The organism is Pedomonas mirosovicensis, assembly GCF_022569295.1.
Lineage (GTDB): Bacteria > Pseudomonadota > Alphaproteobacteria > Sphingomonadales > Sphingomonadaceae > Pedomonas > Pedomonas mirosovicensis.
In genome coordinates this window covers 1,368,511-1,595,204 of sequence record NZ_JAKFIA010000001.1, presented here as the reverse complement: position 1 = coordinate 1,595,204, position 226,694 = coordinate 1,368,511, and the positions used below count along the sequence as shown (strand labels likewise).

The window sequence follows — 226,694 nt, the reverse complement described above, 5'->3', positions numbered from 1 at the left end:
CGTGCGCTCCAGCCGGGTGTCGTTGGAGAAGGTGTTCACCTCGGTCTCGTAGCGGTCATAGCGCAGGCCGATATTCACCAGCACCTGCTCGGTGATCGTGATGGTATCGAGCGCATAGGCCGAGTAGGTGGTCGCCTCCACCAGCGTGCTGAGCGGGTTGCGCGCGATCGCAACCGGGGTCACGCCATCGGCCGCCAGGTTCACCCACGGATCATTGGGGTTGGGATTGAACAGGCTGGTGCAGTTGTAGGCGGCGATGCCCGCCGGGGTGCAGCGCGGCGAGGTGTTGATGCTGCCGCCCTCGCCGTCGCCATAGTTGCCCAGTTTGGACCGCTCCCAGCTGGCCTCGATGCCGGTCGAGAAGCTGTGCTCCAGCCCGCTGAGGACAAAGGTGCCCGATAAGTCCAGCTGGTCGGCGAAGCTGTCGGTGCTGCTGTAGCGCGAGTTGATGCGCCGCCACACCAGGCCGCTCTGCACGTTGCCCTGGCTGTCGTCCGGCTGGGTGAGGATGTAGCTCTGCTTCACGTTGGCGAAGCGCGCCGTGTTGCGAATGGTGATCGTGTCGGTCAGGTCGTGCTCGACCCGTGCCATCACCTCGTCCACGTTGGTCTTGCGGAAGTCGCGGTTCTTCAGGCCATAGAAATTCTCGCGGTCCACCTTCTGACCGTTCACCTCCTCGGCCGGGCGGATGCGGAGAATGCCGCTGGCGATGGCCTGCGCCTCGGTGCGCTCGAACGGCATGCCCGGATCAGGCATGTCGTCGCTTTCAAGGTGGTAGTAGCTCACATAGCCGCGGGTGGCGGTGCCGAGGCCGAACGCCGCCGAGGGCGCGATGCCCCAGCGGTTGTAGGTCACGACGTCGCGCTCCGATACGTCCGCGTCGTGCCACATGGCGTTGAGGCGCACGGCGGTGGTGTCGCTCGTCTGGTAGTTGGCGTCGACCGTCGCGCGCTTGTAGTCGTCCGTGCCGTAGCTGAGATCGGCCGTCGCCTCGGTGCCGAGGTGCGCCTTCTTGGTGACGAGGTTGAGGCTGCCGCCGGCGCTGCCGCGCCCGCCAAGGGTGGAATCGCCGCCCTTCACCACCTCGATCTGCTCGACCGCGAAGATCTCGCGCGACTGGCCGCCGATGCTGCGGATACCATCGATGTAGGTGCTGCCCTGCGCGTCGAAGCCGCGGATGAACGGCCGGTCGCCCTGCGGGTTGCCGCCCTCGCCCGCGCCGAAGGTGATGCCGGGCACGGTGCGGAGCGCCTCGACGAGGCTGGTGGAACCGGTTTCCTTGATGACCTGCGCCGGCAGGATCACCACCGACTTGGGCGTGTCGACGAGCGGCGCGGTGTACTTGGGCGATTCCGGCTTGTCCACCTTGTAGCCCTGATCCTCAAGCGCCGTATCGGTGACGGTAACGCCGCCGAGACGGGCCGGCGCGCTGCTGGCGTTATCACTGGTTTGCGCGGCGGCCGGCGCGGCGATGAACCCGACGCAGCCCAGCGCTAGGAATGCCATGCCGGCACCGCCGGCGCTGCCGATACTAACGGTACCCGCCGCCTCGCCTGTGGCGGCACGATCAGTCGTAATCGTAACCATGCAGAATTAACCCCTGTTTTTGATAATAATTCGCATTTCCATGATCGATTAGGGGCATCCTGACGGAGAGTCAATGAGCCTGACGTCGAAAATGCGAAGAAATCGCAACAAGGGTTTGCACGGGCCGAAACGGGCCGCAGCCCCGCTGCGGCCCGGCCCGGACGCCTGGAAACGCCTAGAAAAACGAGTTGCCGACGTTGATGAGGTTGTGCGCCAAAATGGCGGGCCACACGCTGCCCGTGCGCTGGCGAAGCCACAGCAGGCCGAAGCCGAGCGCGCCGGTCATGCAGAACGGCAGGGCATCGAACCGGATCTGACCATCGGCGACGCCAAGGCCATGCCCCGCCGCGAAGATGAAGGTGACGACCAGCGCGGCCGGACCAACCGGCGCGCCGAGGAACGACCAGCGTTCATCAAAGGCGCGCAGCAGCAGCGCCAGCAGGAGCCCCCGGAAGAACAGCTCCTCATCGATGCCCGGCATCAGGGCTTGATACAGCAGCCGTTCGGCCGACAGGTCCCGCCCGTCGTTCATCCATGCCTCCACGCCCCACGAGAGGGCGCAGAGCAGCGCCGCGCAGACAAGCGCAGGGACAAGGCTGCCGGGATTGAGCCGCAGGCGCAGGCCCGCCTCCTCCCGCGTCACCCACGGCAGAACGGCAATCGCCAGCAGCACGGCCGCGATTGTCACCACCTTCCCGCTCCAGTTCCAGGAAAGGCCGGCGAGCAACGGGATCATGCGCTGGGTCTCGCTCCCCGCCACGATCACCGCCCAGTAGAACAACAGGGCCGCCATGCCGCCCGCAAAGGCATGGAAATTCACGCGCTCGCGCAGCAGCACGCGAACCGCCACCGCAATCAGCAACGCCCCCAGCACGGCAAGGCCGATGCTGTAAACAAGATCGATCATCCGGATGTCCCCTTCCCCCTTAGGCCCGGCGCGTGGCCGTCCCCATGAGGGCGGCCTGCCCGGCTCCTCCTGTATATACAAGAACCGTAGGCAGGTATCGTTACGGGGGCAATCCATCGCCCGGAAGAAGGGCTCAGCTCTTGGAAGGTGTTACCGGAAAGCGATAACGAGGGCGGCCGTCAGCAGGGCCAGCGCCCGTACAGGCCGCCGCACCGCAGCCGCGCCAGAAAAAGCCGGGCAGGACCATGGCCACCAGCACGGGGCGCACAGCGTTGAGGCGACAGTGCCCAGTGGCATCGCCTCAGGTTTCAAAGTGTTTGGAGAATTGGCCTTTTTTGGCCTAAGTCTTTGGAAATATTGGGGCGACCGATGGGGTTCGAACCCACGACCCCTGGTACCACAAACCAGTGCTCTAACCAACTGAGCTACGGTCGCCACGATGTTGGGCTGCGTCATTACGAGCGAAGTTGATAATCGTCAAGAGATGGATGACGAAATGAATGAGAAAATGAACGAAACCATTCAAAAGTTTGGATATCCCGCGACCGAGGTCGCCACCTACGACCACTGGATCGTGCTGCTGCGGCCCGCGCAGGTGACGCTCGGCTCGTTGATTCTCGCCGCGAAGTCCGACGCTACCGCCTTCCCCGACCTACCCGCCGAGGCCTTTGCCGAGCTGGCGCAGGCGACCAGGGATATCGAGACCGCGCTCAAGGCCGTGGTTGAGTATGAGAAGATCAACTACCTGATGCTGATGATGGTGGACCGCCATGTCCACTTCCATGTCTTCCCCCGCTACAACGGCGAGCGCGAGGTCCGCGGCATCGACGTGGCAGACGCCGGCTGGCCGAAGACGCCGGATCTCGGCAAGGCCCTGACGCTCGATGCCGCCCAGACCCAGCGGCTCGTCACCTGCCTCAAGGAACACTGGCCGCAGCGGGGCTGAGCACAGAGGGGCAATCCCCTTGCAGGGGGCCCCTGCGAAACGAAAACAGGGGCCCGAAGGCCCCTGCTCTATTCGTGAGACACGCAAGCGGCGCGCCCTTAGGCGATGCGGCGCTCTTCCCTTGCGCCGCCCGCCCACAGCGAGGTGAGCGCCTGGGCGCGGGCCACGTCGGCGGGGAAGTCCACCTCGCCCCACGCATGGCCCTCGATGGAGACGGTGTTGACCTCGAACTTCTCGGCGATGCGGCCGATCACCCGCAGATACCAGGACTTCACGCCCTCGGCCGTGTGCATCACCGCGTCCACCGTGTCGGCGAAGCACTTGGCGCCCCAGCCCTTGAACACCAGGAAGCCGATGGACTCGGCGTTCACCTGCTCGAGCGGCAGGGTCTTGCCGATGGCCAGCAGACGGCCCTCGGAGGTCTTCACCACCTTCATGTCGTCCGAGGTCATAGGTGGGCTTCACGTCGATGGTGACGTTGATGCCATCCTTGGCGTGGGCCAGAACCTCGGCCACCAGCTCGGGCGTTACCAGCGTGTCGCCGTTGAGGATGAGGAAGTCCCCTTCCTGCATCAGCGGGCGGGTCAGCCACACCGAACCCAGGTTGTCCGCAACCTGGAAGAACGGATTGAACAGGGTGGTAATCTTCAGATCCCGGTCCTGCCGGCGGGCCAGATGTTCTTCCACCTTGGCGGCCTGGAAGCCGACCACGACCACGATCTCGCGCACGCCATTGGCGGCCAGCGCGTCGATCTGCCAGTCCAGCAAAGTCCGCCCGGAGAACTCGATCAGGCATTTGGGGCGTTCCGCCGTCAGGGGAGCAGACGCGACCCTTGGCCCGCACTCAGGATGATAGCACGCATTGCCGTAACGCCTTTGCAATGAAATCTTAATGTGAGAGCAACATTCTTCCTCAAATATGGCGCGCTGATGGCGCACGAGTGACCGGCCAAGCCCCGGCCTGCCTCAATATAGAGACCGCCCCGACGCGAATAGACAGCGCTAGCATACCATGCCCCGCCTCCCCTGCCCAACCGGGGAGCGCCCCGGCTGCCCAGCGAAGCAGCACTTGCCTAATTTTTGAGCATTACCCCTGCGCCCGCAACAGGCAGAACGGCCGCAATTGTCGCGAAAACGCCGCGCCTGGCCCCGTTTGAAACTTGGCACATCTTTTGCATTTCGATTGGCAACCATACCATCCGAACCAGCCAGGCGGAGCGATACGGCGTGAAAAAGATCGAAGCGATCATCAAACCATTCAAGCTGGACGAGGTGAAGGAAGCGCTGCACGAAGTCGGCGTGTCCGGCATCACCGTGCTCGAAGCCAAGGGATTCGGCCGCCAGAAGGGCCACACGGAGCTCTACCGCGGCGCTGAATATGTGGTCGACTTCCTGCCCAAGGTGAAGATCGAGGTGGTGGTGGACGACGCCATCGCGCCGCGCGCCGTCGAGGCCATCCAGCAGGCCGCCCAGACCGGCCGGATCGGCGACGGCAAGATCTTCATTTCGACCATCGACGAAGCCATCCGCATTCGCACCGGCGAGCGGGGAAGCGACGCCATCTAACGATTACCTCCAGCCACAAAACCAACCCGAAGACTCTAAAGGATCTTGTAAAATGGCAACCGAAGCTGCCGTCAACAAAGTACTGACCATGATCAAGGAGCAGGAGATCGCGTGGGTTGACCTTCGCTTCACTGATCCGAAGGGCAAGTGGCAGCACCTGACCATGAGCGCCACGGTCATCGACGCCGACACCCTGGCCGAAGGCTTCATGTTCGACGGCTCCTCCATCGAAGGCTGGAAGGCCATCAACGAGTCCGACATGATGCTCGTGCCGGACCTCGATGCGGTTTATGTCGACCCGTTCTCGGCCCAGCCGATGCTGGTGCTCTTCTGCGACGTGGCCGAGCCGGCCACCGGCGAACTCTATGATCGCTGCCCGCGCGCTATTTCCAAGCGCGCCGAGGCCTACCTGAAGGCCACCAAGATCGGCGACACCTGCTTCACCGGCCCGGAAGCCGAGTTCTTCGTGTTCGATGACGTGAAGTTCAACGTGGGCTACACCGGCGCGAGCTACTCGATCGACGACATCGAGATGCCGCAGAACTCCGGCCGCAGCTACCCGGAGGGCAACCTGGCCCACCGTCCGCGCATCAAGGGCGGCTACTTCCCGGTCGCCCCAGTCGACAGCGGCCACGACCTGCGCTCGGAGATGACCACCATCCTGCTCGAAATGGGCCTGCCGATGGACAAGCACCACCACGAGGTGGCGCCGTCCCAGCATGAGCTTGGCCTGATGTTCGGCACCATGACCACCACCGCCGACCGCATGCAGCTCTACAAGTATGTGGTCCACATGGTCGCCCACTCCTACGGCAAGACCGCGACCTTCATGCCGAAGCCGATCAAGGGCGACAACGGCTCGGGCATGCACGTCCACCAGTCGATCTGGAAGGACGGCAAGCCGCTGTTCGCCGGCAACGGCTACGCCGGCCTGTCGGAAATGGCGCTGTACTACATCGGCGGTATCATCAAGCACGCCAAGGCCCTGAACGCCTTCACCAACCCGTCCACCAACTCCTACAAGCGTCTGGTGCCGGGCTACGAGGCGCCGGTGCTGCTGGCCTACTCCAGCCGCAACCGCTCGGCCTCCTGCCGCATTCCGTACGGCGCGTCGCCGAAGGCCAAGCGCGTCGAGGTCCGCTTCCCGGATCCGACCGCCAACCCGTACCTGGCCTACGCCGCCCTGATGATGGCCGGCCTCGATGGCATCGAGAACAAGATCCACCCAGGCGAGGCCATGGACAAGAACCTCTACGAGCTGCCGCCGCGCGAGCTGAAGAAGGTTCCGACCGTGTGCGGCTCGCTGCGCGAAGCCCTGCAGGCGCTGGACAAGGGCCGCAAGGTCTTCACCAAGGGCGGCGTGTTCTCCGACGACTTCATCGACAGCTACATCGCGCTGAAGATGGAAGAGGTGGAGCGCTACGAAATGACGCCGCACCCGATCGAGTTCGACATGTACTACAGCGCCTAACCGCGCATCCCAACCGCCCTCGCCAGAGGGCAGGAAGCCCGGCCGGACACTCTCCGGCCGGGTTTTCTTTTATGTTGCAACGCAGCATTTTTCGTTGAACTTGGAGAGCGGCACACCCCTTTCCTTCAGCCATGCAACAGGCGGGCGCCCATGCGCTCCCCAGCCCCAACGCCCTTGCAATATGTGCGGACAAGCAGCCGGCTGGCCTGCTTCAATCATCGTGACAAATTAAGCACACTTTAACCGCAGAAACTGGTGCCTTTAAACTACATCCCTGCAATGCAATCATATTGCAGCGCACAATTCGGCATGCACCAAGGGCATAAAGCAATACGGCCCGGGAAACCCGGGCCGTGACTAAGCAAGAACGGCGCTACAGCAGGCCTAGAAGCTCGCGCCCACCGAGAAAATGAGGGCCGCATCCGCCGCATCGTGAATCTTCGCACCCTTGGCGTAGGGCGCGCTCTTGTTCGTATCGACGTAGGCAACGCCAAACGAGAACTGCCTGTAGGCCACCGATGCGCCAAGGCTCCAGTCCCACTTGCTGCTGTAGAAGGCGTTGTCCTCGTAGCCCAGCGAGGCCGTCAGCGTGACCGGGGAATTCGGCACGGAAAGGCCAAGGTTGGTATAGACATAAAGGCCGTCGTCATCGCCCAGGTTGCTTTGATCCGGCGCATAGGCCAGGCCCACCGCCGCCGCGAGCGGGCCGAACTCCGTGCCCAGCTCGCCGGTCAACTCATAGTAGTCGAGGTCGGAAGCGTCCGAGTAGACGTAGCCGATGGCGCCAAGGGACCAGTTCACCATGCCCGCCGTGCCGGCCAAGCCGCCATAAACATCGATTTCCGACGCGCCGATCGTATCCTTATCGCCGGTCGACCCCCAGGTGCCGGCATAAAGGCTTACGCTCTCCCCAAGGGCGTAGTTCGCATCCAGCCCGCCCTGCAGGGCCACCGTCTCTTCCGTCTGCGACACGCCGCGGAAGCGGTAGTCCGAATAAAGGCTCGCGTTCGCGCTCAACGTCCAGGGCCCATCCACCCCCTGGGCGTGGGCAACCGATGCGGCCCCCGTCAATGCAGACATCAGTAGCGCAAACTTTACAGACTTCATCACCATCCAAGATCTCCCGTCCTTGAGCTGCAAGACCCGCCTCCAATGGCAGCGCGGCAAGAAACAACGCAACGGAGATACGGGTGTCCGATACAAATTCGGGCCCGGCCGGTCCCGTTACTCAGGCGACACCACAGCGTCCCCGATGTGTGTGCATTGCACAAGAGGGAAACATGACAGTTCCATGGCACACCGCCATTCCGTTGCATTCAAGACACATGAATTGAAACCCCCGCGCCCACCTTCGGCGATTTTAGCAAGCTCCAGAGAGCATAAAAAAGGCCGGGCTGAGAAGCCCGGCCAATCAAAGGTCTTGGGGAGAATCGCCTATCGGCGATCTTCTTTATCGCACTGCAGCATCAATATTGCAATGCACAAATGCAGCCGCCGGATAGAAAGTTACTGGCTAGAAACTTCCCTACGAGATGCCTGCCTTAACGCCCTCTTTACCCCTTTCCCGCCATTATCGTCTGCTCTGCCCTCCAGGGCAGCTTGTATCGGTTTTTGAGTTGCGAGCAGGACTTCTCCGACGTGACAGGACAACGTGCCCAGCAGGCCTACAGCCGCTCCGCCCGTGACACTGCCGTGACTTGCCCAGCGCAGCCCGAACGGCCGGCAACCCTTGCCGAGATTGCCGCCCGCGTTCACACCATCAATCCGGACACCGGCCTCTCCACCGACTTCCTCAATCAGTACAACGAGCTGTCCATGCTGCTCGACCTGGCGGCGGACGACCCCGACCTGCTGGAGGAACTGGCGGACTGGGAGCCCCGCACCTACCAGGACCATTTCGCCGCCAGCGGCTTTCGGGACTGGACGCTGGTGGTTGAGGCCTATGATCTCAGCCCGCCAAGCATCCGCGCCCAGTTCGACGAGGCGATCGGCGTGCTCAACAGCGTCGCGTCGACCGGCGTTAGCGCCCTATTGCGGGGCGAGGCCTCCCCCCTTGGCCCCACGGTCCGCGCCCTTGCCGCGGAAGTGCAGGCGGCCATCGTTCACGCCAGCGGCCTCATCAACGGCAGCAGCACGCTGGGCTCCCAGGCGCAGGTGGACACGCTCTTTGCTCGGGCACAGGCCGAGCTTGGCTCGGCAACGCCCCCGCCCGAACGCTCGCCTGCGGCCGGCATGTCGGCGGAACAAGGCACTCAAACGCCCATGCCGTTGGAGGATAAGCCAGAGTCGGCGACACCTGCCGATGGCGCGACGGACGACGAACTGCTCGACCAAGACGCCATTGACGCGTTGTTCGATTAATGTTCTTATCCGCGCCCAAACCATCAACCAGAGAAATGGGCGGTCGATGAGCGGCGCATTGCAACATCACGTTGTCGGCAACGCCTCGTCTCCCCTATAAGCGGCTTCATGACGGATCTGTTCTCGCAGGCGGCAGCGGCAACGGCCTACACCGCCAAGGATATCGAAGTTCTTGAGGGCCTTGAGCCCGTGCGTCGCCGGCCGGGCATGTACATCGGCGGCACGGACGAGCGGGCTTACCACCACCTCGCCGCCGAGGTGCTGGACAACTCCATGGACGAGGCGGTGGCCGGGCACGCCAGCCGCATCGAGATCGAGCTGGCGGCGGATGGCTCGCTGACCATCGGCGACAACGGGCGCGGCATCCCCATCGACCCGCATCCCAAGTATCCGAAGCAGTCGGCGCTGGAGGTCATCCTTACCACCCTGCACTCGGGCGGCAAGTTCTCGGACAAGGCCTACGCCACCTCCGGCGGCCTGCACGGCGTCGGCATCTCGGTGGTGAACGCGCTGTCCTCCGAGCTTGTCATCGAGGTGGCGCGCGACCGCAAGCTCTACCGGCAGACCTATTCGCGCGGGACCCCCACCTCCAAGCTTCAGGAGGTAGGCGCGGCCCCCAACCGGCGCGGCACCCGCACCACCTTCCTGCCCGATACCGAAATCTTCGGGCCGGACCTGCGCTTCAAGCCGATGCGGCTCTATCGCCTCGCCCGCTCCAAGGCCTACCTCTATGCGGGCGTCGAGATTCTGCTGGAAGTGCGCGCCCGAGCTGCTGAAGGGTGAGGACATCCCGGCCGAGGCGGTGTTCCAGTTCCCCGGCGGCCTTGCCGACCACCTCAAGGAGGTGATCGACGACCGGGAGTGCGTGACCTCCGACATCTTCGCTGGCCGGGCCGACTTTCCCGACAGCCAGGGCTCGGTGGAATGGGCCATTGCCTGGCCGGTCTATGGCGAGGGCGGCGGCACCTACTTCTGCAACACCATCCCGACGCCCCAGGGCGGCACCCACGAGGCGGGCCTGCGCCAGGCGCTGAGCCGCGGCCTCAAGGGCTTCGGCGCTCTCATCGGCCAGCGCAAGGCGGACCAAATCACGCCGGACGACGTGATGGGCGGGGCTGAAATCCTGCTTTCGGTCTTCATCCGCAATCCGCAGTTCCAGAGCCAGACCAAGGATCGCCTCACCTCCCCCGAGGCGACCAAGCTGGTGGAATCGGCGATCCGCGACCACTTCGACCACTGGCTGACGGAAGATCAGAAGCGCGCCTCGGCGCTGCTCGGCTTCATCCTCGACCGGGTGGACGAGCGCCTGCGCCGCAAGGCGGAGAAGGAGGTGAAGCGCAAGACCGCCACCTCCAAGCGCAACCTGCGCCTACCCGGCAAGCTGACCGACTGCGCGGCGGACTCCTCCGAGGGCACCGAGCTGTTCATCGTCGAGGGCGACTCGGCAGGCGGCTCGGCCAAGCAGGCGCGCGACCGCAAGTTCCAGGCTGTGCTGCCCATTCGCGGCAAGATCCTGAACGTGGCCTCGGCCAACACCGCCAAGATTGCCCAGAACCAGGAAGTTCAGGATCTGGCGCTGGCGCTCGGCTGCGGCGTGCGCGACCGCTACGATCCGGCCAGCCTGCGCTACGAGAAGATCATCATCATGACGGACGCCGACGTGGACGGCGCCCACATCGCAACCCTTCTAATGACCTTCTTCTTCCAGGAAATGCCGGGGCTGGTGCGCGATGGCCGCCTGTACCTGGCCCAGCCGCCGCTCTACCGCATCGCCCAGGGCGGCACGGTGCGCTACGCCCGCGACGACGCGCACCGCGAAGAGCTGATGAAGACCGTCTTCAAGAGCAGCAAAGGCAAGGTGGAGATCAGCCGGTTCAAGGGTCTTGGCGAAATGCCGCCCGCCCAGCTGAAGGAAACCACCATGGACCCGGCCCAGCGCACCCTGCTCCGGGTCACCCTGCCCGAGGAGTATGAGGAGCGCGCCGAGGTCCGCAATCTGGTCGATCGGCTGATGGGCAAGAAGCCGGAGCATCGCTTCAACTTCATCCAGTCGCACGCCAAGTTCGTGGAGGATGTGGACATATGAAGTCAGGCGAAGCGCCGTGGTTCGGCTATCTCCCCGTCGAGGGGGATGTGTCGTTCGCTCTCAATCCCGAGCTTGATCTGGGCGCGCTTCAAGCCGAGTTCGCCCGGAACCGGCGCATCCAGATCCGCAACGTGCTGGCCCCGCAAACCGCAGACCGCCTGCACTTTGCGCTGGCGCGGGAGACGCCCTACGGGCTCGCCTATGCCGAGAACACCAAGGCCCGCTACATCAGTCGGGAAGATCTGGCGAAACTCCCCCCGCCCGAGCAGCACAGGCTGCTCAGCGGCATCATGGAAGGGGCCGGCCGGGGCGACTATTCCTACGCCTACAACTGCTACCCCATTCTCGATGAGTACATGGCGGGGCGGAACCAGCACCTCTACACGCACCGCTGGATCGAGTATGTGAACAGCGATGCGGTAACGGGCCTCGTGCGTCATGTCACCGGGTTCGATGATCTGGTGAAGGCGGATGCCCAGGCCACCTACTACAGCCGCAACCAGTTCCTCTTCCTCCATACGGACAGCCACGTGATGGAAGGCTGGCGCGTGGCCTATGTGCTGAACATGGCCAAGGACTGGAAGGAAGACTTCGGCGGCTACCTGCTGTTCTATGACGAGGAAGGCAACGTCACCCAAGGCTTCAAGCCCGCGTTCAATACGCTGAACATGTTCGCCGTGCCCCAGCGCCACAGCGTCTCCTACGTGCCTAACTTCGCCCCGCCGGGCCGCTTCGCGCTGACGGGGTGGTTCCGGAACAAGTAGGCACACAGCCTTCGGAAGGACGCACCATGCAGCTCATCGGAATGATGGACTCCCCCTTCGTGCGGCGCGTCGCCGTCTCGATGAAGCTCATGCGTCTGGACTTCGAGCACAGGCCCATCTCGGTCTTCCGGGGATACGACGCATTCGCGGCCATCAATCCCGTGGTGAAGGCCCCCACCCTGGTGACGCCGGACGGCGTCACGCTGATGGATTCGACCCTCATCCTTGAATATGCGGAACGTCTGGCCCCGGCGGAGCTCAGGCTGACCCCGGCGTTCAGCGCCGACTTCACCCTGTCGCAGCGCATCATCGGCCTTGCGCTCGTCGCCTGCGAGAAGACCGCCCAGATCATCTACGAGCGCAACCTGCGCCCGCCGGAGAAGCAGCACGGCCCCTGGATCGACCGGGTTCTCGAGCAGCTCCACCAGGCCTATGCCCTGCTGGATGCCGAGCTGGGCGACGGCCAGTCTTGGCTGTTCGGCAACCGCCCGATGCAGGCCGACGTGACGGCGGCCGTGGCGTGGCGGTTCACGCAGTACATCCTGCCGGATACCGTGTCGCCGTCGGACTACCCGGCGATTGCCGCCCTGTCCGCCAGAGCGGAGGCGCTCCCGGCGTTTGCCGAGACGCCGCTGGACTGAACAGAGGACTCCCAGCTCACGCCGCGAGGAACTGGTCCTCGCTCAGCGCATAGAGCAGTTCTGCGCCCTTCATGACAGGGCCAAGCAGGGCAATGTCCTGCGGGAGGATCTGCTCGATATAAAAGCGGGCGGTGACGACCTTGGCGCTGAGGAAACCTTCGTCTCCTTCTCCTGTTGTCAGCCGTCGCTCCGCTTCCGCCGCCTGGCGGGCGAGCAAATAGGCGCACACCACGGATGCGAACAGGCGCAGGTAAGGCGTGGCGCTGCCGGCGATATCGTCGGGCCGGTTGGCATGGGTGGCGAGCCAGTGGGTCGCCGTCTCCAACCGGGCAAGGGCATCCGCCAGCGGAGCCTTGAGCGTGGTTGCCGCCCCTTCTCCCGCCAGACCATCGGCGAAGCTGCGGATATCAGCGAACAGACGCTGCCAGTGCTCGCCGCCATCCATCGGCAGCTTGCGGCCCACAAGGTCGAGCGCCTGGATGCCGTTGGTGCCCTCGTAGATCGGCGCAATGCGGGCGTCGCGCAGGTGCTGGGCCGCGCCGGTTTCCTCGATGAAGCCCATGCCGCCGAACACCTGGATGGCAAGGCTGGCCACCTCAACGCCGGTGTCGGTGGCATAGGCCTTGGTGAGTGGAGTCAGGAGATCCGCCAGCCCCTTGGCCGCCTTGCGGGCTTCGTCATCCTGCCCATGGATGCCCCGGTCCACCGCCGCCGCATTGTAATAGGCTAGCGCCCGCACGCCTTCCGTGCGCGCCTTCATGGTGAGGAGCATCCGCCGCACGTCCGCGTGCTCGATGATCCTGACCGGCGCGCGCGTGGGCGCCCCCATCCTGGCCGATTGCACCCGCTCCCGTGCGTAGCTGAGCGCGCCCTGATAGGCCCGCTCGGCAATGGAGACACCCTGAAGCCCCACGTTGATGCGGGAGTGGTTCATCATGGTGAACATGGCCCGCATGCCGGCATTCTCCTCGCCCACCAGATAGCCGACGCAGGCATCGTTATCGCCATAGCTCATCACGCAGGTGGGCGAGGCATGGATGCCCAGCTTGTGTTCGATGGAAACGCAGCGCAGGTCATTCCGTGCGCCCAAGCTGCCGTCCGGGTTCACCAGGAACTTCGGCACGATGAACAGCGAAATGCCCTTGGTGCCGCCTGGGGCATCCGGCGTGCGGGCCAGCACCGTGTGGATGATGTTCTCCGCGCAGTCATGCTCGCCCCAGGTGATGAAGATCTTCTGGCCCTTGATACGGTAGGTGCCGTCCGGCTGGCGCTCCGCCTTCGTCTTCAGCGCGCCCACGTCCGATCCCGCCTGCGGCTCGGTGAGGTTCATGGTGGCGGTCCACTCGCCGGTCACCAGGCGAGAGAGGTAAAGCCGCTTCTGCTCCTCCGAGGCATGGGCCTCCAGCGCCTCGATCGCACCCATCGTCAGCATGGGGCACAGCGAAAAGGCCATGTTGGCGCTGGTCAAGCTTTCCTGCACCGCCGCCGACAGGGCGAAGGGCAGCCCCTGCCCGCCGTATTCCGGATTGGCGGTGAGCGAACCCCAGCCCGCCTCCACATAGCGCGCGTACGCTTCCCTGAACCCCGGCGGCAGCGTCACCGTGCCATCGGTCCAGGTCGCCCCCTGCTCGTCCCCGATGCGGTTGAGCGGCGCGAACACCTCTTCCGCGAACTTTCCGGCCTCGTCCACAATGGCGGAAACCAGGTCTCCGCTCAGGCTATCGAAACCCGGCAAGCCCGATAATTGTTGAATATCTGCAATGGTTTCCAGAACGAACTTCTGTTCCAGGGTTGGCGCGGTATAGCTCACGAAACCTCTCCTGCGGCGGCCAAGGACCTGCTCACAAACAGCTGTGGCATTCAAACAGTAGCACTTTCGGCGCGCTGGCCGTATAGCGGCGGATGATGACCGGGCACGCAACACCTCACGAAGACGCGCAGCATACGGCGGTGCTTCCTGCCGATGCTGCAGGCATTGCCGCCGCCGCCGACACTCTGGCGCGCGGGCAGCTGGTCGCCCTGCCCACAGAGACCGTCTACGGCCTCGCGGCGGACGCCACCAACGGCGAAGCCGTGGCCCGCATTTACGCGGCCAAGGGCCGCCCGTCGTTCAACCCGCTCATTGTGCATGTGGATGGCCCGGCCATGGCGGCAAGGCTCGCCGACCTGCCGCCGCTCGCTCAGCGCCTCATCAAGGCCTTCTGGCCCGGCCCCCTGACGCTGGTGCTGCCCGCCCGCGCCGACAGCCCGGCCGCAAAGCTGGTGCAGGCAGGCCTGCCCACCATCGCCATCCGCTGCCCGAAACACCCGACTGCTCAAGCGGTTATCGCCGAACTCGGACGCCCCGTCGCCGCCCCCAGCGCCAACCCCTCCGGGCGCATCAGCCCCACCAGGGCAGACCACGTGCTGGCGGGCCTTCAAGGGCGCATCCCCCTCATCCTCGACGCCGGACCAACCGAAGCCGGGCTGGAATCCACCATCGTCGCTGTGGAAGGCGAACAGCTCCGCCTGCTGCGCCCCGGCCCCATTCCGCGCGAGGCGCTTGAAGCGATCGCCCCCGTGCTCGCGGCAGCGGACGGCAAGATTCAGGCCCCCGGCCAGATGTCCAGCCACTATGCGCCCCGCCAGCCCGTGCGCCTCAACGCCGCCACTCCCCTGCCGGGCGAAATCTTCATTGGCTTCAACGGCTTGAACGGCGATATCAACCTTAGCCCTCAGGGCGACCTTCTGGAAGCCGCCGCCCGCCTGTTCGACGCCCTCCATCTGGCCGAAAGCAGCAATGCCAGCGGCATCGCCGTCGCCCCCATCCCCGAAGACGGCCTTGGCGCCGCCATCAACGACCGCCTCCGCCGCGCCGCCGCACCGCGGCGGTAGGGCTGGATTTAAAGTTTTTCGCAGGAGGGGCTTACCCCTCCTGCACCTCCCATTCGTTTTACAGGGCCGTGCCAACCTTGAATTCCTTGGCGCAACGGGCGGCAACAGTCTCGCCCCAATAAACCCAATAAGATAGGCCGCGCCCTTCATGCCGCGCGCCACCGCAAAATAGACGGGAGTGCAGAGGGTCCAAGACCCTCTGCAAAATCAAACACCTCCACCAACGCCCTCACGCAGCGCTCGGCAGCTTGTAGTCCTTGAACTGGCGGCGCAGTTCCAGCTTGCTGATCTTGCCCGTGGCGGTGTGGGGGATTTCGTCCACGAACACCACGTCGTCGGGCAGCCACCATTTGGCAACCTTGCCCTGGAGGAACGCGAGGATCTCTTCCTTCCCCACCGCCTCGCCCGGCTTGCGGACGATGATGAGCAGCGGCCGTTCGTCCCACTTGGGATGGGGCACGCCAATGACCGCCGCCTCCGCCACGGCCGGGTGGCCGACGGCGGCGTTCTCGAGGTCGATGGAAGAGATCCACTCCCCGCCGGACTTGATGACGTCCTTCGCCCGGTCGGTGATCTGGATGAAGCCCAGCGCGTCGATGGTCGCCACGTCGCCGGTGTCGAAGTAGCCGTCCTCGTCGAGGATATCCCCGCCCTCGCCCTTGAAATACTGTTCCACCACCGCCGGGCCGCGCACCTTGAGGTGCCCGGCGGACGTGCCGTCGCGCGGCAGCGTGCGGCCGTCGTCGTCCGTCACCTTCAGGTCCACGCCGAACATGGCCCGGCCCTGCTTGCACTTGAGGTCGAGCTGCTGCGCCTTCGGCAACCGCTCCGCCTCGGCGGTGAGGCTGCCGATGGAGCCAACCGGGGACATCTCGGTCATGCCCCAGGCATGGAAGACCTTGATGCCGTATTTGTCCTCGAAGGCCTCGATCATCATGCGCGGTGCGGCGGCCCCGCCGATCACCAGCCGTTCGAGCGGCCCGAGGGTGGTGCCGGTCTTCTCCAGATGCTGGAGCATGCCGAGCCACACCGTGGGCACCGCCGCCGTGCAGGTGACGCCTTCCTCGATGATGAGCCTTTGCAGGTTCACCGGGTCGAAATGCGGGCCGTTCAGCACCAGCTTGGCCCCCCACCGCTGCCGCGCTGTAGGGCATGCCCCAGGCGTTGGCATGGAACATGGGCACCACCGGCAGGCCGATGCCCGCCGAGGTGAGGCCCAGCGTGTCCCCCATGCTGATGAGCAGGGTGTGGAGCAGCGTTGAGCGGTGAGTATAGAGCACGCCCTTGGGGTTGCCCGTGGTGCCGGAGGTGTAGCAGAGGCTGGAGGGCGTCCGCTCATCCATCATCGGCCACTGGAAGTCGCCCGGCTCGGCGGCGATCAGCTCCTCATAACACAGGGCATTGAGCAGGCTGGTCTCCGGCATATGGCCACGGTCGGTGAGGATGACGTAGTGCTTCACCGTCTTGAGCGCCGGGGCCAGCTTCTCTACCAGCGGCACGAAGCTGAGGTCCAGCAGCAGCGCCGTGTCCTCGGCGTGGTTGATGATGTAAACCAGCTGCTCGGCGAACAGGCGTGGGTTCAGCGTGTGCACCACCGCCCCCCATGCCGGAGACGGCGAACCACGCCTCCAGGTGACGGTGGGTGTTCCAGGCGAGCGTGCCGACGCGCTCCCCTGGCTTCACGCCGAGCCGCGTCAATGCTTCCGCCAGTTGCTTCGAGCGGTGCCGCGCATCCGCCCAGGTGTAGCGGTGGCGCTCCCCCTCAACCGTTGCGGTTACGATTTCCTGCCGGCCATGGGCGATGGCCGCGTGTTCGATCAGCCGCCAGATCAACAGGGGCCAATCCTGCATTTTTCCAAGCATCTGCCGCCTCCCCCCGGTCTTCTGTTCTTTCGAGGTAGGCTAACATTCGGCTTTGTAAAACGGCAACGCCGCCCGGCAGGGGGTCCCCCCTATTTCTGGTCAAGCTCCGCCACCAGTTCGGCGTAGGTCATGCCCCAGTCGGCGAAGCTGTGGCGGTAGAGGGCATTGTTGCTGAGGCGCTTGTCGTCCGTCACTTCGGGGCCGAGCCAGCCGGGCAGCGCCAAAGGCTCGTTGATGGCGTGGAGTTCAGTCTCGGCGATGATGAGGCCGGCGTTGCGGCCCTCGAACACATCCACCTCCCACACCCTTCCTGCGTCCTTCACATAGTGGCGGGTCTTCTCGATGGGTGGATAGGCCGCCAGCCGCTCGAGGATCGCCGCACCATCCTCTGCCGGGATGGGCCACTCGAACTCCTGCCGTGTGCCGGAGGAGACCCCCGCCTTCAGGGTCAGCCAGTAGGCCCCGTCCATGGAGCGCACCCGGACCGACAGATCCTCGCGCTGGTTGAGATAAACCTGACGCACCTTCGCACTGCGGTAAGGCTGGGGCCAGTTGGCTCCCCGCACGAGAAACCGCCGCTCGATCTCCATATATTTGCTGATAGGCGCCTCGCTTCAGCCCTGAGCCGCAACCACTGTCCGGAGTGCGTCCCGAAAACCGGAGGGCATGTCAAGCCTGTCCAGGTCCGCAGCGTGCGCCCACAGGGCTTCCTCGTGCTCGTCGCTGAGGCGCAGGTCGGCGAGATCGAACGCGGCTTCCGCCACCAGCTGGTAGAAGGTGATGAGTCGCGCCGGCCGATGCGGTCGCGCATAGAGCCATTCGCCTATCGGGCGAACCTCCGGCAGGGGGGAGCCCCAGCTCCTCCTGCAATTCACGGGCGAGCGCCTCTTCCCAGCCCTCGCCAGGTTCCAGGTGCCCGCCCGGCAGATCCCAGCGCCCATCGGGCTGTCGAAGCACCAGCGCCCGCATGCTCCCTTGCATGTTTCGGGGGCAGATCAGCTTGACGGAGGCGGCAAGAGTTACCCCTTCCGCCGGCTCTGGCCGTGGTTTCAAGTACATCGATCCCCTCCCTGTCGGGAAATGAATGCACGCTAAACCTTACGCTGGGATGAACCCCGGCAAGGGAACGCACGAAAAAAAGCCTTGACACCAACGGAACAAAACGTGAACATCGCCCCGAAACGAAGGCAACAGGGGGTTCCCATGCTTCTTCACGCTCTCGGTGTGATGCTTTTTCTGGGCGCAGGGATCGTCGGTATCGCGGCGATGGTCAGCTCGTTCCGCTCGGCGATGATGGCGCTGCGCGCGGAGGCTTCGGCCGGGGGCCCGGCGCGGGCGGCCTCGCTGGAGGCGCGCCCGCTGCCGTCGATCGAACCGCTCCCGGCGGCGGTGATTGAAGAACCCGCGCCGACCGGTCAGCCGGTCAGGCTGCGCCGTCAGCGCCGCCTGCGGCGCCAGTCTTCTCTGGGGACGGCTTCGTCGTGGTGGATGCGTCCGCCGCTGCGGCTGCCTCAGCCCGCTTTTGCCGCAGCAGGCGCGCATAGCTACGCACGCTGAACAGGATGCTGCCGGCATAGCCAATGGAAATCAGCGACAGCGTGCCCCACGGCGCGGAGTAGAGGCTGGCGGCGAACAGGCCAACCAGCAGCAGGACCGGAAGCCGCATGGAGCGCCGCAGCTTCACCGACTTCCACGAGAAGGTCGGCAGGTTGGAGACCATCAGGAAGGCGGTCGTCGCCACGATGATGCCGGCGACCAGCGGCTCGCCGAACAGGTCGGTCTCCAGCCACTTGTCGAGAAAGATGGGGCTGAGCGTCAGCCCCGCCCCCCACCGGCGAGGGCACGCCGGTCAGGAAGCCGGCCTGCTTGTGCGGCTGGTTGTCCACGTCGAGCTGGGCGTTGAAGCGCGCCAGCCGCAGGGCGCAACACACCGCATGGGCCAGCGCCACCACCCAGCCGACGCCGCCCAGGCCATGCAGCGCCCAGAGATAGATGATGATGGCGGGCGCAACGCCGAAGGCGATCACGTCCGACAGCGAATCCAGCTCCGCGCCGAAGCGCGACGCGCCCTTGAGCAGGCGGGCGATTCGCCCGTCGATGCCATCAAGCACGCCGGCGATGATGATGGCCGCCACCGCCTTTTCCCAGTTGCCGATGATGGCAAAGCGCGCGCCGGTGAGGCCGAAGCACAGCGCCAGGACGGTGATGGCGTTGGGCACGAAGGCGCGCATGGGCAGGAGGCGCCTGCCGGAATCCCGCTCTTCGGCGGCCCCGCTGTTGCCGGGGCCGTCCGCCTGGGCTGCGCTCACCGGACCACTCCTCCGATGGCTTCCGATACGCCCATGCGGGCAAGAACGGTCTCGCCAGCCACCATGGTCTGGCCGACCGCCACCTGCGGGGCGACGCCCTCGGGCAGGTAGACATCGACGCGGCTGCCGAAGCGGATGAGACCGACGCGCTCGCCGGCCGCCACCTTGTCCTCCTCGCGCACGAAGCGGACGATGCGGCGCGCCACGAGACCCGCGATCTGGGTCATGCCGATCTTCACGCCCTCATCGGTGCGGATCACGAACATTTGGCGCTCGTTGTCCTCGCTCGCCTTGTCCAGCTCGGCATTGATGAACTTGCCGGGGATGTAGACGATTCGCTCCACCGTGCCGGAGACCGGCGTGCGGTTGATGTGCACATTGAACACGTTCATGAAGATGGAAACGCGCGTGCGCTCCTCGGCGCCCAGTCCCATTTCCACCGGCGGCGCGACCTTGGCGATCATGCACACGATGCCGTCGGCCGGCGAGATGATGAGGTCATCGCCCACCGGGGTCACCCGCGCCGGATCGCGGAAAAAGGCCAGCACCCAAATGGTGAGCACAACGCCGATCCACCCCAGGGCCGTCCACCCGAACAGGAAGAACAGCAGCGTGATGATGGCGGCAATGGCAGCGAATTTGCGCCCTTCCGGATGAACCGGCGGCAATTTGGTCAGAAAATCCATCATTGTTCCTTCACCGCGAACTGATCGCGCGTCTTAAAGTTCGGCGTTAACTCATGGCAGCCCTGGCCGCAAGCGTGACCGCCCCTTGGCGGTCCCACCCGCGCCTCGCTCCGTCCGAATTGGTACACCGAATGCGCGGCAATTCCATCCCCCGAGCCTGTTTCGCCGCCCACCCCGGCCGTAGCCCCTCCGGCGCAAAGCCGCTGCGCTGGCCGCCTTCTGCGGTATTTTCGCATTTCCTGCTCACGCATTAACCTATTGTTGAGGGCGCGGAACTTAAGCTTCCTGAAATAGCGTTAACCGGAACACCGTGCCGTGACACTCGCCCAACACTCTTTCGACCCGGCCCTTGAATGGCCCGAGATGCCCAACGACACGCGCTGGACCCTGGACCGTGCGGCGGCGATGCTGATGGACGTGGTGACGAGCCACCCCATGTCCCTGCCCACCTCGTTCCAGTTCCGCTGGCGTTCCGGCCATTACCAGATCGACGTGGAGCAGGCGGACAGCGAAGTCCGGCTCCGCCTCAGCGGCGTTGTCGGCACCGTGCCGTTCACCAGCGAGGACCGCTCCTCGCGCCGCCGCGTGCTCGATACGCTGCGCCACCTGCGCGACCTGTGGCCCTGCGCCGGTCTCTCCCTGATGGGCGGGCAGGTGCGGCTTCAGCGCGACCTTTCCTATTCCCAGCCCGTCTCCTTCCGCGAGATGGTCGCCCAGGCCACCAGCGCGCTGTTGCCGGTCCAGCCGGTGATCGAGCTGATCGAATCGGATCTCTGGCCCGCCCGCTGACAGATCCCCACCCGGCCTTTTTACCGCGCGCCTCTGGCGAGGCGCGCCCGCCAAGGCTATGCTCGCCGTCGACATGACACAGCCGCAAGACACCGCCGCTTCCGCCGAAACCGCTTCGCAGGATCCCGCCGCGCCGGCCCGCCAGACCAGCCATCTGTGTCTGTTCTGCGGCTCCCGCACCGGCCATGATCCGGCCCATGCCGTGCTGGCGGCCGAGCTTGGCGCGCGGCTGGCACAGGAGGGCATCGCGCTTGTTTACGGCGGCGGCGCGCTCGGGCTGATGGGCATTGCCGCGCGCGCGGCGCTTGATGCCGGCGGCCGGGTGATCGGCGTCATTCCCGCCTATCTCGCCACCGTCGAGATTGCCCAGCCGGGCCTTACCGAACTGGTGGTGGTTGATACCCTCCAACAGCGCAAGCAGGTGATGGCCGCCCGGTCAAACGCCTTCCTTGCCCTGCCCGGCGGCATCGGCACGCTCGATGAACTGCTGGAGATGATGACCTGGTCCCAGCTGGGCGAGCACGCCAAGCCCACCTGGCTTCTCGGACCCAATGGCTACTGGCGGCCGTTTCAGGCGTTGCTGGAACACGTGGTGGCGGAAGGCTTCGGGGATACGCGCCTGCTTGCCGAGGCCGTGGCCCTGCCGGACCTTGAGTCGCTGATGGCCATGCTCGGGCGCGGGTCGGCCCCGCGCAGCGCAGCGCCCGGCCGGCGACGGGATTAGGTTTTTGGGACCGAAACGGCCGTGCCAGTTGATTTGGCGGCCCGGCCTGCTACACAACCCAGCGGAATTTCTTGACGCACCGCGCCCGCGGCTAGTTGCTGTTCCGGAGGGATTTAATGGCTAAAATCAAAGTGAAAAATCCGGTCGTCGAGCTCGACGGCGACGAGATGACCCGCATCATCTGGCAATGGATCCGTGAGCGCCTCATCCTGCCGTACCTCGACATCGACCTGAAGTACTACGATCTCGGCGTCCAGAAGCGCGACGAGACCGAAGACCAGATCACGATCGATGCCGCCAACGCCATCAAGCAGTATGGCGTCGGCGTGAAGTGCGCCACCATCACGCCGGACGAAGCCCGCGTGAAGGAATTCAACCTCAAGAAGATGTGGAAGTCGCCCAACGGCACCATCCGCAACATTCTGGGCGGCACCGTGTTCCGCGAGCCGATCATCATGAAGAACGTGCCGCGCATCGTGCCGGGCTGGACCGACCCCATCGTGGTCGGCCGTCACGCCTTCGGCGACCAGTACCGCGCCACCGATTTCAAGGTGCCGGGCGCCGGCAAGCTCACCATGAAGTGGGTGAGCGAGGACGGCAAGGACGAGCAGGAGTTCGAGGTTTTCAACTTCCCCTCCTCCGGCGTTGCCATGGGCATGTACAACCTGGACGAGTCGATCCGCGACTTTGCCCGCGCCTGCATGAACTATGGCCTGGCCCGCGGCTGGCCGGTGTACCTCTCCACCAAGAACACGATCCTCAAGGCCTATGACGGCCGCTTCAAGGATCTGTTTCAGGAAGTCTTTGACAGCGAGTTCAAGGACAAGTTCCAGGCCGCCGGCATCACCTACGAGCACCGCCTGATCGACGACATGGTGGCCAGCGCCCTCAAGTGGAGCGGCAAGTTCGTCTGGGCCTGCAAGAACTACGACGGCGACGTGCAGTCGGATCAGGTGGCCCAGGGTTTCGGCTCGCTGGGTCTGATGACCTCGATCCTGATGACGCCGGACGGCCAGACCGTGGAGGCCGAGGCCGCCCACGGCACCGTCACCCGTCACTACCGCATGCATCAGGAAGGCAAGGCGACCTCCACCAACCCGATCGCCTCCATCTTCGCGTGGACCGGCGGCCTGAAGCACCGTGGCAAGCTGGACGGCACCCCGGAAGTCACCAAGTTCGCTGAGACCCTGGAGCGCGTCTGCGTCCAGACCGTCGAGAGCGGCAAGATGACCAAGGACCTCGCCATCCTCGTCGGCCCGGATCAGCCCTGGCTGACCACCGAGAAGTTCTTCGAGGCGATCGTCGAGAACCTGGAAAAGGCGATGGCCGCCTAAGGCCACCTGCCGCAACGACGAGCCGAATCGGCCTTACGGGCCGATTCAGATCGAGACAAGGAAGGGCCGCGACGCATCGCGGCCCTTCCTTTTATCATACGCACAAAGCCTGAGGAGCGTGCGCCCTCCCGCCGGCCCAGCCCTGCGTTTCAAGATGAGAAATCCTCAATAACCAATTGAGGCGAAAATATAATTTCCTCCCAACCACCAACCGCCATCCGCGGGTTTGGTTTTCAGCATGTTTACGATTTCGTCAGAAGCTTACCGGTAAAGCCCACCAGTGAAACGATCCACTTGCGGAGCGGGCGTAACTGATGCGTTTGTTTACCAGCTTTGACCTGCCAGCTGCCGAGACCATGACCGGAAGCTTTGATCCGCTTCTGGTCATTGCTTCCTATTTTATCGCCACTTGCGCCGCCTATGTTGCTCTGGCGGTCACCCAGCGCATGGTCGTCTCGACCGGCCTGCGCCCGCTGTGGCTGTCGCTCGGCGCGCTGTCCATGGCCGGCGGCATCTGGAGCATGCACTTCGTTGGCATGCTGGCGTTCAAGTTGCCGATCCCGGTGGGCTATGATGCGCCCCTCACCCTGCTCTCGCTGGTCATCGCGCTGGGCGTGTGCCTGTTCGCGCTCAATGAAGTGACGCGCTCGGAGCTGTCCACCAACCGCCTGCTGCTGGGCGGTCTGCTCATGGGGCTCGGGGTTGCCGCCATGCATTACACCGGCATGGCCGCCATGAAGATGCAGCCGGCCATCACCTATGACCCCACGCTGTTCGCTGCTTCCCTGATTATCGCCATCGTCGCCTCCATCGCCGCCCTGTGGACCTGCTTCACCCTCGGCCGCAGGGAAGGCGCCGACAATCTCCTCATCCTGCCCATGCTTGCCGCCGCAGCGATCATGGGGCTGGGCATCTCCGGAATGCACTACACCGGCATGATGGCCGCCAACTTCGCGGTGGGCAGCATCTGCGGCGCAACCGGCTCGCTGGATATCTCGACCCTGGGGCAGATCGCGGCCGTCGGCGCATCGGTGCTACTGGGCAGCACCATCATCGTGGCCTTTCTCGACAGCCGCTACGAATCCGCCACCAGCAAGCTCAACCGCTCGCTCGAGCAAGCCAACGCCCAGCTGGAGCGGCTGGCGATGAGCGATCCCCTCACCGGCCTTGCCAGCCGCACCGCCCTCGACTGGCACCTGCGGACCCTGCCCACGCCTGAATCGCGCGAGCAGTCTCGCTACATCGTCATGTTCGTGGACCTGGATGGTTTCAAGGCGGTCAACGATGAGTTCGGTCACAAGGTGGGCGACGTCTTGCTGGCGCACGTGGCAGATCGCATGCGGCAGGCCGTGCGGCCGGATGATCTGGTGGCGCGCTTCGGCGGCGACGAGTTCATCATCATTGCCAGGGCTCCGGTTGAGCGGTCCGTCGGCGAGATCATCGCCCAGCGCATCTGCCGCACCATCGAGGAGCCCTACGAGATCGATGGCCACACCCTCAACCTGTCCTGCTGCATCGGCCTCGCCTGCTATCCAGAGGACGGCAGCCAGCCCGAGGAGCTGATTAGTCGCGCGGACATCGCCATGTTCGATGTGAAGGGCAAGGGCCGGGCGGGCTTTCGCTTCTTCACGCCCGACATGGGCGAGAAGGCCAGCGACGAATTGCAAACCAGTCTTCAGCTGCGCCGCGCCATCACCGAGGATGAGCTGGAGCTTTATTACCAGCCCAAGATCGATGCCGCGACCCGCCGCATCTGCGGCGCGGAGGCGCTACTGCGCTGGAACCACCCGGAGCGCGGCCTGCTGCCGCCGGCCGCCTTCATCGGCCTGGCCGAGAAATTCGGCCTCATCAACGCGCTCGGCAACTGGGTGGCGCGGGAGGCCAGCAAGACGCTGGGCGACTGGGAACGGCGCGGCGGCGTGTTCGGCGCGCTCGACCTCTCCATCAATGCCTCCTCCTACCAGTTCCGCGACCGGGGCTTCGCCAGCGCCGTCTCGGGGATGATCGCCAACCACGGCTACCGGCCCGATCGGCTGATCGTGGAGATCACCGAAACCGCCGCCATGGAGGGCTCCCGGCAGAACATCGATGTGATGGAAGCCCTGGCAGGCCTTGGCGTGCGCCTTTCCATCGACGACTTCGGCACCGGCTATTCCTCGCTCAGCTATCTCGGCAACCTGCCGATCAAGGAAATCAAGATCGACCGGAGCTTCATCGCCAACCTGGAGGAAGGCTCTGACAGTGAGAAGATCGTCTGGGCCATTCTCGACCTCGCCAACCGCCTTGGCCTTCATGTGGTGGTGGAAGGCGTCGAGACCGAGGTGATCGCCAAACGCATCGCCGATATGGGCGCGCCGTGCCTGCAGGGCTTCCTCTATGGCCGCCCCGTGCCGCTCGCCGACTTCGAGGCCCAGGTGCTGACCGAGAACGCCCGCGAGGACCCATAGCCAAAGCGCGGCAAGGCATGGCAAACGCGCCTCCTTCCCGGCTTTTCAACCAGCGGAGGCTTTGCCTATAACCGCACCAATCCATTCAGCAGGGATATCCAGCATCCATGTGGACCGAGCGGCGCGACACTCCGAGGGCAAAGCAGCAGGACGCGCGCTCGCCCTATGACATCGATTATGCCCGCGTGATTCACTCCGCCTCCTTCCGGCGCCTTCAGGGCAAGACCCAGATCCTCAATCTCGGCGACAGCGACTTCTATCGCACCCGCCTCACCCACTCGCTGGAGGTGGCGCAGATCGCCGGTGGGCTGGTGGAGCATTTCCGCGTCTTCTGGCCGGAGCATCCAGCCCACGCTCACCTGCCCGAGGCCTGCCTGATCCAGACCATCGGCTTCACCCACGATTTGGGTCACCCGCCCTTCGGCCATGGCGGCGAGGTGGCGCTCAACTACTGCATGCGCGATGCCGGCGGCTTTGAGGGCAATGGCCAGACCCTGCGTATCCTTTCCCGGCTGGAAGCCTTCTCGGAACGGCATGGCGCCAACCTTACCCGCTGCACCCTGCTTGGAGTCCTGAAATATCCGGCATCCTACAGCCGCGCGCGCAACCCGCAGGTCGTGCCCCGGCTGGATGAAAAGGCCGCACTCATCCGCATTATCGACCGCAATGCCTGCCATCCGCCCAAATGCTACCTCGATAGCGAGCAGGATGTGGTGGATTGGGTTCTCGCCCCCTTCGCCGCCGCCGACCGGGACGAATTCCAGCGGCTGGAGACGCGCGAGGACAAGCACCACAGGCCGCTGCACAAGTCGCTCGATTGCAGCATCATGGATCTGGCAGACGACATCGCCTACGGCGTCCATGATCTGGAGGACGCCATTGCCCTTTCCCTCATCAGCCGGGAGGCGTTCGCGCCGTTTGTCCCGGTAGAAACCTGCGCCCGGTTCCTGCAGGATCTCGCCTCTGGTGGCCGCTACGCCATTCAGGGCGACCCTTACGATTTTTATCTCTCGGGCCTGTTCGGCGATGGCGGCCTTCGCAAACGCCTCATCGGCGAAATGGTGCACTATTTCGTCAAGAACGCCGTGCTTGAAGACACCGGCCGCTTTGCCGAGCCGCTGCTGCGCTACCGCGCCAGCCTGCCGCCCGAGCATCGCGTCTTCCTTGATGCCCTGCGCGCGCTCATCATGAAGACGGTTATTCTTAGCCCGCAGGTTCAGCAGCTGGAATTTAAGGGCCAGCAAATGGTGGTCTCGGTGTTCGAGGCGCTGTGCTCCGACCCCAAAACCCTGCTGCCGGTGGACGTTCATCAGCAGTACGCCGCCGGTGGCGGCCTGCGCGTCATCTGCGATTATGTAGCGGGCATGACCGACGGCTTTCTGCTGAAGACCTACGATCGCCTGTTCAGCCCCCGCATGGGTTCTGTGTTCGACCGGCTATAGGATTTTCGCGCTTTCATTCGCGGAGGACCTTCCAACTAGCAGCCCCACCTTCCCCAGGGATGCAGGGATCCGGGGTCCCCGCATAAAAACAAACCGCCCTAGTCTTCCAGCGCGAAACCCTCGTCCAGCCAGCCGGTGATGCCGCCGATCATCTCCTTCACCAAGCGCCCCAGCTGCGCCAGCTGCACCGCCGCCCGGTTCGCGCCGTTGCAGTGCGGCCCGGCGCAGTAGACGACGAACAGCGTCCCCTCCGGCCAGCGGGCCAGCGTTTCCTTGCTGATTTCCCGGTGCGGCAGATTGATCGCCCCCGGCACGTGCCCGCGCGCAAAGGCGCTCTCCCCCGCACATCGAGCAGCACGAAATCCGCCGCGCCTGCCGCAAGCGCGGCGTGCACATCGGCGCAGTCCGTCTCGAACGTCAGCCGCGCCTCGAAGTGGGCCAGCGCCGCCTCGGGAGAAGCTGCCGGAATTGCCGCCACCGCGCTTGCCGTGATCTGTTGGATCATGTCCTGCCTTCCGCTGCTGAACCGGAGGGCATTTAAGCGGCCAGCGCCCCGCACCGTGAGTGGCAGGGCCGACAATCCACCGGGGCATTCCTGCCAAATCCTTGGAAAGCCGCTCAGGCCGATGCGTCGCCTGTCCCCTCGTGTCCGCCGAACAGGCGGCGGTAGGCGGCGGGCGTCTGCCCGGTGATGCGCTTGAAATGCAGCCGCAGCGTCTCCGGCGCGCCGAAGCCGGCCCGCTCCGCGACCACGGCAATGGGCAGCGCCACTTCCTCCAGCAGGTCCTTCGCCACTTCCACCCGCTCCCGGATCACCCATTCCTGCGGCGTCATGCCCATCGCCTCGCGAAAGCGGCGGTGGAAAGTGCGCGGCGACATAGCCGCGCGCGCCGCCATCGCCTCCACCGTCAGCGGCTGCGTCACCTCCGCTCGCAGGCCATCGAGCGCGGCGGCAAAGCGCGTTGCCCCCCGCACCGGCACCGGACGGCGCACGAACTGCGCCTGCCCACCCTCCCGGTGCGGCGGCAGCACCAGCCGCCGGGCGACCATGTTGCAGATGCGCGCGCCATGATCCCGCCGCACCAGATGCAGCATCATGTCGAGCCCCGCCGCCGAACCGGCCGAGGTGATGAAACTGCCTTCATCGATGTAGAGAACATCCGGCTCCACCTGTACGGCGGGAAACCGGGCCTTCAGGCTCTCGGCATGCATCCAGTGGCAGGCGGCCCGGCGGCCGTCCAGCAGGCCCGTCGCCGCCAGCAGGAACACGCCCGAGCAGATGGAGGCGATGCGCGCGCCGCGCCCGTGGGCGTGGCGGAGTGTCTCCAGCAGCGTCTCCGGCGGCTCCCGGTCGCGCGGCCAGCCGGGCAGCAGGATGGTGCCGGCGCGGGCCAGCGTCTCCAGCCCGTGGCTTGCCTCGATCCGAACTCCACCGGCCGCCCGCAGCGGCCCGCTATCCACCGCGCACACGGCGAAGTCATACCAGGGCGCCGGCACCTCCGGCCGATGCAGGCCGAACACCTCGGTCACGCAGCCGAATTCGAAGGTGTAAAGCCCATCATAGACAAGGGCGGCAACCAGATGATCCTTCATGGCAACCGCCCTCGCCTGCCAGCTCCCCGCCTTAGCGTTTCGCCTCGGCGCACCGCCCGGTGCCGAAGTCGGCGAGATCGCGGCACTGGCCGTCCAACGCGCCGTCCGGCTGAATGCCGAGAACGTGGGCGAGCGTCGGGGCGATATCCACGGTCGGCATCGGCAGCGGCCGCTCCTGCGGCTGCACGCCCGGCCACCAGAACAGGATCGGCACCCGGCGGTCGTAATTCCATACCGTGCCGTGGCCGGTCATCGACTGGCCGGGCTTCGCCTTCTTCGCCTGAAGGTAGGGCTTGAACGCCACGGAAATGTCGGCGCTGCGGCCCTGCACCGTGTTGAGCGCAAACCGCTCCTGCAAGCTCAGCTCATCGACCGGCTTGGCGCGGTCAACATGCGTGCCCAGCAGCGTTTCCCTATCAAAGGCGGCGGACACTTCCGGGCGCTGGCGCACCAGCGGCAATGCCGCCTTCAGCACCCGCTCCCGCTCGGTGGCGGAGGGCTGCCTGCCGTTGCGGTCCACCACCCAGATCTGATCCAGGCCCGCCGCCAGCAGCGGGTCGTAATCCAGCCCCAGCTGCGCGCGCAGCGTGCCGTTCAGGTCGGCCATGAACGCCTCGCCGTCGATGCGGCCGGCCTGCGGCACGTCCCGCGTATTGAGGCGTTCGGGGAAATCAAGGCCGCCATGATCTGCCGACAGCACCACCATGAACGGCACGCCAAGCTCCTCCAGATCGTCCAGGAACTTGCCCAGCTGCTGGTCGAGCCGCACCTGCTGGTCGCACATTTCCGGGCCGTTGGTGCCGTAGCGGTGGCCCACATAATCGTTGGCCGACAGGCTGACCGCCAGGAGGTCGGTCGCCTCGCCCTGCCCTAGCTTGTACTCCTTGACCAGCTCGCGCGCGCCCTCAAGGGTCAGCTCGTCCATGAACGGCGACACCATGAACTGGTCCTTGATGAAGGTGGGGCTCTTCACATCCCAGCCCACGGGCGGCAGCTGCGAGCGCCAGGTCTTGCCGTTGATCGTCCAGTCATGCTCCAGCGCCCGGCAGCTTTCGTCCGCATAGGTCCACGTGGGCGGCGTCTGCTTCCAGTATTCCCGGATGCGCTTGTTCAGCGCGGCCACCGGCTCCAGCGCCTTCGCGCCCGACTGGCCCGCGGGCACGAAGGTGGTGAACCCATAGCCGCCCACCAGCCAGAACTCGCCATCGGCCTTGTGGCCACCCATGTTGATCGCGCCGCGATCCTTGCCGGAGATGGCAAACACCCGGCTCTTGGGAGACTGCGCCTTCAGCCAGTCGCCCAGGGTCGAGGCCTTCAGATTCTTCGCGCTGCGGCCCTCGGTCGGGTCCGCCTTCGGATCGTGCGCCGGGCGCATGGCCGTGTCCTCAAGGCAATAGACCTCCCGGCCCTGGGTCACGTCGTAAAAGTCGTTGGCGTTAATGCCGGTGCCGCTGGGGTGGCGACCGGTCAGCAGGGTCGAATGCCCTGGGCAGGTCTCGGTCGCCGCATGGCTCTGGTAGCCGTTCGGGTAAACGATCCCCTCGTTGCCCAGCCGCTTGAGGCCCGCCACATACCGGCCGCGCCAGCCGCCGAACAGGTTGCTGCTGAACTGGTCGACGGAAATCGCGACGATCAGCTTGGGGCGCGGCAAAGCCGCCTGCTGGGCTGCTTCCGTCGCAACCGGCGCTGCCGCCTGCCCGGCGGCCAAGGCCGGAGACGCCAGCGTCGGCGACACAAGAGCCAGCGCGCCCACGGCCGCCAGAAGAACCTGCCTGAAACCCGAATTATCCATGCCCAAACGCCTTCCCGCAAAAACATTGGCCGGACGCGACCTGCAACCGGCCACCCCGTTTATTGCGGGAATAATACAATTTCGTGTCAGCAGCGCGAGGGCAAAGGGCGCGCCGCAGTGTTTTGGTGAACTAAGATCTTGGTTTTTCTTGCGGGGGTCGCGCCCCCTGCACCCCTTCGTTTTTTCTGCCGTGCGCGGCATCAAAGGGCGCAGTCCGAGAAACGAGCGGGAGGCGCAGGAGGGGCGAAGCCACTGGCTGAGCGCCCCTCCTGCAAAACCCTCATTCTTCCTGCAGCAACCCGATCAGGCCGCCGCGGCTGCACCGATGACGGCCTTCACCGCCGCCAGCGCCTCGGCAGCGGCATCGACATTGGGGCCGCCACCCTGGGCCATGTCGGGGCGGCCGCCGCCGCCCTGGCCGCCAACGGCCGCCACGGCTGCCTTGACCAGATCGACGGCGGAAATCTTGCCTGTCAGGTCGTCGGTGACGCCCACCGCAACGGAGGCCTTGCCGCCATCGGTCGTCACCATCACGGCAACGCCCGAGCCCAGCTTGGACTTCGCGCCATCAACAAGGCCGCGCAGCTCGCGCGCTGGCAGGCCATCGACCACCTGGCCGAGGAAGTTGATGCCGTTCACCTGCTCGGCCGCCGGGCCGCCGGCACCGGCGCTTGCGCTGCCGCCGCCCAGCGCCAGGGCGCGCTTGGCCTCGGCCAGTTCGCGCTCCAGCTTGCGGCGCTCCTCGATCAGCGCGGAAACGCGATCGACAATCTCCGCCGGGCTGGCCTTCAGCGCGGAAGCCACCGCCTTTACGCGGGCTTCCTGCTCCTCGAAGTAGCGGCGGGCCGCCTCGCCGGTCAGCGCCTCGACGCGGCGCACGCCTGCGGACACCGCGCCTTCGCCGACGATGGCGAACACGCCGATGTCGCCGGTGCGGTTGACGTGGGTGCCGCCGCACAGCTCCACCGAGAAGTGGCCACGCTCGCTGCCCTCTTCCTCGCCCATGCTGACGACGCGCACCTCATCGCCGTACTTCTCGCCGAACAGCGCCATGGCACCGGCGGCAATGGCCTCATCCGGCGTCATCAGCCGCGTCACCACCTCGTGGTTCTCGCGGATGCGGGCGTTCACATCGGCCTCGACGGCAGCGATCTCGTCCTCGGAGAGCGCCTTGTTGTGCGAAATATCGAACCGCAGCCGATCCGGCGCGACAAGCGAGCCCTTCTGGGTGACGTGCGCGCCGAGGCGGCGGCGCAGCGCCTCGTGCAGCAGGTGGGTGGCCGAGTGGTTGGCGCGCAGGGCCGAACGGCGCTCGCCGTCCACGATCATCTCCAGCTCGTCGCCGACGCGCACCGTGCCGCCCTTCACCTCGCCCACATGCACGTGGATGAGGCCGAGCGGCTTCTGGGTGTCGCTGATCTCGATTTCAAGGCCGTTCGCGCCGCGCAAGCGCCCGGCATCGCCCATCTGGCCGCCGGATTCGCCATAGAACGGCGTCTGGTTGGTGACGATCCGCACCTGCTCGCCCGCCGTGGCGCTGTCAACGCGCGCGCCGTCCTTCACGATGGCGATGACCTGCCCCTGGGCCGTCTCGGCGTTGTAGCCGACGAACTCGGTCGCGCCCGCTTCCTGGGCGAGATCGAACCACAGGGTCTCGGCCGCCTTCTCGCCCGAGCCGGACCAGGCCGCGCGGGCTGCCGCCTTCTGGCGGGCCATCGCCTCGTCGAAGCCGCCCTTGTCGACGGCAAGGCCCTGCGAGCGCAGCGCATCTTCCGTCAGGTCGAGCGGAAAGCCGTAGGTGTCGTAAAGCTTGAACGCCACCTCGCCCGGCAGCGCAGCGCCCGGCGCCAGGTGGGCGACTTCCTCGTCCAGGAGCCTCAGGCCCTTGTCCAGCGTCTGGCGGAAGCGGGTTTCCTCCAGCTTCAGCGTTTCGCGGATCAGCGCGTCGGCGCGGATCAGCTCCGGGTAGGCCGTCCCCATCTGCTGGGTCAGCGCCGGCACCAGCCGGTGCATCAGGGGCTCCTTCGCGCCCAGCAGGTGCGCGTGACGCATGGCGCGGCGCATGATGCGGCGCAGCACATAGCCGCGGCCATCGTTGGAGGGCAGCACGCCATCCGCAATGAGGAAGCTGACCGCCCGCAGGTGGTCGGCGATCACGCGGTGCGAGACCTTGCCCGCGCCGTCCGGATCGGTGCCGGTGGCGTCGGCCGAGGCCAGGATCAGCGCGCGCAGCGTATCGGTGTCATAGTTGTCGTGCTTGCCCTGGAGCACGGCTGCGATGCGCTCCAACCCCATGCCGGTGTCGATGGACGGGTGCGGCAGGTTGAGGCGGGTTTCCGCATCCACCTGCTCGTATTGCATGAACACCAGGTTCCAGATCTCGGTCCAGCGGTCGCCGTCCTCTTCCGGCGAACCCGGAGGTCCGCCGTAGATGTGCTCGCCGTGATCGTAGAAGATTTCCGAGCACGGGCCGCACGGGCCGGTGTCGCCCATGGACCAGAAGTTGTCCTTGGTCGGGATGCGGATGATGCGGTCATCCGAGAAGCCGGCGATCTTCTTCCACAGGTCGAACGCCTCGTCGTCCGTGTGGTAGACCGTCACCAGCAGCCGATCCCTGGAGATGCCCCACTCCTTGGTGATGAGCCGCCAGGCGCAATCGATGGCGCGCTCCTTGAAGTAGTCGCCGAACGAGAAATTGCCCAGCATCTCGAAGAAGGTGTGGTGGCGAGCGGTGTAGCCCACATTGTCCAGGTCATTGTGCTTGCCGCCGGCACGCACGCACTTCTGCGAGGACGTTGCCGTCTTGTAGGGGCGCGTCTCCAGCCCGGTGAACACGTTCTTGAACGGCACCATGCCTGCGTTGGTGAACATCAACGTCGGGTCGTTCCGCGGCACGAGCGGGCTGCTCGGCACCACCTCGTGGCCTTCGCGGCGAAAGAAGTCGAGGAAGGATGAGCGGATTTCGTTGGAACTGGCCACGCCTAAGCCTCTTTTCTAATCTTTCGGCCCTGGCCTCCCGCAAGGGGGGGAAGAAAGGGCCGAGCCTCCTGTCCTGTCTCAGCGGCCCGAAGACGGATTCCCGCCCGGACACCGCGATCAATTCGCGCCTGACTTAAGCTTTATGCGCTCTGGTGAAAAGAGGGATACGCACGAAGGATGCCCTTTGCCGCCCTTTGCCGCGCCCTCTGCCCCGGTTTTCCTTTCCGGTTCTGTGCTCCCCGTATCTTTTTGCGAGGGGCTTGCCCCCCACACGCGGAGGCGTGCATCCAAACAGATAGGAGGGGCTTGTTCCTCCCGCTCCCTGACGCTTGTCGGGCCGTGCGCGTGAACAGCGCAGGAGCCCACTGGAGCTGGAAAGGCAGGGCCGCGCTTCCGGCGCCTCCTTCAGTCTGACCGGCTGCGCCCCAAAACGAAGGGGGGTAGATCTCCAGCCCCAGAACGCACAATGGCCGGGCGTCCCCCTGCTTGTCACACGGAAACGCCCGGCCACTGTTTAGCTGTCCAGCTTACCTGTCCAGCAGGATCACGGGTTCTCCCTGAACCCTGACACGCAACGACGGCTTAGATGTCGTCTTCCTCGCTCGGCGAGGTCATCAGCGCCTCGGCAACGAGGCCGGCGTTACGCCGGATGGCCGCCTCGATGGTGTTGGCCATGTCCGGGTTCTCCAGCAGGAACCGCTTGGCATTCTCGCGGCCCTGGCCGATGCGCTGGCTGTCGTAGGAGAACCAGGCGCCCGACTTCTCCACGACGCCGGCCTTCACGCCGAGGTCGAGGATTTCGCCCATCTTGGAGACGCCCTCGCCGTACATGATGTCGAACTCGACCTGCTTGAACGGCGGAGCCAGCTTGTTCTTGACCACCTTCACCTTGGTCTGGTTGCCGACGATCTCGTCGCGCTCCTTGATCTGGCCGGTGCGGCGGATGTCCAGACGCACGGAGGCATAGAACTTGAGCGCGTTACCGCCGGTGGTGGTCTCCGGGCTGCCGTACATCACGCCGATCTTCATACGCACCTGGTTGATGAAGATCACCGTGCACTTGGACTTGGAGATGGAGCCCGTGAGCTTCCGCAGCGCCTGGCTCATCAGGCGGGCCTGCAGGCCGACGTGGCTGTCGCCCATCTCGCCTTCCAGTTCGGCGCGTGGCGTCAGCGCCGCCACCGAGTCAACGACCAGAATGTCGATCGCGCCCGAGCGCACCAGCGTATCGGCAATTTCAAGCGCCTGCTCGCCGGTGTCCGGCTGCGAGATCAGCAGCTCGTCGATGTTCACGTGCAGCTTACGGGCATAGACGGGATCGAGCGCGTGCTCGGCGTCGATGAACGCCGCGGTGCCGCCCGCCTTTTGCGCCTCGGCGATGGCATGCAGCGCCAGGGTCGTCTTACCCGAGGATTCAGGGCCGTAGATTTCGATAATGCGCCCGCGGGGCAGGCCGCCGATACCCAGCGCCATGTCCAGGCCGAGCGAGCCGGTCGAGATGGTCTCGATCTCGACTCCCGAGCTGCGCTGGCCCAGCTTCATCACCGAACCCTTGCCGAATGCCCGGTCGATCTGTGCCAGTGCGGCTTCCAGTGCGCGCGATTTATCCATAGAGTCTTTCTCGATCACCCGAAGAGATGCAGACATTTTCTTTTCTCCCGCATAGAGGCACAGAGCGTCGAACGCAACGCAGGCTTTGTACCTGTTTTGTTCTCATATGCAAGCTTGGCAGACAAGCCTTTGATTCCATTGGCATTAATTCATACATTTGGAACGCGTTCCTGCCTGGATTCAGGCAGTAATCCCGCCACTTGATTCGTTCTGCGCCGGCTTGCGGCCGATGGCCTCCCGCACCGCCTCGGCCAGTTCCTGCACCGAGAACGGCTTGGGCAGGAAGGCCACGTCCGGCACGTCGATGGAGCGGCGCAGCTGCTCCTCCGCATAGCCGGAGATGAAGATGATCCTGAGGTCCGGGTGGCGCTCGCGGGCATGGCGCACCAGGGTCGGCCCGTCCATGCTCGGCATCACCACGTCGGATATAAGAAGGTCGACCGGCTGGTCCAATCCCTCCATCACCTCTAGCGCCTCCTCGCCGTTGTTGGCGGTGAGCACGTTGTAACCCTTGCGCTCCAGCGCCCGCTTGGCGACGGCGCGCACCATGGCCTCGTCTTCCACCAGCAGCACGGTGCCATGCCCCCAGGTGTCGGACACCGCCTCCGCCGCCTTGGCTTCCTCCACCGCCTGCTCCTCGGGCGCGGCGATGTAGACCGGCAGGTAGATGGTGAAGGTGGTGCCCCGCCCCACCTCGGAATCGGCGAAGATGAAGCCGCCCGTCTGCTTGACGATACCATAGACGGTGGACAGCCCCAGCCCCGTGCCCTTGCCCACCTCCTTGGTGGTGAAGAACGGCTCGAAGATTTTGCCCAGGTGCTCCTTGGGGATGCCGTGGCCGGTGTCGGTGACGGCAATCACCACATAGTCCGCCGGCGGCATGATCTGGTAGCCCAGCTTCTTCACCTCCTCCGGCGCCACCTGGTAGGTGCGGATGGTCAGCTCGCCCGAGCCGCCCATGGCGTCGCGGGCATTCACCGCCAGGTTGACGATCACCTGCTCCAGCTGGCCGGGGTCGGCCCTGACCGGCCCCAGGTTGCGGCCGTGGATCATGTTGAGGGTGATGGTCTCGCCCATCAGCCGCTTCAAGAGGTTGGAGAGTTCGGCCAGCACGTCAGACACCTGCAGGATTTGCGGCCTCAGCGTCTGCTGGCGCGAGAAGGCCAGCAGCTGGCGCACCAGATTGGCGGCGCGGTTGGCGTTCTGGCGGATCTGGTTGAGATCCCCGAAGTCCGCGTCGCCCGGCGCGTGACGCAGCAGCATCAGGTCACAATAGCCGATGATGGCGGTGAGGATGTTGTTGAAGTCATGGGCGATGCCGCCGGCCAGCTGGCCCACCGCCTGCATCTTGGTGGCCTGGGTGATCTGCTGCTGCAGGCGCCGCTGCTCGGCGTCGTCGCGCAGCGCGATCACGGCCGCCGCGTCGCCGATGCCGATGTGGGCGATGCTGAGCCGCACCGGATCGGCCCGCCCGCCGCGCAGGCGGACCTGCAGATCCCGGTTCGGCAGGCGGCCGCTGGCGACGCTCCGCACCACCTCGGCGACCATGCTGGCGTCTTCCTCGTGCACCAGATCGACCGGATAGAGCGGCGTTGCCTCCGGCTTGATGCCGACCGCGTGCGTGAAGGCGCGGTTGATGTAGCGAAAGCGGCTGTCCCGGTCGACCGTGGCGAAACCGAACGGCAGGCTGTCGAGCAGGCCGTGCACGATATCGTCCGCCGCGCCGCCGGCCACCACCGTATGCGCGGTCTCGCGCAGCAGCAGGTAAACATAGCCGAAGGCTTCCCCGCCCCTGCCCTGGGGCGCGAGCGGAATCTCGGCCAGCCGCACCGGCACGGACGAGCCGTCCGCCGCCCGCAGCAGCACCTCGCTGTCATCGGCCAGGGCGAACAGCGCCGTCAGGTTCCGGCCCATCAGCTCGCTTGCATCGTAGCCGGAAATCCGGCCGCAGGCAGCGTTGATGGCCAGCACCTGCCCATCGCCATCGGCGGCGATGAGGCCGATGTCCGCCTGGCTCAGCCAGTCGCCCACATGGCCCGCCGCCACGTTCACCGCGCCCGCCAGCGTCAGGCTGCGCTCGGATGGGCTCACCCGCCACAGCAAGTGCCCCGCCGGATCGTCGGCGCGGCGGCAATGCACGTCCAGCTCGCTGTGCCGGCCCTCCACCACGCGGGTCACGCTCGCCCGGGCGGTGCCGTCGCGCCGGGCCTGCTGGGCCAGCCGCTCCAGCGGGGCCCGCGCTTCCGGATCAATCCCCGCCAGCTCGAACGGCGAGGGATAACCGGCGCAGATCTCCCCCGTAGGCGGCATTGGCCACCACCAGCGCGCCCAGCCGGTCAGTCACCGCCATCGCGTCGGGCTGATTGTCGATGGCCGCGCGCACCAGCGCACGGCTCGCGCCCGTGGGGCGCTGCTGCCGGCCGGAGGCCCAGGAGTGGGCGAGCGCCGCCGCGCCGAGCATGAGCGCGAAGTAGAGGATGCTCACTTCCCAGACGCCGGTGCTCCAGCCGATGAGCGCCGCCGAAAGCAGGCCCAGCGTGACCACGGTGGCCGCGACCCACGCGAACTGCATGGAGCCGGGCTCGGGCGGCAAGCCGCCAGCCAGGTCGGCTTCCTCCAAGCCGCGCTCGTCTCCAGGGAACCATCGTGCGATCATGCGCGCCCGCAGCCTGCCTCGAACCTGTGTGTCAAACCCTAGGGACGATGCCCAAAAGGCGCGCCGCGTCAAGGCTATCCTTCATGCTCTTTGCCTGGCGCGTGGTCGAATATCAACGCCGGGCCGCCGCCGCGCGCTCCCATCAGGGCCGCGGCGGACGCTTCGGCAAGGACCGGCCGCGCAGCTTCATCACGTAGCTGATGACCTCGGCCACCGCCTTGTAATGGTCGGGCTTGATCTCTTCCTCGACCTCCACGCTGGCATAGAGCGCGCGGGCCAGCGGCGGATTTTCAACGATCGGCACCTTGTTCTCGGTGGCGACGGCGCGGATCCGCAGCGCCAGGCTGTCGACGCCCTTGGCGACGACCTTGGGCGCGGCCATCGCCGCCTGATCGTATTTGAGCGCCACGGCAAAGTGGGTCGGGTTGGTGATGACGACGTCGGCCGTCGGCACGTTGGCCATCATGCGCTTGCGCGACCGCTCCAACCGGATCTGGCGGATGCGCGCCTTCACGTGCGGGTCGCCCTCGCTTTGCTTGAACTCGTCCTTCAGCTCCTGCCGGCTCATCCGCATCTTCTTCATGAACGAGAAGCGCTGGTAGACGAAGTCGCCAAGGCTCAGCACGGCCACGAGGATCACCACCGCCAGCAGCAGCTTGATGACGAGGCCGCCCGTCAGCGCCAGAACGTCCGGCGCGCTGCCGAACAGGCTGAGTTCCAGCCGGCGGCCATAGGGCCACACCACGGCGACGCCGACGACGCCCACCAGCGCGCTCTTGGCGAGGGTCTTGAGGAACTCGACCACCGCCTGCGCCCCAAGCAGCCGCTTGATGCCGGAGAGCGGCGACAGCTTGGACCACTGCGGCTTGATCCGCTCCCACGAGAGGGTGGGCCGTCCCTGCATCACCCCGCCCACGATCGCCGCCAGAAACAGCACCGCCAGCGGGGCGAACAGCGCCGCGCCGGTGTTGAGCGCCACGCTCGAGGCCAGGCTCTGCGTGCCCCGGCCATCCAGCTGGTATTTGTCCGCCTGCCCCAGAAGATTGACGAACATCGGCGCAAGGCCATGGCCGATGCCGCCGGCCATGAAGCTCACCACCACCAGCGCGCCGCCCAGCATGGCAACATGGCGCATCTCGGCGCTGCGGGCGATCTGGCCTTTCTTGCGCGCCTCATCCAGCTTTCGCTGGGTAGGCTCTTCTGTTTTCTGGTCGTCGTCTTCGCTTTCCCCGGCCATCTCAGCCTCCCATCAGGGTCCGCAGACCCTCGCCGAAGCGATCGAGGAACACGGTCATGATCGTGCCGATCAGCGCGAGCAGCAGCAAAAGAGAGAGGACAATGCCCAGCGGCTGGGCAATGAAGAACACCTGGATCTGCGGGGTCAGGCGCGCCATCAGGCCCAGTCCCACGTTGAACACCAGGCCATAGACGAGGAACGGCGCGGCCATCTGCATCCCCAGCGCGAAGGCATGGCTGAGCATCTGCACCGACAGCATGGCGAAGTCGCCGCCCATCATGTCGCCGCCCGGCCGGAACAGGGCGTAGGAGCGCACCATGCCCGCAAGCATCAGGTGATGCAGGTCGGTCGAGAACACCAGCACCACTGCCAGCATGTTGAGGAAGCGGGACACCAGGATCGTCTGCCCGCCCTGGGCGGGGTCGAACACCATCGCGCCCGACAGGCCGCTTTGGAAACCGATGACCGTTCCGGCCAGTTGCACCGCCGAGAACAGGATTCGCACCGCCATGCCCAGCATCAGGCCGACGATGATCTCGCCAATGAGCAGCGCGGTGGTGGCGGGCAGCGTCCTCGGCATGGGCGGCAGCGAGACGAGCACGACCGGCAGCACCACGAGCGACAGGGTGAGCGCGAACAGCAGCCGCACGCGCGACGGCACATTCTCGTCGCCGAGCGCCGGCATGACCATGAGCATGCTGCCCAGCCGCGCAAAGACCAGGAAGTAGGCGGTGAACTGGGCCGTCATGAAATCAGGCATGAACGACCCGCCGCTAGCCCGAGATAATTCGGGCGGCCAGCCGCTCCATCAGCCCGCCCATCAGCCGACCCATCAGCGGCGCGGTGAGCAGCAGCACGATCGTCATGGCGATAAGCTTGGGCACGAAGGTGAGCGTGGCTTCCTGAATTTGCGTCAGCGCCTGCAAAAGACCGATGCCGAAGCCGATTACCAGGGCCACAAGCAGCAGCGGTCCGGCCACCATCAGCATGGTGAACAGGCTGTCGCGGGTCACATCGAGAACTTCAGCGCCGGTCATTTCGCCACCTTGGCCCAACATGGTGAATACATGGTTAAGCCCGGCTTGCAAAAACGCAGGCCCCGGCTTCATGAAAAGCCCTTCCAATTCAGAAAGATACGCCTCGCCTCCAGCGAGACAGACCGAATGCCCGGCCCGGTTTCCGCCTTAGGAGCTTTCTTAAGACATGCGATTTCTACGACCAGAGCGGCCTTTCCGTCCATTCCGCTTCCGGTTACTTCTGGCACATGGCCAAGGTCGATGCAGTTTTGGGCTGAACAGCACATAGCGCCGGAGCCGCATGGCGCTGGAGCTACGTGATGCCGGAGCGACTTGGCCACTTTGCGTTCAGATGAAGCGTAGGAACCGCTCTATATTCTTGCGAAGGACAATCTTTTGCTTCTGAATAGCAGGGGATTTGAGGGGAGGATACCTGCAATGCGGACCATATCCGCGGGCATTCTGGACGCGTCGGAGCACCTGTTTGCTGACCGCGCCATTCTTTGCCTGGAGTTGACCCCGGCGGACCACCTCCTGCTCTGGTCTTTTCGCGAGCTTCTCACCGCGCGCCTGGAGGGGCGGTCCGTGCGGCAGATCCTCGGCGGCCTCAAGGGCGCGCCGGACCGCTCTGCCACTATCCTCCTGCGCCTGCTTGCCGCCGAACTGATCGCCGTCACCCGCCGTAACCTGCGTTTCGGCCAGCCGCACTGCCAGCATCTGATGCCCGACGAGCTTGCCCTCTTGGCCTCCATTGATCGCATCCAGGCCGGAGATGAGGCGCGTGCGGGCATGCTGCTGCAGAACCTGTGCGCCAATTCCCGGATAGACGGGCTCATGGAAGCCGCCCACCACCTGGGCAGGGCTCTGGGCGACCGGGGCATGATTATTCGGGTCATGCGGCTGGTTCCGCCGGAGATGCTGCCCAGCATCCACTAACCCGCCCGCGCGCCCGGCTCGCGCCAGCACATTCGTTACGCCTTGCCGCCCTTACGCCTTGCCGCCCTTACGCCTTGCCGCCCTTACGCCTTGCTGCGGCTTTAAGCTTCGCCTCTCAGAGCTACGCCCGGTCGCGCTGGCATGCGGCACGTCAGCGCCCCGCCATCGCCTCGCCTTCTGCGGCAAGGTGCTGCCCCACATCGTCTTAAACGGCAACGGCAGGCCAGGCGGCCATCCTTTCGCAACGATCCGCCAAGCCCCGGCGCCAAAGGCCATGCTACGAGCCGCCCCTTGACCCCCTCATTATTGCGAGTCATTATCAATTGCAGAACCCAAGGGGACAGGAGCCTTCCATGCCGCAACATCTCTTTTCTTCCCATGAGCGCAGGCCGGCACGAATCACCGCCATCCGGTGCACCGACCTGCCGCCGCAGGCCAACCGTTTGCTGTGGCTTAGCCGCCTGTTCATTGCCGCGCGTCTTGACTATGCTAGGGCCGAGCGCTCAATCGCCCTGGTTGCGCCCCGGTGCAGCCGGGCCGTCCCCATCCTGCTGTGCCACCTGCTTTTGGAAATCAGCCGCCATGCCACCCGGCGCGTACAGGTGGCCAGCCCGTGCCATGGAACGGTTGTTGAAGATGAGCTGCGCTTCCTGGCGGCGGTCGATCTGGCGCAGCTGGACGATCCGCGCCTGCCCTGCCTATTGCAGGAAACCTATGGTCCGGATTGCGATGCCGATGCCATCGCGCCGGTGCTCACCGCCACGCTGAAACTGGGGGAAGCGCTGTTGCAGGAAGGAATGCGCGTCGAGGCATGTCACCTGCTGCCCGAAGGGGCGCTGCCCACCCTTCATTGACGCGAAAAAGAATGGGTGGCGAGCGATCGCAGATGGGGAAAAGAGATAAGGGAAGGCAGGACCGCCGGCCCCTGCCCTTCCTTAAATCGGCATCCGCAGGATTTCCTGATAGGCCGAAACCACCCGGTCGCGTACCGCAACCAGCGTCTCGACGGCCATCTCGGCATTGTTGACCGCCGTTGCCACGTCGATCAGGTCCGCCTTGCCTTGGATCGACTGGGCCGACACGGCTTCAGATTTGCGGCTGGCATCGACCGCCGTGTGGAACATCTCGCCCAGCATGTCGCCGAAGGAGGCATTGGGCGCTCCCATCGGCGTCCCGGTCGACAGCGAACTGCCGGCGCTGCCGAGGCTGCCGGCCGACCGTCCGAGAGCCTGGGTGTAGGCGTTGGTCGCATCGAAGGCGCGGATGGACATGGCTCAGTCTCTTCTTTCGCTTTTCGTCAGAACCTCCTGCGCTCTAGCGCAGCAGGTCAATCGTCCTCATGGTCAGCGTCTTGGCGGCTTCGACCGCATTGAGGTTCGCCTCGTAGGAGCGCTGGGCTTCCTTCATGTCGCTGGCCTCGATGATGCTGTTCACATTCGGCTTCAGCACATACCCTTGCGCGTCGGCCGCCGGATGGCCGGGCATGTACGCCTTCTCGAACGGGCTGTTGTCCACGGTCACCCGGTCCACCTTCACGGTGTGCGCGCCCATTTCCCGGTCCATTGCGTCACGGAACGTCACCACCTTGCGGCGGTAGGGCTGGCCATCGGGCGTCTGCGCCACGGAATCCTTGTTCGCCAGGTTTTCGGCCACCACGCGCATACGCAGCGACTGCGCCTTGAGCCCGGCTGCCGAAATGGCCATTGCACGCTGCAAATCCATGGGCGTCTCTCTCCCTTCGTCGCTGGCGACGCTTAGTTGCCACCCTTGCCGATGGCGGTTTTCAAGAGGCCCGCCTGCTTGCGGTAGAGGTTGGTCAGGGCCGTGTATTCCATCTGCACGTTCGCCAGCGACAGCAGCTGGTCTTCCAGCACCACCGTGTTGCCGTTGGGCTTCACCTCAAAGACATCGCGGCTGGCTTCCGTGTTGTTCTGCACTGCAGCCGAGCTTCCCAGCGCGCTCATGGCTGCCGGCACATTGATGTGCGGCTTGGCGATCTTCGGCGTGCCCGAGGTGTTGGAAACGTTCGCCAGAATATCGGAAAAGTCCTTCTCCACCAGAACGCGGGCCTCGTACCCTGGCGTGTCGGCGTTCGCGATGTTCTGGGCAATGACTTCCTGCTTGGCCTGAAGCTCGCGCATCTTGCCCGTCATTGCCTGGAAAATGGCGATGGACGACGTATCCACGGGTTTACCCTCGTCGGTATGGAACGGCACCCAAGCATCGCTGCTCAAGCTTAACAGTTGGTAAACGACCTTGCGGATCCGTTCCCGCAACGGGTGGGATTTCTCCCGGCGCGTCCAAAAGAGAATGGATGCTGCGTCTCGCCCTTTCCCCTTGCCGCGCAAGCGCAGCGTTACCGTCAGCGCTTTTATCGTTTTGTTAAGCATGTTGGCGGTTAACTGCCGCCATGCAGAACCCGTTCGAGCGCAACTACGATCTGTCGAAAACCGCCGTCGCCGTGAAGGGCGAAGCGGATGGGCAGGCCGTGTTGACAGCCAAGGGGCGCGGCGCGGTGGCGGAGCAGATCCTCGATCTCGCCTTTGCGAGCGGCGTGCGCGTTCGCGAGGACAAGGCATTGGCCGGAATGCTCGCCGCTTTCGATCTCGACAGCCCCATCCCCGCCCCGGCGCTGGATGCCGTTGCGGCGGTGCTGGCACGGGTCTATGCGGAGCGCGGGCAGGCTTGGCCGGATGTTCCGTCCGAAAGCGCTGCCACCGAAAGCGAATGATACCGCATGGACGCGATTGATTATTTCCGTTCCCTCGGCGCGCTGGCGCTGGTGCTGGCCATGCTGGTCGGCGCGGCCTATGCCCTGCGCCGCTGGGGCCACCGCATTCCCGGCGTCGGCATTGCCTCGCCTCGGGGGGAAAGCCGCCTTGCCATCGTCTCCACACAGATGGTGGATGTGCGCCACAAGCTGGTGCTGGTGCGCCGCGACGATGTGGAGCACCTGCTGCTCATCGGCCCGCAGGGCACGACGCTGGTTGAATCCGGCATTCCGTCCGCCCCTTCTTCAGACAAGGCTCAGTAAGGCACAATGATGCATCGCCGATTTCTCTGGCTTGCGGCCCTGCCGTTGATCCTCCTGGCGGAGCCGGCGCTGGCGCAGAGCGTCTCCGTCAATCTGGGCGAAGGGTCGCTGACCGGGCGGATGGTGCAGCTCATCATCCTGCTCACCGTCCTCAGCATCGCCCCCGGCATTTTGATGACGGTGACCTCCTTCACCCGCATCGTCGTGGTGCTGTCGCTGCTGCGGAACGCGCTTGGCACCCAGCAGTCCCCGCCCAATGCGGTGCTGATCTCGCTGGCGCTGTTCCTCTCCTTTTTCATCATGGGGCCAACCTTCGAGCGCGCCTGGCAGGACGGCATTCAGCCGCTCACCCAGGAGCAGATCACCGAGGAGGAAGCATTCGACCGCACCGCCGCGCCGTTCCGCGCCTTCATGTTGCAGCACACGCGCGAGAACGACCTGAAGCTGTTTGTCGATCTCTCCCGCCGCCCGGTTGAAACTGTTGAGCAGACGCCGCTCACCGTGCTCATTCCGGCCTTCATGATTTCCGAGCTGCGCCGGGCGTTCGAAATCGGCTTTCTCCTGTTCCTGCCATTTCTCATCATCGACCTGGTGGTCTCTTCCATCCTCATGTCGATGGGTATGATGATGCTGCCGCCCGCCACCATCTCCCTGCCGTTCAAGCTCATCTTCTTCGTGCTGGTGGATGGCTGGCATCTGGTCGCCGGCTCGCTGGTGCAGAGTTACGGCACCTGAGAAAACCGGCCGGCTTGCCGTCCACAAAAAAGCGCGCCGCCCAAAGGGCACGGCGCGCTTTTTTTGTGAGCGGCTTATTTTCAATTTGCAGGGGGTCCGAGCCCCCCTCTTTCATAACTCCACGGCATGAAGCAATCCCATGCTCCGGCGCGAAGCGATCAGGAAGCGCGGAAGGCGGCCTTGTAGTTCTTCATGAAGGTCTCGATCCGGTCGATATCCGACAGGGTTTCCGACAGGCCGGACAGGCTGGCAGCCCCCTGCCCGTCCGGCGCCGTGATGATATCGAATGCCGAACCCAGGGCATCGCCCTTCATCGCAGCGCCATAGCTGGCGCGCAGCTGGGCAAGGCCCGCATTGTCCGACAGCATGACCGAAGCCACCGTCGCGCGCATCACCAGTCGCCGCTCGTCCTTGTCCAGCGTTTGCCCGGCCTTGGGCAGCATCGGTTTCAGCGTGTCGACGAGCTTGCGCCACTCCTTCCCCTTCCAGTAGGCATCGGCCCGCAGCATCTGCGCTTCGGTCGACGTATCGCCTTCCAGAATGGCCTCGGCCTCGTCTGCCCGGTCCAGCTCCAGCAGCGCGCGCGCCTCTACCCGGTTGCGCTCCTTGCGGACATCTTCCGGCATCACCCGCTGACGGGTGGCGCGCAGCACGCCGATGGCCTGCTCGGGCGCGTCGTTCATCAGGTGAATCATCGCCAGCTGGGAGGCGACCACCGCCTGCGGCACGCCCTCAAGCCGGTATTTCACCTGGTGTTCGAGAAGGCTTGCCGCCCGGTCATAAAGATCAACATTCACCAGCCGCTCGGCCAGCTTGCGGATCATGGAATCGCCTTCAGCGCCCAACGGCGTCAGGTCGCGGAAATCATAGTAGAGCCCCAACGCCTGCGCCGGGGGCATGGCGTCGGCCCCGCCATCGAGGAACAGGCCCCGGAAAATGTCGGTCATCTTGTCCGCGATGGCGCGGGTGCGAGGGCTCGGCTTGAAATAGCTCACCGCCTGACGCAATGCCGTCAGGGCACTGCGCGGATCGTTGATATCCAGATAAAGATCGCCCAGCCGCTCCAGCAGCGACAATTCAAACTCATCGCCCCGCCAGGCAAAGCGCAGCCGGTCCAGCCGGTCGATGGCGTCCTTCGCGCTGATGCTCTTGCGCGCCAGTTCGTCCTCGGTCAGCGCCAGCGTCGCCATGGCGTTGATGCGCCGCCCGCCCAGATTCTGCGCCACGGTGAATTCCGCCGCCGCCTTGGTGCGGTCGCCCCCCTTCACGGCCAGAACGCCGCGCCAGTAGGCCGCCTCGGCCCGCACTTCGGCGCTGTAGTGGGGATCTTCCAGCCCCGCCAGATCGCGTTTCGCAATGGCGCCGCCATCCAACGCCAGATCGGCGCGCACCGCCGCCAGGCGGAACTGGGCACGCTGTTCCGGCTCGTAAAGGGCCAGCACGTCCGCACCCACTGCATAGGCCGCCAGCGCTTCCGCCGGTCGCTGCATCGCCTCCAGCACCAGCGTGCGCCACAGCAGCGCCTCGGGCTCGTTGTCGAGGATCGGATGGCCCAGATCCTCATAGGCGTCGCTCAAATGGTGCAGCCGGAAGCGCGCATAGCCCCGCGCCGCGCGGAAAACCGGCGCATTCTTCAGGTCCGGCTCCAGCTGGACCATGCGCTCCAGCACGCCCAGGGCATCGGCCGCCATGCCATTGCCGAGATAGAACCGGGCCAGTTCCCAGCGGCGCTCCTGTTGATCGTCAGGTTTGGCGATGCTGAGGGCGTAGAGCAGGTCCGCCTTGCGCTGGGCGAACGGGATGCGGGAATTGTCCGCCCATGCGGACAGATCGATGAGCCGCGCGCGGCCCACCGTGCCGTCGTCCCGGGTGAAGTAGCCGCGCGTTGCCAGTTCGGCGGTCGTGGCTTCCATTCCCAGAAAGGCAACGCCGTTGGAGTGGCGCACGGCCTTGATCGTTCTGGATGCCGGCTTGACCGCAATACCCTGGATCGAGCGCAGCACCGTGCCGCCCGGATAGCTTCGCAGATCAAGCACGCCCGCACTTGCGGATGAGACCGGCACCAGGATGAGCGGCCGGTTGTCGGTGGGATCGATTATCTCCACCGGCAGGCCGGGTTCGGGCACCTGGGCGAACAGCCGCACGCCGGCCACCGGGTCGCGCTGGCGCGTGAACTGGATCGTCTCGCGCGGCAGAACCTCCCGGTCCTTCAGCTCCAGCGACCACATCGTGCCATCGCGCCGCAGCCTGATGCCGATGCCGGGGCGGATGCGAAATCGCAGCACGGTTGCGCCGCCGGCGCTCAGAGGCTCGACGCGCCGAACGCGATCACCGGTCGCCGCTTCCAGCGCCGGGTTGTTGACCTCATACTGTCCGGACCAGGCAACGATCAGCGTATTGCCGCGCGCAAAAGCCGCCGCCGGAGTGATGTCGGGAAACTGGTAGTGAATGGCGACGCCCTGCGGGATGGGTTCCACCTTGCCGTGGATCGTCCTGCCGCTGTGCTGGGCATCGGCTTCCCTCAGGGCTTCTTCCAACTGCAGCCGGGCCAGCGGACCAGCCGCCTCTTCCTGCGCCTGTTTGCGCGCCTGCTCCCGGGCCTTTTTCCGGGCCTCGGCTTCCTCCGCCGCTTTCGCCTTCAATGCTTCCAGCTGCTGAAGAACAAATTCATCCTTCGCAGCCTCAGCATTCTCGGCTTTCACGGCGCGCGCCGTCGCTGCGGGTTTGGACTTTTGGACGGCGCCCGCATCCTTCACGTCGAGGACGATCTTGCCGCCCGAGCGGTAGTGATGCAGCCCCGCACCCTTTGCCGCCTTGAAGCGCAGCACCGTCCGCCCATTTTCGCGGGCAAGCGTGGGCGCGCCCACCCGGTTCAGCCGCAGTTTGCGAATGGCCTCAAGGCTCAGGTCGCCGTCCGCTTGAAAGGTGATAACAACTTCATCGCCCGCCACGCGGGCGTTATAGGCAACCGCCCGCGGCCATTCGAACACCAGGCGCGAAAAGCCGGCATGGTCCGCCCCCCGAATATTGACGGCATCAGCTGCTGCGGCGGGCAGCACCCACAGGGACGACAGCACGCACAGGGCAGCGATACTGCGGCTCAGGGGTAAGGGCCGGCGGTTCACTGTTCATCCTTCCCGATCTCGACCATCAGGGCGGGGCCATCGCCTGCCACGACGACGCGCGGGGTCTGCCCCAGCCCAGCCGCCGCCAGCCGATCCGCCAGGCGCTGCGCGCGCCCGGCCGCCTCGGCCCAACTCACCGCCGTTTGCCCCCCTGCCGCCTGGACAGAAGCTCCGGCGCGGATGGCAATAGGCGCGCCGCTGCGCCGAAGCAAGTCGGTGAGCGCCGCCACGTCCGCATCGGTCAGCGGCCTGGCCTCCAGCGTCAGGCTCGCGGTGGCGCCATGAGCGGCAATCACGCTTTTCTCCAGTGCGGGCAGCTGGCCCACCCGCGCCTTCAGCCAGGTTGCCCAGTAATTGCCCCCGCGCGCGACGGGCGATTGCGCGGGCGAGGCGACTCTGGCCGCCTCCCCGGCACGAAACACCTGGCGGATGGATGACAGCGCATTTTCGCGCTGGGCGGCGGGCACGGCCTCAAGCGCGTAGGCCAACACCAGAAAGCACAGCAGAATGCTGAGCATGTCCGCAAAGGTCAGCATCCAGGCGGGGCGCAGCATCATTGCGCGCCTCCTTGCCTATCCAAAATCAGGCCGAACCGGGCGCTTGCGCCAGCTTCATGGGTGCCAATCTCAAGCCGGCCGATGTCGGCATCAAGGGTGCCCAGCAAGGCCGCCACAGCCGCGACCCGCGCCGCCGTCACGTCCGGGCGGCGGGCTGGCGGCAGAATATCGAGCCGCAGTCCCGCGCCTTTTTCCATATTGGCCAGATGCGCGGCGAGGCTCCGCAGCCATAGGCGGCCCGCCTCGGTGAGCGCGGCGGAGTCATGCTCGAAGAAGACGACCGGAATCGCCTCGCTTGTTTTGGGCAGCTCGCCTGCTGTCGCGCGCATCGCCAGCGGCTCCAGGGGAGAGGCTGGCACAGCGGGCGCTGTCGGCTCCGGCGCGCGATGGACCGCCAGCAGAGCGGCGAATATGGCGACGAGCACGAGCCACACCGTTGCCATCAGGCCATACTGGCCTGCCGGAGCGGGAGGTGCGTGTGTCGCCATCGCCGGCACGCGTTAGTCGAAGCTCGCCAGAAGCGCGTCGATATCGTCCTGGTTGTTGCCCTGGCCTTCCAGCGACGGACCGTTGAGCAGTTCCTTCGGATCGACCGGCTCGCCCTCATCGTCGCGGTGAATGATCTTCTCGCCACGGTTGGACTGATCGCCCACCGCCTCGGCCAGCTGACCCAGCTTTTCCTCGATGTGCTTGAGCACGCGCACCACCTTGGTGACGCGCTGGCCAGTGATATCCTGGAAGCTGGAAGCCTCGTAAATCCGCATGGCGATGGCGCTCAGCCGCTCGGAGAGTTCCCCGTCCACGTCGCCGGCAATCGCCGTCACCTCGTCCGCGCAATCCATGATCTGGGTGGCGGCGGATTCGGTGTGCTGCACGATGGCGTCCAGCTCGTCGGCCGCGCCGGGGATGTCATGCTTCGAGAGGGCGTTGGGCTGGATGGACGCGATCTCCGCCTTGGCGGCGCTGATGAAATCCACCAGTTCCTTGAGTTCGCCGCCGATCTTGAGCGCTGCCAGCTCAAGTTCACCCTGCATGGTCGACACCATGGAGGCCACCAGCTCTGGGATATCGCGCACTTTTACGTGCTCGCCCCGCTCCTGGCGGAGCGCTTCAATCCGATCCTTGAGGGTGGCTGTCGCAAGGCCTGACATTTCCATACTCTCCACGACTGTCTCAGCTTCGGCCATTCGGGCCGCAATCGATACGATTGGTAAAGAAAGGACGGTAAAGGCCCGGTTAATGTCTGGCGCATTTCCGTTATGAAATCTGCAGCTGGCGGCATGGCGGCAACAGCCGCAACGGCAGCATTTGCGCGGCTTCCGGCCCTACCCGGCCACGTTGGCGCGTTCGGCGAGCGCCATGGTCAGCGCCTTGGCGGCCTCCGGGTCCATCTCCGCCAGAATGGCCGCCATCTTGATTTCCTTCATGCGGTGCGCCACGGCCAGCTGCACGTTGAGATCCAGCTTCTCGAAGATGCGCGCGGCATCCTTGGGCTTCATGGTCTCGTAAACCTTGACCAGCGAGGCGAACTGCTTGCTGGCCTGCTCGTCCTTGATGCCGGTCAATTCCTTCAGCTGCGCCTCAAGCTGGCGCAGTTCGGCAATCTTGGCATCGACGCGCTTTTCCGCCGCTTCCAGCAGCCGCTCGCGCATCTCCAGATCAGACTTGCTGGCAGCCCCCTTGGCGCGCTGCTTTTCCATGTCGCTCAGCAATTCCGCCTCGACCCGGTTCTGCGGAACCGTGGCCTTGGCAACCTGCTGGGGCGCGGCCGCCTTCGGCTTGGCCGGCGTCTCGGCGGCAGCGGCTGCTGCCTGCTCGCTTCCCGGCGCGCGGGCAATCACGTCGGCAACGTTGAACAGAAAAATCCCTGCGCCCGCCACGAGCATGACGGGAAACGGCCGGATCGACAGAGGCCATGCCTTCATGAACTGATCCCTTCTTCCCTATGCCTTAGCGCAGGCCATCCAGCGCGCGCAGCTTCGGCTGCGTCTTGGCGCCGCCGGCCGGCGCGCCAAGCGGCGCGGCTTCCGCCTTCGGGCGCGCCAGTGAGGCCGCGCCGGTGAAGCCTTCCTCCAGGCGCCGGGCCAGGTCCTCGCCCGCCTGGGTGATGATGACCAGCTCGTCCGTCAGCGCCCGGCCCTTTGAAACCTGCTCGCGCAACGACGCCTCGACTTCCTGCGCCGCGGCCTTCAGCGCATGAACGCTGCCTTCCGCCTGGGAAACCGTGGTGGTCAGCGTGCGGATCATCGCTTCCATGTGGGTGCGCTCATTTCGCAGCGCGACAAGACGGCGATTGAGAATGAAACCGCCCGTCAGCGCGACCAGCAGCATCAGGCACAACACAATATCCATGATCCAGCCAAGCATCATGCCTCTCCTTAGAATTTGCCGTTGGTTGCGCGGACCTGCACCGCGATTTTCTTGCCCGAGCGGCCCAGGCGGCCACTGAGCAGGGATACGTCGCCACAGCGCAAATCCACATTGTCCTTCGCCGTGGCATTGAACACGAGGGTCTGCCCCACCTTGAAGTTCATCACCTCGCTCAGCAGCATGGTCTGCTCGTCGAGCACGGCGTCCAGCTCGATGCGCGTGCGCCACAGCTCGGTCGCGAGGTGGGTTTCCCAAATGCTGTCACGGCCGAACTTTTCGCCCATGAACCGCTGGAGCAGCAGCTCGCGGATCGGCTCCAGCGTCGCATAGGGGAACAGCATTTCCAGCTTGCCGCCGCGATCCTCCATGTCCACCCGGAGGCGAATGACGACGGCCGCGTTGGTCGGCCGGGCGATGGAGGCGAAGCGCGGGTTGGTCTCGATGCGATCGAACCGGAATTTCACCGGCGAGAGCGGCTCGAACGCCTGCGCCATGTCGGCGAGGATGACGTCGATCATCCGCTCGACGAGGTTGGTCTCGATGGTGGTGTAGGGCCGGCCCTCAATCCGCATCGGCGCGGTGCCGCGCCGCCCGCCCAGCAGCACGTCCACGATGGAATAGATAAGGTTGGAATCAACCGTCATCAGGCCGAAGTTATCCCACTCCACAGCCTGAAACACGCCCATCATCGCGGGCAGCGGCACGGAGTTCAGATAATCGCCAAACCGCACCGAGGAAATGTTATCGAGACTGACCTCGATATTGTCCGAGGTGAAGTTCCGCAGCGAGGTCGTCATCATGCGAACCAGACGGTCGAAGATGACGTCCAGCATCGGCAGGCGCTCGTAGGAGACGAGGCTGGAGTTGATGATGGCGTGAATGCCCGTGCGGGCCGTTTCCTCGTCGTCGCCATCGAAGCCGAGAAGACTGTCGATCTCGTCCTGGTCGAGCACGCGCCCGGCCTGAACCGAGGAAAGGATTTCCTCCTCCTCCTGTTCGGCCATCTTTTCCCACTCGGCGGCGATGTCGCTGTCGTCAGGCTTTTCCTCCGCCATGGCCGCCCATTCGGCAGCCAGAGCGTCGTCGTCGGGACCACCGGTTTCGTCGGAAGAGATGTCGTCGTTGTCGATCATCGCTACTGAACCAGCATTTCCTTGAACAGGATGTCGTTGATCTTGAACGGCTCGATCGTCGTGTTCACCCGGCGCAGCAACTCTTCCTTCAGGCGGAACATGCCGGCCGAGCCGGACAGGTCGTCGATCCTGAGTTCGCGCAGGTAAACCTGGAAGCTGTCGGTGATGCGCGGCATCAGCTTCTTGATCTCGTCGGCCTGGGCCTGGCCGCTGACCTCAAGGGAAATGGACAGCTTGAGATAGCTGCTGTTCCGGTCCGTCGACTTCAGGTTCACCAGAAGGTCGGGAAGATCGACGTAGACGATCGGCGCGTTGGCCGAGTTCGCCGCCAGCGCTGCCGGGTCTACCGGCGCGGCAACTTCCTTCTCTCCGCCGAAGAACATCGTAACCGCGGTCCCGCCACCAATAAGCAGCAGCAGCACGGGCGCGGCAACCATCACGATGCGCTTGCCGCTCCACTTCTTGCGGTTCAGTTCCGCTTCCGCCTCGCTACCATCGAGACCGACACTGATGTCTTCCGCCATGACGCGCCCCTCAAGGACCATGCGCGGCATCCCGCCACGCAGGGCCAAGCTACGTTCTCAAGGTTAACAACCTCTTGATTGGTGACGCATCAAACAGCATCCGCCCGCCCTTCTTTGGGCAGAACTGGCCCGGCAAAAATTGCGCGCCCCAGGCCTCCAGCCAGCGCCATCACCGCTCAAATCCGCAGAAATCAGCCATTTTTAAAGTTGGCATCAGTCTTGCTTATGTCTTGGCGAGCACTTTGCGAACGCCGCCAAAAAGGATGGCAGAACATGGACACGCTGAATTACGTCGCCCTTTCGCACCAGATGGCACTCCAGCGCCAGCTGTCGGTTATCGCCAACAATGTGGCCAACATGAACACCGCCGCCTACAAGCGGGAAGAGGCCCTGTTCGCGGCGGAATCCACCATCATGCCGGCGGCCCCGGTCAATTCCGCCCGGCCCGTCTCCTTCGTGCTTGACCAGGGCATGATGCGCGACACGGTGCAGGGCGACTTCATCCCCACCGACGATCCGCTCAACGTCGCGATCAATGGCGAGGGCTATTTCACCGTGATGACGCCGGACGGCAACGTTGCCTACACGCGCAACGGCAAGTTCCGCCTGTCGGGCGATGGCTTCCTGGTGACGGACAGCGGCGCGCGGGTGCTCGATGACAACAACCAGCCCATCCAGTTCGAACCGCAGGAAACCAACCTCTACATCGCGGAGGATGGTTCCATTTCCTCCAACATGGGCCCGCACGGCCGGCTGGGACTGACGGCGTTCAATAACGACCTGACGCTCAGCAAGCTGGGCGGCACCCTGATGGACGGCGAAGGCGGCCGCCCCCTGCCCGCCGATCAGGTTCGCCTCAAGACCGGCGTGATCGAGGGCTCGAACGTCAAGCCGGTGATGGAACTGGCCAACATGATCGAGGTCCTGCGGACCTACCAATCAACCACCCGTCTCCTCGAGCGCTACACCGACATCCGCCAGCAGGGCATCGAGCGCCTCGGCCGGGTCCAGTAACCAGATTTCCGGCAAGGCTGGAGAAGGATTTAAACCATGCGTGCACTCAATATCGCGGCAACCGGCATGTTGGCCCAGCAGATGAACGTCGAGGTCATCTCGAACAACATCGCCAACATGAACACCACGGCCTTCAAGCGTCACCGTGCGGAGTTCCAGGATCTGCTGTACCAGAACGTGCGCCGCGTCGGCTCGCAGACTTCCGAGGCAGACACGCGCGTGGCCAGCGGCATCCAGATCGGCGTTGGCGTGCGCGCCGGCGGCGTCTACCGCATCGCCGAACAGGGCGACCTCACCCAGACCGGCAACCCCTACGATATCGCCATCGACGGGCGCGGCTATTTCCGGGTCGAGCTGCCGAGCGGCGTCGAGGCCTACACCCGCGCCGGTTCCTTCCAGCTTTCCGACCAGGGCGAACTGGTGACGCCGGACGGCTACCGCGTCCTGCCGGGCATCCTGGTTCCGCCCGATGCGGTGGACGTGACCATCGCCGCCAATGGCACCGTGCAGGTGAAGCAGGCCGGCCAGGTCGATTACCAGACCGTTGGCCAGATCGACCTGGCGACCTTCCCCAATGAGGCGGGCCTCGAGAACATCGGCGACAACCTGCTGCTGGAATCCCCCGCCTCCGGCGTGCCGACCATCGGCGTGCCGACCGAGGAGGGCGTTGGCAAGCTGCGGCAGGGTCTGCTCGAGACCTCCAACGTCAATCCGGTCAGCGAAATCACCGCGCTGATTACCGCCCAGCGGGCCTACGAGATGAACTCCAAGGTCATCCAGACCGCTGACGAGATGATGAACGCCACCAACCAGATCCGGTAAGCGCCATGACACGCATTCGCACCCTCGCCTTTGTCGCCTCTCTGGTTGCCGCCATCGCGCCGGCTGCGCCCGCCGTGGCCGCTACCCAGCCGGAAATGGTGGAGATCGCCGTGCTCACCAATCGCGTCGGCGCCGGCGAGATCATCACCGCATCCGATCTGGAAGTTCGCACCATTGATGCCCGCAAGGCCCGCGGCGCCCTGATGCCGGCAGAAGTTGCCGGGCTGGAGGCGCGCCGCTCGCTCTCCCCCGGCAATCCGGTTCGCAGCTACGACCTGCGCCAGCCCACGCTGATAAGAAAGGGCCAGGCCGTCGCCATGGTCGTCAGCCACGGCGGCCTCACCATCGCCGCCAAGGGCAAGGCGCTGGAGGACGGCGGCAAGGGCGACATCGTGCGCGTCCAGAACATCTCCTCGCAGCGGGTCATCCAGGGCGAGGTGACGGCCGAGGGCGTCGTCTCCGTCAGCACGGGCGGGCTCGCCATGCTCGCCGGCCTCTGAAGAACACCGGCAACACAATAACGATAAGCCGAAAACGACAAATCGAACGCAAGGGTGAACATCATGTGGATCCGCCTTCTCACCATCGGCCTTGCCGCCTCCACGCTTGCCGCCTGCGGCACCGCCGAACGGATCGCCAACATCGGCCGCGCGCCCAATCTTTCGCCCATCGAGGGCGTGACCGCGCCGCAGATGCAGCCCTCGCTGGCCAGCCAGCAGCAGATGACCGCCGTGCGGTCGGCCCAGGCGGCCGGCCAGCCGGAGGAGGCAGGCACGTCCCTGTGGCGCGCAGGCTCCCGCGCCTTCTTCCGCGATCCCCGCGCCTCGCAGGTGGGCGACATCCTGACCGTCCAGATCGACATCTCCGATCAGGCGCAGGTGAACAACACCACCTCCCGCAGCCGCAGCAATTCGGAAGCCGCCGGACTTCCGGGCTTCCTCGGCCTTGAATCCAAGCTGAACAAGGTGCTGCCCAACGCCGTGGATCCGTCCTCCCTGGTCGATGCCTCGTCCAACTCCTCAAGCTCGGGAACCGGGCAGGTCAACCGCAAGGAAAACATCAACCTCACCATCGCCGCCATCGTCACCGGCGTGCTGCCCAACGGCAACCTGGTCATCCAGGGCAAGCAGGAAGTACGGGTAAACTACGAGGTGCGCGAGCTGGTGATCGCAGGTATCGTCCGCCCCGAGGATATAAGCCGCGACAACACCATCAACCACAGCCAGATCGCCGAGGCCCGCATCTCCTACGGCGGCCGCGGCCAACTGACCGACGTGCAGCAGGCCCGCTACGGCCAGCAGCTCTACGACGCCCTGTTCCCGTTCTGATGAAGGCGGCAGGGGAACCACACCCCCTGCCCTTGCCCAACCCTTGCAAGAAAGGCCGGTGGAGATCCGTTTCCGCCGGCCTTTTGGCGCGCCCTCGCCAGCCAGGGCGGGGCATAAAAAAACGGCACCCGGAGATGCTGCTCCGGCTGCCGTTCACGATATTCTGCGATTGATTTTCTTGTTCCCCCTCACGCCAGGTTATCCTCCCTGTCCCGGCTCAGAAGGGGCAAAGCCCGAAGGACCTTAATCCTCCCGCGTCACCTTTTCCATGCGCTCATGGCGCTCCTGCGCTTCCAAGGTCATGGTGGCGATCGGCCGGGCTTCCAGCCGTTGCAGCGAGATCGGCTCGCCGGTCACTTCGCAGTAGCCGTATTCTCCGGTCTCGATGCGGCGCAGGGCCGCGTCGATCTTGGAAATCAGCTTGCGCTGGCGATCCCGCGTCCGCAGCTCGATCGACCAGTCGGTCTCGGACGAGGCGCGATCCGTCACATCCGGTTCGCGCAGGGATTCGCTCTGTAGGGTTTCAAGGGTTTCACGGGCCTCGCGGAGGATATCCTCCTTCCAGGCCACCAGCTTGCGGCGGAAATACTCCTGCTGCAGCGGGTTCATGAACTCCTCATCCGGTGAGGGCGTATAGCCCTCTGGCAGTTCAACGATCGGCTGGTCGATTGTTGTGGCGGCCTCCCTGCTCAGCAGCAGCTCCTCCGCCCCAGTGCCGTTCAGACGTTCGTGGGTGTTATTCAAAATACCGCCCATCATACCTCCGACGCTCCCCCGCAGTTCGGTGCGGGGCTTATAAAAGGTTCAGGGCAACTGAACAAGCGAGCGATTTCCTTACCGTGCAATTTCCACGCCGTATTTCGCCAGCTCAACTGCAACCCTGAGTTCGATTTCCGCCAGGATACTGGCAAGTTGCGGGTCATCAACGCGCTGATATGTCCGCACTTTTGCGGCTATCCCGTTGAGTTGATTGACCGTGAGCGTATCGAGCAGCAGCGCGCGTTGAATCTTCTCGAGTTCATCAAGAAGATCCCGCCCCCACGCGAGGCCCCGTGAGCGGCCTTGAGTTGCATCCTCGGCCTGTTGAACCGCCAGGATCGAGCCGATGTCGGCCACCGGGCCGGCCGAGGATACTCCGCCCGACGACGGAGCCTCCCCCGTCTCGAGCAGGCTCGAAAAGCCCTGGCTGCCGCTCGCGCGGCCTTTATCGCCCGCGCGTTTGGTCGTGGCGGCCTGGGTGCGTACCGGATCCTGGATTCTCATGGGCGCCGATCCTGCATCCCTTATGGTTTCTAAAGTATGAAAGCCCATCGGGCCCAAACTTGGCACGGTATTAGCATGGTTAGATTCGAAATCGAAGAAAACGATGGTTGGCAGGGAAGATTATGCCGCTTTTTCACCGCTGGAGCCTCCGCCTGATAGGCAGCCTCTGCCTCGCACTGGCAGTATTTGCCGCAGGGCCCGAGCCCGCCCTTGGCGCCTCGCGCATCAAGGATATCGTTGATTTTGAAAATGTTCGCGAGAACCAGCTGATCGGCTACGGCCTGGTCGTCGGCCTCAACGGCACGGGCGACATGCTCCGCAACGCCCCGTTCACCGAGCAGTCGATGAAGAGCATGCTCGACCGGCTCGGCATCAACCTGCGCGACATCAAGATGAACACGAAGAACGTGGCGGCGGTGACGGTGACGGCCACCCTGCCCCCCTTCGCGCGCAAGGGCTCCCGAATCGACGTGCAGATCTCGGCCATGGGCGATGCCACCAGCCTGCAGGGCGGCACCCTGCTCGTCACCCCGCTGGTTGGCATGGATGGGGAAGTCTACGCGGTGGCGCAAGGCGCGGTCGCGGTGTCCGGCTTCGAGGCCAGGGGCGCGGCGCAGAGCATCTCCCGGGGGGGTCACCACCTCGGCCCGCATTACCAACGGCGCGATCATCGAGCGTGAGGTCGCCTTCGCGCTCGGCGAGATGAGCAACATGAAGCTGGCCCTCAAGAACCCCGATTTCACCACGGCCGAACGGATCGCGGACGTTATCAACCAGTCCCAGGGCACGCCCATCGCCCGGATGCTCGATCCCACCACCGTGCAGCTGACCATGCCGGCGGGCTACCCCTACGGCATGGCCCACCTCATCAGCGAGATCGAGCGCCTGCCGGTCACGGTCGACCAGCCTGCCCGCATCGTGGTCGACGAGGCCTCCGGCACCATCGTCATGGGCGCGGACGTGAAGGTCAGCCGCGTCGCCATCGCCCAGGGCAACCTGACCATCCGGGTCTCCGAAATGCCGCAGGTCTCCCAGCCCAGCCCCTTCTCGGAGAAGGGCGAGACCGTGGTCGTGCCGCGCACCAACATCGAGGTGGACGACGGCACCGGCAAGCAGCTGGGCGTGCTTGAGACCGGCGTCTCGCTGCAGGATCTGGTCAACGGCCTCAATGCCCTTGGGGTCACGCCGCGCGATCTCATCACCATCCTGCAGGCGCTGCGTGCGGCAGGTGCCTTGCAAGCCGAAGTGGAGGTCTACTGATGAGCCTTTCCGCCACCCCCGATGCCCTGGCGGCCACCACGCCCATGCTGGCCGGCCGCCAGGCCGTGCCGGTCAACCCCAAGACCAAGGCGGCGCTGCAGGATTTCGAGTCCGTGCTGATCGGCGAGATGGTGAACATCATGTTCTCCACCGTGCCGACCGACGAGCTGACCGGCGGCGGCAACGCCGAATCGATCTACCGCAGCATGATGGGCCAGGAGATGGGCAAGCAGATCGCCCGTCAGGGCGGCCTTGGCCTCGTCCCCCATCTCATGAACGAGGTGATCCGCATGCAGGGAGGCCAGGCATGATGCCGACCGTTGCCGCGCAGATGCAGGCGCAGCCGCCCGCCGACATGAACCGGCACCTGACCGAGATGCTGGACGTGGTCCAGCGCCTCATCTCGCTGGTCGAGGCCGAGAACCATCTGCTGGAGACCGAGCGCCCCACCGCCATCCAGCCGCTGCTGGAGGAAAAGGGCCGCCTCTCCTCGGTTCTCGCCTATGGCCTGCAGGCGCTGAAGCGCAACCCGGCCGGGGTGGAACAGGCGGATCGCGCCTTGCGGGATTCCCTCTCCAGCGCGCTCGCCACGTTTCAGGATCTGGTGATGGCCAACGGGCGCATCGTGCTCCGGCTGAAGCGCGTCAGCGAGGGCATCCTCAACGCCATCATCGAGGAAACCCAGAAGGGCAAGCGCACCACCCCCACCTACAATCCCGGCCTTGCCACCGCTCCGGCCCGCCCGCCGGCGGCGTCCATCGCTCTCAACGCCACGGTCTGAGCGTCACGGCGGGAGCGCGCCAGGCGTCACCGGGGAACTCATTGCGCGGCCGATGGTTCAGCCTGAAGCACGGACAGCGCAAGGGAGCGTCCCATGAACGTGACGATGGAACGCAGCGTCTCGCTTTGGATGAACTCCGGCCCCGTTCTGGATGCGCCCCTGCTCAGGTCCGACGAACGGGCTGACGTGGCCATCGTCGGGGCAGGAATTGCCGGCCTGTCCACCGCCTATGAACTGATGCGCGTCGGCCGCACGGTCGTCGTCATAGACCGGGGGCCCATCGGCGGCGGCATGAGCTCGCGCACGACCGCCCACCTCGCCTCGGCGCTCGATGACTTCTACCATCGGCTGATCGCCCGGCGCGGCCTGGAGACCGCCCGGCGCACCTACGCCAGCCAGGCCGCCGCCATCGACCGGATCGAACATATCGCCCACCACGAAGGCATTGCGTGCGACTTCGCCCGCCTGAACGGCTACTTCTTCCTTTCCCCTGGCGATGATGAAACGCTGCTGGAGCAGGAAATCGAGGCGTGCGAGCAGATCGGCTTCACCGGGGTTTCCTGGGTCGATCGCGCGCCCGTCCCCGGCATCGACACGGGGCGCGCCCTTCAATTCCCCAATCAGGGCCGTTTCCACCCGCGCAAATACATGGCCGGGCTGGCCCACGCCATTCTGCGCGATGGCGGCCGCATCTACGCCAACACGCCCGTCACCGCGTTTCAGGAAACGGAGACCGGCGTCGTGCTCACCGCTGGCCACGGCCACCAGATACACGCCGAGGCGGCGGTGGTGGCCACCAACTCGCCGGTCAACGACCGGGTGGCCGTTCACACCAAGCAGGCGCCCTACCGCACCTATGTGATCGCCGGCCCGGTGGAAGCCGGCTCCGTGCCCGATGCCCTGGTGTGGGACACGCAGGAAGCCTACCACTACGTGCGGCTGCAGCCGGTCGGCAACGGCGCGGACATGCTCATCATCGGCGGCAAGGACCACAAGACCGGGGAAGCCCACGATATGGGCGACCGCTTTGTCGATCTCGAAGCCTGGGCCCGTCGCCATTATCCCCAATTGCAGAGCGTGGATTACCGCTGGTCCGGCCAGGTGATGGAGCCGGTGGACTACCTGCCCTTCACCGGCCGCAACCATGGCAATCAGCGCATCTACATCCACACCGGGGATTCCGGCCAGGGCATGACCAATGGCGTGGCGGGCAGCCTCATCCTGCGCGACCTGATCGTGGGGCACGAAAATCCGTGGTGCGAGGTGACCGATCCCCAGCGCATCTCGCTCACCGCGGCCGGCGAGTTCCTGAAGGAGAACATCGACGCCGCCTCCCACTGGGCCGAACACCTGACCGGCGGCGAGGTGGCCTCAACCAACGACATTCCCCCCGGCCAGGGCGCGATCCTGCGCGACGGCCTCAAGAAGCTGGCGATCTTCCGCGACGAAAGCGGCACCCTTCACGTGCGCTCGGCCACCTGCACCCATGCCGGCTGCGTGGTGCACTGGAACCCGTTCGAGCGCTGCTGGGACTGCCCCTGCCACGGCTCCCACTTCGCCGTCGACGGGTCCGTGCTGAACGGCCCGGCCCTGACATCTCTCCCCAAGGCTGACTACGAGGAATAGAATAAGCACTGCCGCCCCACGGCTGCCCTCCTCAGGCAAGCCTTTGCTAAACAATGCAATTTTGCACGCAATCACGCGTGCCTGCCCTGCCAAGCCTTTGCCGTGACCTTCCGCGGAGGGCATGGTACAGACGCTGGCTATGATTGAATCAGTTGATCTGTTCATCGTGGGCGGCGGCATCAATGGCGCAGGCGTTGCGCGCGATGCGGTCGGCCGGGGCCTCAGCGTCTTTCTCGCCGAACAGGGGGACTACGGCTCGGCCACGTCCTCTGCTTCCAGCAAGCTGATCCATGGCGGCCTGCGTTACCTGGAGCAGCGCGAATTCCGCCTTGTGCGGGAATCCCTGCGGGAGCGCGATGTGATGCTGCGGATCGCCCCGCATCTCGTCACACCTCTCCGTTTTCTCGTGCCGGTCACCCGCCGTCAGCGCCGCCCCAGCTGGATGGTGCGCCTTGGCCTGTGGCTTTATGACCGGCTGGCGAGCAGCAGCCTCATGCCGCACTCCGGCGAGATCGACCCGGCGGGCTTTAGCGCGACCGGCCTCAAGACCGACGACCTGCGCGCCATCCTCCATTACAGCGATTGCCAGGTGGACGACGCCCGCCTCACCCTTTCCACCCTGCTGGATGCGCGGGCGCGCGGCGCAACCGTTCGCAACTACTGCAAGGTGGTGGCCATCAATCCGGTGGCGGAGGGCTACCGCGTCACCTGCCTCAATGAAGACGGCATGGATTTCGTCATCTTCGCCCGCGCCGTGGTGAACGCGGCGGGGCCGTGGGCCGACCCGGTTTTGCGCCTTTTGCCGGGCCAGGAGAACGCCACCCCGCGCCTCCGCCTGGTGCGCGGCAGCCACATCGTGGTGCGGATGCCCGAAGGCGCATCGCCCGACGCTTTTACCCTCCAGAACGAGGACCGCCGGGTGGTGTTCGTCCTGCCATGGCTGGATGGGAAGTATCGCGTCATCGGCACGACGGACGTGGATCACCGGGGCGACCCCGGCTCGCCCGAATGCACGCCGGAGGAGCGGGATTACCTCCTTCGGGTCTATAACCGCTTCTTCACCCGCAGCCTCGGGACAGAGGATATCGTCTGGTCCTGGTCGGGCGTGCGCTCGCTGGTGGATGATGGCTCCAACAGTCCCAGCGCCGTCAGCCGCGAATACCGGCTTGAGGTCATCAAGCACGGCCCCGGCATTTTCCTCAACATTCTGGGCGGCAAGCTGACCAGCCACCGCCCGCTGGCCGAGGAGGTGATGAAGCGGCTGCGCCCGGTCTTCTCCGACCTCGGCCCCAGCTGGACCGCCAGCGCGCCGCTGACCGGCGGGGCGTTGCAATCGGCGGCGCTGGAGCGCTTGTGGGAGGAAGGGCCCACATCGGTTCCGGGCGCGGTGCGGCGGCGCTGGACCGGCACCTACGGCTCGGAAGCCAAGGCCATTTTTCAGCGGTGGGACAGCGACGCGGCCGCCCGCGTCAAGATTGCGCCGGGCATCTTCGCGGCGGAGCTGATGCACGCCATCGAGGCGGAAGACGTGCGCCGCGCGGAGGATTTCCTCTACCGGCGCACCAAGCTGTTTCTGGCGCTGAGCGAGGAGGAACGCGCCGCCGTGGCGGATTGGATCGCGGCAAACGCGCGCTGATCTCCCGAAGAGGAAGAGTCGGCATGGCCGGCACGCAAACGGGGCGAGACCATGGTCTGGCATGGCCCGTAAAGCCCCGTAGAGGCACCTTACAGCGCGATTCCAGACCTGCCCGCTACCACCCTAGCTGAGATAGGTAAAAACCCCTCAGAGGGCGTTTAAACCCCATTAGCGGCGATTTGCCTGATTGGATAAAATTTACTTGTTTATTATCCAAAACGGATCGCCGCTCGCGGCCCACTTCAAGTGGCTCTAGACCTGCGCCGAAATGGGCTGGGGATTTGCCTGCGCCGCGATTTGCGCCTGCATCGCCAGCCCTTCCATGATCGCCTTGTTCACGTCGATCAGGGCATCGATGTCGGCCTTGTTCCGCATCACCTCGGAGGTATAACGGTTCACCCACAGGCCGAGGCTGATGATCTGGGCCCGCAATTCCTTGGGCAATTTGTTTTCAGGCGATCCGCAATCGGTTGAAAGCGTGGACCACAGGCGGCGATTCCAGTCGAGCGCCTCCATCAAGGCCCCGCCGGTTGCCTTGGTTTCCTGCGCCTTGATGAGCGCGCCGGTCACCTGGGCGAACAGACGGTATTCCGTCTGCCGCGGCGATTCAGCGACCTGCTGGATCCTACGGTAGGCTTGCAGCGACATCGTCCTGGAACACCCCTAATACCTTGGTCTCGTACTCGACGATCTTCCGGCAGCCCGTGAGCGCCCGGTAATACTCGCCCCGCATCATATCCATGGAGATCTGCACGCAGATCAGCTTGATCTCCTGGTTCTGGATCGCGCCCATGAAGTCGCTCATGCGCTCCACGAACGTCTGGTAGTAGCTCTTGGCGCGCTCGCTATCGAGGTAGGACAGCATGACGACGAAGTAGATGCGCTTGGCCGGCGTATTGGCCTGCTCTTCCGTCATGATGTCCCGCTCCCTGAGGATCGAGACCTTGTTCTGGATCACAAAGGTGGAGCGCCTGTCGCCGTTGGTCAGAACAGCGCCGTTAACAACGAATTTCTCGCCCGGCTTCAGCGAAATCTTGAGCGCCATGGTTCTGCTGTTCTCCTGTGCACCACGGGCGGATCGTAAGGACCGTTGGCAAACGATTGGTTAACGGTTTGCCCTGCCCCGCCCTTCCCCTGCCTTTTCCGCCCCGAGCCTATCTGTCCGGCAAAGGGAAAGAAAGGCCGGCCCGAAGGCCGGCCAAGGTCATCCACAAGGGTGGGTGGATATTCATATTGCGCGGATGCAAGCCATCCCTTCGCAGCACTGCGGAAGGACGCCTTCTCCACGATCGGGAAAGGCTCCACTCGCCTTTAGCCGTTGCCGAACAGGCTGAGAATGGCCTGCGGCTGCTGGTTGGCGATGGAGAGCGCCTGCGTGCCCAGCTGCTGCTTCACCTGCAGCGCCTGGAGCATCGCGGATTCACGGGCCATGTCGGCGTCCACCATGTTGCCGATGCCGGTTTCAACCGTGTCGCCCAGCTTGTCGATGAAGGTGCGCTGGCGGTCCATGGAGTTGGAGCCCGCGCCCATCACCGTCAGGGACTCGCTCACGTTCTTGATCGACGCGTCGATGGCGGAAATGAGCGCCTCGGCCTCGGTGGCGTCGGTGAAGGTGGTGTCCTGCGCCAGCTGGATCGCATCACCGGCCGCCGGGGTCGTCGTGGCCGGTGCCAGCTGCAAATTCTGCCGGGGCACCTGGATCTTGAGCGTGGCATCGACGCTGACCAGCGCCACCAGCTCCGCCGGCTTGGTCGGCGGGTTGGCCGGGCCGTCGATCATGTTGGTGCCGTTGAAGGTGGCGTTCTTGGCAATGGTGACGATCTGATCGCGCAGGCGCTCGAAGTCTTCCTGCAGCGCCTCGCGGCTGTCGTCCGGCAGACCGGCGTCGGCGGCCTGCGTCACCTTCTCCTTCATCTCGATGAGGAGTTCCTGGATCGACTCCGCCGCCGCCATGGAAATGTCGAGCACGGAGGTGGCGCGATCGAGCGAGCTCTTGACCGCTTCCAGCCCCTGCCGGTCCGCACGAAGATTCTGGGCAATGGCGAAGATCGCCGCATTGTCCTTGGCGCTGTTCACTTCCAGACCGGTATTGATCCGCAGCTGAGTGTCCTCCAGCTGGGTCGTGGTGCGGTTCAGGCTCTGCAGAGCATTCAGCGCGGCTGCGTTCGTGTTGATCGACAGGGTCATGTTTTACTCTCCTTGCGCCTGGCGCTTCTGCCAGGCCATTCTCGACAAGAGAAAATGCAAGCCCCGTGCCAACAGAGCAAAATATCCATAACTTACTGTTACTGTTGAAATTTTTTCAAATCTTCGGAACCGCCTGAAGAGCAACCGGCAGTTTATGCCCCGAAGATTTTGACCCCGCCGCGAGGGGGACGGCAAATTTGTCCTGGCCTGATGGCCCTCGCTGCCGGGCTTGGCGGTCGCCGGACAAGCGAACGGGCGAGGTGTTGCCACCCCGCCCGTTATGACTTCTCGCCAACGTTCGTTGCGCTTAGCGCTGGAACAGAGACATGATCGACTGCGGCGCCTGGTTGGCGATCGACAGAGCCTGCAGGCCAAGCTGCTGCTTGGTTTGCAGGGCCTGAAGCTGAGCGCTTTCCTTGGCCAGATCAGCATCCACCAGGTTGCCGATACCGGTCTCGATGGTGTCGCTCAGCTTCGACACGAAGGTCTGCTGCGCGGTGAGCTGCCGGGAAGCGGAACCCAGTTCGCTCAGCTTCGCCTTCATGGCGTCGATGGCATCACCCACATCCGTGGCAGACTGCTTGGCGTCATCGACGCCAACGTTGCCCGCCTGGTCCGACCAGTCGACCTGGAGCATGCCGTCCGCGTCCGATGCAAGCACGAACTTGGAGAGCGCTCCGGTGGCGCCATTGAGATCGAGGTTGGCCACCGTCAGCTTTTCAGTTGCATCGGTGTCCAGCAGGGCCTCGATCTTGTCGCCGGTCGCGCCGCCAGTCAGGATGTTGGAGCCGTTGAACTCAGCAGAGTTGATGTAGCTCTTGATCTGCTCGATCAACTTGTTGAAGTCGTCCTGAAGAGCCACGCGGCTGTCTTCGTCCATGCCCGTGTCGGAAGCGGCGGTCGCCTTTTCCTTCATGGTAACAAGGACGTCAGAGATCGACTCCGCCGCCGAAACCGCCACGTCGAGCGTGCTCTGGGCACGATCGAGCGACGACTTGACGGCATTCAGGCCGCCGATGTCCGCCCGCAGGCTTTGTGCAATGGCATAGGTCGCGCTGTCGTCCTTCGTGGACGCAACCTTCAAACCGGTATTGATCCGGTTCTGAGTGACCCCGAGGTCCTGGTTGGTCTGCGAGAGGTTCTGCAAAGCGAGAAATGCCCCGACGTTGGTGTTCACTGAGAAGTTCAACATATGTGCTCTCCATTCTGGAAAGGTTATGCCCGGCATTCGGCCAGGTTGGGCGTTTTGCCCGCACATATCTGAGCAAGGCCCATGCCAGAGCACATGCGGCCGGTGCGATCCGGCACAGGCCATTGAAACAGCACGAAAAAATGCGGCGCGAGGTTATCGCGCCGCTCAGTTCTTCTCAGTTAAAGGTCAGAAACGACCCGGCAAATTTGCCCCTTCGGGGCCGAGGTAGGCTAAACTTGCCGGTCGAGAAGCTTTCCTGTCACGGCCCGCCGGAGCCACGCCGGAGATCTTGGGATGAAACCCCCTTCGGCCAGGATCGACCCTGGCGCGTCCGCTGGTTGCTGCGCCTGCCGTCAAACGCGGCGCAACCCTTCTCCGGATTTCTCGACGGCGGGATTTTCTCGACAGGGCCCGGACATGGACCGGGAAAAAGGGCAGCCGGGGCGGAGAGGCCTTACGCCTCCCCGCCTCCATGGCCTTGCCTGTATTAGCGGAACAGGCTGAGAACCGACTGCGGCGCCTGGTTGGCGATCGACAGCGCCTGAAGACCCAGCTGCTGCTGCGTCTGCAGGGCGGTGAGGCGAGCGCTTTCCTTGGCGAGGTCTGCGTCCACCAGGTTGCCGATGCCGGCCTCGATGGTGTCCGACAGCTTGGCGGTGAACTCCTGCTGGGCCGTGATCTGGCGCGAGGCCGAACCCAGCGTGGAGAGCACGGTCTTCATGTTGTCGATGGCGGTGTTCACCGCATCGGCCGACAGCCCGGCTTCACCGGCGCCACCGATAGGGTTGCTGCTGCCATCCACAAGAGGCGTGGTGCCGTCAGCATCGTCAAGGCCGTCCCAGGTCACGCTCACGGCGGTTGCCTTGGTCGTATCGGTGTCATCGACGCCGACAAAGGACTTCAGCGCGCCCGTGGTCTCGTTGTTCAGATCGAGATTGGCGACGCTGATGGTCTGGGTGGTGTCATCGGCATTCAGCAGCGCGGACAGGTCAGAACCGCCCGACTTCAGAATGTTGGAGCCGTTGAACTCCGCGCTGTTCAGGTAGGAGGAGATCTGCTCGGACAGCTTGTTGAAGTCGTCCTGAAGCGCCTTGCGGCTGTCCGCGTCCATACCCGTGTCGGAAGCGGCCGTGGCCTTTTCCTTCATGGTGTTGAGAACGTCGGAGATCGACTCCGCGGCCGAGATCGCCACGTCGAGCGTGCTCTGGGCGCGATCCAGCGACGACTTGACGGCGTTCAGGCCGCCGAGGTCGGCGCGCAGGCCCTGGGCGATGGCGTAGGTGCCACTGTCGTCCTTGGTCGAGGCAACCTTGTAACCGGTGCTGATCCGGTTCTGCGTGACCTCAAGCCCGCGGTTGGTGGCGCTCAGCGTCTGCAGGGCAAGCATTGCCCCGGCATTGGTATTGATCGAAAAACCCATTTGGGGTCCCCTTTCTTCTAAAGGTTCAGCTTTTGGGCCTTTTGCCCATGCAGGTTTCTACCTGCAGCAGATCTTCGAGTTCGTGGAGGAGACGACCCGCCGCGTGTGGTGCGCCACTTCGCCGGCTTCCTCGACGGACTTTCGGCCATGGGCCGGGACGGAAAGGCTTTATGCCTCCCCGCCTCCATGGCCTTGCCTGTATTAGCGGAACAGGCTGAGAACCGACTGCGGCGCCTGGTTGGCGATCGACAGCGCCTGGAGACCCAGCTGCTGCTGCGTCTGCAGGGCGGTGAGGCGAGCGCTTTCCTTGGCGAGGTCTGCGTCCACCAGGTTGCCGATACCGGCCTCGATGGTGTCCGACAGCTTGGAAGTGAAGTCCTGCTGGGCCGTGATCTGGCGCGAGGCCGAACCCAGCTTGGAGAGCACGGTCTTCATGTTGTCGATGGCGGTGTTCACCGAATCGGCCGAAGCCTTGGCGCGGGTAACGCCCGTCCCTGCTTCGGTGGTCGGATCAACCGTACCGTCCAAGTCAGTGTCATCGGTCCAGTTGACAGTCTTGGCCGTAACCGTGTCGGTGGCGGTCGCCGTCGTGTTCAGGAAATCCGTCAGCGCGCCGGCTTGCGTTTCGTCGATATCAGGCGTGGCCGCATCATCCGCGCCCGCAGCTGCAGCATTCAGACGAACGTTCACAACCTTGATGGTCTGGGTGGCGTCATCGGCATTCAGCAGCGCGGACAGGTTGGCGCCGCCCGACTTCAGAATGTTGGAGCCGTTGAACTCGGCGCTATTGATGTACGAAGCGATCTGCTCGGACAGCTTGTTGAAGTCGTCCTGAAGCGCCTTGCGGCTGTCCGCGTCCATACCCGTGTCGGAAGCGGCCGTGGCCTTTTCCTTCATGGTGTTGAGAACGTCGGAGATCGACTCCGCGGCCGAAACCGCCACGTCGAGCGTGCTCTGGGCGCGATCCAGCGACGACTTGACGGCGTTCAGGCCGCCGAGGTCGGCGCGCAGGCCCTGGGCGATGGCGTAGGTGCCGCTGTCGTCCTTGGTCGAGGCAACCTTGTAACCGGTGCTGATCCGGTTCTGCGTGACCTCAAGCCCGCGGTTGGTGGCGCTCAGCGTCTGCAGGGCAAGCATCGCCCCGGCATTGGTATTGATCGAAAAACCCATTTGGGTCCCCTTTCTTCTAAAGGTTCAGCTTTTGGGCCTTTTGCCCACGCAGGTTTCTACCCGCAGTTCCAGCCGTGCAACTTTCGCGCCAACAGATTGGTAAATGACCCGTCAACCACTGAACAGCGCGCAATCCCTTGGAATTTCACCACCTCGGGCCGCTGGCTCCGCCCATCCTCCCGCTCATTTCAGGGAAATGCGGCCATTTGTGCCGGGCATTTCTTGCCCATCCGGCAATTCTTGCCCATGCTGGATGCGGCCGCACCGAGGTTGGCCATAAAAAAACGGCGCGAGGTTATCGCGCCGTTGAGGACTTCTCAGTTACTTGGTCAAAAATCATCTGGGCAAACAGACGCCCAAGCGGGCCGGCATCGGCTAAGCCTGACTGTCGAGAACCTTGCCCGTCATGGCCTGCCGGAAACTTACCAGCGCGCGCAAAACCTCTTCCGCCGGAAACTGGCGAACCAGCTCATCCGTGTTGGGATCTCGGAACTCATAAATAAAACGTCCCGTATCCTCATCCTTGCGGATCACCAGTCGCGCATTTTGCTCGATCGCTTCGCCAGCCTCGTTGATGGCCGAGCGAACCACCTCGACAGCCCTGCGCTGTATTTCCTCCGGACTGAGCCCGGCATCGCTCCGACGCGCTGCCCCGGCACCCTCGCCGTCATGTTGCCGTGCCGCAGCCCTTTCTCCGGCATCACCGGGCAATACGGCCGAGGACCTGGAAACGCCCGCGACGCTGTCTCCATTCCGGATCGCCGCAGGAGCGCCGTGCCCTGCCAGCGTGATCCTGTCCATTGTTTCCACCCTTGTGTTTTGCCTAGCCCCTTTCCAGCCTTACAGCCATTATCTTTATAGGGGCCCGACCTTCCGGCCGAGGACCGGGGCGGAGAGGCCTTACGCCTCCCCGCCTCCACGGCCTTGCCTGTATTAGCGGAACAGGCTGAGAACCGACTGCGGCGCCTGGTTGGCGATCGACAGCGCCTGGAGACCCAGCTGCTGCTGCGTCTGCAGGGCGGTGAGGCGAGCGCTTTCCTTGGCGAGGTCTGCATCCACCAGATTGCCGATACCGGACTCAATGGTGTCCGACAGCTTGGAGGTGAACTCCTGCTGAGCCGAGATCTGGCGCGAGGCCGAACCCAGCTTGGAGAGCACGGTCTTCATGCTGTCGATGGCGGTGTTCACCGCGTCAGCGGAGTCCTGAGCCGCAGTCGCACCGGTGCCATCGGTCGCTTCCCAGGTCGTCACCGAAATCGCGGCCGCAGCCGTGCCGGCCGTCGTGGTGTCCCCCACGAACGCGGACAGGGCACCGCCGTCACCAGCGCCTGCGGCGCTCTCCGCCTTGTTGAGGCCCAGGTTGGTAACGCTGATCGTCTGGTCAAGATCGTTGGCGTTAATCAGCGCGCTCAGATCCGATTCCGAGTTCCTCAGAAGATTGGAGCCGTTGAACTCTGCGCTATTGATGTACGAAGCCAACTGCTCGGACAGCTTGTTGAAGTCATCCTGGAGCGCCTTGCGGCTGTCCGCGTCCATACCCGTGTCGGAAGCGGCCGTGGCCTTTTCCTTCATGGTGTTGAGAACGTCGGAGATCGACTCCGCCGCCGAAACCGCCACGTCGAGCGTGCTCTGGGCGCGATCCAGCGACGACTTGACAGCGTTTAGGCCGCCGAGGTCGGCGCGCAGGCCCTGGGCGATGGCGTAGGTGCCGCTGTCGTCCTTGGTCGAGGCAACCTTGTAACCGGTGCTGATCCGGTTCTGCGTGACCTCAAGCCCGCGGTTGGTGGCGCTCAGCGTCTGCAGGGCAAGCATTGCCCCGGCATTGGTATTGATCGAAAAACCCATTTGGGTCCCCTTTCTTCTAAAGGTTCAGCTTTTGGGCCTTTTGCCCACGCAGGTTTCTACCCGCAGTTCCAGCCGTGCAACTTTCGCGCCAACAGATTGGTAAATGCCTCATCAACCACCGAACAGCGCGCAATCCCTTGGGATTTCATCGCCTCGGGCCACTGGCTCCGTCCATCGTCCCGCTCATTTCAAAGAAACGCGGCCATTTGTGCCGGGCATTTCTTGCCCATCCGGCAATTTTTACCCACCAGCGCGTTGGCGCGCGCCCTGTAAAACTTAAGGGCGCCTGCCCTGTGTGAGGGAAGACGCCCCAAGGTTGGGCCGGCATGGGATGCTCAATTCGCTAGCTCGCGAATTTCAGGTGCTCCGTCCCTGCCCCGGCCGTTGCCGCCAATCGCGCCTCGACCTTGCCCGCCAGTTCGGTCGTCCGCTCCCGGATGGTTTTCATCATCAGCCATTCGGCCTGGGTCTCATCGGGCGTGAACGCCACGCTCAGATAACCGCGCGGACCGATGCTGCACCATTTCAACTCCGGATTGGCGCTTACCAGAACAGGCCGCACAGCCTCGTCGCCATCGAAATAGCGCTCCATGCCCGGCGACGTGACCGACGTGCACCCAAGCTCGACCGCAGCGGGGCGGCCGTTCGGCCCGCCCGCCAGTTCGAAGGCCCAGGCGCTGTGCGTGTCGCCTGCAAGGATGACGGCATTGTTGGCATGCGCCAGCATATCCGCCACCAGCCGATCCCGCGCCGCCGGGTAGCCAGCCCACGCGTCCAGATTGGCCGGCAGGCCATGGCCGCCCACAAGGCTGCCGGTGCGGATCCACCCCAGGGCGGAGTCCGGCAAATCCTTGCGCGTATAATCCGGCAGCTCCGGTGGCATGCGGAACCAGCCGGTTTGAATTTGCTGCCCCAAAACCTGCCACGTCACCCCTCGCGCCTTGGACTGGGCGAGCTGCTGGCGCAGCCAGTTCTCCTGCGCCTCGCCCATCAAAGTGCGCTTCGGGTCGCGCAGCTGTTCCTGCTCGAAGCGACGCAAGGCTTCAGCCAACGCCGTCTTGTCGGAAATATCGACGCCTTGCAGCACCGGGCGATAGTCCAGCTGCTTGTCACGACCAATGAAGCGGGTGTCGAGCATGATGAGCGAGGCCAGATTGCCCCAGTCGAAGCGCCGGTAAATCACCCCTTCCGCCTGCTCGCGAATGGGCATCCATTCGCAAAAGGCGCGATAGGCGGCGCGCCAGCGCTCCGGCCAGGCGCCTTCCGTTTCCGGCTGGTGATTGTCCGCCCCGTCGCGCCAGGCGTTGTTGGTGAACTCATGGTCATCCCACACCGCGATCATCGGCTTGCGCCGGTGCAGTTCCGCTACGTCCAGGTCCGCCCGGTAGGAAGCATAGCGCGCCCGGTAGTCGGCCAGCGTCACGGTTTCGTTGCCAGGCTCGATGACGCGACCACCCACGGCCTCCTGGGCAGACGGATAGACGCCCCGCGGCGTCTCGTAGATATAGTCGCCCAGGTGCACCACGAGGTCGATGTCATCCCGCGCGGCGCAGTGGCCATAGGCGTTGAAATAGCCGAACGGCAGGTTGGCGCAGGAAAAGACGCCGAGGCGCAGCCGCTCGCTCCTCCCCTCCGGCATGGTGAGCGTTTCCCCCACCGGGGAGATAAGCCCGGCCGCATCGCGAAACCGGTAGGCATAGCGCTTGCCCGGCGCCAGGCCGTCCACATCCACCTTGGCGGTGAAGTCGCGGTCGGGCCGCACCTTGACCGTGCCGCTCCGCACGATGGTCTTGAAGCCTTCGTCCGTTGCCACCTCCCAGCCCAGGGTGGCAATTTCCTCGGCCGCCGGCACATAGCGCGTCCATAGGATCACCTGGCGCGCCAGCGGGTCGCCACTGGCAACGCCATGGGTAAAGCGCCCTTGCGTGCCCGCAGCCCCGGCGGTGCCCGCCGCAACCGGCAGCCCGACGCCGCCAACCAGACCCGCCTTCAGAAGTGAACGCCTGTCAAACATCCCGCCTGTACTCCCGCTTCCGCCACAATGGCCTGCGCCGTCTTGGATCATTTCGGTGACAGCGCCATGACAGGCCTCGGGCAGGCCGAGCCGGACGGCGAGCGCCCACCCCTGCCCCCTGGGGCGGAATGGAGCGCAACTTCCCATGTTCTCAATGAAACGACGGCTTTGCGGAAGCCGCGAGCAATGCTATGGGCGCTTCCATGACGACCGATGCTTCACTCATTCGCAATTTTTCGATCATCGCCCACATCGACCATGGGAAATCGACCCTGGCCGACCGGCTGATTCAGCGCTGCGGCGGCCTGGCCGATCGTGAGATGGTTGAGCAGGTGCTCGACAACATGGACATCGAGCGCGAGCGGGGCATCACCATCAAGGCCCAGACCGTGCGCCTCGAATACAAGGCGCAGGACGGCAACACCTACATCCTCAACCTGATGGATACGCCCGGCCACGTGGACTTCGCCTACGAGGTCTCCCGCTCGCTCGCCGCCTGCGAAGGCTCGCTCTTGGTGGTGGACGCAAGCCAGGGCGTGGAAGCCCAGACTCTCGCCAACGTCTATCAGGCGATCGAGAACGACCACACCATCGTGCCGGTCATCAACAAGGTGGACCTGCCCGCCGCCGACCCGGACCGGGTGAAGCTCCAGATCGAGGACGTGATCGGCCTGGAGACGGACAACGCCGTGCTGGCGTCGGCCAAGTCCGGCATCGGCATCGACGACGTGCTGGAAGCCATCGTCAAATACATTCCCGCCCCCCAAGGGTGACCCCAACAAGCCGCTGAAGGCCATGCTGGTGGATTCATGGTATGACCCCTACCTCGGTGTCATCCTGCTCGTCCGCGTGGTCGATGGCGTGCTGAAGAAGGGCATGAGCCTCAGGATGATGGCGGCGGGCACGGACCAGACCGTCGAGCGCATCGGCGTGTTCCGGCCCAAGATCGATTATCTAGCGGACCTCGGCCCCGGCGAGGTTGGCTTCATCACCGCCCAGATCAAGGAAGTGGCGCAGACCCGCGTGGGCGACACGCTGGTCGAGACCAAGAACGCCAAGACGGCCGAGCCCCTGCCCGGCTTCCGCGAGGTGCAGTCGGTGGTGTTCTGCGGCCTGTTCCCGGTTGATGCGGCGGACTTCGAGAAGCTGCGCGACAGCATGGCGAAACTCCGCCTCAACGACGCCAGCTTCACCTTCGAGATGGAAACCTCCGCCGCGCTCGGCTTCGGCTTCCGTTGCGGTTTCCTCGGGCTGCTGCACCTCGAAATCATTCAGGAGCGCCTGTCCCGCGAGTTCGACCTCGACCTCATCACAACCGCGCCATCGGTGGTCTACCACATCTACCTGACCGACGGCTCCATGGTCGAGTTGCACAACCCGGCCGACATGCCGGAGGTGGTGCGGATCGACCACATCGAGGAGCCGTGGATCGAGGCCACCATCTTCGTGCCCGACGAATACCTCGGCGCAGTGCTCAAGCTGTGCCAGGACCGGCGCGGCATCCAGAAGAACCTCTCCTACGCCGGCACCCGCGCTATGGTGGTTTACGAACTGCCGCTCAACGAAGTGGTATTCGACTTCTATGACCGCCTGAAGTCCCTCTCGCGCGGCTATGCCAGCTTCGATTATCACCAGATCGGCCACCGCGAGGGCGACCTCGTGAAGATGAACCTGCTGGTGAACGAAGAGCCGGTCGATGCCCTCTCGATGATCGTCCACCGCTCTCAGGCCGAAGCGCGCGGCCGCCACATGTGCGAGCGCATGAAGGACCTCATCCCGCGCCACATGTTCAAGATCCCCATTCAGGCGGCCATCGGCGGCAAGGTCATCGCCCGCGAGACCATCTCGGCGCTGCGCAAGGACGTGACCGCCAAGTGCTACGGCGGCGACATCACCCGTAAGCGCAAGCTGCTGGAAAAGCAGAAGGAAGGCAAAAAGCGCATGCGGACCTTCGGCAAGGTGGATATCCCGCAGGAAGCCTTCATCGCCGCGCTCAAGATGGGCGATAACAAGTAATGGGTTTTGTTTTGCAGGAGGGTCTTGACCCTCCTGCACCTCCCATTCGTATTTCGGGCTCGACCGGCATCAAGGGCACGGCCCTGTTCTAATCCGAAAATTCAAAGGGCCGCGCCCTTCCCCACCGGCACGGCCGTAAAAAACGAACGGGGTGCAGGGGCCTGAGGCCCCTGCGTAAAAACAACTTACCTCCAAGGTTTCACAGGCGGCGTTGCCGCGTTATCTCCTGTTTCATCGGCTTTGAAACGTTGGGAGGTTTGCCATGCCAGCCTTGAGACCCATTGGCCGCTCCGCGCTTCGCACCGCGCCGCTCGCCTTCGGCGGCAACGTGTTCGGCTGGACGGTGGATGCGCCCACCGCCTTTCGCCTGCTGGATGCGTTCGTGGAGGCGGGCTGCAATCTCATCGACACCGCCAATGTCTATTCCATGTGGGCGCCGGGTAACAAAGGCGGCGAGTCAGAGGCCATCATCGGCCAGTGGCTGGCGCGGAACCCGGCCAGGCGGGAGTCCGTCATCATCGCCACCAAGGTGGGGTGGGACATGGGACCCGGCGGCAAGGGGCTGGCGGCGGATTACATTCGCCAGTCCTGCGAGGCCTCGCTGAAGCGGCTGCAGACGGACCGCATCGACCTCTACTACGCCCACATCGACGATCCCTCCGTGCCCCTTGAGGAAACGCTGGGGGCCTACAAGCAACTGATCGAGGCGGGCAAGGTACGGATCATCGGCGCTTCCAACTACACCGCCGAACGGCTGGCCGAAGCGCTGGAGACCAGCGCCCGGCACGACCTGCCGCGCTATGAGGCGTTGCAGCCGCTCTATAATCTCTATGACCGGGCAGAGTTCGAGACGGCGCTTCAGCCTCTGTGCCAGCGGGAAGACATCAGCGCCATTCCCTACTACGGGCTGGCCAAGGGCTTCCTCTCCGGCAAATATCGCAGCGAGGCGGACCTCGGCAAGAGCACGCGCGGCGGCTCGGTTGCGGCCTACCTCAACCCGCGCGGCTTCCGCATCCTTGCGGCGCTGGATGACGTGGCGGCGAAGCACAAGGTTCGCCCGGCCAGCGTGGCGCTGGCGTGGATGATGGCCCAGCCCGCCGTCACCGCGCCCATCGCCAGCGCCACCAGCCTGGAGCAGCTGGAAGACCTGCTGGCCGCCGTCCGGCTGGAGCTGAGCGAGGGGGACCTTGCCGCCCTCACCTCCGCCAGCGCGGAAGAGATGGCCGCCGCCCAGTAACCCCGGCAATCTGGCCCGGCACGCACCTTCGGCTCAATACAAGGCGCGGCGCGCAGCGGCTGCCGGCTGTCTGCGCGACTTGCATCAAGGTTGAGCCCAATTATTAGCTAATTGAAACTATACCAAACCTATTGCTTCGGAATACGGCTTGCGCTAGAAGGCCGCCCCGCTTTTTCCGGGCGGGCTGTTGTGTTGCGCTTTTCCAGCCGAACGCCACGATAAACCACTGCAAGCATCATGATTTAATCAGGCTGTCATTCCTTAGCCTGATGCTGACCCCGCAGGCCGGGAGCTGGAGTCGCGCCGCGTCGAGGCGCAAACTTCTTCGCCAGGCCCGCACCCTAAGAAGGATTACCTCCAGTGCACGCGCCTTTATCACAAACCACTGACCCCTCGCCTGCTCCCAGCGCCACTTGGCGCGAGTGGATCGGCCTTGGCGTTCTCGTTCTCCCCGCGCTTCTCATCGCCATCGACATGACGGTGCTGCACCTTGCCGTGCCGCATCTCTCGGCTGACCTGAAGCCGACGAGCACGCAGCTTCTCTGGATCATCGATATCTACGGCTTCTTCATCGCCGGGTCGCTGGTCACCATGGGCGCGCTGGGCGACCGCATCGGCCGGCGCAAGCTGTTGCTCATAGGCGCAGCCGCGTTCAGCGCGACCTCGGTCATCGCCGCCTTTTCCAGCACCCCGGCCATGCTCATCGCCGCACGGGCGCTCCTGGGCGTGGCGGCGGCAACGCTGATGCCCTCCACCCTCTCGCTCATCCGCAACATGTTCCATGACGAAAAACAGCGGGGCTTTGCCCTGGCCGTCTGGATCAGCCTGATGATGGGCGGCGGCGCAGCCGGGCCCATCCTTGGCGGCATCGTGCTGGAGCATTGGTGGTGGGGTGCGGTGTTTCTGCTCAATGTGCCGGTGATGGTGCTGCTGCTGGCCGTCGCTCCGTTCCTGCTGCCGGAATATAGGAAGGCCGATCCCGGCCGGCTCGATCTCGTCAGCGCGGCGCTGGCGACGAGCGCGGTGATGGCCACGGTCTATGGCGTCAAGCACATCGCCATCGATGGCCTGACCTGGGATGCCATCCTGGGCCTGGTCGCGGGCGTCCTTATCGGCGCGGCCTTCGTGCGGCGGCAGAAACGGCTTGCCGACCCGATGGTCAACCCGGAGCTGTTCCGCAACTCCGCCTTCCGCGCCACGCTCACCACCCAGACGCTGATCGTGCTTGCGGTGGCGGCTCCCTTCTTCCTCAGCAGCCAGTATATGCAGCTGGTTCTGGGCTTCACGCCACTGGAAGCGGGCCTTGGCCTCTTGCCGGCCCTGGTTGCGGGCACCGCCGGCTCCATGCTCGCGCCGTGGGCGGCGGGCAAGGTGCGCTCGGCGTTCGTGATTGGCGGCGGTCTTCTCATCAGCGCCGTGGGGCTTGCGCTGCTCACCCAGACTCCGGCAACGCAGGGCTATCCGGTCATTATCGCCGGGCTCAGCCTCGGCATTGTCGGCGCGCACGCCGCGATCACCCTGCTCACCAACGCCATTCTGGGCGCAGCCCCGCCCGAACGGGCCGGCGAGGCCTCCGGACTGTCCGAGACGACGCTGGAGTTGGCCAATGCCGTCGGCATTGCCGTCATGGGGAGCCTGGCCGCCGCCATTTACCAGTCTGTGGTGGCGGACAGCCTGCCCCTCGGCCTCTCCGAGGCGCTGGCGGCAGCGGGCCGCGAATCCCTGTTCGCGGCGGCAGCGGCTGCCGAACAGATGGGCGGCCCGCAGGCGGCGGCCATGCTGGTGGCGGCGCGGGAAGCGTTCGTCGCCGGGTTGCAGGTGGCTGCCGGCATCGGCGCGCTCATCATGGGCACGCTCGCCGTTCTGGCCATCACCCTGCTGCGCCACGCCACCGAAAAGGCGGCGGACGCCATGCAGCACTGACGGCGGCAACGAAGGCAAGGCCCGGCCTCAATTCGGCCGCCATCGGGCGGCAACAGGGGCCGGGCAGCAGAGTGGGAGTTCGCGAACCATGTCCCTTCAAACCTGGTGGATCTTCGTGTGCGCGGTGTTCCTCATCTGCGGGACGCCGGGGCCGAACATGCTGCACATCCTCACCCGCAGCCTGCGCTTCGGCTTCCGGCGCACGCTGGCCGCCATGGCCGGGTGCATGTCCGCCATCCTCATCGCTGTCAGCGCCTCGGCGGCGGGGCTGAGCGCGGTGCTGGCCGCCTCTCCGCTGGTGTTCGACGTGCTGAAATACGCAGGTGTTGCCTACCTCATCTATCTCGGCATCAAGGCGTGGCGGGACACCTCGCCCGTCCTGATCGCCGAACCGGGGGCGGACGCCGCGCCCCCGACCACCGGCACGTCCGCCTTCGCCCTTTACCGGGGCGGGCTCCTGGTCGGCCTCAGCAACCCCAAGCTGCTCGTCTTCGCCGCCGCCTTCTTCCCCCAGTTCATCGACAAGCACGCCCCGCAGGGGCCGCAGTTCGCCATCCTCGTGGCGACCTTCGTGGTGCTGGAGAGCTTCTGGTACTGCACCTACGCGCTTGGCGGGCGCAAGCTCGCCCGGCTGCTCACCCGCGCCACCTGGCAGCGGGCCTTCAGCCGCCTGACGGGCGTGCTGTTCATGGGCTTTGGGGCGGCGCTGCTCGGCTATCGCCCGTAAGCGCCCGCAACGCCCCCTCGACCGCGCTCCGTTGAAGCCCTATGACGGCCCGGCGGGGCCGCTGCTGGCGGCTCCCCCTGTTGTGGCTTCAAGGGAAGGCTCGTCACATGACCCTCGCCAATCGCACCGTTCTCATCACCGGCGGCTCCCGCGGCATCGGCGCCGCTGCCGTGCGCCAGCTCGCCGCCAAGGGCGCGTTCGCCATCATCCACTACGGCCGCAACCGGCAGGCAGCCGAGGCTGTGCTGAACGACATCGGCGGCCACGGCGCGCTGGTCGAGGGCGATCTCGGCGCGCCCGGCGCGGGCCGCGCGGTGTGGGAACAGGCCCTTGCGCTGGCTCCGAACGGCAAGATCGACGTGCTCGTCAACAACGCGGCCACCTTTGCCGAAAGCGGCGTGAATGCGGACTGGGACCGCTGGACCCACGACTGGGCCAACACCATTCAGGTGAACGTCATCGCCTCGGCGGACCTGTGCAAATGCGCCATCCCCCACTTCGAGGCCAACGGCGGCGGCCGCGTCGTCACCCTCATCAGCCGCGCGGCGCACCGGGGCGACACGCCGGACTACATGCACTACGCCGCCTCCAAGGCGGCGCAGGCGGCGCTGACCAAATCCATCGCCCGCGGCTTTGCCGCCAAGAACATCCTCGCCTACAATATCGCCCCCGGCTTCACCCGCACCGAAATGGCGGAGGACTGGGTGCGCGTCTACGGCGAGGCCGCCGCCTCGGCCGACATCCCGCTCGGCCGCATGGCAACCCCCGATGAAGTGGCGAACGTCATCGTCTACTGCGCGGGCGAAGCCCCCGCCGCCATGACCGGCACCACCATCGACGTGAACGGCGGCAGCTACATCCGGGCGTAAACATCCGGGCGTAAGTGTTTGCGATTTTTGTAGATTTACCAAGGGGGTCGCGGACCCCCTTGGAACCCCCATTCGTTTTCTAATGGGACGCGCAAACGGCACGGTCTCGACCGATTCTGAAAGGCGCGGCCCGATAAATCGAACGGGGTGCAGGGGTCCGAGACCCCTGCAAGAAATTCTAAAAACCAGTCCAGATCACGCCACCTTCAGCACCACCTTGCCCTTGGCCTTGCGCTCCATAACGACACGCAGCGCCTCGGCGGCCCGCGCCAAGGGGAAAACCTCGCTGATGTGGGGCTTGAGGCGGCCTTCCGCTGCCCAGGCCAGCAGCTCGGCCACGTTGGCCTGATGCACTTCCGGCTCCAGCCGGGTGAACTGCCCCCAGAACACGCCGACGATGGCCGCGCCTTTCAGCAGCGGCAGGTTGAGCGGCAGAGAGGGGATGTCCCCGCCCGCAAAGCCCACCACCAGATAGCGCCCGCCCCAACCGATGGAGCGGAAGGCGGGTTCGGCGAGGTCACCGCCCACCGGATCGTAGATCACATCGACGCCCTTGCCCCCGGTCAGCGCCTTCACCGCCTCGCGCAGGTCCTGCGCCGTGTAGTTGATGAGCCCGTCCGCGCCGTATTCGCGGGTGAGCGCCAGCTTCTCGTCGGTGGAGGCGGCGGCGATGACGCGTGCGCCCATGGCTTTGGCCAGCTCGACAGCGGCGAGCCCGACGCCGCCCGCCGCGCCCAGCACCAGCACCGTCTCCCCCGGCTGGAGGGTGGCCCGCTGCTTGAGGGCATGGTGCGAGGTGCCGTAGGTGAGGAGGAAACCGGCTGCCGTCTCGAAGGGCATCGTGTCTGGAATGGGGAAGCAAGCGCTGGCGTCCACCACCATTTCCTCGGCGTAGCCGCCGAAAATGCCGGTGCCGAGCACCCGGTCCCCCGGCTTTACGTGGGCAACGCCCTCGCCCACCGCGTCGACGGTGCCCGCCACTTCCGCCCCCGGCGAGAAGGGAAACGGCGGCCTGAACTGGTATTTACCCTGGATGATGAGCGTATCGGGGAAGTTGACCCCCGCCGCATGGACGCGAATGCGAACCTGCCCCGCCCCCACGCCGGGCGACGGGCAATCGGCGAATCTCAAATCCTCCGGCGCGCCGAAGGCATTGCAGATGATGGCTTTCATGGCTTCCTCCCCCTAGCGGCCCGGCCTCTCCGGCCTGGCGGCGCGCCAGATGAAGAGGCTCAGCCAGCCTGGGGAGAGTCGCCCGCGGGCACAACCTCCCCCACCCGCCGAGACCCCTCGCCCCCCTCCACCGGAGCGGGGACCGAGCCGTCACGCGCGGCGATGAAGAAGTTCGCCAGCAGACGGAACTCGTCCTCGCGCGGGCTCTTGCGCCGCCATACCAGAGCGATGCGGCGCTTGGCGTTCGCGGAGGTGAGCGGCCGGGTGACGACGTGGGTGCCGTCAAGGATGCCCGCATCCACCGCCATCTTCGGCAGCAGGGTAACGCCCAGCTGGTTATCCACCATTTGCACCAGCGTGTGCAGCGAAGTGCCGAGAATTGCCCGCTCGCCGCGCAGGTCCGGCCGGTCGCAGGCGGCAAGCGCGTGGTTCCTGAGGCAGTGGCCGTCTTCCAGCAGCAGCATGTGGTCGCTATCCAGGTCCGCTGGGTTCACCGTCTCGGGCACGCTGTGCGTCTCTTCCTCATGCAGGGCGGCCATCAGTTCATCGTCAAACAGCTCCGCCGCCTCCACATCGCCGCAGCCGTAGGGCAAGGCCAGGAGCACGCAGTCCAGCTGGCCGCGCATCAAGGCGTCGCAAGCCACATGGCTCATCTCTTCGCGCAGGTAGAGCTTCAGATCCGGATAGGACCGACGCAGCGCCGGCAGCACCTTCGGGAGAAAGAACGGCGCGATGGTCGGGATCACGCCCAGCCGCAGCTCGCCCGCCAGCGGCCGTCCCGCCGCACGCGCCAGCTGGGCGATCTCCGTCACTTCCCGCAGCACGTTATAGGCCTTGCGCGCCACCTTCTCGCCCAGCGGGGTGAAGCGGACGACACGCTTGGTGCGCTCCACCAGCGTTGCGTCCAGCACCGCCTCCAGCTCGCGCAGACCGGCGGACAGGGTGGATTGGGTGACGAAACAGGCATCGGCCGCCCGGCCGAAGTGACCATGCTCATAGAGGGTGGTGAGATATTGCAGCTGCTTGATCGTCGGGAGGTTCATGATCGATACCCTCAATTTTTCGCGCAATTATAATTTGCACGATCGATAAGTCCATCCCGCGGTCGTACGCCTGCCGCTCCATGCGTCCCAATGGTCGCGACCGCAAAATGCCCCGGAGTTTCCGGCAGCTGGCGGATTACATGAAATAGGTCTGATACAAACGGTAGAGGCTGGTGACGACGACCATGAGCCCGACGCCGATCGTCAGCGTGCGGGCAGGCAGCTGGCGGGCGAAACGCGCGGCCAACGGCGCGGCCAGCACGGCGCCGATGAGCAGCCCGATGACGGCCTTGGAGAAGCTCTCGATGCCGATATGGGGGATCAGCATGGTCGAGACCACAAGGGCAACGACGAACTCGGCCAGGTTGGCCGTGCCCACCGCGTAGCGGGGCGTCGAGCCGCTGGCGATCATGTTGCTGGTCACAAGCGGCCCCCACACGCCTGCCGTCGCTTCCAGGAAACCGCCGGCCATGCCGATGCCGATGGTCCGCTTGGTCGAGACCTTGCCTGTCACCATGCGATAGGCGCGCAGAATGATGAAGACGCCGACAATGGTGAGATAAATGGCGATGACCGGGCGGATGATCGTACCGGGCACCTGGGTCAGCATGAGCACGCCGAGCACGCCGCCGACCGCGCCCGCCAGGGCCAGCAGGCGGAACATGCGCCAGTCCACGTTCTTGTGGCGAATATGGGCCGAGCCCGAGACCGCGCCGGTGAAGATCTTCGCCCCGTTCACGCTGGCGCTGACCACCGTGTACGGAATGCCGATGCTTGAGAGCACGGTGTAGCTGATGACACCGAATCCCATGCCGAGAGCGCCGTCAAAGAGCTGTCCTACGAAGCCGATGGCGATGAACAGCAGGAAATCGGAGCCGAGCAAGTCCATTACGCCCGTAACGCCCTCAACTGTGGTCACGAAAGACTGCCGAACCTAGCCAGCGAGCGGCTGATCGCAACACAGTTTTGCTACGATCACGCAAACATCAGCTTCGCCTCGCTCGCTCTGCGCCCCGTTCCAGGCCCTGCCCAATGCCTCATTGCACGCCATCGCCTTCGCCATCGCAGCTTCCTTTTTGTTGTCTCCCGCAGCGTTGCAGGAAAGATTTTGCCCCGCCTCAGACGGGTCGGCACAGCGGCCAAAGCCATCGCAACAGCCCGGCGCCCACGCGCCGGGATCAGCGCCTCACCTCCCCAACATAGCGGGAAGAGGCGCCAGCAGAACAGGCCTTTTGCGCGGATGGCGCCTCTTTCCGTGGTGGAATGGCCGCTCGCCGCGGCCTTCTCCGCCCCCGCGCCCGCCCGGATACTCGCCCCCAACGGTTGACTCGACAGCCTGGTCGCTTATTCATCAACGTTTCAAAATGAACAAAGGCAGGTCATGCAACGCCGCTTCACGCTGCTCATTCTCGCCGCCATGATCCTGGGCGTTATCGTCGGCCACCTGTGCAATCACGGTGCGGGGAGCGCCGAATCCGCCAAGGAAATCGCGGGCTATTTTTCCATCATCACCGATGTGTTCCTGCGGCTCATCAAGATGATCATTGCGCCGCTGGTGTTCTCGACCCTGGTGGTCGGCATCGCCCATATGGAAGACAGCGCCTCCGTCGGCCGGGTCGGTCTCAAGACGATGCTCTGGTTCGTGTGCGCCTCCGCCGTATCGCTGTTCCTTGGCGCGTTCCTCGTCAACCTGCTCCAGCCGGGCGTCGGCCTTGGCCTGCCCCTGCCCGATCTCAGCCAGCACGCTGATGTGGGAACGGGCGGCATGTCGCTGAAGGAGTTCATCACCCACCTGGTGCCGCGCTCCATCGCCGAGGCCATGGCGAACAACGAGATCCTGCAGATCGTCGTCTTCTCGGTGTTCGTGGGCATTGCGCTCACCCAGCTGGGCGAGAAGGGCCGCCTCGTCGCCCAGTTCGCCGACCAGATGGCCCACGTGATGCTGAAGATCACCGGCTACGTGATGATGGCCGCGCCCCTTGCCGTGTTCGCCGCCGTGGCCGCCACCGTCACCACCCAGGGGCTGGATATCATCGGGGTCTACGGCAAGTTCGTCGGCAGCTTCTACCTGTCGCTGTTCCTGCTGTGGGGCGTGCTGGTGTTCGCCGGCTTCCTGGTGCTGGGCGGCCGGGTGCGCGGCCTTGTGCGCGCCATGCGCGAGCCTGCCCTGCTCTCCTTCTCCACCGCCTCGTCGGAAGCCGCCTACCCGAAGATGCTGGAGCGCCTGGAGGAATTCGGCGTTCCCAACCGTATCGCCAGCTTCGTGCTGCCGCTCGGCTACTCGTTCAATCTGGACGGGTCGATGATGTACTGCACCTTCGCGACCCTGTTCATCGCGCAGGCCTACGGCATCGAGCTGACGCTGGCCCAGCAGATCACCATGTGCCTGCTGCTCATGGTCACCTCCAAGGGCATGGCGGGCGTTCCGCGCGCCTCGCTGGTGGTGATCGCCGCCACGCTCGCCCACTTCAACATCCCCGAAGCGGGCTTGCTCCTGGTATTGGCCGTGGACCAGTTCCTTGACATGGGCCGCAGCGCCACCAATGTGGTGGGCAACTCTGTCGCGACGGCGGTGGTTGCGAAGTGGGAGGGCCAGCTGTCCCACTCTCAGGACCGGATCGTCGCTGAAACGTAACCGGTGCGTTCGCTCAATTCGGAGTTGATCGGAATAGCCGGGAACTGGCATTTCTGGCATAAGGATCGCTTCACAAAGTCGGGGAAACCGCCATGCTCCACTCGCTGGTGGCTTATCTGGATTCGATCAAGGCGCGAGACCCCGCGCCGCGCAGCCGTTGGGAAGTGCTGCTCTACGCCGGGGTCCATGCGGTTGCCGTCCATCGCATCGCCCACGCGTTCTACCGGGCCCGGCTCTACTGGCTGGCGCGGGCGGTATCGCAGTTCGGCCGGTTCCTGACCGGCATCGAGATCCACCCCGGCGCGAAGATCGGCCGCAACTTCTTCATCGACCACGGCATGGGCGTCGTCATCGGCGAGACCGCCGAAATCGGCGACGACGTGACCATGTATCAGGGCATTACGCTCGGCGGCGTCGACCCCTCCTCCGGCAAGGGCGGCAAGCGCCACCCCACCATTCAGGACGGCGCCATCATCGGCGCCAACGCCCAGATTCTCGGCCCCATCGTCGTCGGCAAGCGCTCCCGCGTCGGGGCCAACGCCGTCGTCACCAAGGACGTGGCGGACGGCGCGACCGTGGTCGGCAACCCGGCCAAGCCGCTGCTGGTGGACGCCAAGGTCTACGCCAAGGACTTCCTCGCCTATGGCACGCCCTGCGATGAGAAGTACGACCCGCAGACCCAGAAACTGGAGATCCTGCGCTGCGAAATGGAACGGTTGCAGGCCCGTCTCGCGGCTCTGGAAGCCGAGCAACGCGAAAAACAGGACAATCGGGCCTCGCGTCAATCCGTCGGCTGATCTACATTAGGGCGTGATGGAGAACATAACACCCATACGTCCTTCCACGCCGTCGTCCCGGCACGATGGCGTGGTCCCCATGCAAGTCGTGTTCGACCGGCAGGAGCTGAGCAAGCTGCTCGGCATCTACGGCCGGGGCGTCGCCATGGGCGTGTGGCGGGACTACGCCATCGACATGCACCGCACCCAGGCGGTGTTCTCCATTTTCCAGCGTTCCAGCGAGCGGCCCGAGTTCCGGCTCATCAAGCAGCCGGAGCTGGCCCGCAAGCAGGGGCAGTATTCGCTCGTCAACCAGTCCGGCGTCATCCTCAAGCGCGGGTCGGAGCTGGCCAATGTGCTGCGCCTGCTTGAGCGCAAGCTGCTGAAGGTGGTGGACGAGTAAGGCAGCCCGCAGCCAGATCCAGGGGAGAAAGCCATGACCACGTTCAAGGACCACTTCTCCGGACACGCCGCCCAGTACCGCGAATACCGCCCCCACTACCCCGACAGCCTCTTCGAGATCATCGCCGAGCACGCGCCCGCCCGCACTGCGGTGTGGGATTGCGGCTGCGGCAACGGGCAGGCCAGCGTTGGCCTCGCCCGCTATTTCGGCACCGTCTACGCCACCGATGCCAGCGCCCAGCAGATCGCGGCAGCAGAGCAGCACCCGCGCGTCGCCTACAGCGTGGCGACGGCAGAAAACTCCGGCCTGCCCGATGCGTCCGTCGATGCGGTTCTGGTCGCCCAGGCCCTGCACTGGTTCGATTTCGAGAGGTTTTACGACGAGGTGGAGAGGGTGGCCCGGCGCGGCGCGCTGTTCGTGGCCGTGGCCTACCGGCTGGCGGAGATCGCACCCGAGATCGATCCCATCCTCCAGCGCTTCCACGACGAGACCGTCGGCCCCTTCTGGCCGGCGGACCGCGCCCATATCGACAGCAGCTACCGGGACATTCCCCGGCGCTTCCCCCCTGTCGACCTGCCTCCGGTGACGATGGAGGCCGAATGGACGCTGGACCAGCTTCTGGCCTACCTCGGCACCTGGTCTTCCGTGCAGCGGATGCAGAAGGACACGGGGCAAGACCCCCTCCCCGCCCTGCGCGAGGAACTGCTGCCCGTCTGGGGCGAGCCCGATACGCCCCGCGCCATTCGCTGGCCGCTCATCATGCTTGCGGGCCGGGTGGGATAGCCTCTCTCGAATAGCAAAAGGCCCGGCGCAATGGCCGGGCCTTCCGTTGCTCGTATCCTGTGTGCTTGCCGCTTAGTCGCGGCTGCTGCCCATGAAGCGGAGCAGGAACAGGAAGAGGTTGATGAAGTCGAGGTACAGGCTCAGCGCGCCCGAGACCGACTTCTTGGCCGCGATCTCGTAGCTGTCGCTGGCGAAGTACATTTCCTTGATCTTCTGCGTATCGTAGGCGGTAAGCCCTGCGAACAGCAGCACGCCGACGGCGCTGATTACGAAGTCGAACGCGGCCGACTGGGTGAAGATGTTCACGATGCTGGCCAGGATCAAGCCGATCAGGCCCATGAACAGGAAGGTGCCCCAACCGGAGAGGTCCTTCTTCGTGGTGTAGCCATAAAGGCTCAGCGCGCCGAAGGTGGCGGCAGTGACGAAGAAGGTCTTGGCGATGGATGCGCCGGTGTAGACCAGGAAGATGCTACCCAGCGACAGGCCCATGGTGCCGGCGAACAGCCAGAACACGGCCTTGGCCGTGGTGGACGACATGCGCTGGAGGCGGAAGCTGAAGAACATCACGATCGCCAGCGGCGCGAAGATCGCCACCCAGCGGAAAGCCGTGCCGAAGATGAAATATTGCAGCGCCGGCGACATCGCCACCGCCATGGCGACGAGGCCTGTCAGCAGCACGCCGGACGCCATGTAGTTATAGACGCCAAGCATGTACTTACGCAGGCCAACATCAATGTCGGCCCGGTCCATGGTGCCCTGACGGCCCATTGCAATACGCGGGTCGATCTGATTAACCATTGGGGTCTCCTGTGAAACACCTGTCTGCCAACTGGCAGCTCCCATCCAATATCGGGAAACGAGACTACCCTTTCAAGGCATAAGCAACAATCCGCCGCGATAAACCACGCGGCAGACGTGCGAATTTGCGGGGCGATCCGTTGCGCTTCCGCACTATCCGTCCGGCTGCGAGGCCCGGAGCCGCCTTGAACCCGCCTATGCTTGCGCCGCGCGCAGCACCTGGTTGGGCCGCGCGCTGAGCACGCCCCATGTGCCCGCCAGCCCCAGCCCGATGGTGGCAACGGCCCCGACGAGCACGGTCCCGAACGCCGGGCCCAGCGGCAGAACCCATTCCAGATCCAGGACTTCCGTTACTGCATACCACCCGCCGAGCAAGCCCAGCACCAGCGCGATGGCAGCCGTCAGCAGGCCGATGAGCGCGTATTCCAGAACGAGCCCCAAAAGCACCTGTGCGCGCGTTGCCCCCAGCAGCTTCAGGAGCACCGCGTCGTAGCTGCGCGCCTGACGGCTGGCGACGATGGAGCCGATGAGCACCAGCACGCCCGCCGCGATGGTGATGCCGCCCATGGACCGGATCGCAATGCTGATCTGCCCCATGAGGCGGGCAACCTCGCCCAGCGCTTCGGACACCTGAACGACCAGCACAGCCGGATACCGGGCGGTGATGCGCTTGAACACGGCAGGCTCGGCCGCTTTCGTTGCCTCCACGGTTGCCATGTAGGTGTGCGGCGCACCTCGCAGCGCCGCCGGGTTGAACAGCATGGCGAAGTTGAAGCCGAGGCTGTCCCAGTCCACCTTCCGCACATTGGCGACGGTTGCCGTCAGGTCGACGCCGAGAACGGAGACGGTGATGGTGTCGCCGATGTCGAGCCCCAGCCCGCGCGCCACCTCCTCGTCGAGCGAGACCAGTGGCGGCCCGGCATAGTCCGGCGTCCACCAGTCGCCGCGGGTGACGACGTTGCCCTCGGGCACATCCTCGGCATAGCTGAGGCCGCGGTCCCCCGCGCAGCACCCACGAGACCTCGGGGTCGGCCTTCACCCGGTCGGCGGGCACGCCGTTCACCCGCACGATCGGCCCGCGCAAGGACGGCACGGTCTCGATGGCCCCGGTGCCTTTCGTGGTTTTCAGCGTCTCGACGAAGGCGTCGATCTCGCCCGGCTGGATGTCGAGGAAGAAGAAGGCCGGAGCCCGCTCCGGCAGGCTCTGGCGGATCTGGGCGGACAGGTTGGCCTCGATGACCGCGATTGCCGCGAACAGGGAGAGGCCCAGCCCCATGGCCATCACCACCTGCCCCGCCGTGTTGCCGGGCCGGTGCAGGTTGGCGAGCGCCACGCGCAGAATGGGGTTGCCCGGCCGGGGCACGCGGGCGGCGAGCCGCTCCACCAGCAATCCGGCCCCGCGCAGCAGCGCCAGCACCATGGCGGCGGCGACCACGAACCCGGCGGCGAGCAGCCGATCCGCCGCGCCCCACACGGCAAGCGCCACCAGCAGCGCGCCTGCGCCAAGGATGATGGCAAGCACCCGTGCGCCGGGGCGGCCCATGCGCTCGACGCCCGCCCGAAACAGCCGCGCGGCGGGAATGCGCCGGGCCTGCTCCAGCGGCCACAGGGCGAAGATGACGGCGGTCAGCATGCCATAGGCAGCCCCCAGTAGCAGCGCGCGGGGGAACAGGCCGCTGGCGGGCGGCACCGGCAGCTGCTCGGCCAGCACATGGCCCGCGATGCCCGGCACCAGCGCGCCAAGCGCCAGCCCCGCCACCACCGCCGCCAGCGTGACGACCGCCACTTGCAGCAGGTAAACCTGAAACACCAGTTTCGAGGGCGCGCCCAAACTCTTGAGCGTGGCGATGGTGCCAGTCTTGCGGGCGAGATAGGCGCTGACGCCGTTGACGACGCCGACGCCCGCCACCAATAGGGCCGTCAGCCCGACGAGCGTGAGGAACTGGCTCAGCTGCTCGATGGTGCGGCGCATCCGGGGTGCACTGTTGGTGTGGTCCCGCACCTGCCACTGGGCGTCGGGGAACTGTTCCTCCAGCGATTGCTTCGCCCCCTCAAGGCTCGCCCCCTCGGGCAGGCGGATGCGATATTCATAGCGCACGATGGTGCCCGGCTGGGCCAGACCGGAGGCCGTCAGCGCCTCCTGGCTCACCAGCACGCTGGGGCCGAAGACGAAGCCGCGCCCCACCCGGTCAGGCTCCTCGCTCAGCACCGCGCCGACTTGGAAGCGCCCGTCGCCGATCTCCAGCGCATCGCCCGGCTTGAGGCTCAGCCGCTCGGCAAGCTGGTCGGAGACTGCCGCGCCGTAAACCGGGCCGCCCTCGTTCTTGCCCTCAACGGGCGCAAGCGCCGCCTCAAAGCTGTCCGCACCGCCAGGGGCCAGCTGCACGGCGCCGTAAAGCGGATAGGCGTTATCGACCGCCCGCAACTCCACCAGCTGCGAGCGACCGTCTGGCCTGCGCGCCATGGCCCGCACTTCTGCGACTTCAGAGACATCGCCCAGCCGGGCAAAAGCCTCTCGCTCCTCCGGGCTTGCCTGCACTTGCGTCAGCTGCACCTCGAGATCACCGCCCAGGATCACCTGCCCGCGCTCGGCCAGCCCCTCAACGATGGCGTCTGACAAGCTGCCGACGCCCGCGATGGCGAACACGCCCACAAGCAGGCAACCGAACAGCAGCCTGAGGCCCCGTAAACCGCCGCGCAGGTCGCGCAGAGCGCCATTTCAGCGCCAGATGCATGGAATTACTCCGCCGCCTTGAGCTGGGCCGCGGGGTGGTCCGCCACGATCCGCCCGTCCCGCATCTCGATCACGCGCGCGCAGCGCCGCGCCAGATCCCGGTCGTGGGTGATGAGGATGAACGTCGCCCCCTGCTCCGCCTGCAGGCGAAACATCAGGTCGATGATCTGCGCGCCGGTCGCGCCATCGAGGTTGCCGGTGGGCTCGTCCGCGAACAGCAGGCGCGGACGCGGCGCAACCGCGCGGGCCAGCGCCACCCGCTGCTGCTCCCCGCCCGAAAGCTGGGAGGGGTAGTGGCCCAGCCGGTGGCCGAGGCCAACGGCCTCCAGCTCCTTCGCTGACCTGGCCAGCGCGTCGGGAATGCCCGCCAGCTCCAGCGGCGTCGCCACATTCTCCAGCGCCGTCATGGTGGGGATGAGGTGGAAGGCCTGCAGCACGATGCCGATCTTGCCGCGCCGGGCGCGGGCCAGCCCATCCTCGCTCAGCCGTGAGAAGTCCTCCCCCGCTACGTCGACCGTCCCGGCGCTTGCCCGCTCCAGCCCCGCCATCACCGCCATCAGCGACGACTTGCCCGAGCCCGAGGGCCCGAGAATGGCGACCGTCTCGCCGTCCCTGACCGTCAGGTCGAGGCCGCGCAGGATGTCGACGCTACCCGCGCCGCTCGAAAGGCTCAGTTTGACGGACTGGAGCTTGATGACGGGGGAGGCAGCGTCCATCTTGTTCCCTGACTTCAGTACGAGGGGAAAACGTAACTATGCTCATGGGATACGGCCTGTTCAAGCAATTGCTGGCCCCGCTCGTCCTTGGCGCGGCACTTGTGAGCGCGGGCGCACCTGCCACGGCTGCCCCCTCGCCTGCGCCCAAGGAGCCGCAGCGCCTCATCCTCGCCTTCGGGGACAGCTTGACTGCGGGCTACGGCCTTCCCGCCACCGACGGCTTCACCCGCCAGCTGGAAGACGCGCTGAAAAGCCAAGGCCTCAACGTGCGGGTGCATAACGCGGGCGTATCGGGCGACACCACCAGCGGCGGGCGCAGCCGCCTCAGCTGGGTGCTGTCTTCCATGAAGCAGAAGCCGGATCTGGTCATCCTCGAGCTGGGCGCGAACGACGCCCTGCGCGGCATCGACCCCAAGCTCACCCGCGCCAATCTGGATGCCATACTGACCGAGCTGAAAAGCCAAAACCTGCCGGTGCTGCTGGCGGGCATGTATGCCCCGCGCGGGCTGGGCGCGACCTATTACAAGGCGTTCGACGCCATCTATCCCGAGCTGGCGAAGAAGCACAACGTTGCCCTCTACCCCTTCTTCTTAGACGGCGTGGCAGCGGACCCGGCGCTCAACCAGCGGGACGGCATCCACCCCAACAAGGCGGGCGTAGCCGTGATCGTCAAGCGCCTCGCGCCGCATGTGCGCCGGGCACTGCAAGGCTCGGGAGCCCGCGTCGCGCGGTAGCGCCGGACAGGCAAAAGGCCATCAGAAGAGACCCTCGACGAGAAGGGTTGACTTCCGGCCATCGCCTTTGCGTGATGAAGGCATAGATATCTGGAGGGGGCTACCTGCCCTGCTCGCCTCAACGCCGGGAGGTCTTCCCATGCGCCTGTTCGTTGGCATCGACCCGCCCGACCCCATCAAGGTCCTGCTGCTGTCCGCCATGGGCGGCATCTCCGGGGCTCGCTGGCAGCGGGACGACCAGCTGCACCTCACCCTCCGCTTCATCGGCGAGGTGGACCGCCACATGGCGGCGGATGTGGCCGCCGCCCTCTCCGGCGTGCACCACCCGGAGATCACCATTTCCCTGCAAGGCACGGACGTGTTCGGCAAGTCCGGCCGGCCCGACACCCTATGGGTGGGCGTGACGCCGGAAGAACCGGTCAAGGTGCTCCACAACAAGGTGGATCAGAGCCTGGCCCGTGTCGGGTTGGTGCCGGAGAAGCGGCAGTTCAAGCCGCACATCACCATTGCGCGACTGGGCGCGCGCATCGGGGCGCTGAGCGGCTTTCTGGAGGAGTCCGGCGGCCTCACCAGCCCGCCCTTCACGGTGAAGGACTTCTGCCTTTACGAGAGCCGCCTCACCCACGAAGGGGCCAACTACACGATCCTCGAGCGCTATCCGCTGGGGGACAACGGCTGGCTGGCCGGAGAGACTGAGGATATGGAGGAGGCCGGACCGGAAATGGGGGGCGGAACCGGAGAGGACTGACAGGGCTCCTTGCCCCGCCCTCCTTGTTTTGTCAGTTGACACCCAGGGGCCAGTTATGGCGAAACACCTTAACGCCCTGCCGCACCGGCAGGCGCGCCGCGCTGGCTGCCCGAGCATACCGTTCCGGACAGCTCCTGTTCGTATCGCGGCAGATGTGAGTGGCGAGCGCCCTTAGCTCAGCAGGATAGAGCAACAGCCTTCTAAGCTGTGGGTCGCAGGTTCGAATCCTGCAGGGCGCGCCATCCCTTTCAAGCCGTTACAACTGCGCGAGCCATTCCTTGCCTTAACGCCTGCCGCGAAGCATTGACCCTTCATTTTCCCTGTGAAACTAGAGTCTGCTTCCAGAACGACGCAGGATCGAGAGCATGAGGAAAACAGCATATTCGGTTTTAGCTGTCGCCTGTGCAGCGTTAACGGCCATCTCGGCACAGGCCAGCGCGTGCGATCTTGATGACCTCGTGGGCTACACTCTCACGGAAAGGAAGACCATCCACGGAAAGGAAGACCATCGAGGGTTACCTCGATGACAACGCCAAAGGCATTAAGAACGATTTCAAAGGGTGCCGTTCGGGAAGGACGATTATTTTCAGTGACGACACGGTCGTTGCCTGCACCGAAACCAGCTATGGCAATGCTCACCAGCCTGAGGCCTATGTCTTCGACAACGGACGGCGATGGAAAATGTGCGTTGACGGCAAACTATACGATATCAAGCCGCACCACAGATAATCGGTCCGCCATCCTCCACTGGATACGCGCTGCTCTCCAGCCAAACCCTCTGGATCATCCTCTCCGTTTGTTGCACACCTGGGGCAACAGTTCAGGAGTTCGATGATGATGAAGAACCTCTCCGCCGCCCTGCTCTTGCTCGCGGGCACGGCCCTCTCCGCCACGGCTCATGCCCAAGCTGCCAACAACCCGGCTCCCATCAGCCCCGAGCGTCTGTCGCAGGACACGAAGACCCTCGCCTCCGATGCGTTTCAGGGCCGCGCGCCGGGCACGGCGGGCGAGAAAATCACCATCGACTGGCTGGTCGGGCAGCTGAAGGCCATCGGCCTCGCCCCCGCCGGTCCTAAGGGCAGCTGGACCCAGCAGGTCCCGCTGGTGAAGACGCAGGTGAAGTCCGGCACCATGCAGGCCAGCCTCAATGGCGCAGTCACGCCGCTGGCGCAGGGCCGCGAGATTTACGTCAGCACCGTGCGCCCCACCGACCAGGTGAAGATCGACAATGCGCCGATGGTGTTCGTCGGTTACGGCGTCACCGCCCCCGAACGGGGCTGGGACGACTTCAAGGGCATGGACCTGAAGGGCAAGGTCGCCGTGTTCCTGGTCAACGACCCGGACTTCGAGGCCCCCGCCGATGCCGATGCCACCGGCAAGTTCGGCGGCCGCCGCATGACCTACTACGGCCGCTGGACCTACAAATATGAGGAAGCCGCGCGGCGCGGAGCCATCGCCGCCTTGATCGTGCACGACACGCCGGGCGCGGGTTACGGCTGGGAGACGGTGGCGGCCCCGGCCGGCGAGAATTATGACATCGTGCGCGCTGACCCAACCTCGCGCGTGCTGCTGCAAGGCTGGCTGGAAGGCGCGGCAGCCGAACGCCTGTTCGCCAGCGTCGGCCAGGACCTGAAGGCGCTGCGCGCCAAGGCCCGCCAGAAGGACTTCCGGCCGGTGCCGCTGGCCGGCGTGACCTTCTCCGCCGACCTCGCCATCGACCAGACGCGGGTGATGAGCCACAATGTTCTGGCCAAGATCCCCGGCACCAAGCGCCCGGATGAAGCGATTCTCTACGGCACGCACTGGGATGCCTATGGCATCGGCGCGCCTGCCGCCGATGGCAGCACCGTCCGCGCCGGGGCGAACGACGACGCGCTGGGCGTTGCCGGTCTTCTCGAAATCGCCCGCGCCTTCAAGGCTGGCCCAGCGCCTGAGCGCACCGTCGCCTTCGGCTTCTGGACCGCCGAGGAGCGCGGCCTCCTCGGCTCCGAGGCCTATGCGGTGAACCCGGTGATTCCGGCCAGCAAGACCGTCGCCAACATCACGCTCGATATTCTCAACACCGGCGGCCCTGCCCGCGACGTGCTGCTGGTGGGCAACGGCCAGAACGAGCTGGAGGACGGCCTCGCTCGCGCCGCCGCCGCGCAAGGCCGCACGGTGACGCCCGAGGCCCTGCCCGAGCGCGGCCTGTTCTACCGCGCCGATCACCTGTCGCTGGCGCGGCGCGGCGTGCCGACGCTGCTGTTCATGGCGATCAGCGGCGCGCCGGACCTGGTGGAGGGAGGACGCGCCGCCGGTGAAAAATGGCTGAAGGACTACATGGCCTGCTATCACCAGACCTGCGACCGCTGGACGCCCGAGCTGGACTTCCGCGGCGCGGCGGACGACGTTTCGCTCGCCTATACGATCGGGCGCGATCTCGCCCAGTCGAACCGCTGGCCGGAATGGAAGCCGGGCTCCGAGTTCGGCCCGATCCGCGCCGAAAGCCTTGGGAAGAAATAGGCTGCCTTTTATGCGGGGGGGATCACCGATCTCCCCCGCATTCCCTTTCATTTTCTCAGGCCGCACGCTTCAGGAATGGTGTTCCCCTTTCCGCCCCGCGTGCTGAGAAGAAGACCAGGCACAGCTTGATAAAATGAAGGGGAGCCATGGCCCACGCCAGGCTCCCCTTCCTTGTTTCCGGAATTCCGGCTCAGTAGGTGATGGTGATGGTCAACGTATCGCTGTACGTCCCCGCCGTCACATTCTGGCGCTCGTTGATCCGGCCGTAAACGGCGTAGTTGCCGCCCGTCGCCGTATCGGAAACCGTGCCAGTGTTGCCCGAGCCATCGCCCCACACCGTGGTCCGCAACGGACTGGTGTAAAGATTATATTGCAGCGCGCTGCTGCCATTGGTCATGGCGCGGGAGGTAAAATCTCCGCCCCCCGGCCCCAGGGCGATGGTGTAGCTGGCAACGCCATCGCACGACACGGCAATATTGCCCACACCGTCGGTCGGCGCGGAGGCCAGCGGATCATATCCCCCGAATGCCACGCCCGGCGAGCTGACCGAGCAGGTAGCCGCAGCGGCGCAGGCCGACCAGCCGCACCCAAGCAGCAGGAGCGTAACCGCCGCAACCGCGCCGCGCCGCGCCAGCCGCCCGAACATCAGCCGATCATTTTGCATTGAACTTCTCCCAGGTCGGGCTGCGGGTCATCGGTTTCCGGCAGCGAGACGGTGAAGGTGCAGCTCTGCTCGCCCCAGGTCGCCTGAAGCGGCGTGTTCTTGCCAAGGCCGGTCACGTAGGTGATGCCGCCGGGCGCCACCGCAAATTCCTCGCGGCCATCCGCCACGCGCACCTTCGCGCCCGCCGGCAGCGGCGTGCCGTCTGCCTGCAGCACGGTCATCATCGCGCCGTGCGACTGCTTGGCCGTAAACTTCACAATCACGCCGCTGCGATTGTATGGCCGCACCGTCTTCTCAAACGCGCCGGAGGCAAGATCGAGCGGCAAATCGGCCTGCTCGATCCGCAAGGTGTTTTTCTCATAGGGGCGCAGGCGGGGAATAATCGCCACGCCCTTGCTGTTGGTCTTGGCCACGGGCTGGTTCTCGGCATAGACTCGCACGTTCTTCACCTCGCCCACCTTGACGGCGGCGAAGCTCTGCTCCAGCCGGCGGGCGGTGAACACCTCGCCCTCGATCAGCCCGACCGAACCGGAAACGGTGGCGCGCACGGCGGCTTTGCCGTTGGCGCGGGTGGCCTCCACATCGTAGCGGCCGAAATCGGTCTGGTAGCTGAACTGGCCGTAGAGCCGCTCATCCGCTCCCCTGTCGACTTCAGCGCGATAGCCCACGCCCTCGCCTTCCGGCAGGTTCTGCTGGAAGGAGGCACCCAGGGTCGTCTTGCCGCCGGTGTGCTGAACGCGGGTCGACGCCGTGCGGCGCGGGCCCAGCGGAATGCTAAAATAAGCGCCGAGCATGGTGTTCTTCTGGCCGCTGAGCGATTTCTGGGCCGTCAGGTTAAGCGAGCCGACATCCCCGATGCGGAACATGGCGCTCGCGCCGGCCATCTGCACGTCGCTGTCATCACGGCTGTCGCGGTAGAGGTAGTTGAGGTTGACCGAGCCAAAGCTGGTCGGCACGCCCGCATAAACCTGGGTCGTCTGCGCCACGGCATGGCGGTCGGATGCAAGGCCGACATAATCGTAGTTGCGCGTGGTCAGTTCCGTGCGCGCGCCGAAGCTTACATCGCGCCACAAGCTCTCGAAGCCCAGCCCCACCATGCCGCCAGTGCCCTTGTCGCCCTGGCTGGCCGCGGCGGAAACCGTGAACACGCCAACGCCCGGCCACAGCGTGCCGGCCGAAAGGCTTGCCATGCGCTGGTCCGCCGTCGCCTCCAGGTGAGCCTCGCCGGTCAGCCAGTCGGTAAAGCCGTAGCGATGGGTGCCCGATACGACAAAGTCGCCATAGCTGTTGCTGCGGCGCGCATAATCCTCACGCAGGAACCCGACCTCATAGGAGTAGTCGTGCAAGCCCTCGCGCAGGATCTTCGTTGAAGCGTAGTAGGACTGGGTAGTGACGGTCTCGCGCCCCAGGGCATCGCGCACCACCAGGCGCACGTCGCCCGTGCCAGTCATCACCGGCACATCGGTAATCTGGAACGGACCCGCCGGCACATCCTGGCTGCCGCGCAGGGCATTGTTCACATACACGTCGACCGTCGAGGGCAGCGCCGCCGAGCCGCCGATGGTTGGCATCGGCAAGGTGATGAAGCCGGGCTGCACCGCGAAATTCCGCGCGAACTGCACGCCGGAAAACCGCAGCGGCGCGCCGCCGATGCCACCGCGCGTAATGCCATCGCCAATCCGCAGCGAACGCATCCGCTCCGGATCATCGATCGACCAGTTGGTTTCCAGACGCACGAGACCAGCCTCGCCCCGGTTGCCAGGCATCAGGAACCGGCTGGTGCCATAGCCATGGGGCGAGTAGAGCCCGGCTTCGAAAAAGCCGCTGACGTCGGTCTCGCCCTCGCCGTGCTGGGCGTAGATGTCGTAATTGAGGAAGCCGCCCCAGGCCGATTTTGTCATCGGGCCGGTTTCCCGGCCATCGAGCTTGGCGTTGTTTGCGTTGAAAAGAGTAGCGGCCGCCGAGATGTTCAGGCTCTGGGTCGTCTCGTCCACCGTGGCCTTCAGGCCATCAACGCCATCGAGGGCATAGTAGGTCTCGCCATCGAGGACGACGGTGCGGGACGAAATGGCCCGCATCCGCCATGCTTCAAGACTGGCCTTGGACGCATAGACAACGCCGGCGTCATCGCGGGCGAACAGGGCGGCCTCGCCCTGGGGCTGGCCGTTCAGGCGCACCTCAAGCAGGGCCGCCTGCAGGTCCTGCGCGTCGCCGTTGGCCCATGCGCTGGGCGCACCCAGAGCAGCGGCAACGGCGAGCGCAAGAACGGCATGGCTAGCGCTTCTCGAGAGTGAGGGATTCCTGGTTTTCGCCATGGGCGGTTTTCGTCACCAGCTGAAAAGAGGCACCGGGGGTCAGCCCTTCGGGCTTGCCGATTTTCCATTGCCGGGCGCTGCCGGGCAGCACGACGCCCATGGTCTTGCTCAGGTTGATGCTCTTGCCCGAAGCGGTCTTGGCGTTCAGTTCCAGAACCTGCTCGTGCAGCGAACCGCTGTTGCGGCCTTCCACCACCATGTTGCCGTCGGTATCGCGCCAGGCTGACCAGCTCAGCTCCGACTTGCCCTCGGTTTTGGGCAGGGCATACAGGGGCAGGTTGAGACGCAGCACCATCTGAACGGCAGTCTTGCCTTCGATCTGCTGCGGAATTTCCTCGACGATGACGCGGTAGGTACGCTCCGCGCTCGTATCGCGCTTGCGGAGGCCGACGCGAACCGTCTGCGATCCCTTGGCGGGAATGGTCACGATGGGCGGCGTTGCCAGTACATCCTTCGTTGGCGTGTACACGTCCGCGCCGTTTTCCTGCGTCCAGGCAAAGGCTGAAATCCGCACTGAGAGCGGAGCGTCGTCCTCGTTCCTGATCGTCAGGGCTGCCGTCGCCTTGTCGGCCGGCAGGTTGATATTCACAGGATTGACCTGGAAAGAGCCGGCAAGGGCGGCCTTGCCCGGAAGCAAGGCCGCAAGGGAGCCGGCGATTACTGCAGTTGCCAGAAGGCAGCCGCGCATCGCAGTCATTCGAGCCATTCTCTGCTCTTCAGTTTTTTTGAGGAGAAAGACCGGCCTTAGTAGGAGACGGTCATCACCACCGTGTCGGTGTAGCCGCCGCCGCTGGCGGTCTGGCCCGCCGGAATGCGGCCGTAGATCGTCTGGGTCTGGTCGACGCCGGTGCCGGTGCCGGTGAAAGCACCCGTCACGGTCGAGCTGACGCCATCACCCCAGGCGGTGGTGTAGGTGTCGGTGTACAGCTGGTACTGCAAGGTATCCGTACCAGCCGCGCCACCGGTCATGCGGCGGGCATCCACGGTCGCCGTCTGGCCGGCGCCGGCATTGGCATAGAGGGTCCAGGGCGTGCCGTTGGTGCACTTCACGTTGACGGTGCCGGTGGCCTCTTCAGCGGTGGCGTCGGTCACGTCGAAGCTGCCGAAGTCAATCGTGCCAGCCGAAACGGTGCAGGTCGAGGCGACCGTCGCATTGACCGTCAGGTTGTTCGTGCCGGTCGCAGCATTGGCGCTGCCGGCAACGCCGAGCATCAACGCCGCGCCACACAGGGCAACCAGAGCTTTATTGCTATAAGCAAACTTACGTGCGTCACGCATTTGCTACTGATCCTTCAAAAAGCCGCCTCTTCCTGGCGACCGGTTGGTTGGGGGAGTGTGTCCGCGGTCAACCGCTCAAGGTTGCCGAGCCTATCTGCCTTTATTCATTCGCAGAACCCGCTCGCCTTCGGACAAGCGCGCTTATACATGACGGCGGCGCGTTTTAAAGAAAAAAATCATGGAACCGATGAAAATTTCTTCAATATTGTCAAGCTAATGGCGTAGCTGAAAGCAGTTTTACGTCCCAATAGTTAATATATTTAATGGCTAAGCTTCGTTTCACTTCATTTATTCGCCGGAAATTCCTTAAATTCACTCCGTCGATCAAATTTCAATTGTTAATATTTTACGATGCGTAACGTAAACGAGGTCGTTCCGTCACAATCAATCCCGGCGGCCCCACGACCCGACTTCGGGGCGCTCACAGGACATGGGCACGGCCATCAGGCCGCCGAATCAGCGCGCCTGCCCGCCCCCGCATCCGCAATGACATGACCATCAATGGGGCTTAAGCGGCTGTATTCTCAGATAATTATTTTTGGCTGGCCACCGCGCCGCCCGATTCTGTCTGCCGGCCACCCGGCCGAACGGAGGGCCGGCAGCAGTCGCCAACGGCCTCGGCGCCCCACGATTGGCCTTCACCACAACCGGGCAGCCAGATCCTCCGAAGACCATGGTAAACAATATATTATCCGACGATCCTTTTGATTTTCCGCGGGAAATATAATGTTGCTGTTAGGCAATAATTAAACCTTCCCCCCTTAGCCTTTCCGCCGGACAGCTGCTCAGGCGCCCCACGCCCTCAGGAACAACCGCCATGACGCAGCCTGGGAGTGATGCTTGTTCGGCAGGGGAAGAGTACGACCAACATGCACACAAAGGACCGTCCCCTCTCCAATGAGTTTGATGAAGCCAAGCTCAACCTCATTAGCGCATGCATTATTCGGGAATGGTCACGCATCAGCCTGCGGTTGCGGGTTTGCCTGAAGGCTCTTGGCGTCACCGTTCCAAGAGTCTCCGATCCGTTCGGGCTTCACGCCCCGGAACAGATAAGCCAATGGAGCCGCAGCCTCACCCCGCACCTCATCGGAAAAAGAGCGGCGGAACTGCAAAGGACAGTCGGGAAACTGCGGAAGGCTGTAAAATGCCGCAACGCGATTTGCCATGGCGAGCCGCAATGGAACAGGGATGCTCTGGGCGACTATCAGCTGTACTTCACCTTGGCCACGCTGGAGGCCAGGCCGCCGAAGCAAGGAACGCAGGATCTTCTCAGGCAGCCCCTCCAACTGTTTAACAACGGCTTCCTCCAGCCCGACGAAGCGGAGGTTTATGTCTACGATATTGATGAGCTGACGAAGCTGGCCTCTGAAATGCCCGCCCTGCGCCAGAGCGTCGAAAATCTGAGCGCCATTGCCGTGTCGAGAAGCGGGCGAAAGCCCGCCGCGATCAGGCGTCCGCTCTGGCGGCGCCAGCTTCGTGTCCGGGCATGGAAAGCGCGGGGCATGATCGTGCGCCTGGCCCGCTGATCCCCCAATTCAGGAGGCGATGCCATAATCGCTTTCAGGCCATTTCAAAGCCAAGCGGCCCTCAATTTGAAGCATCGGCGTCTGGATAACTCCAGGGGAGAGCAAAAAACGCCTCTTGCGTAATGAAAAATTATTTGTGACTGTTTTTCGCAGCACTCGGGAACCAAAGGGGGAATCCTATGGCCAAAGCCACCACCGTGCGTGCCAAGGCTGCATCCAAAGCTCAACCCAAATCCGCAGACAAGCAGGCGGCCAAGCCGTCGGCCACCGAAAAACTTCTGGATCGCCTCGCCAAGCGTCTTGAAAAAGCGGAGAAGACCATCGCCGAGCAGAAGGCAAAGGTCTCTGAGCTTTCCAAGACCGTCAAGGTTCTCGAGAAAGCGGCGAAGAAGAACGGTGCGGCATCCGCCGAGCCGGTAGCCAAGAAGGCGACGAAGGCCGACAAGGTTGCGGCGAAGGCTAATGGCGCAGCCAACGGTGCCGCGAAAAAGACGACGGCCAAAAAGTCCGCCGCAAAGAAGTCCACGGTGAAAAAGGCCAACGGCGCGGCCAAGAGCGCCAAGGCCAGCGCCCCCAAGGCGCCCGCGCAGACGCCGCCGGCTGCGGTTATTGCCGCCGCCGCGCCGCGCAAGCGTGGCCGTCCGCGCAAGAACCCGCTCTGATTTTTCTCAGAACAGACCCAATTCGCTGAAGCCGCCGTCCTCGCAACGGCGGCTTCATTGCATCTGGGCCTTACCGGATGACGGAGGGCCACCCCTCGCAATAAGGAAGAGGGAGGCGACCACCCAAAAGAAAAGCCGGGCACATGACCCGGCTTTCCTGATGACCCAACGCCCTTGCAGCGCTCAGGCGGGCAGAGTGACGAGCCCGCCGGTGCCGTCCTCCCGGCCGAAGCCGAGCTGCTTGCCATCGCGGGAAAAGGCAATGGCGGAGACCGGCGACGCCTCGTCCGTCCGTCCGGCGACCAGGACTTCCTGCTCGTTGTCCGTGCGGAAAAGCAGCACCGCCCCATCGGCAAAGCCCGCGGCAAGGATGCCCTGCCTGGGGTGCGCGGCAACAACCGTGCACAGCGCGCCCAGGCCGAAGCGCTGGAGGCCCGCCTTGCCCATCGGCCCGTTCTTGTCGGTGAACGGCCACAGGATCACCGCTTCCGCGCCGGAGGTGGCGAGGTACTTGCCCTTGTCCGCCCAGGCCATGGATTTGGTTTTGGACGGGTAGCCGCCCATCCGCATGTCCGTAAGGTCGGCGAGCCGCCAGCCATGCAGGCTGTTCTCCTGCATGGCGGTCATCACGAACCTGCCGTCCGGGCTCCAGGTGACGAGCGTGTGAGCGCCCTTCCAACCCAGCACCAGCGGCTTGGGCGCATCCGAGTTCACCCACCACAGCGAAACGCCATTGTAGTGGGCGCACGCCAGCCGCTTGCCCTTGGGGTCGAACGCCAACGCCTGCACCGTGTGGTCGTGCGTGATGGTGCGGAAAATGCCCTTCACGGGCTTGGCCACATGCACCGTCCTGCCGGCGGCGAAGGCAATGCCGCTGCCCTCGCTCGCCGCCATTTTCTCGATCCACTTGCCCGGCAGCTCGGCCACGTCAATGACCGTGCCGTCGGCGCGCGTCAGCTTCACGCAGCCGTCGTCTCCGCCGGTGGCGATGCCGCCGTCATAGGCGCTGGCGCACAGAATGCCGCCGTCGTGAATCTGGCGCGGCGGATTGGCACCGAACGCCACCTGCCCTTCGGTCGTGGCGAAGGCGAGCCCGCCCGCCACCGGCACCACCGCTTCGACAAAAGCGCCAAGGTTCAGCGCCTGCCCGTTGTCGTCCATCAGCGGCATGGGGTTAGGCCACGCATGCCTGGAACTGCTCGTTCAGTTCCTTCGGGTCCAGATTGCGGCCGATGAGCACGAGGCGCGACACCCGTGCTTCGTCCTTGCCCCAGGGCTTTTGCAGATCGCCATCGAGGATCATGTGCACGCCCTGCACCACGAAGCGCTGCTCCTCGCCCTCAAAAGCGAGAATGCCCTTGAGGCGCAGAATATCCGGCCCCTTTTCCTGAGTCAGGTCGCCGATCCAGCGGGTGAACAGCTCGCCCAGCAACGGCTTTTCCGACCGCAGGGAAACGCTGGTCACGCCCTTGTCGTGAATGACGTTTGGAGCCGCATGCTCCTCGTGGTGATGGTGGTCGTGATCGCAGTGCTCGTCGCACGCGTGGTCATGGTCGTGATGGTGGTGATGATGATGGTCGTGGTGGTGATGGTCTTCCTCGGCCAGGAAGCCAGGGTTGGCTTCCAGAATGCGCTCCAGGTCGAACGCGCCGCGATCGAGCAGCTTGTCCACCCCGATCTGCGCCTTCTCGGTGAAGTGGATGACCGCATAGGGGTTGATCCGCTTCACGGCCGCTTCCACTTGGCGCAGCTCATCAGGCGTCACCAGGTCGATCTTGTTGATGAGGATAATGTCGGCAAAGCCGATCTGCTCCTGCGCTTCCTTGGAATCCGCAAGGCGCAGCAGCAGGTGCTTGGCATCGACCACGGTGATGACCGCGTCCAGCTGCGTCTTGGCGCGCACGTCCTCGTCAACGAAGAAGGTCTGCGCGACCGGGGCCGGGTCCGCCAGGCCCGTGGTCTCGACGATGATGCCGTCGAACCGGCCGGGCCGCTTCAGCAGGGTGGAGATGATGCGGATGAGGTCGCCGCGCACGGTGCAGCAGATGCACCCGTTGTTCATCTCGAACACTTCCTCGTCGGTATCGACCACCAGATCGTTGTCGATGCCGATTTCGCCGAACTCGTTCACGATCACGGCATACTTCTTGCCGTGCGGCTCGGTGAGGATGCGGTTGAGGAGCGTGGTCTTGCCGGCCCCCAGATAGCCGGTCAAAACGGTCACAGGGATCTGCGCCATGCGTCTGTTCACCTTTGTTACGTCAGTTTCCCCCGGTAATTGGCGACCCGAAGCCGCTTCGTCTAGGGGGAGCGTCGATCCGGCGGCATTTCCCTGCCGCCTGGCCGCGCCCCTCCTATATAGGGTGGGCAGCGGGGCTGTGTAATTCTAATGTATGAACATTCCGCCCGGAGTGCGAAGGAAGTATCCTCCCCCCGGCGTAACTACGGGCAATGCGGCCTGTTTGTCGAAAGCCAGAAGATACTTCGTCCACTCGGTTTTATCTGTATTCGGGAAGATTCATGACATCGCGGCGACGCCTCGCCATCATCGGCGCCTTTCTTGTTCTTGCTGCCATCGGCTATGCCGCATGGTCCTTCCGCTCCTCCGACGCCCCGGTCTACCAGACCGTTGCGGCGGAGCGCGGCGACATCACCACCCACATCACCGCCTCTGGCAGTCTTCAGGCCGTCGGCACGGTGGAGGTGGGCTCGGAGGTCTCCGGCCTCATCAAGGAGCTGTATGCCGACTTCAACACGCCCGTGAAGAAGGGGCAGGTTCTGGCCCGCATCGACCCGAGCACCTTCGAGGCCCGCGTGCTTCAGGGCGAGGCCCAGCAGGCCACCGCCCAGGCCCAGTTGGACCAGGCAAAGGCGGATCTGAAGGAGGCGGAGCGCGACTATGAGACCAAGCGCAAGCTCTCCACCAGCGGCTGGTATTCGGCGCGCGGCACCGAAACCGCCGAGGCGACGCTGGAGAAGGCCCGCGCCGCGGTCAAGCTGGCCGAAGCCAGCCTTCTGCAGGCCAAGGCGAACCTGAACCAAGCCCGTATCGACCTCTCCCGCACTTACATCCGCGCGCCGGTGGATGGCGTCGTCATCAGCCGCGCCATCAACGTGGGCCAGACGGTCGCCGCCAGCTTCCAGACCCCCACCCTTTTCACCATCGCCGAGGATCTTGCGGAGATGCAGGTGGAGGCCGAGGTGGATGAGGCCGATATCGGCTCGGTCGCGCCCGGCCAGCGGGCCGAGTTCACCGTGGACGCCTACCCCGATCAGGTCTTCCACGGGGAGGTGAAGGAAGTGCGCCTCGCCAGCGGCGACACCGAGCAGGAGCAGACCACCTCCACCGGCGTCGTCACCTACACCGTCATCATCACCGCGCCCAACAAGCAGGGCAAGCTGCTGCCCAACATGACCGCCAATGCCACCATCTACCTCGGCGAGGTGAAGGACGTGCTGAAGCTGCCGATCATGGCCCTCAGCTATGAGCCAACCGCCATCGCCGCCGAGGCCGCCAGCCGCGCGACCGGAGGCTTCGGCCCGCAGGGTGGCCCGATGGGCCCGCCCCCAGGCGGCAATCGCAAGGCCAACGGCCCGCACCCCGAGGAGGGCAAGCCCGCAGGCGCCAAGGGCCAGCCGGGCACGGTGTGGGTGCTGGCGCAGAACGGCGAGCCTGAGCGCCGACCCGTGTTCACCGGCGTTCGCACCGACGAGGAAGTTGCCATCGTGGGCGGCAAGCTTCAGCCGGGCGAGCATGTCATTATCGGCGAGAGCGCCCCTGGAGCCGCTTCATGACGACGGCGAACGCCATGGCCGCCGTCCGCGCCGCGACGCCGGGCGAGCCGATCATCCTCTGTGAAAACCTCACCAAGCGTTTCCGCATGGGCGATGAGACGGTCCACGCGCTCGAGAACGTCTCGCTCACCATCCGGCGCGGCGAGTTCGTCGCCATCATGGGGCCGTCGGGCTCGGGCAAGTCCACGCTGATGAACCTCATCGGCGCGCTCGACACGCCCACCGAAGGCTCCATCACCATCGGCGATACCGTGCTTCGCAAGGCGAGCCAGGGAGAGCTTGCCGAGCTGCGCGGGCGCACCATCGGCTTCGTGTTCCAGCAGTTTCACCTGCTGCCGCGCATGACGGCGGCGGAGAACGTCGCCATGCCGCTCATCTACCGGCGCGATCCGGTGACGGACGGCGCGGAGCGCGCCCGCCGCTGCCTGGAGCGGGTGCACCTGGCCAACCGCATGGGCCACCTGCCCTCCGAAATGTCGGGCGGGCAGCAGCAGCGCGTCGCCATCGCCCGCGCACTGGTGAACGACCCCCTGCTTCTCCTGGCGGACGAGCCCACCGGCGCGCTCGACAGCCGCACCGGCGCCGAGATCATCACCCTGTTTCAAGAGCTGAACGCGGGCGGCCTCACCGTCGTTCTGGTGACGCACGACGAGCGCGTGGCCCATGCGGGCAACCGCATCATCCGCATGCGCGACGGCCGGGTGGAAGCAGACGAGGCCAACGCCGACATCTGGCGTCCGCTGGTGAACGCCTGAGAGCTGATCCCATGAAACTGATCCCCTCCCTCCGTCTCGCCACCCTGTCGCTCAAGGCCCACAAGCTGCGGAGCGCGCTGACGATGCTCGGCATCATCATCGGCGTGGCGTCGGTCATCACCATGGTCTCCATCGGCCAGGGCGCGCGCGACAAGATCGATGCGGAAATCCGCGCCATGGGCACCAACCTGATGATTATTTTTCCCTCCGGCGGGCGCGGTCCGGTCCGCAGCGAGAGCAGCACCATTCCGATGGTGGAGAAGGATGCCGAGGCCATGAAGCGCCGCATCTCCGGCGTGGTGGCCGCCGCCCCGGTGCGGTTTGGCCAGGGCCAGATCGTCGTGGGCGGCAGCAACTGGGAAGCGACCTTGCTGGGCACCAACAACGATTTTCTCATCGCCCGCAACTGGGCCGTCGCCGAAGGGCGCGATTTCCGCCCGCTCGAAGAGCGCAGCGCCTCCAAGGTGGTGTTGATCGGCGAGTCCGTTCGCAAGGAGCTATTTCCCAAGGGCGGGGCAATCGGGGCCACCATCCGCATCAACCGCGTGCCCATGAAGGTGGTTGGCATTCTCGCGCCCAAGGGCAGCGGCAGCGGCCAGCGCGACGAGGACAACGTCACCATCGTGCCGCTGAAGACCGCCCAGTCCCGCCTGATGGGCAGCGGCGACCGCATCGCCGGCGAAATCCACGCCATCTTCGTCAAGACCTCCAGCCAGGAAATCATGACCCGCGTTCAGGCCGAAATCGAAAGCCTGATGCGCGAACTCAAGCGCACGCCCGCCGGTGCAGATGCGCCCGTGCGCGTGGGCAACCTCACCGAAATGATGGCGCTCCGCACCCAGACCACCCGCACCATGACCGCGCTGCTGGGCGCCATCGCCTCCGTGGCGCTGGTCGTCGGCGGCATCGGCATCATGAATATCATGCTGGTCTCCGTCACCGAGCGCACGCGCGAGATCGGCCTACGCATGGCGGTCGGCGCGCGGCCCGAGGACATCCTCAGCCAGTTCCTCACCGAAAGCGCCCTGCTCTCGCTGGTCGGCGGCCTCATCGGCGTCGCCATCTCGCTCCTGCTGGTGTTCGGCATCAGCATGCTCGGCGCGTTCGATGTGACGCTGAACATGCAGATCGTGCTCGTCAGCCTGTTCTTCGCCGGGCTCGTGGGCATCGTCTTCGGCTACTACCCGGCCCGCAAGGCCTCCCGCCTCAACCCGATCGAAGCCCTGCGGTACGACTGATTTCCGGCTTTTGAGTTTTGTTTTTGCAGAGGGTCTCGGACCCTCTGCACTCCCATTCGTTTTTCGGGCACGCCTGTCATCAAGGTCACGGCCCTGTTCTGATCTGGAATTTCACAGGGCCGCGCCCCTGCCCGCTCGCACGGCGCAAAAACGAATGGGGGTCAGAGGGGACAAGTCCCCCTACATAAAATCCCTTAAACCCTACACCGCACCCGGCACGCTGGCCTGCGCCCATGCCTTGAAGAAGCCCTCGATGGTTTCTCTGGGAATATTGCGGGTGATGAAGACCAGCTTCGTGCGGTGGTCGTCGTCCGGCCAGCGGTCGAGATAGACGGGGTCGTGGAGGATGTGCTGCACGCCGTGGATGGCGACGGGGCGCTCCGGATGCTCCTCCAGCTTCACGATGCCTTTGACGCGCAGCAAATCCGCGCCCTGATTGGCGGTGAGCAGCTGCATGGCCATGGCGAAGGCGAAGCGGCTGATCGGCTGATCAATCACCAGCGAGAAGGAGCGGATATCCTCCGAATGGCGGGTTACGTCATGATGGTGGTCATGATCGTGGTGATGGTGGCCATGATGGTGCCCGTGCCCCGCTTCCACCGCCTCGGCGGCCAGCCAGTCGCGCACATGCTCCGGCTTCATGTCCGGGCGGAAGGTGAGCGTGTCATCGACGATGGAGCGCAGGTCGAAATCGGGCGAGGCCGTGTCGACAATCACCGCGCTCGGGTTCAGCACCCGCAGCCGGTCGAACAGGCCCGCCCCCTCGCCCGGTTTCAGCAGGTCGGTTTTCGTCACCAGCAGCCGGTCGGCGACCGCTGCCTGCTTCATCGCCTCTGGCTGCCTGTCCAGCGTGTCCGGGCCGTTCACCGCGTCGATGACCGTCACCACCTGCGCCAGCCGGTAACGACGCGCAAGACGCGGGTCGACCAGCAGCGTGTGGATGACCGGCGCGGGGTCGGCCAGCCCGGTCGTCTCGATGACAAGGCGGGAGAACAGTGGAATCTCGCCCCGCTCCGAGCGCTCCATCAGCATCAGCAGCGTGCGGCGCACGTCGCCGCGCACCGTGCAGCACAGGCAGCCGGAAGTCATCTCCACCACGGCTTCCGGCGCGGCCTCGACCAGCATGTGGTCAAGCCCCACTTCGCCGAACTCGTTGATGACGACGGCCGTGTCCGAAAAGCGCGGATCGGCCAGCAGGCGCTTCAGCAGCGTGGTTTTGCCGGCGCCGAGAAAGCCGGTGAGAATGGTGACGGGGATCATCATGGTAATGATATAGAATCACATCACCGAAAAGAAAAGTAACTTTATTACTACATCAGCAGTCAGGTCCATGAATCTTCTTGGGAATTTTTTAAATTAAGCCATTAAGCCTATACTCTTATCAGTTACGATTGCGTCATTAACTGAATTTCAAAAACTCCCTGAGCGAGACATGGCGCAGATGGATTAAGTTTATCCATCGTAGGGAGTGGCTAAGGTGTTTATGCTTAAGAGTTTTTTTACGGACCTGCGTATTCGGTCAAAGCTCGGCATCATAGTGGGCGTTCTTGGCATAACTGCCCTGGCCATCGCGCTGATCGGCGCCAACGCCATCAAGGTTTATCGCGAACACGTCGTGGATATCGACCTTGCCGCGCAGCGCGCCATCCAGGGGGAGAAGCTGAACAGCCTGATCCTCTCCATCGTGATGGACTCCCGCGGCGTCTACATGTCCTCCGATCCCCAGAAGCTTGAGAAGTTCGCAGCGGGCATGGACAAGGGCATCGCCCAGTTCAATCAGGTTCTGAACGACTGGAGCAAGCTCATCAGCGATGAGCGCCGGCAGGAATTCGCAGCGCTCGAGCGCGAGGCCAGGACGTTCGCCCGATATCGGACCGACATGGCGCGCGTCGGGCGGGAGCAAGGAAATGAGGCGGCCCGCGTGCTTGGCGACAACGACGCGAACCGCAGCAGCCGGCAGGCGCTGAATACGCGCGTCGAGGCCTTCGCCAAGGTGCAGGCGGCCGATATCGTGCAGACCCGCGCGGAGCTGCAGGCCTTCCATGCCCGCAGCCTGCGTCTCATGCTCACCGTCGCCATCGCTGGCGTTGGCATTGCCGTCCTCGCCTCGCTCGTCCTGGGCCAAAGGCTGATCGGCCGTCCGCTGGTTCAGCTGGCCGAGGCGGTGAAGGGCCTGACCCGTGGCAATCTCAACGTCGTTATCGACGGCAGCGAGCGCCGCGACGAAGTGGGCGACATCGCCCGCGCGCTTGAGGTGTTCCGGGAGCAATCCCAGCGCAATGCCGAGCTTCAGGCCCAGGTGGAGAACGAGCGCCTTGAGGCCCAGAAGCTGATGGAGCAGCGCATCAATGAAGTGAATGCGGAAAACCTGAAGCTGATGGAACAGGCCGAGGCCGAGCGCCGCGCGGCTGGCGAGCGCCAGCGCGCTGCCCTGTTGGACATGGCGGCTGAACTCGAGATGTCGGTTGCCGGCATTGCCGAGCGGCTGACCGAAGCCGCCAGCGGCCTTGAGGACTCAGCCACGCGTATGGCGGAGTCCTCCACCAACTCGCGGGAGCAGGCGCAAACCGCCACCAGCGTCACCGAGAACACGCGCGGCGGCATCAACGCCGTGGCGGCCGCCACGGAGGAGTTGACCAGCTCCATCTCGGAGATCACCCGCCGCATCAGCGAGACCTCGGACATGGCCATCAAGGCCAAAACCCAGGCGGACCGCGCCAACGGGCAGGTTCAGCACCTGGCGGAAGCCAGCCAGCGCATCGGCGAGGTGGTCACCCTCATCAACCAGATCGCCGAGCAGACCAACCTCCTGGCGCTGAACGCCACCATCGAGGCCGCCCGCGCAGGCGATGCCGGCCGCGGCTTCGCGGTCGTGGCAAGCGAGGTGAAGACCCTGGCCAACCAGACGGCCCAGGCCACCGACGAGATCACCACGCAGATCAGCGCCATTCAGGCGGCGACCGACACCACCGTGACGGTCATCAACGACATCGGCACCATCGTGAACACGGTGAGCGAGATGTCGGCGACCGTGGCCTCGGCGGTGGAGCAGCAGAGCGCCGCGACGCAGGAGATCAGCCGCACGGTGCAGGATGTGGCCACCGGCACCGTGCAGGTGGTCAGCAACATCACCTCGGTCGAGAGCGCGGTGGCGGAAAACGCGACCGACGCGCAGCAGATGCTGGAGGCCTCACGCGGCGTCTCGCGCGAGGCCCAGGTGCTGCGCCAGCAAATCCACGAGTTCCTCAGCGCCCTGCGCGCCGCGTAAGCGGACGAGCAACCGCGCGAACGAAAAGGGCTGGATGCGCCTTGCATCCGGCCCTTTGTTTTTGTCGAACCGTCCTCGCCGGATCCCCAGCGCGCGCCACGGCCCATTCAAGCAAAGGAAGGTGCAGGAGAGGCCACGCCTCCCCTGCAAAAGAAAGCAACCCGTCGGATCTTAACCCCGTCGGGTTTTAGCCGTTGACCACCTTCCAGGTGCCATCGGCCTGGCGGCAGGCAGTGCCGTAGGCCTGTTCCTGCTTGCCGCCGATGTTCACCGTATGGGTATATTCGCGGCAGTTCTGGCCGTTGTCGTTCTGGTAGGCCGGCTTGGCTTCAACCCAGCCGCTGTGGCCGCTGTCCGGGTTCTGCCATTCGGTGCGGGTGCCCGAGCGGCCGTATTCCAGCGCTTGATACTGGGCGCGCTCGGCCTCCAGCCGGTCGGCCTTGTCGAGCCCGCGGCCGACCTGATTGCCGAGGAAACCGCCGATCAGCGTGCCGGCCGCAATGGCGATCACGCCGCCCGAACCGTCATTATCGATGGCCGAACCGGCCCAGGCGCCAAGGCCTGCACCCGCCAGCGTGCCGATGCCTTCCTTCGTGCCGTATTCCTCGCATGCCGACAACGGCAGAGCCAAGGCGACCAGCGGCACCAGCGCCCAACGCGAAGACCCCCGAAACTGCATAAAACCGTCTCCATTCAAACGCCAATTTGGTTCACTATCGCCACGATAGGCCCGGCCGACTGAACTGCGGCTGAACATACCAAGGCGCGGATCTCAGGGCGTCAGGCGCTGGCCGCGCGGGGCAGCACCAGCACCACGGCAAGACCGCCCAGGTCTTCGGACTGATCGAGCCAGACCTTGCCGCCCATGATGTCCGCAATGTCCCGCACAATGGCCAGGCCGATGCCGGTGCCCTTGGAGCTCTGGTCGAGCCGCACGCCGCGTTCGAACAGCAGGCTCCACGATTCCACCGGGATGCCGGGGCCATTGTCCTCAATGACAATACGCAGGAAACGCTGCTGTCCTTCGTCCGTATCCGGCTTTACCGTCACCCGGGCGTGGCCCCGGCCATATTTGGCCGCATTGTCGAGGAGATTGCCCAGCATCTCCTCCAAGTCCTGCCGCTCGCCGCGAAATTCCAGCGTGGAATCGCCCTCGATCTCCACCTGGAAATCCTTCTCCACGTAAATCCGCTCCAGCGCCCGCTTGAGGCTGAGGAGCGATGGCCACACGGGCGTGCGGGCGCGAATATCAGCCCGGCGGCCGAGGACGCGCGCGCGCGCCAGGTGGTGATCCACGTGGCGGCGCATCAGGGCCACCTGCGACAGCACCGTCTCGCGCAGGGCCGCGCTGTTGCCGTCCTGCGCCTCGTTCATCAGCACGCTCATGGGCGTCTTCAGCGCATGGGCCAGATTGCCGGCGTGGGTGCGGGCGTGCTCCGCCTGCGCCTCGGTGTGGTCGAGCAGCGCGTTCATCTCCTCCACCAGCGGCAGAATCTCGGGCGGAAACCGGGCCCCGTCGATGCGCGTCGCCGCGCCCGAGCGGATCTGCGCCAGCGCCTTTCGCACCTGCCTGAGCGGGCTGAGGCCATAGGTGGCAAGCAGCGCGCCCATGGTGAGCAAGCCCAGCGCCAGGATGGACAGCGACCAGATGAGCACCCGCCGGTAGGCGGCGATTTGCGCGTGCAGCTCGTTGACCCGGATGGCGACGGCGAAGCGGAACACCGTGTTCGAGCCCGGCAGCACGGCGTCGCGCTCGGCGATCCGCAGCTCCTCCCCACCGAAGACGGTGATGGTGCGGATCGTTCCATCCTTGGCGGGCACGTTCGGGTTGTAGGGCAAGGCCCGGTCCCACAGCGAGCGGGAGCGGAACGGCGTTTTCCCCGGCGCGGAGACCTGCCAGTAGAGGCCCGAATAGGGTTCGAAGAAGCGCTGGTCCCCCAGCGGGCGCGTACTGCGAACCTCGCCGGTGGGATCGATCTCCGCCGCCGCGATGGACGAGCGCAGGAACTGGCGCAGCTGGGTATCGAAGCCTTGGGTGAGGTTGTCCGCCAGCACCCGGTCAAGCGCGAAGCCGCCCGCCATCAGCATGGGGATGATCCACGCCGCCGCCATGAGAACCAGTCGCCGCGACAGCGACCCAGGCTGAAACAGCAGAAAATGGAGCTGGTGCTTCTGGCCGATCACACGAGACGCCTGCTCAGGCCGAGCCGGGGTCTTCAAGGCAATAGCCCAGCCCCCGGACGGTCCGGATCAGATCAACGCCCAGCTTCTTGCGGATGCGGGTGACGAACACCTCGATGGTGTTCGAATCCCGGTCGAAATCCTGGTCGTAGATGTGCTCGGTCAGCTCGGTGCGGGAGACCACCTTGCCCTTGTGGTGCACCAGATAGGCCAGCAGCTTGTATTCCTGCGCCGTCAGCCGCACCGGCTCGCCGTTCACCGTCACGCGGCTGGAACGAGTGTCCAGCAGCATGGGCCCCACCTCGATCTCCGAGGTGGCATGGCCGCTGGTACGACGGATCAGCGCGCGCAGGCGGGCCAGCAGCTCCTCGATCTGGAATGGCTTGGCCAGGTAGTCGTCCGCCCCCGCATCCAATCCTGCCACCTTGTCGGACCAGCTGTCGCGGGCGGTCAGCACCAGAACCGGCATGGCAAGGCCTTCCCGCCGCCAGGAGTCCAGCACGGCAAGCCCGTCCATCTTGGGCAGGCCGAGGTCGAGCACGATGGCGTCGTAGGATTCGGTGGAGCCGAGGAAGTGCCCGTCCTCGCCGTCGCTGGCGGCATCGACAGCATAGCCTGCCGTCTCAAGCGCGCCCTTCAGCTGGCGCTGCAGCGTCGGCTCGTCTTCCACCACCAGAATACGCATGAAACCCCCTGCTCTTGTCTTGCAGAACGCTTAGCGGCCGTGAATGCCGAGGATGCGCCCGTTCTGGGCATCCACGTCCACCCGGACAATCGCTCCGTTCGGCCGGCGATAGGTCAGACGATAGACATAGGCGCCTTCTTGCAAAGCGCCATCGTCAATCTCCACGCCCATGTACTCGCCCTTGATCTTGCGCGCGACGATCGCACGCACCTGGTCGAGCGAGAGCATCTGACCTGAGCTGACCCCCCGATAGGCGGCATCCTGCTCCGCCGTGCGAACCATGACCCGGCTATAGGTGCCGGGCAGAGGCGTGAACGCCGCCAGGCACATGGCCGGAGCAATCATGCAGAAGGGAAGAAGTCGGCGGTTTTTCATGTTCCTTGAAAACTACCCTTGCGCCAGTGAACCGCCCATGAACATATCCAGCCCCATCGGTCAATTGCTTCTTAGCCTTGCCTACGACAGGTTCGCAACATGTCTGCCCCTATTCTTTCTCTTGAGTCCATCGGTGTACAGCGCGGCGAAGGGTGGCTTTTCCGTTCGCTGGATCTGTTCATCGGAGAAAGGGACCGTCTCGCCCTCGTGGGTCGCAACGGCGCGGGCAAGTCGACCCTGCTCAGCGTGATCGCCGGCCAACTGGAGCTGGATGAAGGCCGCCGCGTGGTGCGTCCGCGCGCCCGCGTCGTGCTGCTGGAGCAGGATCCGCCGGTGGAGCGATTCCCCACCCTGCGGGACTTCGCGCTGAGCCAGGGCGACCAGCCCCAGCCGCCGGAGCCGCACGAGGTGGCGAAAGTCGCCGAGGAACTGGGCGTTGATCTCGACCGGCCCGCCGCAACCGCGTCCGGCGGCGAGAAGCGCCGCGCCGCCATCGCCCGCGCGCTCGCGCTCGACCCCGACATCCTGCTGCTGGACGAGCCCACCAACCATCTCGACCTTGCCGCCATCGCCTGGCTGGAAGGGCGGCTGCGCCAGTTCTCCGGCGCCTTCGTCGTCATCAGCCACGACCGCATGTTCCTCTCCCGCCTCACCCGTTCCACCCTGTGGCTCGACCGGGGCATGGTGCGCCGGGCGGACGTGGGCTTCGGCGGCTTCGAGGCCTGGCAGGAAAAGGCGGAGGAAGAGGAAGCCAAGGCTGCCGAGCGGCTGGACGCGAAACTCAAGCTGGAGTTGCACTGGCTCCAGCGTGGCGTCACCGCCCGGCGCCGCCGCAACCAGGGCCGCCTCCGCAAGCTTCAGGAAATGCGCGCGCAACGCCGCGCCATGACCGGGCCGCAGGGCGTCGCCAACCTGTCGCTGAATGAATCCGAGCAGAAGTCCAAAACCGTCATCGACGCGCAGAACGTCACCATCGCCTTCGGCGAGCGGACGATCCTGAAAAACCTCAACCTCAAGATCCAGAAGGGCGACCGCATCGGCATCGTCGGCCCCAATGGCGTTGGCAAGACGACGCTGCTCAAGCTCCTCACCGGCGAGCTGGAGCCGACCGAAGGCGAAATCCGCATCGCCAAGACGCTCGACCGGGTTGTGGTCGACCAAGCGCGCCGCCTGCTCGAGCCCGGCAAGTCCGTGCGCGACATTCTGGCCGACGGCGGCGACTGGATCGAAGTGAACGGCAGCAAAAAACACGTGGCCGGGTATCTGAAGGAGTTCCTGTTCGACCCCGGCCTCGTGGATGCGAAAATCGAAACCCTCTCGGGCGGCGAGCAATCCCGCATTCTCCTCGCGCGCGAATTTGCCCGCCCCTCCAACCTGCTGGTGCTCGACGAGCCGACCAACGATCTTGACCTCGAGACGCTGGATCTCCTGCAGGAAATCATTTCGGAATATCAGGGCACGGTGCTGCTGGTCAGCCACGATCGCGACTTCCTTGACCGCACCGTCACCATGGTCATCGGCCTCGATGGCTCGGGCAAGGCGGACATCGTGGTCGGCGGCTATTCGGACTGGGAAGCCAAGCGCCAGCCGGAGGCCTCCAACGTCCGCTCCATCAGCGACGCGAAGAAGTCCGCCGCCCCTGCCCCGGCCGCGCCCAAGAAGCAGACCAAGCTTTCCTACAAGGACCAGCGCGAGCTGGACAACCTGCCCGCTGAAATCGAGCAGCTGGGCACGAAGATTCAGGAGCTGGAAGCCACGCTCGCCGACCCCGAGCTTTACACCAAGAACCCCGACAAGTTCGCCAAGTTCTCGGCCGATCTGGAAGCCACGCGCAACAAGCTGGCCGAGCGGGAGGAACGCTGGCTGGAGCTGGAAGAACTGGCCGAAAGCCTCTCTAGCTGATTTTTACCCGGATATAATTGACGGGCGTATTATATCCGGGTAAAACCCCTTTGCACACCACAAAGGGATACCGCCATGATTGATGCGCTCGCCGCCAGCTACACCGCCTTCGAGGGCCACCGCCGCCTTGCCACCGGCTCGCTGTTTGAGGCCGCCCGCGCCGCCAAACAGGCGCTGGCACGGGATGAGCACGCGCCCATCCTCATCTTCCACAACGCCACCAGCCGGCAGGCCGAGGTGGATTTTCGCGGCACTGAAGAAGACGTGCTCGCCCGCCTCCCCGCCGAGGAACCCGTCCCAGCCCGTGATACCGCCGCTCCCGCACCTGATGCGCCGCGCGGCCCCGGCCGCCCCAAACTCGGCGTCGTCGCGCGGGAAGTCACCCTCCTGCCCCGCCAGTGGGAGTGGCTGAACAGCCAGCCCGGCGGCGCATCGGTTGCCCTCCGCAAGCTGGTGGACGAAGCCCGCCGCCGCCACGAAGCCACCGACCGCCGCCGCGCGCTTCAGGAAGCGGTGGACCGCTTCCTCCTCGCCATGGCGGGCAACCTGCCGCACTACGAAGAGGCAACGCGCGCCTTCTACGCCAAGGACCAGCTGCGCTTCGAGGCCGCCACCGCCGACTGGCCCGCCGACATCCGCGCGCACGTGCTCTGGCTCATCGAGGCTTCCGAGGCGGATTACTGGGTGCAGTGATTGGTTCTTTGAAAGTGTATTTATTGCAGAGGGTCTTGGACCCTCTGCACTCCCTTTCGTTTGAAAGGGCCGCGTTTCCCGCGTTTACTGGATGAGGTTCTACAGGGCCGTGGTTCCGGCGCGAAAGCTCGGCAGGATTGGCGCGGCCCAATCTCTCACAATCCAGAGTGCACGGCGCTGGATGATCGCGCGTCCCGAAAATGAATGGGAGGTGCAGGAGGGCAAGCCCCTCCTGCAAAAACAAACTTCCTGAAACCAGAAACCCTACCGCACGAACAGCCAGGTGCTTTCATCCGACAGGTGCGGATCGAACCGGTAATTGTCCTCGGCGAAGTCTTTGAGCGCTTCGGGGCGGTCGATGCGGTTCGCGCAAATGTAGCGGGCCATCTGGCCGCGCGCCTTCTTGGCGGAGAAGGAAATCACTTTCAGCTGATTGCCTCGCCGCTCCTTGAACAGCGGAGTGATGACCGGGGCCGCCAGCTTTTTTGGCTGCACCGCGCCGAAGTATTCCTGACTGGCGAGGTTGACGACAGCCCTGTTGTCGTGCCCCGACAGATGGTCATTCAGCAGCTGCGTGATGGTCTCGCCCCAGTAGCCGTAGAGCGTCTTGGCCTGCGGCGTGCGGAAGGCAATGCCCATTTCAAGGCGATAAGCCTGCATCAGGTCGAGCGGGCGCAGCACGCCATAAAGGCCGGAGAGAATCCGCACATGGCCTTGTGTGAAATCGACCGTCTCCGCATCCAGCGTCTTCACGTCAAAGCCGGTGTAGACATCGCCGTTGAACGCATAAATCGCAGGCCGGGCATTTTCCGGCGTAAATGGCGTCGTGAAATTCGCAAATCGCGCCACGTTCAGCTCGGCCAGCGCATCCGAAATGCCCATCAAGGCTTTCAGATCCTCCGCCGACAGCTTGCGCGCATGGCCCACCAGCTCAGTCGCCCGCGCCAGCAACTGCGGCTGCGTCGGCTCCACCAAGGGCAGCGGCGTCTCGAAATCGAGGGACTTGGCGGGAGAAAGCAGCGTCAGCATCTGGCAGGGTCCACCGGGAACAAAAACTCCCCCGGCTTGTAAAGCGCGCCCGTGCGGACCGCAACCGGTGGCCTTCCATCAGGGAGGCAAGATTTTTTGCAGAGGGGCTTGCCCCTCTGCACTCCCATTCATTTAGGGCCGCGCCCTTAATACCGCGCTCGGCCCATTAAAATTCCATGCAGAATACGGCCACGCCCCTTCCCACCGGCACAGCCTGAAAACGAACGGGGCGCAGGGGACCGAGACCCCTGCAAAAAACCAAACCTCAGCCGTTGTGCCTGGCGATCCAGTCCTTCACCACCGGGGCGATGCGGTCGCGCCAGGTGCGGCCGTTGAAGATACCGTAGTGGCCAACGCCTTCGGCCATGAAGTATTTCTTGCGGGCCTTGGCGAGGCCGGTGGCGAGCGTCAGCGCGGCCTTGGTCTGGCCGAGGCCGGAGATATCGTCCCGCTCGCCTTCCACCGCGAGAAGCGCGGTTTTCTTGATTTTGGCGGGGTCGACCAGCCGCTCGCCACGATAGTGGAGTTCGCCCTTAGGCAGCAGGTGGTCCTGGAACACGGCCTCCACCGTTTGGAGGTAGAACTCCGCCGTCATGTCGGCAACGGCGCGGTATTCCTCGTAAAACTTCTTTTTCGCCTCGGCGCTTTCGCCGTCCCCGTCCACCAGGTGATTGAACATCTCCCAGTGGCTCATCAGGTGATCGCCGAGGTTCATCGACATGAACCCGGCCAGTTGCAGGAAACCGGGGTAGACCCGCCGCCCCGCGCCCGGATGGTGGGCGGGCACGGTGGCGATGACGTTCTGCTCGAACCAGGCGAGCGGGCGATTGACGGCGAGGTCGTTGACGGCGGTCGGGTTCTGGCGGGTATCGATCGGCCCGCCCATCATGGTGAGGCTGCGGGGCGTCGCCGGGTGGCCGCCTTCAGACATCAGCGCCACGGCGGCGAACACCGGCACCGAAGGCTGGCACACGGCGATCACATGCGCGCCCTCCCCGATCTCTTCGAGGAAGCGGATTACATAGTCGATGTAATCATCCAGATCGAACCGGCCGTCGGAGAGCGGCACGCATTTGGCGTCCCGCCAGTCGGTGATGGTGACATCGTGGTCCGGCAGCATCTCGGCGACCGTGCCGCGCAGGAGCGTGGCGAAGTGGCCGGACATGGGCGCGACCACCAATACCTTGGGATCCTGTCGGTCAGTGTCGCGGCGAAAACGCTTCAGCTGGCCGAACGGCAGGCGCAGCACGATTTCCTCATGCACCATGACCGGCCGGCCATCGATAACGGTCTCATGAAGCCCGAACTTCGGCTTGCCGTAAGGCTGGGTGGAGTGGGCGAACACGTCGAGCGCGGCGGCAACCATGTTGCCCGCGTTGGTGTAGGCCATGGGGTTGAGCGGGTTCTGCCACAGGCTTGAGCCCACCTTGGCCAGGGCGCTCGCCTGGGCCAGCGCCTGTTTCTGGAACTCATACCACTCGTACAGCATCGGCCAACCGTCCCGCTCCATCCCAAACTCTTATGGCCCATTCTTTTCGCACTTGCAGCATAAATTGTGCAAATGCTCACAAGCTCCAAACATGAATAATGATTCAACTTGCAATTCCAGCCCGGAAGCCGCCAAGAATAGGGGCAGCTTTCGTGCAAGACAGGAAAGAGGACCCCGCCATGGCCAATGCCGCGAACCTGATATCCCTCGACTCGCTGAAGGGAAAAACCGCCGCCGTCACCGGCAGCACCAGCGGCATCGGGCTGGCGGTGGCCGAGGCATTCGCCGGGGCCGGCTGCAACGTGGCGCTGAGCGGCCTTGGCGATGCCGCGGCCAACGAGGCCCTGCGCGCCCGGCTGGAGCAGCAGTATGGCGTGCGCGTCACCCTCAACAGCGGCGATCTCTCCAAGCCCGCCGAGGTGAAGGCCTACATCGAGGATGCCATCGCCGCCTTCGGCAGCATTGATATTCTGGTGAACAACGCGGGCGTCCAGTTCGTCTCTGCGGTGGAGGAGTTCCCCGACGACAAGTGGGAGCTGATCCTCGCCCTCAACCTCTCCTCCGCCTTCTATGCCACCAAGGCAGCGCTGCCGGGCATGAAGGCGCGCGGCTGGGGCCGCATCATCAACATCGCCTCGGCCCACGGGCTGGTCGCCTCCCCCTTCAAGTCGGCCTACGTGGCGGCCAAGCACGGCATCATGGGTCTCACCAAGACCGTGGCGCTGGAATGCGCCGAGACCGGCATCACCTGCACCGCCATTTGCCCCGGCTTCGTCAACACGCCGCTGGTCCAAGGCCAGATTCGCGATCAGGCCAAGGTCCACGGCATGCCGGAGGAGAAGGTGGTGCGGGAGGTGATTCTCGCCTCCCAGCCCTCCAAGCGGTTCGTCGAGCCGGAGGAGATCGCCGCCATGGCCCTGTTCCTGTGCTCGCCCGCGGGCGCATCCATCACCGGCGTTCCGGTGTCGGTCGACGGCGGCTGGACCGCCCGTTAAACGATCCAAGGAAACCCGCAGGCCGGGCCACGCGTTCGACTGTCACAACAGCAGTTTGGGACACGTCGTGCAAAGCCCAAGGTCCGGAATGCGAAAGCCTTTCTCCTCCCGCGCCGCCATGGCGCGCAGCCGGGCCGGCCTTGGCGGCGGCGCGGTTTGCCGTGGCGCTCGCCCCCTTGCTGCTGGCTGTGGCTGTCCTGTCCGCCTGCCGGCAGGACCCCACGCCCCAGCCCCTGCCCGACCCCATCACCGACAAGCCCAACCAATCCGTTGCTGCCAGCGCCTTTTGAGCGATCAGCGTTGCGTTCCTGACACCCTTGGCTGCTGACTTCATCCCCTCTTGTTACGCGGCTTGACCCGGTGCCCGTCATCGGCGAAGGGTGGGCGGAAATTCGCGCAGCGCAACCCGAAGTTCACGCAGGGAATTATGGCCGAACGGTTCTTTTTTGCGGCCCACTATCTGACGCGTATGCCCGCCACGGCCGAGGAGTCCCGCCCCCTGCCGGACGGCACCTCCGTCTGGTTTCCGGCCGTAGGGCTCGCCCTTGGAGCAGGCGTTGGGTCGTGCTTCGCATCGCCTCCGTTGTCGACATCTGGTTCGCGGCGCTGGCTGGCGTCGTCGTCTGGACGCTGATTACCCGCGCCCGTCCGCTCGCCGGGCTGGCCGCCTATGCCAGCGCCCCCGACGAGGACGACCGGACCGAGGTCAGCCAGTATGCCCGCCCGTCCCCCATCGGGATGCCGATGGCGACCATCGCCGTTGCGCTGCTGCTCCTCACCCAGCTCGTCCTGCTCATGCTGCTGACCGTGCGGATGGATTATGCCGAGTGGGCCACCCTGGCGTTGGCGCTGGGCTGGGCGCGCTTTGCGCCGCTGGTGTGGGTGAACACCGCCACCCGGCTGCGCGCGGGCGATGCCGCCCGCCTGTGGCCCGCCGACCGCGCCATGACCGCCCGCTGGGCCGTCGTACTGTTTGCCGCCAGCTTGGCCGTAGATTGGTCCCTGCTGGCCGCGCCCATCACCGTCATGGGATGGCAGGCCTGGCTGCGCCGCAGCCGCACCGGCATCTCCGTCACCGGCGTGCTGGCCGGCATCGCCGTGGTGGAAGGCGTGGCGCTCGCCGCCGTCATCATGCGCGGCATGCTCTCGCCGTTGGGCATGGAATAGCGCCGCGCCGCCAAACGGGGCGAGACATCACCCCGGAATACCCCGTAAACGCCCACAGAGGCCCCTTACAGCGCCAAAACCAACCCGCCCGCTACCACCCTAGCCGGAATAGGCAAAAACCTCTGTACGGGCGTTTAAACCCCATTATCGGCGATTTGCCTGTTTGGTTATTTTTGTTTCGGAGATTCTCCAAATAACCGCGAGGGTCCGAGACCTCCCTGCAGACAAATTACCTGACAGCCTGCCCAAACACTGCGGAGACCGCCTCCACCAGCGGGCGGACGTGATCTTCGGCAGACAGTCCGGCCGTGGCGGGGGAGCGCAGCAGCACGAGGCGGCGGCGCTGGTTGAAGCCCGCGAGCGGTATGCGGACGACCTCCGGGTGGGCATAGCTTTCGGGCATCACGGTGATGCCCAGCCCCGCCCCCCACCAGCGCCAGCACCCGCTCGTCGCTGACGGAGCGGAAGGTGAAACGCGGGCGCACGTTGCGATCGGTGAAATGGCGGCTGGTTTCGGAGAGCACTTCGCAGCGCTGGCGCACAATCATGGGTTCGTGCATCACGTCTTCGGCGCTGAGCACCGGCCGATCCGCCAGCGGGTGGGATGCGGACAGCGCCAGGGCATAGCCCTCCTCGAACACCGGGCTTACGGCCACGCCGGGGTTCTCGCCCCGATCCAGCGTCAGGGCGAAGTCCAGGCTGCCGTCCTTGAGGCGGTTGGCCAGCTCATGCTCGGTGCCCTCCACCAGATCGAGCGGCAGGGCTGTGGGGGAGCGACGGCACTCCGCCACCAGCGCCGCCATCAGGCTCGCGGGGATGGTCACCAGCACGCCGAGCCGGGCAACGGTCGCCTGTTCGGTCTCAGCCACCTCCCGCGCCGCCACGTTGCACAGCTGCATGATCTCGCGCGCCCTGACCAGAAACCGGGTGCCTGCGGGGGTGAGGAACACGCGGCGGCCGGAGCGCTCAAACAGGGTGACGCCCAGCCCCTCCTCCAGCTTGCGGATGCCCGCTGACAGGGTGGGCTGGGTGATGTTGAGGCTGGCGGCGGCCTTGGTGAAGCCGCCCGCCTCGATCACTGCGATGAAGTACCGAATCAGGTAGATTTCAACCATAGATGACATCTATGGCAGAACGCTAAGAATATCAATTTTACCTATGAAAGCGCCGCCCCTAAACCTTGGAAGCCGATCATTCCGCAACGGATCGACGCTCGGGAGGCTGTTCCTGCCGCTTTTGGCGCGCCGCGACCTATATCGGGGCTGCAAGGAAGTGGCTCCGGACTATCTGGGCGAGCAAGCAAGGCCGGGGAAACTGAGGCCGGGGAACTGAGGCCAGGGAACTGAGGCCAGGGAACTGAGGAACGAGGTGCATGGCAAAGAGTAAGCGGGCGTTATCCCCTGTTTCCGAAGCGCGCAGCAACAGCGACGTGATGCGCGAACTGGTGGCCGACCTGAAGGAAAAGATTGCGGCCATCGCCGAGGGCGGCTCGCCGGAAGCGCGGGAGAAACACATCAAGCGCGGCAAGCTGCTGCCCAGGGAACGGGTGGAGCGGCTGCTGGACCCCGGCACGCCGTTCCTCGAGTTCTCCCAGCTTGCGGCCTATGAGGTCTACGACGACGTGATCCCGGCGGCCGGCATCATCACCGGCATCGGGCAGATCGCGGGCCGCCTGTGCGTGATCGTGTGCAACGACGCGACCGTGAAGGGCGGCACCTACTACCCGCTCACGGTCAAGAAGCACCTGCGGGCGCAGGAGATCGCACGGGAGAACCACCTCCCCTGCATCTACCTTGTCGACTCCGGCGGGGCGAACCTGCCCAACCAGGACGAGGTCTTCCCCGACCGGGACCACTTCGGCCGCATCTTCTACAACCAGGCGAACATGTCCGCCGCGGGCATTCCGCAGATCGCGGTGGTGATGGGCTCCTGCACGGCGGGCGGGGCCTATGTGCCCGCCATGTCGGACGAAGCCGTGATCGTGCAGAACCAGGGCACCATCTTTCTTGGCGGCCCGCCGCTGGTGAAGGCGGCGACCGGCGAGGTGGTGAGCGCGGAAGACCTTGGCGGCGGCGACGTGCATGCCCGCCAGTCGGGCGTGGCCGATCATTTGGCCCGCAACGACGCCCACGCGCTCGATATCGCCCGCAAGATCGTGAACACCCTGCCCGCCCCGCGCGTGCCGGACGTGGCGGTGCGCCAGCCCGTCGAGCCCAAGTTCAGCCCGGAGAGCCTCTACGACATCATCCCCGCCGACAGCCGCACGCCCTATGATGTGCGGGACGTGATCGCGAGGGTTACGGACGGCTCGGTACTGGACGAGTTCAAGCCGCTCTACGGTACCACGCTGGTGACGGGCTTTGCCCACATCTGGGGCATGCCGGTCGGCATCATCGCCAACAACGGCATCCTGTTCTCGGAGAGCGCGCTGAAAGGCGCGCACTTCGTCGAGCTGTGCTGCCAGCGGAAAATTCCGCTGCTGTTCCTCCAGAACATCACCGGCTTCATGGTGGGGCAACGTTACGAGAACGCCGGCATCGCCAAGGATGGGGCCAAGCTGGTCACGGCCGTCGCCTGCACGCAGGTGCCCAAGATCACCGTCATCATCGGCGGCTCGTTCGGCGCGGGCAATTACGGCATGTGCGGCCGGGCCTACAGCCCCCGCTTCCTCTACATGTGGCCCAACGCTCGCATCTCGGTGATGGGCGGCGAGCAGGCGGCCAACGTGCTCGCCACCGTCCGCCGCGACAACCTGGAAGCCAAGGGCAAGCGCTGGCCGCAAAGCGAGGAGGAAGCCTTCAAGGCGCCCATCCGTGAGCAATATGAACGGCAGGGTCATCCCTATTACGCCAGCGCGCGTTTGTGGGATGACGGCGTGATCGATCCCGCCGAGACCCGCAACGTCGTCGGCCTGTCGCTCTCCGCCGCGCTGAACGCGCCGGTTCCGGCGACACGGTTCGGTGTGTTCCGTATGTAACGGCGTTTAGGAGACCCCTAAAATGACGGCCCTTCTTTACCAGATCGATGAGCGCGGCGTGGCGTACCTGACGCTGGATCGCCCGGACCTGCACAACGCCTTCAACGAGGAGCTGATCGCGGAGCTGAGCGACGCCTTTACCGACCTCGCCTCCCACGACCGGGTGCGCGCGGTGGTGCTGCAGGGCAACGGCGCGTCGTTCTCGGCGGGCGCGGACCTGGACTGGATGCGCCGCGCCGCCCACTATGACGAGCTGAAAAATCTGGAAGACGCCCAGCGCCTCTCGGACATGCTGTACCTCATGGACAGCTGCCCCAAGCCGATCATCGCCAAGGTGCATGGCAATGCCTACGGCGGCGGCGTTGGCCTCATCGCCTGCGCCGACATCGCCATCGCGGTGGAAAAGGCCCGCTTCGCTTTGACCGAGGTGCGGCTAGGCCTTATTCCGGCGGCCATTTCGCCCTTCGTGCTGAAGGCCATCGGCCCGCGCCAGGCGCGGCGCTACTTCCTCACCGCCGAGCCGATTTCAGCCGCCTGCGCCAAGGATATCGGCCTTGTCCATCAGGTGGTGGCGGATGAGACAAGCCTGCACGATCAGGTGGAAATCACCATCGGCCTCTTGCTCGGCAACGCGCCGGGGGCTGTCTCCGCCGCCAAGGCGCTGGTGCACGATTTCGCCGAACGGCCAATCACGCCCGAGCTTCGCTCGGAGACCGCCCGCCGCATCGCCTCGCTTCGCACCTCGCAGGAGGGGCAGGAAGGCATTGCCGCATTTCTTGAAAAGCGCCGTCCGAACTGGGTCCATTGATGCGTCGAATCCTGATCGCCAACCGGGGCGAGATCGCCCGCCGGATCATCCGCACCGCCCGCCTGATGGGCATTGAAACCGTCGCCGTCTATTCGGATGCGGACGCCAACGCGCCGCACGTTCGCGAGGCAACGCTCGCCGTTCACATCGGCCCCGCGCCCGCAACCGAAAGCTACCTGCGCGCCGATAAAATCATTGAAGCCGCGCTGAAAACCGGCAGCGACGCCATCCACCCCGGCTATGGCTTTCTCTCCGAGAACGCCGCCTTTGCCGACGCCTGCCTTGGGGCCGGGCTCATTTTTATCGGCCCCGGCGCAGACGCCATCCGCGCCATGGGCCTCAAGGACGGGGCCAAGCGCCTGATGCGGCAGGCGGGCGTGCCGATCGTCCCCGGCTATCAGGGCGATGACCAGAGCCTCGACCGGCTCCAGCGCTCCGCCAACGCCATCGGCTACCCCATTCTCATCAAGGCGGTGGCGGGCGGCGGCGGCAAGGGCATGCGCCGCGTCGATGATGCGGACAGCTTCGCCGACGCCCTGCTGGCCGCCAAGCGCGAGGCGGCCCGCGCCTTCGGCAACGACAGCGTGCTCATCGAAAAATACCTCACCCAGCCGCGCCACGTGGAAGTGCAGGTGTTCGCCGACACCCACGGCAACGTCGTTCACCTGTTCGAGCGCGACTGCTCCCTCCAGCGCCGTCACCAGAAGGTGGTGGAGGAAGCCCCCGCCCCCGGCCTGCCGGAGAGCATCCGCAAGGCCATGGGCGAGGCGGCGGTGAAGGCCGCCAAGGCGATCAATTACGTCGGCGCGGGCACGGTCGAATTTATTCTCGACGTGTCGGAGGGCATCGAAAAAGCGCCCTTCTATTTCATGGAAATGAACACCCGCCTGCAGGTGGAGCACCCGGTCACCGAATTTATCACCGGCTATGATCTGGTGGAGTGGCAGATCCGCGTCGCACGGGGCGAGGCGCTGCCCGCCAAGCAGAAGGACATCAGGATCCACGGCCACGCGGTCGAGGTGCGCCTTTATGCGGAGGACGCCGAGGGCGGGTTCCTTCCCTCCACCGGCCGGCTGGAGCGGCTGCATCTGCCCGCCAACCAGGCCGGCGTGCGCGTGGACAGCGGCGTTGAGGAAGGCCAGGAAATCACGGTTCACTACGACCCGATGATCGCCAAGCTCATCGCCCACGGCACGGACCGCACGGTCGCCATCGACCGGCTTGTCAACGCGCTGGACGCCACCATCGCCGTCGGCCCCAAGACCAACCGGGGGTTCCTCGCCCGCCTTATCGGCCACCCGGCCTTCCGCGCCGAGGAAATCGACACCGGATTTATCGAGCGCCACATGGGCGAGCTCGCGCCCATCATCAACGTGCCGGATCGGCTGCTGGCGCTCGCCGCGCTCGCCGCCGCCACGCCGCGCGCCGCGCCGGACATGTCCTCGCCGTGGACCGCGCTGCGCTCCTGGCGGCTGAACCTGCCCTACCGGCAGAGCGTCGATCTGTTCCTGCCAGACAATACCAAGCGCACCGTCACCCTCACCCGCACGGCGGAAGGCATGATTTCCGTCGGCGGATTGGATGAACCACTGCTTGCCAGCCCCGCCTGGCGCGACGACTACCGCTTCGAGGTGGACTTCTCCGGCAGCCTGGCCCGCGCCACCGTGCTCGCGCACGAACATTCGCTGGAAGTGCGCGTGGGCGGTCTCACCTTCCACTTCGGCCTGCGCGACAATGCGGAAGGCGATAAGGGCGCGCTGCCGCGCGACGGCAAGCTCATGGCCCCCATGCCCGGCAAGGTGCTCGGCATTTTCGTCAAGCCCGGCCAGAGCGTCGAGGCGGGCGACCGCCTGCTGGTGCTGGAGGCGATGAAAATGGAACACCGCCTCACCGCGCCTGCCGCAGGCACCGTCAAGGCCGTGCATATCGGGGAAAACGATCAGGTACCCGAAGGCCGCCTGCTCATCGAACTGGATGTGGAGCAGGCATCGGCATGAAGGGCACGGCCCGATAAAAATGAATGGGAGGCGCAGGGGGATAGCCCTCCTGCGAAAAAGGACAAACGGAAATAACCCGATCTGGGGGGACGAAAAAAATGACCATGAACAGCCTGCGTTTTGACCACGGCGAGACCATCGACATGCTGCGCGAGACGGTGGCCGCCTTTGCGCGCGATGAGATTGCGCCGCGTGCGGAGGAGATTGATCGCACCAACACGTTCGCGCGGGATTTGTGGCCGAAGCTGGGCGCGCTCGGCCTGCACGGCATCACGGTGCCGGAGGAAAGCGGCGGCTCGGGTCTTGGGTATCTGGCGCATTGCGTGGCGATGGAGGAGATCAGCCGGGCCAGCGCCAGCATCGGGCTTTCCTACGGCGCGCACTCGAACCTGTGCATCAACCAGATCAACCGCTGGGGCACGAAGGAGCAGAAGGAGAAATATCTCCCCAAGCTTATTTCCGGCGAGCATGTAGGCGCGCTTGCCATGTCCGAACCCGGCGCGGGATCTGACGTGGTGTCGATGAAGCTGCGCGCTGAAAAGCGCAACGATCGCTTCGTGCTCAACGGCAATAAAATGTGGATCACCAATGGTCCGATTGCCGAGACGCTGGTGGTCTACGCCAAGACGGACGTGAACGCCGGCCCACGCGGCATCACGGCGTTCCTCATTGAAAAGTCCTTCAAGGGCTTTTCCACCGCGCAGAAGCTGGACAAGCTGGGCATGCGCGGCTCTGACACCTGCGAGCTGGTGTTTGAGGACTGCGAGGTGCCTTACGAGAATATTCTCGGCGAGGAGGGCAAGGGCGCGGCCGTTCTGATGTCCGGCCTCGATTATGAGCGGGTGGTGCTGGCGGGCGGCCCGCTTGGCATCATGCAGGCGGCGATGGACGTGGTGGTGCCTTACGTGCACGAGCGCCAGCAGTTCGGCCAGCCCATCGGCACCTTCCAGCTGATGCAGGGCAAGCTGGCGGACATGTACACGACGCTGAACGCCTGCCGCGCTTATGTTTATGCCGTGGCGCAGGCGTGCGACCGGGGCGAGACCACCCGTAAGGACGCCGCCGGATGCATTCTCTACGCCGCCGAAAAAGCCACGCAGGTGGCGCTCGACGCCATCCAGTGCCTGGGCGGCAACGGTTACATCAACGATTACCCGACCGGCCGCCTGCTGCGCGATGCGAAACTCTACGAGATCGGCGCGGGCACGTCTGAAATCCGCCGCTATCTCATCGGCCGCGAACTGTTCGAGGAGACGGCGTAAGCGCCTCTCCTCCCGATTATCGATTTTTTGTCAGCAACCTGTCTGTCCAACAAAGGCCTTGAGGCCGGGTTCTCCCCGGCCTCTTTTTTTATGCCTGATTTTCTCGTCACTCGGTGCGAAACCGCTGCCCGATAAAGATGCAAAGGGCCGCGAACGCCACCAGCCCCACCATGCCGCCCAACCAGGCGTAGGTGGCGGCATATCCCACCGTTGCGATTGCGGGCTGGGTGATAATAGGCGAGATGAACTGGCCAATGAAAATACTGGCCGTCAGCCCGCCGGAGACACGGCCTCGCACCCTTGCCGGAGCTTTCTGCAATGCGGCGGAGGCCAGATTGGGCATGATAAGCCCCAGCCCTGCGCCCACCATTGCCATTGCCCCCAGCGCATCGCCGAAGCCGCCGGCACGGGCGGTCAGCAAAAGCCCCGTCGCCAGCAACGCAAAGCCGAAGGCAAATACCAGGGTCAGCCCCAACCGTGCGCGCACGCGGGTGTAAGCGAACGCCATAATGGCCGACACCACATTGACCATGCCGATGGCAAGGCCGGCCCGGCTGGGTTCGGGAACGCCCAACGTATGCAGGAAGAACGGCAGCTGGGTCGGCATGGCGTAGAAGGCAACGCTGTTGGCGATCGCCGCAAAAAATACGCCTGCCAGCCCCACCCATAGCGCCGCGCCGGATGTCTCGTCAGACGGGCCCGCCTCGCCCCGGCGCGTGGCGGCGGGCGGCTCGGCCAGAAAAAGCGCGATGGCAGGAAGCAAGATCAGGGAGAGGCCATAGATGGCAAACGGCGCCCGCCAGTGGCTTTCCGCCAGAACACCGCCAACGGTTAGAAACACAATGCCGCCAAGGCTGGTGAAACCCGCCTGCAACCCCATGAACCGGCTGCGCGCGGCACCCAGGAAATAATCGCCCACCAGCGCCGTGGTTGCCGTCATGACGCCCGCCACCGCCACGCCCAGCAGCGCCCGGCCCACGAGCAGGCTCGGCAAGGTATCAAGCACCAGGCCGGACAGGCCTGCGACCCCATAAAGCGCCACGGCGCTGAGCAGCAGCGGGCGCCGGCCCCAGCGGTCTGCCACCAACCCGGCCAGCGGCGCGCACAGGGCAATGAACAGCGCGGGCATGGTCAGCACCAGCCGGGTGAGCAGCGCCGCATGTCCCTGTCCCGCAAACCGTGCCTCCAGCGCCGGCAGCGAGGGGGCGATGGTCGCCCCGGCCATGATGGTGAGGCTACTCGCCAGCAACAGCACCAGCCCCCGCCATTTCTCACCCTCGCGCACGGGCGGCGGCATGCCATTGTTTATCGGCACCAGCGCCCGGCCAGGGGCAAGCGGCGGCAGCCTGAATTCCAGCTCCGCCCTCACGCCGCCTTCTCCCCATAAGACATTGCCTGTCGCCCGCGATGCAGGGCCGCTGCCCACCAGTGCAGTCGGTTCAGCACGAAAGCCAGGGTCTTGCCCGGCCCCTCGGGCTCCTTCATCTGACCTGCGTCGTCGAACAGCGTCCAGGCATTCGGCAGCGCCACGGAATCGCGAATGGTGACCGCATGCAATTCGGCGAAGACCTGCCGCAGCTGTTCCACCGCCCGCAGCCCGCCCGATATGCCGCCATAGGAAATGAACGCCACCGGCTTGGCCTGCCATTCGCTGTAAACGGCATCGATGAGGTGCTTCAGCGGCGCAGGGTAGCCGCGGTTATACTCAGGCGTCACCACCAGGAAGGCATCGGCCTTGCCGATCCGCTCCGCCAACTCCCGACGCTCGGGCGTATCCTCGCGAACGTGCCAGGCAGGCGGCGCCATCGTTGCCGGGTCGATCAACTGTACCTCGAACCGGCTGTCCGCCGTAATCTGCTCCATGGCCCAGTCGACAATGGTATCAGCGAAACGCCCCTCCCGCGCGCTGCCGTAAATCAGCGCCAGATTGATCGTCTCTTCCATGAGATGCTCCCTCGTCTTTTGTTTCAGGAGCACTTCTGATAAAACCTCAACCATAGTTGAGGTCAATGGGAATTATTTCGATGACACTCATCGACGGAGCCAAACACAAATCATCGCTTTCCGTGGGCGAGGTTGCGGCCCGCAGCGGCGTTTCCGTCTCCACCCTTCATTTTTATGAAGCCAAGGGGCTGATCCGCAGCGAGCGCAGCGCGGGCAACCAGCGCCGTTATTCCCGCGCCGTACTGCGCCGCATCGGCGTCATCAAGGCCGCGCAGAGGATCGGCATACCGCTCAACGACATCCAGCAGGCGCTCAGCGCCCTGCCGCAGGAAAAACCGACCGCCGAAGACTGGGCCCGTCTCTCCGCCGCCTGGCGTGATGAACTGAATGATCGCATCAATCGCCTCACCCTGCTGCGCGACCGGCTGGATGGCTGCATCGGCTGCGGCTGCCTGTCGGTGAGCAGCTGCCCCTTGCGGAATCCGGACGACAGAGCTGGGCAGAGCGGCCCCGGCCCGCGTTATCTAGAGCCGGGGTTTTCTCCGCCCGCGAGCGGATGAAACTGTTGTCAACGCGGCAGTCGATCCGCGCGAAAGCCGCCCGCCACTGTCTTGCTCAAAACTGGAACAGCCCCAACGCCGCGCGCACCTCCGCCAGTGTTGTCTCCGTGCGGGCGCGGGCCTTTTCCGTGCCCGCCTTGAGAATCGACAGCACATAGCCGGGGTCCTTCGCCAGCTGCGCGCGTCGTTCGCGAATGGGGCGAAGCAGGTTTTGCAGAATATCCTCCAGCCGCCGTTTCACCACCATGTCGCCAAGGCCGCCCCGGCGATAGTGCGCCTTCAGGTCCTCCAGCCCGCTCCGGTCCTCGTCGAACGCGTCGAGATAAGCGAAAACCACATTGCCCTCCACCATGCCGGGGTCGCTGGCGCGCAGATGATCGGGGTCGGTGTACATCTGCCGCACGGCAGCACTGATTTCCTCCGGCGCGGCGGAGAGCGCAATGGCATTGCCCTGGCTCTTGCTCATCTTCGCCTTGCCATCAACGCCTGGCAGACGGCCCATGTTCGGAATGAGCGCCCTGCACTCGGGCAGCACCTCGTGCCCCGCCTGCCGGTTGATGCGACGCACGATCTCGTTGCTCTGCTCGATCATCGGCGCCTGGTCTTCCCCCACCGGCACCAGCGTCGCCTTGAACGCGGTGATGTCCGCCGCCTGCGCGACCGGGTAGCAGAGAAAACCGGCCGGAATATCCCGCTCGAACCCGCGCAGGCGGATTTCCTCCTTCACCGTGGGGTTGCGCTCCAACCGCGCCACGGTGACGAAGTTGAGATAAAGCAGGGTCAACTCCGATAGCGCAGGCAGCAGCGATTGCACGCAGATGGCGGATTTTTGCGGATCGATCCCCACCGCCAGATAATCCAGCGCCACCTCCAGTACGTTGCGGCGCACTTTTTCCGGATCATGAGCATTGTCGGTGAGCGCCTGCGCGTCCGCCAGCAGCAGGAACTGCTCACGGCTTTCCTGCAGGGCGACGCGATTTTTCAGCGAACCCACATAATGGCCCAAATGCAGCGGACCAGTGGTGCGATCGCCGGTCAGGATGATCGGGCGGCGATCGGCCGGATTTTGCGGATGTCCCGTAAGCATGGCGTTTCTCCTGGTATGGAGCCGCCGTGGGAGGATGCGCGGGAGAAAAAATCAACGAACCATGCCAGCCTCACCCCGGCGGCGATGGTCGTTTGAAAAAAGAAAAAGACGACGCGCCGCTCCCTAGAAGGAGCGCCACCAGCGCAGGGCAACGGTGTGAGCGAAAGTCGTCATGCTCAATTTCTTGCCACACCGGCGGGCCGCAATGCAAGCGCCGCGACGGGCGATGGCCTGTGAATTTAGGCTACAGCCCCCAGTCGCATACCAGGCGAGAGGTTTGCTCGTCCCCCGTAATCTCCACCCGGCCGAACGGGGTTTCCTCCGGCGGCACGGAGATCAGCGCCTCCGCCGGCTTGGGGTGAAAGCCGTGGCTTTCCAGAACCGGTTGGGTGCGGGACACCGGAGCATCGAACACGATGGCCATGCCGAAATAATCGCTCTCGATGCCATAGACGCCTTCCACCGCCCGCACCGGCAGACCCAGCCAACGCCCTCGCAGCGCCATGCTGATGGTGGCATGGTCGGCCGCGCGGCTAATGACCATCGGCGCGCCGATTGCGTTCGCGAAGCGGGGCGGCACCACCGGCTGGCGTGGATGGGGCTCATCCCGCTGGTCATAGGATGCCATGGTGTCATAGAGTTGCTTCAGCGGCTCGCCCGGCTCGCACTCCGCCGGATTGGCGAAAACCAGCAGGTCATCCAGCGCCTCCAGCCGAGGCTGGGGTTGCATCTCTTGCCTGCCGTGCGTGCAGGCTCCCAGCAGAGCCGCCGTCCCAAGAGCCAAGGGCCAGCGCATCCGGGCAGTCATCGCCATTTCCGTTCCTGTGGAGCAGGGTTGTTAACCAAATTTAATGGAAAACCAGCCGCCGTGAAGGGCTGCAAGGACGGCAACCTGCATGTTTCCACAAATTTTTTTGCGGCCCGGCCACCAAGGGCCATTGATCGCGCCGCATCGTTTGCCCTACCCCTGCGGTAACGGACGAGGCTTGCGATCCATGACCCGCAGCGACGGCTTGCCCCACCCTGATTTTCCGGTTCTCGCCCGGCGACTCGGCGCGATTCTGGCGGGTGGCCAATCCAGCCGATTCGGGCGCGACAAGGCAGAGGCTTTGCTGGCGGGCAAGCGGCTTATCGACCATGTGGCAGAGCAGCTTGGCCCGCAGGCGGGCAGCCTGGTGGTCATCGGCAGCCCGCCGCGCCAGGGCCACGACACCGTGCCCGACCGTCCTGCCCCTGGCCTTGGCCCGCTGGGCGGTCTCAATGCCGCCCTTCATGAAGCGCAGCGCCGGGGCCTGCCCTGGGTGCTGAGCGTCCCCTGCGATGCCGCCTGCTTTCCCGCTGACCTTGCCGCGCGGCTGGCGGACGGGCTTGGATGCGCCCCGGCCGCCTACGCGCGCAGCGATGAGCGGGACCACCCCACCTTCGGCCTGTGGTCCGTGGCGCTGGCTCCCGTGCTCGATGCCTGGCTCGCCATCGATCGCCCCCCGCGTGAGCGCGCCATCCGCCGCTGGGCGGCAAGCGTTGGCGCGGTTGCCGTCAACCTGCCGGATGGCTCCATCGCCAACATCAACACGCCGGAGGATCTGGCGGCACTGACGCGGACCATGGGCTAAGCCCGCGCTTCAGGTTCGATGCCCTTTGATTAACGTCGGCGAATTTTACACTGCGCCGGCATCCGGTGCGGAGAAGCAACGATTTTCCGCCAGGATAACGACACCTTCGATTTCACCAGCGGCTATTTCACCGCCGCATGGCAGGATGGATTGACGATTGCGATTGAAGGCTACAAGGCAGGAGATGGCGTGGCCGACTATATGGTCAACCTGACCCTCGACATGTATGCGTCAACATATTTTTCGGCAAACTGGGAAGACCATGTTACCCTTCGCCTTGTCAGCCTCATCCCCGGCATCGAGAACCCGGCAGATATAGGGGAAGGCACGCAAATTGTGATGGATCATCTGATCTTCAACGAGAACAGCACGACGGTGCCGGAGCCGGCGGCCCTGGGCCCGCTGGGCTTGGGGGCTATTTTCATCGCGGCCGGACGGCACCGCAAGGCCGCCTGATTTCGCGCGCAGACGGCAAGAGAGCACCCCGGCTTCGGGATACTCCTTCTCCACACCTCACGCTGGAGCCAGGCCGAGCTGGCTTAGCCTTGCCTGCACGAAGGCCACCCGCTCGGCAAGCGATACGCAGGGCAGCGACACCGGCTCGTAGCCATAGGCGATGTAAGTTTCCACCATCGCCTCATAGGTGCGAACCGCCTCGTTCCATGTCTGCTTGCGCTCGCTGTCCTGCCGGAAGATCTCCCGCCACGGTGGGGCAAAGAACACTTGACGGCTATAGCGGAACAGCTGCGCTGCCCGGTCCACATGGGATGGAACGGGCAAGCCGCACAGGCGCAAATATCCCGCCACATCGGGCACACCCCGGTCGAAAATTACCGGGCCTTGCGTGTTCTGCGCCATGCGGTGTGAACGCAGTTCCCAACCCAGCATGAGTTCGGCAAACGCGCGCCGATCTGCCCACGGCAAGGCCTGGCCATCGATAGCCACCTGATCCTGGATAATCGCCCGCCCCGCCTCCGGCGCGCAGGTCAACCCACGGGCAGACAGGGCCTCGACAAGGCTGGTCTTGCCCGACCCCGGCCCGCCGGTGATGACGAACAGGCGATCGCAATGATTATCACCCACATCCATTCCTTCTCTGAAGCGGTTTGGAAATTTTCCAGGAGCGGCAGATTGCCCTTCGGCCTGCCGAACCATGAAACCACGCGCCGGGGCTTGGTCATGCCCGCCTTCCCGATGCGGCGCCTGATCGCTATGATGACGGCCGGGGCTTACTGGGAATGAGGAGAACCGGCCCATGTATGAACTTTGGTCGGCGCGCGGCTCGGGCGGCGCGATCATCGAAGCGATCCTGACGCTGGCCAATGCGCCAGTCCGCATCATCGATGCCCCGCCATGGGAAGACGGGCCGCACCTGGAGAAACTGCGCCAAGTCAATCCACTGGGTCAAGTGCCGGTACTCATCCTGCCGGACGGAACGGTGATGACCGAAAGCGGCGCGATGGTGCTGCTGCTGGGCGAACGCCACCCGGAGGCGGGCGTCGTCCCCGCGCTGGAAGACCCGCTGCGCCCCGCCTTCTTGCGCTGGCTGTTCTTCGTGACCGCCAGCATTTACGCCACCTTCCGCTTCGACGATCATCCTGAGCGTTGGGTATCGGGCGAGGACTGCCGGACAGAACTGCGCGAACGCGTCGGCGCGGCTCGCAAGGCCATGCTTCGCCAGCTGGATGACGAGGCAGGCGCGCCCTTTTTCCTGGGAGATCGTTTCACGGCGCTGGATCTTTACATTGCCACGATGAGCCACTGGAAGCCTCGCCTTGACTGGGTCAGCAAGAACTGCCCCCGGCTTGATGCCATTGTCCGGCGCATCAAGGCCGACCCACGCCTTGAGGGCGTGCTCATCCGGCACTTCGGCTAGAGAAGGCCTCGGTTCGCCAGGGGACCTCCCCCCTTCCACCCCATTCGTTCTCAGAGGCCGCACCCGGTCAAAGCCAATGTGCAGCCACGCGAAGTCCTGCAAGCGCATAGGGCGATAAAGGCCGCGGCCCGATAAAATGAAAAGGAGCGCAAAGGAGCGAAGCCACTGGCTGAGCGCCCCCCTGCAAAACAATACGTTCCAGGCATTGCGCCCATTATACCGGCCGGTGTTCCATGCCATGCGCGGGGGAAATGAACAGCACCAGGCCGGGCGTGTTGACGGTGAGCCGGTGCCAGCAGCCGCATGGCACAAGCACGGAGCCGACCGCATCCAGCGGCAGACGCCGACGTCGCCCGCCATTCTGGTGATCGAGCACCAGGGTAAACGATCCGGTTTCGGCAATAACCAGCCGGTCACCCCTGGAATGGCGTTCCCATGTCGCCATGTCCGCCTCCAGCCAGTAGGCGGAAACGAACCAGCCATTGTCCTCCTGCGCCAGGTGGGATGCAGCCGGGCGGGAAACCGCCGCGCGTCTCTCTGGCGTGGAAGAGGAATCCGCCAGCTCTTCCCAGAACGCCTCGGTGAGCGGCACCGCCGTGGCCCGCCCATGGGCGCCCAGAAAGACATAGGTTTCCGTCAGGTCCAGATTGAGGGTGGACTGGCCTCCCCCTGCCCGGCCCTGACCCGACGCGCCGCCCGGCCGGTCCTTGCTCAGGCTGCCCCCGGCAAGGGGCCATCGGTCTGGCCCGTATGGGTGGCGAAGCTCCAGCGGTAGCCATTCGGGCAGACAAGCGCGGCCATGCGATCGCCCCAGAACATGTCCTGCGGTTCCGCCTCAACCCTGGCCCCGGCGGCCCTGGCCTGGGCGCAGAGCGCATCCACGTCGTCGTGATACAGGTAGAAGGTGACAGGCATGGTAACGCCGAGCGTCGCCGGGCTCTGCGCGGCGCAGCCCTGCGCCCCCTCGGGCGAGAACATCACCGGCGTTTCGCCGCGATACTGCATTTCCACATACTGCGGCGCGCCCTGCTCGTCCCGCACCACCATGCCAGGAGCGAACCCGAAGGCGCGGCTGTAGAAGTCGAGGCTTGCATCGGCATCCTTCACCGTGAGGTAGATGGACAGCCAGGGCATCTGAGGCGCGCGCGGATCAACCCGTTCCCCAGCCTGCGCTGCGTTTATCTGTGCCGTGTTCGCCTGTGCTGCATTGGCGTGGCCGCCATCGACTGAGTGCAGAGTCATATCGTTCCTCCCCATATCCATGCTCTGGCCCGTGCATGCCAGGCCTGCTCTTCAATGCCCCCGTATCCCGGAGCATGAACTTCAATTCATCAAAGCCACGATCAGACTAGAACATTTAGCGAACAGCAACAAGCAGCCCTATAGTCTAATGATCAGCTGGAGCGGCGCGTTGCCGTTGCGGCAAACTCGGCGCGGCTGAGCCGTCGGTCCGCATCCTTGTCCGCCGTGCTGAAGCGGGTAGCCGTGGCGACCGCATATTCCTCAAAGTTCAGCTGGCCGTCGCCATCCTTGTCCAGCCGGTTGAAGCTCTTGCGGCGCAGCGCCAAAAACTCCTCCCGGCTCACGGCGCCATCCTTGTCCCGATCGTAGCGGTTGAAGCGCCGCGCTTCCCGCGCCTCGGCGTTCAGCGATGGACGCGACCGGGCGCTCTGCGGCGCGGCGGACGGCAAGGATGCAGCAGACGGCAAGGGCGCGGCCGATGGCAAGGGCGCGGCCGATGGCAAGGGCGCGGCAGGCGCAGGTAAAGCAGGTGCGGGCCGGAAGGGCGCAGGCGGAGGCGGAGGCTCCTCCCGAGGCGTGGCCAGCCAAAGGAAACCGCCCGCCAGCAACAGCGCCACCCCTGCGCCGGGCAGCAGCCAGCGGGTCACGCGCCCGGCGATGGCGGCCCGCATCTGGACCGTACTCCCTGTCATGGCCAGCTCCGCATGAGGGATGTCTCAGGCGGCCTGCCGGTTCGCCGCGGGGTTCAACCAGCAGACGCCTTGGGAGAGCAGCTTAGCCCATTGTCGCCGTGCCGTCAGCGAGGCAAGAGTCGTAGAAGAAGACGAGCCCGCAGGCCGCCGCGCGTCAGTAACGGCCGGTGGAGCCGGCCCAGAACAGGCTGATCTGGCGGCGAAGCGCGCCCCGCTCCAGATCGGCCGAGCGAATGTCGAAGCCTGCCGCCTTGATGCGGGCGAGATAGTCCCGCACCAGCGGGGCCAGCAGCCAGGCCGGGCGCGACCGCGCCGAGGCCCGCCGCAGCACCGGCCGGGCGGCTTCCAGCGCCTCGGCCGCCGCGGCGTGGACCGCCCGCACAGCGTCCACCACCTCCGCGCCGATTTCGCCCTGATAGAGGCTCTCGGGCTGGAGGCCCACCTTCACCAGTTCGTCGGCGGGCAGCATCACCCGCTGCATGGCGGCGTGAAAGCCGATAGCGCGGATGATGCCGGTCAGCGTCCACGCCTGCCCCACCCAGCGCACCGCCTTGGTGAGCAGCGGATCGGGCGCATGGCCCAGGCATACCCACAGCGCCGCCTCGGCCAGCGCGCCGCCACTGAGGTCCGCATAGGCGCACAGCTCCTGCACGCTGGAGGGCTGCTCGCCATAGACATCGGTCAGCCGCGCCTCGATGCAGCTCTCCAGCAACGCGCGCGGCACGCCCGCCATCACCACATGGGCGCTGATGGCCTCCAGCACCGGATGCGGCCGGGGCGCGCCGGCGTAGGCGGTCTCCACCCCCTCGCGCCACCAGGTGAGGCGGATATCACCCAGCATGGGCTGGGAGACCTGCTCGCGCACCCGTGCAAGCTCCACATTGAAGGCATAAAGCGCAAACAGCGCCGGCCGCGCGGACTCAGCCGCATAAAGCGCCGTGAGATACCGGTCGTGATCCTGCTCGCGGACAAGCTCCGCGCAATGGGCATCTGCTTTCTGCATTCGTCGCACCTAAACGCCTGACCGCCGACATGCAACAACGCCTTGCCGCTTGTGGGCAGGAATGGGGCAATTCCGGCCTGCTGCTGCCACATTCGCGGGGCTCTCTGAAAGGTGAGCAGAAGATCAGCCGTTTCCAATCCCTGACTCACTCAGAGGAGAGTGAACGATGAAGCCCTATCTTCTTATCGCCGCAACAGGCCTCGCCCTCACCCCTGCGCTTGCCCCCTCGCTCGCCAACGCCCAGTCTGCCCAGCCCGAGCTGTTCAACGGCCCTTATGCCGGCGCCGAGATCGGCTGGGAAGACAACCGTGGCGATTTGGGCAACGGTTTCAACTACGGTGTCTTTGGTGGTTACAACGCCCAGGTTGCGCCCCAGATCGTCGCGGGCGTCGAGGCCAAGGCGGCGCTGTCCACCGCCGACGGCGACATCGGCCCGGATGACGAAATCCGGGCGGGCCGCTCGTTCGGCATTGCCGGCCGGGTTGGCTATCTGGCCGCCCCCACCACCCTGTTCTTCGGCAAGGTGGGCTATGAGAACGTCCGCACCCGCCTGGAGTACAACCCCGATCCGCTGGGGCTCGACAACGGCTTCAATAACGACGCCATCGTCCTCGGCGGCGGCGTTGAATATGCCATCATGCCCTCGGCCACCTTGCGCGTTGGCTACGACTATACCAACGGCGAGGATGGCTTCCGCCGCCATCAGATCAAGTCGGGCATAGCCTTCCACTTCTAGGCGATTATCCCGTCTTTTCTGACGGCCCGTCTTCTGTTCCGCGTCCCCTCCCCACGGCCGCCCCGGTTTCCCGCCCGGGCGGCCGTCTCGACTCTGCCTGGAAGCGCTTCGGCGGTCAAAAGCCCTCCTTATCTGAACCGAAAATGAACGGAAAAGCGCTTTTAAATCAAATGCTTCATACTTCCGCCTAGGCAGATTGTTACACTTCCATGTCAGCCCGTCGCTTCGTCAAAACGTTTCGCCGCCATGGACCCGAAATGAGGCAAAAACGGCTTCATTCCGGCCATTTGCCGCCACAATCGGCTCCGATCTCGGATGCACGGGAGGCCCCCTCCTTCCGGAAGTCCATGAGGAGTATCATTATGAAGACCTATCTTCTCGCGGCCGCTGCCGCTCTTAGCATGACCCCCGCTCTCGCCCACGCCGAGGCTTTCAACGGCGCTTACGGCGGCGTTGAACTGGGCTGGGAAGACACCCACGGTGCAATTGGCCAGGGCCTCACCTATGGCGTGATCGCCGGCTACAACAAGAAGGTTGCCGACCGCCTGGTGCTGGGCGTTGAGGGCAATGCTGCCCTGTCGACCGCCGACGAGACCTTCGGCGCCGGCGCCGATGAGGCCGAGGTCGAGGCTGGCCGTACGTTCGGCATCGCCGCCCGCGTCGGCGTGCTGCCGCTTGAGAACACCATGGTCTACGGCAAGATCGGTTATGACAACATCCGCACCAAGGTGAAGTACGCGGACGATAAGGACGGCTTCAACACCGACGCCCTGGTTCTGGGCGGCGGCGTCGAGTACGCCATCACCCCGCAGGCCACCGTGCGCGTGGGCTACGACTACACCAATGGCGAGGAAGGCTACCGCCGCCATCAGGTGAAGACCGGCGTGGCTTTCCACTTCTAGTCCGGTCAGGCCTGCCTGTCCCGGCCCCCCGTAGGGATCAGGCACGCCGGAGGAACGGCCGCCCAGGCACTGCCTGGGCGGCCGTTTCTGTTTGGGGCACCTTCTATTTGCCGCCCTGTTCCTCGCCAGCCCCGCCCTCCTGCTTCAGGCGATCGGCAAGGCGCTGCGCCGAAGCTTCCGCATAGGCCGCGCACGCCTTGGGGTCGATGAAGGGGTTTGTCTCCGGCTGTTCGCCCAGCCGGGCAAGCTTGGCATCCCAGGCCGGCTGGTCCGGATGGGCCGTAATCAGGATATCGCATGGCACGGCGCGCATCCGCGCGAAACTGCGGCCATAAGCCTCCACGATTTCCTGATGCGCGGAATCGGAAAAGCGATAGTCGTCCGGCGCAACCGGATTGAGGCTGGAGGCGAATACCACATTGGCGCAGCGCTTCCCCTCGCAGCTTTGCCACGCCCAGCTCATCGAGCCCGCCGTGTGGCCCGGCGTCGCCACGGCCGTTACCGTGGTATCGCCAAGCGTTATCGTGTCCCCGTCCTGAACGACGCGCACCCCGCGCACGGCCGGAAACGGCGGCAGCCAGGAGAACTGGGGATCATCCGGCCCGCTCCACCCCGCTTCCAGCACCTTGGCCCCCTCCGGGCTCGCAACCACGGTTGCGCCCGTATCCCGCGCCAGCGCCGCCAGCCCACCGGCATGGTCGTAGTGCGGCTCGGTGCTGAGGATCAGCTTGATGTCGCGAAGCGAGAAGCCGAGCTGGCGGATATTCTCCTCGATCATCGGCACCGCCTGCGGCACCGCGCCATCGATGAGGATAAGCCCGTCCTTGGTGTCGATCAGCGCCACGCTGAGGCCGCCGAAGCCGACGAAGTAGGTGCTGCCAAAAAGGCGCTCCGGCGTTTTGGGCGTCAGCCACCTGCTTGCAAAGTCAGGCGCGATCGGGCGCAAAAGCGGATCGTCACCGGCCTGCGCCGGCAGGATGGCGGCCACCATTATCCCAATCAAGCTCATGGCTAATCGCATCGAGCGTCTCCAAATCCTCTCTGTTCGGCTGATGCCTGCACAGTGCCGAACGGAGCGGCGCGCGACAAAGCATCATTTCTCGACAGAGCCATGAAATTATTTCATGTTTTATAGATGGACCGCGCCCAACTTCCCCTCAATGCGCTGCGCGCCTTCGAGGCCGCTGCCCGCCACCTCAGCTTCACCCGCGCAGCGGCTGAGCTGTGCGTCAGCCAGGGGGCGGTGAGCCATCAGGTCGCCCAACTGGAACGCCGCCTCGGCACGCCCCTGTTCCGCCGCCTGCCGCGCGGCCTTGCCCTCACTGACGAGGGACAGGCGCTTGTCCCCGTTGTCGCCGACGCCTTCGACCGGATCGGCGGTACGCTCGACCGCTTTGCCGGCGGTCACCTGCGCGAGGTGCTCACCCTCGGCGTCGTCGGCACCTTCGCCGTCGGCTGGCTTCTGGCGCGCATCGACGACTTCTCCCGCCTCCACCCGCACATCGACCTGCGGCTTCTCACCAACAACAACCGCGTCGACCTGGCGGGCGAAGGGCTGGACCTCGCCATCCGCTTCGGCGACGGTGCCTGGCACGGCACCCACGCCGACCACCTCATGGACGCGCCGCTGACGCCCCTATGCGCCTCGTCCCTCGCCGCCCGCCTCACCCATCCGGAGGACCTCGCCCGCGAGACCCTGCTGCGCTCCTACCGCGCTGACGAGTGGCCGCGCTGGTTCGAAGCCGCAGGCATGCGCTGCCCACCGCTCAAGGGCGCGGTGTTCGACAGCTCTGCCCTCATGGTCGCCTCGGCCACCCTTGGGCGCGGCGTTGCGCTGGCGCCGCCCGCCATGTTCGAGCAAGACCTGCGAACCGAGCGTCTCGTGCGCCCCTTTCCCATCGAAATCCACTGCGGCAGCTACTGGCTCACCCGCCTCATGTCCCGGCAGGACACCCCCGCCATGGCCGCCTTCCGCCAGTGGTTGAAGGATACGGTCTGAAGCGGGATCGCCGCTTCCCTCGTGCGCGGAGGCGCACAAGTAGAGATTATGCAGAGGGATCTATAATCTCCTGCACCCCCTGTTCATTTTTCGGGCCGCGCCTGTCACCAGCTCCCGAGCCATCCGCCACTCACATTGAATGATTTTAGGGAGCGTCTTCATCTCCTCTCCAGCCCGCACGACGGCCGGGACCGGGCGCGGCCTGAAAATGCCGGGAGGTTGCCAGGCGGGTCCGCGACCCTCCTATGAGCCTGTAATTCAAACCAAAAGAAAAGCGCGGCCCCGAAGGACCGCGCTTATCCGTTCTTGCCGGAGCGGAAAGCCCGAACCGCTCAGCCGATTGGCAGCAGGGCCGCCGCGATACGCCGGTTTTCGGCCACCAGCACGTTATAGGTGCGGGCAGCGGCGCGGCTGTCCATGAAATCCACCGCCAGGCCGGTGGCCCGCAGTGCGTCCAGCAGGCTTGCGGGCGGGCGGGCCATGGTCGGCCCGGTGCCGATGAGCAGCACCTCGATGGGCGGCTGCTCGCTCGTCACCAGCTGGAAGTCCTCCACCCGGGCGTCGGCGAGGTTCGTGACCGGCCAGGTTTCCACCCGTTCTGGCGTCACGATCACGCCGCCCTGATGGGCGATGCCGCCCACCCGGTAGCCGCCGGCCGTGTAACCCTGGATCGACAGGGCTCCCTGACGCGGCGGCGTGGCTTCCAGCTTCGCCATCAGAGCGCCGCCTTGCCGGTCTTTTTCAACCTTGCTGTCGCCCTTGCCTTCCTCATTGGCGAGGAAGGTGTGCGGGCCGACCTTCATCCAGATCAGCAGCGGCGCGGCCACGTAGATGGACGAGAAGGTACCGATGACAACGCCCAGCAGCATGGCGGCGGTGAAGCCGCGAACCACCTCGCCACCGAAGATCAGCAGCGCCAGCAGCGCAAGCCCCGTGGAGAGCGAGGTCATGATGGTGCGCGACAGCGTCTCGTTGACCGTGAGGTTGAGCAGCGGCTCCATGTCCATCTTGCGATACTTCCGCAGGTTCTCGCGAACGCGGTCGTAAACGACGACGGTATCGTTGAGCGAGTAGCCGACCGTGGTCAGCAGCGCCGCCACCATGTTGAGGTCGAACTCCATCTGGGTCAACGCCAGGAAGCCGAAGGTGATGGCAACGTCGTGCACGAGGCTGAGCAGCGCGCCGACGCCAAACTGCCATTCGAAGCGGAACCAGATGTAGATGGCCACCGCCAGCATGGCGAGGCCGATGGCCAGCGACGCGTCGGTGAGCAACTCGCCCGACACCTTGCCGCCCACGGATTCCACGCGGCGGAAGCTGACGCCGTCGCCGTAATCAGCGGTCAGCGCCTCCTTCACCTTGGCGACGGCCGCCTGCTGGCCCTTCTCGCCGCCTTCCTGCTGGGGCAGGCGAATGGCGATCTGCCGGTCGCTGCCAAATTCCTGCAGGCTCACGTCGCCCAGATCCAGCCGGTTCAGGTCGCCGCGCATGTCGTCAAGGTCGGGGGCCTGGGTGAAGCCCACCTCCATGAGGATGCCGCCCTTGAAGTCGATGCCGAAGTTGAGGCCCCGCACCGCCACCAGCGCGATGGACGCGATGATGAGCAGCACCGAAAGGGCCGTGGCCACATACTTCCACTTGAGGAAGTTGATGTTGGTGTTGTCGGGGATGAGCTTGAGAAGCATGGATCATCCCTCCCCTTACAGAACCAGCTTGGCCGGGCGCGCGCGCTTCAGCCACAGCACGTTGAACATGCGGCACACGGTCACGCCGGTGAACACCGAGGTGACGATACCGATGGTGAGCACCACCGCGAAGCCTTTGACCGGGCCCGAGCCGAACCACATCATCAGCGCCGCCGCGATCACGTTGGTGATGTTGGCGTCCCAGATGGCGCGACTGGCCTCGCGATAACCGGCATCCACGGCATTCAGAGTGCTCCGGCCATTCCGAAGTTCCTCGCGGATGCGCTCGAAGATGAGCACGTTGGAGTCGACCGCCGTACCGATGGTGAGCACGAGGCCTGCGATGCCCGGCAGCGTCAGTGTTGCGCCCAGAAGCGACATGATGCCGATGATGAGGATGACGTTCAGCACCAGCGCCGCGTTGGCGAACAGGCCGAACCGGCCGTAGGTCATGAACATCAGCGCCAGCACGACGACCGTGCCGATGATCGAGGCGATCATGCCCGCGCGGATCGAGTCGGCGCCGAGGTCCGGACCCACGGTGCGCTCTTCCAGAATCTGCAGCGGAGCCGGCAGCGCGCCGGCGCGCAGCAGCACGGCCAGGTTGTTGGCCTGCTCCACCGTGAAGCCGCCCGAGATGATGCCCGAGCCGCCGAGGATGGGCTCGTTGATCCGCGGGGCCGAGATCACCTCGTTGTCGAGGATGATGGCAAACGGCTTGCCCACATTCTCGGTGGTTGCCTGGCCGAAGCGGCGGCCGCCCGTCGTATCGAAGCGGAAGGAGACGACCGGCGCGCCCTGATTGTAGCTGGGCTGGGCATCGGCCAGTTCCTCGCCGGAGATGATGACCCGGCGGCGCACGGCGATCTTCTGCTCCGGCGCATCCTGCATCGGCAGCAGCTCGGTGCCCGGCGGCACGCGGCCGCTGGCGATATCCTCCGGCCGGACGTCCGTGTTGACCAGCTTGAACTCAAGCTTGGCGGTCTTGCCGAGGATTTCCTTCAGCTGGCCGGGATCCTTGAGGCCCGGCACCTGAACGAGGATGCGGTCATCGCCCTGGCGGACGATGGTCGGCTCGCGGGTGCCCATCTCGTCGATACGGCGACGCACGATCTCGATGGACTGGGCAACTGCCAGCCGCTTGCGCTCGGCAATGCCCGCCTCCGTCAGCTGCACCGTCACGCGGGTGCCGTCGCTGACCGAGACGTCCATGTTGCGCTGGCCGGAGAAGCTGCCGCCAACCGGCTGGGAAAGGCCGCGCATGGCCTCCACCACCGCATCGACATCCGTCGGGTCGCGGACGAGGAAGCTGACAGCGGTTGCTCCCCTCTCGAAATCTCCGTAGCCGATGCGCCCGCCATCCGCGCGCTTCGTCTCGCGCAGGGTGGTGCGGACAGAGTCCTCCAGCGTTTCAATTTGCTGCTTCACCACGGCCTGCGTGTCGACGGCCAGCAACAGGTGCGAGCCGCCGCGCAGATCAAGGCCCAGGTTGACGTGCTTGTTGGGCAGCCAACTCGGCCAGCGGGCCACCTGGGCTTCGGGAAACAGGTTCGGCAGGGCGAAAAGCGCGCCAACAATCAACGTCAGCGTGATCGCCCAGATCTTCCAGCGAGGGAAATCCAGCATGGTCGGGGCCGATGGCCTGATTATTTCTTGACGTCGTCGTTGGCCGGCTCGCCCTTGGCGCGCACCTCAGCCAGCGTCGACTTCACAACCTGCACGCGGACGCCTTCGGCGATTTCCACCTGCACTTCCGTCTCGTCAACGCGGGTCACCTTGCCGACGAGACCGCCGGAGGTCACGACCTTATCGCCGCGCTTCACGTTGTTCACCATCTCGCGATGCTGCTTCATCCGCTTCTGCTGCGGGCGAATGAGGAAGAAGTAGAAGATGACGAAGATCGCGATCAGCGGCAAAAGCTGCATGAAGGGGTTGGCGCCGCCAGCAGCGGCCCCGGTCGCGGTTTGGGCGTATGCAGTAGAAATGAACATCGTCCACGGTTTCCAATTGGTCAGAGATGTGGCGGCGACTATACAGACGACACCCCATTTCGCAATGTTTGACGACGGCGCGGCTCCATGAGGGGCCTTTGCCGCCGGTTCACCCGTTGCGGGGCAAGCCTGGCAAATGGGGATGGACCAAGTGACGAGCAAGTGCCAATGACCGAAATCCTCCCCCTTCTCGCCCGCATTGCCGATGCGCTCGACCGGCTCGCGCCGCCGCCTGCGCCGGAGGTCGACCTGACCGCCTATCCCGCCTACGTGTGGGACGGGGCGCACCAAACCTTCCAGCCGGTGACCGCCATCTCCCGCGTGCCGCTGGACATCCTGAAGGGCGTGGACACGCAGAAGCAGCTGCTGCTGGAGAACACCCGCCGCTTCGCGCAAGGCCTGCCCGCCAACAACGCGCTGCTGTGGGGCGCGCGCGGCATGGGGAAAAGCTCGCTGGTCAAGGCCGTCCAGGGCCACCTCCTCACCGAGGAAGGGCTGGACTTTGCCCTCGTCGAGATCCACCGGGACGACATCGAAACCCTGCCCCAGCTCATGCGCCGCCTCGGCCAGGCGCAACGCCTGTTCCTGCTCTACTGCGACGATCTGTCCTTCGATGCGGGCGACAGCCGCTACAAGGCGCTGAAGGCCGTGCTGGAAGGCGGGCTTGAGGGCCGGCCAACCAATTGCCTGTTCTACGCCACCTCCAACCGCCGCCACCTCATCCCGCGCGACATCATGGAGAATGAGAAGCGGGACGCCATCAATCCCCGCGACGTGGTGGAGGACAAGGTCTCCCTCTCCGACCGCTTCGGCCTGTGGATCGGCTTCCACTCCTGCGATCAGGACAACTTCCTCGCCATGATCGAAAGCTACATCGCCTACTACAAGCTGCCGATCAGCATGGAAGACGCCCGCCCCAAGGCCATCGAATGGGCCGCCACCCGCGGCTCCCGCAACGGCCGCGTCGCCGCCCAGTTCATTCAGGACCTGGCAGGCAGCCTCGGCGTGCGGCTCGCGTGAGTTTGGAGTGAGTTATTGTTTTTGCAGAGGGGCTTACCCCTCTGCACTCCCTTCACTTTGTCGGGCCGCGCCCTGCATGAACGGCGCGCTTGCTGAGATTTCAGGGTTCTGGAACGCGCCCTTCATCAGCCGTCTTGCTCCCCCGCCCATCCAAGGCGCGTCCCTTTAAAACGAATGGGGGATCGGAAGGGGGACCGCGTCCCCCTTCCATCTTTAGTTTGTGTACCTTCCATCACCCCACCACCAGATCGAGCGCGATCAGCGTCATCATCACGGCAATGAGGCCGTCCAGCACGCGCCATGCGGCAGGTTTGGCGAACAGCGGCCGCAGCAGTCGCGCGCCGTAGCCAAGCGCGAAGAAGAACAGGAACGAAGCGGACATCGCCCCGAGGGCGAAATTGACCTTGTGGCCGTCGTACTGGGTGGAGATCGAGCCCAGCAGCACCACGGTGTCGAGGTAGACGTGCGGGTTGAGCCAGGTGAAGGCAAGGCACGTCAGCAGGGTTGCGCCGAGCCCCAGCCCGGCCTCCTCCGCCGGGTTGAGGCTGCCGCCGCTCCGCAGGGCCGAAAGGAGGCTCCGCGCAGCGTAGAACAGCAGGAACGCCGCGCCGCCGTAGCGCATCACCGGCTCCAGCCATGGCAACCCGGCGATGATCGCGCCGAACCCGGCAACGCCCACGCTGATGAGCGCCGCGTCGGATAGGGCGCAGACAAGGCACACCGGCAGCACATGCTCCCGCCGCAGGCCTTGGCGCAACACGAAGGCGTTCTGCGCGCCAATCGCCACGATCAGCCCCAGCCCCAGCATCAGGCCCGCGCCATAGGCCCCAAGGTTCTCACCGCTCGTCATCCGCCTCTCCTTTCGCGGATTGACTAGCCGGGTTACGCTTCTTAGGAAAACTAAAGTTTCTAAGCTTGATTAAGCAAAACTAATCCATGCTCGACTATGCCAGCCTGGAAGCCGTGGCCGCCGTGGTGCAGACGGGCAGCTTCGAAAAAGCCGCCCGCCAGCTCGGCATCACCCCCTCCGCCGTCTCCCAGCGGGTGAAGCTGCTGGAGGAGCGGCTGGGGGCCGTCGTCATCGTGCGCGGCCAGCCCTGCACCGCCACGCCCCTCGGCACCCGCCTCTGCCGCCACGTGGAAAGCGTCGGCCTTCTTGAGCACGGCCTTCAGGCGGACCTTGGCGGCCTGCTGCCCGGCCGCCGCCCGGCGACGCTGCGGATCGCCGTCAATGCAGACAGCCTCGCCACCTGGTTCATCGACGCCATGGCCGCAACCGATGGCCTGCTGTTCGATCTGGTGCTGGACGATCAGGACCACAGCGCGGACTGGCTGCGCCGCGGCGAGGTCAGCGCCGCCGTCACCGCCCACGCCGAGGCGGTGCAAGGGTGCAGCAGCCGCCCGCTCGGGGCCATGCGCTTCCTGGCGACCGCCAGCCCGGCCTTCATGCAGCGCTGGTTTGCAAACGGCATCGACGACACCGCACTCGCGCAGGCCCCCTGCCTCTGCTTCAACGCCAAGGACGCGCTCCAGGCCCGCTGGATCGCCAGCGCGACCGGCCAAACCATCGCGCCGCCCACCCACTGGCTGCCCTCCAGCCACGCCTTCGTGGATGCCGCTCTCGCCGGCCTCGGCTGGGGCATGAACCCGGAACCGCTCGCCCGCCCCCACCTCACCGCCGGGCGCCTGGTCGAACTCCAGCCCGGCACCGCGCTCGACGTGCCCCTGTTCTGGCAGTGGTCCCGCGCCATCGAGGACGCCCTCGCCCCCATGACCACCGCCGTCCTCACCGCCGCCAGCCGCCATCTGGCGCAGTAGGTTTTCATGTTAGTCATTTGTATTTTATGATTTTTTGCAGGAGGGACTTGTCCCTCCTGCACCTCCCTTTCGTTTATCGGGCCGTGCGCGGCATGAAGGGCGCACCTTCTGGATTACGGATTATTGGAACGCGCCCCCGTTCATCCAAGGCGCGGCCCTATAAAAACAAATGGGGGATCTGAAGGGGGACCGCGTCCCCTTCCATTCCTAACTTTCATTTCTTATCCCCCTTCTCCTCGCGGCGCTGTTCGTCCAGCTTTTCCTGCGCTTCCTGGGCTTCCTTGCGGGCGTCTTCGCGGGCCTCCTTGGCAGCCTTGCGCTGCTCTTTGGCGCTGTCGGCTTCGGCGGCCTTGTCGGCGGCTTTCACCTCGGCGCTGTGAGCGCCCGCCAGCACCGGCGTGCAGTTGGTGTCCTCCTCCTCGCCGATATCGAGGAAGGCGAGGATGGCGGCAAAGGGCGTCGCCGCCACACCCAGCGCCGCGCCTGCGCCGCCCCGCGCCAGCAGCTCGCCCGAGATGGGGTTGATGGCGGGCTGGGCGAAATAGCCTTGCAGGCCAATGGGCGATTGGGCGGAGAACAGGCTCGGCTTTTTCGAATCCGCCTCGATTTCCAGCCCCAGCCGCTCGTCGCGGAAGGCAAAGCCGCCCCGGCCGCGGATTACCGCGCGCTCCGTATCGATGAGGATGGGGTCGGCCACGGCCTGCCCGTCCTTCACCGTGAAGCCGATGAGGCCGCAGCGGATCTCCGCCGGTTCCTTCAGGTCATCGGAAATTGCCGCTTCAAGGAAGCCGCCGATGTCCAATTCCACCAGCTCATTATTCCGCACCCACAGCGTGCCCTGCGGCAGGATCAGCACGATGCGCCCGTTCGATGAGCCCAGCGACTTCCGCACCGTGTCGCCAAACCCGCGCAGTTGCAGCCGCCCGCGCAGGGTGCCGGTGGTGCCGTCCGCCAGCGCCCCGAAGGGCTCAAGCAGGCGCGACAGCCGGACCGGGGACAGGCGCAGGTCGTAGTCGGTTACCACCTGCTCCTGGCGCGCATCGATGTTCACGTAGGCGGTCAGCCGCCCTCCCGCCAGATCGATCGCCACGGGGTCCAGCCGCAGCAGCCTGTGGTTGAGCGACAGGGTGAGGTCGAGCTGGTTGATGGGCACGTTGCCCGTATCCACGCTATCGGCGCGGTAACGCACCTCGGCGTCGAAGGTGCCGAGGGATTCCGTGGCCAGCGTGGCGTTGGGCAGAAGCCAGGGCCGCCCGCCCTCCACCGTGATTGCGCCCTTGCCGCCCTGCTTGTCGAGCCGCTGGGGATCATAGCCGATCCACGGCCCCACATCGATGATGTCCAGCTTGCGGCTTGTAAGATCCGCCTCCAGCTTCAGCCGCTCCCCGGTGCGGACGGACAGCGTGCCCGCGATGTCGCTGTCGCCGAACCGCCCTTTGAGGTTTCGCACCCGCCACACATCGCCGTCCTTGCGGGCAATGCCCGCGACGTCATAGCTGCGGGTATCCGGCACCACGACGCCGATGAGCGAGAACGGCGCGGCCAGCGTGCGCCCGCGCGAGGCCACCCTGAACTCCACCCCGTCGAGCGTGGTGGTGCCCGGCACCTCGCCCGCCACCGTGACGTGGGAGCCCGCCACATCCACCTCCAGCGTCATCTTCTGCCGCCCGCCCCCGGTCAATTCGCCCGTCTGGCTGCGCCATGTGGCGTCGATCTTGAACGGCAGGCCGTGGGAGCGCCCGGTGCCTCGCGCCCGCAGCGGCTGATCGAGCGCGTTGTCGGTTACGTCCACGTCGCCGATCCGCATGTCCAATGCCATGTCCGCCTTGCGGTCGTCATAGCGCACGCGGCTGTCCACCACCCGCGCCGCCGCGATCTCGGGCATCTCGAACGGCTTGTCCGTCTCCTCCCGGCCCAGATCCCACGAGGCCCGGCCGGTCCTGTCCCGCACCAGATTGGCATTGCCCCGCACCAGATCGAGGCTCCGGAACTTCACGTCGCCCACGAACAGCGGCAGCACGCGAATGGAAGCATCCAGCCGCTCGGCGCGGAACAGGGCGTTCTTGCCCTGCGCCTGCTTGCCGACCCACGGCGGATTGCTGATGGAGAGGTTCTCGGCCCGCAGCCGCACGTGGGGGTCGAGGTAAAGCTGGAAGTCCCCGCCCACCATCACGGTGCGGCCGGTCATCCGGCTGGCCAGCGACGTGGCCGGTTCTTTGAGAAAGCTGCCCTTGGTGATGTAGAGCACCACAAACAACAGCAATATCAGGCCCGCCAGGCTCGCCAGAGCGATGGCGATCCCCTTGCCGATCCGTCGCCATGGGACTGCGTTGCTCACGCCTTTAGAACGGTGGCGACCCGGCCTCGTTCCATTGGCGACCCAGCATCACTGGCCCGCAAACGGAAACGGGCCGGCCCGCATGGGGCCAGCCCGTCCCTGTATTCGTTTCAACTTCCGGGCGCTTCCCGCGCCCTGTCTCCAGGCGGAGACGCCGGGGCTTACTTGCCCAGCTTGAAGTTGCCGAAGCGCTTGTTGAAGCGGGAGATCATGCCGCCATGATCCATGACGCGCTGGTTGCCGCCGGTCCAGGCCGGGTGCGACTTCGGATCGATCTCGAGGACCATCGTGTCGCCTTCCTTACCCCAGGTGGAGCGGGTCTGGTAGGTGGTGCCATCGGTCATCTGGACGGTGATGGTGTGGTAATCCGGGTGAATGTTCTGCTTCATGGCGTGCCTCGCTTCGGCTGGTTGCCGACCAGTCCGTCTGAAAGAAAGCGGGCTTCTACAAGAAGCGGCAGGGCGACGCAAGGGGGCGGCGCAATGCAGGGAAGTTTCTATGAAAAGGCAAACGCCTTCCCCGCCATCCGCCGGCCGTTCTGCGGCAAAAGCGAATCTGGCGCGATTCTGCGTGCTTGGCTATACGCACGCAACCTGCTGCGACGCATCGGCCCGGGTGTTTCCAGCGTGATTGTGCTCCTGTAGCGAGGCTGATAAGGGTGCGCGCATGACCGACCAACCCTCCGCTCCCCTCCCGCTCCCCTCGGTCGCCGCCTGTCGCAGTTGCAGACCGTGTGGCGTTTTGTTCAGCGTTATCCGGGCCACCTGACCGTTGCCATCATCGCGTTGCTGGCGGCCTCGGGCGCGACCCTCGCCATTCCGCAGGGCTTCCGCTACGTGGTGGACCACGGCTTCGGCGCGAAGGACCCCAACGCCATTACTCCCTACTTCCTTGGGCTCCTCGGCATCGTCGGGGTGCTGGCGGTGGCAACGGCGCTGCGCTTCTACTGCGTCACCTGGCTGGGAGAGCGGGTCATCGCCGACCTTCGGGCCGCCGTGCACCGGCACCTCCTGACGCTCTCGCCCCAGTTCTTCGAGGTGAACCGCCCGTCCGAGATCGCCTCGCGCCTCACGGCGGACACCACCATCATCGAGCAGGTGGTCGGCACCTCGGTTTCCATGGCGCTGCGGAACCTTATTACCTGCGTGGGCGGCGTCATCCTCCTGTTCATCACCAGCCCCAAGCACGCGGCGCTGCTGATGCTGGTCATCCCCGCGACGGTCATCCCCATCATCATTCTGGGCCGCAAGGTGCGGACGCTCTCCCGCTCCAGCCAGGATGCGGTGGCGGAAGTGGCAACGCTGGCCGACGAGGCGCTGGGAGCCATCCGCGTCGTCCAGGCCTTCACGCAGGAGAAGCGCGAGTCCCAGCGGTTCAGCACCATCGTCGAGGGCGCGTTTGCCGCTGCCCGCCGCCGCTTCACCGCCCGCGCAGCTCTCACGGCGCTGGTCATCCTGCTGATCTTCTCCGCCATCACCTTCGTGCTGTGGGAAGGCGCGCGGGACGTGATTGCCGGCAACCTCTCGGGCGGGGCCATCACCGCCTTCGTGCTGTGGGCGGCGCTCGTTGCCGGCGCCATCGGCTCGCTGACCGAAGTGTTCGGTGACGTGATGCGCGCTGCCGGCGCGGCCGGCCGCCTGTCGGAGCTGCTGCGGGCCGATCCCATCATCACCGCCCCCGCCCAGCCGGTCGCCCTGCCCGTGCCCCCCGCGCGGCGAGGTCGAGTTCGACCATGTGAGCTTCGCCTATCCCACCACCACCGACGCCCCGGCCCTGCACGACCTGCACCTCTCCATCCGGCCGGGCGAGACCGTGGCGGTCGTCGGCCCCTCGGGCGCGGGCAAGTCCACCCTGTTCCAGCTGATCCAGCGCTTCTACGATCCGCAGAAGGGCGAAATCCGCATCGATGGCGTGCCGCTCCCGCAGGCGGACCCGCAGGAGTTGCGCTTGCGGCTGGCCGTGGTGCCGCAGGAAACGGTGATCTTCGCCGCCACCGCCTATGAGAATATCCTCTATGGCCGCCCCGACGCCACCGAGGCGGAAGTCTGGGCAGCCGCCGAGGCCGCCAACGCCGCCGAGTTCCTGCGCGCCCTGCCGCAGGGCATCCACACTTACCTTGGCGAGTCCGGCGTGCGCCTCTCCGGTGGCCAGCGCCAGCGCCTCGCCATTGCGCGGGCCATCCTGCGCGATGCGCCTATCCTGCTGCTGGATGAAGCCACCTCCGCGCTCGACGCCGAGTCCGAACGGCTGGTGCAGAAGGCGCTGGAGCGGCTGATGGAAAAGCGCACCACCCTCGTCATCGCCCACCGGCTGGCGACGGTCGTTCGCGCCGACCGCATCATCGTGCTCGACAAGGGGCGCATCGTGGCCTCCGGCACTCACCAGCAGCTGCTGGCCGAAGGCGGCCTTTACGCCCGCCTCGCCAACCTCCAGTTCGATACGGCTGCCGAGGCGGTGAGCTGATCTTTCGCCCGATCCATCACGAAGCTGGAGCCTGCTGTTCCCGCCGCCGCCTGCCCGGCAGAATGCCGGAGGCCCGCAGCGCCCACCACACGGCAACCGGCTGGAAGGCAAGCCGCACCCAGTAATACCAGCTTGCCCCCGGCAGGCCGCTGACCGACAACCCCTCCACGGCGTTGCGGATATTCGCAGGGAAGACGCACACGAAGTAGACCGCCAGCAGAGCCCCGGCGAGTCGCCGCGTCCGGGGCAGCAGCAGCCCGATCGCCCCTGCGATTTCGCACAGGCCAGTGAACAGCACGATCAGGTCAGGCCGAGCCAGCACCTCGGGCACCATGGGGATGTACCGCTCCGGCACCAACAGATGGTCGACCCCGAAGAACAACAGCGCGGCGCTCATTCCCCAGCGCATACATGCCGCCTGCTCCATAAGGGCGCGTATTCCAAACAGCCGCCCCACAAGAGCAGCAACGAGCGCACCAACCACAAGAAACCCAAAGAACAGCATTGCGTCCCTCCCTCCAGCCCAAGCGGTCCGTGCGGACCTTATGTTGACACCGTATACATAGCCCAATTGTGTACAGTGTCAACATACGGAAGGCACCTGCTGCCTGCTTGCTTCAGGCGCCAGCCAAGTGGATGCGATGAGGGCAGATCGCAACGAAGGCCCACGCCGTGGGGGGGCATGGCAGGGCCTTGCGGGAAAGAGCGGGGTCAGCAAGGAATGGCAGGCAGCGCCACTCCGTCTGGGTTCAGCGGGCCGCAGGCGTTGTTGCGGCCAGCGCCTCGGCCAACTGGGCGCGGATGGCCTTGAGTTCGGCCACCAAGGCGCCGCTCCGCTGTCGTGCGGCGGGCGCAGCTTCAGCAAACTCTGCCGAGCGTTTAGGAGCGGCACTCTCCACGGCGCGCTCCAGCGTGGCTTCGGCCATCTCGACCGGCATCACAGCCACGGCGGCTGCAATATCCTTGGGCGCGGTGCCGGCATTATCATCGCTGGCTGGTCCGGCAAACGCCGGGGCGCTCGCCTGCGCCAGTTCGGCGGACAGCGCCGCCGCGTCCACGGCGGGCGTTTCCCCGGCAGCCGAGGCAGCGGAGGCCACGTCTGCGGGTGCACTCTCGGCATCCGCATCACGACCGGCCTCGGCAACCGCTTCGCCTTGGGCTTCCGGCTCGGCTCTAGGCGCGGCCTGCGCCGACACGTTGTCATCCGCCGCGCCATCCGTGGCAACAGCGGCCAGGGCCAACGGCACCGGCCCTTCGCTGCCCATCAGCGCTTCCACCAGCGGCCGCGCGCCCTGCTCCTTCAGCAGCTTCTGCGCGCCCTTGATGGTATAGCCTTCCACGTGCAGCAGGCGATGAATGACCTGGAGGAGTTCGATATCTTCCGGACGATAGTAACGCCGGTTGCCACCCCGCTTCAGCGGCTTGACGGCGGGAAACTTGGTCTCCCAGAACCGCAGGACATGCTGGGGCACGCCAAGGCTTTCGGCCACCTCGCTGATGGTGCGATAGGCTTTGGCTGACTTTCCCTCACTCATTCCCGCAATGGTCCTCACGCTGTAACCGTTATCCGGCAGCCTGCAATCAGGCCGCGGTCAGGAAAATCCTAAAGGATCGGGTTGAAGCGCCGGCAATGTCCAGATGGCCGGGGCCCCATGGGCCCCAGGCCACTGCTCAGTCGCTTGCCCCGCCGCTGCCGCTGTTGATGCGGTCGCGCATCACCTGGCTGGCCTTGAAGGTCAGCACCCGGCGCGGATCGATCGGCACTTCCTCGCCGGTCTTGGGATTGCGACCGACGCGCCCGCCCTTCTGGCGCAGGACGAAGCTGCCGAAGGAAGAAAGCTTCACATTCTGACCCGACACCAGCGTATCGGAGATCAGAGCGAGCACCTGCTCGACGAGCGCAGCGGACTCAGCCCTCGACAGACCGATTTCCTGATAGACGGCCTCGCTCAAGTCGGCGCGCGTGACTGTATTGCTGGACATGACGTCGCCTTTGCCCTTCTGTCACCACCGAAGTAGTGAATCCTACATGACTGGACTGTGAATAACAACGCCGGCCGAATGTTCCGGTGCCAATGGCTGGGCCGAAAAACCCTTTATCCCCAACGCACCAGCGCGCCGCCCCAGGTGAATCCACCGCCCATTGCCTCCAGCAGCAGCAGATCGCCCGGCTTGATCCGCCCGTCGCTCACCGCCGCGTCCAACGCCAGCGGCACCGAGGCCGCCGAAGTGTTGGCGTGCTGGTCGACCGTCACCACCACCTGGTCCATGGAGAGGCCCAGCTTCTTGGCCGTGCTCTCGAGAATGCGGCGGTTGGCCTGGTGCGGCACCACCCAATCGATGTCTTGCGGCTCGAAGCCGGCCTCGTCCAGCACCTCGCCCACCACCGAGGCCAGATTCTCGACGGCGTGGCGGAACACCTCCCGCCCCTTCATGCGAAGATAGCCGGTGGTGCGGGTGGAGGACGGACCGCCATCCACATACAGCATGTCGCGATAGCGCCCGTCCGAGTGAAGGCGGCTGGCCAGCACGCCCCGGTCGGTGTGGATGTCCTCGGCCGGCGCCGCCTTCAGGACGACTGCGCCCGCGCCGTCGCCAAACAGCACGCAGGTGGTGCGGTCCTGCCAATCGAGAATGCGGCTGAAGGTCTCCGCGCCGATCACCAGCGCCACCTTGGCCTGACCGGCGCGCACCATGGCGTCGGTGACGGACAGGGCATAGATGAAGCCCGAGCACACGGCCTGCACGTCAAACGCCGCGCCCTGGGTCACGCCCAGCTTGCGCTGCACCTGCGTCGCCACGGCCGGGAAGGTATCGTCAGGGGTGGCGGTCGCCACCACGATCAACTCGACTTCGGATGCGTCGACACCCGCTTTGGCGAGCGCTCGCTTGGCGGCCTCGGTCGCAAGGTCGGAGGTCTTCTCGTCATCCGCCGCCACGTGGCGCTGGCGAATGCCGGTTCGCTCCACAATCCATTCGTCAGAGGTCTCGACGATCTGGGCCAGATCCTCGTTGGACATCACGCGCTGTGGCAGATATGAGCCGCAACCGATGATCCGGGACCGCAACGCGCCGCTCATGCATCCTCCGTGGGCGCCGCCGGCGTCGCGCGGAAGTTTTCCAGGTCCTGCGCGATCCTGCGGCTGATATCATCCGTAATCAAATCATAGGACAGACTGATGGCCGCCGCCATGCCTGCGGCATTGGCGCTGCCATGGCTTTTTACCACAAGCCCGTTCAAACCCAGAAATACGGCGCCGTTATGGTTGTTTGGGTCCAGGTGGGACCGCAGCGCCCTGAGCCCGCCACGGGCGAGCACATAGCCAAGCTTGGTCCACAGGGAATGGAGGAAGGCCCGGCGCAACAAGCCGGAGATCAGCTTGGCGGTGCCTTCGGCGGTTTTCAGCGCGATGTTGCCGCTAAAGCCGTCGGTCACAATGACATCGACATCGCCGACGCCGATCTTATCGCCTTCGGTGAAGCCCACGAATTCCATGGGCAGATCCGTATCGCGCAGGCGCGCGGCGGCTTCCTTCAGGTCGTCCGTGCCCTTCAGCTCCTCCTCGCCGATATTGAGGAGGGCGACCTTGGGCCGGTTGAGCCCGAGGACGGTGCGCGCAAAAGCCGCACCCATGACAGCGAACTGAACCAGGTTTTCAGCCGAACATTCCGTATTCGCCCCCAGGTCCAGCATCACCGATTCCGAGCGCATGTTGGGCAGCAGCGCCACCAGCGCCGGCCGGTCGATGCCTTCGTTGGTCCTGAGGATGAACTTGGCCATGGCCATGAGCGCGCCGGTATTGCCGGCGGAGACGGCGGCTTGCGCCTGCCCGTCCTTCACCGATTGAATGGCCATGCCCATGCTGGACGTACGGCTACGACGCAGCGCTTGGCTCGGCTTGTCCGAACCAAGAACCACGTCGTCCGTATGGATAATCTCGGAAGCGGCCTCAAGCTTTGGGTATTGCTTGAGGACCTTCCGGATTTCATCTTCGCGGCCGAATATCAGGTACCGGATCTCCGGAAACCGGACACGGGCAAGCTCCGCCCCGGCGAGGACCACGGTTGGCCCATGATCGCCGCCCATGGCGTCGAGCGCGATCGTCGGACCCTGAGCCATTCTAAGATTCTGAGCCGCTAGAACCTAACGTCAGGCCGACGCCTCGGTGATGACCTCACGGCCGTCGTAGTGGCCGCAAGCACCGCAGACATGGTGCGGCAGCTTCAGCTCGCCGCAGTTGGAGCATTCCTGATGGCCCACCGGCTTCAGGGCATGGTGGCTCCGGCGCATGTTGCGACGGGACGGAGTGGTTTTTCTCTTGGGTACTGCCATGGCACACCTAAAAAATGTCTTTTCGGGCCGGGAAACCCGGCCGCTCACATGAGCGCGCGACAATACTCATTCAGCGGCCAGATTCAACCCTTGTCAGCGGGATTATTGCGTTTTTGTGCAAGCCCCGAGAAGGGGGAACGCGCCAGGCGATCCTCTTCCTCGGTCAGAAGGAACTGGCGAACCTCGGCCAGCTGCTCATCCGAGGCGCGGGGGTAAGGATCCAGCGCCAGGGCCAGGGTTTCCGCGATGGCCTCGCCGACATCGAGGGAATCCCCTTCCAGAGGCAGCACGTCGAGGTCGCCCTCGCTGAGCTCAATCTCTTCTTCGGATTCCTCAACGTCGGGCGAGAACTGCAGTTTCAGGGCCTCTGAAACCTTCTGCTCCACCGGGTTGCTGGAGATGACGCAGGTCTGCACCACCTCCGCCGCCAGCTCGCCGGTCATAAGGAAGCCGGTTCCAGAGGGCTTGATCTCCACCTCGGCGTGCAGGCTCTTCACCTCGGGGATCTGGAAGCGCCGGGCGAGCGCCTCGCGCTCCCTCGGGGTGGCATCGACCACCATTCTGAGGCCATGGGCGGGAATCTTGCCCGTCTCGACCGGGCGGGACATCTCCGGTGGAATCATGCCGGTCTCGGTCATGGCCGCTCCTCCCCAAGTTGTCCGCGCTTCAGGTTGTCGAGGCTGAGCGCCGCGAACCGGGCATCGAGCGCGCGGGTGCGCTCCACCAGCCAGTCCAGCGCCTTCGGCCCCGGAGTCTCGCCCCGGTAGGCATTCCGTACCAGGGCGGCGGGCAGCTCGGCCGGGTCCTGCGAGGCCAGCGCGCCCTCGTAGGCCTGCTGGCGGCCATTCAGGGCCGAGACCATCTTCTGCACCTGCTTGCCGACCGAAAGGTCGCCCACGCCCATCTCGCGCAAGCTGTTGTCCATGTCGTCAACGAACAGCTCCAGAAGGCCCTTGGAGAGCGGCACGCCCGCCTCGCCTTCCTTTTTCAAACGCGCGAACGCCAGCGACAGTGCCAGCGCCAGGATGTCGAACCGGCCATCCACCGTGTCGGGCACCTGCCCCCGCGCATACCAATCCGGCTGGCGCACCAGATGAACCAGCGCCTCATAGAGGGTTTCGGCCTGCCGGCGCTTGCCGGAGTGTCCGAGGAAAGACTTGAACCAGCTCAAGGGAACGCTTCCTTATCGAATTCAGAAGTCCGGGCCTGCATCCGTTGCCAGATGCTTGCCCCGGCGCTCACAGGCGGATATGCAAGGCTCTTGATCCATCGTCAACGCGACGACAACGGAGATCGAGTCGATTATGCTGCATGGCCTTGCCAAAACCCTGCTCATCGCCGCCATTGCGGCCAGTACGGTAAGCTGCACCCGGATCAAGGACACCAAGGGTTACCTTGCCGACCCGCAGCTCGTCGCCGCCATCCAGCCGGGCATCGACAATAAGGAATCGGTCAGCCACACCCTGGGCCGGCCGTCGCTGCAGTCGGAGTTTGACCCGAACACCTGGTACTACGTCTCGCGTCAGACCGAGCAGCTCGCCTTCCTCAACCCGAAGCCGGTGAAGCACGAGGTGCTGGTCATCAACTTCAACGACAAGGGCGTGGTCTCCAAGGTCGAGAAGCTGGGCATGGACCAGATCGTCCATGTCGATCCGTCCAATGACAAGACGCCGACCCGCGGCCGCGACATCTCCGTGTGGGACCAGCTGTTCGGCAACATCGGCCGCTTCTCGCCGGCCAGCGGCACGCCGCAGCAATAAGCCCGGCAAGGCATGGGAGGCGCGCGCGCCTTCCGGCCAAGCGCCTGATTTTCCAAGCCGGTTTCCTGCCCGCCGGCAAAAAATTGCAGAAAAGAGAATTACGGTATTGGCAGGATCGGCTGGGGTTGATATAGACCGCGCCGAGTTTCGGGGGGCGCCGAGACGGAAACGCCAAGGCCCCTTATTCCCCGGTAGCTCAGCGGTAGAGCAACCGGCTGTTAACCGGTTGGTCGCTGGTTCGAATCCGGCCCGGGGAGCCACTTACGCGAAGGCCCAGATGATACGCTCATCTGGGCCTTTGTCGTATTCAGGTGTCGTATTTGGGACCCCTGCCCTGCCCGCCGCCGCAGGCCGCAAATTCCAAGCCCCTATTTATCCGCACGAATCACCGGCAAGAAAAACGGCGACCCCAAGGGGCCGCCGCGCAAGTTCGTCTGGTTGCAGTTGAGAGGCTGCTACTGGAATACGAGCGAAGTCAGCCTTTCCATTCGCCCGAAAGCATCCTGATGATGGCGGAGAAGTCCTTCCCTGCCCCGCCCAGGCCGTTGAAGATGGAATAGAGCGATTCCGCCTCCGCCCCCCAACGGGGTGGGCGCGCTCACCTGCTGCGCCGCCTCCATGGCAAGCCGCAGGTCCTTCAGCATCAGCGCCGCCGCGAATCCGCCCTCGTAGTTGCGGTTGGAGGGCGCGGCCGGCACCGGGCCGGGCACCGGGCAATAGCTCGTCACCGACCAGCACTGGCCGGACGCCTTGGAGGTGATGTCGAAGAACCGCTGCGGATCCAGCCCCAACTTCTGGGCGAGGTTGAAGGCCTCGCAGGTGCCGATCATGGAAATGCCGAGCAGCATGTTGTTGCAGATCTTGGCGGCCTGTCCCGCGCCCGCATCGCCCGCGTGGATCACCGCCTTGCCCATCTTCGCAAGAAACGGCTCGGCAGCGGCAAAAGCCTCTTCCGTGCCGCCCACCATGAAGGTGAGCGTGCCCGCGCTGGCCGCTGCAACGCCGCCGGAGACCGGCGCGTCCACCATCACGAAGCCCTTGGCGGTGGCGGCTTCCACCACGCTGCGGGCCGTCGCCACATCAATGGTGGAGCAGTCCATCATCACCATGCCGGGCCGGGCGGCGAGGAACACCTCGGTCTCATACACCTGCCGCACGTGCTTGCCCGCGGGCAGCATGGTGACGACCGCATCGGCCTGCGCCACGGCGGCAGCCACGCTTTCCGCCTGCTCGCAACCCTGTTCGACAACCCTTTCCAGATTGGCGGGCAACAGATCGTAAGCCAGCACCCGGTGCCCGGCCTTGGCCAGGTTGACGGCCATGCCGCCGCCCATGTTGCCGACGCCAATGAATGCAATCGTCGCCATCGCTTACCCCCTCAGCATCTCGCGCGAGATGACCACGCGCATGATCTCGTTGGTCCCCTCGAGGATCTGGTGCACGCGCAGGTCGCGCACGATCCGCTCGATCTCGTAATCCTTCAGGTAGCCGTAGCCGCCATGAATCTGCAGCGCCTCGTTGGCGACGCGGAAGCCTGTATCGGTGGCCAGGCGCTTGGCCATGGCCGAGAGCTTGGACTTGTCCGGCGCGGCGGCATCAAGCGCGCAGGCCGCCCGGTAGAGCAGCAGGCGCGCGGCCTCCAGCTCGGTCGCCATGTCGGCCAGCTTGAACTGGTTCACCTGAAAATCGGCAATCGGCTTGCCGAACTGCTGGCGGGTGCGGGCGTATTCGATCGCCCGGTCGAGCGCTTCCTGCGCGCCGCCCAGCGAGCACGCGCCGATGTTGATGCGCCCGCCGTCCAGCCCGGACATGGCGATCTTGAAGCCCTGCCCTTCCTCGCCGAGGCGGTTGGCCACCGGCACCCGGCAGTTATCGAAGTTGACGATGCCGGTTGGCTGGGCGTTCCAGCCCATCTTCTTCTCGTTGGCGCCAAAAGAGAGGCCCGGCGTGCCCTTCTCGACGATCAGCGTCGAGATGCCCTTCGGCCCCGCCTCGCCGGTGCGGACCATCACCACATAGATATCAGAATAGCCCGCGCCCGAGATGAACGCCTTGGAGCCGTTCAGCACATAATGGTCGCCATCCCGCTCGGCGCGGGTGCGAAGGCTGGCGGCGTCCGAGCCCGAAGACGGCTCGGTGAGGCAGTAGCTGGCGATCAGCTCCAGCGGGGCAAGCTTCGGCACCCAGTGGCGGCGCTGCTCCTCGCTGCCGTAGGTGTCGATCATCCACGTCGCCATGTTGTGGATTGAAAGAAACGCCGCGTGGCTCACGTCCCCCGCCGACAGCGCCTCGAAGATCAGCGCCGCGTCCAGCCGGGTCAGCGCCGAGCCGCCCACGTCCTCCCGCGCGTAGATCGCCCCGAAGCCGAGGCTTCCCGCTTCCTGCAACACGCTGCGATCCAGCGTCTTTTCCTCGTCCCAGCGCATGGCGTTCGGCCGCAGGCGCTCGCTTGCGAACTTGCGGGCCATGTCCTGAATCATCACCCGGTCTTCGGACAGCTGAAAATCCATTGCCGTGACCAACCCTTTTCGAGAACCGTTACTCTGCAAATACGTCCGGCCCGCCGCCGGGGCTACATTGACCCTCTTGCGGCAAGGCCGGACGCCTCCCCAAAACTTCGCGCGCCCCCGGCTCTTACCGCATCGTCGGGATGACGAAGGACTGGTCGCCCACGTCACCCACCGGCCAGCGCTGGGTCACCGTCTTGATCTTGGTGTAGAAGCGCACGCCTTCCATGCCATGCTGATTGGTATCGCCAAAGGCCGAGCGCTTCCAGCCGCCAAAGGTGTGGTAGGCCACCGGCACCGGGATCGGCACGTTGATGCCAACCATGCCCACGTTCACCCGCTGGGCGAACTCCCGCGCCGCGTTGCCGTTGCGGGTGAAGAGGGCAACGCCGTTGCCATACTGGTGCCTGCTCGGCAGCTCGATCGCCTCGTCCAGCGTCTCGGCGCGCACCATCTGGAGCACCGGGCCGAAGATCTCTTCCTGATAGCTCTTCATGCTCGGCTTCACATGGTCGAACAGCGACGGGCCGATGAAGAAGCCCTTCTCATAACCCTGAAGCTGGAAATCGCGGCCGTCCATCAGCAGCTCGGCGCCCTCGTCCACCCCCATCTGGATGTACGACTTGATGCGCTCGCGATGCGCCGCCGTCACCACCGGGCCATATTGGGCTTCGGGATCAGTGGAGGTGCCCACCTTCAGCTTCTGCACTTCGGGGATGAGGCGCTCCAGCAGGCCGTCCGCCGTCTTGGCGCCCACCGGCACCACCACCGGCAGCGCCATGCAGCGCTCGCCCGCCGAGCCGTAGGCGGCGCCCACCAGGTCGCGCACCACCTGATCGAGGTCCGCATCCGGCAGCACGATACCGTGGTTCTTCGCGCCGCCCATGGCCTGCACGCGCTTCCCTGCCGCCGCGCCGCGCTGGTAGACATAGTGGGCGATGTCGGAGGAGCCGACGAAGCTCACCGCCTTGATCTCCGGGTGGTCGAGGATGGCATCGACCGCCACCTTGTCGCCGTGCACCACGTTCAGCACGCCTTCCGGACCGCCCGCCTCGAGGAACAGCTCGGCCAGTCGCACCGGCAGGGACGGGTCCCGCTCCGACGGCTTCAGGATGAAGGTGTTGCCGCAGGCAATCGCCACGCCGAACATCCACATCGGGATCATGGCCGGGAAGTTGAACGGGGTGATGCCCGCCACCACGCCCAGCGGCTGGCGCATGGAGAACACGTCGATGCCCGGCCCCGCGCCTTCGGTGAACTCGCCCTTCTGCAGGTGCGGGATGCCGCAGGCGAACTCGATCACCTCAAGCCCGCGCTGCACGTCCCCGCGCGCGTCGGCCAGCACCTTGCCGTGCTCCAGCGAGAGCATCTCGGCCAGCTCGTCCATGTGCTGTTCGACCAGCGCCTTGAAGTTGAACATCACCCGCGCGCGCCGCTGCGGGTTGAGCGCCGCCCACGCCGGGAAGGCCTTCGCCGCCGCCTGCACGGCAGCATTCACCTCATCCTCGCTCGCCAGCGCGACGTGGGCCTGCACCTCGCCCGTGTTCGGGTTGAACACGTCGCTGAACCGGCCGGACGTGCCCGCCACGCTCTTGCCGGAGATGAAGTGGGTGATGTTCCGCATGGCTGGTCTCCCCTTCGCCAGAAAGTCGTTCCTCCGAACTGTAGTCTGTGCAATCATGCGAATAATAGATCGGTTTTGCGCCGATCAAATGTGCAGAAATGCTATGTTCGACTGGAACGACCTGCGCTTTTTCCTGGCCGTCGCCCGCCACGGGCGGCTGGTGGATGCTGCCCGCCGCCTGGGGGTCGATCACACCACCGTCGCCCGGCGCATCACAGCGCTGGAGCAGGCCATCGGCTGCCTGCTGTTCCACCGTTCGCCCCGCGGCCTGACGCTGACGGAAAGCGGCCAGCGCCTGGTTGGCCATGCGGAGCGCATCGAGAGCGAGACCGCCGCCATCAGCGCGGACCTCGCCGGGCAGGATTTCCAAATTTCAGGCACCGTGCGGCTGGCGACGCCGGAGGCTTTCGGCAGCTTTCTCGTGGCGCCCAACATGGTGCGGCTGCGCCAGATGTATCCCCAGCTCAACCTGGAACTGGTGGCGGAGAACCAGGCCATCAGCCTCTCAAAGCGGGAAGCGGATATCGCCGTGATGCTCGGCCGCCCGCCTTCGGGGCGCCTCTATGCCCGCAAGCTCACCGACTATAGCCTCGGCCTCTATGCCTCTGCCGAGTACCTCTCGCGCCACGGCCCCATCCGCGCCATCGAGGACCTGAAGGGCAAGGACTTCGTCTCCTACATCGAAGACCTCATCGCCCTGCCCCAGCTCAAGTTCGTGCATGATGTGGTGAACGACCCCGCCGTGCCGTTCCGGTCCAGCTCCATCAGCGCGCAACAGAATGCGGTGGGCGCAGGCTTCGGGCTTGGGCTCCTGCACCATTTTTCCGCCTGCCAGGACCCGCGCCTCATCCCTGTGCTTGCTGACCAGGTTCGAGTGGAGCGCGCCTACTGGATCGTGCTGCACGCGGACCTGCGCTCCATTCCGCGCGTCCGGGCCGTCGCGGAGTTTCTGCAACTGGTGGTAGATGCGGAAAAGGCCGCCCTTCTCGGCCCCTCCATGCCGGACCATCCGACCGCGCCGGACGACGCGACAGCGCTTGCTGAACGACGCGCCGTCCTGTCCGGGCAATAGAACGCCTCCAATAAAAGTAAACCAAATTACAAATTGATGCTTGGTTCAGCGAGAAGTCAGCATGCCGGCAATAGACGTTTCGCGCTGTTAACAGAAGGACACAAATGCACTAGCAAACAATCCTTTAGCTCATCCAATTGTAGCAAATGCCGCCGGTTTTATCGATTTTTTAGACGTCTACGCCATTGCGCGATCAACTTCCGGTAAGTTACCATATTCTTCGTACACCGCGCCTCCGGCGGGACCTTCCCTGACGAAATGAGATATGGCAATCGGCATGTACGATTCAGGCGCCACGCTTGACTGCACTCCCCACCCTGCCGAGGCCGCACTCGAAGCCTTGTTCAGCACGCCGCAGGGATTGCTCGACCTGCTGCCCATGGCGGTGACCATCTACCGGGCCAATGGCACGCCGGCGCGGCATAACCGGCGCGCGCTGGAATTGTGGCGTTGCGCGCCCGCGCCTGCGGGCGAGGCCGGGCCCTGCTGTTGCGGGTCGCTCACGCTCTTCCTGCCTGATGGCACCCCGCTCGCGCCCGAGGCCACGCCCGTGCACCTGGCCCTGAGGCAGGGCACCGCCACCTCCGGCCAGCCCATCCTCATCGAACGACCAGATCGCTCGCGCACCTTTGCAACGATCAGCGCCGCGCCGGTGCTGGATGCGGACGCGCGCGTCATCGGGGCCGTCTCCTGCGTTCAGGATACGCCGCAGCAGCCGCGCCGGGATATTCCGCCCGCCGACACGGCGGAACTGGCGGCCATTTACGAGCACGCAGGCGTTGGCATTGGCGAGACGGACGCAAGCGGTCGCCTGCTGCGGGTCAACGAGGCTTTCTGCGCCCTCACCGGCTACAGCCGGCAAGAGCTTCTGTCCCTCAACATCTCCGCTCTCGTGACCGAGGAGGACCGCGCGCGCGAGCATGAGTTCTACGTGCGGCAGGTTGCGGGGCAACTGGATCGCTATACGCTTGAACAGCGCCACATCCGGAAGGATGGCACCCAGCTCTGGGTATCCGTCACCTCTTCCGCCGTGCGGAGCGTGGAGGACGGCTACCTCTACAGTGTGCGCGTCGCGCAGGATATCACCCAATTCAAGCAGGTGCAGGAACGCCAGCAGATGCTGATGGGCGAGCTTAACCATCGCATCAAGAATACGTTGGCGACGGTTCAGTCCCTCGCCTACCAGACCGTGCGGAAAACACCGGATGCCCACACCTTCTACGAGAAGTTTCAGGGCCGCCTCATGGCGCTCAGCAAGGCGCACAGCCTGCTCACCCGCAGCCAGTGGTCGGGGGCGGCGCTGCGCGACATCATCGAGGACCAGGTATTGCCCTACCGCGAGGGCGAAGGGCGGCGCATCATCCTGACCGGCGACGCGGTGGAGCTGACCGCCGATCAGGCCGTAGTGCTGGGCATGGTGTTCCATGAGCTGGTGACCAACGCCATCAAGCACGGCAGCCTGTCCCAGCCGACGGGCGGCGTGCGGATCGAGTGGCACGTGATCGCCAACCCGGCTGACGGCCAGCCCCTGTTGCACCTGCTATGGCGGGAAAGTGGCGGCCCGCCCGCCCATCTGCCCCGGACGCACGGCTTCGGCTCGCTGTTCATCGAGCGCAGCACCCGCGACCAGCTGCACGGCAGCGCCCACATGGAGTTCCTCCCCACTGGCCTCAGCTGCCGCCTGGAAATACCCCTGAGACCGAACATGGAGAAACACGCCTGATGGCCAATGCCGCCGCGCCGCTTCCCACGTTGGAAGGCCTGCGCGCGCTCGTTGTTGAAGACGAGACGCTCGTGGCCATCTTTCTGGAGGATCTGCTGGAAGAGCTGGGCTGCGTCGTGGTCGGTTGCGCCGGGCAGGTGGCGCGCGCCCTTGCCCTCATCGAGGCGCTGCAGCCGGACATCGCCATCATCGACATCAACCTGGCCGGCGAACCCGCCTATCCCATCGCCGAGGCCATGAAGCAGCGCGGCGCACCGTTCATCTTCGCCACCGGCTATGGCGACGGCGCGGTGAGCCCGGAATGGCAGGATTGGCCGGTTCTGCACAAGCCCTACCAGCAATCGGATCTGGAACAGGCGCTGGTGAAGGCGCTCGCCCGGCGCGTCAACGTCTGACAGGCGCCACGCGGAACAGGCGCGCCAGAGCCAGCGCCCAAAGCAAGGCAAAGGCCCAGCCGCCGATCACGTCGCTCGGCCAGTGCACCCCGAGCCGCACCCGGCTGAGGCCGATGAGCCCGGCGAGCAGCAGGGCGGCGACAACCGCGCGCCGGCTACCGAAGAACAGCATGGCCAGGGCCAGGTAGGTGGCAAGGGAATTGGCCGCATGGCCGCTGGGAAAACTCTGGGAGTAGACATCAACGAGGTGCGCCTCGCCGGGTCGCGCCCGGTCCACCAGAAGCTTCTGCGCCTCCACCAGCACGCGCGCGCCGATAACAACGGAGAGCAGAAACAGCGCGTCGCGCGTGCGGCGTTTGGCGAGCAGGAATGCGCCAGCGGCGACCGCCAGGGGAATCAACGCCCGCCAGCCGCCGAGTTCGGTCACGAAGACCCAGAAGCCGACAAGGCGCGCCTCCCCGCCCAGATAAAAAGCGGACAGGAGGCCCCGGTCGAACGCCGAGGCAGCCCCGCCTTCCAGCAGGGCGGCCAGCCAGACCAGCGCCAGCGCCGGGAACAGCCAGATGCCCTCAGCCCCAATCCGCCGATCTTCGTCCCGCATCGCCATCCCCTGCCCCGGCCCCGGCCCTTGCCGTTTCATAGTCGCAAGGGGCCACCACCTCAATGGCGCGGGAGGCAACCTTCACCGTCACCGGGGTTCTCGCCAGCACCTCGCCGTCAATGGAAATCCGCAGGGAGGGCCGGGTGTCGAGGCGGAATTCCCGCCCCCGGAAATCCTCGGTGTGGGCGTTGCGGTCCCTCAGCTTGAAGACCTTGGCATACCAATCGAGGATCAGCGAAAGGCGGTTCCGGCCCGTGACGGCCTGGATGATGATATCGCCGCTGTCCACATCGGCCTCCTCCGTCAGCTCGACGCCGCCATGAAACCGGCCGTTGAGCACGCGCACCTCCGTCGACCACATGCGCCTCTCGCGCGCGCCGTCATTGAGGATGAGGCGAAAGGGCTTCAGCTTGAGAAAGCATCGCGCCGCCCACGCCAGATAGCCGGCGCGCCCCAGGTATTTCTTCAGCTTATGCGGAATGGTGGCCCCGATGGTGGGCGACAGGCCGATGGAGGCTGCGTTCAGGAAATAGTCGTCATCGATCATGCCAAGGTCGATCCGGCGACGGCGGCCGTTGGCAAGGCATGCAACCGCCGCATCCAGGTCGAGCGGGATGCCCAGCGTGCGCGCGAAGCTGTTCGCGGTGCCGAGCGGCAGCACCGCGAACACGCAGCCGGTATCGACCACCTCGTCCACCGTGCCGGAGAGCGAGCCGTCGCCCCCGCCCACGATCACCATGGGCGCGCCGTTCCGCACCGCCTGGCGCACGGTGAGGGCAAGTTCTGTCGGGTCATGAACCGCGTGGGCCGCGATCAACTTGAAGCCGGCCGCCTGGAGCTTTTCCCTTGCCTGCTGAAACAGGTCGTCCCCACGCCGGGACTGTGCGTTTACAATGAGGGCAGCCTCACGCGGAACTGGCTGGAGCACCATAGGCCTAAAACGCTTGAAGTACGGTTTCGCTCCGCCTTCCCGAGGAACCCGGAACGGCAAACGCTCGTTGTGTTACGATGGCCCTGATCGCGCATCTCTCTGATGTTCACTTCGGCGCCCATGATAAGCGCGTGGTTGCCGCCAGTGAGGCATGGCTGCGCGAGAACGCCCCGGACCTCGTCATCATCAGCGGCGACCTCACCCAACGGGCGCGCATCCGCCAGTTCAAGGACGCATCGGCCTACCTCGATCGCCTGCGGGCGGCGGGCCTCAAGGTGCTGACCGTGCCCGGCAACCACGACGTGCCGCTCTACGACGTGGCGCGCCGCCTGTTCTCGCCGCTGCGGCGCTACCGGCGCTATATCGACACTAACCTGAACCCCTGGTTCGAGAACGACGAGGTGGCCGTCCTCGGCATCAACACTGCCCGCTCCATCGCGCTGACCGGCGGCCGTATCAACCGCACGCAGATGCGGATTATCGAGGATCGCTTCCGCGATGTCGCCCCGCAGAAGACGCGCATTCTCGTCACCCATCATCCGCTCTTTGCCATGCCCATCGGCAAGGGCGAACGGTTGAGCGAGGCGGTGGGGCGGCACGAAAGCGCCGTTGCCGCCCTCGCCCGCGCTGGGGTTCACCTGGCGCTGGCCGGGCACTTTCACCGCACCTTCGCCGAGGCTGCCAGCCGCATGGTGGAGACGGCGGGCCACGCCCTGGTGGTGCAGGCGGGCACGGCCACCTCCGTGCGCCTGCGCGCGGGCGAACGGCAGAGCTTCAACTGGCTGGATGTGCGCCGTCACAACGATCTGGAGCTTCAGGTCATCAGCTGGGACGGCACCGGCTTCCAGCCCGGCAGCCGCGTCCACTATACCTACGCCGACGAAGGCTGGCGCGCCTGCCCGCTGCGCGCGGAAACGGAACGGGGCCAGGCCGCGCGCCCCGCGCCTATCAGCGCAACGTAAGGCTGCGGCAACGCCATCCGCGAAGCCCGAGGCAGCGCCGCCGGAGACGGCTCAGAGTTCCATTTCCAGATAGGCCGCCGCCCCGCCGTAGCTGCCGATATGGCTGTCGATCCCGTCCGCGGCGAGCGGCGCCGGCCTGAACCCCAGCCGCTGCCAGTAGGCCACAGCATTTGCCACCGCCACCAGCGCCATGACGGGAAGGCCCGCAGCCACTGCCGTGTCCGCCAACTGGCGCAGGATAGCGCGGATGCAGCCCCGCCCCCGCGCCGCCTCCCGCAAGGCGACTTCATGGATATACCAGCAGTCCGCCCCGGCCGGGATGTGCCGGAGCATCTGGTTGAGAGCAGGCGGCCTTCCCCGCACCCACGGGTGGCTGATCATGTGGCCGAGAATGTCCGCCCCGCTGGCCAGCACGTGGCAGCCCTCCGGGCACAGGGCGATGCGCTCCGCAAAGATGGCGGGCGGCTCGCCCAGCTCGCCCAGAATATCAACGGAAAGGCGGCCGATCGCCTCCGCATCTTCCGCCCTCGCCCGCCGCCACTTCATCCCAGCCCCTTCCGCAGCAATGGCCCCTTATAGCCTATCGCCGGAACAGCAAAAGGCGCGCAGCAGCACGCTCTGGAAGGCCTGACGATTTCGAGGGGAAGAATAGGTGGCGTGGCAAGGATTGAACTTGCGACCCTTGCGATGTCAACGTATCGAGATAGGATTAACCCATTGATTTCATTGGGTTTAATACCGTCGATTTACTGGAACAAACTGCGAACAAACGGGCTTTTCGGGTGAATTTCACCCGAACCTCACCCGATAGATTTTGCACCGGTTCGAACCTATGAAAACCGGAAAATATCCCGACCACTTTGCACCCTAACCAATCAGCAGCTGATCAAGGGGCAGAAGGAAACGCTGCGGTTGCAATCAGCTTTCCGACACAGCTCGATTTAAGCGTCCTCAGTTCCTTCAGCCTAGAAGTGACATCTGAACAGCCTATTCGATCGATTCGCTCTCACAACTGATCACAGATCTCCTATCAACTCGGCGTTGCTGCACCAGCGTGCCCGCAATACGCAGTTGAGAACACATGCGGCAAATTGACGCACGGATAATGGCCAATGATCCAGAACTCGAATTTTTGCCAGATCTCTGGTGATCCATAGTGATCCATAGTGGTCCATAGTGATCCAGAATAACTTAGGATCACTGGTCTAGCCCACTGTCCGACCGTTGTTTCGGATCCAAACTGGCCTCTTGCCTCGCCCCATATCTTGGGGTTCATTGGGGGAACGCACCTTGGCGCAGGCCACAACGAGCTAAGGGGATCCTGCTGGAACAAGATCCCCTTAGACGGCCCAAACCGAAGCCTGGGTGTGTGAACGGTCTAGCCGTTAGAGATGGGTCTCTTCACACAATCTCCGATGAAGAGAATGCCACTTTGATTGGCTGGGTCAAGTCGGCAACCTGAACGAGGCAATTAGATGAACCAGCCAGATAGCAGCAACGATCAACACCCAGTCGAGCTATACGCCCGATATCACAGCCTGGAGTTGAAATATAAGGGCAGCCTAGCAAGCATAAGGCGGCTACTGGCCCGCATTGCAGCGCTTGGCGGCCTACTCACAGTCGGCGGAATATTCAAATAAACCTAATGCCGGCCGTCTGAGGCGGCCGGCACCTGCCTACTTCGACCAAAGGGCCGGTTCCCTCGGTGTAAACGAGATGCTCAACTGAGCCGACCGACCGCCGTGTGCAGTTCCCTAGTTTCCGCACGGGTTTGCGGTCAAGCGGTATTTCATGAAAGCAGGACAAAACGGCACGAAAAGCCACCATTTGGCGGGAGAGTCCCGAAACAGCCCCAAACAGCTTTCTCCTGATGTTTCAATATCCTCGCAGACGTATCCGATAAAAAGAGCGGCCCGAAGCCGCCCTTTCCAAATACATTTGATAATTGGTCAATTAGTGGAGTAGCCAATTGGACTGGGCCTTAGCCCCTCGTCTCGCAAATTCAACAATCTGCTGCTCAATCTCAGGGTCGCATCCCTTTTCAAGGATACGAACCGGCAGCCCTCTCAAGCCCTTCGTCGCGATTCGATAGGCGTGTCTATTGCTTTCCTCCGCTTTATCTGAAGGCGGCTCCAAAGTGAGCAACACACGTCCTTCTTCCAGCTTCCGGCGATCAAGTAAAAGTTGGATCCGATCATGCCATTTCGCAGCATGATCAATGATTCGAACACTCGGTTTATCAGCAAAAGAAAGGGGCTGGATCACATGCACACCCCTCTCTTTGCTAATAAGAGAAAAGTTAACCGGTAGGAGTTCGTCCTCAATTCTACCTGACTTGAACCCTTTAATATTGGCATCATTAAGCCATTTTCGAATTCTTTTAGTAAGGACATCTTCACGATTTGCAGCATCATCAAACTGACGCTTGACGTATCGATAGAAAAGCCTTTTTGCGACGTCCTGAACATTCCCTTCAGCGCGGATAGCCCGAGGCTGGCTATAAATGACCGCAGCCTCTTGACGTGTCGTCAAGTGCTCAAAAATATCCTTGCCGTTCGAGGGGCTTTCCTTAGCTAAATCCTCGACGGTGCAAAGAATGTCATCCAGTCCCCGAACAACGCTGGAATATAACCCTGCCTCCATTTCCTCAAAAAACTGCATCACTCGTCCGAATCGAGTCGGAGCCAAATGATGACCTAGTTCACCAGTCTCGAAATTAAGTACTATGATTCCAATATTGGCGAACTCTTCAGTTTCCACAAACGGGCGAAACCTGATGATGCAGTATTTGAACACATTCACCATTTTATCTCGCTCCAAAACTGGTCCCGCTCACACCTATGCAGAGTTTCTTCGATTTTTGGAATGAATGCCGGCTCCATGTCGATCCATTCCGCAGGCAAGCACTCAAATACGCTTTCCAAGGAGCCCAGTACCTCCAACATCTCTGATTTAAGAATGGTTAATTGTAACATATCTTGAGATGTTTGGTGCCAAAATTCCCTACATATATGGAGTTTGACATTGTTTTCAGGGTTATAAGTCGGATCAAAGGCAAGATTATGGTCGATAACAACTACGTCCTGTCTCTCCGATCTGAAAAAAGATTAGGGTTGCCCCCATGCTCGGTCCCAGTCCGATCTTCGTTCATTATCCAATGATCAAATAAAAACACGCGCGCTAGCGTATGTTCCCAGCTTGGACCCATAGCTGATATAGAAAGGGGCTGCAGGCCGTCCACATATTGAGATGCGAACGCTACGCCATGACCGAGGGACGACCGCGCTTCCGGCATTGCCTCAACTAAAGGTAGCGGTACATCTGCTAGCGCAAAGGACGGGATAGGCAAAGAGAACGCTCTGCCCAATGCAGCGGCAACAACCTCGGCTATGCAACCTCGTGCCTGAGCGCTTCTTCCCTTGAGCACATATAGCTGGTCATCGTTGAGGCGGCACACAAAAGGCTTCGTGGCCCCGCTAATTGTTGCTCGCAGAATCTCATCGACTATCAGTCGATCTACCACTAAACTCACCCCCTTAAAGCGGGCCACGCGTTGCTGGCCGCCCTTAGCCCTCCTGTTCGCCCACAACTTGACGATCGGAAACCGCCGGAAGCTCCTTATACTCCAATTATGCGAAGTGTTAGCCTCAAAATCTCTGCCAATCGTTAGAAAGTTCGGGAGAGGGCGGGAAAACCATAACATCTATAACATGCCTGAAAATTCAAACACTTACGCCATAACATCTACCATAACGTCACCATAACCAGATTACACTTTTCGGGTTATAAAGGTATAAAAGATTATGGCCAGACCATAACTTGAGTTATTGTTAAATTTCAGTCACTTAAACGGCTCTCGCCAGGGATGGTTATGGAAGTTATGGTTTTCCAGACAACCCTCCGAAATTCTGGCTATCGAACCGATCGAATTAGCTTCAGCGGTCAACCCCGTACCTGCCCGCTGGGAGAGCCTTAGCCTGCATCAATTCGCATCGATCTGAGCCTCCCCTTGCCTCCCCCCTACCGGCCCGCGGCCTGCCTTATGCCGGGCCGGTGCCCCCGGTGCATCAAAACCGACACATAAAGCCCGCAGGCGAGGCGGGGGATTAAGCGCGCGCCTTGGGGCTGCGGACACCCCTGCCCTCGGTGGCGGCATGGTTGCAGCCACGGCCAGGCCGGGGCGCATGGCCGCTGCATATATTCCGAATATTCTACTCGGTTGGCTTGACCACTCTTTCGGGTAGTGGTTGCTTGCTGGGGACAACAGACCAGCGGGAAGCAGCCCAGTTTTGGGTCCGAAGGAAGATCCCTAAAAGGCGGAGAACGCCATGCTGGTCCGGACTGAGGCCTACTATGGCGCTGAGCGGCCTTCTTAAGTTGGCCGCATTTACCTGTCGGCAGGCATGACGCACCAAGCTCTTGCACAGCTGCACTCAAGGAGCACCCGCCTCGCTCCACGCCCCGTTTAGGGAGCCTTGAGGGGAAAGGCCAAATCATCGCTGCGCTTGCAACGACAATAATCATAGCAATTTCAAGGGGAAGAATGGTGGGCGTGGCAAGGATTGAACTTGCGACCCCTGCGATGTCAACACAGTGCTCTACCACTGAGCTACACGCCCACCCGGGTCAATCCGGCGGCAGTGCCGTCCGGAGAGCGGCCTTATACCCCAGTTCTTTTCAAACGCAAGACCCGAATTCCAAATTTTTGAGAGGCTCAATGCGCCGCCCGCAGGCGGTTCCGCACCGGCACCGCAACGGCCGGATCATCGGCGAAGACGCCGTCAACGCCCAGCCCCAGGAACAGCTCCAGCTCCGCCTCCGCGTCGCCGCGCACGGCTGGGGCAGCGTCCGCCCCAGCCCCCGCTCCGGCCCCGGCCTCCGGGCCCGCCTGCCAGCGGCGCGGCAGGAAGGCGTTCTCGCTGCGGAAGGTCCACACATGGACCTTGAGCCCCGCCGCGTGGGCGTCCCGCACCAGCGTCGTCGGCGCGAGAATGTCGTTGTCCGCCCCCCTCGGCACCAGCATCTCCTTCTGGATGCCGATGGCGTCCGCATAGGCGGATATCTCCGCCAGCCCTTGCCGTGTCGCCATGTCGGCATAGGTGCGAACGTCGCCCGCCAGCACCCGATCATAGGGCGCGCCGTCCGCCTCCATCAGCTGCACCAGCGGCAGCCGGGTCTCCGCCCTCAGCACCCTAAGGTTCCCCACCTCGAAGGACTGGAGGAACACCGGCGCTTGCCGCCCCTCGTAGCCGTGCGCCGAGAGCAGGCGCACGAGGCCCGGCTCCAGCGGCAGGCCGATGGAGGCGAAATAGCTGGGGTGCTTGGTCTCGATGTAGAGGCCGATGGCGCGCCCCGTCTCCCGCTCCTTGCGGCGGGCGAGCGCGATGATCTCCTCCAGCGTCGGGATGGCCTCCTGCCCGTCATAGGCGGTGTTGGCGGGCCGCACCTCCGGCAGCCGCTCGCGCGCCCGCAAGGTTTTCAGCTCGGCCAGCGTGAAGTCCTCGGTGAACCAGCCGGTCACATCGCGGCCGTCGATCCTCTTCGTCGTCCTGCGCCCGGCGAATTCGGGGCGGCGCGCCACATCCGTGGTGCTGCTGATCTCGTTCTCGTGGCGGGCGACCAGCACGCCGTCCTTTGTCGAGACCAGATCCGGCTCGATATAGTCCGCCCCCAGGTCGATGGCCCGCTCATAGGCTGCCAGCGTGTGCTCCGGGCGTTCGGCGCTCGCGCCCCGGTGGGCAATAACGATCGGCTGTTCCACGAAATTCCCCTGCCTTGCCATGATGGCAGCCCCTCCGGCCGCGCCCAGAGCGCAGGCTATAGCCGCCCAAACCCCTGCGCGGAATAGTCCCGCCATGATCCGCCCCCCTCGCCCCAGGCCGCGCCCGAGGGAAAGCCCGAGGGCTCTGCCCCGGCCGGGCGCCTCAGGCGGCGAGCATCCGTTCGATTTCGCTGATTAGCTCACGCAGATGAAAGGGTTTTGACAGCACCTTGGCGTTCTGCGGCGCGCCTTCGGGCCGGTTGAGCGCCACGGCGGCAAAGCCGGTGATGAACACCACCTGCATGTTCGGGGCCAGCGCCGCCGCCCGCTGGGCCAGTTCGATGCCGTCCATCTCCGGCATCACGATGTCGGTGAGCAGCAGGTCGAACGTGCCGGTGGCAATCAGCGGCAACGCGGCCGTGCCCCGATCCACGGCTTCCACCTCATAGCCCGCGCGCTGGATGGCCTTGGCCAGGAACGCCCGCATCGAATCATCGTCTTCGGCCAAGAGGATCTTCACCACCGGACGCCTCTCTCCCGTCATCGCCACTCCTGAAACCGCACCGGGCCGCCCGAAATCTCAACTTGAGAAGTTTATCCTCACCTGAGAAGTTTAAGATTGCGTGAGCAGCCGTTGACCCTCATCCTGTCGTCATGGTTACGGATACATCTGCCGAGACGCTAAACCGGCCGTATCAAATTCAACGACCAGCGGGCGTCTGCGCTCCGCTGATCATCGCATCGCCGCACAGCGGCACCCTGTATCCGCCCGATTTCCTGCGCCGGTCCCGGCTTGATCTGCGCCTGCTGCGCCGGTCGGAAGACGCCTTCGTGGACGAGCTGGTGGCCGATGCCCCGTCCCTTGGCCTGTCGCTCATCTGCGCCCGCTACGCCCGCGCCTACGTGGACCTCAACCGCGCGCCCGATGAGCTGGACCCGGCCATGTTCTTCGATCCGCTGCCCTCCTATGCCCGTTGCCTCTCGGAGCGGGTGGCGGCAGGCCTTGGCGTCGTGCCCCGCGTCGCCGGCATCGGGCTGGACATCTACAACACCAAGCTGCCGCTCTCGGAGGCGCTGGCGCGCATCGAGACGGTGCATGTGCCCTATCATGCGGCGCTGAAGGACCTGATCGAGGAGGCCCAGCGCGCCCATGGCTATGCCCTGCTGCTGGACTGCCATTCCATGCCCTCGGCGGCCTTGCCGCAAACCTCCAAGACCGGCGCGCGTCGGCCCGATATCGTGCTCGGCAACCGCTGGGGTGAGAGCTGCTCGCCCGCGGTGCTGGGCCTTGTACGCGGCGCGCTAGAGGCCGAAGGCTATCATATCGCGCTGAACACGCCCTACTCGGGCGGCTACACCACCGAGGTCTATGGCCAGCCTGAGCGCAACGTGCATGTGGTGCAAATCGAGATCGACCGCAGCCTTTACATGTCCGAGCTGCACCTGACCCGCAGCACCGGCCTGGCCGCCTTGCGCCAGAATATCGCCCGTATTTTCAGGACGATCCGCGACGGCCTGCCGGCGCTCAACCTGGGGCAGACGCTCCGCCCGGCGGCGGAATAGCCTCGCCCGACAAACACCCGGACACGAAAAAAGGCCACTCTACCAGTGGGTGGAGTGGCCAGGGTTCAGGGAGGAAATCGCGTACCCGCTGGGGGTACCCATTAGAGTACGCAGGAAACGCCGGAGATCCTCCGCGTTTCCGTACCTCAAAGATAGGCGGCGGCCTTTGGGTCCGCAAGGTAACCATTCCGGAAAAATCTGCCGGTCCCCTGAAGACGAGGGAGCGCAGGCGCGCGCCGTAAAGAAAGCGACACACAAGCGACGTATAACCCTTTCGTATTAAGGGTGCTGCGAAGGCCAGACCCTCGCAGCGGCCTCAATCCGCGAAAGAGGGACCATGACCGCTGTCGCCCATGGCCGCCTGGCCGAACAAAGCCCCCGCCCCTCTCGTCCAGCCCGCGCGCCCAAGCTTCCGGCCCGCGTCTTCATGCCCGCCTGGGCGCAGGAGGAAGATGGAGAGGGCCATTTGAAACGGCTTCGCGTCCGCACGGTCTGGATCTCGGACATCCACCTGGGCACGCCGGGGTGCAACGCCGCCCTGCTGCTGGACTTCCTCAAGGTCATCGAGTGCGACACCCTCTATCTGGTGGGCGACATCATCGATGGCTGGCGGCTGCGGCGCGGCTGGTACTGGCCGCCCCAGCACAACGACGTGGTGCGACGCATCCTGAAGATGGCGAAGAAGGGCACGCGGGTCATCTACATCCCCGGCAATCATGATGAAATGCTGCGGGACTATACGGGCCTCAACTTCGGCGGGGTGGAGATCGTGGCGCAGGCGGTCCACGAAACCGCCGATGGCCGCCGCCTGCTCGTTCTCCACGGCGACGAGTTCGACGGCGTGGTGCTCTACGCCCGCTGGCTCGCCTTTCTGGGGGACAGCGCCTACAACCTCCTGCTGCGCCTCAACATAGCGGTCAATGCGGTGCGCCGCCGGTTCGGCCTGCCCTACTGGTCGCTGTCGGCCTACCTGAAGCGCAAGGTGAAGAACGCGGTGGAATATGTCTGCCGCTTCGAGGAGGCGGTGGCTCACGCCGCGCAGGACCGGGGCGCGGACGGCATCGTTTGCGGTCATATCCACTCAGCCGAGATCCGCCAGTTCGGCCCTGTCACCTATTACAACGATGGCGACTGGGTGGAGAGCTGCACGGCGCTGGTCGAGCACCCGGACGGACGGATGGAGATTATCGACTGGGCCGAGCGCCAGCGCCGCCCGCGTTCCCCGAAACAGGAAGCGCGCCCGGCCGAGGACACGGCGCGCGCTCCTGAAAAAGCTCCTGAAAAAGAGGCGGCGATCGCATGAGACTCAGCATCGTCACCGACGCCTGGGCCCCGCAAGTCAACGGCGTCGTGCGGACGCTCCAAACGGTGGTTGCCCGGCTGGAAGCCATGGGCCATCAGGTTCAACTCATCACGCCAAGCCTGTTCCGCTCCCTTCCCTGCCCCACCTATCCGGAAATCCGGCTGGCGTTCGCAACGCGGCGGCGGGTGGAGCGGCTGATCGAAGCCTTCGCGCCGGATGCGCTGCACATCGCCACCGAAGGCCCGCTGGGGCTGGCGGCGCGGCGCGCCTGCGTGCGCCGGAGCGTGCCCTTCACCACCGCCTTTCACACCCGCTTTCCCGATTATGTGGCGGCCCGCACCAAGCTGCCGCCAAGGCTGCTCTGGCGGTACATTCGCTGGTTCCATGCGCCAGCCCGCCACGTGCTTACGGCAACGCCGCGCCTTGCCCACGAACTGCACGAACACGGCATCGCATCAACCGCCCACTGGACGCGGGGCGTTGACCTCACCCTCTTTCATTCCGGCGCGAAACCGCACCCGGCCCTCGCCACCCTGCCCCGCCCCATCCAGCTGTGCGTCGGCCGGGTGGCCGTTGAGAAGAACCTGGAAGCGTTCCTCAGCAACACCCATCCGGGCACCAAGGTGGTGGTGGGCGACGGCCCGGCCCTGTCCTCGCTGATCCTTAAATATCCCAATGCCGCCTTTCTCGGCGCGCTGCACGGCGAGCAGCTGGCCAGCGCCTATGCCAGCGCCGATGTCTTCGTCTTCCCCAGCAAGACCGACACCTTCGGCCTCGTCATGATCGAGGCGCTTGCCAGCGGTGTCCCGGTCGCCGCCTATCCGGTGCCCGGCCCCCTCGACGTGCTGGGGGAAGATGGCCGCGGCGTCATCGCCGGCTGGAACACGCCCGTCGGCGCGGTGGACGAAACTCTGGAAGCCGCCATCGCCGCCGCCCTGCGCTGCGAGCGCGCGGCCTGCGCCGACTATGCCCGGAACTTCTCGTGGGAGAACAGCACCGCCCAGTTCCTCTCGGCCCTGACGCCGATTGAGCCGACCGCGCTGGCGGCCTGAGCGGCGCTCCCATTCATTTTTAGGCTCGCCCGCCTTTACGGATGCGTTCGTGCCCTGACCTGAAAACTTAAACAAAGCCTCGTTCCTCATGACGAGCCCGGCCCTGTAAGGAAAGGGAGCGCAAGGGGGTCCAAGGCCCTCTGCAATAAAAAGAAACCGCTAAGAAAACAGGGCGCGACCCCAAAGGATCACGCCCCGTCTTCAGGCTGTTTTCCTGGGGCCCTAGAAGCCCAGGTGCAGGTTGAGGCGGATGTCCCGGCCGGAGAGCGGGGCCATGTCCTTGAGGAACGAGGCATGGCGGCGGGCAACCACGTCGAACAGGTTGTTGGCCTGCAGCATCAGGGTGATGTCGCGGTCATGCCCCCACGGCCGCCACGCCGCCGAGAGGTTGACCATGGTGTAGCCATCGGTTGGCAGTTCGTTGGGAGAGACGCGCTTCTGGTCGTCCGTCAGTTCCACTTCCGCGCGGGCATCGAACTTTTCCGACTGCGCTTCCAGGCCGCCCCGCACCCGCTTGGCCGGAATACGCGGCAGCGGCGTATGGGTGTTGAGATTGGTGGCCCTGGTGTAATCGCCCACCACGTCGGCAACGAAGGTCCAGCCCGCCGCCTTGGCCAGCGTTGCCGAGCCTTCCAGCTCCACGCCGGTGTAGCGGGCATCGGTTTGCGTGTACTGGTAGACCGGCAGCCCGTCGATGAACGCGCCGGTGGCCTGCTCGTAGATATAGTCGTCAAAGCGGCTCCAGTAGACGCTCGCGCCGAGGCTGAACAGGTCCGTTTCGGCCCGCACCCAGCCTTCCGCGCCCCAGGCCTTTTCCTGACCGAAGGAAGCATCGCCCACCAGGTAGCTGCGCGTCGCCACGTGCGGACCGTTGGCATAAAGCTCTTCGGTCGAGGGCGCGCGGGTGGTGCGCGACAGGCTGACGCCGATGCGCCAGGCATCGCTCAGGCGGTAGTTGCCGCCCACTGATCCGCTGACTGACTGGAAGGAGCGGCCCTGCTGGCCGGCGGCTTCCAGGTCATTGATTTCATAGCGCAACGATCCCTCAAGGGTGACCGGCCCGAACCGCCCTTCCTGCAGGGCAAAGGCGCCAAGCTGCTGGGTGCGGTTGGCAGGCAGGTAGGCTTCATCGCCGGTTGCCTTGAACTTGCGGTTCATGCCCTGCATGCCGAATGCGCCGCGCCAGGCGCCGCGCTCGCGCTGCACCAGGTCCAGCCGGCCCTCGTAGCCGCGCACGTCGAACCGGGTGCCGATCTCGTCGCCTTCCAGCTCGAAGTGGCGATAGTCGGCCCAGCCGAAGCGCAGCTTCGCCTCCTCGATGAAGCCGCTGTCGAAGCGGTAACCGCCCTTCAGGTCGACCCGCGTCTGCTTCATGTCGATGCGGACGGGCGCTTCCTCTTCTTCCGCGTGGTCGTGGTCATGGTCATGGTCATGATCATGATTGTGGTCATGGCCCTCTTCCTCGCCCACATGCTCGTGCCCCGGCACGCCGTAGCGGCTGTCATAGAGGCTGATTGCCGCGCCAAGGAAGCCCTGGTCGAACAGGCGGGTCAGGCCCACCGAGCCGGTCTTGGTCCGCGTGGCGCTGTTCTCCAGCGTGCCGCGCTTGGCCTCCTCGCCCTCATGGTCGTGGCCGCCTTCGGCCTCTTCCTGCTCGTGCAGATAATGGGACTCGGCATCGCCGCCGATGTGCATGTCGTCCGTATCGCGGAAGGAACCGCTCACCTGCGCCACCCAGGAGGGCGCGATCTCGCCGGTCATGCTTGCGCCCAGGCTCGCCTCGTTGGCGGCGGTGCCGAAGATGGCCTGCGCCTCGCCCTCGAACCCGGCATCGGGCGCCTTGGTCGGGATGCGGCGGTCGATCTGGTTGACGACGCCACCCACGGCCGAGGAGCCGTACAGCAGGGTCGCCGGGCCGCGCACCACCTCGACCCGCTCGGAGGTCAGCGGATCACTGGAGACCGCATGGTCCGGCGAGGAGCCGGAGGCGTCCACGTTGCCGATGCCGTCAACGAGAATGCGAATACGCTCGCCCTGGAAGCCGCGCAGCACCGGGCGGGAGGAGCCCGGACCGAAAGACGTGGCGCTCACGCCCGGCAGACCGGCCAGCGTCTCGCCGATGGTGCCCTGCAAGGAGCGCTGCAATTCGTCCGCGCTCAACACCGAGGTGGCCTGGAGGGCATCCAGCCGCTCACGCCGCAACGGCGCGGAGACGATGATGTCCGCAGTCGCGGCGGCATCATGCCGGCCCTGCTCCGCGTGGGCGGCGCTGGCCAACGACAAAGAGGAAACACTCAGACCAAGGAGGATCAGATGGGATGGGTAATTCATCGCTACAGCCCCTGCTACTACGAAACGAAGCTGTAGATGTTATGTTATCACATGTCAACAATCCGCGACGGCTGATCGTGAAAATGAACCAACCGGAGCCTAACCCTGTGGCTTTGCCATAGAATCTCCATAAGCGCGTCACATGGAGTTCAGGTGTGCGGCGTATTGTTTCCCTCCGTTTGAGATTCACAGAGGTCCTCTCTCGTGCAAATGAGCAGCCGTAATGCCCAGATGCTACCGGTCATGGGCGGGATGTCCGTGCCGACCGGCGCGTATCCGGCATCCGGTCAGGCCGTGTCAGCCTTCCAGCCCGATGTTGCCGTGCTGGTCTATGACCTGCGCGCCTCGGGTGTCGTGCGGAACGCCTTGCGGATCGCCCGGCGCGCCGCGGTTGCGGGGCTGCGCTGCGACGTGGTGGTGGTGCACGCGAACGGGGACTTCAGGCCCTTCGACCACCCGCTCCTCCGCCTTGTCGCGCTGATGCCCGATGCATCCGCGAATCGGTTTCTCGGCACGCTGGCGGCGGCTGCGCCCTTGCGCGCCTACTTGCGTCAGCGCCGCCCGCGCGTGCTGTTCTCGGCCGGCAATCATATTCACCCGCTGGCGGCGATGGCCTGCTTCCGGCTGGCGAACGCGCCCCGCCTTATCATGCGCGCCTCCAACGATATCAGCCACGCCCGCCGCAACGGCTGGGAATCGGCGCTGGCCCGCGTGCTGGCCGTGGGCGCGCGCCCGCTCCTGCGCGCCATGTTTCTGATGGCGGACCGCATCGTCTCCGTCTCCGAGGAACTGGCGGCCGATCTTGGCCAGCGCCTCAGCCTGCCCAAGGAGCGCATCAACGTCGTTTCTAACGGCATCGATGTGGGCCGCGTGGCGCACCTTGCCTGCGAGGTGGTCAACCATCCCTGGTTCGCGCCTGGCGAGCCGCCGGTCATCGTCGGCATCGGTCGCCTGCACCGCCAGAAGAACTTTCCCCTGCTCATCCGCGCCTTCGCGCAGCTGCGCCAAGCGCAGCCCGCGCGGCTGATGATCCTCGGCACCGGCACGGTGGAGGCCCGGCAGGAACTGCTGGAGTTGGCCGCGCGCCTCGGCGTCGCCGACGACGTGGAGCTGACCGGCTACGTGGAGAACCCCTTCGCCTACCTGCGCCGGGCCTCGCTGTTCGTGCTCTCCTCCTCGTGGGAGGGGATGAGCAACGCGCTCCTCGAAGCCATGGCCTGCGGCTGCCCGGTGGTCGCCACCCGCTGCCCCACCGGCACGGTCGAGGTGCTGGACGAAGGCCGCTACGGCCCGCTGGTTGAAATCGAGAATGCGGAAGCCCTGGCGGAAGCCATGGCCTGGCGGCTTGCCCAGCCGCGCCAGTCGGCCCAGCTCGTCGCCCGCGCGCAGGAATACGATCTCAGCCGCGCGCTCGAGGCCTATGCCGATCTGCTGACGGAAGAAGTCCGCGGGCCGGACGACCAGCCCCCGTCCCTCTCCGCCGCCGCCTGACGCGCCTGCGGGGTTGGCTTTTTATTGCAGGGGGGACTCGTTCCCCCTGCAAGAAAAACATCAGAGAAAGCACGGTCAGACCGTCTGGCCCCACATCACGATCGGCCAGCCGCGCGCTTCGGCGATGGCGCGCAGTTTCTTGTTGGGGTTGGTCACCACCTGCTCGTCCGCATAGTCGAACATCGGCAGGTCGGAGTGGTGATCGGAGTAGAAGACGATGTGGCAGTCCTTGCGGTCCACCTTCAGCACGTCGCGCAGGTAGGCCTGCACCATGGTCAGCTTGGCCTCGCCGTAGCAGTTCTCGCCCTCGATGCCGGGGCGGATGGCGTCGGCGGCGTCCCACATGGCGCGGGTGGCCACCACGTCGTCCATGCCGAGCCGCCGGGCGATCGCGCCCACGTAGAAATCGTAGCTGGCGGTTGCCAGCACTAGCCGCCTGCCCGCCGCCCGGTCCGCCGCCAGCTGGGCCAGCGCGCCGGGGTAGACGGCCTTTGCCATCAGGCGGCCGACGAAGCGCTCGATGGCCGGCTCCAGCTGCGTGCGCGTGGGCTTGCCCACCAGCATGAACAGCATCAGGGTTTTCAGCCGCCCGCGCGAGATCAGCTTGGCGGTGTAGGCCACGAGGCACAGCATCACCAGCGGCACGAACGCCAGCCGCCACGGCCGGTGCCGCAGCGCCCAGGACATCAGGAACGGCGTGTAGGTGCCGTAATGGGTGATGGTGCGATCCATGTCATAGATCGCCAGCTTGGTCTTGGTCATCGGGTCCGCTCGGATAGGATCTTCTCGACCAGGTGGAAGTCTTCCACCTTGTCCACGTCAATACAGGCTTCCGCAGTGTCGAGCACCACCGGCGCGACCTTCAGCCCCAGCTTGCGCCCGGCCTGGCCGAGCGCGCTCTTGAGGGTTGCGATCCGCAAGGCCGCCTGCGCGAACAGCCACGGGCCGAAGCGGGCGAACAGCTTCCACACCTTTTTGCGGTCCTGCTCCACCTCGCGCCACAGGGCGAGCGCGGGCTCCACCTTGGGCGAGCCGAAGTAGAACAGGTTCGCGCCCGAATACCAGCCGCCCCGGAATTTCAGCCAGGTGCGCTTGTTCTCGGGGTATTTGGCCAGCAGCGTGCGGCTTTCGACGAACCCCACAGCGATATCCGCCTGCTCGTTCTCCGCCCCGTCGAGGAACGCATCGATCATGGCGGGGGTGAGCAGCGGGTGGTCCGCCGTCGTCAGCAGGAACGGGGTTTGTTCCTCTCTGAGTGCCCGGATGGCGTCGAGCACGCTGGCGCTCACCGATTCCGACGAGCGCCGCCAGACGATGCGCGATTCCTGCGCCATCCACGCCAGCTCCGGCCGCATGAGGAAGCTGTCCGGCTCCTGGGTCAGGATGACGACGCGGCCCACGCTCGGACAGGCCAGCAGCGCCCGCACCACGTGCAGGATCATCGGCTCGCCGTTGATGGGGATGACCGCCTTGAAGTCCGCGCCGAAGTGGGCGGCCAGCGGGTCCACGCCCGGCCGCCGGCCGGCAGGCACCAGCGCGGTAACGCCGCCCTGCATCAGGCCTCGCTCATCCACGAGACGATCGGCTTGCGGGAAACAAGCGCCTGCAGCAGCCGCACCGCGTGGAAGACCAGCGACAGGATGCTCCACAGCGCCACCAGCAGGATGCCCACGTCCGGCCGCCCGAAGATCAGCGCGATCGTCAGGATCAGCACGTTCGGGTTGCGCCGGGCGGTGATGAGCCGGAACTGGCTGTCGATCTTCCGCCACACGTGAATGTGCATCTTGTAGCGCCATTCGAAGATGCCTTCGATAACGCGGCCCAGGATGTAGGTGGCGAAGATCACCCACAGCACCATCTCATAGGCCTCCGCCCCGATGGGCGTGCCGTAGGCCGAAAGGCCAGCGAGCCAGCCCCAGTACCAGAACGGCGGATGCACGAGGTCGATGCCGTGGTCAAAGACATTGCCGATGGCGGATGAGGTGATGGTGCAGCGGGCCAGCTTTCCATCCACCGTGTCCAGCACCATCATGGTCCAGCCCATGATGAGGCCGAGCCACAGATGCCCTTCGAAGAAGGCGAACGTCGCGCCGAGGCAGAGCACGAAGCCCACCGCCGTCACCATGTTCGGAGTGAGGCCGAGCTTCGCCGCCCAGCGGGTCAGCACCAGCGCCAGCTCCGGCCAGGCGTATTTGGTCAACAAGTCCGTCACGCCCTTGTAGGCGCCGTAGTAGCTCTGCCGCTCGATGCTCCGCACGGACTCCGGCGTCAGCGGCTCGACGAACGGGCGTTCGCGCTTCCGCAATTCCAGATTGTAGACCTGCGCGTCGCCGTCGGCGGCCATGATCTCCACATCCGCCGGCACGGACCACGGCTCGCCGTGCGCCATCGCCCGGTGGATCACGTCGACGAAGTCGCCCGTCACATGGGCGAGGATCGGCCGGCCCTCCCAGGTCAGCACCGTCGGCTTCTTGAGAATGGCCCCCATCCAGGCGGGATCGAAGGCGAAGCGCGCGTCCGCCAGGAACACCCGGTCCGACGGCGCAAACGGCTGGCTGGCGTGCAGCGGCACGCTGCGCGCGTTGAAGATTCGCCTGATCCGCTCATGGGATGTCAGACCCCAGATGGGGGTCTGACATTCGCCAACGATAATTCCATAGTCTGCCATACGCCGCTCTCTCTCAGCGCCTTGTGGCCGAAATATGGTGCGGGCGCGAAGAAGCTTTGCTTGTCCCTTCGTTTCAACACATTAGACTCATAAGGCTTGTACCGGGAGGGGCTCGTGACAGAACTGCGTACCGCGGACATCGCCGTTGACGAGGAGGCCAATGCCGCCTGCCGCATCCGCATCAACGGACCGCTGACCGTGGCCGAAGCGGGGGCAGCCTTCGCGCGGCTCGACCAGATTCGCCCCGGCAAGAACCGTCGCCTTGTCTTTGATCTTTCTAACGTTTCCGTAATGGATACCTCCGGCGCGTGGCTGCTGCACCGCTTCATGCGGGATTGGAAGCATGCCGGCGCGGAGGTCGGCCTGGACAATGCCTCGCCCGATCAGGCCTCCCTCATCCAGCAGGCCGAAAGCCATGATGCCGGCTGCCCCGGCCAGCCCCGCCAGCCGTCCATCATCATCTGTCAACTGGCCGCCCTTGGCGCGGCATGCGTCCGCATCGCGGACCGATTCGGTTTGCTGCTCGCCTTCTTCGGGCTGGTGCTGGCGCGCTTCGGCCGGCAGGTCGCCCACCCCAGCCGCATCCGCTGGGTGGCGCTCTCCAATCAGATGGAGCAGATCGGCCTCAACGCCCTGCCCATCATCGGCCTCATGTCCTTCCTCATCGGCCTGGTGCTGGTGCAGCAGGGCGCGTTCCAGCTCCGCAAGTTCGGGGCGGAGGTGTTCGTCGTCGATCTGGTCAGCATCTCCACCGTGCGCGAGCTGGGCGTGCTGCTCACCGCCATCATGGTGGCGGGCCGGTCCGGCTCGGCCTTCACCGCCCAGATCGGCACCATGCGGCTGACCGAGGAGGTGGACGCCATGCGGACCATCGGCGTTGATCCCATCGACACGCTGGTCCTGCCGCGCATGATCGCCCTCATCCTGCTCATGCCGCTGCTCGTGTTCTACGCCAGCATGATCGCGCTCGTCGGCAGCATCCTGTTCAGCTGGATGTCGCTGGACATTCCGGTCGACACGTTTCTTTCGCGCATGCGAACCACCGTTACCATGAGCGACTTTCTGGTCGGCATCATCAAGGCCCCTGTCTTTGGCATGATTATCGCCGTGGCCGGATGCTTCGAGGGCATGCAGGTTTCGGGCGACGCGGCATCGGTTGGTGAGCGCACGACCATCTCGGTCGTTGAGTCCATCTTCATGGTGATTGTGCTGGATGCCTTCTTCGCCGTGTTCTTCAGCGCAATCGGAATGTGATCATGACCGCGCCAGCCATCCACAGTGAAGACGATATCATCATCCGCATTCGCGGATTGCGGAACCAGTTCGGCGCGCAGGTCGTCCACGAGAACCTCGACCTCGATGTCCGGCGGGGGAGATCATCGGCGTCGTCGGCGGCTCGGGCACCGGCAAGTCGGTGCTCCTGCGCTCCATCATCGGGCTCCAGACTCCCGCCGAGGGCTCCATCGAGGTGCTGGGCTATGACGCGCGCGCCCTCAGCGAGGCGGAGGCCAAGGAACTGCGCCGCTCCTGGGGCGTGCTGTTCCAGAACGGCGCGCTGTTCACCTCGCTGACGGTCGCCGAGAACGTGCAGGTGCCCTTGCGCGAGTATTACCAGATGGATCAGACCCTGCTGGACGAGCTTGCCGCGTTCAAGATCGCGCTGGTCGGGCTGCCGCGGGAGGCTGGCCCCAAGTTCCCGTCGGATCTGTCGGGCGGCATGCGGAAACGCGCCGGCCTTGCCCGCGCGCTGGCGCTCGATCCGCAGATCCTGTTTCTCGATGAGCCCACCGCCGGGCTCGATCCCATCGGCGCGGCGGCCATCGATGATCTGGTGGTGCGCCTGCGCGACACGCTGGGGCTCACCGTGTTCCTCATCACCCACGATCTCGATACCTTGCATTCCATCTGCGACCGCATCGCGGTCCTGGCCGACAAGCGGGTCATCACGGTCGCGCCGATGGAAGAATTGCTGGAATTTCAGCACCCTTGGGTTCAAGACTACTTCAAGGGACCGCGTGGGCGGGCTGCCATGACGCATCAGCCCGTGCCTGAGAACTGAGCAGCAGGGGAAACGCCTCTTGGAAACCAAAGCCAACCACGTCCTGATCGGCGCCTTCGTTCTGGCGCTTATCGCGGCCCTCTTCGGCTTCGTCCTCTGGCTGTCGCGGCTCGATCAGAGCAATGCCAGGGAGTACGACATCTTTTTCACCGACTCCGTCACCGGCCTCGATGTGGGCGGAGACGTGCGCTTCAACGGCGTGCCCATCGGGCAGGTGAAGCAGATCGCCCTGTTCCCCAACGACCCGCGCCACGTGCGCGTGCGCGTCTCCATCGCGTCGGATGCCCCCATTCTCCAGGGCACCACGGCGACGCTGGAGCCGCTGGGCATCACCGGCATCGTGTTCGTGCAGCTCTACGGCACCATGGTCGGCGCGCCGCCGCTCACCAAGGAAGGCCCTTATGGCGTGCCGGTCATCCCCAGCCGCCCCTCGTCCCTGTCCGAGCTGGTCAGCGGCGCGCCCCAGCTGCTCCAGCAGGCAACGGTGGCCGTTACCCGCCTTGCCGAGATCCTGGGGCCGGAGAACCGCGCCTCCATCACCCAGAGCCTCAAGAACGTGGAGCGGCTGACCCAGACCGTCGCCAACCGCAGCCCCGAGATCGACCAGACGCTCGTCGAGCTGGCCTCCACCATGGCCGAGGTGCGAACGGCCGCTGAGAACCTCACCCACCTCAGCCAGAGCGCCAACGCGCTGGTGGATGACGACGTGCGCCCGCTGATGGCCGATCTGCGCCGCGTCTCCGGCCAGGCCGACAAGCTGGTGGCCGAGCTGAACGCGGTGGTGGCCGAGAACCGGCCCGCCGTCAGCCAGTTCACCCGGATCACCCTGCCCGAGGCAACGCGGCTCATCATCGAGATGCGCGACCTGATGCGCTCCATCCAGCAGGTCACCGAACGACTGGAGGATGGTCCGGCAGCCTCGCTGCTCAGTGGAAACAAGGTGCCAGAGTATGACCCTTCACAATCTCAGGAGTAAGGCGGCCACGGCCGCGCTTGGCCTGGCGGCGGCCCTGGGCCTTGCCGCCTGCGGTCCGCTGGTGGAGTTCGGCGACGACAGCCCGCCGCCCCATCTCTATGCGCTGCGCTCGGCCGCGCCGCAGGACGAGACGCCCCGCGCCCTGCCCACGCCGCTCCTGGTGACGACGCCCGAGCCCATCGCCGAGCTGCGCCCGCCGCGCATCGCGGTGTTCACTTCGCTCACCGGGGTCAGCTACCTGCCCAATTCCCGCTGGATCGACCCGCCCGCCCGGCTCATGGCCCGCCTCCTGGAGGAACGGCTGCGCCATGCCTCGACCGGCGTGGTGCTGAGCCCGCGCCAGTTCGAAGTGGGCTACGACTATCGGCTCAATTCCCGCCTCGTCGGCTTCCATGTGGATGCCCGCAACGGCGAGCATGTCGCCCGCGTCGCGCTGGAGGTCATGCTGTTTCGCGCGCCAAGCCAGAAGTCGCCCCAGCCGCGCGCCCTCGGGACGGCGCACTTCAGCGCCGAGCGCCCGCTTCGCTCGGTCGATCCCGATCACGTCACCGAAACGCTGAACGCGGCGGCCAACGACATCGCCACCCAGCTGGTGGACTGGATCGCCCGGCAGAACGTCAACGCCCCGGCGCAGCCGGGCATGCCGGTGCCGCCGACCGAAACCACCTCGCCCGACACCGGAAGTCGCTAGTTTTTCGGAATACCTGGTTTCTATCGCAGGGGTCTTGGGGCCCCTGCACCCCTCACGTTTTATCGGGCCGTTCCTTTAAAAACGAATGGGGGTCTGAGACCCCTTTGAAAACCAGCCCTTTTACTTGGACGACAGCCGGTCCAGCCGGTTCTGAAGCTCGGCCATCTGGGCCTTCAGCTCCGCCAGTTCGTCCGCGCTTTTCGCCGTTTCCTTCGGCTTTTCGGGGGTCTTCTCGGGCTCTGTCTGCTGCGGCGCGTGTCCCGCCTCGCCCTGGGGCTTGCCTCCGAACATGCCCGCCGCCGCCTCGAACATGGCCATGTTCTGCTTGGCGATCTGCTCGAACGGGCCGAACGCCCCGGTGCTGAACGCGCCCTCCAGCGCCTTGCGGAACTGCTCGTGGTTGCGGCGGAACGCCTCCATGCTCGCCTCCAGATACTGGGGCATGAGCGCCTGCATGCTGTCGCCGTACATGGAGATCAGCTGCCGCAGGAAGGAGATGGGCAGCATGTTCTTGCCTTGCGCCTCCTCCTCCACGATGATCTGGGTCAGCACCGTGCGCGTGATGTCGTCGCCGGTCTTGGCGTCCACCACTTTGAACTCACGATTGTCGCGAACCATCTGGGCCAGATGCTCCAGAGTGATGTAGCTTGACGTCTCGGTGTTATAGAGCCGCCGGTTGGCGTATTTCTTGATGATGATGGGCGGCGTTTTCGGTCCGGTTTCGACCATGAACGTCTCTCTTCGCGTCAAGGCTGACAGTCCCCGGCTTCATAGCATGGACTTTTGTGCGCTGCCAAACTGTACGGGCGAAATAGGCTATGCGTCTTGATAGGGGCCCTCATCCCCTCGGGTTTTACCTCTCCCAACTGCTCTGCCGCACTGCGGCAGATCCGGGGCAAGCCGCCCGGCTGGAACGGTTCCTCACGGCCCTGCGCCGCTACCAGGCGCACCCCTGGCGGCGCGACCTTTTGCCTCCGCCCGCTGTCGCCGAAGCGGGCTCGGCGCGGCTGCTGGCCTACGGCGGCAGCGGCCCGGCGGTTGTCTTCGTGCCCTCGCTTATCAACCCTGCCTGGGTGCTGGATCTCTCCGCCCAGCGCTCGCTCATGCGCTGGCTGGCAACGCAAGGGCTGCGCCCGTTCCTTGTGGACTGGGGCACGCCCGGCCCCGAGGAGCGCGGCTTTGACCTTAACGCCTACGTCACCCGCCGCCTCCTGCCGCTCATCGAGCAGCTGGGCGAGCCGGTCACGCTGGCCGGCTACTGCCTCGGCGGCACGCTTGGCGTGGCTGCCGCCTGTCTCAGCCCGCAGGTAGAACGGTTGGCGCTGCTGGCCGCGCCCTGGGTGTTCAGCGCCTATGATGACCAGCCCCGGCAGGACCTCGCTGCCTTCGCCGCCCAGTGGGAGCCCTTGGCGGAGAGCCTTGGCGTCTTTCCCGCCGAGGCGCTGCAAATCGCCTTCTGGGCGCTGGACCCCGACCTGCTGGAGCGCAAGTTCGCCCGCTTCGCGGCCTACGACCCCGCCTCTTTGCAAGCCGAGGATTTCATCGCCTTGGAGGACTGGGCCAATTCCGGCCCGCCGCTCAGCCTTCCTGCCGCCCGCCAGTGCTTCGAGGCCTTTTTCGGGCGGGATGAGCCCGGCCTTGGCGCCTGGCGCATCGGGGAAACCGCCATTGATCCCGCCCGCCTTACCCTGCCCGCCCTCGTCATCAGCGCCTCGGGCGACCGGATCGTGCCGCAGGCGAGTTCATCGCCGCTTTCCTGCCACTTGTCCCGCGCTTCCGCGTTGTGCGTCGAGGCCGGCCATGTGGGCATGATCGTCGGCCGCCGGGCTCCCGCCCTGTTGTGGGAGCCCCTGGCCCGGTGGCTTCTGAGCCGCTGACCCCTTGTCCGCCGGCCTTGGCAATTGCCTCGAACCTTTCTAGGTTGCGCCGCCCCACCGGCCTGCCCCATGCTTGGGGGAAACCTCCTGCGACTGCGGGAGCCAGCGTGTAACCAACGGAACCAGAGGAGACGGCATGACCACGCCTCCCGAACTGATGGCGGACGACATCGCCGAACCCGTGCTGTGGTCCGCCCGGCCCGAGGCCAAGTGGACCACCTTCGACGTGCTCGTCGAGACCATGGACGCCCGCGCCATGCGCCGTGCCGTCGGCATCCTGCTCCTGTGCGTGGCGGGGCTGGCGATCGCCATTCTGGCCGCGCTGTTCGGCCTGTTCCTCAGCGCCGGCGAGGCCCTGCCCAGCGGCTACGATCTTGCCCTCTACATCCTGGCCGCCCTCGTCATCTCCTTCTTCATCATGGGGTTGATGGCGGTGCCGGTGATGCGCCGCCTGCATCCGCCCATCTACTTCGCCCTCACCGGGCGGCGCATCGGCCGTCGCCTCGGCAAGACCGGCCCGTGGGACGACTTCGCCATGCTCGACGAGGTGGAGCCGATCATGCGCTGGCAGAGCCCCGGCGGCTTTCGCGGCATTGATTTCGTCCAGTCCCGCCACCATCCGGAGCGCGGGCTGCTTCACCGCATCTTCCAGGTGGGCGGCCTTGGCGATGAGGACGCCCACGCGCTGGAGGCGCAATTGAAGGCGATGGGCCATGAGATCGTGGACCGGCCCGAGCTGCCGCGCGATGCCAGGAGCCGCCGCAAGCGCTGAACGCGCCCGCCCGTCTCGTCTTTTCGGCTTCACACACCCACGTTAGCATGACGCCATGCGCCCCAGTGTTGAGGAAATCTCTGGCTTCTACGCCACCGCGCTCGGCCGCCGCGCCGTGCGCGAGGTGCGGCGCAAACTGACGCCGCTCCTCGCCCAACGCGGAACCGACCGGGTGCTGGGGCTGGGCTATTGCGGCCCCTTCCTCGACGGGCTGGAGGACAAGCCGGAACGGCTCGTCCTCCTCATGCCCGCGCGGCAGGGCGTCATGCGCTGGCCCCGGCCTCTCTCCGGTCAGCCGGTGCCCAACCGGGCGTTGCTGGCGGATGAAACCGCCATGCCCTTTGCGGACGCCCTGTTCGATCAGGTGGTCGTCATCCACGGGCTGGAGTTCGTTGATCCCGCCCGCCGCCTGCTTCGGGAAATCTGGCGGGTTCTCGCGCCCAATGGCCGCCTGCTGCTGGTCGCCGCCAACCGGTCCGGCCTGTGGGCGCATTTCGAGAAGACGCCCTTCGGCAACGGCCGCCCCTATGGCCGGGGCCAGCTTCAATCCCTCTTGCAGGACAGCCTGTTCCAGCCCCTGTCGTGGCAGACGGCGCTGGTGATGCCGCCCGTCACCTGGCTGATGCCGCTGGAGCGCACCGCCTGTGCCATCGCGCCCAACCTCGGCGGCGTCCATATCGTGCTCGCTGAGAAAACGGATGGCCTCGCCCCTGCTGCCCCGGTTCCGGCGGCGCTGCGTCAGGCCAAGCGGCAGGCGGCCTTTCCCGCGTCCGGGTGACGCTCACGCGGGCAAGTTCTTGTCAACTGTAGTGTACAGGGCGTATGGGTCCGCGGCGAACCGATGGAGGTATCATGTCGCTCCCGCAGCCGAAGCCCTGGATCAGCGCAATCGCCCCTTACATACCGGGCAAGGCCACGACGCCGAGCGGACGTCCGGCCGCCAAGCTGTCGGCCAACGAGTCCCCGCTGGGCCCCAGCCCCAAGGCGGTCGCCGCCATGCAGGCGGCCTGCCTGAGCGCGCATCGATACCCGGACGGCGGCGCGACGGTGCTGCGCGAGGCGGTTGCCCGCCATCACGGCATCGAGGCGGAGCGCATCATGTGCGGCACCGGCTCCGATGAAGCCCTGCATCTCCTCGCCCACGCCTATTGCAGCGCGGACGACGAGGTGATGTTCGTGCGCCATGGCTTCATGGTCTACCCCATCGCCGCCCAGCGCATGGGCGCAACGCTGGTGGAAGTGGCGGACCGCGACTACACGGCGGACGTTGACGCCCTGCTGGCCGCCGTCACGCCGCGCACGCGCATTCTCTACCTCGCCAACCCCAACAACCCCACCGGCACCTATTTGGCCGAAAGCGAGATCAACCGCCTGCACGCCGGGCTGCCCTCGGATGTCATTCTGGTGCTGGACGCGGCCTATGCCGAGTATGTGACCGCACCCGATTACGAATCCGGCCTCAAGCTCGCCCGCACCGCGCCCAACGTCGTCACCACCCGCACCTTCTCCAAGATCTACGGGCTGGCGGCGGAGCGCATCGGCTGGTGCTATGGCCCGGCGCACATCATCGAGACGCTGCACAAGGTGCGCGGCCCCTTCAACGTCACCTCCGCCGGCCTTGCCGGGGCGGTCGCGGCGCTGGAGGACCAGGCGTGGATCGAGCGGGCCCGCGCCCACAACAACCAGTGGCTGCCGTGGCTGCAGGCGGAGATCGAGGCGCTGGGCCTCCATGTCGTGCCCTCCCAGTGCAACTTCCTTCTCATCCGCTTCCCGGAAAGCGACGGCATCACGGCGGAAGCCGCCAACCTCGCCCTTCAGGAAGCCGGATACATCCTGCGCTGGCTGCCCGGCCAGGGCCTGCCGGATTGCCTGCGTCTGACCGTCGGCACGGAAGAGGAAAATCGCGGCGTGATCGCGGCGCTGGCTGCCTTCATCCGCAGCGCACAGGCGGAAAGACAAGCATCGTGAGCGTACCCCAGTCCCAGAGTTTCAATCACCTCACCATCATCGGTCTCGGCCTCATCGGCGGCTCCATCGCCCGCGCGGTGAAGGCCGTGGGGCTTTCCACCCACGTCACCGCCTATGACGCGAGCGAGGCCGTGCGCGACCGCGTGCGCGAACTCGGGCTGGCCGACACCGTTGCCGAAACCCTGGAAGCAGCGGTGGCCGATAGCGACTGCGTCATCCTCTGCACGCCGGTCGGCACGTTCGAGGGCATCGCGCAGGCCATGGCCCCGCACCTCAAGCCGGGCGCCATCGTGTCGGACGTGGGCTCCACCAAGGGCTCGGCCATCGCCGCCGTCGCGCCACACCTGCCGGAGCAGTGCCACCTCGTCCCCGCCCACCCGGTGGCGGGCACGGAAAACTCTGGGCCGGATGCGGGCTTCGCCACCCTGTTCAAGGGCCGCTGGTGCATCGTCACCCCGCCCGAAGGCGCGGATGAGACAGCCGTTGCCCGTGTGTGTGACTTCTGGACGGCTCTGGGCTCGAACGTCGAGGTGATGGACGCCCAGCACCACGACCGGGTGCTGGCGGTCACGTCCCACATTCCCCACCTCATCGCCTACACCATCGTCGGCACCGCGTCCGATCTGGAGCAGGTGACGGAATCGGAAGTCATCAAGTTCTCGGCGGGTGGCTTTCGTGATTTCACCCGCATCGCGGCCTCGGACCCCACCATGTGGCGCGACGTGTTCCTCAACAACCGCGAGGCGGTCTTGGAAATCCTCCAGCGCTTCAACGAGGACCTGACGGCGCTTCAGCGCGCCATCCGCTGGGGAGACGGCGACGCGCTGTTCAACCTGTTCAGCCGGACGCGCCACATCCGGCGCACCATCATCGACGCAGGTCAGGACACCGCGCGTCCCGATTTCGGGCGGGAGACGGCCACTCCGTCTGCGGCTGGGACAGAGTGAGCTTGCCGTCCCGCGCCTGGAAAGGCAGCGAGATCAGGCCCTGAACCCGGCCCTCGGGCGCGCCTTCCAGCGTCTGGCCGAACAGCCCAGCCAGCATCGCCGGGCACGGCGTCGTCAGCGTGCCGCCTGCCAGCAGCTGGCGCTGGTCGTCGAGCGCCAAGGTTGCCTTGGCGATCACGAGGTCGTCCTTGCCCGCCGTCAGGGTGAGGCTGTGCACCTCCAGCGTCCCGCCGGCATCCCGCCATGCATCCAGATAGGACTGGCCGATCGCGTCCGCCTGCGGCTCGCCGGTGATGCCAAGGCTCGCCATCAGGGTCAGCGGCTCGCCCTCGCCCCACTGAACCTTCTCGCCGTTGACGATCACCTCGAGGAACGTCGGCGGCGTCGGGGATGCGCCCGGCCCCTCGGCCTGCTCCCCGGCATTGGGAAGCGGCTGGCGAGCCCGCATCGCCGCCACCTCGCGGCCGTGCAACTCCAGCTTCTCAGCTACCAGCGGCGTCTCCAGCCACGGGCCGCCGCTGATGCGCGCATTGTCCAGCACCGTCGAGAGGCGCTCAACGTTTCCGTTCTTCAGGAACAGGCTGAACCGCCCCTCGGTGCCCGTGCCGGTGAGCTGCACGCCGCCCGCCAGCGCCGGGGCCGCCAGCGTCAGCTTCGGGGTCTGGAAGAAGCCCAGATGCAAGGTGCCCCGCCACGGCTGGCGCTCGATCACCAGTTCGGGCGCGGTCACGGTCAAGGTGTAGTCCTTGCCCGCCCGCTTCACGGTCACGTTGGTGAAGGTGGCGGACAGCCGGTAGGGAAAGCCGCCGTAGGAGATATCCTCGGCCACCACGTCCACCGGCCCCCGGCCGCCCGCCAGCGCCTGCACGGTTTCCTTGAACTCGGCCAGCCGCGCGAACCAGTAGATGGCATAGGCGATCAGCGCCAGGACGACGACGCCCAGCAGCCAGAACGGACGGTAACGGGGCGCGAACAGCGAGCTCCCAAACGGCGCACTCACAGCGATGATCCTTCTTCTTCGAGACTGTTGATGGCGGCATGAACCCGCGCCGTCATGTCCGCGCGGGACAGGCCCGGCGCGATGGCCGGGTGAATCTGCACCGTAATCATGCCGGGATATTTCGTGAAACTCTCCCGCCCCCACACCAGCCCCGAGTTGAGGGCGGCGGGCACCAGCGGCAGGTTGAGGAAGGCGTAGAGCCCGGCCATGCCGGGGTGCAGCTCGGGCCGGGTGCCGGGCGCGGACCGCGTGCCTTCCGGGAAAATCACGATCGGCCGCCCCTGCGCCTTGGCCTCTTCCGCCGCGCGCAGCATGGTCCGCAGCGCCTTCGATGACCCGCTCCGGTCCACCGGGATCATGCCGCTGTGCCGGGCATACCAGCCGAAAACGGGCAGCTTCAGCAGCTCCTGCTTCAGCACGATGGCCGGGTTGTCCAGCAGCATCAGGATGGAAATGGTCTCCCAGGCGCTCTGGTGCTTACAGGCGAAGATGTACGAGCCCTGCTGCGGCAGGTGCTCCCGCCCCAGCACCTGGTAGCGGATGCCGGTCAGCTTTTGCGCGGCGCAGACCACGCCTCGCGCCCACAGGGTGGTAACGCACTTGACCTTGCGGCGGTTGAACCACACCAGCACGATCCCCGGCACGCCGACGAGCGGCGTCCACAAGAGGATGAAGATGTTCAGGAGAACGGACCGCAGGAAAGTCAAATCGGGGCTCCATCGAAGCGGATGCTGACCAGCCGGACGCTGTACTTCACATATTCGCCGACAAGGCCGGTAAAGTTGATCGGCCCCGCCACCGGGCTGGGCAGGATTTCCACGTCCGGCAGGGCCGCGCGGAACTCCACCAGCGCCCGCGGCATGTGGTAGTCGGATGTCACCAGCCGGACCGACCTGATCTTCTGCTGCCGCACCCACAGGGCCGCCGCGCGGGCGTTGCCGACCGTATTGCCCGCTTCATGCTCGATATCGACGCAACAGTCCATCACCTCCTGGCGCACCCCCAGCTGCACGGCCAGCAGCCGCTTGCCGGTGGTGGGATGCACGCCGGTAATCAGCACCCGCCGCGCCAGCCCCTGCTCCAGCAGCTCTATGGCCGAGGCCAGCCGTCCCTCGCCGCCGGTCAGCGCCACGATGCCATCGGTGTGAGCGGCGCTGTTCACCGGCTTGGGCAAGGTGAGCCAGAACCACAGGAAACCCATGGTCCACAGCACGACAAGCGCCACGAGGATCTTCAACAGGAAGCGCACGGGATCAAAGGAACTCCGCCAGCGCGCGATGGACGGTCCACCGCGCCGTCACCATGGTCAGCAGCGCCACCAGCAGCGGCAGCGCGGCCAGCAGCATCCAGGCGCCGGGGCCGAAGCTCATCGAGCCCAGAATCCCCTCGGTGCCGAGCCGCCGCGCCATCGCGCCGATGGCCAGCACCGTGCCGATGCCGAGCCCCGCGCCAACGATGCTACCCTTGAGGCCGTGCGCCAGGTAGCGCCACTGGAACTCGCGGGCGATCTGCCGGTCCTCTGCGCCCATCAGGTGCAGAATCTCGATGGTGCCGTGGTGGCTGGAAAGCCCGGCGCGGGTGCTGAAGGTGACGATGGCGACCGTTGCCAGCGCCATCAGCCCCACGATCAGATAGGCGAGCCCTTCCAGCCCGCGCGCGAACACGGTCAGCTGGCCCAGCCACTCCTCGTGGTTGTCGATGCTGGCGGAGGGCGCATGCGCCTTCAGAGCCTCCTCCACGGCGGCGGAGTCCACCTCGGCGTCGGCGGCCAGCGTCACCTCGATGAGCGCGGGCACCGGCAGCTCGCCGCTCTGCGCGCTCTCGCCGAGCCACGGCTCCAGCAGCGCCCGCGCTTCCCGCTCCGGCAGCACGGCGACGTTGCTGATGCCCGGCTGTTCCTTGAGGAAACGCGCCGCCGCCTGCGCCTCCGTCTGCTGCGCGCCCGGCTCTGCGTTCAAGATCTGCACCGTCCAGCTGCGCGCCAGCCCGCCGCTCCACCCTTGCGTCGCGGTCACGAGGCCAATGCCCCCGGCCACCGCCAGCACCATCAGGTAGACCATCACCGCGATCACCCACGGCAGCACGCCTTGGGATTCGCGCCCCTCCGGCAGGAAGCGGAAGCGGTGACGGCGCTGTTGCTGCATACCCGGCCCCTGCGCGTTCATAGCAGGCTCCCCCGCGTCAGCGGCGGCGGCCCGGCGGGCGCATCTAGCGGCGGGGCGACGGCGGGGCCGGTGGCCAGCTCGCCCTTCTCCAGCCGCAGCACGCCCGCGTTCTGGGCCATGCCGATCAGGTGCTGGTCGTGAGTCGCAATCAAGAGCGTGGTGCCTAGCCGGTTCAGCTCCTGGAACAGGTGCAGCAGCCGCCCGGCCATGTCCGGGTCCACGTTGCCGGTGGGCTCGTCCGCCAGCAACAGGTCCGGCCGGCCGATCACCGCGCGGGCGATGGCGAGGCGCTGCTGCTCGCCGCCCGAAAGCGTGGCGGGCCGCGCGTTCATCCGGTCGGCCAGGCCCACCCAGGTCAGCATTTCCTCGGCGTGGCTGAGCGCCTCGTTCTCGCCCGTGCCGGATATCCGCAGCGGCAGGGCAACGTTCTCCAGCGCGGTCAGGTGCGGCAGCAGGCGAAAATCCTGAAAAATCACGCCGATTCGGCGGCGCAGCGCCGGCAGGCCCTCGCGCGCCATCGATACCACTTCCTGCCCGAACAGCTCGATCAGCCCACGCGAGGGGCGCTGGGCAAGGTAGAGCAGCTTCAGGAGCGAGGTCTTGCCTGCGCCGCTCGGGCCGGTCAGGAAGTGCAGCGACCCCTTCTCCAGCGAGAAGCTGATGTCGCGCAGCACCTCCGCGCCCGTGCCATAGCGCAGACCTACGTTTTCGAACCGGACGACGGTATTCACGGCAACGCCTGTGGATGATGAGACTTGCCCTTTGTTTGGCACGCGTTGCAGCCAAACGCAAACGGGGAGGCAGCGCTTTCCATGGCCGGGCGCTGCAACCATCCCATGCGAAGCACGGCCGGACGGCGGCGGAGCCAGGCCCTCTTCGATTCTCTTGCGCTGCATAGTCAAGGTGTGGATATTGGCGCTGAGGCCCCGGTCGTCCCTGTGGGGGGTCATCCATTTTGGGGGCGTCGTTCAACTCCAGTCATTCCACTTCTCAGAGGCGAGCAAGGCTTTTGTTCGACGGCTGTGCATGATCCTGACCTGTCCGAACTGTAATTCCCGCTACCTGGTCAGCGATACGGCGATCCCCGTAGGCGGTCGCGCGGTGCGCTGCGCTGCCTGCAAGCACGTCTGGACCGAATACCCGGCCGAGACGCCCGCCCGCGAGCTTGAGGCCGTCGGCGCTCCCGCCGACGCCATGGCCGGGGCGCAGGCCGGGTCCGCCGCCCCTGACCTGGCGGACGAGGCGGCGCCCGCCTACCCGAAATTTGCCGAAGGCCCCATCCCCCGCCTGGGAGACGAGGCCGCCCCCATGGCGGACGCCTTCGAGGATCCCGCGCCGATGGAGGGGTCCACCCGCGCCCTGCGCCGGCGCATCCAGGCCGATGAGAGCCGCCAGACCCGGCGTTCGCGCAAGCCGAAGCGCCGCTTTCCGGTCAAGTGGGTCGCCATCGGCACGGGCGTCGTTGCGGTCCTCGCCCTCAACGTCTTCCTGTGGAAGGACGCGCTGATTGAACACAGCGACATGTTCCGCAGCTTCTATGCGGCGGCGGGGCTGGCAACGCCGGTGCCGCACGACGCCAGCCTTGGCGCGCAGGTGCTTCGCATCAGCTATCCGCCGCCGCCGCCCGCGCGGCTGCTGGAGAACGGCAACCTGTCGCAGGAAATCACCGGCTCCATCGAGAACCCCACCACCCGTACCGTCCGCATTCCCAGCCTCAAGGGCACCATGCTGGACGAGAACGGCAACGTGGTGTTCTCCTGGGTCTTTCCACCGCCCACGCTGGTGCTGAACGGGGGTCAGACGGTCATGTTCGATACCACGGTCGAAAACTTTCCGCGCACGGCGCGACAGCTGCGTATCGGCTTCGAAACCGGCGCAGATACGGGCACCGAAGGCTGACGCCTCCATGGCGCGCATCCTCGTCGCTGAGGACAATGCCGCGGTCCGCGAGTTCGTGGAGCGCAGCCTCGCCCATTTCGGTCATACGGTCGTATCGGTGGGAGATGGCGGCGCGGCGCTCTCCTGCCTCAATCACGAGCAGTTCGACCTGCTCATCACCGATATCGTCATGCCGGTGATGGACGGCATCGCGCTGGCGCTGAAGGCCAGCTCCGTCGCGCCCGACATGCCGGTGCTGATGATGACCGGCTACGCCCACGAGCGGCAGCGGGCCTACAATCTTCAGGAACTGATCGCCGACGTGCTGGACAAACCCTTTTCGCTGGAAGACCTGAACACGGCCGTCAACCGCATCCTGTCCAAGCACAATCCTTCCGCGTCCTGAGGCCCATTCATGGCAGACCGGCCGCCAGCTCCCGATCCGCGCGTCAACGCGGCCCTCGCCGCCTTCCAGCGCGGCGCGGCGCGCGAGGCCGTGCCCCTGATGCGGGAAGCAGCTCTAGACGGCGTGCCGCTGGCCCAGCTGGCGGTGGCCGAGTGGCTGGCGACCGGCAGCCGCCTTCCCCGTGATCCCACGAAAGCCCTCGAGATGGCGCGACACGCCGCCGAAAGCGGCCTGCCGCCCGCCATGCAGCTTTACGCCTGCCTGCTGCGCTGGGAAGCCCCGGATGGCGACGGGGTGGAAGCCGATCGCTGGACCCGTCGCGCGGCGGAAAACGGCGACCCATCGGCGCAGGCGGAGGTGAACCTCTGGCCCCTGCGCGACGCGCCCCTGCCGGAGCCCGAAAGCCTTCACGATGCGCCCCGCATCAGCGCCCTGCCCGGCCTCGTGCCCTCAGCCATCTGCCAGCACGTGCTGCGCGCCGCCCAGCCGCAGGTGCGGCCCGCCCAGGTATTCGACCCCAAAACCGGCCAGTCCCGCCCCCACCCCGTTCGCCGGGCGCACAACATGAACTTCGGCCCCACCCTCTATGACTCCATCATTGCGTGGGTGAACCGCCGCATCGCGCACGCCTCCGGCACCAATGCCGCACAGGGCGAGCCGCTCGCCATCCTCGCCTACGCGCCCGGCGGGGAATACCGCCCCCATCTCGACTGCCTGCCGCCCAATGCCGCCCGCCCCGAGGACCGGCTTCAGGAGAGCGGCCAGCGCATCAAGACCCTGCTCATCGCGCTGAACGACGGCTACACGGGCGGCGAGACCGCCTTCACCGAGCTGAACCTCCGCTGGCGCGGCCGGGTGGGCGATGCCCTCCTGTTCGTCAACGTGACTGATAACGGCGCGCCCGAACCCCTCTCCCGCCACGCCGGAACCCCGGTCACGCAGGGGCAGAAATGGCTCGCCTCCCGCTGGATCCGCGAGCGTCCGTTCCAGGCTTGAGTTTGGGTAATCTTGATTTTGCAGGAGGGTCTCGGACCCTCCTGGCAACCTCCCTTTCGCTTTTCGGGCCGCGCCCTGCATCGCGGCCATCGCGCCCAATCGTTTTTTGGAGACAACAGGGCCATGTCCGGCCGCACCCGCCAGCACTTGGCTACACTCACTAGCACCCGGCCCACACTCACCAGCGCCCGGCCGGGCCCGGCCCACACTCACCAGCGAGCATCCTGAATATCTTTAGCTTTTAGAATGATTTTAAGGAGCAATCTCTATGCTCCTCGTAAGATACACGACCGCCCCCCAAACCTACGGCCCGGCAACCCGCAATCGGCCGCGTGTCGCACGCACCGCGCATCATCTGGAACCCGCGCCATCGGCTGCCAAGCCCGGCAGCAACGCTTCGAGCCACGCAGCACCCGACAGTAGCGCCCCGCGCTATGCCGCGCTCGACAGCAACGTCTCTGGCCTCCCCGCTACGCCGGGAGCGACGGGTTTCTGCCTGCGGCCAGCTATCCATCATTCGCTGGCCTCCCCGCTACGCCGGGAGCGACGCCTCAAGCTTCGCCCCGCCAGCCGGTAAGCCCTTCATGAGGCTCGCCCTCTAACCAGCGCGGCACCACCCCAACATCACACTCGACACCTCCTCCACACCCCCGCGCCGCCCTTTCGGCAAAGTGTCACAGGTGACATGAAATACCCCATACGTGGCCACTTGCGCCCGCAGATCCGGCAGGCGTAGCCCTTGATGCCGCGCACGTCCCGTTCAAAACAAAGGGGGGCCCAAGACCCCCTTTCATCTTCCTGTCCCCACCCCCAAACCCTCCCCCCTTCACCCCCTGTTTTTGCGCGAGGTGCCGCCCGGCTTTTGCCCTACCTTTTCACCGGATGAGCAGCAGCCTGCCGGGGAGGATGGCGTGAACTTCGACTATTCCGCGAAGACCCTTGAGTACATCGATCGCGTCCGTGCCTTCATGGACGCGCACGTCTACCCGAGCGAGGCCACGTGGCGCGCGCAGGTCGAGACGGGCGAGCGCTGGAAGGTGCTGCCGCTCATCGAGGAGCTGAAGGAAAAGGCGAAGGCGGAGGGGCTGTGGAACCTGTTTCTGCCCCATTCCGAGCTTGGCGCGGGGCTTACCAACCTTGAGTATGCGCCGCTGGCCGAGGAGATGGGCCGGGTCGCGTGGGCGTCCGAAGTGTTCAACTGCTCCGCGCCCGACACCGGCAACATGGAGACGCTGGAGCGCTACGGCACGGAGGAGCAGAAGGAAGCGTGGCTAAAGCCCCTGCTGGCGGGGGAGATCCGCTCGGCCTTCGCCATGACCGAACCCGCCGTCGCCTCGTCGGACGCCACCAACATCGAGACATCGATCGTGCCGGACGGCGATGAGTATGTCATCAACGGCCGCAAGTGGTGGACCAGCGGCGCGGGCGATCCCCGCTGCAAGATCTTCATTGTCATGGGCAAGACTGACCCCAACGCGCCCAGGCACCAGCAGCAGTCGATGATCCTCGTGCCCGCCGACACGCCCGGCGTGCGGCTGATCCGTCCCCTCACCGTCTTCCACCATGACGACGCGCCCCACGGCCATTTCGAGGTGGTGTTCGAGAACGTGCGCGTCCCCGCCGCCAACATGCTGCTGGGCGAAGGGCGCGGGTTCGAGATCGCGCAAGGGCGGCTGGGGCCGGGCCGCATCCACCACTGCATGCGCTCCATCGGTGCGGCGGAGCGGGCCTTGGAGCTGATGTGCAAGCGGCTCAAGTCCCGCGTCGCCTTCGGCAGGCCCATTGCCGAGCACGGCGTGTGGCACGAGCGCATCGCCGAGGCGCGCTGCCAGATCGACATGGCCCGGCTCCTCACCCTCAAGGCCGCGTACATGATGGATACGGTCGGCAACAAAACGGCGCAGAAGGAGATCGCAATGATTAAGGTGGTCGCGCCGAATGTGGCCTGCCGGGTCATCGACATGGCGATCCAGGCCTTCGGCGGCGGCGGCGTCAGCGACGACGTCCCGCTCGCCTCCATGTACGCCGCCCAGCGCACCTTGCGGCTGGCGGACGGACCGGATGAAGTGCACCGCCAGGCCATCGCCAAGCTGGAATTGAGGCAGTACAACTAGGGAGAATCATTTTCCTTCCGGTCTGTTCAGAGCCCTGCCATGCGCGTTGCCAGCCTTCACCTCTATCCCGTCAAGTCCGGCCGCGTGGTGGATGTGGAAGAAGCAGCGCTGCGGCCTGCCGGCTTTGCGGAGGACCGCCGCTGGATGATCGTCGATGAGGCGGGCCGTTTCCTCACCCAGCGGGAGGAGCCGCGCCTCGCCCTTCTCGCCGCCACCTTGAGGCCGAACGGGCTCACCCTCTCCGCTCCCGGCGCGGGCACGCTGGCGCTGGATGTTCCGGGCGAGGACGCGCCCATCGTTATGGCCACCGTGTGGAAGGACACGGTTCCCGCCCGCCTCGCCGAGGCCGCCTCCGGCTGGCTCTCCGGCTGGTTTGGCCGGTCCCTGCGCCTCGTCTGGATGCCGGAGCGCGCGAACCGCCGCCTTCCCGCCACCTGGGTGCCCTGGGGCGGCGAGGTCGGGTTCGCCGACGGCTATCCCATCCTTATCGTCAACACCGCCTCCCTGGCGGACCTCAACCGTCGGCTGGCGCATCCTGCGCCCATGGCCCGCTTCCGCCCCAGCCTCGTCATCGAGAGCGACGAGCCCTGGGGAGAGGACAGCTGGCTCACGCTTCGCATCGGCGCGGTCGAGCTTGAATTGGTCAAGCCCTGCACCCGCTGCATCATCACCACCACCGATCAGGAAACCGCCGAGCGGTCGAGCCAGGAGCCGCTCCGCACGCTCCAGCGCTGCCGCAGGTCCGCCGACGCGCGAGTCTCCGGCGCGCTGTTCGGCTGGAATGCGGTGCCGCGCGTGCCCGGCCCCGTGCGCGTGGGCGATCCCGTTGAGGTGCTTGAGCGCCGCGCCGAACCATGGCCCATCCGCCCGGCGGTCTGAGCGCCCCCTGCGAGCCCATTAAAATGGCCTATTCCGTTTCTCTGGGGAGCGGGCCATGCTGGGCGAGACGAACAGTTCGGGGAAGACCATGTCCATCAGGCTTGCAACTGCCGCCGCGCTCGGCGGCCTTTCCGTCCTCCTGCCCGCCCTCGCCGCAGGCCCTGCCCTGGCCGAAACCGCGGTGCGGGAGATCCCTGTTGCGGGCTTCACCCAGGTCCGCCTCGAAGGCGCCATGGATATCACGATCAGGCAGGGGGCCCGGTTTAGCGTCGTTGCCAGCGGCTCACCGGCTGCGCTTGATCGGGTGCAGGCGAAGGTGGACGGCGGCGTGCTCGCGCTCGATCAGGAGAGCACGTTCTTCGGCAACCACGGCAAGGTGACGGTCGCCATCACCATGCCGGCGCTCCAGGCGGTGAAGGTCAAGGGCAGCGGCGATGTCACCCTCAGCGCCATGAAGCTGGGCCGGGTCTCGCTGGCCGTCAGCGGCGCGGGGGATATCATCGCCAGCGGCACGTGCGACGAACTGGAAGCGAGCGTCTCCGGCGCGGGGGACATCGTGGCCAAGAACCTGAAATGCCGCGCCGTCTCGGCCAGGGTTAGCGGCGCGGGCGACATTGCCGTCCACGCGCGCCAGAGCGTGCACGCCTCGGTTCGAGGCGTCGGCGATATCGATATCTACGGCGACCCCAAGGAGCGGGAGAGCCAAAGCCGCGGTGTCGGGGATATCACCTACCACGCAGGGGCCCGCTAGAGCTGCCGCCCGGCCGTCCGGCAATGCCGCCGACGGCCGGGCCATGCCCGAAGCCGCTTAGGGCCGGGCCATGCCCGAAGCCACTTAGGGCCGGGCCATGCCCGGCAGGGGCTCCGAGGCGCATTTGAACTCGGCCTTCACCCCTTCCGCCACGCAGTGGATGACGAGGCTGGTGCGCGGGTCGATCGCCCAGGCATGGCTGGTATTGCCCACGCTCGAGGCCGCCACATGCAACGGCCCGCCGCCGCCGACACCGAAGGACTGGGCCTCCGCCGGCCTCTCATGGGAAATGAGAAACACTCCTGCGCCAAACGCAACGCAGGCCGCGCCAAGGGCTAGCTTTCCGAACCATTTCATAGCAGTCTCCGCCGGAAGGAATATTACCAACGGATGATATTAGTTCATCCGCTGGCCGGGGATACTGCTCAGGGAGGAAAAATGCGTTCCAAGGTCGTTCTGGTGTCGGTTATCGGTGTCCTCCTGGGTGCTGCGGCCATCGCCGCTATCGTTCGCTCCTCGGCACACAAGGAAGCCGATACGTCCGGCACCGCGCACCGCCGGATCGAGGCCACGGACTTCACCGGCCTGTCCTTCAAGGGAGCCATCAACGTCAACGTGACCCAGGGCGAGACGCCCAGCGTCGTCGTCACCGGCAGCGAGGCGGCGCTGGAGCGGTTCCGGTCGCAGGTGAGGGACGGCGTGCTCTACCTTGAGCAGCAGGAAGCGAAATCGATCGAATTCCGCGAAAAAACCGTCGTCGATATCGTCATGCCCACCCTCACCGGGCTGGTCGTCAACGGCGCGGGCAATGTGGATATCAGCGACATGGCGCTGGACAAGATCGTCCTGCAAATCAACGGCGCGGGCAATCTCGAGGCCAGCGGCACCTGCGACCAGCTCACCGTCGGCATCACCGGCGCGGGCAACGTCAACGCCAGGAATTTGAAATGCCATACCGTGTCGGCGGAGCTGGCCGGTGCGAGCAACCTTGATGTCTTTGCCGATGAAAGCCTGCAGGGCCACCTTTATGGCGTCGGCAACATCGATGTCTACGGCAACCCCAAGGCCCGCGCGGCGGACCGCTTCGGCATCGGCGAGATCACCTATCACGACACGGCACAGTAACGCCCGGCCGCACCATCGCCAGCCGTCCATCTGAGGAGAAAAAGAATGCGCCTGAAAACCATCGCCCTCGTTGCGTTCAGCTCCCTGTCTGTTGCCACGGCCGTCGCCATCGCCGCCCCCAACCGCGCGGCGGTCATCGAGCGCCAGATCGACGCCAAGGGCTTCACCGGCGTGTCGCTGGAAGGCTCGATGGATGTCCGCATCCAACAGGGCGATAAAATCTCGGTCGTTGCCAGAGGCAGCCAGGCCGCGCTCGATGACCTGGAACCGAAGGTGGACGACGGCGTGCTGCGCCTGAAGCAAAAGCAGGGCAGCCGGACGGACAGGCTCACCGTCACCGTTACCATGCCGGACCTGCGCTCGTTCCTGCTGGCGGGCTCGGGCGACGTGGCGATGAACAGCCTGAAGGCGGACGAGCTGGAGATAAAGATCGCCGGCTCCGGCGACATCGCCGCCAATGGCACCTGCACGTCCCTCACCATCAACGTGGCGGGCTCGGGCAACATCCGCGCGAAAGACCTGCGCTGCGATTCCGTTGCCATCCGCATCGCGGGCAGCGGCGATGTCTCCGCCTACGCGAGCCAGAGCTTCTCCGCCCGCGTGATGGGCTCGGGCGATATCGATGTCTACGGCAACCCCAAGGACCGCTCCAAGACCATCCTGGGCGGCGGCGGCGTCACCTACCACGCAGACGCAAGCTGAGCCGGTTCGATCGTTTTTCTTTCCGGGTTTGTTTTTTGCAGGCCAGGTTTGTTTTCGCAGGCCAGGTTTGTTTTCACAGGCCAGGTTTGTTTTCACAGGAGGGTCGCTCAGCCAGTGGCTTCGCCCCTCCTGCATCTCCCGTTTCGTTTGAACCAGCCGCGCCCTGCCCCAGCGGTTACGGCCCTTTGGATCCGGGAATCACGGGGGCGCATCCGGCTGCATCCAGCCCCACCCATCGGCGCAAATTCCGAACATTTATAATTTTAGAATGATTTTAAGGAGCAATTGTATCGGTACGCACGGCCGCTTCCAGAAGCCACGGCCCAATCAGCCACAATCGGCCGCATAGCGAGCGGGCCGCACGTCGTCTGGATCAGGAGCCTTAACCGATTGCGCTCCGCCCCGCCTGCCCGGAAGCCTGTCCGCTTGGCCGCCCGCGCGTCCGAAAACCGCCTGCCCGGCGTTCCGCCCATCCGAAAGCCCGCGCGCCCGGCAGCAACGGGTCGGGCTCTTCCCCAACCCGCGCGCCCCGCTCCACACCCCCCGCGCCTCTTCTTTCGGCAAAGTGTCGTAGATGACATGGAGACTCCGCCGCTCCAGCAATCGCCGGAAACACGTCCCGTTCGAACGAAATGGGGGTCGCAGGGGGAACGCGTTCTTCCTGCAAAAACCAAGGGACATGCGCCCCTACAGCAGGCACAGCTCCCTGAGTTCCTTCAGCAGCGCGGGCGGCAGCTCGGTGATGCCTGCGCCCGCTCCTGCTCCGCCGAGATCGGGCGGCACATCCGCGCCTTCCAGGTATCGCCAGCCCTGGTGCGGGCGGCGCGGCTGCGGCATCACCGGAATGACCTCCGGGTTCAGGTGGATGAGGCAATGGGTTTGCCCTTCGATTTCGAGGGGTTCGAAGCCGAGGATTTCCTGCCGCGCCGCGATCTGCCGCTTGATGACCCAGTAGAGCGAGCCGCCGTCCAGCAGTTCCGCGTCGCGCTTGGGGGCGTGGCGGGTGCGGTGGCGGCACACCAGCCGGCCATCCGCCCGCTGGATCGCCGACCGGCGCTGGTAATCCGTCAGGTCTTCCAGGCTGTCGACGCCGACAGCCATCTTTATCAGATGCACGCTCATGTCACGCTCACGCTCAACGTTGCGGCGGCATGGGCGAAGGCCATGTCGCGCCGCCTCAACTCCGCCAGTCGGGGCATCTCTTCCTTGAGGAGCCGGTCGCCCCACGGCAGGTCCAGCCACCGCACCACCTCAACGAGGGCATCGACCCGTTGCAGCTGGTTCAGCCAGCAGGTGCGCGCCAGAATGCCCAGCACCCGGTCGAGCACGCCGAGGAAGCGCACCCGGTCCAGCGCCTGCGTGCCGAAGCCCTCCGGCGCGGCGGCGATCTGGTCGGCCATCACCATGGCGGCCCACTCCACCAGCAGGTCGCGCCGGCGCCGCAGCTGCTGCACCGGCAAGTCCTGCGGCATCAGCCGGTCCATCGTCTCCAGCGCCGCTATGCGGATGTGCTCCGGGAGCGCACGGAACGGCCCCTCGGTCCAGAAGCGCACCCGGCCCATGAAGGTGCCGAAGGCCATGCCCTTCACCAGGAAGTCGTCAACGCCCGCCCGCAGCCCGGCGCGCACCATGGCGGCGTCATCGTCGCCGCTGATGAGGATGACCGGGCAGGTCTTGGCTCCGCGGTCCACCAGCGCCTCGACCAGCCCCACGCCGGTCATGCCCGGCATGTGGTAGTCGGTCAGAACCAGCGCGGCCGGCGCGCGGTCGATTTCCTCCAGCGCCTCATAGCCGTCGGAGGCGTAGCGCGGATGGAACCCCATGGTCTCCACCGCCCGCCCGAGCAGCCGCATCACCAGCGGTTCATCGTCCACCATCAGAACGGATGGCTTCGCATTTCCGTCCATTGCCGCCTACTGCAGGTTGGCCAGCCCCACGGCGGTTGCCAGCCCCAGGAACGCCAGAAAGCCCATGACGTCGGTGGTCATGGTCACAAACACCGATGAGGCCACGGCCGGGTCCACCTTCAGCCGGTGCATGGTCAAGGGCACCAGCACGCCGGCCAGCCCGCCGACCAGGATGTTGACCACCATGGCAACGGCGATCACCAGCCCCAGGCCAACCGTGTGGAAGTAAAGCGCGGTCAGCACGCCCACCAGGATGGCGAGCAGCGTGCCGTTGAGCAGCGCCACCCTCGTCTCGCGCATGACGATGCGGGTCGCATTGCCCGCCGTCAGCTGGCCGGTGGCGAGCGCGCGCACGGCAACGGCCATGGTCTGGTTGCCCGCGTTGCCGCCGAGCGAGGCGACGATGGGCATGAGGATGGCGAGCGCCACCAGCTTCTCGATAGAGGCCTCGAACAGGGCGATCACCAGCGAGCCGATGATGGCGGTGCCGCAGTTGACCACCAGCCAGCGCACGCGGGTCATGGCGGTGCTGACGACGGGCTCGTTGATGTCGCCCTCGCCCACGCCGACGAACTTCAGCGCGTCTTCCTGCGCCTCTTCGGAGATGATGTGCACCACGTCGTCGACCGTAATCATGCCGACGAGGCGTCCCGCATGGTCCACCACCGCCGCCGAGATGAGGCCGTATTTCTGGAAGCGCAGGGCCAGCTCTTCCCGGTCCATGTCGACCGGGATCAGCGTCTGCTCGCGCTGCATCAGGTCGGCGACCATCACCGAGCGCGGGGAGCGCAGCACCCATGACAGGCGGATGGTCCCCACCGGATGGTGGCTCGCGTCAACGACGAAGATTTCCCAGAAATCCGTGGCCAGGTCCTGCTTCTCGCGCAGGAAGTCGATCAGTTGGCCCACGGTCCAATATTCGGGCACCGCGATCAGGTCGCGCTGCATTAGGCGGCCGGCCGAGTCCTCGGGGTAGGTCAGCGCCTCCTCGATGGCGGCGCGGTCCTCGGCGGGCATGGCGGAGAGCACCTGCTCCTGCTGGTCCGCCTCCAGGTCCTCGATGATGGCGACCGCGTCGTCGGTCTCCAGCTGGGTGACGACGTTGGCCAGGTCCGTCGGACCCATGACCTCGATCACCTCGTCGCGCACCCAGTCGTTGAGTTCGGCGACCGTATCCGCGTCCAGCCGGTCGCCCAGCGCCTGCACCAGGCGGGCGCGATGCTCCGCGCCGACAATCTCGATCAGGTCCGCAAGGTCGGCCGGGTGGAGCGTTTCCACCAGCTCCTGCACGCGGCCGGCATCGCCCTCGTCCGCCGCCGTGACAACGTCGTCGATGAAGTCACGACGCAGCCGGCCGCCCTCCAGCACCTCGCGGGGCGCCAGGTCCTCAGGCCCAATCTCGATGTCCGGCTGCTCGGTCATGTCAGGCTTATAACCCCTCGCCTGCCCAAGGAAAGCCTCTAACCTACATGTATTGCCGAGGCGCGCGAATTTTTGCGGCCAACGGCCCGCCAGGGCCGCCCGAACACCCCGCCCGAACACCCCGCCCGAACACCCCGCCTGAGGACGCGGCCCAACCGGCAGCCGCGCCGGCCACACAGGCAGCGCCAGCCTTGTCCGCGCCTGTTGTCGATATTTCTTACAAACGCGCAACGATTTTGCCACCGAAACGCGATAAAACCGCCATATTACGGGCGTGGCACAACATTTGCTTTAATCCCCTGGGATTAGTTTGCGAGGGATTGAGCAATGCTACGAGGAATTTGGGCGGCCGCCATCGCGGCGACCATTGGTCTGTTCTCGGCGCCGGCATCGGCCACTGTCTACTCGACCAGCGCCATGGTCGATCTGTTTGCCTTCTACCGTGCCGATGGCACGACCTTTGCCGAGTCCATTTCGGTGCCCGAGGCGGTCAACACCCTGGATGCCGATGGGCGCAACTACGAGCTGGTCGCGCTGCTCCGGCTCAGCGACTACGCGCTCGACATGCCGCCGCTCGGCCAGAATGCAACCTGGACGCTGTCCGCCACCGTTTCCGGCGGCGGCACCTACACGCCGGTTGGCGGCACCGAGACCATGTTCAACTTTCCCACGCTCGGCGGCGTCCTCACGACGTTCGAGTCGACGACCGACGATGTGGTGAACGACCTCATGACCCTTGCCTTCATCCTCAGCCAGTCGCTTCCGGGCTCCGGCTATCAGGATGGCGTCGGTGGCTATGTGACGGTGGGCGATTTCGACGGCGACCTGGCGACCTTCGACCCCGGCCTGGTTGGCGGCCTTCTCGAGGCGGATGACTTCTTCGTTTTCCTGAACGAGGGCCTGGGCCTTACGATCGACAATCCGCTGGGCTTTCTCTCCAGCGCCAATCTCAACCTGAACATTGAACTCTCGCTGGTTGCCGACGACGGCATCGCGGCGGTGCCCGAGCCTGCGGCCCTTGGCCTGCTCGGCGCTGGTCTTGTCGGCATCGCCTTTATGCGGCGTCGCAAGGCCTGATCGAGGCAAGATCGGTTCAAACTTGGGCGGCGCGCCAGCGCCGCCTTTTTTTTGCCCGGCAGCGCGGCCCGGCGTAAACGGCACGCAGAAAAGCCCCGCCCAGCCTTTCGGCCGGTCGATGCTTTAATGCTGCTTTTTAGAGAAAGCGCCCAACTGCTCGGGAGAGCACTGGTGCGGTCGAGAAGACTCGAACTTCCACGGGTTGCCCCACAGCGACCTCAACGCTGCGCGTCTACCAATTCCGCCACGACCGCACTTGTCTGGGGAGGCCCGGCTATAGCCAAAGCCGTTGCCGGGATCAATAGCTCCTTGAAGGCTTGTTGCAAATTTTCTGCTATGGCACTCTGTACGCCATAATAACGATAATCCTTACCTCCCCCACTCTCTTCATCGCAGGGACATTTGCATGATCACGATCAACGTGAATGGCCAGTCTCGCCAGCTCGACGTTGACCCGGAGACCCCCCTTCTCTGGGCACTGCGGGACGACCTTAAACTCACCGGCACCAAGTTCGGCTGCGGCATGGCCCAATGCGGCGCCTGCACCGTTCATCTGGACGGCCAGCCGATCCGCTCCTGCCAGCTTCCGGTCGGCAGCATCGGCGAGTCCGCCATCACCACCATCGAGGGGCTGAACGGCAAGGTGGCCGAAGCCGTCACCAAGGCCTGGCGCGATCTGGACGTGGTGCAGTGCGGCTACTGCCAGTCCGGCCAGATCATGTCGGCCGTCGCGCTCCTCAACGAGACGCCGAAACCGACGGACGACGACATCGACGCCGCGATGGATGGCAACATCTGCCGCTGCGCCACCTATGTTCGCATCCGCAAGGCCATCAAGGCTGCGGCCTCAACGCTGGAGGCCTGAGACCATGTATCAGAAATTCGATCTTCCGGGCCGGAACGCCGCCTCCGGCAACGCTCCGCGCGTGGACCGTCGCCGCTTCCTCGCCCTCACCGGCGCGGGGCTGACGCTGGCGCTCCTGCCCGAATCGGCCACCGCCGCCGCGCAGGGCTGACCGCCGGCACCGGCCTTGAGGCGACGCCCTTCATCCGCATCAGCCCGGACAACACCGTCACCGTGCTCGCCAAGCACCTGGAGATGGGCCAGGGCACCTGGTCGGGCCTCGCCACCATCGTGGCGGAGGAGCTGGACGCCGACTGGTCCCAGATGCGGGCCGAGGGCGCGCCTGCCCGCGTGCCGGATTATGCCAACCTCGCCTTCGGCACGATTCAGGGCACGGGCGGCTCCACCGCCATGTTCAACTCGTGGGAGCAGCTCCGCAAGGCCGGCGCCACCGCGCGGGCCATGCTGGTCAGCGCCGCCGCCCGCAAGTGGGGCGCGCAGCCGTCGGAAATCACGGTGGAGCGCGGCGTCGTCCGCCACGCCGCCTCAGGCAAGCAGGCCACCTTCGGCGAACTGGCGACCCTCGCTTCCAGCGAGACGGTGCCCGCCACCGTCCCCCTCAAGGACCCGAAGGACTTCACGCTGGTGGGCAAGCGCATCCACCGGCTGGACAACAACGCCAAGACCGACGGCACGGCGGTCTACGGCATCGACATGGCGCCCGAGGGCACCATGACGGCCGTCATCCAGCGCGCGCCCCGCTTCGGCGGCAAGGTGAAGAGCTTCGATGCCGCGGCGGCCAGGGCCGTGCCCGGCGTCGTTGATGTGGTGCAGGTGCCAAGCGGCGTCGCCGTCGTCGCAAAGAACACCTTCGCCGCCATCAAGGGCCGGGAAGCGCTCACCGTCGAGTGGGATGAAACCGCCGCCGAGAAGCGCGGCACCGCCGAACTCACCGCCGAGTACCGCAAGCTGGCCGAGGCCGGGGGCGGCATGCTCGTCGGCGAGACCGGCAAGCCCGCCGAGGCGATGGCCTCCGCCGCCAAGGTGGTCGAGGCCACGTTCGAGTTCCCCTTCCTCGCCCATGCGTCCATGGAGCCGATGACCGGCTGGGGCCGCCTCACCAAAGACGGCGCCGAGCTGGCCGGCGGCTTCCAGTTCCACACCATAGACCAGGGCAACGTGGCCAAGGTGCTGGGCCTCGCGCCGGAGAAGGTCAACCTCACCACCATCGTCTCGGGCGGCAGCTTCGGCCGGCGCGCCAACTTCCAGTCCGACTGGGTGGTGGAGATCGCCAACATCCTCAAGGCGACCGGCGGCAAGTATCCGGTGCGCCTCGTCTGGACCCGCGAGGACGACGTGACCGGCGGCTACTATCGCCCCATGGCCGTTCACAAGGTGAAGGCGGGCCTCTCCGCCTCCGGCGACGTGGTGGCGTGGGACCAGACCATCGTTCATCAGTCCATCCTCGCCGGAACGCCCTTCTCACCCGCCGACAAGCCGGACGGCGCGGCGGTCGAGGGCAACGTGCTGGAGCAGTACGCCCTGCCCGCCGCCCGCGTCACCTGGGTCGCCCCCAAGGTCGGCGTGCCGGTGCTGTGGTGGCGCTCGGTCGGCCACACCCACAACGCCTACGTGAAAGAGGTGATGATCGACCAGCTGGCCGAGGCCGCCGGGCAGGACCCGGTCGCCTTCCGCCTCAAGCTGCTGGAGAAGCACCCGCGCATCGCGGGCGTCCTCAAGCTCGCCGCCGAGAAGGCGGGCTGGGGCAAGCCGCTGCCGAAGGGTCGCTACCGGGGCGTCGCGGTGCAGGAGTCGTTCCGCTCCTACGTCGCGCAGGTGGCCGAGATCAGCTATGACGGCAAGGACTTCCGCGTCGAGCGAGTCGTCTGCGCCGTGGACTGCGGCATCGCCATCAACCCGGACATCGTTGCCGCCCAGATGGAAGGCGGCATCGGCTTCGGCCTGGGCGCGGCGCTCTCCAGCGCCATCACCCTGGCCGATGGCGCGGTCGAGCAGACCAACTTCGACAGCTACCAGGTGCTCCGCATGAGCGGCAGCCCGCGCGAGGTGGAGGTGCACATCCTCCCCTCCGCCGAAGCCCCCCACCGGCGTCGGCGAGCCGGGCGTGCCGCCCATCGCCCCGGCCGTGGCCAACGCCCTTGCCGCCGCCACCGGCAAGCGCTTCTACAAGCTGCCGTTCGCCGACCAAGTTCTGGCCTGATCGAACGACCAGCCTGACGAACAACGCCGATCCGCTTATCCGCGGGTCGGCGTTTTTCTTTCCGGCCAGCCGCTCCGCCTCAGACGCACTGATCCCGCCACCGCCGTGCAAAATCCAACGATGAGAAAGAGCAAGACGCGGCACGCCTACCAACCGGCACACATTCATGTGTTTCTATAAGCGTTGTCTGTGAAGCAGATACTCCTCAATAAATCTACTACCTCTCCACAAAATGTTATAATCTGAACGCATCTGGGTGATACAGATTTAATAACTATGTGACGTTCAGATCTGGAGAGACAATGGCAAGTTTCAATTGGACATGCCCTTATTGCCAGCGAGCCCAAACGGTTGTTCCGGCTCGATTCGATGATATTAATGTGCCAATAACCGTAGGCAAAACTGCTGAAGGCACGATTAGCGGGTGCATTTCAGCGATTGCATGCTCTAACCCTGCATGTAATAAAACTACTATAAGTTTTTCGGTACGAAAAAATAGAGGCCCCAATCTTAATCACACCATCATTTCAGATTATCCAGCACTCTTCTCAAGACAAGTGCTTCCCGAAGGTTCAGCCAAGCCTCAACCAGACTATATTCCTGCACCATTGGTTGAGGATTACGTAGAAGCCTGTTTAATCCGGGAAATGAGCCCCAAAGCTGCGGCAACACTCGCACGCCGCTGCATTCAAGGAATGATCCGTGACTTCTGCAAAATTACAAAGAGCCGACTGGTTGACGAAATCAACGCTCTTCGAGATGCCGTAAATTTGGGCAATGGACCGGCGGGTGTAACCATCGAGACCGTCGAAGCCATCGATCATGTGCGCTCAATCGGGAACATTGGTGCACACATGGAAAAGGACATAAACTTGATTGTCCCGGTTGATTCCGGAGAAGCTCAAGCGCTGATTGAGTTAATCGAAATGTTGTTTGAAGAATGGTATGTAGCTCGACACACGCGTCAGCAAAAACTAGCTGAAATCAGCAAAATAGGCACCGAAAAGAAGCAACTAATTGCGGATGGCCAGGCTGAAACGAAAGCCTTGGCCGCGCCTTTGCCTGAAAAGGCAGCATTGCAATAATTTGAATTATAATACGATAACGAATTCAGGCCGTCAAAACCGACCCCAGTTTCAAGAGCCTCCTGAAACACAATCCAGTCATTCACCGTCACCGGAGAATACCGGACACACGGCCCGAAAAACGAAGGGGTGCAGGGGTCCAAGACCCCTGCATTCTTCTTTGCCCTTATTTCCCCCTGAGGACCAGGGGTCCAAATCCCCTGCAAATCTTTTCAATCTCACACTGCTCCATACCCCCTCCCGCCGCGTGCCATTTGCCTTTCACCCGCCCGCCCGCTATCGGTTCGCCATGACCATGCCTCCCGCCTCCCGCCTGCGCCTCAGCGTCGATCTGGACGCGCTTGGCAGCAATTACCGCGCTCTGGCGCGGCTTGCGGGGCCTGCGGCGTGCGCCGCCGCCGTGAAGGCGGAGTGCTACGGCCTGGGGCTGGAGCAACCCGCCCGCCGTTTGTGGGCGGAAGGCTGCCGGGATTTCTTCGTTGCCACCTTGCCCGAGGCGGCGCAGCTGCGCGCCCTGCTGCCGGAGGCGCGCATCCACGTGCTGAACGGCGTGCTGGAGGGGGAAGTGGCGGCCTTCCGCGCCCTGAGCGCCCAGCCCGTGCTGAACACGCCCGAGCAGGTCGCCTTGTGGCGGCAGGCGGGCGGCGAGCGGCCTGCCGACCTGATGCTCGATACCGGCATGAACCGCCTCGGGGTGCGCCCAGAGGAAGTTGCCGGGCTCGACCTCTCAGGGCTCAACCTCGACATTGCGCTGAGCCACTTCGCCTGCGCGGATGAGCCGGGCCACCCCCTCACCCGCCGTCAGGCAGACAGGTTCGCCGCCCTGTCCGCAGGCCTGCCCGCCCGTCGCCGCAGCCTTGCCAACTCGGCTGGCATCGTGGAGGCGCCCGCTGCCCTCTTCGATCTCGCCCGCCCCGGCATCGCCCTTTACGGCGGCGTGGTTCACCCGGCACTGGAAGGCGTCCTCCGGCCCGTGGCAAAGGCCGAGGCGCAGGTCATCCAGGTAAAGACCGTACCCGCCGGCGAGACGGTCGGCTACAACGCCACCTGGGCCGCTGCCGCCCCCACCCGCCTCGCCACCCTGGCGATCGGCTATGCGGATGGCTACCTGCGCGGCTTCTCCAGCCGGGGCCAGGTTGTGGTGCGCGGCGTGCGCTGCCCGGTTGTCGGGCGCGTCTCGATGGATCTGGTCACGGCCGATATCAGCGCCGTGCCTGCCGTCCAGCCGGGGGACTGGGCAACGCTGCTGGGCGATGGCATCCCTCTGGCTGAGGCTGCGCTCTGGTCGGGTTTGTCGCAATACGAGTTGCTTACCCTGTTGGGCCACCGCTATGAGCGGCATTATTGTGCTGAACGTCCAGCTGTTCGGGAAACCGAGGCGCCACACCCTGAAGCGCCGGAACATGAGGCAAGAGTGACCCTGTGACCCTGATCATTGACTTCCTGTCGATCATAGGCCGGGTGTTCCTGGCCGGGCTCGCATCGATCGGCCGCCTGGCGAAGTTCGCCGGGCTTGCCATCAGCCATATCGTGCGCCCGCCCTTCTATTTCGGCCGCATGGTCGAACAGATGCTCTCCATCGGCTACTTTTCGCTGCCGGTGGTTGGCCTCACCGCCTTCTTCACCGGCGCGGCGCTGGCCCAGCAGATCTTCGTCGGCGGCTCGCGCTTCAACGCCGAAAGCGCGGTGGCGGCGGTCACGGTCATCGCCATGGTGCGCGAGCTGGGCCCGGTGCTCGGCGGCCTCATGGTCGCGGGCCGGGTTTCCTCCTCCATGGCGGCGGAGCTGGGCACCATGCGCGTCACCGAGCAGATCGACGCCATGACCACCCTCTCCACCGATCCCTTCAAGTATCTCATCGTGCCGCGCATCGTGGCAGCGGTGATCGTGATGCCGCTCTTGACGCTGGTCGCCAACATCATCGGCGTTCTGGGCGGCTTTCTCATCGCCACCGAGCGGCTGGGCTTCAACCCGGCCAACTACCTCAAGGTCACCCAGCAGTATCTTGAAGCCGACGACGTGATCTCCTCGCTGGTCAAGGCGGCGGTGTTCGGCCTCGTCATCGCGCTGATGGGCTGCTACCACGGCTTCAAATCCACCGGCGGCGCTGCGGGCGTCGGCCGCGCCACCACCAACGCGGTGGTCTCGGCCTTCATCCTCATCCTGTTCTCAAACCTTGTCATCACGGTTCTGGTCTTCGGCTCATGACGGATGTTGCTTCCCCCAAGATCGTCGTCAACGGCGTTGCCAAGCGCTTCGGCCCCAAGGTGGTGCTGGACGGCGTCAACCTCACCGTCGACAAGGGCCAGAGCCTGGTCATCATCGGCGGCTCGGGCACCGGCAAGTCGGTGCTGCTCAAGTGCATCCTGGGCATTCTCCGCCCGGATGCGGGCCGCATCCTCGTCGATGGCGAAAGCGTCGTCGGCCTGCGCGGCAAGGCCCGGGCCCAGGTGCTGGACAAGTTCGGCATGCTGTTCCAGGGCGCGGCGCTGTTCGACAGCCTCTCCGTCTGGCGCAACGTCTCCTTCGGGCTGATGCAGGGCCATGGGCTGAAGGCAAAAGAAGCGAAGGAAATCGCCATCGAGAACCTGCGCCGCGTCGGCCTCACGCCGGATGTGGCCGACCTGCGCCCCTCCGAGCTCTCGGGCGGCATGCAGAAGCGCGTCGGCCTCGCCCGCGCCATCGCCGCCAAGCCGGAGATCATCTTCTTCGATGAGCCCACCACCGGCCTTGATCCCATCATGGCCGATGTCATCAACGAGCTGATCGTCGAGCGCGTGCGCGACCTGGGCGCAACCACCCTCACCATCACCCACGACATGGCCTCCGCCCGCAAGATCGCGGATCGCATCGCCATGCTCTACAAGGGCAAGATCATCTGGGAAGGCCCCGCCGACCAGATCGACAACAGCGGCAACCCCTACGTCGACCAGTTCGTCAACGGCCGCGCCGAAGGCCCCATCCAGATGGACCTGATGAAGGGCTGAGGGCTTCTCGGGTCAGGTTTATTCTCAAGGGGGATCTATAAATCCCCCTTGCACCGCCTCTTCGTCTTCCGGGCCGCGCACAGGAAAACGCCGCGCCCGCTGGATGAGCTGGACTGGGCCGCACCCGCGCCAGAGGCTGCGCCTGCCGAGTGGTTGGAGGCATCCACCACGCTCGCCGGGAGGAAGCGCAACAGGCCGCACCTCAACACCCCGCAGCTCAAACATCCGGCAACTCAAACAACCGGCAACTCAAACAACCGGCAACTCAAACAACCGGCTGCTTAATCTGGCAAAGTGTCGTACCTGACACGACCAATCTGTCCACCCTAGCCGCATAGCCAACACCCGCCCGGCCGAACACAGCAGACGAACCCTCCTCCACCACCTCACGTCACAGGCAACGGCAAGTTGGCAGAGTGTCATATGTGACATGAAATTACCTGCCCGGCCGCGCATGAGGCACCTGGCTGAGCCCACAATCCACCCCCCTGCCGGCCCCCCGCAATCCACCGCCTCATTCCAGTCCACCTGCCGGGCCCCTGCTCCCCGGCCTCTTGACCTTGAATGATAGTAAGGAACTGTTGCTCCGTTCCGGCTCCGGCAATCTTCTGAAACGCGGCCCGATCACCCCCCCCCGCCTCCAGCAAGCGCCGGGCACACGTCCCGATAAAACGTAGGGGCTCAGGGGGCGAGCCCCCTGCAAAACAAGACCAAATTCATGCATACACACCCACCTTCCCTTGCCCCATCGCCCGCGCTTCCCTAATATCCAATACGAACATATCAGGAACACGCACACCCCATGGCCAAACCGCAAACCCGCTACGTCTGCCAATCGTGCGGCTCCATCCAGTCCAAGTGGATGGGCCAGTGCCCGGACTGTCAGGGCTGGAACACGCTTGAGCAGGACGCGGCCCCCACCGTCACGCCGTTCACCGCCAAGCACAGCCTGCGCTCGGGCGGGCGGCGGATCGAACTGGCGAGCCTGTCCAGCGACATCGAGCCCGCGCCCCGCCGTCCCGTCGGCATGGCGGAGTTCGACCGGGTGCTGGGCGGCGGCCTTGTGCCCGGCTGCGCGGTGCTGATCGGCGGCGACCCCGGCATCGGCAAGTCCACCATCCTCCTGCAAGCCGCCGCCCGCATTGCGGAGAAGGGCGGCTCGGTCGTCTACATCTCGGGCGAGGAGGCGGTGGATCAGGTCCGCATGCGCGCCGACCGGCTGGGCGTTGCCCAGATGCCGGTGCAGCTGGGTTCGGCGACGGCGGTGCGGGACATCCTCACCACCCTTGAGTCGCAGCCTGCCCCCACCCTGCTCGTGATCGATTCGATCCAGACGCTTTATTCCGACCAGCTGGAGGCCGCCCCCGGCACGGTCAGCCAGGTGCGCGCCGCCGCCCATGAGCTGATCCGCTACGCCAAGACCTCGGGCGCGTCGCTGGTACTCGTCGGCCACGTCACCAAGGACGGGCAGATCGCCGGTCCCCGCGTGCTCGAACACATGGTCGATACCGTGCTCTACTTCGAGGGCGAGCGCAGCCATGCCTTCCGCATCCTGCGCGCGGTGAAGAATCGCTTCGGCGGCACGGACGAGATCGGCGTGTTCGAGATGGGGGAGAAGGGCCTCGTTGAAGTCACCAACCCCTCCGCCCTGTTCCTGACGGACCGGGACCGGCCCGTTGCCGGCTCCGTCGTCTTCGCGGGCGTTGAGGGCACGCGGCCGGTGCTCGTCGAAATGCAGGCTCTGGTGGTGCGGGTGCCGTCGGGCGCCACACCCCGGCGCGCCGTCGTCGGCTGGGATTCGGGCCGCCTCTCCATGATTCTCGCCGTGCTGGAGGCACGCTGCGGCCTCGCCTTCTCCGGGCACGAGGTCTACCTCAACGTCGCGGGCGGTCTCAGGATCAGCGAGCCGGCGGCGGACATGGCGGTGGCCGCCGCCCTCGTCTCGGCGCTGGTGGACCGTCCTATGCCAAACGATCTCGTCGCTTATGGCGAAATCGCGCTGTCGGGGGAGATTCGCCCCGTGTCTCAAAGCGCCGCCCGCCTCAAGGAGGCCGCCAAGCTCGGCTTCACCCGCGCTTTTGTGCCGCCTCGTAGCAACAGTGGGCGCGAAATTGCCACGGTTGAGTTCACCAGCCTCGCCGGGCTGGTTGACCACCTCACCGCTGGGCTTTAACTCCGGATGTTGATGACTGCGTTCGACATCTTCTTCTTTGTGATCGTCGGGCTTTCGGGCCTGTACGGCATCAGCCGCGGGCTGGTGATGGAGGTCCTGTCCGTTGGGGCATGGGTTGCGGCGATTATCGCCCTCAAGTTCCTCTTCACCCCCGTGTCGGAGTGGATGCGCCAGTCCATCGGCAGCGACGCCGGCGGCGATCTGGCAGCGCTGGTCCTCATCATCCTCGTCACTGTGGCGCTGGTGCGCCTCATCGGCATGAGTCTGTCCCGCCGGGTCAAGGGCTCGGCGCTTGCGCCCATCGATCGGCTGGGCGGCGGCGGCTTCGGCGTGCTGCGCGGCCTCATCGTCATCTGCTTCATCTACATGTTCCTGGGGCTGTTCCTCGACCGGCATCAGCTTCCCAACTGGATCGGTGAGGCCAAGACCCACGGCGTTGTGGAAACCTCCAGCGATGCCCTGTCGAACTTCATCGGCTGGGTGCGGAACGATCACAGCCACGCGGGCGACTATGACTTCAGCGCCGGCGTGATCGATCCTGATGCCCCGCTCCTTGAGGACGACGGCTACACCGACCAGCAGCGCCGGGAGCTGAACGAGCTGTTCCAGAAAAGCTCGGACTCGGAAGTTAAAATCTGAAACGTCCACCCCTCTTCCTGCCCCGCGCCGTCTTGTGAAGCGGTTGATCCACGGCTAGGAAGCCTCTCATGGCACTGACGCTCTACAACACGCTCACGCGCACCAAGGAAGACTTCGTCCCCGCCGATGAGAAGCGGGTGACGATGTATGTCTGCGGCCCCACGGTCTATTCGCGGGCGCACATCGGCAACGCCCGCCCGCCCGTGGTGTTCGACGTGCTGTTCCGCCTGCTCCGCCGCCAATACGGCGAGAGCCACGTGGTCTACGCCCGCAACATCACGGACGTGGACGACAAGATCAACGCCGCCTCCAAGGCGCAGCAGGTGCCCATCAAGACCATCACGGACAAGTTCGAGGCCCTGTACCTTGAGGACATGGGGGCTCTCGGCGTCATCCGCCCGACGATGGACCCGCACGCCACCACCCACATCCCGCAGATGATCGAGATGATCCAGCGGTTGATCGAGGGCGGCTTCGCCTACGAGGCCGAGGGCCATGTGCTGTTCAACGTGCCCACCTATCCGGACTACGGCCGCCTCTCCAACCGCAACCGGGACGACATGATCGCCGGGGCCCGCGTGGAAGTGGCTCCCTACAAGCGCGACCCAGCCGACTTCGTGCTGTGGAAGCCCTCAAGCGATGACCTGCCGGGCTGGGAAAGCCCTTGGGGCCGTGGCCGCCCCGGCTGGCATATCGAGTGCTCGGCCATGATCCGCGCCCACCTGGGCGACAGCATCGACATTCACGCGGGCGGGCAGGACCTGATCTTCCCGCACCACGAGAACGAGATCGCCCAGTCCGTCTGCGCCACCGGCCACCGGCTGGCGCGCTACTGGCTGCACAACGGTTTCCTGTCGATCGACTCGGAGAAGATGTCCAAGTCCATCGGCAACATCCTCCTGGTGTCGGAGATTCTGGCTGGCGGCGTGCCCGGCGAGGTCGTCCGCTTCGCCCTGCTTTCTGCCCATTACCGCCAGCCGCTGGATTGGAACGACGCGCTCATCGACCAGTCACGCCGCACGCTCGATCGGCTCTATGGCCTGCTGCGCGGGGCAAACGTCGAAGCCGCTGCCGAACCTCCGGCCTCCGTGGTCGAGGCGCTGGAGGATGATCTCAACACCCCGCTCGCCCTCGCCGCGCTGGCGAAGCTGGCGGACGAGCGCGACCTTGCCGGTCTCAAGGCCGGCGCTGCCCTTCTCGGCCTCCTGCAGCAGGACGCGGAGGAGTGGTTCACCGGGGCTCGTGCCGACGCCGCCATCGATGCCGCCGCCATCGAGGCGAAGATCGCCGAGCGCGCGGCCGCCAAGAAGGCGCGGGACTTCGCCACCGCCGACCGCATCCGCGATGAACTGAAGGCGGCAGGCGTGGCGCTCGAGGACGGCCCCCAAGGCACCACCTGGAAGTGGGCCTGATCCAGGCCCGTCCATTGCCTTCCCGTCCCGGCTATGCAACAGGACTAATTCGGTTGCCGTAACGGCGCAGCGCTGCCCTTGCGGGCAGACAGCATGGAATCGGGTGAATGCAGACCAGCCAAACAGCCATGCGCGTGCGGGGCTATTACCACCGGGCGTCCTCCGGCGAGACCAACTTCGGCGATGATCTCAACGCCCTACTGCTGCCTCGCATCTTTCCGGGCATCGATGTTGGCAGCAGCGGCTCTGCCTGCCCCGATGTCATCCTCGGCTTCGGCACCATCCTCAATGTGCAGACCCGCGATGCCCTCAGCCATCATACGCGCAAGGTCGTCTTCTCCAGCGGCTATGGTTACGATCTCGGCCAGAAGGGCAGCTTCCGGCTGGGTGACGGCTGGGAAGTGCGCTCTGTTCGCGGGCCGCTGACCGCCGCCGCGCTCGGGCTGGAGGCGCATGCAGCCGTCACCGATGGCGCCATGCTCGCCGCCCGCCTGCTGCCCCAGTCCGCAGCCAGGGGCGCAAAGCCCGCGTTCATGCCGCACATCACCACGGCGCGCTTCGGCCGTGGCTACTGGGAAGCTCTCTGCGCCCGGCTGGGCCTCACCTACCTCGACCCGCGCGATCCCATCGATACCCTGCTCGCCCAAGTGGCCGAGGCCTCCTTCCTCGTCACCGAGGCCATGCACGGGGCCATCCTTGCCGATGCCTACCGCACCCCATGGGTGGCGCTCACCATCTGCGATGTCCTGCCCTTCAAGTGGCGGGACTGGTGCGCCTCCCTCGGGCTCGACTACCGCCCCATCGCCCTGCCGCCCGTCTGGCCGGAGCAAACCACCGGGCTCGTCGGCCGCGCCAAGCTGTTCTACAAGACGCGGACGATCGAGCGGCAGCTGGCCCGCATTCTCAGGGACCAGCCTGTCACACTCAGCACGGATGCCGTGCTGGCCGACCGGCTGGACGAGCTGGAGGCCCGCGCCGCCGCCATCCGAGCCGACCTCGACATGGCCGTCCAACCCATCGAGCAACCGGCCGGAATCTGACCGCCCGCCCCTTTTACATTTGGGTGGATCATCCTTACATTGGGCCCATGTCCGACCAGCTTTACAACACCCGCATCCTGCGCCTCGCTGCTTCCATCCCCCATCAGGAGCGGCTGGAAGCGCCGCAAGCCACGGTGCAGAAGGTCAGCCCCATCTGCGGCAGCCGCGTAACCGTGGACCTGTCGCTGGAAGACGGGCGCATCGCCCGCTTCGGGCAGGAAGTGCGGGCCTGCGCGCTGGGTCAGGCCGCCGCCTCGCTCGTCGGGCGCGGTGTCATCGGCCGCTCGGTCGCGGAACTCGCCGCGCTGCGGGATGCCATGCGCGCCTTCCTTGCAGGTAGCGCCATCGATTGGGCCACCTTCGAGAACGGCCGCTGGGCGGATCTGGAGATTTTCGCGCCCGCCGTCGCCTTCAAGTCCCGCCACGGCTCGATCCTGCTGGCCTTCGAAGCCAGCGCCGAAGCCGCCCTTGAGGCCGAAGCGAAAGCGCAGGCCGCCGCCTGACCCATGGCCGAAGCGAAGGCCAAAGCCGCCGCCTGACGCGGAATCCGCTCCCTGCAGCGCCGGAACACCTTGAGTCGCCGTTTGTTTTCTGCTTTACGCCCGCCATGCCCTACGAAATCACCAAAGGCTTCCTGTTCGACGCCGCCCACCAGCTGGCGTCCAATGTCACGCCCGGCCACATCTATGCCGGCGTGCACGGCCATTCGTTCGAGGCCGAACTGGCCTTCGTGGGCGAGCCAGACCCCGAAACCGGCTGGGTGAAGGACCTGGGCGAGATCGACCGCGTCCTGAACGCCATCCGCGACCAGCTCGACCACAAGTACCTCAACGAGGTGCCCGGCTTGGAGAAGCCGACGCTCGAGAACATCTGCGCCTGGATCTGGGACCGCGTAAAACCCTCCCTGCCCGAGCTGACCCGCGTCACCATCCGTCGCGGCTCCTTCCGCGAGGGCTGCACCTATACCGGCCCCGCCGCCTGAGGTTTTCTGATTTTGGTTTTTGCAGAGGGGCTTACCCCTCTGCACTCCCGCTCGTTTGTCGGGCCCCGCCTTGGATTGCGGTTGCGTCTTCTAGATCATCGGCTTCAAACGGCCGCGCCTGTGATCGACCGGCCACCCCTCCTCCCAGCGTCAGCAAAATCCAGCGTCAGCAAGATATTGAATGATTTTAAGGAGCACACACAGGCTCCTTTCAGCGCGGCCCAGCAAACCCTTTCCAGAAGCCTCCCCCGCTCCCACAAGCACGTCCCGATAAAACGAAGGGGGATCGTGCACACGGGGTCCGCGACCCCTTGGCAAACAAGCAATAAAACAACCATCTCAATCACTATCAGACGAGGCTTGCGGCGGGGCGTCCGGCACGTTACCTCCCATCCATGGCATCGCCCGAGATCGATCAACTGACCCAGATGCTCGCCAAGCTGCCCGGCCTCGGGCCGCGGTCGGCGCGGCGCGCCGTGCTGCATCTTCTGAAGAAGCGCGAGACCGTTCTGGTGCCGCTGATGGCGGCGCTTGCCAACGTCAACGAGCGGCTGACCACCTGTTCCGTTTGCGGAAACGTCGACACGCGTGACCCCTGCGGCGTCTGCCGGGATGACCGGCGCGACCGCACTTCGGTCTGCGTGGTCGAGGAAGTGGCGGACCTGTGGGCGCTGGAGCGCTCAGGGCTCTTTCGCGGCGTCTATCATGTGCTGGGCGGGCGACTTTCGGCGCTGGATGGCGTGCGCCCCGAGGATCTGGGCATCGACCGGCTGGTCGCCCGCGTCGGCCAGGGCGGCATCCATGAAGTCATTCTGGCCATGAACGCCACGCTGGAGGGGCAGACCACCGCCCACTATGTGGCGGATCGGCTGGCGACGACGGGCGTGAAGGTGACCCAGCTGGCCCACGGCGTGCCGGTCGGCGGCGAGCTGGATTATCTGGACGACGGCACCCTTGCCCAGGCGCTCAAGGCGCGGTTGCCCGTGTAACCTCGCTGCAGGCGCGGTTGCCGGCGTCATTCCTCCCCTATCCCGCGCGGGGAATCCTTCCGGAAATTCAGCCCTTGCCCTTTGGGCGCGCGTGCCTGATCTTGACCCTGGAACCCTGCGATCTTAGCTCTTGATCAACTCTTGTGTGCCAGTAAGGCGGAATATGGCCATTTTACCGATTATCGAAACCCCGGACCCGCGCCTTCGCGTCAAGTCCAAGCCCGTCGAGCAGGTCGATGATGCCCTGCGCCGGTTCATGGACGACATGCTGGAGACCATGTACGACGCCCCCGGCATTGGCCTTGCGGCCATCCAGGTGGGCGAGCCCATCCGGGTTCTCGTCATTGACCTCCAGGAAAACGACCAGAAGCAGCCCCGCTACTTCGTCAACCCGGAGATCATTTGGGCCTCCGAGGAGCTGTCCTCCTATGCCGAGGGCTGCCTGTCGGTGCCCGATGTCTACGGCGATGTGGAGCGTCCGGCGCGCATTCGCGTTCGTTATCTCGACTACAACGGCGAACAACGCGAGGAGGAGCTGGACGATCTGCTCGCCACCTGCCTCCAGCATGAAATGGACCACCTGGAGGGCATCCTTTTCATCGACCACCTCTCCAAGCTGAAGCGCGACATGCTGCTGCGGAAGCTTGAGAAAAACCGTCGCCAGCGCGGCGCGGCCTAAGGCCCTGGGTCAGGGGCCGGCCCGCACGGAAGCCAGAGGAAAGTACGAAATGCCCTTCCTCCGCACCATGCAGGCCCGCCCCGCCCACTGCCTCATCATCAACCTCAGGAGAAACACCATCCATGCCTGGTCAGACTTCCGGCTTCACGGCCGATAGCCCGTCCGGCGACGCCGAAGGCGACAGTTACAGCTACAGTTGCAGTCGCATCGGCTTCCATTCTTCTTTCAGCAGCTCTCTGCTCGTGATCGCGCGACCGGCAACCGGCCGGCGGGAGCAGCTCGATGGCTGACCCCTTCCCTTGGCTTGAGCTGGCCATCGTTCTTTTTCTCATCGTCCTGAACGGCTTCTTCTCCATGTCGGAGCTGGCCATCGTGTCGGCCCGCAGGGTGCGGCTGCAAATGCTGGCCGATGAAGGAGACAACGGCGCCGCCACCGCCCTGCATCTGGCAGAGGAGCCCACCCGCTTCCTCTCCACTGTGCAGGTGGGCATCACCATGGTCGGCATCCTCACCGGCGCCTATGGCGGGGCAACCCTGTCCGAGCCGGTGGCCCGCTGGCTGTCGGCCATTCCGGGCATCGGCAGCTACGCCGGCAGCATCGCCGTCGCCCTGGTGGTCATCCTCATCACCTACCTGTCGCTCATTGTCGGCGAACTGGTGCCCAAGCGCCTCGCGCTCAACCATGCCGAAGGCATCGCCCGCACCGTCGCTCGCCCCATGCGGCTGCTGTCGCAGGTGGGCGCGCCCATCGTCTGGCTGCTCCAGCGCTCGACCGAACTGGCGCTGAAGCTGATGGGCGTGAAGCCGCAGGAACAGCAGGTCGTCTCCCAGCAGGAGGTGCGCTCGCTCATCGCCGAGGGCACCGAAGCCGGCGTGTTCGACCCGGACGAGAAGGAGATGCTGGAGGCGGTCATTCGCGTCTCGGACCTTCCCGTCCGCGCTCTGATGACGCCCCGGCCCGAGCTGTTCTGGCTCGACATCAACGACGACATGAACGCCATCCGCCACGAAGTGGAAGAGAGCGGCCGCAGCCGCTTCCTCGTCTGCGAGGGCGAGCTGGACAAGTTTCTCGGCATCGTCGAGGCCAAGCAGTTGCTCGGCCAGTGCCTCAAGGGCGAAGGGCTGGAACTGCGCGCCCACCTCAAGAACCCGCCCGTGGTCCACGAGGCGACCCGCGTGCTCAAGGTGCTGGAGACCATCCGCCAGAGCGGCATCCACATTGCCGTGGTGGTCAACGAGTACGGTGGCGTTGAGGGCGTTGTTACCGCCACCGATATCCTGGCTGCCATCGGCGGCGGCCTGCCGGAGATGAACGAGCTGGAACGGCCCGACGCCGTGCAGCGCGAGGACGGCTCCTGGTTCATGGACGGGCGCATCGCCATCCACGAGGTCGAGCGCATCCTCGGCCGGGATGACCTCTCCGGCCACGGCGACTATACGACGCTGGCCGGCTTCATGCTCTGGCAGCTGGAACACCTGCCGGACGTAGCCGAAACCGTGGACTGGAACGACCTCTGCTTCGAGGTCGCCGACATGGACGAACACCGCATCGACAAGGTGCTCGTCCGCACCCGCCACGAGGCATCGGCGTAGGGGGCAAGTCAGCCCTTTAGGGAGTCTATTTCGCAGGAGGGTCTCAGGCCCTCCTGCACCTCCCCTCAGTAAGGGGCCGCGCCCTTCATACATCGCTGTGCTTGCTGGAATTCCAGGAACAGGGCCGCGCCCTTCCTCTTCACCGGCATTCCACCCCAGGTTTTCCCATACATTGAATGATTGTAAGGAGCGCTCGCACGGTCAGACTGATCTGGCGCGCCCCGACAACCCCGCCCCAAAGGAAAAGGCCGCGCCCTTTATGAAGGACACGGCCCTTTCAAACCAATGGGGGCGCGGGGGATAAATCCCCCGCAAACAACCCTTACCTATGCCCCTCAGCCCACGAACGGGTCGTGCACGAGGATGGTGTCCTCGCGCTCCGGCGAGGTGGAGAGCAGCGCCACCGGGCAGTTCACCAGCTCCTCGATGCGGCGGATGTACTTGATCGCCTGCGCGGGCAGCTGCGCCCAGGAGCGCGCGCCTGCGGTCGACTCGCGCCAGCCTTCGAAGGTTTCGTAGATCGGCTCGACGCGCGGCTGATCGCTCACGCGCGGCGGGAACCGGTCGATGACCTTGCCGTCCAGCTTGTAGCCGACGCAGATTTTCAGCTCGTCGAGGCCGTCGAGCACGTCCAGCTTGGTCAGCGCAAGGCCGGTGATGCCGCCAACGGCGATGGCCTGGCGCACCAGCACCGCATCAAACCAGCCGCAGCGGCGGGCCCGGCCGGTCACGGTGCCGAACTCATGGCCGCGCTCGCCGAT

The 226,694-nt window shown here is 65.3% G+C and carries 212 protein-coding genes, 5 tRNA genes and 12 pseudogenes (2 of these 229 only partly in view); 113 read left to right on the top strand and 116 right to left on the bottom strand.

All coding sequences use genetic code 11. The annotated features are described in order from the left end of the window. The 3 genes from L0C21_RS07680 to L0C21_RS07670 all read right to left on the bottom strand — a co-directional run. A protein-coding gene (locus tag L0C21_RS07680; RefSeq protein WP_259277795.1) for a TonB-dependent receptor crosses the window boundary here: on the bottom strand, positions 1-1,587 show its 5' portion. 768 nt of this gene lie to the left of the window's left edge; 1,587 of the gene's 2,355 nt are visible here — the first part of the coding sequence; the start codon lies at positions 1,585-1,587; its stop codon lies off the left edge, out of view. A 175-nt stretch (positions 1,588-1,762) separates the two neighbouring features. Continuing rightward, entirely contained in the window at positions 1,763-2,494 is a 732-nt protein-coding gene (locus L0C21_RS07675; protein ID WP_259277794.1) for a CPBP family intramembrane glutamic endopeptidase, read from the bottom strand. Positions 2,495-2,852: 358 nt separating this feature from the next. Further along, a tRNA-His gene (locus tag L0C21_RS07670) sits at positions 2,853-2,929 on the bottom strand. 73 nt (positions 2,930-3,002) lie between these two features. Here L0C21_RS07670 and L0C21_RS07665 point away from each other — a divergent pair. After that, positions 3,003-3,440: an HIT family protein gene (locus L0C21_RS07665; RefSeq protein ID WP_259277793.1), complete on the top strand. Its 438-nt coding sequence runs from the start codon at positions 3,003-3,005 to the stop codon at positions 3,438-3,440. 98 nt (positions 3,441-3,538) lie between these two features. Here L0C21_RS07665 and L0C21_RS07660 read toward each other — a convergent pair. Next, a pseudogene (locus L0C21_RS07660) lies at positions 3,539-4,303 on the bottom strand (phosphocholine cytidylyltransferase family protein). 364 nt (positions 4,304-4,667) lie between these two features. Between L0C21_RS07660 and L0C21_RS07655 the strand changes: the two are divergent. Both L0C21_RS07655 and glnA read left to right on the top strand, forming a co-directional pair. Beyond that, on the top strand, positions 4,668-5,006 hold the full coding sequence (locus L0C21_RS07655; protein ID WP_259277792.1) for a P-II family nitrogen regulator: 339 nt from the start codon (positions 4,668-4,670) through the stop codon (positions 5,004-5,006). 52 nt (positions 5,007-5,058) lie between these two features. Further along, positions 5,059-6,477 (top strand): type I glutamate--ammonia ligase, encoded by a 1,419-nt coding sequence (gene glnA / locus L0C21_RS07650; RefSeq protein ID WP_259277791.1) that lies wholly within the window; start codon positions 5,059-5,061, stop codon positions 6,475-6,477. Positions 6,478-6,861: 384 nt separating this feature from the next. Here glnA and L0C21_RS07645 read toward each other — a convergent pair whose 3' ends face one another. Next, positions 6,862-7,584 carry a TorF family putative porin gene (locus tag L0C21_RS07645; protein WP_259278841.1) on the bottom strand — a complete coding sequence of 241 codons (723 nt, stop codon included), beginning with the start codon at positions 7,582-7,584 and terminating at the stop codon, positions 6,862-6,864. 531 nt (positions 7,585-8,115) lie between these two features. On the opposite strand from L0C21_RS07645, the gene L0C21_RS07640 reads away from it, so the two are divergent. The 4 genes and pseudogenes from L0C21_RS07640 (at position 8,116) to L0C21_RS07625 (ending at position 12,329) form a co-directional block, all read left to right on the top strand. Next, on the top strand, positions 8,116-8,838 hold the full coding sequence (locus L0C21_RS07640) for a hypothetical protein (RefSeq protein WP_259277790.1): 723 nt from the start codon (positions 8,116-8,118) through the stop codon (positions 8,836-8,838). 108 nt (positions 8,839-8,946) lie between these two features. After that, positions 8,947-10,924, top strand: a pseudogene (parE, locus tag L0C21_RS07635) (DNA topoisomerase IV subunit B). Continuing rightward, the gene (locus tag L0C21_RS07630) at positions 10,921-11,688 is read left to right on the top strand and encodes a 2OG-Fe(II) oxygenase (protein WP_259277789.1); all 768 of its coding nucleotides are present in this window, start codon (positions 10,921-10,923) and stop codon (positions 11,686-11,688) included. The pseudogene parE and the gene L0C21_RS07630 overlap by 4 nt, the downstream one beginning before the upstream one ends. 26 nt (positions 11,689-11,714) lie before the next feature. Continuing rightward, a complete protein-coding gene (locus L0C21_RS07625; RefSeq protein ID WP_259277788.1) occupies positions 11,715-12,329 on the top strand; it encodes a glutathione S-transferase in 615 nt (204 codons plus the stop codon). A 16-nt stretch (positions 12,330-12,345) separates the two neighbouring features. On the opposite strand, the gene L0C21_RS07620 is transcribed toward L0C21_RS07625, so the two are convergent. Beyond that, on the bottom strand, positions 12,346-14,139 hold the full coding sequence (locus tag L0C21_RS07620) for an acyl-CoA dehydrogenase C-terminal domain-containing protein (RefSeq protein ID WP_259277787.1): 1,794 nt from the start codon (positions 14,137-14,139) through the stop codon (positions 12,346-12,348). 92 nt (positions 14,140-14,231) lie between these two features. Here L0C21_RS07620 and L0C21_RS07615 point away from each other — a divergent pair, with 92 nt between their 5' ends. Next, positions 14,232-15,203 carry an L-threonylcarbamoyladenylate synthase gene (locus L0C21_RS07615; RefSeq protein WP_374940226.1) on the top strand — a complete coding sequence of 324 codons (972 nt, stop codon included), beginning with the start codon at positions 14,232-14,234 and terminating at the stop codon, positions 15,201-15,203. Positions 15,204-15,432: 229 nt separating this feature from the next. Here the strand turns inward: L0C21_RS07615 and L0C21_RS07610 are convergent. The 6 genes and pseudogenes from L0C21_RS07610 to L0C21_RS07585 form a co-directional block, all read right to left on the bottom strand. After that, positions 15,433-17,066: pseudogene (locus L0C21_RS07610) on the bottom strand (long-chain-fatty-acid--CoA ligase). 89 nt (positions 17,067-17,155) lie between these two features. Further along, positions 17,156-17,656 (bottom strand): CYTH domain-containing protein, encoded by a 501-nt coding sequence (locus L0C21_RS07605; RefSeq protein WP_259277786.1) that lies wholly within the window; start codon positions 17,654-17,656, stop codon positions 17,156-17,158. Positions 17,657-17,680: 24 nt separating this feature from the next. Further along, positions 17,681-17,941, bottom strand: coding sequence for an NUDIX hydrolase (locus tag L0C21_RS07600; RefSeq protein WP_259278887.1), 261 nt, complete (start codon positions 17,939-17,941; stop codon positions 17,681-17,683). Positions 17,942-17,969: 28 nt separating this feature from the next. Further along, positions 17,970-18,035 (bottom strand): annotated as a pseudogene (locus L0C21_RS16700) (hypothetical protein); the annotation flags it as partial. Between the two features lie 454 nt (positions 18,036-18,489). Next, positions 18,490-19,297 (bottom strand): annotated as a pseudogene (locus L0C21_RS07590) (CDP-alcohol phosphatidyltransferase family protein). Positions 19,298-19,371: 74 nt separating this feature from the next. Next, on the bottom strand, positions 19,372-20,064 hold the full coding sequence (locus L0C21_RS07585) for a phosphatidylserine decarboxylase (RefSeq protein ID WP_259277785.1): 693 nt from the start codon (positions 20,062-20,064) through the stop codon (positions 19,372-19,374). A 312-nt stretch (positions 20,065-20,376) separates the two neighbouring features. Between L0C21_RS07585 and L0C21_RS07580 the strand changes: the two genes are divergently transcribed. The 5 genes from L0C21_RS07580 to L0C21_RS07560 all read left to right on the top strand — a co-directional run bounded on the left by L0C21_RS07580 (position 20,377) and on the right by L0C21_RS07560 (position 26,797). Beyond that, positions 20,377-20,850 (top strand): hypothetical protein, encoded by a 474-nt coding sequence (locus L0C21_RS07580; RefSeq protein WP_259277784.1) that lies wholly within the window; start codon positions 20,377-20,379, stop codon positions 20,848-20,850. Between the two features lie 73 nt (positions 20,851-20,923). Continuing rightward, the gene (locus L0C21_RS07575; protein ID WP_259277783.1) at positions 20,924-21,574 is read left to right on the top strand and encodes an LOG family protein; all 651 of its coding nucleotides are present in this window, start codon (positions 20,924-20,926) and stop codon (positions 21,572-21,574) included. 116 nt (positions 21,575-21,690) lie between these two features. Next, the gene (locus L0C21_RS07570; protein WP_259277782.1) at positions 21,691-22,908 is read left to right on the top strand and encodes an NADP-dependent isocitrate dehydrogenase; all 1,218 of its coding nucleotides are present in this window, start codon (positions 21,691-21,693) and stop codon (positions 22,906-22,908) included. Between the two features lie 314 nt (positions 22,909-23,222). Beyond that, entirely contained in the window at positions 23,223-25,355 is a 2,133-nt protein-coding gene (locus L0C21_RS07565) for a putative bifunctional diguanylate cyclase/phosphodiesterase (RefSeq protein WP_259277781.1), read from the top strand. 107 nt (positions 25,356-25,462) lie between these two features. Continuing rightward, positions 25,463-26,797 carry an anti-phage deoxyguanosine triphosphatase gene (locus L0C21_RS07560; protein ID WP_259277780.1) on the top strand — a complete coding sequence of 445 codons (1,335 nt, stop codon included), beginning with the start codon at positions 25,463-25,465 and terminating at the stop codon, positions 26,795-26,797. Positions 26,798-26,895: 98 nt separating this feature from the next. On the opposite strand, the gene L0C21_RS07555 is transcribed toward L0C21_RS07560, so the two are convergent. From L0C21_RS07555 to L0C21_RS07510, 10 genes are all read right to left on the bottom strand, one after another. Next, a complete protein-coding gene (locus L0C21_RS07555) occupies positions 26,896-27,111 on the bottom strand; it encodes a rhodanese-like domain-containing protein (protein ID WP_259277779.1) in 216 nt (71 codons plus the stop codon). A 304-nt stretch (positions 27,112-27,415) separates the two neighbouring features. Then, entirely contained in the window at positions 27,416-28,390 is a 975-nt protein-coding gene (gene ftrA, locus L0C21_RS07550) for a transcriptional regulator FtrA (RefSeq protein WP_259277778.1), read from the bottom strand. Positions 28,391-28,421: 31 nt separating this feature from the next. Then, positions 28,422-30,182 carry an alkaline phosphatase family protein gene (locus L0C21_RS07545; protein ID WP_259277777.1) on the bottom strand — a complete coding sequence of 587 codons (1,761 nt, stop codon included), beginning with the start codon at positions 30,180-30,182 and terminating at the stop codon, positions 28,422-28,424. Positions 30,183-30,485: 303 nt separating this feature from the next. After that, on the bottom strand, positions 30,486-33,161 hold the full coding sequence (alaS, locus tag L0C21_RS07540) for an alanine--tRNA ligase (RefSeq protein WP_259277776.1): 2,676 nt from the start codon (positions 33,159-33,161) through the stop codon (positions 30,486-30,488). Positions 33,162-33,743: 582 nt separating this feature from the next. Then, the gene (gene recA / locus L0C21_RS07535; protein WP_259277775.1) at positions 33,744-34,808 is read right to left on the bottom strand and encodes a recombinase RecA; all 1,065 of its coding nucleotides are present in this window, start codon (positions 34,806-34,808) and stop codon (positions 33,744-33,746) included. A 144-nt stretch (positions 34,809-34,952) separates the two neighbouring features. Then, positions 34,953-37,082, bottom strand: a complete 2,130-nt coding sequence (locus tag L0C21_RS07530; RefSeq protein WP_259277774.1) for a hybrid sensor histidine kinase/response regulator — start codon at positions 37,080-37,082, stop codon at positions 34,953-34,955. After that, a complete protein-coding gene (locus L0C21_RS07525; protein ID WP_259277773.1) occupies positions 37,021-37,428 on the bottom strand; it encodes a hypothetical protein in 408 nt (135 codons plus the stop codon). The genes L0C21_RS07530 and L0C21_RS07525 overlap by 62 nt, the downstream gene beginning before the upstream one ends. Before the next feature lie 142 nt (positions 37,429-37,570). Continuing rightward, a complete protein-coding gene (gene flhB, locus L0C21_RS07520) occupies positions 37,571-38,665 on the bottom strand; it encodes a flagellar biosynthesis protein FlhB (protein ID WP_259277772.1) in 1,095 nt (364 codons plus the stop codon). Between the two features lies 1 nt (position 38,666). Continuing rightward, complete coding sequence (gene fliR / locus L0C21_RS07515; protein WP_259277771.1) at positions 38,667-39,425, bottom strand: flagellar biosynthetic protein FliR; 759 nt, start codon at positions 39,423-39,425, stop codon at positions 38,667-38,669. Between the two features lie 13 nt (positions 39,426-39,438). After that, positions 39,439-39,702, bottom strand: a complete 264-nt coding sequence (locus tag L0C21_RS07510; RefSeq protein ID WP_259277770.1) for a flagellar biosynthetic protein FliQ — start codon at positions 39,700-39,702, stop codon at positions 39,439-39,441. A gap of 417 nt (positions 39,703-40,119) precedes the next feature. On the opposite strand from L0C21_RS07510, the gene L0C21_RS07505 reads away from it, so the two are divergent. Both L0C21_RS07505 and L0C21_RS07500 read left to right on the top strand, forming a co-directional pair. Next, positions 40,120-40,617: a hypothetical protein gene (locus L0C21_RS07505; RefSeq protein ID WP_259277769.1), complete on the top strand. Its 498-nt coding sequence runs from the start codon at positions 40,120-40,122 to the stop codon at positions 40,615-40,617. A gap of 353 nt (positions 40,618-40,970) precedes the next feature. Then, entirely contained in the window at positions 40,971-41,471 is a 501-nt protein-coding gene (locus L0C21_RS07500; protein ID WP_259277768.1) for a hypothetical protein, read from the top strand. Positions 41,472-41,552: 81 nt separating this feature from the next. Here L0C21_RS07500 and fliE read toward each other — a convergent pair whose 3' ends face one another. From fliE to L0C21_RS07485, 3 genes are read right to left on the bottom strand one after another with little or no spacing between them, the layout of a single operon-like run. Beyond that, complete coding sequence (gene fliE / locus L0C21_RS07495; RefSeq protein ID WP_259277767.1) at positions 41,553-41,888, bottom strand: flagellar hook-basal body complex protein FliE; 336 nt, start codon at positions 41,886-41,888, stop codon at positions 41,553-41,555. 43 nt (positions 41,889-41,931) lie between these two features. After that, entirely contained in the window at positions 41,932-42,339 is a 408-nt protein-coding gene (gene flgC / locus L0C21_RS07490; protein ID WP_259277766.1) for a flagellar basal body rod protein FlgC, read from the bottom strand. Positions 42,340-42,371: 32 nt separating this feature from the next. Next, the gene (locus tag L0C21_RS07485) at positions 42,372-42,803 is read right to left on the bottom strand and encodes a flagellar basal body protein (RefSeq protein ID WP_259277765.1); all 432 of its coding nucleotides are present in this window, start codon (positions 42,801-42,803) and stop codon (positions 42,372-42,374) included. 224 nt (positions 42,804-43,027) lie between these two features. On the opposite strand from L0C21_RS07485, the gene L0C21_RS07480 reads away from it, so the two are divergent. Genes L0C21_RS07480 through fliP form a run of 3 tightly spaced genes read left to right on the top strand, consistent with a single transcriptional unit; the run spans position 43,028 to position 44,386 of the window. Then, positions 43,028-43,348, top strand: a complete 321-nt coding sequence (locus L0C21_RS07480; protein ID WP_259277764.1) for an EscU/YscU/HrcU family type III secretion system export apparatus switch protein — start codon at positions 43,028-43,030, stop codon at positions 43,346-43,348. Between the two features lie 6 nt (positions 43,349-43,354). After that, positions 43,355-43,651, top strand: coding sequence for a FliO/MopB family protein (locus tag L0C21_RS07475; protein ID WP_259277763.1), 297 nt, complete (start codon positions 43,355-43,357; stop codon positions 43,649-43,651). A gap of 9 nt (positions 43,652-43,660) precedes the next feature. Then, complete coding sequence (gene fliP, locus L0C21_RS07470) at positions 43,661-44,386, top strand: flagellar type III secretion system pore protein FliP (protein ID WP_310593386.1); 726 nt, start codon at positions 43,661-43,663, stop codon at positions 44,384-44,386. Positions 44,387-44,544: 158 nt separating this feature from the next. On the opposite strand, the gene L0C21_RS07465 is transcribed toward fliP, so the two are convergent. The 8 genes from L0C21_RS07465 to L0C21_RS07430 all read right to left on the bottom strand — a co-directional run bounded on the left by L0C21_RS07465 (position 44,545) and on the right by L0C21_RS07430 (position 52,116). Next, positions 44,545-47,511 carry a tetratricopeptide repeat protein gene (locus tag L0C21_RS07465; protein ID WP_259277762.1) on the bottom strand — a complete coding sequence of 989 codons (2,967 nt, stop codon included), beginning with the start codon at positions 47,509-47,511 and terminating at the stop codon, positions 44,545-44,547. Beyond that, positions 47,508-48,068, bottom strand: coding sequence for a flagellar motor protein MotB (locus tag L0C21_RS07460; protein WP_259277761.1), 561 nt, complete (start codon positions 48,066-48,068; stop codon positions 47,508-47,510). The genes L0C21_RS07465 and L0C21_RS07460 overlap by 4 nt, the downstream gene beginning before the upstream one ends. Continuing rightward, a complete protein-coding gene (locus L0C21_RS07455; protein ID WP_259277760.1) occupies positions 48,065-48,556 on the bottom strand; it encodes a hypothetical protein in 492 nt (163 codons plus the stop codon). The genes L0C21_RS07460 and L0C21_RS07455 overlap by 4 nt, the downstream gene beginning before the upstream one ends. Positions 48,557-48,568: 12 nt before the next feature. Beyond that, positions 48,569-49,219 carry a protein phosphatase CheZ gene (locus L0C21_RS07450; protein WP_259277759.1) on the bottom strand — a complete coding sequence of 217 codons (651 nt, stop codon included), beginning with the start codon at positions 49,217-49,219 and terminating at the stop codon, positions 48,569-48,571. 174 nt (positions 49,220-49,393) lie between these two features. Continuing rightward, entirely contained in the window at positions 49,394-49,993 is a 600-nt protein-coding gene (locus L0C21_RS07445) for a MotE family protein (protein WP_259277758.1), read from the bottom strand. A 25-nt stretch (positions 49,994-50,018) separates the two neighbouring features. Continuing rightward, entirely contained in the window at positions 50,019-50,438 is a 420-nt protein-coding gene (locus tag L0C21_RS07440) for a DUF6468 domain-containing protein (RefSeq protein ID WP_259277757.1), read from the bottom strand. An 8-nt stretch (positions 50,439-50,446) separates the two neighbouring features. After that, positions 50,447-51,571 carry a flagellar motor switch protein FliM gene (gene fliM / locus L0C21_RS07435; RefSeq protein WP_259277756.1) on the bottom strand — a complete coding sequence of 375 codons (1,125 nt, stop codon included), beginning with the start codon at positions 51,569-51,571 and terminating at the stop codon, positions 50,447-50,449. A gap of 2 nt (positions 51,572-51,573) precedes the next feature. Beyond that, positions 51,574-52,116 (bottom strand): flagellar basal body-associated FliL family protein, encoded by a 543-nt coding sequence (locus L0C21_RS07430; RefSeq protein WP_259277755.1) that lies wholly within the window; start codon positions 52,114-52,116, stop codon positions 51,574-51,576. A 252-nt stretch (positions 52,117-52,368) separates the two neighbouring features. On the opposite strand from L0C21_RS07430, the gene L0C21_RS07425 reads away from it, so the two are divergent. From L0C21_RS07425 to flgH, 4 genes are all read left to right on the top strand, one after another. Further along, a complete protein-coding gene (locus L0C21_RS07425) occupies positions 52,369-53,109 on the top strand; it encodes a flagellar hook-basal body complex protein (RefSeq protein WP_259277754.1) in 741 nt (246 codons plus the stop codon). 36 nt (positions 53,110-53,145) lie between these two features. Next, positions 53,146-53,931, top strand: coding sequence for a flagellar basal-body rod protein FlgG (gene flgG, locus L0C21_RS07420; RefSeq protein WP_259277753.1), 786 nt, complete (start codon positions 53,146-53,148; stop codon positions 53,929-53,931). Positions 53,932-53,936: 5 nt separating this feature from the next. After that, the gene (gene flgA, locus L0C21_RS07415) at positions 53,937-54,431 is read left to right on the top strand and encodes a flagellar basal body P-ring formation chaperone FlgA (RefSeq protein WP_259277752.1); all 495 of its coding nucleotides are present in this window, start codon (positions 53,937-53,939) and stop codon (positions 54,429-54,431) included. Positions 54,432-54,494: 63 nt separating this feature from the next. Then, the gene (flgH, locus tag L0C21_RS07410) at positions 54,495-55,259 is read left to right on the top strand and encodes a flagellar basal body L-ring protein FlgH (protein ID WP_259277751.1); all 765 of its coding nucleotides are present in this window, start codon (positions 54,495-54,497) and stop codon (positions 55,257-55,259) included. Between the two features lie 243 nt (positions 55,260-55,502). Here flgH and dksA read toward each other — a convergent pair whose 3' ends face one another. Together dksA and L0C21_RS07400 are read right to left on the bottom strand one after the other, a co-directional pair. Further along, positions 55,503-56,018 (bottom strand): RNA polymerase-binding protein DksA, encoded by a 516-nt coding sequence (gene dksA / locus L0C21_RS07405; RefSeq protein ID WP_259277750.1) that lies wholly within the window; start codon positions 56,016-56,018, stop codon positions 55,503-55,505. A 75-nt stretch (positions 56,019-56,093) separates the two neighbouring features. Next, on the bottom strand, positions 56,094-56,522 hold the full coding sequence (locus L0C21_RS07400) for a flagellar assembly protein FliX (protein WP_259277749.1): 429 nt from the start codon (positions 56,520-56,522) through the stop codon (positions 56,094-56,096). Positions 56,523-56,644: 122 nt separating this feature from the next. Here L0C21_RS07400 and L0C21_RS07395 point away from each other — a divergent pair. The 5 genes and pseudogenes from L0C21_RS07395 (at position 56,645) to glpD (ending at position 61,825) form a co-directional block, all read left to right on the top strand. Then, positions 56,645-57,782: pseudogene (locus tag L0C21_RS07395) on the top strand (flagellar basal body P-ring protein FlgI). Continuing rightward, the gene (locus L0C21_RS07390) at positions 57,782-58,093 is read left to right on the top strand and encodes a rod-binding protein (RefSeq protein ID WP_259277748.1); all 312 of its coding nucleotides are present in this window, start codon (positions 57,782-57,784) and stop codon (positions 58,091-58,093) included. Before L0C21_RS07395 ends, L0C21_RS07390 begins: the two are co-directional and overlap by 1 nt. After that, positions 58,090-58,563: a hypothetical protein gene (locus L0C21_RS07385; RefSeq protein ID WP_259277747.1), complete on the top strand. Its 474-nt coding sequence runs from the start codon at positions 58,090-58,092 to the stop codon at positions 58,561-58,563. Before L0C21_RS07390 ends, L0C21_RS07385 begins: the two co-directional genes overlap by 4 nt. Positions 58,564-58,656: 93 nt before the next feature. Next, positions 58,657-60,189 (top strand): FAD-dependent oxidoreductase, encoded by a 1,533-nt coding sequence (locus L0C21_RS07380; protein WP_259277746.1) that lies wholly within the window; start codon positions 58,657-58,659, stop codon positions 60,187-60,189. 139 nt (positions 60,190-60,328) lie between these two features. Then, positions 60,329-61,825 carry a glycerol-3-phosphate dehydrogenase gene (gene glpD, locus L0C21_RS07375; protein WP_259277745.1) on the top strand — a complete coding sequence of 499 codons (1,497 nt, stop codon included), beginning with the start codon at positions 60,329-60,331 and terminating at the stop codon, positions 61,823-61,825. 252 nt (positions 61,826-62,077) lie between these two features. On the opposite strand, the gene flaF is transcribed toward glpD, so the two are convergent. From flaF to L0C21_RS07330, 9 genes are all read right to left on the bottom strand, one after another. Beyond that, positions 62,078-62,473, bottom strand: a complete 396-nt coding sequence (flaF, locus tag L0C21_RS07370; RefSeq protein WP_259277744.1) for a flagellar biosynthesis regulator FlaF — start codon at positions 62,471-62,473, stop codon at positions 62,078-62,080. After that, entirely contained in the window at positions 62,451-62,870 is a 420-nt protein-coding gene (gene flbT / locus L0C21_RS07365) for a flagellar biosynthesis repressor FlbT (RefSeq protein WP_259277743.1), read from the bottom strand. Before flbT ends, flaF begins: the two co-directional genes overlap by 23 nt. A gap of 266 nt (positions 62,871-63,136) precedes the next feature. After that, positions 63,137-64,012, bottom strand: coding sequence for a flagellin (locus L0C21_RS07360; protein WP_259277742.1), 876 nt, complete (start codon positions 64,010-64,012; stop codon positions 63,137-63,139). A gap of 307 nt (positions 64,013-64,319) precedes the next feature. Next, a complete protein-coding gene (locus tag L0C21_RS07355) occupies positions 64,320-65,204 on the bottom strand; it encodes a flagellin (RefSeq protein ID WP_259277741.1) in 885 nt (294 codons plus the stop codon). A gap of 487 nt (positions 65,205-65,691) precedes the next feature. Beyond that, the gene (locus L0C21_RS07350; RefSeq protein WP_259277740.1) at positions 65,692-66,624 is read right to left on the bottom strand and encodes a flagellin; all 933 of its coding nucleotides are present in this window, start codon (positions 66,622-66,624) and stop codon (positions 65,692-65,694) included. A gap of 201 nt (positions 66,625-66,825) precedes the next feature. Beyond that, complete coding sequence (locus L0C21_RS07345) at positions 66,826-67,794, bottom strand: flagellin (RefSeq protein ID WP_259277739.1); 969 nt, start codon at positions 67,792-67,794, stop codon at positions 66,826-66,828. 375 nt (positions 67,795-68,169) lie between these two features. Beyond that, a complete protein-coding gene (locus tag L0C21_RS07340; RefSeq protein ID WP_259277738.1) occupies positions 68,170-68,595 on the bottom strand; it encodes a flagellar protein FlaG in 426 nt (141 codons plus the stop codon). 132 nt (positions 68,596-68,727) lie between these two features. Beyond that, a complete protein-coding gene (locus tag L0C21_RS07335) occupies positions 68,728-69,639 on the bottom strand; it encodes a flagellin (RefSeq protein ID WP_259277737.1) in 912 nt (303 codons plus the stop codon). 343 nt (positions 69,640-69,982) lie between these two features. After that, positions 69,983-71,653, bottom strand: a complete 1,671-nt coding sequence (locus tag L0C21_RS07330; RefSeq protein WP_259277736.1) for an alkaline phosphatase D family protein — start codon at positions 71,651-71,653, stop codon at positions 69,983-69,985. A 203-nt stretch (positions 71,654-71,856) separates the two neighbouring features. Here L0C21_RS07330 and lepA point away from each other — a divergent pair. From lepA to L0C21_RS07305, 5 genes and pseudogenes are all read left to right on the top strand, one after another. Continuing rightward, a pseudogene (lepA, locus tag L0C21_RS07325) lies at positions 71,857-73,669 on the top strand (translation elongation factor 4). A gap of 262 nt (positions 73,670-73,931) precedes the next feature. Next, the gene (locus L0C21_RS07320) at positions 73,932-74,906 is read left to right on the top strand and encodes an aldo/keto reductase (RefSeq protein WP_259277735.1); all 975 of its coding nucleotides are present in this window, start codon (positions 73,932-73,934) and stop codon (positions 74,904-74,906) included. Positions 74,907-75,266: 360 nt separating this feature from the next. Continuing rightward, positions 75,267-76,829 (top strand): MFS transporter, encoded by a 1,563-nt coding sequence (locus L0C21_RS07315; RefSeq protein ID WP_259277734.1) that lies wholly within the window; start codon positions 75,267-75,269, stop codon positions 76,827-76,829. 88 nt (positions 76,830-76,917) lie between these two features. Further along, positions 76,918-77,556 (top strand): LysE family translocator, encoded by a 639-nt coding sequence (locus L0C21_RS07310; protein WP_259277733.1) that lies wholly within the window; start codon positions 76,918-76,920, stop codon positions 77,554-77,556. 107 nt (positions 77,557-77,663) lie between these two features. After that, positions 77,664-78,425 carry an SDR family NAD(P)-dependent oxidoreductase gene (locus L0C21_RS07305; protein WP_259277732.1) on the top strand — a complete coding sequence of 254 codons (762 nt, stop codon included), beginning with the start codon at positions 77,664-77,666 and terminating at the stop codon, positions 78,423-78,425. 195 nt (positions 78,426-78,620) lie between these two features. Here the strand turns inward: L0C21_RS07305 and L0C21_RS07300 are convergent, their stop codons facing one another. The 3 genes from L0C21_RS07300 to L0C21_RS07290 form a co-directional block, all read right to left on the bottom strand. Beyond that, a complete protein-coding gene (locus tag L0C21_RS07300; RefSeq protein WP_259277731.1) occupies positions 78,621-79,598 on the bottom strand; it encodes an NADPH:quinone oxidoreductase family protein in 978 nt (325 codons plus the stop codon). Between the two features lie 59 nt (positions 79,599-79,657). Beyond that, positions 79,658-80,641, bottom strand: a complete 984-nt coding sequence (locus L0C21_RS07295; RefSeq protein ID WP_259277730.1) for a hydrogen peroxide-inducible genes activator — start codon at positions 80,639-80,641, stop codon at positions 79,658-79,660. 136 nt (positions 80,642-80,777) lie between these two features. Continuing rightward, entirely contained in the window at positions 80,778-81,560 is a 783-nt protein-coding gene (locus L0C21_RS07290; protein WP_259277729.1) for a sulfite exporter TauE/SafE family protein, read from the bottom strand. Between the two features lie 462 nt (positions 81,561-82,022). Between L0C21_RS07290 and L0C21_RS07285 the strand changes: the two genes are divergently transcribed. The 4 genes from L0C21_RS07285 to L0C21_RS07270 all read left to right on the top strand — a co-directional run bounded on the left by L0C21_RS07285 (position 82,023) and on the right by L0C21_RS07270 (position 85,238). Continuing rightward, positions 82,023-83,276 (top strand): dicarboxylate/amino acid:cation symporter, encoded by a 1,254-nt coding sequence (locus tag L0C21_RS07285; protein ID WP_259277728.1) that lies wholly within the window; start codon positions 82,023-82,025, stop codon positions 83,274-83,276. A gap of 92 nt (positions 83,277-83,368) precedes the next feature. Next, entirely contained in the window at positions 83,369-84,073 is a 705-nt protein-coding gene (gene epsC, locus L0C21_RS07280) for a serine O-acetyltransferase EpsC (RefSeq protein WP_259277727.1), read from the top strand. A 79-nt stretch (positions 84,074-84,152) separates the two neighbouring features. Next, complete coding sequence (locus L0C21_RS07275) at positions 84,153-84,455, top strand: DUF2794 domain-containing protein (RefSeq protein WP_259277726.1); 303 nt, start codon at positions 84,153-84,155, stop codon at positions 84,453-84,455. Positions 84,456-84,488: 33 nt separating this feature from the next. After that, complete coding sequence (locus L0C21_RS07270; RefSeq protein WP_259277725.1) at positions 84,489-85,238, top strand: class I SAM-dependent methyltransferase; 750 nt, start codon at positions 84,489-84,491, stop codon at positions 85,236-85,238. Between the two features lie 72 nt (positions 85,239-85,310). On the opposite strand, the gene L0C21_RS07265 is transcribed toward L0C21_RS07270, so the two are convergent. Together L0C21_RS07265 and L0C21_RS07260 are read right to left on the bottom strand one after the other, a co-directional pair. Further along, a complete protein-coding gene (locus L0C21_RS07265) occupies positions 85,311-86,036 on the bottom strand; it encodes a Bax inhibitor-1/YccA family protein (RefSeq protein ID WP_259277724.1) in 726 nt (241 codons plus the stop codon). A gap of 195 nt (positions 86,037-86,231) precedes the next feature. Then, positions 86,232-87,008, bottom strand: coding sequence for an ABC transporter permease (locus L0C21_RS07260; protein WP_259277723.1), 777 nt, complete (start codon positions 87,006-87,008; stop codon positions 86,232-86,234). A gap of 340 nt (positions 87,009-87,348) precedes the next feature. Here L0C21_RS07260 and L0C21_RS07255 point away from each other — a divergent pair, with 340 nt between their 5' ends. Next, a complete protein-coding gene (locus tag L0C21_RS07255; protein WP_259277722.1) occupies positions 87,349-87,690 on the top strand; it encodes a hypothetical protein in 342 nt (113 codons plus the stop codon). Here L0C21_RS07255 and L0C21_RS16850 read toward each other — a convergent pair. Together L0C21_RS16850 and L0C21_RS07240 are read right to left on the bottom strand one after the other, a co-directional pair. Next, positions 87,673-88,683 (bottom strand): annotated as a pseudogene (locus L0C21_RS16850) (ABC transporter permease); the annotation flags it as partial. The gene L0C21_RS07255 and the pseudogene L0C21_RS16850 sit on opposite strands and share 18 nt — an antisense overlap. Positions 88,684-88,775: 92 nt before the next feature. Beyond that, positions 88,776-89,486 (bottom strand): ABC transporter ATP-binding protein, encoded by a 711-nt coding sequence (locus L0C21_RS07240; protein WP_259277720.1) that lies wholly within the window; start codon positions 89,484-89,486, stop codon positions 88,776-88,778. 38 nt (positions 89,487-89,524) lie between these two features. On the opposite strand from L0C21_RS07240, the gene L0C21_RS07235 reads away from it, so the two are divergent. From L0C21_RS07235 to L0C21_RS07220, 4 genes are all read left to right on the top strand, one after another. Then, positions 89,525-90,220, top strand: coding sequence for an arylesterase (locus L0C21_RS07235; RefSeq protein WP_259277719.1), 696 nt, complete (start codon positions 89,525-89,527; stop codon positions 90,218-90,220). 139 nt (positions 90,221-90,359) lie between these two features. Beyond that, a complete protein-coding gene (gene thpR, locus L0C21_RS07230; RefSeq protein WP_259277718.1) occupies positions 90,360-90,968 on the top strand; it encodes an RNA 2',3'-cyclic phosphodiesterase in 609 nt (202 codons plus the stop codon). A 165-nt stretch (positions 90,969-91,133) separates the two neighbouring features. Further along, positions 91,134-91,210: transfer RNA gene (locus L0C21_RS07225), tRNA-Arg, on the top strand. A 589-nt stretch (positions 91,211-91,799) separates the two neighbouring features. Further along, the gene (locus L0C21_RS07220) at positions 91,800-93,470 is read left to right on the top strand and encodes a M28 family metallopeptidase (protein WP_374940225.1); all 1,671 of its coding nucleotides are present in this window, start codon (positions 91,800-91,802) and stop codon (positions 93,468-93,470) included. Between the two features lie 190 nt (positions 93,471-93,660). Here L0C21_RS07220 and L0C21_RS07215 read toward each other — a convergent pair whose 3' ends face one another. Genes L0C21_RS07215 through L0C21_RS07200 form a run of 4 tightly spaced genes read right to left on the bottom strand, consistent with a single transcriptional unit; the run spans position 93,661 to position 97,727 of the window. After that, entirely contained in the window at positions 93,661-94,134 is a 474-nt protein-coding gene (locus L0C21_RS07215) for a Csu type fimbrial protein (protein WP_259277717.1), read from the bottom strand. Next, positions 94,116-96,449 (bottom strand): fimbria/pilus outer membrane usher protein, encoded by a 2,334-nt coding sequence (locus tag L0C21_RS07210; protein WP_259277716.1) that lies wholly within the window; start codon positions 96,447-96,449, stop codon positions 94,116-94,118. Before L0C21_RS07210 ends, L0C21_RS07215 begins: the two co-directional genes overlap by 19 nt. Beyond that, entirely contained in the window at positions 96,409-97,155 is a 747-nt protein-coding gene (locus L0C21_RS07205) for a fimbrial biogenesis chaperone (protein WP_259277715.1), read from the bottom strand. Before L0C21_RS07205 ends, L0C21_RS07210 begins: the two co-directional genes overlap by 41 nt. Before the next feature lie 38 nt (positions 97,156-97,193). Next, positions 97,194-97,727, bottom strand: a complete 534-nt coding sequence (locus L0C21_RS07200) for a Csu type fimbrial protein (protein ID WP_259277714.1) — start codon at positions 97,725-97,727, stop codon at positions 97,194-97,196. 869 nt (positions 97,728-98,596) lie between these two features. On the opposite strand from L0C21_RS07200, the gene L0C21_RS07195 reads away from it, so the two are divergent. Together L0C21_RS07195 and L0C21_RS07190 are read left to right on the top strand one after the other, a co-directional pair. Continuing rightward, a complete protein-coding gene (locus L0C21_RS07195; RefSeq protein WP_259277713.1) occupies positions 98,597-99,253 on the top strand; it encodes a hypothetical protein in 657 nt (218 codons plus the stop codon). A gap of 179 nt (positions 99,254-99,432) precedes the next feature. Further along, positions 99,433-99,915: a hypothetical protein gene (locus L0C21_RS07190; protein ID WP_259277712.1), complete on the top strand. Its 483-nt coding sequence runs from the start codon at positions 99,433-99,435 to the stop codon at positions 99,913-99,915. A 183-nt stretch (positions 99,916-100,098) separates the two neighbouring features. Here the strand turns inward: L0C21_RS07190 and L0C21_RS07185 are convergent, their stop codons facing one another. Beyond that, positions 100,099-101,085, bottom strand: coding sequence for a WD40 repeat domain-containing protein (locus tag L0C21_RS07185; protein WP_259277711.1), 987 nt, complete (start codon positions 101,083-101,085; stop codon positions 100,099-100,101). A gap of 4 nt (positions 101,086-101,089) precedes the next feature. Next, the gene (locus tag L0C21_RS07180) at positions 101,090-102,154 is read right to left on the bottom strand and encodes a CobW family GTP-binding protein (RefSeq protein ID WP_259277710.1); all 1,065 of its coding nucleotides are present in this window, start codon (positions 102,152-102,154) and stop codon (positions 101,090-101,092) included. A 281-nt stretch (positions 102,155-102,435) separates the two neighbouring features. Between L0C21_RS07180 and L0C21_RS07175 the strand changes: the two genes are divergently transcribed. The 3 genes from L0C21_RS07175 to L0C21_RS07165 are packed head-to-tail and all read left to right on the top strand — an operon-like array spanning position 102,436 to position 105,703. Next, positions 102,436-103,710, top strand: coding sequence for an efflux RND transporter periplasmic adaptor subunit (locus tag L0C21_RS07175; protein ID WP_259277709.1), 1,275 nt, complete (start codon positions 102,436-102,438; stop codon positions 103,708-103,710). After that, positions 103,707-104,465 (top strand): ABC transporter ATP-binding protein, encoded by a 759-nt coding sequence (locus L0C21_RS07170; RefSeq protein ID WP_259277708.1) that lies wholly within the window; start codon positions 103,707-103,709, stop codon positions 104,463-104,465. The genes L0C21_RS07175 and L0C21_RS07170 overlap by 4 nt, the downstream gene beginning before the upstream one ends. Positions 104,466-104,476: 11 nt before the next feature. Continuing rightward, complete coding sequence (locus tag L0C21_RS07165; protein WP_259277707.1) at positions 104,477-105,703, top strand: ABC transporter permease; 1,227 nt, start codon at positions 104,477-104,479, stop codon at positions 105,701-105,703. Between the two features lie 201 nt (positions 105,704-105,904). On the opposite strand, the gene L0C21_RS07160 is transcribed toward L0C21_RS07165, so the two are convergent. Then, the gene (locus L0C21_RS07160; RefSeq protein ID WP_259277706.1) at positions 105,905-106,966 is read right to left on the bottom strand and encodes a CobW family GTP-binding protein; all 1,062 of its coding nucleotides are present in this window, start codon (positions 106,964-106,966) and stop codon (positions 105,905-105,907) included. Between the two features lie 220 nt (positions 106,967-107,186). On the opposite strand from L0C21_RS07160, the gene L0C21_RS07155 reads away from it, so the two are divergent. Next, entirely contained in the window at positions 107,187-108,971 is a 1,785-nt protein-coding gene (locus L0C21_RS07155) for a methyl-accepting chemotaxis protein (RefSeq protein ID WP_259277705.1), read from the top strand. A gap of 187 nt (positions 108,972-109,158) precedes the next feature. Here L0C21_RS07155 and L0C21_RS07150 read toward each other — a convergent pair whose 3' ends face one another. The 4 genes from L0C21_RS07150 to L0C21_RS07135 all read right to left on the bottom strand — a co-directional run bounded on the left by L0C21_RS07150 (position 109,159) and on the right by L0C21_RS07135 (position 112,212). Further along, positions 109,159-109,650, bottom strand: a complete 492-nt coding sequence (locus tag L0C21_RS07150; protein WP_259277704.1) for an RT0821/Lpp0805 family surface protein — start codon at positions 109,648-109,650, stop codon at positions 109,159-109,161. Positions 109,651-109,751: 101 nt separating this feature from the next. Then, positions 109,752-111,155, bottom strand: a complete 1,404-nt coding sequence (locus L0C21_RS07145; RefSeq protein WP_259277703.1) for a sensor histidine kinase — start codon at positions 111,153-111,155, stop codon at positions 109,752-109,754. Positions 111,156-111,168: 13 nt separating this feature from the next. Continuing rightward, positions 111,169-111,837 carry a response regulator gene (locus L0C21_RS07140; protein ID WP_259277702.1) on the bottom strand — a complete coding sequence of 223 codons (669 nt, stop codon included), beginning with the start codon at positions 111,835-111,837 and terminating at the stop codon, positions 111,169-111,171. A 30-nt stretch (positions 111,838-111,867) separates the two neighbouring features. Then, positions 111,868-112,212 carry a PepSY domain-containing protein gene (locus tag L0C21_RS07135; RefSeq protein ID WP_259277701.1) on the bottom strand — a complete coding sequence of 115 codons (345 nt, stop codon included), beginning with the start codon at positions 112,210-112,212 and terminating at the stop codon, positions 111,868-111,870. A gap of 99 nt (positions 112,213-112,311) precedes the next feature. On the opposite strand from L0C21_RS07135, the gene L0C21_RS07130 reads away from it, so the two are divergent. Further along, positions 112,312-114,114, top strand: coding sequence for an ABC-F family ATP-binding cassette domain-containing protein (locus L0C21_RS07130; RefSeq protein WP_259277700.1), 1,803 nt, complete (start codon positions 112,312-112,314; stop codon positions 114,112-114,114). A 75-nt stretch (positions 114,115-114,189) separates the two neighbouring features. Further along, positions 114,190-114,807: a DUF2239 family protein gene (locus tag L0C21_RS07125; RefSeq protein ID WP_259277699.1), complete on the top strand. Its 618-nt coding sequence runs from the start codon at positions 114,190-114,192 to the stop codon at positions 114,805-114,807. A gap of 264 nt (positions 114,808-115,071) precedes the next feature. Here the strand turns inward: L0C21_RS07125 and yaaA are convergent, their stop codons facing one another. Both yaaA and L0C21_RS07115 read right to left on the bottom strand, forming a co-directional pair. Further along, positions 115,072-115,836 carry a peroxide stress protein YaaA gene (gene yaaA, locus L0C21_RS07120; RefSeq protein WP_259277698.1) on the bottom strand — a complete coding sequence of 255 codons (765 nt, stop codon included), beginning with the start codon at positions 115,834-115,836 and terminating at the stop codon, positions 115,072-115,074. A gap of 265 nt (positions 115,837-116,101) precedes the next feature. After that, positions 116,102-117,325, bottom strand: coding sequence for a polyhydroxyalkanoate depolymerase (locus L0C21_RS07115; protein ID WP_259278837.1), 1,224 nt, complete (start codon positions 117,323-117,325; stop codon positions 116,102-116,104). A gap of 179 nt (positions 117,326-117,504) precedes the next feature. Between L0C21_RS07115 and L0C21_RS07110 the strand changes: the two genes are divergently transcribed. From L0C21_RS07110 to L0C21_RS07100, 3 genes are all read left to right on the top strand, one after another. Continuing rightward, the gene (locus L0C21_RS07110; RefSeq protein ID WP_259277697.1) at positions 117,505-118,320 is read left to right on the top strand and encodes a 3-hydroxybutyrate dehydrogenase; all 816 of its coding nucleotides are present in this window, start codon (positions 117,505-117,507) and stop codon (positions 118,318-118,320) included. Positions 118,321-118,460: 140 nt separating this feature from the next. Further along, the gene (locus L0C21_RS07105) at positions 118,461-118,610 is read left to right on the top strand and encodes a hypothetical protein (protein WP_259277696.1); all 150 of its coding nucleotides are present in this window, start codon (positions 118,461-118,463) and stop codon (positions 118,608-118,610) included. A 274-nt stretch (positions 118,611-118,884) separates the two neighbouring features. Continuing rightward, positions 118,885-119,487 carry a hypothetical protein gene (locus L0C21_RS07100; RefSeq protein WP_259277695.1) on the top strand — a complete coding sequence of 201 codons (603 nt, stop codon included), beginning with the start codon at positions 118,885-118,887 and terminating at the stop codon, positions 119,485-119,487. Positions 119,488-119,654: 167 nt separating this feature from the next. Here the strand turns inward: L0C21_RS07100 and L0C21_RS07095 are convergent, their stop codons facing one another. Then, positions 119,655-120,602, bottom strand: coding sequence for a LysR family transcriptional regulator (locus tag L0C21_RS07095; protein ID WP_259277694.1), 948 nt, complete (start codon positions 120,600-120,602; stop codon positions 119,655-119,657). A gap of 257 nt (positions 120,603-120,859) precedes the next feature. Between L0C21_RS07095 and L0C21_RS07090 the strand changes: the two genes are divergently transcribed. The 4 genes from L0C21_RS07090 (at position 120,860) to L0C21_RS07075 (ending at position 126,531) form a co-directional block, all read left to right on the top strand. Beyond that, entirely contained in the window at positions 120,860-122,464 is a 1,605-nt protein-coding gene (locus tag L0C21_RS07090) for a carboxyl transferase domain-containing protein (RefSeq protein ID WP_259277693.1), read from the top strand. A gap of 22 nt (positions 122,465-122,486) precedes the next feature. Beyond that, positions 122,487-123,272 carry an enoyl-CoA hydratase/isomerase family protein gene (locus L0C21_RS07085; protein WP_259277692.1) on the top strand — a complete coding sequence of 262 codons (786 nt, stop codon included), beginning with the start codon at positions 122,487-122,489 and terminating at the stop codon, positions 123,270-123,272. After that, positions 123,272-125,269, top strand: coding sequence for an acetyl/propionyl/methylcrotonyl-CoA carboxylase subunit alpha (locus tag L0C21_RS07080; protein ID WP_259277691.1), 1,998 nt, complete (start codon positions 123,272-123,274; stop codon positions 125,267-125,269). Before L0C21_RS07085 ends, L0C21_RS07080 begins: the two co-directional genes overlap by 1 nt. Positions 125,270-125,373: 104 nt before the next feature. Further along, a complete protein-coding gene (locus L0C21_RS07075; protein WP_310593384.1) occupies positions 125,374-126,531 on the top strand; it encodes an isovaleryl-CoA dehydrogenase in 1,158 nt (385 codons plus the stop codon). A 106-nt stretch (positions 126,532-126,637) separates the two neighbouring features. Here L0C21_RS07075 and L0C21_RS07070 read toward each other — a convergent pair whose 3' ends face one another. Continuing rightward, entirely contained in the window at positions 126,638-127,900 is a 1,263-nt protein-coding gene (locus L0C21_RS07070) for an MFS transporter (RefSeq protein ID WP_259277689.1), read from the bottom strand. After that, positions 127,897-128,475: an NADPH-dependent FMN reductase gene (locus tag L0C21_RS07065; RefSeq protein WP_259277688.1), complete on the bottom strand. Its 579-nt coding sequence runs from the start codon at positions 128,473-128,475 to the stop codon at positions 127,897-127,899. Before L0C21_RS07065 ends, L0C21_RS07070 begins: the two co-directional genes overlap by 4 nt. Positions 128,476-128,555: 80 nt before the next feature. Between L0C21_RS07065 and soxR the strand changes: the two genes are divergently transcribed. Continuing rightward, positions 128,556-129,035, top strand: coding sequence for a redox-sensitive transcriptional activator SoxR (gene soxR / locus L0C21_RS07060; protein ID WP_259277687.1), 480 nt, complete (start codon positions 128,556-128,558; stop codon positions 129,033-129,035). 55 nt (positions 129,036-129,090) lie between these two features. Here the strand turns inward: soxR and trpS are convergent, their stop codons facing one another. Continuing rightward, positions 129,091-130,122 carry a tryptophan--tRNA ligase gene (gene trpS / locus L0C21_RS07055; protein ID WP_259277686.1) on the bottom strand — a complete coding sequence of 344 codons (1,032 nt, stop codon included), beginning with the start codon at positions 130,120-130,122 and terminating at the stop codon, positions 129,091-129,093. 244 nt (positions 130,123-130,366) lie between these two features. Further along, a complete protein-coding gene (locus L0C21_RS07050) occupies positions 130,367-130,936 on the bottom strand; it encodes a hypothetical protein (protein WP_259277685.1) in 570 nt (189 codons plus the stop codon). Between the two features lie 181 nt (positions 130,937-131,117). Here L0C21_RS07050 and mobA point away from each other — a divergent pair, with 181 nt between their 5' ends. Then, positions 131,118-131,735, top strand: a complete 618-nt coding sequence (mobA, locus tag L0C21_RS07045) for a molybdenum cofactor guanylyltransferase (RefSeq protein ID WP_259277684.1) — start codon at positions 131,118-131,120, stop codon at positions 131,733-131,735. 150 nt (positions 131,736-131,885) lie between these two features. Next, positions 131,886-132,191: a PEP-CTERM sorting domain-containing protein gene (locus L0C21_RS07040; protein ID WP_259277683.1), complete on the top strand. Its 306-nt coding sequence runs from the start codon at positions 131,886-131,888 to the stop codon at positions 132,189-132,191. Positions 132,192-132,248: 57 nt separating this feature from the next. Here the strand turns inward: L0C21_RS07040 and L0C21_RS07035 are convergent, their stop codons facing one another. Then, the gene (locus L0C21_RS07035; protein ID WP_259277682.1) at positions 132,249-132,818 is read right to left on the bottom strand and encodes an AAA family ATPase; all 570 of its coding nucleotides are present in this window, start codon (positions 132,816-132,818) and stop codon (positions 132,249-132,251) included. Between L0C21_RS07035 and L0C21_RS07030 the strand changes: the two genes are divergently transcribed. Then, complete coding sequence (locus L0C21_RS07030; protein ID WP_259277681.1) at positions 132,804-132,977, top strand: hypothetical protein; 174 nt, start codon at positions 132,804-132,806, stop codon at positions 132,975-132,977. The genes L0C21_RS07035 and L0C21_RS07030 overlap by 15 nt on opposite strands. Before the next feature lie 13 nt (positions 132,978-132,990). After that, on the top strand, positions 132,991-133,611 hold the full coding sequence (locus L0C21_RS07025; protein WP_259277680.1) for a glutathione S-transferase family protein: 621 nt from the start codon (positions 132,991-132,993) through the stop codon (positions 133,609-133,611). A 214-nt stretch (positions 133,612-133,825) separates the two neighbouring features. Here the strand turns inward: L0C21_RS07025 and L0C21_RS07020 are convergent, their stop codons facing one another. The 4 genes from L0C21_RS07020 to L0C21_RS07005 all read right to left on the bottom strand — a co-directional run bounded on the left by L0C21_RS07020 (position 133,826) and on the right by L0C21_RS07005 (position 136,548). Continuing rightward, the gene (locus tag L0C21_RS07020; RefSeq protein ID WP_259277679.1) at positions 133,826-134,203 is read right to left on the bottom strand and encodes a cupin domain-containing protein; all 378 of its coding nucleotides are present in this window, start codon (positions 134,201-134,203) and stop codon (positions 133,826-133,828) included. A 119-nt stretch (positions 134,204-134,322) separates the two neighbouring features. Next, complete coding sequence (locus tag L0C21_RS07015) at positions 134,323-134,853, bottom strand: VOC family protein (protein ID WP_259277678.1); 531 nt, start codon at positions 134,851-134,853, stop codon at positions 134,323-134,325. 152 nt (positions 134,854-135,005) lie between these two features. After that, the gene (locus L0C21_RS07010) at positions 135,006-135,545 is read right to left on the bottom strand and encodes an EF-hand domain-containing protein (RefSeq protein WP_259277677.1); all 540 of its coding nucleotides are present in this window, start codon (positions 135,543-135,545) and stop codon (positions 135,006-135,008) included. A gap of 154 nt (positions 135,546-135,699) precedes the next feature. After that, entirely contained in the window at positions 135,700-136,548 is an 849-nt protein-coding gene (locus L0C21_RS07005) for a phytoene/squalene synthase family protein (RefSeq protein WP_259277676.1), read from the bottom strand. Between the two features lie 166 nt (positions 136,549-136,714). Here L0C21_RS07005 and L0C21_RS07000 point away from each other — a divergent pair, with 166 nt between their 5' ends. Both L0C21_RS07000 and L0C21_RS06995 read left to right on the top strand, forming a co-directional pair. Next, positions 136,715-137,284, top strand: a complete 570-nt coding sequence (locus tag L0C21_RS07000; RefSeq protein WP_259277675.1) for an outer membrane protein — start codon at positions 136,715-136,717, stop codon at positions 137,282-137,284. 362 nt (positions 137,285-137,646) lie between these two features. Beyond that, positions 137,647-138,186: an outer membrane protein gene (locus L0C21_RS06995; protein WP_259277674.1), complete on the top strand. Its 540-nt coding sequence runs from the start codon at positions 137,647-137,649 to the stop codon at positions 138,184-138,186. Positions 138,187-138,289: 103 nt separating this feature from the next. Here L0C21_RS06995 and bla read toward each other — a convergent pair whose 3' ends face one another. Continuing rightward, positions 138,290-139,195 (bottom strand): subclass B3 metallo-beta-lactamase, encoded by a 906-nt coding sequence (bla, locus tag L0C21_RS06990; RefSeq protein ID WP_259277673.1) that lies wholly within the window; start codon positions 139,193-139,195, stop codon positions 138,290-138,292. 126 nt (positions 139,196-139,321) lie between these two features. On the opposite strand from bla, the gene L0C21_RS06985 reads away from it, so the two are divergent. Further along, positions 139,322-140,185 (top strand): LysR family transcriptional regulator, encoded by an 864-nt coding sequence (locus L0C21_RS06985; RefSeq protein ID WP_259277672.1) that lies wholly within the window; start codon positions 139,322-139,324, stop codon positions 140,183-140,185. Positions 140,186-140,517: 332 nt separating this feature from the next. Here L0C21_RS06985 and secF read toward each other — a convergent pair whose 3' ends face one another. Genes secF through yajC form a run of 3 tightly spaced genes read right to left on the bottom strand, consistent with a single transcriptional unit; the run spans position 140,518 to position 143,861 of the window. Then, positions 140,518-141,870 (bottom strand): protein translocase subunit SecF, encoded by a 1,353-nt coding sequence (secF, locus tag L0C21_RS06980; RefSeq protein WP_259277671.1) that lies wholly within the window; start codon positions 141,868-141,870, stop codon positions 140,518-140,520. A 15-nt stretch (positions 141,871-141,885) separates the two neighbouring features. Next, a complete protein-coding gene (gene secD / locus L0C21_RS06975) occupies positions 141,886-143,496 on the bottom strand; it encodes a protein translocase subunit SecD (RefSeq protein WP_259277670.1) in 1,611 nt (536 codons plus the stop codon). 20 nt (positions 143,497-143,516) lie between these two features. Beyond that, entirely contained in the window at positions 143,517-143,861 is a 345-nt protein-coding gene (gene yajC / locus L0C21_RS06970; RefSeq protein WP_259277669.1) for a preprotein translocase subunit YajC, read from the bottom strand. 168 nt (positions 143,862-144,029) lie between these two features. Between yajC and L0C21_RS06965 the strand changes: the two genes are divergently transcribed. Beyond that, positions 144,030-144,881, top strand: a complete 852-nt coding sequence (locus L0C21_RS06965) for an ATP-binding protein (protein WP_259277668.1) — start codon at positions 144,030-144,032, stop codon at positions 144,879-144,881. Between the two features lie 232 nt (positions 144,882-145,113). On the opposite strand, the gene L0C21_RS06960 is transcribed toward L0C21_RS06965, so the two are convergent. Continuing rightward, positions 145,114-145,731 (bottom strand): LysE/ArgO family amino acid transporter, encoded by a 618-nt coding sequence (locus L0C21_RS06960; RefSeq protein WP_259277667.1) that lies wholly within the window; start codon positions 145,729-145,731, stop codon positions 145,114-145,116. A gap of 86 nt (positions 145,732-145,817) precedes the next feature. Between L0C21_RS06960 and L0C21_RS06955 the strand changes: the two genes are divergently transcribed. Next, the gene (locus L0C21_RS06955; RefSeq protein ID WP_259277666.1) at positions 145,818-146,699 is read left to right on the top strand and encodes a LysR family transcriptional regulator ArgP; all 882 of its coding nucleotides are present in this window, start codon (positions 145,818-145,820) and stop codon (positions 146,697-146,699) included. 214 nt (positions 146,700-146,913) lie between these two features. Here L0C21_RS06955 and L0C21_RS06950 read toward each other — a convergent pair whose 3' ends face one another. Next, positions 146,914-149,037: an AsmA family protein gene (locus tag L0C21_RS06950; protein ID WP_259277665.1), complete on the bottom strand. Its 2,124-nt coding sequence runs from the start codon at positions 149,035-149,037 to the stop codon at positions 146,914-146,916. 161 nt (positions 149,038-149,198) lie between these two features. After that, positions 149,199-149,426, bottom strand: a complete 228-nt coding sequence (gene rpmE, locus L0C21_RS06945; RefSeq protein WP_259277664.1) for a 50S ribosomal protein L31 — start codon at positions 149,424-149,426, stop codon at positions 149,199-149,201. A gap of 93 nt (positions 149,427-149,519) precedes the next feature. Between rpmE and L0C21_RS06940 the strand changes: the two genes are divergently transcribed. Then, positions 149,520-149,681: a hypothetical protein gene (locus tag L0C21_RS06940; protein WP_259277663.1), complete on the top strand. Its 162-nt coding sequence runs from the start codon at positions 149,520-149,522 to the stop codon at positions 149,679-149,681. Between the two features lie 69 nt (positions 149,682-149,750). Beyond that, positions 149,751-151,500, top strand: a pseudogene (locus tag L0C21_RS06935) (ABC transporter transmembrane domain-containing protein). A gap of 16 nt (positions 151,501-151,516) precedes the next feature. Here the strand turns inward: L0C21_RS06935 and L0C21_RS06930 are convergent. The 8 genes from L0C21_RS06930 to L0C21_RS06895 form a co-directional block, all read right to left on the bottom strand. Then, complete coding sequence (locus L0C21_RS06930) at positions 151,517-152,005, bottom strand: DoxX family protein (protein WP_259277662.1); 489 nt, start codon at positions 152,003-152,005, stop codon at positions 151,517-151,519. Positions 152,006-152,249: 244 nt separating this feature from the next. Next, entirely contained in the window at positions 152,250-153,035 is a 786-nt protein-coding gene (locus L0C21_RS06925; protein ID WP_259277661.1) for a MerR family transcriptional regulator, read from the bottom strand. A gap of 136 nt (positions 153,036-153,171) precedes the next feature. Beyond that, positions 153,172-153,483 (bottom strand): integration host factor subunit alpha, encoded by a 312-nt coding sequence (locus L0C21_RS06920; RefSeq protein ID WP_259277660.1) that lies wholly within the window; start codon positions 153,481-153,483, stop codon positions 153,172-153,174. Positions 153,484-153,596: 113 nt separating this feature from the next. Next, a complete protein-coding gene (locus L0C21_RS06915) occupies positions 153,597-154,580 on the bottom strand; it encodes a beta-ketoacyl-ACP synthase III (protein WP_310593358.1) in 984 nt (327 codons plus the stop codon). Continuing rightward, a complete protein-coding gene (gene plsX / locus L0C21_RS06910) occupies positions 154,577-155,620 on the bottom strand; it encodes a phosphate acyltransferase PlsX (RefSeq protein ID WP_259277659.1) in 1,044 nt (347 codons plus the stop codon). Before plsX ends, L0C21_RS06915 begins: the two co-directional genes overlap by 4 nt. Positions 155,621-155,650: 30 nt before the next feature. Continuing rightward, entirely contained in the window at positions 155,651-155,833 is a 183-nt protein-coding gene (gene rpmF, locus L0C21_RS06905; protein ID WP_259277658.1) for a 50S ribosomal protein L32, read from the bottom strand. An 83-nt stretch (positions 155,834-155,916) separates the two neighbouring features. Then, entirely contained in the window at positions 155,917-156,471 is a 555-nt protein-coding gene (locus tag L0C21_RS06900) for a YceD family protein (protein WP_259277657.1), read from the bottom strand. Then, positions 156,468-157,004, bottom strand: a complete 537-nt coding sequence (locus tag L0C21_RS06895) for a ubiquinol-cytochrome C chaperone family protein (RefSeq protein WP_259277656.1) — start codon at positions 157,002-157,004, stop codon at positions 156,468-156,470. The genes L0C21_RS06900 and L0C21_RS06895 overlap by 4 nt, the downstream gene beginning before the upstream one ends. A gap of 133 nt (positions 157,005-157,137) precedes the next feature. Between L0C21_RS06895 and L0C21_RS06890 the strand changes: the two genes are divergently transcribed. Together L0C21_RS06890 and L0C21_RS06885 are read left to right on the top strand one after the other, a co-directional pair. Further along, positions 157,138-157,593, top strand: a complete 456-nt coding sequence (locus tag L0C21_RS06890; RefSeq protein ID WP_259277655.1) for an outer membrane protein assembly factor BamE — start codon at positions 157,138-157,140, stop codon at positions 157,591-157,593. A 185-nt stretch (positions 157,594-157,778) separates the two neighbouring features. Beyond that, a tRNA-Asn gene (locus L0C21_RS06885) sits at positions 157,779-157,853 on the top strand. Positions 157,854-158,068: 215 nt separating this feature from the next. Here L0C21_RS06885 and mmsB read toward each other — a convergent pair. From mmsB to L0C21_RS06870, 3 genes and pseudogenes are all read right to left on the bottom strand, one after another. Beyond that, a pseudogene (mmsB, locus tag L0C21_RS06880) lies at positions 158,069-158,960 on the bottom strand (3-hydroxyisobutyrate dehydrogenase). A 3-nt stretch (positions 158,961-158,963) separates the two neighbouring features. Further along, entirely contained in the window at positions 158,964-160,103 is a 1,140-nt protein-coding gene (locus L0C21_RS06875) for an acyl-CoA dehydrogenase family protein (protein WP_259277654.1), read from the bottom strand. 124 nt (positions 160,104-160,227) lie between these two features. After that, entirely contained in the window at positions 160,228-161,724 is a 1,497-nt protein-coding gene (locus tag L0C21_RS06870; RefSeq protein WP_259277653.1) for a CoA-acylating methylmalonate-semialdehyde dehydrogenase, read from the bottom strand. A 103-nt stretch (positions 161,725-161,827) separates the two neighbouring features. On the opposite strand from L0C21_RS06870, the gene L0C21_RS06865 reads away from it, so the two are divergent. From L0C21_RS06865 to L0C21_RS06855, 3 genes are all read left to right on the top strand, one after another. Then, complete coding sequence (locus tag L0C21_RS06865) at positions 161,828-162,796, top strand: LysR family transcriptional regulator (protein WP_259277652.1); 969 nt, start codon at positions 161,828-161,830, stop codon at positions 162,794-162,796. 277 nt (positions 162,797-163,073) lie between these two features. Continuing rightward, entirely contained in the window at positions 163,074-164,519 is a 1,446-nt protein-coding gene (locus tag L0C21_RS06860; protein ID WP_259277651.1) for a sensor histidine kinase, read from the top strand. After that, positions 164,519-164,914: a response regulator gene (locus tag L0C21_RS06855; RefSeq protein ID WP_259277650.1), complete on the top strand. Its 396-nt coding sequence runs from the start codon at positions 164,519-164,521 to the stop codon at positions 164,912-164,914. Before L0C21_RS06860 ends, L0C21_RS06855 begins: the two co-directional genes overlap by 1 nt. On the opposite strand, the gene L0C21_RS06850 is transcribed toward L0C21_RS06855, so the two are convergent. Both L0C21_RS06850 and L0C21_RS06845 read right to left on the bottom strand, forming a co-directional pair. After that, positions 164,904-165,515: a phosphatase PAP2 family protein gene (locus tag L0C21_RS06850; protein WP_259277649.1), complete on the bottom strand. Its 612-nt coding sequence runs from the start codon at positions 165,513-165,515 to the stop codon at positions 164,904-164,906. The two genes, L0C21_RS06855 and L0C21_RS06850, sit on opposite strands and share 11 nt — an antisense overlap. Beyond that, complete coding sequence (locus L0C21_RS06845; protein WP_259277648.1) at positions 165,484-166,446, bottom strand: diacylglycerol/lipid kinase family protein; 963 nt, start codon at positions 166,444-166,446, stop codon at positions 165,484-165,486. The genes L0C21_RS06850 and L0C21_RS06845 overlap by 32 nt, the downstream gene beginning before the upstream one ends. Before the next feature lie 77 nt (positions 166,447-166,523). Between L0C21_RS06845 and L0C21_RS06840 the strand changes: the two genes are divergently transcribed. Next, a complete protein-coding gene (locus tag L0C21_RS06840) occupies positions 166,524-167,408 on the top strand; it encodes a metallophosphoesterase family protein (protein WP_259277647.1) in 885 nt (294 codons plus the stop codon). Positions 167,409-167,459: 51 nt separating this feature from the next. On the opposite strand, the gene L0C21_RS06835 is transcribed toward L0C21_RS06840, so the two are convergent. The 6 genes and pseudogenes from L0C21_RS06835 to cpdR form a co-directional block, all read right to left on the bottom strand. After that, positions 167,460-167,954, bottom strand: a complete 495-nt coding sequence (locus tag L0C21_RS06835) for a GNAT family N-acetyltransferase (RefSeq protein ID WP_259277646.1) — start codon at positions 167,952-167,954, stop codon at positions 167,460-167,462. A gap of 1,407 nt (positions 167,955-169,361) precedes the next feature. After that, entirely contained in the window at positions 169,362-170,213 is an 852-nt protein-coding gene (locus tag L0C21_RS06830) for a DUF3037 domain-containing protein (RefSeq protein WP_259277645.1), read from the bottom strand. Beyond that, positions 170,207-171,111 (bottom strand): annotated as a pseudogene (locus tag L0C21_RS16845) (HipA family kinase). The gene L0C21_RS06830 and the pseudogene L0C21_RS16845 overlap by 7 nt, the downstream one beginning before the upstream one ends. Before the next feature lie 841 nt (positions 171,112-171,952). Further along, positions 171,953-172,027 (bottom strand) — tRNA-Val (locus tag L0C21_RS06825). Positions 172,028-172,122: 95 nt separating this feature from the next. Next, positions 172,123-173,190 carry a glycerophosphodiester phosphodiesterase gene (locus tag L0C21_RS06820; RefSeq protein WP_259277644.1) on the bottom strand — a complete coding sequence of 356 codons (1,068 nt, stop codon included), beginning with the start codon at positions 173,188-173,190 and terminating at the stop codon, positions 172,123-172,125. A 142-nt stretch (positions 173,191-173,332) separates the two neighbouring features. Beyond that, positions 173,333-173,692 (bottom strand): cell cycle two-component system response regulator CpdR, encoded by a 360-nt coding sequence (gene cpdR, locus L0C21_RS06815; RefSeq protein ID WP_310593383.1) that lies wholly within the window; start codon positions 173,690-173,692, stop codon positions 173,333-173,335. A 131-nt stretch (positions 173,693-173,823) separates the two neighbouring features. On the opposite strand from cpdR, the gene L0C21_RS06810 reads away from it, so the two are divergent. The 3 genes from L0C21_RS06810 to L0C21_RS06800 all read left to right on the top strand — a co-directional run bounded on the left by L0C21_RS06810 (position 173,824) and on the right by L0C21_RS06800 (position 177,087). Continuing rightward, positions 173,824-174,732: an N-formylglutamate amidohydrolase gene (locus tag L0C21_RS06810; RefSeq protein WP_259277642.1), complete on the top strand. Its 909-nt coding sequence runs from the start codon at positions 173,824-173,826 to the stop codon at positions 174,730-174,732. Positions 174,733-175,159: 427 nt separating this feature from the next. Next, positions 175,160-176,035, top strand: coding sequence for a UDP-2,3-diacylglucosamine diphosphatase (locus tag L0C21_RS06805; protein ID WP_259278835.1), 876 nt, complete (start codon positions 175,160-175,162; stop codon positions 176,033-176,035). After that, on the top strand, positions 176,032-177,087 hold the full coding sequence (locus tag L0C21_RS06800) for a glycosyltransferase family 4 protein (RefSeq protein ID WP_259277641.1): 1,056 nt from the start codon (positions 176,032-176,034) through the stop codon (positions 177,085-177,087). Before L0C21_RS06805 ends, L0C21_RS06800 begins: the two co-directional genes overlap by 4 nt. 222 nt (positions 177,088-177,309) lie before the next feature. Here L0C21_RS06800 and L0C21_RS06795 read toward each other — a convergent pair whose 3' ends face one another. Next, positions 177,310-179,418, bottom strand: a complete 2,109-nt coding sequence (locus tag L0C21_RS06795) for a TonB-dependent receptor (RefSeq protein ID WP_259277640.1) — start codon at positions 179,416-179,418, stop codon at positions 177,310-177,312. A gap of 210 nt (positions 179,419-179,628) precedes the next feature. Between L0C21_RS06795 and L0C21_RS06790 the strand changes: the two genes are divergently transcribed. After that, a complete protein-coding gene (locus tag L0C21_RS06790) occupies positions 179,629-180,909 on the top strand; it encodes a glycosyltransferase (protein ID WP_259277639.1) in 1,281 nt (426 codons plus the stop codon). A 75-nt stretch (positions 180,910-180,984) separates the two neighbouring features. On the opposite strand, the gene L0C21_RS06785 is transcribed toward L0C21_RS06790, so the two are convergent. From L0C21_RS06785 to L0C21_RS06775, 3 genes are read right to left on the bottom strand one after another with little or no spacing between them, the layout of a single operon-like run. Beyond that, complete coding sequence (locus L0C21_RS06785) at positions 180,985-181,671, bottom strand: HAD family hydrolase (protein ID WP_259277638.1); 687 nt, start codon at positions 181,669-181,671, stop codon at positions 180,985-180,987. Then, positions 181,668-182,483, bottom strand: coding sequence for an NTP transferase domain-containing protein (locus tag L0C21_RS06780; protein ID WP_259277637.1), 816 nt, complete (start codon positions 182,481-182,483; stop codon positions 181,668-181,670). Before L0C21_RS06780 ends, L0C21_RS06785 begins: the two co-directional genes overlap by 4 nt. Beyond that, entirely contained in the window at positions 182,465-183,577 is a 1,113-nt protein-coding gene (locus L0C21_RS06775; RefSeq protein ID WP_259277636.1) for a CDP-alcohol phosphatidyltransferase family protein, read from the bottom strand. Before L0C21_RS06775 ends, L0C21_RS06780 begins: the two co-directional genes overlap by 19 nt. 114 nt (positions 183,578-183,691) lie before the next feature. Between L0C21_RS06775 and L0C21_RS06770 the strand changes: the two genes are divergently transcribed. The 4 genes and pseudogenes from L0C21_RS06770 (at position 183,692) to L0C21_RS06755 (ending at position 187,303) form a co-directional block, all read left to right on the top strand. Continuing rightward, positions 183,692-184,831 (top strand): ABC transporter permease, encoded by a 1,140-nt coding sequence (locus tag L0C21_RS06770; RefSeq protein WP_259277635.1) that lies wholly within the window; start codon positions 183,692-183,694, stop codon positions 184,829-184,831. Between the two features lie 2 nt (positions 184,832-184,833). Beyond that, a pseudogene (locus L0C21_RS06765) lies at positions 184,834-185,636 on the top strand (ABC transporter ATP-binding protein). A 19-nt stretch (positions 185,637-185,655) separates the two neighbouring features. Further along, positions 185,656-186,612, top strand: coding sequence for an MlaD family protein (locus L0C21_RS06760; protein WP_259277634.1), 957 nt, complete (start codon positions 185,656-185,658; stop codon positions 186,610-186,612). Continuing rightward, complete coding sequence (locus L0C21_RS06755; protein WP_259277633.1) at positions 186,587-187,303, top strand: ABC-type transport auxiliary lipoprotein family protein; 717 nt, start codon at positions 186,587-186,589, stop codon at positions 187,301-187,303. The genes L0C21_RS06760 and L0C21_RS06755 overlap by 26 nt, the downstream gene beginning before the upstream one ends. A gap of 120 nt (positions 187,304-187,423) precedes the next feature. On the opposite strand, the gene phaR is transcribed toward L0C21_RS06755, so the two are convergent. Continuing rightward, positions 187,424-188,032 (bottom strand): polyhydroxyalkanoate synthesis repressor PhaR, encoded by a 609-nt coding sequence (gene phaR, locus L0C21_RS06750; RefSeq protein ID WP_259277632.1) that lies wholly within the window; start codon positions 188,030-188,032, stop codon positions 187,424-187,426. A gap of 89 nt (positions 188,033-188,121) precedes the next feature. On the opposite strand from phaR, the gene L0C21_RS06745 reads away from it, so the two are divergent. From L0C21_RS06745 to L0C21_RS06725, 5 genes are all read left to right on the top strand, one after another. Next, the gene (locus L0C21_RS06745) at positions 188,122-189,180 is read left to right on the top strand and encodes an alpha/beta fold hydrolase (protein ID WP_259277631.1); all 1,059 of its coding nucleotides are present in this window, start codon (positions 188,122-188,124) and stop codon (positions 189,178-189,180) included. Positions 189,181-189,316: 136 nt separating this feature from the next. Further along, positions 189,317-189,952, top strand: a complete 636-nt coding sequence (locus L0C21_RS06740; RefSeq protein ID WP_259277630.1) for a hypothetical protein — start codon at positions 189,317-189,319, stop codon at positions 189,950-189,952. Between the two features lie 55 nt (positions 189,953-190,007). Continuing rightward, complete coding sequence (locus L0C21_RS06735) at positions 190,008-190,730, top strand: class I SAM-dependent methyltransferase (protein WP_259277629.1); 723 nt, start codon at positions 190,008-190,010, stop codon at positions 190,728-190,730. Positions 190,731-190,804: 74 nt separating this feature from the next. Further along, positions 190,805-191,920: a histidinol-phosphate transaminase gene (gene hisC, locus L0C21_RS06730; protein WP_259277628.1), complete on the top strand. Its 1,116-nt coding sequence runs from the start codon at positions 190,805-190,807 to the stop codon at positions 191,918-191,920. Further along, a complete protein-coding gene (locus L0C21_RS06725) occupies positions 191,917-192,867 on the top strand; it encodes a prephenate/arogenate dehydrogenase family protein (protein ID WP_259277627.1) in 951 nt (316 codons plus the stop codon). The genes hisC and L0C21_RS06725 overlap by 4 nt, the downstream gene beginning before the upstream one ends. Here the strand turns inward: L0C21_RS06725 and L0C21_RS06720 are convergent. Genes L0C21_RS06720 through ftsE form a run of 5 tightly spaced genes read right to left on the bottom strand, consistent with a single transcriptional unit; the run spans position 192,788 to position 196,763 of the window. Next, the gene (locus L0C21_RS06720) at positions 192,788-193,867 is read right to left on the bottom strand and encodes a DUF2125 domain-containing protein (protein WP_259277626.1); all 1,080 of its coding nucleotides are present in this window, start codon (positions 193,865-193,867) and stop codon (positions 192,788-192,790) included. The two genes, L0C21_RS06725 and L0C21_RS06720, sit on opposite strands and share 80 nt — an antisense overlap. Next, entirely contained in the window at positions 193,864-194,574 is a 711-nt protein-coding gene (locus L0C21_RS06715) for a lysophospholipid acyltransferase family protein (protein ID WP_259277625.1), read from the bottom strand. The genes L0C21_RS06720 and L0C21_RS06715 overlap by 4 nt, the downstream gene beginning before the upstream one ends. Continuing rightward, positions 194,571-195,116, bottom strand: a complete 546-nt coding sequence (locus L0C21_RS06710; protein ID WP_259277624.1) for a YdcF family protein — start codon at positions 195,114-195,116, stop codon at positions 194,571-194,573. Before L0C21_RS06710 ends, L0C21_RS06715 begins: the two co-directional genes overlap by 4 nt. A 4-nt stretch (positions 195,117-195,120) precedes the next feature. After that, a complete protein-coding gene (locus L0C21_RS06705; protein ID WP_259277623.1) occupies positions 195,121-196,011 on the bottom strand; it encodes a cell division protein FtsX in 891 nt (296 codons plus the stop codon). A 17-nt stretch (positions 196,012-196,028) separates the two neighbouring features. Next, positions 196,029-196,763, bottom strand: a complete 735-nt coding sequence (gene ftsE / locus L0C21_RS06700) for a cell division ATP-binding protein FtsE (protein WP_259277622.1) — start codon at positions 196,761-196,763, stop codon at positions 196,029-196,031. A gap of 295 nt (positions 196,764-197,058) precedes the next feature. On the opposite strand from ftsE, the gene L0C21_RS06695 reads away from it, so the two are divergent. The 6 genes from L0C21_RS06695 (at position 197,059) to L0C21_RS06670 (ending at position 203,056) form a co-directional block, all read left to right on the top strand. Next, the gene (locus L0C21_RS06695; protein WP_259277621.1) at positions 197,059-197,931 is read left to right on the top strand and encodes a zinc-ribbon domain-containing protein; all 873 of its coding nucleotides are present in this window, start codon (positions 197,059-197,061) and stop codon (positions 197,929-197,931) included. Between the two features lie 7 nt (positions 197,932-197,938). Beyond that, entirely contained in the window at positions 197,939-198,316 is a 378-nt protein-coding gene (locus L0C21_RS06690; protein WP_259277620.1) for a response regulator, read from the top strand. Between the two features lie 9 nt (positions 198,317-198,325). Further along, positions 198,326-199,312, top strand: a complete 987-nt coding sequence (locus L0C21_RS06685) for a 2OG-Fe(II) oxygenase (RefSeq protein WP_259277619.1) — start codon at positions 198,326-198,328, stop codon at positions 199,310-199,312. A 911-nt stretch (positions 199,313-200,223) separates the two neighbouring features. Then, complete coding sequence (locus L0C21_RS06680) at positions 200,224-201,426, top strand: acyl-CoA dehydrogenase family protein (protein ID WP_259277618.1); 1,203 nt, start codon at positions 200,224-200,226, stop codon at positions 201,424-201,426. Between the two features lie 39 nt (positions 201,427-201,465). Next, positions 201,466-202,305, top strand: coding sequence for an MOSC domain-containing protein (locus tag L0C21_RS06675; RefSeq protein WP_259277617.1), 840 nt, complete (start codon positions 201,466-201,468; stop codon positions 202,303-202,305). An 88-nt stretch (positions 202,306-202,393) separates the two neighbouring features. Then, positions 202,394-203,056, top strand: a complete 663-nt coding sequence (locus tag L0C21_RS06670) for a head GIN domain-containing protein (protein WP_259277616.1) — start codon at positions 202,394-202,396, stop codon at positions 203,054-203,056. 84 nt (positions 203,057-203,140) lie between these two features. On the opposite strand, the gene L0C21_RS06665 is transcribed toward L0C21_RS06670, so the two are convergent. After that, positions 203,141-203,413 carry a hypothetical protein gene (locus tag L0C21_RS06665; protein WP_259277615.1) on the bottom strand — a complete coding sequence of 91 codons (273 nt, stop codon included), beginning with the start codon at positions 203,411-203,413 and terminating at the stop codon, positions 203,141-203,143. An 81-nt stretch (positions 203,414-203,494) separates the two neighbouring features. On the opposite strand from L0C21_RS06665, the gene L0C21_RS06660 reads away from it, so the two are divergent. Together L0C21_RS06660 and L0C21_RS06655 are read left to right on the top strand one after the other, a co-directional pair. Continuing rightward, complete coding sequence (locus tag L0C21_RS06660; protein ID WP_259277614.1) at positions 203,495-204,181, top strand: head GIN domain-containing protein; 687 nt, start codon at positions 203,495-203,497, stop codon at positions 204,179-204,181. Between the two features lie 45 nt (positions 204,182-204,226). Beyond that, a complete protein-coding gene (locus L0C21_RS06655; RefSeq protein WP_259277613.1) occupies positions 204,227-204,883 on the top strand; it encodes a head GIN domain-containing protein in 657 nt (218 codons plus the stop codon). 687 nt (positions 204,884-205,570) lie between these two features. On the opposite strand, the gene L0C21_RS06650 is transcribed toward L0C21_RS06655, so the two are convergent. Genes L0C21_RS06650 through mgtE form a run of 3 tightly spaced genes read right to left on the bottom strand, consistent with a single transcriptional unit; the run spans position 205,571 to position 208,212 of the window. After that, positions 205,571-206,005, bottom strand: coding sequence for a DUF1489 family protein (locus L0C21_RS06650; RefSeq protein WP_259277612.1), 435 nt, complete (start codon positions 206,003-206,005; stop codon positions 205,571-205,573). Further along, entirely contained in the window at positions 206,002-206,790 is a 789-nt protein-coding gene (locus L0C21_RS06645) for a response regulator (RefSeq protein WP_259277611.1), read from the bottom strand. Before L0C21_RS06645 ends, L0C21_RS06650 begins: the two co-directional genes overlap by 4 nt. A 6-nt stretch (positions 206,791-206,796) precedes the next feature. After that, complete coding sequence (gene mgtE / locus L0C21_RS06640; RefSeq protein ID WP_259277610.1) at positions 206,797-208,212, bottom strand: magnesium transporter; 1,416 nt, start codon at positions 208,210-208,212, stop codon at positions 206,797-206,799. 327 nt (positions 208,213-208,539) lie between these two features. Between mgtE and L0C21_RS06635 the strand changes: the two genes are divergently transcribed. After that, positions 208,540-209,289, top strand: coding sequence for a PEP-CTERM sorting domain-containing protein (locus tag L0C21_RS06635; protein WP_259277609.1), 750 nt, complete (start codon positions 208,540-208,542; stop codon positions 209,287-209,289). 169 nt (positions 209,290-209,458) lie between these two features. On the opposite strand, the gene L0C21_RS06630 is transcribed toward L0C21_RS06635, so the two are convergent. Beyond that, positions 209,459-209,543: transfer RNA gene (locus L0C21_RS06630), tRNA-Leu, on the bottom strand. Positions 209,544-209,695: 152 nt separating this feature from the next. Here L0C21_RS06630 and L0C21_RS06625 point away from each other — a divergent pair. From L0C21_RS06625 to L0C21_RS06545, 17 genes are all read left to right on the top strand, one after another. Further along, positions 209,696-210,154, top strand: a complete 459-nt coding sequence (locus L0C21_RS06625; protein ID WP_259277608.1) for a (2Fe-2S)-binding protein — start codon at positions 209,696-209,698, stop codon at positions 210,152-210,154. Positions 210,155-210,158: 4 nt separating this feature from the next. Next, positions 210,159-210,305 (top strand): hypothetical protein, encoded by a 147-nt coding sequence (locus L0C21_RS06620; RefSeq protein ID WP_259277607.1) that lies wholly within the window; start codon positions 210,159-210,161, stop codon positions 210,303-210,305. A 62-nt stretch (positions 210,306-210,367) separates the two neighbouring features. Further along, positions 210,368-212,371, top strand: coding sequence for a xanthine dehydrogenase family protein molybdopterin-binding subunit (locus L0C21_RS06615; protein WP_374940224.1), 2,004 nt, complete (start codon positions 210,368-210,370; stop codon positions 212,369-212,371). Between the two features lie 285 nt (positions 212,372-212,656). Further along, positions 212,657-213,439: a DUF4145 domain-containing protein gene (locus L0C21_RS06610; protein WP_259277606.1), complete on the top strand. Its 783-nt coding sequence runs from the start codon at positions 212,657-212,659 to the stop codon at positions 213,437-213,439. 289 nt (positions 213,440-213,728) lie between these two features. Further along, positions 213,729-214,865 (top strand): alanine racemase, encoded by a 1,137-nt coding sequence (alr, locus tag L0C21_RS06605; protein WP_259277605.1) that lies wholly within the window; start codon positions 213,729-213,731, stop codon positions 214,863-214,865. Next, on the top strand, positions 214,862-215,647 hold the full coding sequence (locus tag L0C21_RS06600) for an MlaE family ABC transporter permease (RefSeq protein WP_259277604.1): 786 nt from the start codon (positions 214,862-214,864) through the stop codon (positions 215,645-215,647). Before alr ends, L0C21_RS06600 begins: the two co-directional genes overlap by 4 nt. Continuing rightward, the gene (locus L0C21_RS06595; protein ID WP_259277603.1) at positions 215,644-216,426 is read left to right on the top strand and encodes an ABC transporter ATP-binding protein; all 783 of its coding nucleotides are present in this window, start codon (positions 215,644-215,646) and stop codon (positions 216,424-216,426) included. Before L0C21_RS06600 ends, L0C21_RS06595 begins: the two co-directional genes overlap by 4 nt. An 802-nt stretch (positions 216,427-217,228) precedes the next feature. After that, positions 217,229-218,599, top strand: a complete 1,371-nt coding sequence (gene radA, locus L0C21_RS06590; protein WP_259277602.1) for a DNA repair protein RadA — start codon at positions 217,229-217,231, stop codon at positions 218,597-218,599. Positions 218,600-218,611: 12 nt separating this feature from the next. Next, positions 218,612-219,238, top strand: coding sequence for a CvpA family protein (locus L0C21_RS06585; protein ID WP_259277601.1), 627 nt, complete (start codon positions 218,612-218,614; stop codon positions 219,236-219,238). Between the two features lie 68 nt (positions 219,239-219,306). Next, positions 219,307-220,650: a cysteine--tRNA ligase gene (gene cysS, locus L0C21_RS06580; protein WP_259277600.1), complete on the top strand. Its 1,344-nt coding sequence runs from the start codon at positions 219,307-219,309 to the stop codon at positions 220,648-220,650. A 107-nt stretch (positions 220,651-220,757) separates the two neighbouring features. Continuing rightward, entirely contained in the window at positions 220,758-221,690 is a 933-nt protein-coding gene (locus L0C21_RS06575) for a polysaccharide pyruvyl transferase family protein (protein WP_259277599.1), read from the top strand. A gap of 47 nt (positions 221,691-221,737) precedes the next feature. Further along, the gene (locus tag L0C21_RS06570; RefSeq protein WP_259277598.1) at positions 221,738-222,193 is read left to right on the top strand and encodes an iron-sulfur cluster assembly scaffold protein; all 456 of its coding nucleotides are present in this window, start codon (positions 221,738-221,740) and stop codon (positions 222,191-222,193) included. A 104-nt stretch (positions 222,194-222,297) separates the two neighbouring features. Beyond that, complete coding sequence (locus tag L0C21_RS06565; RefSeq protein ID WP_259277597.1) at positions 222,298-222,672, top strand: 6-pyruvoyl trahydropterin synthase family protein; 375 nt, start codon at positions 222,298-222,300, stop codon at positions 222,670-222,672. A gap of 395 nt (positions 222,673-223,067) precedes the next feature. Next, positions 223,068-223,661, top strand: a complete 594-nt coding sequence (gene recR, locus L0C21_RS06560) for a recombination mediator RecR (protein WP_259277596.1) — start codon at positions 223,068-223,070, stop codon at positions 223,659-223,661. 163 nt (positions 223,662-223,824) lie between these two features. Further along, on the top strand, positions 223,825-224,340 hold the full coding sequence (gene def, locus L0C21_RS06555) for a peptide deformylase (RefSeq protein ID WP_259277595.1): 516 nt from the start codon (positions 223,825-223,827) through the stop codon (positions 224,338-224,340). Between the two features lie 122 nt (positions 224,341-224,462). Further along, the gene (locus tag L0C21_RS06550; protein ID WP_259277594.1) at positions 224,463-224,630 is read left to right on the top strand and encodes a hypothetical protein; all 168 of its coding nucleotides are present in this window, start codon (positions 224,463-224,465) and stop codon (positions 224,628-224,630) included. Further along, complete coding sequence (locus tag L0C21_RS06545) at positions 224,623-225,933, top strand: hemolysin family protein (RefSeq protein ID WP_259277593.1); 1,311 nt, start codon at positions 224,623-224,625, stop codon at positions 225,931-225,933. Before L0C21_RS06550 ends, L0C21_RS06545 begins: the two co-directional genes overlap by 8 nt. 335 nt (positions 225,934-226,268) lie before the next feature. On the opposite strand, the gene L0C21_RS06540 is transcribed toward L0C21_RS06545, so the two are convergent. Then, positions 226,269-226,694 carry the 3' end of an adenylosuccinate synthase gene (locus L0C21_RS06540; protein WP_259277592.1) on the bottom strand. Its footprint extends 864 nt past the window's final position, so only the last 426 of its 1,290 coding nucleotides appear in the window; the start codon falls outside the window, past its right edge — the gene reads right to left on this strand; the stop codon is at positions 226,269-226,271.

Coding starts and splice junctions, on each gene's coding strand:
- L0C21_RS06675 (WP_259277617.1), top strand. CDS start 201,466: ATGCGCGTTGCCAGCCTTCACCTCTATCCCGTCAAGTCCGGCCGCGTG.
- L0C21_RS06955 (WP_259277666.1), top strand. CDS start 145,818: ATGCTCGACTATGCCAGCCTGGAAGCCGTGGCCGCCGTGGTGCAGACG.
- L0C21_RS06875 (WP_259277654.1), bottom strand. CDS start 160,103: ATGGATTTTCAGCTGTCCGAAGACCGGGTGATGATTCAGGACATGGCC.
- L0C21_RS06810 (WP_259277642.1), top strand. CDS start 173,824: ATGGTTACGGATACATCTGCCGAGACGCTAAACCGGCCGTATCAAATT.
- fliE (WP_259277767.1), bottom strand. CDS start 41,888: ATGTCCATCCGCGCCTTCGATGCGACCAACGCCTACACCCAGGCTCTC.
- fliM (WP_259277756.1), bottom strand. CDS start 51,571: ATGATCGACAACGACGACATCTCTTCCGACGAAACCGGTGGTCCCGAC.
- flgA (WP_259277752.1), top strand. CDS start 53,937: ATGACACGCATTCGCACCCTCGCCTTTGTCGCCTCTCTGGTTGCCGCC.
- L0C21_RS07200 (WP_259277714.1), bottom strand. CDS start 97,727: ATGCGTGACGCACGTAAGTTTGCTTATAGCAATAAAGCTCTGGTTGCC.
- L0C21_RS06790 (WP_259277639.1), top strand. CDS start 179,629: ATGAGCAGCCGTAATGCCCAGATGCTACCGGTCATGGGCGGGATGTCC.
- alr (WP_259277605.1), top strand. CDS start 213,729: ATGACCATGCCTCCCGCCTCCCGCCTGCGCCTCAGCGTCGATCTGGAC.
- L0C21_RS07390 (WP_259277748.1), top strand. CDS start 57,782: ATGAGCCTTTCCGCCACCCCCGATGCCCTGGCGGCCACCACGCCCATG.
- L0C21_RS06755 (WP_259277633.1), top strand. CDS start 186,587: ATGACCCTTCACAATCTCAGGAGTAAGGCGGCCACGGCCGCGCTTGGC.
- glnA (WP_259277791.1), top strand. CDS start 5,059: ATGGCAACCGAAGCTGCCGTCAACAAAGTACTGACCATGATCAAGGAG.
- L0C21_RS07330 (WP_259277736.1), bottom strand. CDS start 71,653: ATGTTTGACAGGCGTTCACTTCTGAAGGCGGGTCTGGTTGGCGGCGTC.
- L0C21_RS07005 (WP_259277676.1), bottom strand. CDS start 136,548: ATGCAGAAAGCAGATGCCCATTGCGCGGAGCTTGTCCGCGAGCAGGAT.
- L0C21_RS07110 (WP_259277697.1), top strand. CDS start 117,505: ATGGCCAATGCCGCGAACCTGATATCCCTCGACTCGCTGAAGGGAAAA.
- fliP (WP_310593386.1), top strand. CDS start 43,661: ATGCATCGCCGATTTCTCTGGCTTGCGGCCCTGCCGTTGATCCTCCTG.
- L0C21_RS07135 (WP_259277701.1), bottom strand. CDS start 112,212: ATGAAAAACCGCCGACTTCTTCCCTTCTGCATGATTGCTCCGGCCATG.
- L0C21_RS07030 (WP_259277681.1), top strand. CDS start 132,804: ATGATTATCACCCACATCCATTCCTTCTCTGAAGCGGTTTGGAAATTT.
- L0C21_RS06890 (WP_259277655.1), top strand. CDS start 157,138: ATGCTGCATGGCCTTGCCAAAACCCTGCTCATCGCCGCCATTGCGGCC.
- L0C21_RS06855 (WP_259277650.1), top strand. CDS start 164,519: ATGGCCAATGCCGCCGCGCCGCTTCCCACGTTGGAAGGCCTGCGCGCG.
- L0C21_RS06745 (WP_259277631.1), top strand. CDS start 188,122: ATGCGTCTTGATAGGGGCCCTCATCCCCTCGGGTTTTACCTCTCCCAA.
- L0C21_RS06775 (WP_259277636.1), bottom strand. CDS start 183,577: ATGGCAGACTATGGAATTATCGTTGGCGAATGTCAGACCCCCATCTGG.
- rpmF (WP_259277658.1), bottom strand. CDS start 155,833: ATGGCAGTACCCAAGAGAAAAACCACTCCGTCCCGTCGCAACATGCGC.
- L0C21_RS07355 (WP_259277741.1), bottom strand. CDS start 65,204: ATGTTGAACTTCTCAGTGAACACCAACGTCGGGGCATTTCTCGCTTTG.
- L0C21_RS06545 (WP_259277593.1), top strand. CDS start 224,623: ATGGCTGACCCCTTCCCTTGGCTTGAGCTGGCCATCGTTCTTTTTCTC.
- flbT (WP_259277743.1), bottom strand. CDS start 62,870: ATGGCGCTCAAGATTTCGCTGAAGCCGGGCGAGAAATTCGTTGTTAAC.
- L0C21_RS07360 (WP_259277742.1), bottom strand. CDS start 64,012: ATGACCCTGTCGATCAACACGAACGCAGCCGCGCTGAATGCTCTGCAG.
- L0C21_RS06585 (WP_259277601.1), top strand. CDS start 218,612: ATGACTGCGTTCGACATCTTCTTCTTTGTGATCGTCGGGCTTTCGGGC.
- L0C21_RS06985 (WP_259277672.1), top strand. CDS start 139,322: ATGGACCGCGCCCAACTTCCCCTCAATGCGCTGCGCGCCTTCGAGGCC.
- L0C21_RS07565 (WP_259277781.1), top strand. CDS start 23,223: ATGCGTTTGTTTACCAGCTTTGACCTGCCAGCTGCCGAGACCATGACC.
- L0C21_RS07150 (WP_259277704.1), bottom strand. CDS start 109,650: ATGCAGTTTCGGGGGTCTTCGCGTTGGGCGCTGGTGCCGCTGGTCGCC.
- L0C21_RS06635 (WP_259277609.1), top strand. CDS start 208,540: ATGCTACGAGGAATTTGGGCGGCCGCCATCGCGGCGACCATTGGTCTG.
- def (WP_259277595.1), top strand. CDS start 223,825: ATGGCCATTTTACCGATTATCGAAACCCCGGACCCGCGCCTTCGCGTC.
- L0C21_RS06740 (WP_259277630.1), top strand. CDS start 189,317: ATGACCACGCCTCCCGAACTGATGGCGGACGACATCGCCGAACCCGTG.
- rpmE (WP_259277664.1), bottom strand. CDS start 149,426: ATGAAGCAGAACATTCACCCGGATTACCACACCATCACCGTCCAGATG.
- L0C21_RS06830 (WP_259277645.1), bottom strand. CDS start 170,213: ATGGTGAATGTGTTCAAATACTGCATCATCAGGTTTCGCCCGTTTGTG.
- L0C21_RS07500 (WP_259277768.1), top strand. CDS start 40,971: ATGCCGCAACATCTCTTTTCTTCCCATGAGCGCAGGCCGGCACGAATC.
- mgtE (WP_259277610.1), bottom strand. CDS start 208,212: ATGACCGAGCAGCCGGACATCGAGATTGGGCCTGAGGACCTGGCGCCC.
- mobA (WP_259277684.1), top strand. CDS start 131,118: ATGACCCGCAGCGACGGCTTGCCCCACCCTGATTTTCCGGTTCTCGCC.
- trpS (WP_259277686.1), bottom strand. CDS start 130,122: ATGCTTACGGGACATCCGCAAAATCCGGCCGATCGCCGCCCGATCATC.
- L0C21_RS06940 (WP_259277663.1), top strand. CDS start 149,520: ATGCAGGGAAGTTTCTATGAAAAGGCAAACGCCTTCCCCGCCATCCGC.
- L0C21_RS07285 (WP_259277728.1), top strand. CDS start 82,023: ATGCAACGCCGCTTCACGCTGCTCATTCTCGCCGCCATGATCCTGGGC.
- L0C21_RS07510 (WP_259277770.1), bottom strand. CDS start 39,702: ATGACCGGCGCTGAAGTTCTCGATGTGACCCGCGACAGCCTGTTCACC.
- L0C21_RS07220 (WP_374940225.1), top strand. CDS start 91,800: ATGATGATGAAGAACCTCTCCGCCGCCCTGCTCTTGCTCGCGGGCACG.
- L0C21_RS06795 (WP_259277640.1), bottom strand. CDS start 179,418: ATGAATTACCCATCCCATCTGATCCTCCTTGGTCTGAGTGTTTCCTCT.
- L0C21_RS07270 (WP_259277725.1), top strand. CDS start 84,489: ATGACCACGTTCAAGGACCACTTCTCCGGACACGCCGCCCAGTACCGC.
- epsC (WP_259277727.1), top strand. CDS start 83,369: ATGCTCCACTCGCTGGTGGCTTATCTGGATTCGATCAAGGCGCGAGAC.
- L0C21_RS06705 (WP_259277623.1), bottom strand. CDS start 196,011: ATGCAGCAACAGCGCCGTCACCGCTTCCGCTTCCTGCCGGAGGGGCGC.
- plsX (WP_259277659.1), bottom strand. CDS start 155,620: ATGGCTCAGGGTCCGACGATCGCGCTCGACGCCATGGGCGGCGATCAT.
- L0C21_RS06930 (WP_259277662.1), bottom strand. CDS start 152,005: ATGCTGTTCTTTGGGTTTCTTGTGGTTGGTGCGCTCGTTGCTGCTCTT.
- L0C21_RS07010 (WP_259277677.1), bottom strand. CDS start 135,545: ATGACAGGGAGTACGGTCCAGATGCGGGCCGCCATCGCCGGGCGCGTG.
- flgG (WP_259277753.1), top strand. CDS start 53,146: ATGCGTGCACTCAATATCGCGGCAACCGGCATGTTGGCCCAGCAGATG.
- L0C21_RS06995 (WP_259277674.1), top strand. CDS start 137,647: ATGAAGACCTATCTTCTCGCGGCCGCTGCCGCTCTTAGCATGACCCCC.
- flgH (WP_259277751.1), top strand. CDS start 54,495: ATGTGGATCCGCCTTCTCACCATCGGCCTTGCCGCCTCCACGCTTGCC.
- L0C21_RS07525 (WP_259277773.1), bottom strand. CDS start 37,428: ATGATCGCACGATGGTTCCCTGGAGACGAGCGCGGCTTGGAGGAAGCC.
- L0C21_RS06650 (WP_259277612.1), bottom strand. CDS start 206,005: ATGAGCGTGCATCTGATAAAGATGGCTGTCGGCGTCGACAGCCTGGAA.
- L0C21_RS06925 (WP_259277661.1), bottom strand. CDS start 153,035: ATGAGTGAGGGAAAGTCAGCCAAAGCCTATCGCACCATCAGCGAGGTG.
- L0C21_RS06820 (WP_259277644.1), bottom strand. CDS start 173,190: ATGGCAAGGCAGGGGAATTTCGTGGAACAGCCGATCGTTATTGCCCAC.
- L0C21_RS07265 (WP_259277724.1), bottom strand. CDS start 86,036: ATGGTTAATCAGATCGACCCGCGTATTGCAATGGGCCGTCAGGGCACC.
- L0C21_RS07460 (WP_259277761.1), bottom strand. CDS start 48,068: ATGATGCTGCGCCCCGCCTGGATGCTGACCTTTGCGGACATGCTCAGC.
- L0C21_RS07475 (WP_259277763.1), top strand. CDS start 43,355: ATGGACGCGATTGATTATTTCCGTTCCCTCGGCGCGCTGGCGCTGGTG.
- L0C21_RS07085 (WP_259277692.1), top strand. CDS start 122,487: ATGACGGCCCTTCTTTACCAGATCGATGAGCGCGGCGTGGCGTACCTG.
- L0C21_RS06575 (WP_259277599.1), top strand. CDS start 220,758: ATGCAGACCAGCCAAACAGCCATGCGCGTGCGGGGCTATTACCACCGG.
- L0C21_RS07140 (WP_259277702.1), bottom strand. CDS start 111,837: ATGCGTATTCTGGTGGTGGAAGACGAGCCGACGCTGCAGCGCCAGCTG.
- L0C21_RS07240 (WP_259277720.1), bottom strand. CDS start 89,486: ATGGACGCTGCCTCCCCCGTCATCAAGCTCCAGTCCGTCAAACTGAGC.
- L0C21_RS07380 (WP_259277746.1), top strand. CDS start 58,657: ATGAACGTGACGATGGAACGCAGCGTCTCGCTTTGGATGAACTCCGGC.
- L0C21_RS07615 (WP_374940226.1), top strand. CDS start 14,232: ATGATGACCGGGCACGCAACACCTCACGAAGACGCGCAGCATACGGCG.
- L0C21_RS07215 (WP_259277717.1), bottom strand. CDS start 94,134: ATGCAAAATGATCGGCTGATGTTCGGGCGGCTGGCGCGGCGCGGCGCG.
- L0C21_RS06850 (WP_259277649.1), bottom strand. CDS start 165,515: ATGCGGGACGAAGATCGGCGGATTGGGGCTGAGGGCATCTGGCTGTTC.
- L0C21_RS07175 (WP_259277709.1), top strand. CDS start 102,436: ATGACATCGCGGCGACGCCTCGCCATCATCGGCGCCTTTCTTGTTCTT.
- L0C21_RS07645 (WP_259278841.1), bottom strand. CDS start 7,584: ATGAAGTCTGTAAAGTTTGCGCTACTGATGTCTGCATTGACGGGGGCC.
- L0C21_RS06805 (WP_259278835.1), top strand. CDS start 175,160: ATGCCCGCCTGGGCGCAGGAGGAAGATGGAGAGGGCCATTTGAAACGG.
- L0C21_RS06610 (WP_259277606.1), top strand. CDS start 212,657: ATGGCAAGTTTCAATTGGACATGCCCTTATTGCCAGCGAGCCCAAACG.
- L0C21_RS07015 (WP_259277678.1), bottom strand. CDS start 134,853: ATGACTCTGCACTCAGTCGATGGCGGCCACGCCAATGCAGCACAGGCG.
- L0C21_RS06660 (WP_259277614.1), top strand. CDS start 203,495: ATGCGTTCCAAGGTCGTTCTGGTGTCGGTTATCGGTGTCCTCCTGGGT.
- flhB (WP_259277772.1), bottom strand. CDS start 38,665: ATGGCCGGGGAAAGCGAAGACGACGACCAGAAAACAGAAGAGCCTACC.
- L0C21_RS07115 (WP_259278837.1), bottom strand. CDS start 117,325: ATGCTGTACGAGTGGTATGAGTTCCAGAAACAGGCGCTGGCCCAGGCG.
- L0C21_RS06960 (WP_259277667.1), bottom strand. CDS start 145,731: ATGACGAGCGGTGAGAACCTTGGGGCCTATGGCGCGGGCCTGATGCTG.
- L0C21_RS07300 (WP_259277731.1), bottom strand. CDS start 79,598: ATGAAAGCCATCATCTGCAATGCCTTCGGCGCGCCGGAGGATTTGAGA.
- L0C21_RS07025 (WP_259277680.1), top strand. CDS start 132,991: ATGTATGAACTTTGGTCGGCGCGCGGCTCGGGCGGCGCGATCATCGAA.
- recA (WP_259277775.1), bottom strand. CDS start 34,808: ATGTCTGCATCTCTTCGGGTGATCGAGAAAGACTCTATGGATAAATCG.
- L0C21_RS07585 (WP_259277785.1), bottom strand. CDS start 20,064: ATGATGGATTTTCTGACCAAATTGCCGCCGGTTCATCCGGAAGGGCGC.
- flgC (WP_259277766.1), bottom strand. CDS start 42,339: ATGGATTTGCAGCGTGCAATGGCCATTTCGGCAGCCGGGCTCAAGGCG.
- bla (WP_259277673.1), bottom strand. CDS start 139,195: ATGAGCTTGATTGGGATAATGGTGGCCGCCATCCTGCCGGCGCAGGCC.
- L0C21_RS06915 (WP_310593358.1), bottom strand. CDS start 154,580: ATGAGCGGCGCGTTGCGGTCCCGGATCATCGGTTGCGGCTCATATCTG.
- flaF (WP_259277744.1), bottom strand. CDS start 62,473: ATGTCGCTGCAAGCCTACCGTAGGATCCAGCAGGTCGCTGAATCGCCG.
- L0C21_RS06865 (WP_259277652.1), top strand. CDS start 161,828: ATGTTCGACTGGAACGACCTGCGCTTTTTCCTGGCCGTCGCCCGCCAC.
- L0C21_RS07295 (WP_259277730.1), bottom strand. CDS start 80,641: ATGAACCTCCCGACGATCAAGCAGCTGCAATATCTCACCACCCTCTAT.
- L0C21_RS07195 (WP_259277713.1), top strand. CDS start 98,597: ATGCACACAAAGGACCGTCCCCTCTCCAATGAGTTTGATGAAGCCAAG.
- L0C21_RS06800 (WP_259277641.1), top strand. CDS start 176,032: ATGAGACTCAGCATCGTCACCGACGCCTGGGCCCCGCAAGTCAACGGC.
- L0C21_RS07570 (WP_259277782.1), top strand. CDS start 21,691: ATGGCTAAAATCAAAGTGAAAAATCCGGTCGTCGAGCTCGACGGCGAC.
- L0C21_RS07160 (WP_259277706.1), bottom strand. CDS start 106,966: ATGATGATCCCCGTCACCATTCTCACCGGCTTTCTCGGCGCCGGCAAA.
- L0C21_RS07090 (WP_259277693.1), top strand. CDS start 120,860: ATGGCAAAGAGTAAGCGGGCGTTATCCCCTGTTTCCGAAGCGCGCAGC.
- L0C21_RS06835 (WP_259277646.1), bottom strand. CDS start 167,954: ATGAAGTGGCGGCGGGCGAGGGCGGAAGATGCGGAGGCGATCGGCCGC.
- L0C21_RS06655 (WP_259277613.1), top strand. CDS start 204,227: ATGCGCCTGAAAACCATCGCCCTCGTTGCGTTCAGCTCCCTGTCTGTT.
- secF (WP_259277671.1), bottom strand. CDS start 141,870: ATGCTTCTCAAGCTCATCCCCGACAACACCAACATCAACTTCCTCAAG.
- L0C21_RS07185 (WP_259277711.1), bottom strand. CDS start 101,085: ATGCCGCTGATGGACGACAACGGGCAGGCGCTGAACCTTGGCGCTTTT.
- L0C21_RS07190 (WP_259277712.1), top strand. CDS start 99,433: ATGGCCAAAGCCACCACCGTGCGTGCCAAGGCTGCATCCAAAGCTCAA.
- L0C21_RS07560 (WP_259277780.1), top strand. CDS start 25,463: ATGTGGACCGAGCGGCGCGACACTCCGAGGGCAAAGCAGCAGGACGCG.
- L0C21_RS07430 (WP_259277755.1), bottom strand. CDS start 52,116: ATGGTCCTTGAGGGGCGCGTCATGGCGGAAGACATCAGTGTCGGTCTC.
- L0C21_RS07385 (WP_259277747.1), top strand. CDS start 58,090: ATGATGCCGACCGTTGCCGCGCAGATGCAGGCGCAGCCGCCCGCCGAC.
- yaaA (WP_259277698.1), bottom strand. CDS start 115,836: ATGCTGACGCTGCTTTCTCCCGCCAAGTCCCTCGATTTCGAGACGCCG.
- L0C21_RS06550 (WP_259277594.1), top strand. CDS start 224,463: ATGCCTGGTCAGACTTCCGGCTTCACGGCCGATAGCCCGTCCGGCGAC.
- soxR (WP_259277687.1), top strand. CDS start 128,556: ATGACACTCATCGACGGAGCCAAACACAAATCATCGCTTTCCGTGGGC.
- L0C21_RS06685 (WP_259277619.1), top strand. CDS start 198,326: ATGGCAGACCGGCCGCCAGCTCCCGATCCGCGCGTCAACGCGGCCCTC.
- L0C21_RS07400 (WP_259277749.1), bottom strand. CDS start 56,522: ATGAGAATCCAGGATCCGGTACGCACCCAGGCCGCCACGACCAAACGC.
- L0C21_RS07320 (WP_259277735.1), top strand. CDS start 73,932: ATGCCAGCCTTGAGACCCATTGGCCGCTCCGCGCTTCGCACCGCGCCG.
- L0C21_RS07455 (WP_259277760.1), bottom strand. CDS start 48,556: ATGGCGACACACGCACCTCCCGCTCCGGCAGGCCAGTATGGCCTGATG.
- L0C21_RS07575 (WP_259277783.1), top strand. CDS start 20,924: ATGACACAGCCGCAAGACACCGCCGCTTCCGCCGAAACCGCTTCGCAG.
- L0C21_RS07170 (WP_259277708.1), top strand. CDS start 103,707: ATGACGACGGCGAACGCCATGGCCGCCGTCCGCGCCGCGACGCCGGGC.
- L0C21_RS06860 (WP_259277651.1), top strand. CDS start 163,074: ATGTACGATTCAGGCGCCACGCTTGACTGCACTCCCCACCCTGCCGAG.
- L0C21_RS07625 (WP_259277788.1), top strand. CDS start 11,715: ATGCAGCTCATCGGAATGATGGACTCCCCCTTCGTGCGGCGCGTCGCC.
- L0C21_RS06595 (WP_259277603.1), top strand. CDS start 215,644: ATGACGGATGTTGCTTCCCCCAAGATCGTCGTCAACGGCGTTGCCAAG.
- L0C21_RS07340 (WP_259277738.1), bottom strand. CDS start 68,595: ATGGACAGGATCACGCTGGCAGGGCACGGCGCTCCTGCGGCGATCCGG.
- L0C21_RS07180 (WP_259277710.1), bottom strand. CDS start 102,154: ATGGCGCAGATCCCTGTGACCGTTTTGACCGGCTATCTGGGGGCCGGC.
- L0C21_RS06645 (WP_259277611.1), bottom strand. CDS start 206,790: ATGGACGGAAATGCGAAGCCATCCGTTCTGATGGTGGACGATGAACCG.
- L0C21_RS06670 (WP_259277616.1), top strand. CDS start 202,394: ATGTCCATCAGGCTTGCAACTGCCGCCGCGCTCGGCGGCCTTTCCGTC.
- L0C21_RS07000 (WP_259277675.1), top strand. CDS start 136,715: ATGAAGCCCTATCTTCTTATCGCCGCAACAGGCCTCGCCCTCACCCCT.
- recR (WP_259277596.1), top strand. CDS start 223,068: ATGGCATCGCCCGAGATCGATCAACTGACCCAGATGCTCGCCAAGCTG.
- L0C21_RS07275 (WP_259277726.1), top strand. CDS start 84,153: ATGCAAGTCGTGTTCGACCGGCAGGAGCTGAGCAAGCTGCTCGGCATC.
- L0C21_RS06920 (WP_259277660.1), bottom strand. CDS start 153,483: ATGTCCAGCAATACAGTCACGCGCGCCGACTTGAGCGAGGCCGTCTAT.
- L0C21_RS07235 (WP_259277719.1), top strand. CDS start 89,525: ATGCTCATGGGATACGGCCTGTTCAAGCAATTGCTGGCCCCGCTCGTC.
- L0C21_RS06620 (WP_259277607.1), top strand. CDS start 210,159: ATGTATCAGAAATTCGATCTTCCGGGCCGGAACGCCGCCTCCGGCAAC.
- L0C21_RS07335 (WP_259277737.1), bottom strand. CDS start 69,639: ATGGGTTTTTCGATCAATACCAATGCCGGGGCAATGCTTGCCCTGCAG.
- L0C21_RS07530 (WP_259277774.1), bottom strand. CDS start 37,082: ATGCCGCCTACGGGGGAGATCTGCGCCGGTTATCCCTCGCCGTTCGAG.
- L0C21_RS07310 (WP_259277733.1), top strand. CDS start 76,918: ATGTCCCTTCAAACCTGGTGGATCTTCGTGTGCGCGGTGTTCCTCATC.
- fliR (WP_259277771.1), bottom strand. CDS start 39,425: ATGCCTGATTTCATGACGGCCCAGTTCACCGCCTACTTCCTGGTCTTT.
- L0C21_RS07445 (WP_259277758.1), bottom strand. CDS start 49,993: ATGAAGGCATGGCCTCTGTCGATCCGGCCGTTTCCCGTCATGCTCGTG.
- L0C21_RS07675 (WP_259277794.1), bottom strand. CDS start 2,494: ATGATCGATCTTGTTTACAGCATCGGCCTTGCCGTGCTGGGGGCGTTG.
- L0C21_RS07130 (WP_259277700.1), top strand. CDS start 112,312: ATGTCTGCCCCTATTCTTTCTCTTGAGTCCATCGGTGTACAGCGCGGC.
- L0C21_RS07080 (WP_259277691.1), top strand. CDS start 123,272: ATGCGTCGAATCCTGATCGCCAACCGGGGCGAGATCGCCCGCCGGATC.
- yajC (WP_259277669.1), bottom strand. CDS start 143,861: ATGTTCATTTCTACTGCATACGCCCAAACCGCGACCGGGGCCGCTGCT.
- L0C21_RS07350 (WP_259277740.1), bottom strand. CDS start 66,624: ATGGGTTTTTCGATCAATACCAATGCCGGGGCAATGCTTGCCCTGCAG.
- phaR (WP_259277632.1), bottom strand. CDS start 188,032: ATGGTCGAAACCGGACCGAAAACGCCGCCCATCATCATCAAGAAATAC.
- L0C21_RS07165 (WP_259277707.1), top strand. CDS start 104,477: ATGAAACTGATCCCCTCCCTCCGTCTCGCCACCCTGTCGCTCAAGGCC.
- L0C21_RS06870 (WP_259277653.1), bottom strand. CDS start 161,724: ATGCGGAACATCACCCACTTCATCTCCGGCAAGAGCGTGGCGGGCACG.
- L0C21_RS06665 (WP_259277615.1), bottom strand. CDS start 203,413: ATGAAATGGTTCGGAAAGCTAGCCCTTGGCGCGGCCTGCGTTGCGTTT.
- L0C21_RS07440 (WP_259277757.1), bottom strand. CDS start 50,438: ATGATGCTTGGCTGGATCATGGATATTGTGTTGTGCCTGATGCTGCTG.
- radA (WP_259277602.1), top strand. CDS start 217,229: ATGGCCAAACCGCAAACCCGCTACGTCTGCCAATCGTGCGGCTCCATC.
- L0C21_RS06900 (WP_259277657.1), bottom strand. CDS start 156,471: ATGACCGAGACCGGCATGATTCCACCGGAGATGTCCCGCCCGGTCGAG.
- dksA (WP_259277750.1), bottom strand. CDS start 56,018: ATGATGGGCGGTATTTTGAATAACACCCACGAACGTCTGAACGGCACT.
- L0C21_RS07505 (WP_259277769.1), top strand. CDS start 40,120: ATGCGGACCATATCCGCGGGCATTCTGGACGCGTCGGAGCACCTGTTT.
- cysS (WP_259277600.1), top strand. CDS start 219,307: ATGGCACTGACGCTCTACAACACGCTCACGCGCACCAAGGAAGACTTC.
- L0C21_RS06735 (WP_259277629.1), top strand. CDS start 190,008: ATGCGCCCCAGTGTTGAGGAAATCTCTGGCTTCTACGCCACCGCGCTC.
- L0C21_RS07345 (WP_259277739.1), bottom strand. CDS start 67,794: ATGGGTTTTTCGATCAATACCAATGCCGGGGCGATGCTTGCCCTGCAG.
- hisC (WP_259277628.1), top strand. CDS start 190,805: ATGTCGCTCCCGCAGCCGAAGCCCTGGATCAGCGCAATCGCCCCTTAC.
- L0C21_RS06840 (WP_259277647.1), top strand. CDS start 166,524: ATGGCCCTGATCGCGCATCTCTCTGATGTTCACTTCGGCGCCCATGAT.
- secD (WP_259277670.1), bottom strand. CDS start 143,496: ATGCTGGATTTCCCTCGCTGGAAGATCTGGGCGATCACGCTGACGTTG.
- L0C21_RS06690 (WP_259277620.1), top strand. CDS start 197,939: ATGGCGCGCATCCTCGTCGCTGAGGACAATGCCGCGGTCCGCGAGTTC.
- L0C21_RS07065 (WP_259277688.1), bottom strand. CDS start 128,475: ATGGAAGAGACGATCAATCTGGCGCTGATTTACGGCAGCGCGCGGGAG.
- L0C21_RS06695 (WP_259277621.1), top strand. CDS start 197,059: ATGATCCTGACCTGTCCGAACTGTAATTCCCGCTACCTGGTCAGCGAT.
- L0C21_RS07425 (WP_259277754.1), top strand. CDS start 52,369: ATGGACACGCTGAATTACGTCGCCCTTTCGCACCAGATGGCACTCCAG.
- L0C21_RS06625 (WP_259277608.1), top strand. CDS start 209,696: ATGATCACGATCAACGTGAATGGCCAGTCTCGCCAGCTCGACGTTGAC.
- L0C21_RS07075 (WP_310593384.1), top strand. CDS start 125,374: ATGAACAGCCTGCGTTTTGACCACGGCGAGACCATCGACATGCTGCGC.
- L0C21_RS07480 (WP_259277764.1), top strand. CDS start 43,028: ATGCAGAACCCGTTCGAGCGCAACTACGATCTGTCGAAAACCGCCGTC.
- L0C21_RS07630 (WP_259277789.1), top strand. CDS start 10,921: ATGAAGTCAGGCGAAGCGCCGTGGTTCGGCTATCTCCCCGTCGAGGGG.
- L0C21_RS06785 (WP_259277638.1), bottom strand. CDS start 181,671: ATGACCAAGACCAAGCTGGCGATCTATGACATGGATCGCACCATCACC.
- L0C21_RS06565 (WP_259277597.1), top strand. CDS start 222,298: ATGCCCTACGAAATCACCAAAGGCTTCCTGTTCGACGCCGCCCACCAG.
- L0C21_RS07155 (WP_259277705.1), top strand. CDS start 107,187: ATGCTTAAGAGTTTTTTTACGGACCTGCGTATTCGGTCAAAGCTCGGC.
- thpR (WP_259277718.1), top strand. CDS start 90,360: ATGCGCCTGTTCGTTGGCATCGACCCGCCCGACCCCATCAAGGTCCTG.
- L0C21_RS07210 (WP_259277716.1), bottom strand. CDS start 96,449: ATGGCGAAAACCAGGAATCCCTCACTCTCGAGAAGCGCTAGCCATGCC.
- L0C21_RS07545 (WP_259277777.1), bottom strand. CDS start 30,182: ATGGATAATTCGGGTTTCAGGCAGGTTCTTCTGGCGGCCGTGGGCGCG.
- L0C21_RS07050 (WP_259277685.1), bottom strand. CDS start 130,936: ATGGCGATGACTGCCCGGATGCGCTGGCCCTTGGCTCTTGGGACGGCG.
- L0C21_RS06570 (WP_259277598.1), top strand. CDS start 221,738: ATGTCCGACCAGCTTTACAACACCCGCATCCTGCGCCTCGCTGCTTCC.
- L0C21_RS07450 (WP_259277759.1), bottom strand. CDS start 49,219: ATGTCAGGCCTTGCGACAGCCACCCTCAAGGATCGGATTGAAGCGCTC.
- L0C21_RS07665 (WP_259277793.1), top strand. CDS start 3,003: ATGAACGAAACCATTCAAAAGTTTGGATATCCCGCGACCGAGGTCGCC.
- L0C21_RS07305 (WP_259277732.1), top strand. CDS start 77,664: ATGACCCTCGCCAATCGCACCGTTCTCATCACCGGCGGCTCCCGCGGC.
- L0C21_RS06845 (WP_259277648.1), bottom strand. CDS start 166,446: ATGGTGCTCCAGCCAGTTCCGCGTGAGGCTGCCCTCATTGTAAACGCA.
- glpD (WP_259277745.1), top strand. CDS start 60,329: ATGATTGAATCAGTTGATCTGTTCATCGTGGGCGGCGGCATCAATGGC.
- L0C21_RS07095 (WP_259277694.1), bottom strand. CDS start 120,602: ATGGTTGAAATCTACCTGATTCGGTACTTCATCGCAGTGATCGAGGCG.
- ftrA (WP_259277778.1), bottom strand. CDS start 28,390: ATGAAGGATCATCTGGTTGCCGCCCTTGTCTATGATGGGCTTTACACC.
- L0C21_RS07205 (WP_259277715.1), bottom strand. CDS start 97,155: ATGGCTCGAATGACTGCGATGCGCGGCTGCCTTCTGGCAACTGCAGTA.
- L0C21_RS06965 (WP_259277668.1), top strand. CDS start 144,030: ATGACCGAAATCCTCCCCCTTCTCGCCCGCATTGCCGATGCGCTCGAC.
- L0C21_RS07125 (WP_259277699.1), top strand. CDS start 114,190: ATGATTGATGCGCTCGCCGCCAGCTACACCGCCTTCGAGGGCCACCGC.
- L0C21_RS07605 (WP_259277786.1), bottom strand. CDS start 17,656: ATGGAGATCGAGCGGCGGTTTCTCGTGCGGGGAGCCAACTGGCCCCAG.